This window comes from Methyloversatilis discipulorum (assembly GCF_000385375.1).
Taxonomy (GTDB): domain Bacteria; phylum Pseudomonadota; class Gammaproteobacteria; order Burkholderiales; family Rhodocyclaceae; genus Methyloversatilis; species Methyloversatilis discipulorum_A.
On sequence record NZ_ARVV01000001.1, the window covers coordinates 3881024 to 4106527 of the forward strand.

Annotated in this window: 210 protein-coding genes, 3 tRNA genes and 3 rRNA genes (2 of these 216 only partly in view); 111 read left to right on the forward strand and 105 right to left on the reverse strand. The window is 66.5% G+C overall.

What is annotated here, in order from left to right:
- From METRZ18153_RS0118000 to METRZ18153_RS0118010, 3 genes are all read left to right on the forward strand, one after another.
- A protein-coding gene (locus METRZ18153_RS0118000; protein ID WP_020166057.1) for a demethoxyubiquinone hydroxylase family protein crosses the window boundary here: on the forward strand, nt 1-11 show its 3' end. 922 nt of this gene lie to the left of the window's left edge; the window shows 11 of its 933 coding nt (coding positions 923-933); its start codon lies beyond the left edge, outside the window; the stop codon is at nt 9-11.
- A gap of 39 nt (nt 12-50) precedes the next feature.
- Nucleotides 51-443 carry a DUF4149 domain-containing protein gene (locus METRZ18153_RS0118005; RefSeq protein ID WP_020166058.1) on the forward strand — a complete coding sequence of 131 codons (393 nt, stop codon included), beginning with the start codon at nt 51-53 and terminating at the stop codon, nt 441-443.
- A gap of 126 nt (nt 444-569) precedes the next feature.
- Nucleotides 570-1310 carry an Hcp family type VI secretion system effector gene (locus tag METRZ18153_RS0118010; protein ID WP_232416086.1) on the forward strand — a complete coding sequence of 247 codons (741 nt, stop codon included), beginning with the start codon at nt 570-572 and terminating at the stop codon, nt 1308-1310.
- On the opposite strand, the gene METRZ18153_RS0118015 is transcribed toward METRZ18153_RS0118010, so the two are convergent.
- From METRZ18153_RS0118015 to METRZ18153_RS0118025, 3 genes are all read right to left on the reverse strand, one after another.
- A complete protein-coding gene (locus tag METRZ18153_RS0118015; RefSeq protein ID WP_198291222.1) occupies nt 1295-1630 on the reverse strand; it encodes an excalibur calcium-binding domain-containing protein in 336 nt (111 codons plus the stop codon). The genes METRZ18153_RS0118010 and METRZ18153_RS0118015 overlap by 16 nt on opposite strands.
- Nucleotides 1631-1852: 222 nt before the next feature.
- Complete coding sequence (locus tag METRZ18153_RS0118020; protein WP_020166061.1) at nt 1853-2062, reverse strand: hypothetical protein; 210 nt, start codon at nt 2060-2062, stop codon at nt 1853-1855.
- Nucleotides 2063-2275: 213 nt separating this feature from the next.
- Nucleotides 2276-3910: an ATP-binding cassette domain-containing protein gene (locus METRZ18153_RS0118025; protein ID WP_029143870.1), complete on the reverse strand. Its 1635-nt coding sequence runs from the start codon at nt 3908-3910 to the stop codon at nt 2276-2278.
- A gap of 331 nt (nt 3911-4241) precedes the next feature.
- Here METRZ18153_RS0118025 and METRZ18153_RS0118030 point away from each other — a divergent pair, with 331 nt between their 5' ends.
- The 3 genes from METRZ18153_RS0118030 to METRZ18153_RS0118040 all read left to right on the forward strand — a co-directional run bounded on the left by METRZ18153_RS0118030 (nt 4242) and on the right by METRZ18153_RS0118040 (nt 8391).
- Complete coding sequence (locus METRZ18153_RS0118030) at nt 4242-4556, forward strand: helix-turn-helix domain-containing protein (protein WP_020166063.1); 315 nt, start codon at nt 4242-4244, stop codon at nt 4554-4556.
- A 121-nt stretch (nt 4557-4677) separates the two neighbouring features.
- Entirely contained in the window at nt 4678-5688 is a 1011-nt protein-coding gene (locus METRZ18153_RS0118035) for an AAA family ATPase (protein ID WP_020166064.1), read from the forward strand.
- Between the two features lie 3 nt (nt 5689-5691).
- Nucleotides 5692-8391, forward strand: coding sequence for a S8 family peptidase (locus tag METRZ18153_RS0118040; RefSeq protein WP_198291223.1), 2700 nt, complete (start codon nt 5692-5694; stop codon nt 8389-8391).
- A gap of 262 nt (nt 8392-8653) precedes the next feature.
- Here the strand turns inward: METRZ18153_RS0118040 and glmS are convergent, their stop codons facing one another.
- Nucleotides 8654-10492 (reverse strand): glutamine--fructose-6-phosphate transaminase (isomerizing), encoded by a 1839-nt coding sequence (gene glmS / locus METRZ18153_RS0118045; protein ID WP_020166066.1) that lies wholly within the window; start codon nt 10490-10492, stop codon nt 8654-8656.
- 48 nt (nt 10493-10540) lie between these two features.
- Nucleotides 10541-11902 (reverse strand): bifunctional UDP-N-acetylglucosamine diphosphorylase/glucosamine-1-phosphate N-acetyltransferase GlmU, encoded by a 1362-nt coding sequence (gene glmU, locus METRZ18153_RS0118050; RefSeq protein ID WP_020166067.1) that lies wholly within the window; start codon nt 11900-11902, stop codon nt 10541-10543.
- A 147-nt stretch (nt 11903-12049) separates the two neighbouring features.
- Here glmU and METRZ18153_RS0118055 point away from each other — a divergent pair, with 147 nt between their 5' ends.
- Complete coding sequence (locus METRZ18153_RS0118055) at nt 12050-12559, forward strand: DUF4124 domain-containing protein (RefSeq protein WP_029143871.1); 510 nt, start codon at nt 12050-12052, stop codon at nt 12557-12559.
- Between the two features lie 535 nt (nt 12560-13094).
- On the opposite strand, the gene METRZ18153_RS0118060 is transcribed toward METRZ18153_RS0118055, so the two are convergent.
- The 10 genes from METRZ18153_RS0118060 to METRZ18153_RS0118105 form a co-directional block, all read right to left on the reverse strand.
- On the reverse strand, nt 13095-14561 hold the full coding sequence (locus METRZ18153_RS0118060; RefSeq protein ID WP_020166069.1) for a glutamate synthase subunit beta: 1467 nt from the start codon (nt 14559-14561) through the stop codon (nt 13095-13097).
- 17 nt (nt 14562-14578) lie between these two features.
- A complete protein-coding gene (locus METRZ18153_RS0118065) occupies nt 14579-19246 on the reverse strand; it encodes a glutamate synthase-related protein (protein WP_029143872.1) in 4668 nt (1555 codons plus the stop codon).
- Between the two features lie 272 nt (nt 19247-19518).
- Entirely contained in the window at nt 19519-20640 is a 1122-nt protein-coding gene (locus METRZ18153_RS0118070; protein WP_020166071.1) for a deoxyguanosinetriphosphate triphosphohydrolase, read from the reverse strand.
- Nucleotides 20633-21721, reverse strand: a complete 1089-nt coding sequence (gene aroB / locus METRZ18153_RS0118075; RefSeq protein WP_020166072.1) for a 3-dehydroquinate synthase — start codon at nt 21719-21721, stop codon at nt 20633-20635. Before aroB ends, METRZ18153_RS0118070 begins: the two co-directional genes overlap by 8 nt.
- Nucleotides 21709-22236 carry a shikimate kinase gene (locus METRZ18153_RS0118080; RefSeq protein ID WP_019916501.1) on the reverse strand — a complete coding sequence of 176 codons (528 nt, stop codon included), beginning with the start codon at nt 22234-22236 and terminating at the stop codon, nt 21709-21711. Before METRZ18153_RS0118080 ends, aroB begins: the two co-directional genes overlap by 13 nt.
- Before the next feature lie 75 nt (nt 22237-22311).
- Nucleotides 22312-24432, reverse strand: coding sequence for a type IV pilus secretin PilQ (locus METRZ18153_RS0118085; RefSeq protein WP_020166073.1), 2121 nt, complete (start codon nt 24430-24432; stop codon nt 22312-22314).
- On the reverse strand, nt 24429-24878 hold the full coding sequence (locus METRZ18153_RS20320) for a pilus assembly protein PilP (RefSeq protein WP_232416088.1): 450 nt from the start codon (nt 24876-24878) through the stop codon (nt 24429-24431). The genes METRZ18153_RS0118085 and METRZ18153_RS20320 overlap by 4 nt, the downstream gene beginning before the upstream one ends.
- 76 nt (nt 24879-24954) lie before the next feature.
- Nucleotides 24955-25620, reverse strand: a complete 666-nt coding sequence (locus METRZ18153_RS0118095) for a type IV pilus inner membrane component PilO (protein WP_020166076.1) — start codon at nt 25618-25620, stop codon at nt 24955-24957.
- Nucleotides 25617-26201, reverse strand: coding sequence for a PilN domain-containing protein (locus METRZ18153_RS0118100; protein ID WP_020166077.1), 585 nt, complete (start codon nt 26199-26201; stop codon nt 25617-25619). The genes METRZ18153_RS0118095 and METRZ18153_RS0118100 overlap by 4 nt, the downstream gene beginning before the upstream one ends.
- Complete coding sequence (locus METRZ18153_RS0118105; protein WP_024300771.1) at nt 26198-27277, reverse strand: pilus assembly protein PilM; 1080 nt, start codon at nt 27275-27277, stop codon at nt 26198-26200. Before METRZ18153_RS0118105 ends, METRZ18153_RS0118100 begins: the two co-directional genes overlap by 4 nt.
- 169 nt (nt 27278-27446) lie before the next feature.
- Here METRZ18153_RS0118105 and METRZ18153_RS0118110 point away from each other — a divergent pair, with 169 nt between their 5' ends.
- Entirely contained in the window at nt 27447-29900 is a 2454-nt protein-coding gene (locus METRZ18153_RS0118110) for a penicillin-binding protein 1A (RefSeq protein WP_020166078.1), read from the forward strand.
- Here the strand turns inward: METRZ18153_RS0118110 and cyaY are convergent.
- Complete coding sequence (gene cyaY / locus METRZ18153_RS0118115; protein WP_024300770.1) at nt 29860-30180, reverse strand: iron donor protein CyaY; 321 nt, start codon at nt 30178-30180, stop codon at nt 29860-29862. The genes METRZ18153_RS0118110 and cyaY overlap by 41 nt on opposite strands.
- Before the next feature lie 16 nt (nt 30181-30196).
- On the opposite strand from cyaY, the gene lptM reads away from it, so the two are divergent.
- From lptM to METRZ18153_RS0118140, 6 genes are all read left to right on the forward strand, one after another.
- Entirely contained in the window at nt 30197-30364 is a 168-nt protein-coding gene (lptM, locus tag METRZ18153_RS20710; RefSeq protein ID WP_081629111.1) for an LPS translocon maturation chaperone LptM, read from the forward strand.
- Nucleotides 30361-31602 (forward strand): diaminopimelate decarboxylase, encoded by a 1242-nt coding sequence (gene lysA / locus METRZ18153_RS0118120; RefSeq protein ID WP_020166080.1) that lies wholly within the window; start codon nt 30361-30363, stop codon nt 31600-31602. Before lptM ends, lysA begins: the two co-directional genes overlap by 4 nt.
- Nucleotides 31599-32012, forward strand: coding sequence for an RNA-binding S4 domain-containing protein (locus tag METRZ18153_RS0118125; protein WP_020166081.1), 414 nt, complete (start codon nt 31599-31601; stop codon nt 32010-32012). The genes lysA and METRZ18153_RS0118125 overlap by 4 nt, the downstream gene beginning before the upstream one ends.
- Before the next feature lie 47 nt (nt 32013-32059).
- On the forward strand, nt 32060-32596 hold the full coding sequence (gene fae / locus METRZ18153_RS0118130) for a formaldehyde-activating enzyme (RefSeq protein WP_020166082.1): 537 nt from the start codon (nt 32060-32062) through the stop codon (nt 32594-32596).
- 154 nt (nt 32597-32750) lie between these two features.
- Nucleotides 32751-33830, forward strand: coding sequence for a sensor histidine kinase (locus METRZ18153_RS0118135; protein ID WP_020166083.1), 1080 nt, complete (start codon nt 32751-32753; stop codon nt 33828-33830).
- Nucleotides 33827-36259: a two-component system response regulator gene (locus METRZ18153_RS0118140; RefSeq protein ID WP_020166084.1), complete on the forward strand. Its 2433-nt coding sequence runs from the start codon at nt 33827-33829 to the stop codon at nt 36257-36259. Before METRZ18153_RS0118135 ends, METRZ18153_RS0118140 begins: the two co-directional genes overlap by 4 nt.
- Here METRZ18153_RS0118140 and METRZ18153_RS0118145 read toward each other — a convergent pair.
- The 6 genes from METRZ18153_RS0118145 to METRZ18153_RS0118170 form a co-directional block, all read right to left on the reverse strand.
- Entirely contained in the window at nt 36256-37704 is a 1449-nt protein-coding gene (locus METRZ18153_RS0118145; RefSeq protein ID WP_020166085.1) for a 3'-5' exonuclease family protein, read from the reverse strand. The genes METRZ18153_RS0118140 and METRZ18153_RS0118145 overlap by 4 nt on opposite strands.
- Before the next feature lie 73 nt (nt 37705-37777).
- Entirely contained in the window at nt 37778-37984 is a 207-nt protein-coding gene (locus METRZ18153_RS0118150; RefSeq protein WP_020166086.1) for a DUF3460 family protein, read from the reverse strand.
- A gap of 22 nt (nt 37985-38006) precedes the next feature.
- Nucleotides 38007-40271, reverse strand: coding sequence for a RelA/SpoT family protein (locus METRZ18153_RS0118155; RefSeq protein ID WP_029143873.1), 2265 nt, complete (start codon nt 40269-40271; stop codon nt 38007-38009).
- A 55-nt stretch (nt 40272-40326) separates the two neighbouring features.
- Nucleotides 40327-40533 (reverse strand): DNA-directed RNA polymerase subunit omega, encoded by a 207-nt coding sequence (gene rpoZ / locus METRZ18153_RS0118160; protein ID WP_019916482.1) that lies wholly within the window; start codon nt 40531-40533, stop codon nt 40327-40329.
- 1 nt (nt 40534) lies between these two features.
- The gene (gmk, locus tag METRZ18153_RS0118165) at nt 40535-41155 is read right to left on the reverse strand and encodes a guanylate kinase (protein ID WP_020166088.1); all 621 of its coding nucleotides are present in this window, start codon (nt 41153-41155) and stop codon (nt 40535-40537) included.
- A gap of 88 nt (nt 41156-41243) precedes the next feature.
- Nucleotides 41244-42098: a YicC/YloC family endoribonuclease gene (locus METRZ18153_RS0118170; RefSeq protein ID WP_020166089.1), complete on the reverse strand. Its 855-nt coding sequence runs from the start codon at nt 42096-42098 to the stop codon at nt 41244-41246.
- Between the two features lie 153 nt (nt 42099-42251).
- On the opposite strand from METRZ18153_RS0118170, the gene METRZ18153_RS0118175 reads away from it, so the two are divergent.
- The 5 genes from METRZ18153_RS0118175 to hemW are packed head-to-tail and all read left to right on the forward strand — an operon-like array spanning nt 42252 to nt 46695.
- Entirely contained in the window at nt 42252-43244 is a 993-nt protein-coding gene (locus tag METRZ18153_RS0118175; RefSeq protein WP_020166090.1) for a serine/threonine protein kinase, read from the forward strand.
- Nucleotides 43241-44158: a PP2C family protein-serine/threonine phosphatase gene (locus tag METRZ18153_RS0118180; RefSeq protein ID WP_020166091.1), complete on the forward strand. Its 918-nt coding sequence runs from the start codon at nt 43241-43243 to the stop codon at nt 44156-44158. The genes METRZ18153_RS0118175 and METRZ18153_RS0118180 overlap by 4 nt, the downstream gene beginning before the upstream one ends.
- A 1-nt stretch (nt 44159) precedes the next feature.
- Nucleotides 44160-44879, forward strand: coding sequence for a ribonuclease PH (rph, locus tag METRZ18153_RS0118185; RefSeq protein WP_020166092.1), 720 nt, complete (start codon nt 44160-44162; stop codon nt 44877-44879).
- Between the two features lie 5 nt (nt 44880-44884).
- Nucleotides 44885-45481 (forward strand): RdgB/HAM1 family non-canonical purine NTP pyrophosphatase, encoded by a 597-nt coding sequence (rdgB, locus tag METRZ18153_RS0118190; protein WP_020166093.1) that lies wholly within the window; start codon nt 44885-44887, stop codon nt 45479-45481.
- Entirely contained in the window at nt 45478-46695 is a 1218-nt protein-coding gene (gene hemW, locus METRZ18153_RS0118195) for a radical SAM family heme chaperone HemW (RefSeq protein WP_020166094.1), read from the forward strand. The genes rdgB and hemW overlap by 4 nt, the downstream gene beginning before the upstream one ends.
- 45 nt (nt 46696-46740) lie before the next feature.
- Here the strand turns inward: hemW and trmB are convergent, their stop codons facing one another.
- From trmB to thiS, 3 genes are read right to left on the reverse strand one after another with little or no spacing between them, the layout of a single operon-like run.
- A complete protein-coding gene (gene trmB, locus METRZ18153_RS0118200) occupies nt 46741-47460 on the reverse strand; it encodes a tRNA (guanosine(46)-N7)-methyltransferase TrmB (protein WP_020166095.1) in 720 nt (239 codons plus the stop codon).
- Nucleotides 47461-47507: 47 nt separating this feature from the next.
- Nucleotides 47508-48296 carry a thiazole synthase gene (locus tag METRZ18153_RS0118205; protein ID WP_020166096.1) on the reverse strand — a complete coding sequence of 263 codons (789 nt, stop codon included), beginning with the start codon at nt 48294-48296 and terminating at the stop codon, nt 47508-47510.
- Between the two features lie 15 nt (nt 48297-48311).
- Entirely contained in the window at nt 48312-48527 is a 216-nt protein-coding gene (gene thiS / locus METRZ18153_RS0118210; RefSeq protein WP_020166097.1) for a sulfur carrier protein ThiS, read from the reverse strand.
- A gap of 240 nt (nt 48528-48767) precedes the next feature.
- Here thiS and METRZ18153_RS0118215 point away from each other — a divergent pair, with 240 nt between their 5' ends.
- The 5 genes from METRZ18153_RS0118215 (at nt 48768) to METRZ18153_RS0118235 (ending at nt 53811) form a co-directional block, all read left to right on the forward strand.
- Nucleotides 48768-51002: a TonB-dependent receptor family protein gene (locus METRZ18153_RS0118215; protein ID WP_020166098.1), complete on the forward strand. Its 2235-nt coding sequence runs from the start codon at nt 48768-48770 to the stop codon at nt 51000-51002.
- Nucleotides 51003-51102: 100 nt separating this feature from the next.
- Nucleotides 51103-51543 carry a cupredoxin domain-containing protein gene (locus tag METRZ18153_RS0118220; protein WP_020166099.1) on the forward strand — a complete coding sequence of 147 codons (441 nt, stop codon included), beginning with the start codon at nt 51103-51105 and terminating at the stop codon, nt 51541-51543.
- Nucleotides 51544-51596: 53 nt separating this feature from the next.
- Nucleotides 51597-51670 (forward strand) — tRNA-Gly (locus METRZ18153_RS0118225).
- Between the two features lie 115 nt (nt 51671-51785).
- Nucleotides 51786-52391 (forward strand): hypothetical protein, encoded by a 606-nt coding sequence (locus METRZ18153_RS20930; RefSeq protein ID WP_157257254.1) that lies wholly within the window; start codon nt 51786-51788, stop codon nt 52389-52391.
- Between the two features lie 391 nt (nt 52392-52782).
- Nucleotides 52783-53811 (forward strand): DUF481 domain-containing protein, encoded by a 1029-nt coding sequence (locus METRZ18153_RS0118235; RefSeq protein ID WP_020166101.1) that lies wholly within the window; start codon nt 52783-52785, stop codon nt 53809-53811.
- Here METRZ18153_RS0118235 and METRZ18153_RS0118240 read toward each other — a convergent pair whose 3' ends face one another.
- Nucleotides 53812-54300, reverse strand: coding sequence for a flavin reductase family protein (locus tag METRZ18153_RS0118240; protein ID WP_020166102.1), 489 nt, complete (start codon nt 54298-54300; stop codon nt 53812-53814).
- 139 nt (nt 54301-54439) lie between these two features.
- Here METRZ18153_RS0118240 and mutY point away from each other — a divergent pair, with 139 nt between their 5' ends.
- The 4 genes from mutY to METRZ18153_RS0118260 all read left to right on the forward strand — a co-directional run bounded on the left by mutY (nt 54440) and on the right by METRZ18153_RS0118260 (nt 57448).
- Nucleotides 54440-55516 carry an A/G-specific adenine glycosylase gene (gene mutY, locus METRZ18153_RS0118245; RefSeq protein WP_020166103.1) on the forward strand — a complete coding sequence of 359 codons (1077 nt, stop codon included), beginning with the start codon at nt 54440-54442 and terminating at the stop codon, nt 55514-55516.
- Nucleotides 55509-55775 carry a YkgJ family cysteine cluster protein gene (locus METRZ18153_RS0118250; RefSeq protein ID WP_020166104.1) on the forward strand — a complete coding sequence of 89 codons (267 nt, stop codon included), beginning with the start codon at nt 55509-55511 and terminating at the stop codon, nt 55773-55775. The genes mutY and METRZ18153_RS0118250 overlap by 8 nt, the downstream gene beginning before the upstream one ends.
- Before the next feature lie 105 nt (nt 55776-55880).
- Complete coding sequence (locus METRZ18153_RS0118255; RefSeq protein ID WP_020166105.1) at nt 55881-56705, forward strand: class I SAM-dependent methyltransferase; 825 nt, start codon at nt 55881-55883, stop codon at nt 56703-56705.
- Nucleotides 56706-56740: 35 nt separating this feature from the next.
- Nucleotides 56741-57448 carry a P-loop NTPase family protein gene (locus METRZ18153_RS0118260; RefSeq protein ID WP_019916462.1) on the forward strand — a complete coding sequence of 236 codons (708 nt, stop codon included), beginning with the start codon at nt 56741-56743 and terminating at the stop codon, nt 57446-57448.
- Nucleotides 57449-57487: 39 nt separating this feature from the next.
- Here METRZ18153_RS0118260 and METRZ18153_RS0118265 read toward each other — a convergent pair whose 3' ends face one another.
- A complete protein-coding gene (locus tag METRZ18153_RS0118265; protein ID WP_020166106.1) occupies nt 57488-58141 on the reverse strand; it encodes a response regulator in 654 nt (217 codons plus the stop codon).
- Between the two features lie 224 nt (nt 58142-58365).
- Here METRZ18153_RS0118265 and METRZ18153_RS0118270 point away from each other — a divergent pair, with 224 nt between their 5' ends.
- From METRZ18153_RS0118270 to METRZ18153_RS0118295, 6 genes are all read left to right on the forward strand, one after another.
- Nucleotides 58366-59040, forward strand: coding sequence for a response regulator (locus METRZ18153_RS0118270; RefSeq protein WP_020166107.1), 675 nt, complete (start codon nt 58366-58368; stop codon nt 59038-59040).
- On the forward strand, nt 59037-60905 hold the full coding sequence (locus METRZ18153_RS0118275; RefSeq protein ID WP_020166108.1) for an ATP-binding response regulator: 1869 nt from the start codon (nt 59037-59039) through the stop codon (nt 60903-60905). The genes METRZ18153_RS0118270 and METRZ18153_RS0118275 overlap by 4 nt, the downstream gene beginning before the upstream one ends.
- Before the next feature lie 165 nt (nt 60906-61070).
- Nucleotides 61071-61493, forward strand: a complete 423-nt coding sequence (locus tag METRZ18153_RS0118280; protein WP_029143874.1) for a PhaM family polyhydroxyalkanoate granule multifunctional regulatory protein — start codon at nt 61071-61073, stop codon at nt 61491-61493.
- Between the two features lie 10 nt (nt 61494-61503).
- Nucleotides 61504-62607 (forward strand): FIST signal transduction protein, encoded by a 1104-nt coding sequence (locus METRZ18153_RS0118285; RefSeq protein ID WP_020166110.1) that lies wholly within the window; start codon nt 61504-61506, stop codon nt 62605-62607.
- Nucleotides 62608-62614: 7 nt separating this feature from the next.
- Nucleotides 62615-63877, forward strand: coding sequence for a sulfite dehydrogenase (gene soxC, locus METRZ18153_RS0118290; protein WP_020166111.1), 1263 nt, complete (start codon nt 62615-62617; stop codon nt 63875-63877).
- Entirely contained in the window at nt 63852-64397 is a 546-nt protein-coding gene (locus METRZ18153_RS0118295; protein WP_051091687.1) for a c-type cytochrome, read from the forward strand. The genes soxC and METRZ18153_RS0118295 overlap by 26 nt, the downstream gene beginning before the upstream one ends.
- A 28-nt stretch (nt 64398-64425) precedes the next feature.
- Here METRZ18153_RS0118295 and METRZ18153_RS0118300 read toward each other — a convergent pair whose 3' ends face one another.
- The 10 genes from METRZ18153_RS0118300 to tyrS form a co-directional block, all read right to left on the reverse strand.
- Nucleotides 64426-64677, reverse strand: coding sequence for a hypothetical protein (locus METRZ18153_RS0118300; protein WP_020166113.1), 252 nt, complete (start codon nt 64675-64677; stop codon nt 64426-64428).
- A gap of 171 nt (nt 64678-64848) precedes the next feature.
- On the reverse strand, nt 64849-66657 hold the full coding sequence (recQ, locus tag METRZ18153_RS0118305) for a DNA helicase RecQ (RefSeq protein WP_020166114.1): 1809 nt from the start codon (nt 66655-66657) through the stop codon (nt 64849-64851).
- Nucleotides 66658-66694: 37 nt separating this feature from the next.
- A complete protein-coding gene (locus tag METRZ18153_RS0118310; RefSeq protein ID WP_020166115.1) occupies nt 66695-68260 on the reverse strand; it encodes a DEAD/DEAH box helicase in 1566 nt (521 codons plus the stop codon).
- 172 nt (nt 68261-68432) lie between these two features.
- On the reverse strand, nt 68433-69197 hold the full coding sequence (locus tag METRZ18153_RS0118315) for a tRNA threonylcarbamoyladenosine dehydratase (protein WP_020166116.1): 765 nt from the start codon (nt 69195-69197) through the stop codon (nt 68433-68435).
- A gap of 118 nt (nt 69198-69315) precedes the next feature.
- Nucleotides 69316-69429: ribosomal RNA gene (rrf, locus tag METRZ18153_RS0118320) — 5S ribosomal RNA — on the reverse strand.
- A 132-nt stretch (nt 69430-69561) separates the two neighbouring features.
- Nucleotides 69562-72449 (reverse strand): 23S ribosomal RNA (locus METRZ18153_RS0118325).
- A gap of 280 nt (nt 72450-72729) precedes the next feature.
- Nucleotides 72730-72805 (reverse strand) — tRNA-Ala (locus METRZ18153_RS0118330).
- Nucleotides 72806-72834: 29 nt separating this feature from the next.
- Nucleotides 72835-72911, reverse strand: a tRNA-Ile gene (locus METRZ18153_RS0118335).
- Nucleotides 72912-73031: 120 nt separating this feature from the next.
- Nucleotides 73032-74564: ribosomal RNA gene (locus tag METRZ18153_RS0118340) — 16S ribosomal RNA — on the reverse strand.
- The 16S, 23S and 5S rRNA genes sit together here with 2 tRNA genes alongside, the layout of an rRNA operon.
- A gap of 352 nt (nt 74565-74916) precedes the next feature.
- Complete coding sequence (tyrS, locus tag METRZ18153_RS0118345; protein ID WP_029143875.1) at nt 74917-76116, reverse strand: tyrosine--tRNA ligase; 1200 nt, start codon at nt 76114-76116, stop codon at nt 74917-74919.
- A 105-nt stretch (nt 76117-76221) separates the two neighbouring features.
- Here tyrS and METRZ18153_RS0118350 point away from each other — a divergent pair, with 105 nt between their 5' ends.
- Nucleotides 76222-77310: an anhydro-N-acetylmuramic acid kinase gene (locus METRZ18153_RS0118350; protein WP_020166118.1), complete on the forward strand. Its 1089-nt coding sequence runs from the start codon at nt 76222-76224 to the stop codon at nt 77308-77310.
- A gap of 12 nt (nt 77311-77322) precedes the next feature.
- On the opposite strand, the gene erpA is transcribed toward METRZ18153_RS0118350, so the two are convergent.
- From erpA to rplM, 6 genes are all read right to left on the reverse strand, one after another.
- Nucleotides 77323-77673: an iron-sulfur cluster insertion protein ErpA gene (gene erpA, locus METRZ18153_RS0118355; RefSeq protein ID WP_019916445.1), complete on the reverse strand. Its 351-nt coding sequence runs from the start codon at nt 77671-77673 to the stop codon at nt 77323-77325.
- Nucleotides 77674-77706: 33 nt separating this feature from the next.
- Nucleotides 77707-78108: a bactofilin family protein gene (locus METRZ18153_RS0118360; RefSeq protein WP_020166119.1), complete on the reverse strand. Its 402-nt coding sequence runs from the start codon at nt 78106-78108 to the stop codon at nt 77707-77709.
- A 23-nt stretch (nt 78109-78131) separates the two neighbouring features.
- Complete coding sequence (locus METRZ18153_RS0118365) at nt 78132-78821, reverse strand: DUF6776 family protein (protein WP_020166120.1); 690 nt, start codon at nt 78819-78821, stop codon at nt 78132-78134.
- Nucleotides 78822-78865: 44 nt separating this feature from the next.
- A complete protein-coding gene (gene argC / locus METRZ18153_RS0118370) occupies nt 78866-79897 on the reverse strand; it encodes an N-acetyl-gamma-glutamyl-phosphate reductase (protein WP_020166121.1) in 1032 nt (343 codons plus the stop codon).
- A gap of 124 nt (nt 79898-80021) precedes the next feature.
- The gene (gene rpsI / locus METRZ18153_RS0118375) at nt 80022-80420 is read right to left on the reverse strand and encodes a 30S ribosomal protein S9 (protein WP_019916439.1); all 399 of its coding nucleotides are present in this window, start codon (nt 80418-80420) and stop codon (nt 80022-80024) included.
- A gap of 13 nt (nt 80421-80433) precedes the next feature.
- Entirely contained in the window at nt 80434-80862 is a 429-nt protein-coding gene (rplM, locus tag METRZ18153_RS0118380; RefSeq protein WP_020166122.1) for a 50S ribosomal protein L13, read from the reverse strand.
- Between the two features lie 477 nt (nt 80863-81339).
- On the opposite strand from rplM, the gene METRZ18153_RS0118385 reads away from it, so the two are divergent.
- Nucleotides 81340-81762: an OsmC family protein gene (locus METRZ18153_RS0118385; protein ID WP_020166123.1), complete on the forward strand. Its 423-nt coding sequence runs from the start codon at nt 81340-81342 to the stop codon at nt 81760-81762.
- A 10-nt stretch (nt 81763-81772) separates the two neighbouring features.
- On the opposite strand, the gene coq7 is transcribed toward METRZ18153_RS0118385, so the two are convergent.
- The 6 genes from coq7 to METRZ18153_RS0118415 form a co-directional block, all read right to left on the reverse strand.
- Entirely contained in the window at nt 81773-82399 is a 627-nt protein-coding gene (gene coq7, locus METRZ18153_RS0118390) for a 2-polyprenyl-3-methyl-6-methoxy-1,4-benzoquinone monooxygenase (RefSeq protein ID WP_198291263.1), read from the reverse strand.
- Nucleotides 82400-82420: 21 nt separating this feature from the next.
- Entirely contained in the window at nt 82421-82993 is a 573-nt protein-coding gene (locus METRZ18153_RS0118395; RefSeq protein WP_043363952.1) for a CNP1-like family protein, read from the reverse strand.
- A 1-nt stretch (nt 82994) separates the two neighbouring features.
- The gene (locus METRZ18153_RS0118400) at nt 82995-83582 is read right to left on the reverse strand and encodes a DUF3501 family protein (protein WP_020166126.1); all 588 of its coding nucleotides are present in this window, start codon (nt 83580-83582) and stop codon (nt 82995-82997) included.
- Nucleotides 83583-83595: 13 nt separating this feature from the next.
- Nucleotides 83596-84939 (reverse strand): heterodisulfide reductase-related iron-sulfur binding cluster, encoded by a 1344-nt coding sequence (locus METRZ18153_RS0118405; RefSeq protein ID WP_020166127.1) that lies wholly within the window; start codon nt 84937-84939, stop codon nt 83596-83598.
- Nucleotides 84940-85032: 93 nt separating this feature from the next.
- Entirely contained in the window at nt 85033-85452 is a 420-nt protein-coding gene (locus METRZ18153_RS0118410) for a rubrerythrin family protein (protein ID WP_019916429.1), read from the reverse strand.
- Nucleotides 85453-85594: 142 nt separating this feature from the next.
- On the reverse strand, nt 85595-86173 hold the full coding sequence (locus tag METRZ18153_RS0118415; RefSeq protein WP_020166128.1) for an RNA pyrophosphohydrolase: 579 nt from the start codon (nt 86171-86173) through the stop codon (nt 85595-85597).
- Between the two features lie 146 nt (nt 86174-86319).
- Here METRZ18153_RS0118415 and METRZ18153_RS0118420 point away from each other — a divergent pair, with 146 nt between their 5' ends.
- A complete protein-coding gene (locus METRZ18153_RS0118420; RefSeq protein ID WP_020166129.1) occupies nt 86320-88041 on the forward strand; it encodes a proline--tRNA ligase in 1722 nt (573 codons plus the stop codon).
- A gap of 2 nt (nt 88042-88043) precedes the next feature.
- Entirely contained in the window at nt 88044-88655 is a 612-nt protein-coding gene (locus METRZ18153_RS0118425; protein WP_020166130.1) for a lytic transglycosylase domain-containing protein, read from the forward strand.
- Here the strand turns inward: METRZ18153_RS0118425 and METRZ18153_RS0118430 are convergent, their stop codons facing one another.
- Together METRZ18153_RS0118430 and ffh are read right to left on the reverse strand one after the other, a co-directional pair.
- Nucleotides 88656-89279 (reverse strand): response regulator transcription factor, encoded by a 624-nt coding sequence (locus METRZ18153_RS0118430; protein WP_020166131.1) that lies wholly within the window; start codon nt 89277-89279, stop codon nt 88656-88658.
- A gap of 15 nt (nt 89280-89294) precedes the next feature.
- On the reverse strand, nt 89295-90650 hold the full coding sequence (gene ffh, locus METRZ18153_RS0118435) for a signal recognition particle protein (RefSeq protein WP_020166132.1): 1356 nt from the start codon (nt 90648-90650) through the stop codon (nt 89295-89297).
- A gap of 37 nt (nt 90651-90687) precedes the next feature.
- Here ffh and METRZ18153_RS0118440 point away from each other — a divergent pair, with 37 nt between their 5' ends.
- From METRZ18153_RS0118440 to METRZ18153_RS0118505, 14 genes are all read left to right on the forward strand, one after another.
- The gene (locus METRZ18153_RS0118440) at nt 90688-91494 is read left to right on the forward strand and encodes a cytochrome C assembly family protein (RefSeq protein WP_020166133.1); all 807 of its coding nucleotides are present in this window, start codon (nt 90688-90690) and stop codon (nt 91492-91494) included.
- A gap of 3 nt (nt 91495-91497) precedes the next feature.
- A complete protein-coding gene (locus METRZ18153_RS0118445) occupies nt 91498-92772 on the forward strand; it encodes an HlyC/CorC family transporter (RefSeq protein ID WP_020166134.1) in 1275 nt (424 codons plus the stop codon).
- A 107-nt stretch (nt 92773-92879) separates the two neighbouring features.
- Nucleotides 92880-94595 carry a type IV-A pilus assembly ATPase PilB gene (gene pilB, locus METRZ18153_RS0118450; RefSeq protein ID WP_019916419.1) on the forward strand — a complete coding sequence of 572 codons (1716 nt, stop codon included), beginning with the start codon at nt 92880-92882 and terminating at the stop codon, nt 94593-94595.
- A 56-nt stretch (nt 94596-94651) separates the two neighbouring features.
- Nucleotides 94652-95884 (forward strand): type II secretion system F family protein, encoded by a 1233-nt coding sequence (locus METRZ18153_RS0118455; RefSeq protein ID WP_020166135.1) that lies wholly within the window; start codon nt 94652-94654, stop codon nt 95882-95884.
- A gap of 10 nt (nt 95885-95894) precedes the next feature.
- Nucleotides 95895-96752, forward strand: coding sequence for a prepilin peptidase (locus METRZ18153_RS0118460; RefSeq protein ID WP_020166136.1), 858 nt, complete (start codon nt 95895-95897; stop codon nt 96750-96752).
- 166 nt (nt 96753-96918) lie between these two features.
- Nucleotides 96919-97221 carry an FmdB family zinc ribbon protein gene (locus tag METRZ18153_RS0118465; protein WP_020166137.1) on the forward strand — a complete coding sequence of 101 codons (303 nt, stop codon included), beginning with the start codon at nt 96919-96921 and terminating at the stop codon, nt 97219-97221.
- Entirely contained in the window at nt 97221-97850 is a 630-nt protein-coding gene (locus tag METRZ18153_RS0118470; protein ID WP_020166138.1) for a DUF502 domain-containing protein, read from the forward strand. The genes METRZ18153_RS0118465 and METRZ18153_RS0118470 overlap by 1 nt, the downstream gene beginning before the upstream one ends.
- Before the next feature lie 39 nt (nt 97851-97889).
- On the forward strand, nt 97890-99683 hold the full coding sequence (gene aspS / locus METRZ18153_RS0118475; protein ID WP_020166139.1) for an aspartate--tRNA ligase: 1794 nt from the start codon (nt 97890-97892) through the stop codon (nt 99681-99683).
- Between the two features lie 7 nt (nt 99684-99690).
- The gene (locus tag METRZ18153_RS0118480) at nt 99691-100071 is read left to right on the forward strand and encodes a guanyl-specific ribonuclease (RefSeq protein ID WP_020166140.1); all 381 of its coding nucleotides are present in this window, start codon (nt 99691-99693) and stop codon (nt 100069-100071) included.
- 3 nt (nt 100072-100074) lie between these two features.
- On the forward strand, nt 100075-100530 hold the full coding sequence (locus tag METRZ18153_RS0118485) for a barstar family protein (protein ID WP_232416089.1): 456 nt from the start codon (nt 100075-100077) through the stop codon (nt 100528-100530).
- Nucleotides 100527-100976, forward strand: a complete 450-nt coding sequence (gene nudB, locus METRZ18153_RS0118490; RefSeq protein ID WP_020166142.1) for a dihydroneopterin triphosphate diphosphatase — start codon at nt 100527-100529, stop codon at nt 100974-100976. The genes METRZ18153_RS0118485 and nudB overlap by 4 nt, the downstream gene beginning before the upstream one ends.
- Nucleotides 100977-101045: 69 nt before the next feature.
- Complete coding sequence (locus tag METRZ18153_RS0118495) at nt 101046-101468, forward strand: Hsp20/alpha crystallin family protein (protein WP_020166143.1); 423 nt, start codon at nt 101046-101048, stop codon at nt 101466-101468.
- Between the two features lie 109 nt (nt 101469-101577).
- A complete protein-coding gene (argB, locus tag METRZ18153_RS0118500; RefSeq protein WP_019916408.1) occupies nt 101578-102480 on the forward strand; it encodes an acetylglutamate kinase in 903 nt (300 codons plus the stop codon).
- A gap of 131 nt (nt 102481-102611) precedes the next feature.
- Entirely contained in the window at nt 102612-103211 is a 600-nt protein-coding gene (locus tag METRZ18153_RS0118505; protein WP_232416119.1) for an HAD-IA family hydrolase, read from the forward strand.
- Here the strand turns inward: METRZ18153_RS0118505 and hemB are convergent.
- Together hemB and yihA are read right to left on the reverse strand one after the other, a co-directional pair.
- Nucleotides 103198-104205, reverse strand: a complete 1008-nt coding sequence (hemB, locus tag METRZ18153_RS0118510; RefSeq protein ID WP_232416090.1) for a porphobilinogen synthase — start codon at nt 104203-104205, stop codon at nt 103198-103200. The genes METRZ18153_RS0118505 and hemB overlap by 14 nt on opposite strands.
- 233 nt (nt 104206-104438) lie before the next feature.
- On the reverse strand, nt 104439-105065 hold the full coding sequence (gene yihA, locus METRZ18153_RS0118515) for a ribosome biogenesis GTP-binding protein YihA/YsxC (protein ID WP_020166146.1): 627 nt from the start codon (nt 105063-105065) through the stop codon (nt 104439-104441).
- A gap of 108 nt (nt 105066-105173) precedes the next feature.
- Between yihA and METRZ18153_RS0118520 the strand changes: the two genes are divergently transcribed.
- Nucleotides 105174-105824, forward strand: coding sequence for a c-type cytochrome (locus METRZ18153_RS0118520; protein WP_020166147.1), 651 nt, complete (start codon nt 105174-105176; stop codon nt 105822-105824).
- On the opposite strand, the gene METRZ18153_RS0118525 is transcribed toward METRZ18153_RS0118520, so the two are convergent.
- A complete protein-coding gene (locus METRZ18153_RS0118525) occupies nt 105803-106615 on the reverse strand; it encodes a ferritin-like domain-containing protein (protein ID WP_020166148.1) in 813 nt (270 codons plus the stop codon). The genes METRZ18153_RS0118520 and METRZ18153_RS0118525 overlap by 22 nt on opposite strands.
- A 67-nt stretch (nt 106616-106682) precedes the next feature.
- Here METRZ18153_RS0118525 and msrP point away from each other — a divergent pair, with 67 nt between their 5' ends.
- The 3 genes from msrP (at nt 106683) to METRZ18153_RS0118540 (ending at nt 108937) form a co-directional block, all read left to right on the forward strand.
- The gene (gene msrP / locus METRZ18153_RS0118530; protein WP_020166149.1) at nt 106683-107639 is read left to right on the forward strand and encodes a protein-methionine-sulfoxide reductase catalytic subunit MsrP; all 957 of its coding nucleotides are present in this window, start codon (nt 106683-106685) and stop codon (nt 107637-107639) included.
- A gap of 2 nt (nt 107640-107641) precedes the next feature.
- Nucleotides 107642-108277 (forward strand): protein-methionine-sulfoxide reductase heme-binding subunit MsrQ, encoded by a 636-nt coding sequence (locus METRZ18153_RS0118535; protein ID WP_020166150.1) that lies wholly within the window; start codon nt 107642-107644, stop codon nt 108275-108277.
- Nucleotides 108278-108346: 69 nt separating this feature from the next.
- Complete coding sequence (locus METRZ18153_RS0118540) at nt 108347-108937, forward strand: YqaA family protein (RefSeq protein WP_020166151.1); 591 nt, start codon at nt 108347-108349, stop codon at nt 108935-108937.
- Between the two features lie 4 nt (nt 108938-108941).
- Here the strand turns inward: METRZ18153_RS0118540 and METRZ18153_RS0118545 are convergent, their stop codons facing one another.
- The 6 genes from METRZ18153_RS0118545 to bioB all read right to left on the reverse strand — a co-directional run bounded on the left by METRZ18153_RS0118545 (nt 108942) and on the right by bioB (nt 116264).
- Nucleotides 108942-109661, reverse strand: a complete 720-nt coding sequence (locus METRZ18153_RS0118545) for a PEP-CTERM sorting domain-containing protein (protein ID WP_020166152.1) — start codon at nt 109659-109661, stop codon at nt 108942-108944.
- Between the two features lie 32 nt (nt 109662-109693).
- Nucleotides 109694-112789: an ExeM/NucH family extracellular endonuclease gene (locus METRZ18153_RS0118550; RefSeq protein ID WP_020166153.1), complete on the reverse strand. Its 3096-nt coding sequence runs from the start codon at nt 112787-112789 to the stop codon at nt 109694-109696.
- Between the two features lie 137 nt (nt 112790-112926).
- Nucleotides 112927-114126, reverse strand: coding sequence for an MFS transporter (locus METRZ18153_RS0118555; RefSeq protein WP_020166154.1), 1200 nt, complete (start codon nt 114124-114126; stop codon nt 112927-112929).
- A complete protein-coding gene (locus METRZ18153_RS20935) occupies nt 114123-114293 on the reverse strand; it encodes a hypothetical protein (protein WP_020166155.1) in 171 nt (56 codons plus the stop codon). The genes METRZ18153_RS0118555 and METRZ18153_RS20935 overlap by 4 nt, the downstream gene beginning before the upstream one ends.
- Nucleotides 114290-115192, reverse strand: a complete 903-nt coding sequence (locus METRZ18153_RS0118565; RefSeq protein WP_029143876.1) for a methyltransferase domain-containing protein — start codon at nt 115190-115192, stop codon at nt 114290-114292. Before METRZ18153_RS0118565 ends, METRZ18153_RS20935 begins: the two co-directional genes overlap by 4 nt.
- A 91-nt stretch (nt 115193-115283) precedes the next feature.
- Entirely contained in the window at nt 115284-116264 is a 981-nt protein-coding gene (gene bioB, locus METRZ18153_RS0118570; RefSeq protein ID WP_020166157.1) for a biotin synthase BioB, read from the reverse strand.
- Between the two features lie 71 nt (nt 116265-116335).
- On the opposite strand from bioB, the gene METRZ18153_RS0118575 reads away from it, so the two are divergent.
- Complete coding sequence (locus METRZ18153_RS0118575; protein WP_232416091.1) at nt 116336-117046, forward strand: ComF family protein; 711 nt, start codon at nt 116336-116338, stop codon at nt 117044-117046.
- Nucleotides 117047-117065: 19 nt separating this feature from the next.
- Here the strand turns inward: METRZ18153_RS0118575 and METRZ18153_RS0118580 are convergent, their stop codons facing one another.
- The gene (locus METRZ18153_RS0118580; protein WP_020166159.1) at nt 117066-117986 is read right to left on the reverse strand and encodes a LysR family transcriptional regulator; all 921 of its coding nucleotides are present in this window, start codon (nt 117984-117986) and stop codon (nt 117066-117068) included.
- A gap of 156 nt (nt 117987-118142) precedes the next feature.
- On the opposite strand from METRZ18153_RS0118580, the gene METRZ18153_RS0118585 reads away from it, so the two are divergent.
- From METRZ18153_RS0118585 to METRZ18153_RS0118615, 7 genes are all read left to right on the forward strand, one after another.
- On the forward strand, nt 118143-120305 hold the full coding sequence (locus METRZ18153_RS0118585) for a xanthine dehydrogenase family protein molybdopterin-binding subunit (RefSeq protein WP_020166160.1): 2163 nt from the start codon (nt 118143-118145) through the stop codon (nt 120303-120305).
- An 80-nt stretch (nt 120306-120385) separates the two neighbouring features.
- Nucleotides 120386-120844, forward strand: coding sequence for a (2Fe-2S)-binding protein (locus METRZ18153_RS0118590; protein WP_020166161.1), 459 nt, complete (start codon nt 120386-120388; stop codon nt 120842-120844).
- Between the two features lie 11 nt (nt 120845-120855).
- The gene (locus METRZ18153_RS0118595) at nt 120856-123066 is read left to right on the forward strand and encodes a xanthine dehydrogenase family protein molybdopterin-binding subunit (RefSeq protein ID WP_020166162.1); all 2211 of its coding nucleotides are present in this window, start codon (nt 120856-120858) and stop codon (nt 123064-123066) included.
- A 63-nt stretch (nt 123067-123129) separates the two neighbouring features.
- A complete protein-coding gene (locus METRZ18153_RS0118600) occupies nt 123130-124158 on the forward strand; it encodes an XdhC family protein (RefSeq protein WP_020166163.1) in 1029 nt (342 codons plus the stop codon).
- Nucleotides 124159-124281: 123 nt separating this feature from the next.
- Nucleotides 124282-124857 carry a nucleotidyltransferase family protein gene (locus METRZ18153_RS0118605; RefSeq protein ID WP_020166164.1) on the forward strand — a complete coding sequence of 192 codons (576 nt, stop codon included), beginning with the start codon at nt 124282-124284 and terminating at the stop codon, nt 124855-124857.
- Between the two features lie 145 nt (nt 124858-125002).
- Nucleotides 125003-126130 carry an HD domain-containing phosphohydrolase gene (locus METRZ18153_RS0118610; protein ID WP_020166165.1) on the forward strand — a complete coding sequence of 376 codons (1128 nt, stop codon included), beginning with the start codon at nt 125003-125005 and terminating at the stop codon, nt 126128-126130.
- A gap of 67 nt (nt 126131-126197) precedes the next feature.
- A complete protein-coding gene (locus METRZ18153_RS0118615; protein WP_020166166.1) occupies nt 126198-127610 on the forward strand; it encodes a hypothetical protein in 1413 nt (470 codons plus the stop codon).
- Here the strand turns inward: METRZ18153_RS0118615 and METRZ18153_RS0118620 are convergent, their stop codons facing one another.
- Nucleotides 127611-128465 (reverse strand): S1 family peptidase, encoded by an 855-nt coding sequence (locus tag METRZ18153_RS0118620; protein ID WP_020166167.1) that lies wholly within the window; start codon nt 128463-128465, stop codon nt 127611-127613.
- A gap of 114 nt (nt 128466-128579) precedes the next feature.
- Here METRZ18153_RS0118620 and METRZ18153_RS0118625 point away from each other — a divergent pair, with 114 nt between their 5' ends.
- The 19 genes from METRZ18153_RS0118625 to METRZ18153_RS0118715 all read left to right on the forward strand — a co-directional run bounded on the left by METRZ18153_RS0118625 (nt 128580) and on the right by METRZ18153_RS0118715 (nt 145348).
- The gene (locus METRZ18153_RS0118625; RefSeq protein WP_020166168.1) at nt 128580-129428 is read left to right on the forward strand and encodes an urease accessory protein UreD; all 849 of its coding nucleotides are present in this window, start codon (nt 128580-128582) and stop codon (nt 129426-129428) included.
- An 18-nt stretch (nt 129429-129446) separates the two neighbouring features.
- Nucleotides 129447-129749, forward strand: a complete 303-nt coding sequence (locus METRZ18153_RS0118630; RefSeq protein ID WP_020166169.1) for an urease subunit gamma — start codon at nt 129447-129449, stop codon at nt 129747-129749.
- A gap of 9 nt (nt 129750-129758) precedes the next feature.
- The gene (locus METRZ18153_RS0118635) at nt 129759-130037 is read left to right on the forward strand and encodes a hypothetical protein (protein WP_020166170.1); all 279 of its coding nucleotides are present in this window, start codon (nt 129759-129761) and stop codon (nt 130035-130037) included.
- A 20-nt stretch (nt 130038-130057) separates the two neighbouring features.
- A complete protein-coding gene (locus tag METRZ18153_RS0118640; protein ID WP_029143877.1) occupies nt 130058-130384 on the forward strand; it encodes an urease subunit beta in 327 nt (108 codons plus the stop codon).
- Nucleotides 130381-130596: a hypothetical protein gene (locus tag METRZ18153_RS0118645; RefSeq protein WP_019916375.1), complete on the forward strand. Its 216-nt coding sequence runs from the start codon at nt 130381-130383 to the stop codon at nt 130594-130596. The genes METRZ18153_RS0118640 and METRZ18153_RS0118645 overlap by 4 nt, the downstream gene beginning before the upstream one ends.
- Nucleotides 130597-130603: 7 nt before the next feature.
- Nucleotides 130604-132316 (forward strand): urease subunit alpha, encoded by a 1713-nt coding sequence (gene ureC, locus METRZ18153_RS0118650; RefSeq protein ID WP_020166172.1) that lies wholly within the window; start codon nt 130604-130606, stop codon nt 132314-132316.
- A gap of 26 nt (nt 132317-132342) precedes the next feature.
- Nucleotides 132343-132837, forward strand: a complete 495-nt coding sequence (ureE, locus tag METRZ18153_RS0118655; RefSeq protein WP_020166173.1) for an urease accessory protein UreE — start codon at nt 132343-132345, stop codon at nt 132835-132837.
- On the forward strand, nt 132834-133511 hold the full coding sequence (locus METRZ18153_RS0118660; RefSeq protein WP_020166174.1) for an urease accessory protein UreF: 678 nt from the start codon (nt 132834-132836) through the stop codon (nt 133509-133511). The genes ureE and METRZ18153_RS0118660 overlap by 4 nt, the downstream gene beginning before the upstream one ends.
- Before the next feature lie 190 nt (nt 133512-133701).
- Nucleotides 133702-134328, forward strand: a complete 627-nt coding sequence (ureG, locus tag METRZ18153_RS0118665) for an urease accessory protein UreG (protein ID WP_043363961.1) — start codon at nt 133702-133704, stop codon at nt 134326-134328.
- Between the two features lie 66 nt (nt 134329-134394).
- On the forward strand, nt 134395-135822 hold the full coding sequence (gene trkA / locus METRZ18153_RS0118670; protein WP_020166176.1) for a Trk system potassium transporter TrkA: 1428 nt from the start codon (nt 134395-134397) through the stop codon (nt 135820-135822).
- Nucleotides 135822-137270 (forward strand): TrkH family potassium uptake protein, encoded by a 1449-nt coding sequence (locus METRZ18153_RS0118675; protein WP_020166177.1) that lies wholly within the window; start codon nt 135822-135824, stop codon nt 137268-137270. The genes trkA and METRZ18153_RS0118675 overlap by 1 nt, the downstream gene beginning before the upstream one ends.
- 75 nt (nt 137271-137345) lie before the next feature.
- Complete coding sequence (hemE, locus tag METRZ18153_RS0118680) at nt 137346-138413, forward strand: uroporphyrinogen decarboxylase (protein WP_020166178.1); 1068 nt, start codon at nt 137346-137348, stop codon at nt 138411-138413.
- Between the two features lie 360 nt (nt 138414-138773).
- Entirely contained in the window at nt 138774-140957 is a 2184-nt protein-coding gene (locus METRZ18153_RS0118685) for a primosomal protein N' (protein ID WP_020166179.1), read from the forward strand.
- 402 nt (nt 140958-141359) lie between these two features.
- Nucleotides 141360-142136 (forward strand): TlyA family RNA methyltransferase, encoded by a 777-nt coding sequence (locus METRZ18153_RS0118690; protein ID WP_020166180.1) that lies wholly within the window; start codon nt 141360-141362, stop codon nt 142134-142136.
- Entirely contained in the window at nt 142129-142968 is an 840-nt protein-coding gene (gene metF, locus METRZ18153_RS0118695) for a methylenetetrahydrofolate reductase [NAD(P)H] (RefSeq protein ID WP_020166181.1), read from the forward strand. The genes METRZ18153_RS0118690 and metF overlap by 8 nt, the downstream gene beginning before the upstream one ends.
- 29 nt (nt 142969-142997) lie before the next feature.
- Nucleotides 142998-143429, forward strand: a complete 432-nt coding sequence (locus tag METRZ18153_RS0118700) for a hypothetical protein (RefSeq protein WP_019916362.1) — start codon at nt 142998-143000, stop codon at nt 143427-143429.
- On the forward strand, nt 143426-144607 hold the full coding sequence (locus tag METRZ18153_RS0118705; protein WP_020166182.1) for a multidrug effflux MFS transporter: 1182 nt from the start codon (nt 143426-143428) through the stop codon (nt 144605-144607). Before METRZ18153_RS0118700 ends, METRZ18153_RS0118705 begins: the two co-directional genes overlap by 4 nt.
- Complete coding sequence (locus METRZ18153_RS0118710) at nt 144604-144819, forward strand: hypothetical protein (RefSeq protein WP_020166183.1); 216 nt, start codon at nt 144604-144606, stop codon at nt 144817-144819. The genes METRZ18153_RS0118705 and METRZ18153_RS0118710 overlap by 4 nt, the downstream gene beginning before the upstream one ends.
- A gap of 124 nt (nt 144820-144943) precedes the next feature.
- The gene (locus METRZ18153_RS0118715) at nt 144944-145348 is read left to right on the forward strand and encodes a universal stress protein (RefSeq protein ID WP_019916359.1); all 405 of its coding nucleotides are present in this window, start codon (nt 144944-144946) and stop codon (nt 145346-145348) included.
- Between the two features lie 77 nt (nt 145349-145425).
- On the opposite strand, the gene METRZ18153_RS0118720 is transcribed toward METRZ18153_RS0118715, so the two are convergent.
- A complete protein-coding gene (locus tag METRZ18153_RS0118720) occupies nt 145426-146559 on the reverse strand; it encodes a PilT/PilU family type 4a pilus ATPase (RefSeq protein WP_020166184.1) in 1134 nt (377 codons plus the stop codon).
- Between the two features lie 51 nt (nt 146560-146610).
- Nucleotides 146611-147654 (reverse strand): type IV pilus twitching motility protein PilT, encoded by a 1044-nt coding sequence (locus tag METRZ18153_RS0118725; protein ID WP_019916355.1) that lies wholly within the window; start codon nt 147652-147654, stop codon nt 146611-146613.
- Nucleotides 147655-147717: 63 nt separating this feature from the next.
- On the opposite strand from METRZ18153_RS0118725, the gene METRZ18153_RS0118730 reads away from it, so the two are divergent.
- The 5 genes from METRZ18153_RS0118730 (at nt 147718) to METRZ18153_RS0118750 (ending at nt 151511) form a co-directional block, all read left to right on the forward strand.
- Nucleotides 147718-148407 (forward strand): YggS family pyridoxal phosphate-dependent enzyme, encoded by a 690-nt coding sequence (locus METRZ18153_RS0118730; RefSeq protein WP_020166185.1) that lies wholly within the window; start codon nt 147718-147720, stop codon nt 148405-148407.
- 84 nt (nt 148408-148491) lie between these two features.
- Nucleotides 148492-149187 carry a hypothetical protein gene (locus tag METRZ18153_RS0118735; RefSeq protein ID WP_029143878.1) on the forward strand — a complete coding sequence of 232 codons (696 nt, stop codon included), beginning with the start codon at nt 148492-148494 and terminating at the stop codon, nt 149185-149187.
- Nucleotides 149188-149211: 24 nt separating this feature from the next.
- On the forward strand, nt 149212-150177 hold the full coding sequence (corA, locus tag METRZ18153_RS0118740) for a magnesium/cobalt transporter CorA (RefSeq protein WP_020166186.1): 966 nt from the start codon (nt 149212-149214) through the stop codon (nt 150175-150177).
- A gap of 57 nt (nt 150178-150234) precedes the next feature.
- Nucleotides 150235-151053, forward strand: a complete 819-nt coding sequence (lgt, locus tag METRZ18153_RS0118745; RefSeq protein ID WP_020166187.1) for a prolipoprotein diacylglyceryl transferase — start codon at nt 150235-150237, stop codon at nt 151051-151053.
- Entirely contained in the window at nt 151050-151511 is a 462-nt protein-coding gene (locus tag METRZ18153_RS0118750; protein ID WP_020166188.1) for a VOC family protein, read from the forward strand. Before lgt ends, METRZ18153_RS0118750 begins: the two co-directional genes overlap by 4 nt.
- 120 nt (nt 151512-151631) lie before the next feature.
- Here the strand turns inward: METRZ18153_RS0118750 and METRZ18153_RS0118755 are convergent, their stop codons facing one another.
- From METRZ18153_RS0118755 to METRZ18153_RS0118780, 6 genes are read right to left on the reverse strand one after another with little or no spacing between them, the layout of a single operon-like run.
- The gene (locus tag METRZ18153_RS0118755; RefSeq protein ID WP_019916349.1) at nt 151632-152951 is read right to left on the reverse strand and encodes a TolC family outer membrane protein; all 1320 of its coding nucleotides are present in this window, start codon (nt 152949-152951) and stop codon (nt 151632-151634) included.
- 3 nt (nt 152952-152954) lie between these two features.
- The gene (locus METRZ18153_RS0118760; RefSeq protein WP_019916348.1) at nt 152955-153278 is read right to left on the reverse strand and encodes a rhodanese-like domain-containing protein; all 324 of its coding nucleotides are present in this window, start codon (nt 153276-153278) and stop codon (nt 152955-152957) included.
- A 10-nt stretch (nt 153279-153288) separates the two neighbouring features.
- Nucleotides 153289-153942, reverse strand: coding sequence for a protein-L-isoaspartate O-methyltransferase family protein (locus tag METRZ18153_RS0118765; RefSeq protein ID WP_019916347.1), 654 nt, complete (start codon nt 153940-153942; stop codon nt 153289-153291).
- A 47-nt stretch (nt 153943-153989) separates the two neighbouring features.
- Entirely contained in the window at nt 153990-157109 is a 3120-nt protein-coding gene (locus METRZ18153_RS0118770; RefSeq protein WP_020166189.1) for an efflux RND transporter permease subunit, read from the reverse strand.
- Entirely contained in the window at nt 157106-158104 is a 999-nt protein-coding gene (locus tag METRZ18153_RS0118775) for an efflux RND transporter periplasmic adaptor subunit (RefSeq protein WP_020166190.1), read from the reverse strand. Before METRZ18153_RS0118775 ends, METRZ18153_RS0118770 begins: the two co-directional genes overlap by 4 nt.
- Nucleotides 158101-158727 (reverse strand): TetR/AcrR family transcriptional regulator, encoded by a 627-nt coding sequence (locus METRZ18153_RS0118780; RefSeq protein WP_019916344.1) that lies wholly within the window; start codon nt 158725-158727, stop codon nt 158101-158103. The genes METRZ18153_RS0118775 and METRZ18153_RS0118780 overlap by 4 nt, the downstream gene beginning before the upstream one ends.
- A 238-nt stretch (nt 158728-158965) precedes the next feature.
- On the opposite strand from METRZ18153_RS0118780, the gene gcvT reads away from it, so the two are divergent.
- The 4 genes from gcvT to METRZ18153_RS0118800 all read left to right on the forward strand — a co-directional run bounded on the left by gcvT (nt 158966) and on the right by METRZ18153_RS0118800 (nt 166218).
- A complete protein-coding gene (gene gcvT, locus METRZ18153_RS0118785; protein WP_020166191.1) occupies nt 158966-160084 on the forward strand; it encodes a glycine cleavage system aminomethyltransferase GcvT in 1119 nt (372 codons plus the stop codon).
- A gap of 129 nt (nt 160085-160213) precedes the next feature.
- Nucleotides 160214-163114, forward strand: a complete 2901-nt coding sequence (gene gcvP, locus METRZ18153_RS0118790) for an aminomethyl-transferring glycine dehydrogenase (RefSeq protein ID WP_020166192.1) — start codon at nt 160214-160216, stop codon at nt 163112-163114.
- A gap of 172 nt (nt 163115-163286) precedes the next feature.
- A complete protein-coding gene (locus tag METRZ18153_RS0118795; protein WP_020166193.1) occupies nt 163287-164864 on the forward strand; it encodes a choice-of-anchor I family protein in 1578 nt (525 codons plus the stop codon).
- A gap of 133 nt (nt 164865-164997) precedes the next feature.
- On the forward strand, nt 164998-166218 hold the full coding sequence (locus METRZ18153_RS0118800; protein WP_020166194.1) for an NAD(P)H-dependent flavin oxidoreductase: 1221 nt from the start codon (nt 164998-165000) through the stop codon (nt 166216-166218).
- On the opposite strand, the gene METRZ18153_RS0118805 is transcribed toward METRZ18153_RS0118800, so the two are convergent.
- The 4 genes from METRZ18153_RS0118805 to METRZ18153_RS0118820 all read right to left on the reverse strand — a co-directional run bounded on the left by METRZ18153_RS0118805 (nt 166199) and on the right by METRZ18153_RS0118820 (nt 167874).
- A complete protein-coding gene (locus METRZ18153_RS0118805; RefSeq protein ID WP_020166195.1) occupies nt 166199-166615 on the reverse strand; it encodes a DUF6691 family protein in 417 nt (138 codons plus the stop codon). The two genes, METRZ18153_RS0118800 and METRZ18153_RS0118805, sit on opposite strands and share 20 nt — an antisense overlap.
- A gap of 2 nt (nt 166616-166617) precedes the next feature.
- A complete protein-coding gene (locus METRZ18153_RS0118810) occupies nt 166618-167052 on the reverse strand; it encodes a YeeE/YedE family protein (RefSeq protein WP_020166196.1) in 435 nt (144 codons plus the stop codon).
- Nucleotides 167049-167372 carry an ArsR/SmtB family transcription factor gene (locus tag METRZ18153_RS0118815; protein ID WP_020166197.1) on the reverse strand — a complete coding sequence of 108 codons (324 nt, stop codon included), beginning with the start codon at nt 167370-167372 and terminating at the stop codon, nt 167049-167051. Before METRZ18153_RS0118815 ends, METRZ18153_RS0118810 begins: the two co-directional genes overlap by 4 nt.
- A gap of 67 nt (nt 167373-167439) precedes the next feature.
- Nucleotides 167440-167874 (reverse strand): YciI family protein, encoded by a 435-nt coding sequence (locus METRZ18153_RS0118820; protein WP_020166198.1) that lies wholly within the window; start codon nt 167872-167874, stop codon nt 167440-167442.
- Between the two features lie 154 nt (nt 167875-168028).
- Here METRZ18153_RS0118820 and METRZ18153_RS0118825 point away from each other — a divergent pair, with 154 nt between their 5' ends.
- From METRZ18153_RS0118825 to METRZ18153_RS0118835, 3 genes are all read left to right on the forward strand, one after another.
- Entirely contained in the window at nt 168029-168802 is a 774-nt protein-coding gene (locus tag METRZ18153_RS0118825) for an MOSC domain-containing protein (RefSeq protein WP_029143880.1), read from the forward strand.
- Between the two features lie 289 nt (nt 168803-169091).
- Complete coding sequence (locus METRZ18153_RS0118830) at nt 169092-170075, forward strand: TerC family protein (RefSeq protein ID WP_020166200.1); 984 nt, start codon at nt 169092-169094, stop codon at nt 170073-170075.
- A 102-nt stretch (nt 170076-170177) separates the two neighbouring features.
- Nucleotides 170178-172010: a putative nucleotidyltransferase substrate binding domain-containing protein gene (locus tag METRZ18153_RS0118835; protein WP_020166201.1), complete on the forward strand. Its 1833-nt coding sequence runs from the start codon at nt 170178-170180 to the stop codon at nt 172008-172010.
- Here the strand turns inward: METRZ18153_RS0118835 and METRZ18153_RS20715 are convergent.
- The 8 genes from METRZ18153_RS20715 to METRZ18153_RS0118870 all read right to left on the reverse strand — a co-directional run bounded on the left by METRZ18153_RS20715 (nt 171992) and on the right by METRZ18153_RS0118870 (nt 180605).
- Entirely contained in the window at nt 171992-172465 is a 474-nt protein-coding gene (locus METRZ18153_RS20715) for a GNAT family N-acetyltransferase (RefSeq protein ID WP_081629114.1), read from the reverse strand. The genes METRZ18153_RS0118835 and METRZ18153_RS20715 overlap by 19 nt on opposite strands.
- A 27-nt stretch (nt 172466-172492) precedes the next feature.
- Nucleotides 172493-174670: a 3'-5' exonuclease gene (locus METRZ18153_RS0118840; RefSeq protein ID WP_020166202.1), complete on the reverse strand. Its 2178-nt coding sequence runs from the start codon at nt 174668-174670 to the stop codon at nt 172493-172495.
- Entirely contained in the window at nt 174667-175032 is a 366-nt protein-coding gene (locus METRZ18153_RS0118845; protein WP_020166203.1) for a response regulator transcription factor, read from the reverse strand. Before METRZ18153_RS0118845 ends, METRZ18153_RS0118840 begins: the two co-directional genes overlap by 4 nt.
- Nucleotides 175029-177827 carry a sensor histidine kinase gene (locus METRZ18153_RS0118850; RefSeq protein WP_020166204.1) on the reverse strand — a complete coding sequence of 933 codons (2799 nt, stop codon included), beginning with the start codon at nt 177825-177827 and terminating at the stop codon, nt 175029-175031. The genes METRZ18153_RS0118845 and METRZ18153_RS0118850 overlap by 4 nt, the downstream gene beginning before the upstream one ends.
- Nucleotides 177828-177829: 2 nt before the next feature.
- A complete protein-coding gene (locus tag METRZ18153_RS0118855; protein ID WP_019916326.1) occupies nt 177830-178027 on the reverse strand; it encodes a hypothetical protein in 198 nt (65 codons plus the stop codon).
- 11 nt (nt 178028-178038) lie between these two features.
- Nucleotides 178039-178392 (reverse strand): hypothetical protein, encoded by a 354-nt coding sequence (locus METRZ18153_RS0118860; protein WP_020166205.1) that lies wholly within the window; start codon nt 178390-178392, stop codon nt 178039-178041.
- 148 nt (nt 178393-178540) lie between these two features.
- Complete coding sequence (locus tag METRZ18153_RS0118865; protein WP_020166206.1) at nt 178541-180346, reverse strand: sodium:solute symporter family protein; 1806 nt, start codon at nt 180344-180346, stop codon at nt 178541-178543.
- A gap of 4 nt (nt 180347-180350) precedes the next feature.
- Nucleotides 180351-180605 (reverse strand): DUF4212 domain-containing protein, encoded by a 255-nt coding sequence (locus METRZ18153_RS0118870; protein ID WP_019916323.1) that lies wholly within the window; start codon nt 180603-180605, stop codon nt 180351-180353.
- 443 nt (nt 180606-181048) lie between these two features.
- Here METRZ18153_RS0118870 and fabI point away from each other — a divergent pair, with 443 nt between their 5' ends.
- The 3 genes from fabI to METRZ18153_RS0118885 are packed head-to-tail and all read left to right on the forward strand — an operon-like array spanning nt 181049 to nt 184489.
- A complete protein-coding gene (fabI, locus tag METRZ18153_RS0118875) occupies nt 181049-181822 on the forward strand; it encodes an enoyl-ACP reductase FabI (protein WP_020166207.1) in 774 nt (257 codons plus the stop codon).
- Nucleotides 181823-181846: 24 nt separating this feature from the next.
- Nucleotides 181847-183289, forward strand: a complete 1443-nt coding sequence (locus METRZ18153_RS0118880) for a bifunctional enoyl-CoA hydratase/phosphate acetyltransferase (protein WP_020166208.1) — start codon at nt 181847-181849, stop codon at nt 183287-183289.
- 15 nt (nt 183290-183304) lie between these two features.
- Complete coding sequence (locus tag METRZ18153_RS0118885; protein ID WP_020166209.1) at nt 183305-184489, forward strand: acetate/propionate family kinase; 1185 nt, start codon at nt 183305-183307, stop codon at nt 184487-184489.
- A gap of 80 nt (nt 184490-184569) precedes the next feature.
- Here METRZ18153_RS0118885 and METRZ18153_RS0118890 read toward each other — a convergent pair whose 3' ends face one another.
- Complete coding sequence (locus METRZ18153_RS0118890) at nt 184570-185391, reverse strand: formate/nitrite transporter family protein (protein WP_020166210.1); 822 nt, start codon at nt 185389-185391, stop codon at nt 184570-184572.
- 297 nt (nt 185392-185688) lie between these two features.
- On the opposite strand from METRZ18153_RS0118890, the gene METRZ18153_RS0118895 reads away from it, so the two are divergent.
- Nucleotides 185689-186108: a GlcG/HbpS family heme-binding protein gene (locus METRZ18153_RS0118895; RefSeq protein ID WP_020166211.1), complete on the forward strand. Its 420-nt coding sequence runs from the start codon at nt 185689-185691 to the stop codon at nt 186106-186108.
- A gap of 37 nt (nt 186109-186145) precedes the next feature.
- Here METRZ18153_RS0118895 and METRZ18153_RS0118900 read toward each other — a convergent pair whose 3' ends face one another.
- Nucleotides 186146-188374: an AsmA family protein gene (locus METRZ18153_RS0118900; protein ID WP_020166212.1), complete on the reverse strand. Its 2229-nt coding sequence runs from the start codon at nt 188372-188374 to the stop codon at nt 186146-186148.
- Nucleotides 188375-188669: 295 nt separating this feature from the next.
- Between METRZ18153_RS0118900 and mscL the strand changes: the two genes are divergently transcribed.
- Nucleotides 188670-189098: a large conductance mechanosensitive channel protein MscL gene (mscL, locus tag METRZ18153_RS0118905; RefSeq protein WP_020166213.1), complete on the forward strand. Its 429-nt coding sequence runs from the start codon at nt 188670-188672 to the stop codon at nt 189096-189098.
- Nucleotides 189099-189161: 63 nt separating this feature from the next.
- Here mscL and METRZ18153_RS0118910 read toward each other — a convergent pair whose 3' ends face one another.
- From METRZ18153_RS0118910 to dnaE, 3 genes are all read right to left on the reverse strand, one after another.
- Nucleotides 189162-189890, reverse strand: a complete 729-nt coding sequence (locus METRZ18153_RS0118910; RefSeq protein ID WP_232416092.1) for a response regulator transcription factor — start codon at nt 189888-189890, stop codon at nt 189162-189164.
- Between the two features lie 127 nt (nt 189891-190017).
- The gene (locus tag METRZ18153_RS0118915; protein WP_020166214.1) at nt 190018-190503 is read right to left on the reverse strand and encodes a WbuC family cupin fold metalloprotein; all 486 of its coding nucleotides are present in this window, start codon (nt 190501-190503) and stop codon (nt 190018-190020) included.
- Between the two features lie 494 nt (nt 190504-190997).
- Nucleotides 190998-194516: a DNA polymerase III subunit alpha gene (gene dnaE, locus METRZ18153_RS0118920; protein WP_020166215.1), complete on the reverse strand. Its 3519-nt coding sequence runs from the start codon at nt 194514-194516 to the stop codon at nt 190998-191000.
- Nucleotides 194517-194602: 86 nt separating this feature from the next.
- Here dnaE and METRZ18153_RS0118925 point away from each other — a divergent pair, with 86 nt between their 5' ends.
- Nucleotides 194603-196348 (forward strand): pyrroloquinoline quinone-dependent dehydrogenase, encoded by a 1746-nt coding sequence (locus METRZ18153_RS0118925; protein ID WP_020166216.1) that lies wholly within the window; start codon nt 194603-194605, stop codon nt 196346-196348.
- Here the strand turns inward: METRZ18153_RS0118925 and METRZ18153_RS0118930 are convergent.
- Nucleotides 196345-196884: a GNAT family N-acetyltransferase gene (locus METRZ18153_RS0118930; RefSeq protein ID WP_020166217.1), complete on the reverse strand. Its 540-nt coding sequence runs from the start codon at nt 196882-196884 to the stop codon at nt 196345-196347. The two genes, METRZ18153_RS0118925 and METRZ18153_RS0118930, sit on opposite strands and share 4 nt — an antisense overlap.
- Before the next feature lie 196 nt (nt 196885-197080).
- Here METRZ18153_RS0118930 and METRZ18153_RS0118935 point away from each other — a divergent pair, with 196 nt between their 5' ends.
- Nucleotides 197081-199084: a methyl-accepting chemotaxis protein gene (locus tag METRZ18153_RS0118935; RefSeq protein WP_020166218.1), complete on the forward strand. Its 2004-nt coding sequence runs from the start codon at nt 197081-197083 to the stop codon at nt 199082-199084.
- Between the two features lie 144 nt (nt 199085-199228).
- Nucleotides 199229-199681, forward strand: coding sequence for a PA2169 family four-helix-bundle protein (locus METRZ18153_RS0118940; protein WP_020166219.1), 453 nt, complete (start codon nt 199229-199231; stop codon nt 199679-199681).
- Between the two features lie 75 nt (nt 199682-199756).
- On the opposite strand, the gene METRZ18153_RS0118945 is transcribed toward METRZ18153_RS0118940, so the two are convergent.
- From METRZ18153_RS0118945 to METRZ18153_RS0118975, 7 genes are all read right to left on the reverse strand, one after another.
- Entirely contained in the window at nt 199757-200134 is a 378-nt protein-coding gene (locus tag METRZ18153_RS0118945) for a hypothetical protein (protein WP_020166220.1), read from the reverse strand.
- A gap of 39 nt (nt 200135-200173) precedes the next feature.
- Nucleotides 200174-200668 (reverse strand): hypothetical protein, encoded by a 495-nt coding sequence (locus METRZ18153_RS0118950; RefSeq protein WP_020166221.1) that lies wholly within the window; start codon nt 200666-200668, stop codon nt 200174-200176.
- Between the two features lie 88 nt (nt 200669-200756).
- Nucleotides 200757-201221: a DoxX family protein gene (locus METRZ18153_RS0118955; RefSeq protein WP_020166222.1), complete on the reverse strand. Its 465-nt coding sequence runs from the start codon at nt 201219-201221 to the stop codon at nt 200757-200759.
- Nucleotides 201218-202015 carry an HvfC/BufC N-terminal domain-containing protein gene (locus METRZ18153_RS0118960; protein WP_020166223.1) on the reverse strand — a complete coding sequence of 266 codons (798 nt, stop codon included), beginning with the start codon at nt 202013-202015 and terminating at the stop codon, nt 201218-201220. Before METRZ18153_RS0118960 ends, METRZ18153_RS0118955 begins: the two co-directional genes overlap by 4 nt.
- A complete protein-coding gene (gene bufB, locus METRZ18153_RS0118965) occupies nt 201999-202838 on the reverse strand; it encodes an MNIO family bufferin maturase (protein WP_020166224.1) in 840 nt (279 codons plus the stop codon). The genes METRZ18153_RS0118960 and bufB overlap by 17 nt, the downstream gene beginning before the upstream one ends.
- Before the next feature lie 41 nt (nt 202839-202879).
- Nucleotides 202880-203146 (reverse strand): BufA1 family periplasmic bufferin-type metallophore, encoded by a 267-nt coding sequence (locus METRZ18153_RS0118970; protein ID WP_019916302.1) that lies wholly within the window; start codon nt 203144-203146, stop codon nt 202880-202882.
- A gap of 115 nt (nt 203147-203261) precedes the next feature.
- A complete protein-coding gene (locus METRZ18153_RS0118975) occupies nt 203262-204152 on the reverse strand; it encodes an ROK family protein (protein WP_020166225.1) in 891 nt (296 codons plus the stop codon).
- Between the two features lie 60 nt (nt 204153-204212).
- Here METRZ18153_RS0118975 and METRZ18153_RS0118980 point away from each other — a divergent pair, with 60 nt between their 5' ends.
- The 3 genes from METRZ18153_RS0118980 (at nt 204213) to METRZ18153_RS0118990 (ending at nt 205174) form a co-directional block, all read left to right on the forward strand.
- Complete coding sequence (locus tag METRZ18153_RS0118980) at nt 204213-204539, forward strand: DUF1840 domain-containing protein (protein ID WP_020166226.1); 327 nt, start codon at nt 204213-204215, stop codon at nt 204537-204539.
- A 78-nt stretch (nt 204540-204617) separates the two neighbouring features.
- Complete coding sequence (locus METRZ18153_RS0118985; RefSeq protein WP_020166227.1) at nt 204618-204980, forward strand: Hpt domain-containing protein; 363 nt, start codon at nt 204618-204620, stop codon at nt 204978-204980.
- On the forward strand, nt 204977-205174 hold the full coding sequence (locus tag METRZ18153_RS0118990) for an oxidoreductase-like domain-containing protein (RefSeq protein ID WP_020166228.1): 198 nt from the start codon (nt 204977-204979) through the stop codon (nt 205172-205174). Before METRZ18153_RS0118985 ends, METRZ18153_RS0118990 begins: the two co-directional genes overlap by 4 nt.
- Nucleotides 205175-205195: 21 nt before the next feature.
- Here METRZ18153_RS0118990 and METRZ18153_RS0118995 read toward each other — a convergent pair whose 3' ends face one another.
- The 5 genes from METRZ18153_RS0118995 to METRZ18153_RS0119015 form a co-directional block, all read right to left on the reverse strand.
- A complete protein-coding gene (locus METRZ18153_RS0118995; RefSeq protein ID WP_020166229.1) occupies nt 205196-205534 on the reverse strand; it encodes a P-II family nitrogen regulator in 339 nt (112 codons plus the stop codon).
- A 26-nt stretch (nt 205535-205560) separates the two neighbouring features.
- A complete protein-coding gene (locus tag METRZ18153_RS0119000; protein WP_020166230.1) occupies nt 205561-208662 on the reverse strand; it encodes an efflux RND transporter permease subunit in 3102 nt (1033 codons plus the stop codon).
- 48 nt (nt 208663-208710) lie between these two features.
- Entirely contained in the window at nt 208711-209868 is a 1158-nt protein-coding gene (locus tag METRZ18153_RS0119005; protein ID WP_020166231.1) for an efflux RND transporter periplasmic adaptor subunit, read from the reverse strand.
- Between the two features lie 42 nt (nt 209869-209910).
- A complete protein-coding gene (locus tag METRZ18153_RS0119010) occupies nt 209911-211134 on the reverse strand; it encodes a TolC family protein (RefSeq protein ID WP_020166232.1) in 1224 nt (407 codons plus the stop codon).
- A 118-nt stretch (nt 211135-211252) separates the two neighbouring features.
- Nucleotides 211253-211576: a hypothetical protein gene (locus METRZ18153_RS0119015; RefSeq protein ID WP_029143882.1), complete on the reverse strand. Its 324-nt coding sequence runs from the start codon at nt 211574-211576 to the stop codon at nt 211253-211255.
- Between the two features lie 158 nt (nt 211577-211734).
- Between METRZ18153_RS0119015 and METRZ18153_RS0119020 the strand changes: the two genes are divergently transcribed.
- The 4 genes from METRZ18153_RS0119020 (at nt 211735) to lipA (ending at nt 214975) form a co-directional block, all read left to right on the forward strand.
- Nucleotides 211735-212871, forward strand: coding sequence for a D-alanyl-D-alanine carboxypeptidase family protein (locus tag METRZ18153_RS0119020; RefSeq protein WP_020166234.1), 1137 nt, complete (start codon nt 211735-211737; stop codon nt 212869-212871).
- Nucleotides 212872-213044: 173 nt separating this feature from the next.
- The gene (locus METRZ18153_RS0119025; protein ID WP_020166235.1) at nt 213045-213320 is read left to right on the forward strand and encodes a YbeD family protein; all 276 of its coding nucleotides are present in this window, start codon (nt 213045-213047) and stop codon (nt 213318-213320) included.
- Between the two features lie 67 nt (nt 213321-213387).
- Nucleotides 213388-214008, forward strand: coding sequence for a lipoyl(octanoyl) transferase LipB (gene lipB, locus METRZ18153_RS0119030; protein WP_020166236.1), 621 nt, complete (start codon nt 213388-213390; stop codon nt 214006-214008).
- 13 nt (nt 214009-214021) lie between these two features.
- Entirely contained in the window at nt 214022-214975 is a 954-nt protein-coding gene (lipA, locus tag METRZ18153_RS0119035; RefSeq protein WP_020166237.1) for a lipoyl synthase, read from the forward strand.
- A 51-nt stretch (nt 214976-215026) separates the two neighbouring features.
- On the opposite strand, the gene METRZ18153_RS0119040 is transcribed toward lipA, so the two are convergent.
- Together METRZ18153_RS0119040 and METRZ18153_RS0119045 are read right to left on the reverse strand one after the other, a co-directional pair.
- Nucleotides 215027-219430, reverse strand: coding sequence for a PAS domain S-box protein (locus METRZ18153_RS0119040; RefSeq protein ID WP_020166238.1), 4404 nt, complete (start codon nt 219428-219430; stop codon nt 215027-215029).
- A 9-nt stretch (nt 219431-219439) separates the two neighbouring features.
- The gene (locus METRZ18153_RS0119045) at nt 219440-220582 is read right to left on the reverse strand and encodes a response regulator (protein ID WP_020166239.1); all 1143 of its coding nucleotides are present in this window, start codon (nt 220580-220582) and stop codon (nt 219440-219442) included.
- Nucleotides 220583-220732: 150 nt separating this feature from the next.
- Between METRZ18153_RS0119045 and METRZ18153_RS0119050 the strand changes: the two genes are divergently transcribed.
- Entirely contained in the window at nt 220733-221458 is a 726-nt protein-coding gene (locus tag METRZ18153_RS0119050; protein WP_020166240.1) for an SDR family oxidoreductase, read from the forward strand.
- A 13-nt stretch (nt 221459-221471) separates the two neighbouring features.
- Here METRZ18153_RS0119050 and METRZ18153_RS0119055 read toward each other — a convergent pair whose 3' ends face one another.
- The 3 genes in view from METRZ18153_RS0119055 to METRZ18153_RS0119065 are tightly spaced (at most 30 nt apart) and all read right to left on the reverse strand, a layout consistent with a single transcriptional unit that may run on beyond the window.
- Nucleotides 221472-223940 (reverse strand): ABC transporter permease, encoded by a 2469-nt coding sequence (locus METRZ18153_RS0119055; RefSeq protein ID WP_020166241.1) that lies wholly within the window; start codon nt 223938-223940, stop codon nt 221472-221474.
- Nucleotides 223933-224601 carry an ABC transporter ATP-binding protein gene (locus METRZ18153_RS0119060; protein ID WP_020166242.1) on the reverse strand — a complete coding sequence of 223 codons (669 nt, stop codon included), beginning with the start codon at nt 224599-224601 and terminating at the stop codon, nt 223933-223935. Before METRZ18153_RS0119060 ends, METRZ18153_RS0119055 begins: the two co-directional genes overlap by 8 nt.
- Before the next feature lie 30 nt (nt 224602-224631).
- Nucleotides 224632-225504, reverse strand: the 3' portion of a protein-coding gene (locus METRZ18153_RS0119065; protein ID WP_020166243.1) for an EAL domain-containing protein. 660 nt of this gene lie beyond the right edge of the window; the window shows 873 of its 1533 coding nt (coding positions 661-1533); its start codon lies off the right edge, out of view; the stop codon is at nt 224632-224634.

Here is a 225504-nt window from a genome sequence, read left to right on the forward strand (position 1 = left end):
GCCGGCTCTGAGCGCAACGACAGCCTGACTTTCCGGACACAGGGACGCCCATGCTCGACATCGTCAGCCTCCTGCTGGTCGCGCTGCTGTTCGGCGGCATGCTGCTCTATTCCTTCGGTTTTGCGGCCGTGCTGTTCTCCACCCTGCCCGCCGCGATGGCCGGCGCCACGCTACGTCGCGCCTTCCCGCACTTCTACCTGTTCGTAATCGTCACCGCGGCGCTGGCGGCGCTGCTGCTGTGGCCGCAGGACCGCACGTCGGCGACGCTGCTCGGCCTGATCGCGCTGAGCACGCTGCCCACGCGGCAGCTGCTGATGCCGGCCATCAACGCCGCCACCGACGGCGGACGGAAAACCCGTTTCAAGTGGTTGCACGGCATTTCGGTGCTGGTGTCGCTGGCGCACATCGTCGTGTCGGGCGTGGTACTCGCGCGCTTCGTCTGAAATCGCACGGAGCGCTGTCCGCTGCGCATGCGGGCTGCTTTAATGGATGCACTTTGCGTGCTGCGCGAAGCGGGCCGTCCGGCGTCCGCCCCGATGGCCGTCACCCACTCGAAAAGGGAGATTTCCATGCGCGTTCCGACACCGTTCCGCCCCGTACTGATGGCCGCCTCCGTCGCGCTTGCGCTGTGCGCGGGTCAGGCGCAGGCGGGTTTCGACTACTTCCTGAAGCTGGACGACATCAAGGGCTCAAGCACCGACGAAAAGCACGAGAACTGGAACGAGATCGATACCTTCAACTGGGGCTTCGGCATCGAAACGGTCAGCGGCGGCCCTACCAGCGACATCACGATCCGTCGCCCGGTGTTCCGCGACTTCGAATGGACGCAGGGGCTCGACGCCAGTGTGGCCAAGCTGTTCGAACGGGCAAGCAATGGTGACGTGCTGGACACGGTGACGCTGCACGCGACGACGGACATCGAAGGCCGCCGCGCCACCTTCTTCGAGATGGTGTTCACCGACGCCTTCGTCACCACGTTCGACCTGACCGGCAGCAGCGGCAGCGCGCCGGCCCTGTCAGCTGCGCTCGAATACCGCACCGTCACGCTGAAGTACATCACGCTGAAATCGTCCGGCGCCGTCGGCGAAGAATTCGTCAGCAGCTATGACCTGTCGACGCGGACCGGCTCTGCCGACGCGCTGGCCGCGGTGTATGCGATGGGACTGTCCGGACCGACCGTGCTCATGGTGCCGGAGCCGGAAAGCTGGGCGCTGCTGCTCGCCGGCCTGGGGCTGACAGGTTTCGCGGCGCGGCGGCGCGCACGGCAACGTGCAGGCGGTGCGTCGCCGGCAGCTCAGCGTCCGCGGTAAGGCTCGCAGCCGATGCCGTCGCCGTCGCGGTCCAGGTGCGGGCCGTAGCCGGGCTCGCCCGCGCGGACCGGCGCAGCGCCCGCCGCCCGCGCCTCGGCGCAGTTGCGGAAGGCGCGTCCGGTCGGCACCGCGGCCGCCCCTTCCGTCGCTGACGATGAGGTGCGCGCCGGCGCGCCGCGGTGGCAGTGGTAGTCCCCGGTCCTGCGGTTGTTGTGGCAGCCCTCGGCGTTCAGGCCGCCCGGGTGGGCCGCCGCGCCGGCGCACGCCAGCAGCGTCAGCGCGCCGGGCAACATCCGCAGGGGGCAAGGACTGAAGCGCATCGCGACGGCGGGGGAAGGGATGGCCCGCAGTCTAACCGCGGCACAGGGCGAGGCGAATCGGCCGCGGATGAGGCGCCCGAGAGGCCACGCCATGACGCGCGCACCGGCAGCGCCCCGGACCCGGCAGCGCTGCCGGCCGCCTGCGTCACGACGGTCGAGGCATTCCTCTCCGACAGGACGCGCTCTTCGTCGCGGAGGCGCGCGACGGTCGCGCGCGTGCCATCAGGCCGCTTCCTTCACGCGCAGACCGGCGAGCACCTGTTCGGCCTGCACGGCGAGGCGCGAGCCGTCGATGGGCTTGCCGTAGAGCACGCCCCAGATGAGCGCGCTCAGGGTTTCTTCCAGCTTTGTGGCGTCGTCGGCGCTGACATAGTTGCCGGCGGGGGCGCCGCTCGCGGCGTCGGGGGTGATGCTGTAGGTGCGAAGCGTCATGGTGGGTCTCCTGTGGCGTTGGCGGCGCGGGCTGAGGGCGTGCGAAGAACAGGCGCGGGCGGCCGACGGGCCGCTCCGGCGCCTTGTCTTCATCGCAGGCGCGGCAAGCAAGCGCTCACCGGCTTGCGACAGTCACGACAAGGGCGACATGAATTCATGCCTTCGGCGCGATCAGAGCAAAATTTGATCCAGATCAAATCCGCGTGAGGCCACTCAGTGCGTCCGCCGCGCCAGCACCTCGTCGCGCGGGCCGGCATCGACCACGCGACCGGCCTCGACGACCACCACGGTGTCGAAGCGCGCGAGCAGACTGGGCCGGTGTACCGACGCGACGATGCAGGCCGACGGGAAGGCCGCCACCATGCGGTCGAACACCCGACCTTCGGCCTGCGGGTCGAGCGCGCTGGTCGGTTCGTCGAGCAGCAGCAGCGAACTGCCCTGCGCCGCCAGCGCACCGCGGGCCAGCGCCAGGCGCTGCCGCTGACCGCCGGAGAGGTTGCCGCCGCGTTCGCTCAGGCTGCTCTGCAGCCCGTCCGGCAGGCGCTCGAGCACCTCGTCGAACACGCCGGCGTGCATGGCCGACTGCAGCGCCGCCGCATCGGCCGGCTGGCCGAAGGTGAGGTTCTCTTCGACGCTGGCTTCGAACACCTCGGCTTCCTGCGGAATCAGCGTAGCGAGCGTGCGCAGTTCGGCCCACGGCACCGGCACGCCGTCGCGCAGCAGTTCGCCCTGCTGCGGCAGATAGAGGCCGGCCAGCGTGCGCAGCAGCGTGCTCTTGCCGCCGCCGCTCGGGCCGATCAGCGCGACGCGTGTGCCGCGTCGCAACTCCAGATCCACGCCGCGCAGACCGCCGCGCGCGTCGTCGCCGTAGCGCCAGGTGGCGCCGCGCAGTGCCAGCGTCTGCCACGACGCGTCCGCCTGCACCGCGGGCACCTCTGCATCCGGCTCACCGGGTGCGATCCAGATCGGCTCCGCGCTGCAGTAGTCGGTGTGCATGCGCGCGAAGCCCTGGAAGTTCGACGCCAGCGACGCCACCACGCCGGCCGCCTGCTGCGCGTACTGGTAGATCATGAACACCGTGCCCAGCGCCACCGCCTGCCCCGGCTCGCGCACCTGCATGACATACACCACCACCAGCACCCAGGTGAGCCCCATGCCGAGCAGATCCACGGCGAACCACTTGCCCTCGTTCACCATCACCGCGCGCCGCAGCGGCGCCATCACCGCCTCCATGCGCCGGCCCAGCAGCACACGCGACGCCGCCTGCAGCCGCAGCCCGATCACCGTGCCCGCGTTGCCGACGAAATCGAGCAGCGCCGCGGCATAGCGGCGGTCGGCATCGTTCTCGGCGCGCGCGAGCTGCATCAACGTGCGGTCGAAGCGCAGGATGATGAGCGCGATCACCACATAGCCGCTCACCGCGATCGCGCCGCTGGTGCGCGACAGCAGCGCCAGCGCGACCAGGGGACCGACGAAGTTGAACGCGCTCTGCAGATAGTCGAACTGGTTCTGCGCGAAGTCCGACAGCGCCCGGCTCGCCTGCATCACGCGGTGCTGCAGCTCACCCGAATGCCGCCCGTCCCGCCAGGCCAGCGGCGCCGCCGCGATGCGCGCATACAGCGTATCCGCCAGCCGCACGCGCACCCGCACGCCGACATTCCGCTCCAGCACCCGCCCCGGCCCATGCAGCAGCCAGGACAGCAGATAGATGCCGACCAGATAAAGAATCCACCGTCCCGCCGTCGCCATGTCGCCCTGCTGCAAGGCATTGATCGCCTGCGCGGCGAGCCACGGCATGGTGAGGCGCAGCAGCTGCGCGCCGGATAGCAGCGCCGCGGCCCCGAGCATCTGCGCACGGGCGCCGCGGGCGTGGAGCCAGAGGGCGCGGTAGAGGTCGCGGGCAGCGGTGGGGAGGGTTAGAACGTGGGACCGAGCGTTCATCTGGATGTCTAACACTTGCAGGAACTTGAGTATCGGGCGAAGTGTGATCGATTCGACCTTGAACTCCTCGGTGAAGCGTTGCTGCAACTTCTTCGTTTCCATCGACACCTCCATAACGCCTCATTCTGAGGAAGGTTGGCGTCTAGAAAGAATCACTGGGAACTCAGTTCGACCCTTATAGCACCTGGTGCTATAATTAATACTGATATTGACCGCATGTCGGCAGAGGATAATTGCGATGACTAAGACGAGGTTTCCCGCTGTTGAGGCCGTGAGCGACACAGTCAAAGGATTGCGCAGTGCCGGCGTGACGGATCAGGTCACACTGCGCGAATTCGACCCACACTGGCTGCCACCGGTCGAACCTTTGGAGCCCGCGGAAATAAAGCGCATCCGCGAAAGCACGCATGTCAGTCAAGCGGTTTTTGCGCGACTACTGAACACGAGTCTTTCGACCGTTCAGAAATGGGAGATCGGGCAGAAGAAGCCAGCGGGCACTGCGCTCAAGCTACTGCACCTCGTTAAGAAGCACGGTTTGGAGGTCGTCGCATGACTGCGCTGCTCCAGCAACATGCGATTCGGCCGCAGGTGTGCGGACTAGGCTTTGGCAGTGGAATCCAGTCAGTCGGCGCCCTATCACTCGTCCGATGGCTCGCAAATGAGGGTGACATCGTATGAACGCCGATATTCTGAAACGAGTAGTGCGAGCCATTGCCGATGGTTCGCAATCCGACTTGGATCGGCTCGCCGAAAAAATCGTCGAAACAGAGCGCAAGACAGGCCACGTCAGACTGGCTGAGCAGCTAGAGGCAATCCTCAAGCAGTCTAAGACAAAGCGTGCACCGCTACCCCCCGCTCCGTCAGCAAACATTGAGCGCACGCTCAAAGAACTGCCAATGAGCCGGCGCCACGGGGAGACGCTTGCCACGCTCATCCCGCACGACCAGTTGGAGCACCACATGGTGCTGCCCGATGCTGTCGAGCAACGTTTCTCTCGCATCGAAGCCGAGTACGCAGCGCGCGACCGGCTGCGTACCTTCGGACTTAAGCCCCGCAAAACCGTGCTGCTCTACGGCCCGCCAGGCTGCGGCAAATCGCTGGGCGCTAAGCGGCTGGCTTGGAATACTGGCTTGCCACTCATGAAGGTGCGCTTCGACGTGCTGATATCATCCTTTTTCGGCGAGTCAGCCCAGAACCTCCGATCCATCTTCAGCAGTGCCCGCGAAAAACCCTGCGTGCTGCTGCTTGACGAATGCGACTTCATTGCACGTTCGCGCACGGCCTCCAAGGACATTGGCGAGGTTTCGCGCATCGTTAATTCGCTGTTGCAGCTAATGGAAGAGTACGACGCCCCCGGCCTGCTTGTCGCGACGACGAACCTGGAGTCCGCGTTGGACCCGGCGCTGTTCAGACGCTTCGACGATGTGTTCGCCATCCCGCTGCCCGGGAAGGCCGAGATCGAAAAGTTGCTGAAGATGACGCTGTCTAGCGTACGAATGGACAGGCCCATCGCCTGGGAGCCTCTGATCGCCAAACTCGAAGGCTCATCGGCCGCGATGGTCGTGAAGGCCGCCCAGGACGCCGCCAAAGCTGCAGTGCTAGCCGGCCGCCCATCCCTGTCGCAAGACAAGCTACTCAGGGCCGTCGAGGAGTTGCAACGGCATGATGCGGCACAAAGGGCGTAAGCCATGCCGGGAACACACAACTTTGAACACTTGCCACTGCTTCTGCGCTACCAAGGCAAGGCACGCCTGCGCGGAGGCGGCGATCCGTCGCCACAAACTCTAGCCAACAAGGGAACGCAACGCCAAGCGCACAGCGTTGCCTTGGACACCGCGGCTCAGGCACTCATTACGAACTGGCACGCCCGCAAGGCGCAGCGCCAAGCGGCAGGCCCGGCGCTCCCGGACATTCCCGCAGGGATTCCCATCCTGCTGCAGATTGATACCGGCCTCGATCTCGACGCGCTGCGCGCCAAGTTCCAATTCGAGATCGTGGCCGAGCAGGAAGACGGCTATGTGATCGTGGCGTCAGAAGACATTCAGCTGACGGCGTTCCGCAACATGGCCCAAGGGTTTGCTGTCACCGTGCACGGCTCCGCGACCATCGCCGAGGTCCACACGCTATTCGACGATCCCGACCAGACGGACCGGCTGGGTCGCATCCTTTCCGACCAGTTGATGGCGTCGTGGGGCACCATCGACGAAGACCAGCTCTACATCGTTGACATCGGCATCGCCTGTGCAGGCACTCAGGAAATTCCGCCGCATCCGGTACGCGGCAAGCGCGCGACCGACGCACAGTGGGCGGCCAAAGAGTACGAGTGGTCGCAGTCGCGAGCCAGCGCCTACATCGAGTGGGACGACATCAAGATCGAACGCGAGACTTCCATCCAGAAGTTCACCGAGTTCTATCAAGCCGAAATCCTACATATGAAGGACAGCGCCGACTTCGACGCCGGCGTCCTGCCGGACAGTTTCACGGTGCGGCTGAAGATCTCGGGCAAGGGTCTGAAGGACTTCGTCCTCAACTATCCCTACATCTTCGAGGTCGTCGAACCGGAAGATATCGCGCTGCCCCAAAACCAGGGCCAGCAAGGCGCACAAGCGGCACTCGCAGTCGCGCCGGTCGCACCCGATGCCGACGCGCCCGCCGTCTGCATCATCGACAGTGGCATCCAAGAGGCGCACGTCCTGTTGCAGCCAAGCATCGACCAAGCCACGTCCCATTGCTTCCTGCCAGGTCAAGCCGCGACGGCCGTCGCTGATGAAGTGGCGCCCGGCGGCCACGGCACGCGCATCGCAGGCGCCGTGCTTTACGGCGAGGACGTGCCGGCCGCCGGCGCACCGCAACTACCTTTCTGGATTCAGAACGCCCGCGTGCTCGACGTCCAGAACGCGATGCCGGTCGAGTTGTTCCCGCCCGAAGCGCTGCGCATGGCAGTCGAACGCTTCAACGACGGCCCGCGCCAGACTCGCATCTTCAATCACTCGATCAACGCGCGCAGCTCCTGCCGCACGCGCTATATGTCATCCTGGGCGGCCGAGATCGACCAGTTATGCAACGAGCGGGATGTGCTCATCGTGCAAAGCGCCGGTAACCTGCCGCTGCAAGGCACTCCGCCATTCCTGGGCATCGCCGACCATCTGACCGCAGGCCGAGACTATCCAGCTTATCTCGCCGAAAACTCGGCGCGCATCGCCAACCCGGGCCAAAGCCTCCAGGCGCTGACCGTTGGCTCGATCGCCTATAACGCGGCCGAGCAAGGGGCATGGCGTACCTTCGCCAATAAGCCCGCGAGCCCCTCGGCATTCTCCCGGACAGGCCCCGGCATCTGGAACGTCATCAAGCCTGAAGTTGTGGAGTATGGCGGCGATGCCGCACGCACAAACAACGCACCGCCCGACCTGCAGGCGGGTGGCGTCATCCCTGCCGCATGCCCCCATCTTGTCCGCTCGACGCTGCATGGTCCCGGACCCGCAGCGGACCGCGACACTGCCGGCACCTCTTTTGCAGCCCCCAAGGTCGCGCGCATTGCAGCCCAAGTGCAGCGTGTCTTGCCCGCTGAGCCTGCACTCCTTTACCGCGCACTTGTCGTGCAATCGGCACAGTGGCCGGCGTGGGCTGAAGACCTGCTAACACGTTTGCGCAATCCGCCGCCCGGCATGACGCCTCTGGAAAAGCAGGCCCTATTCGCATCGGCGTCCAGTGCTTTCCGCAGCTTGGGTTTCGGAGTACCGGATGCTGCACGAGCAACCACCAACACCGACCATCGAACGACGCTCATCACGAGCGGAGAGACCGGAATACATGCCGGTGAGTGTCACATCTATCAAGTGCCCATCCCCGCCGAACTGCGTCAGCAGGCCGATGAATTCGATATCCGGATTGACGTGACCTTGTCGTACGTCGCCCAGCCGCGGCGCACGCGCCGCAACCTGCGCCGGTATCTCTCAACTTGGGTGGATTGGAAAGCCAGCAGGCTGGGGGAGGGGGTGCATGACTTTCGCGTGCGCGCTATGAAAGATGCGGCAAACGGCGAGGCGCCGCTGCCTGGCACCACGTTGCCTTGGGTGCTGCATGACAAGCCCCAGGACGGCCTGATCCGTGACTTCAAGCGCAACAGCGGAACAGTGCAGAAAGACTGGGCGGTCGTCCGCTCGAACAGCCTACCCGACCACTTCTGCATCGCCGTGGTGGGTCATCAGGGATGGAGCCGTGACCCCGACTCGACGGCGCGCTATGTACTCGCGGTAACCTTTGAAATCCTGGGCGGCGAAATCGCAATCTACGAACCGCTGCGCGTAGCGATTGCCGAGCTTCAGGCCCAGACCGAAGCCGACATCGAGGGCAACGAGGTCGAAGTGGAAGTCGAAGCTACTGAGTGACGCGCGGACACAGAACCAAAACGGGATTGATGCAGCTGCTGAGCGTGCAAGGCTAGGTTTGGCCTGCGATCTTTAGCGGGGCTACTACCTGCCCGTCGCTCTAGGCATGCAAAGCGCGGCCATGTGATGCGTGCTGACTCGCCAAGACGAGACTAGGCCGAATGAGGGATCGCCGGCTTTTTGCTGGTCTAGCATTCCCGACCAACTTTACTTTTCACCGGCCGACTTTATTTGTTCCAGTCTGCGCGCGCGCCGCCAGCTGTCACTCCACCGTCACGCTCTTCGCCAGATTCCGCGGCTTGTCCACATCGGTGCCCTTCACCAGCGCGGCGTGATACGCGAGCAACTGCAGCGGCACGACGTGCAGCACCGGTGACAGCAGGCCGTAGTTCTCCGGCATGTTCAGGATGTGCACGCCCTCGCCTTCGACCATTTCAGTGCCGGCGTCGGCGATGACGTAGAGCTCGCCGCCGCGGGCGCGGACTTCCTGGATGTTGCTCTTGAGCTTTTCGATCAGCGCGTCGTTCGGGGCGATGGCGATGACCGGCATGTCGCGGTCGACCAGCGCCAGCGGGCCGTGCTTCAGTTCGCCGGCCGGGTAGGCTTCGGCGTGGATGTAGGAAATTTCCTTGAGCTTGAGCGCGCCTTCGAGCGCGATCGGGTAGTGCTGGCCGCGGCCAAGGAAGAGGGCGTGGTGCTTCATCGCGAAGCGTTCGGCCCAGGCCTGGATCTGCGGCTCAAGCTCGAGCACGCGGGTGACCGCGCCCGGCAGGTGGCGCAGCGCGCCGAGGTATTTCTCTTCCTGCGCGACGCTGAGCGTGCCGCGGGTCTTGGCCATGGCCAGCGTGAGCAGCGCGAGCGCGGCGAGCTGGGTGGTGTAGGCCTTGGTCGAGGCAACGCCGATTTCCGGGCCGGCGCGGGTGATGAAACGCAGGCTGGATTCGCGCACGATGGCCGATTCCGGCACGTTGCAGATGGCCAGCGTGCGGGTCATGCCAAGCGACTTGGCGTACTTCAGCGCGGCCAGCGTGTCAGCGGTTTCGCCCGACTGCGAAATGGTGACGACCAGCGTGTCGGGGTCGGCCACCGGCTTGCGGTAGCGGTATTCGCTGGCGATTTCGACCGAGCATTCGATGCCGGCGATGTCTTCCAGCCAGTAGCGGGCGACCAGGCCGGCGTGGAAGCTGGTGCCGCAGGCGAGCACGAGCACGCGGCGCACCGAGCGGAACACGCTGTCGGCTTCGACGCCGAACAGGTTGGGCGTAATCGAGCGCGCCTGGGCCAGCATTTCGAGCGTGTTCGACAGCGCGGCCGGCTGCTCGAAAATCTCTTTCTGCATGTAGTGGCGATAGCTGCCCAGTTCGACCGCGTCGGCCGAAAGCTGGCTCACCTGCACCGGGCGTTCGACCGGCGTGCCGTCGAGACGCATGATGCGCATCGAGTTGCGGGTGAGTTCGGCCATGTCGCCGTCTTCGAGGTAGATCATGTTGCGCGTGACCTGCAGCAGCGCCGAGGTGTCGGAAGCGGCGTAGTTGCCGGAATCCGACTGGCCGAGCACCAGCGGCGAGCCGTGGCGGGCGACGACGATGCGCGAGTCTTCGCCTTCGGTGACGATGGCGATGGCGTAGGCGCCGATCAGTTCGCCACAGGTGGCGCGCACGGCGTCGAGCAGGTCGGGCGTGGTCTTCAGGTGGTGGCGCACCAGGTGGGCGATCACTTCGGTGTCGGTTTCCGACGTGAAGGTGTAGCCCAGGCCAGTGAGGCGGGCGCGCAGCGGCTCGAAGTTTTCGATGATGCCGTTGTGCACGACGGCCAGACCGTCGCTGATGTGCGGGTGCGCGTTGCGCTCCGACGGCACGCCGTGCGTGGCCCAGCGGGTGTGGGCGATGCCGATGGCGGCGTCGAGTTGCTGTTCGCTGGCCTGGGTGGCCAGTTCGGCCACGCGGCCGACCGAGCGCAGGCGGCGCAGTTCGGTGCCGTTGGCGCCATTCAGCACGGCGAGGCCGGCCGAGTCATAGCCCCGGTATTCGAGCTTGCGCAGCCCTTCGAGCAGGACGGGAACGATGTTCTGGCCGGCGATGGCCGCGACGATGCCACACATGGGAAATCCTTTGCCGTTGCGATGCGTTGTGTGTCGGTTACTGCCCGGTCATTTCTTTTTCTTCACCGGCCGGGTCCAGCCGGTGATGGTGGTCTGGCGCACGCGCGAGATGGTGAGCTCGCCCGGCGGTGCGTCCTGCGTCAGCGTGGTGCCGGCGCCGAGCGTGGCACCGCGGCCGACGGTGACCGGTGCGACCAGCTGGGTGTCGGAGCCGATGAACACGTCGTCTTCGATGATGGTGCGGAATTTGTTGGCGCCGTCGTAGTTGCAGCAGATGGTGCCGGCGCCGATGTTCACGCGACTGCCCACGGTGGCGTCGCCGACGTAGGCGAGGTGGTTGGCCTTGCTGTGGGCGGCGATATCGCTGTTCTTCACTTCGACGAAGTTGCCGATGTGCACGTCTTCCGCCAGGTTCGCGCCGGGGCGCAGACGCGCATAGGGGCCGAGCTGGCAGCCGGCGCCGACCACGGCGTCGTCGAAATGACAGAAGGGCGCGATGACGGTGCTGGCGGCGACGGTGACGTTGCGCAGCACCGAGTGCGCGCCCACCTTGACGCCGTCGCCCAATTCGACGCGGCCTTCGAAGATGCAGCCGATGTCGATCTCGACGTCGCGGCCGCAGACCAGCTCGCCGCGCACGTCGATGCGTGCCGGGTCGCGCAGCGTGACGCCCTCGGCCAGCAGACGCTCGGCGTTTTCGCGCTGATGGATGCGTTCGAGTTCGGCCAGTTGCGCCTTGTCGTTCACGCCCAGCGTTTCCGACACGCGCGCCGGCTGCGTGCTCACCACCGGAACGCCGTCGCGCACGGCGGCGGCGACCACGTCGGTCAGGTAGTACTCGCGCTGGGCGTTGTCGTTCGACAGCTGGTCGAGCCAGCCGGCGAGCTTGCCGCCGGGCACGACCATGATGCCGGTGTTTACTTCGCGGATCGCGCGCTCGGCCTCGGAGGCATCCTTCTGCTCGACGATGCGCACGATGCGGCCTTCGCCGTCGCGCACGATGCGGCCGTAGCCGGTCGGGTCGTCGAAGCTGACGGTAAGGATGGCGAGCTTGTCGTTGCCGGCCGCTTCGGCCAGCTTGACCAGCGTGTCGGCGCGCAGCAGCGGCACGTCGCCGTAAAGTATGAGTACCGGCTCGTCGCGCGACAGATGCGGCAGCGCCTGGCGGACCGCATGACCGGTGCCGAGCTGCTCGGCCTGCAGCGCCCAGTCGACCGCGAGATCGGGGAAGGCCGCGCGCACTGCGTCGCCACCGTGGCCGTACACCACGCAGGTGTGCGACGGGTTCAGGGACGCTGCGGTGCGCAGCACATGCCCGAGCAGCGGGCGGTCAGACAGGGGTTGCAGCACCTTGGGCAGGGCGGAGCGCATGCGCTTGCCTTGCCCGGCTGCCAGAATGACGATCTGCATCGGACACCATATGGCGGAAAACCGCGTGGATTCTAGCATTCGGGGTACGACGGCCTGCTGCGCAGCAGTTCTCGCCCACCGCGTGTTTGCAACCTGCCGACGTGCGCGTTGCCATAGATTTAACAATTCAACCGGGAGGTCTACGACATGAAAGCCGCCGCCCTTTACGCCGCCCTCTGCATGCTGCCCGTGACGCTGTTCGCGGGCGACACCGTGCACCGCTGGGTCGATGAACGCGGCGTCGTGAATTACGGCGACGCGCCGCCCGAGGGACGCAAATCGACACCGATCCGCACCGTCGATCCGCTCACCGTGACCGGCTCACCGCCCCCTGCCCGTGCTGCGACGCCGCCGAGCCCCGCCGGCGGCATGGCAGACCGCGACGCGGTACAGCGCGAGGTCGAATCGGCATTGCAGCGGGAACGTGCATCGGTCGCGCGAGAGAGCGCCGCGCGGCAGGAAGCTGCGATGGCGGAAGCGCGCCGTCGCTGCCTGGAACAGAGGCGAGTGGATTGCGACGATCCGGCGCTGATCGAGGAAACCCTGTACGGCGTACCGCCACGCATCATCCGTCGCCACCCTCCCCTCTACCCGCCGATAGCCCGTCCGCCCGCCCCGCCCCCTGAGCCGCCGGTGCTGATGCGAAAGTTGCCGTAGGTGGGCGCTTGAGCGGTCGCCGGCGAGTGGGCGGGGCTCTGTGGGAGGGGTCTTGACCCCGACAGCAGCCTGCGTCGAAGCCGGCGGACTGCAGCGGCCGCGTCGCGGCCAAGGCCGCTCCCACAGGGGAGGCGCCCGATCCGCAGCCGGAGCCCGGGCGGGGCTCTGTGGGAGGGGTCTTCTGACCCCGACGGGGCCTGTGATCAAGCACCGCTTCCTACTCAGGCGCCGCAGTCGCGGTCGGAAGACCGCTCCTACATGGGGGGCGCCTGACCCGAGACCCAACCCGAGCCAGGTCTTTGTGGGAGCGAGCTTGCTCGCGATTGCGACCCTCGCACCAACACCGGCCGGCCGATGTTCCCCACTCCCCGAAGGGCGTGAGCGAGGGCTGAGGGAGACTTAACGCGGCAGCGTGGTGCTGCCCATCAGGAACTGATCGACTTCGCGTGCGCACTGCCGGCCCCGCGCCAACGCCGGCCGGTCGGCCGGCGTTCCCCTCTCCCCGCCTGTGGGCGGTCAGAGAGGGGCGGAGAGATCAACGCGGCAGGGTGGTGGAACCCATGAGGAACTGATCGACTTCGCGGGCGCATTGGCGCCCTTCTCTGATCGCCCACACCACCAGCGATTGCCCGCGGCGCATGTCGCCGGCGGCGAATACCTTGGGCACGTTGGTGGCGTAGCAGCCTTCACCGTCGGTGGTGGCGCGGGCGTTGCCACGGCCATCCTTCTCGACGCCGAAGCTTTCGATGATGCTGCCGGCCGGGCTGACGAAGCCCATCGCGAGCAGCACGAGGTCGGCCTTCAGCAGTTGCTCCGTGCCGGCCACTTCCTGCATGCGACCGTCCTTCCACTCGACGCGCACGGTCTTGACCTGGGTGACCTTGCCGTTCTCGCCGATGAATTCCTTGGTTGCGATCGCCCAGTCACGCTCGCAGCCTTCTTCGTGGCTGGACGAGGTGCGTAGCTTGATCGGCCAGTAGGGCCATACCAGCGGCTTGTTCTCCGACTCCGGCGGCTGCGGCATCAGTTCGAACTGGATGACGCTGGCCGCGCCGTGACGGTTCGAGGTGCCGACGCAGTCGGAACCGGTGTCGCCGCCGCCGATCACGACCACGTGCTTGCCGGTGGCCATGATCTGGTCGGGCACGGTGTCGCCGGCAACGACGCGGTTCTGCAGCGGCAGGAAGTCCATCGCGAAATGCACGCCGGCCAGTTCGCGGCCCGGCACCGGCAGGTCGCGCGGCTGTTCAGCACCGCCGGCGAGGATGACGGCGTCGAACTCGGCCTTCAGCTGCTCCGGGCTGACCACGGTGGCGGCGTCGCTGTGCACCGGCGAACCTTCGGGCAGCGGGCCGACCTGCACACCGGTGCGGAAGGTCACGCCTTCGGCTTCCATCTGCGCGATGCGGCGGTCGATGTGCGACTTTTCCATCTTGAAGTCGGGGATGCCGTAGCGCAGCAGGCCGCCGACGCGGCTGTTCTTCTCGAACACGGTCACGTCGTGACCGGCGCGCGCCAGCTGCTGCGCAGCGGCCATGCCGGCCGGGCCCGAACCGACGACCGCGACCTTCTTGCCGGTCTTCGTCGCCGGCGGCTGCGGCACCACCCAGCCGTTCTCCCAGGCCTTGTCGATGATGGCGTGCTCGATCGACTTGATGCCCACTGCGTCGCTGTTGATGTTCAGCGTACAGGCGGCTTCGCACGGCGCCGGACAGATGCGGCCGGTGAATTCCGGGAAGTTGTTGGTCGAGTGCAGCACCTCGATCGCCTGCTTCCAGTCCTGGCGGTAAACCAGGTCGTTGAAGTCGGGGATGATGTTGTTGACCGGGCAGCCGCTGTTGCAGAACGGGATGCCGCAGTCCATGCAGCGCGCGCCCTGGATCTTCGCTTCCTCGTCGCTCAGGTGGAGCACGAACTCCTTGTAGTTGCGCACGCGCTCGGCGACCGGCAGCGATGCTTCGGACAGACGCTGGTACTCAAGAAAACCGGTGGACTTTCCCATGTTCGATTCTTTTCCTGTTACTTGGCCATCGCTGCAGCCGGCGCATCCGCCTTGGCAGCCATTTCACGCAGCGCGCGGCGGTACTCGACCGGCATCACCTTGACGAACTTGCCACGGGCGTTCGCCCAGTCGGCGAGGATGTCGGCGGCACGCTTCGAGCCCGAGAAGGCGGCGTGACGCGCGATCAGGCGACGCAGAATGGCTTCGTCGCTCATCGTCAGGTGGTTGATCGCCGCCTCGCCGATGATGTGGTCGTCGGCGTCATTGGCCAGATCGCCACTGATCGTGTCGAGTTCGACCATCGACATGTTGCAGCGCTTGGCGAAGCTGCCGTCCTCGTCATAGACGTAGGCGACGCCGCCCGACATGCCGGCTGCGAAGTTGCGACCGGTCTGGCCGAGCACGACCACGGTGCCGCCGGTCATGTATTCGCAGCCGTGGTCACCGGTGCCCTCGACCACCGCGATGGCGCCCGAGTTGCGCACGGCGAAACGCTCGCCGGCAACGCCGCGGAAGTAGCACTCGCCTTCAGTCGCACCGTAGAGCACGGTGTTGCCGACGATGATGTTCTTCTCGGATGCGCCGCGGAAAGCGTCCGACGGCTTGATCACGATGCGGCCACCCGACAGGCCCTTGGCGACGTAGTCGTTGCCCTGACCGGTCAGTTCCAGTGTGATGCCGCGCGCGATGAAGGCGCCGAAGCTCTGGCCGGCGGTGCCGCTGAGCTTCACCATGATGGTGTTGTCAGGCAGGCCCTTGTGACCATAGCGGCGCGCCACTTCGTGCGACAGCATGGTGCCGGCAGTGCGGTTCACATTGGTGATCGGCGATTCGACGACGACCGGTTTGCCGGTTTCGATGGCGTCCTTCGCCTTCGCGATCAGGCTGTGGTCGAGCGCGCGGTCGATGCCGTGGTCCTGCGTTTCGCTGTGCAGGCGGGACACTTCGGCCGGAACCGGCGGCATGTAGAAGATGCGCGAGAAGTCGAGGCCGCGCGCCTTCCAGTGTTCGATGCCGGCGCGGGTGTCGAGCAGGTCGGAGCGGCCGACCAGATCGTCGAACTTGCGCACGCCCATCGAGGCCATCAGTTCGCGCACTTCTTCGGCGACGAAGAAGAAGTAATTGACCACGTGTTCCGGCTGGCCGGTGAACTTTTTGCGCAGCACCGGATCCTGGGTGGCGACGCCGACCGGGCAGGTGTTCAGGTGGCACTTGCGCATCATGATGCAGCCCTCGACCACCAGCGGTGCGGTGGCGAAGCCGAATTCGTCGGCGCCGAGCAGCGCGCCGATCAGCACGTCGCGACCGGTCTTCATCTGTCCGTCGGCCTGCACGCGGATACGGCCGCGCAGGCGGTTCAGCACCAGGGTCTGCTGGGTTTCGGCCAGACCGAGTTCCCACGGCGTACCGCAGTGCTTGATCGACGAGATCGGGCTGGCACCGGTGCCGCCGTCATGGCCGGCGATCACCAGGTGGTCGGCCTTGGCCTTGGACACGCCGGCGGCCACGGTACCGACACCGATTTCCGACACCAGCTTGACCGAGATCGAAGCGGTCGGGTTCGAGTTCTTCAGGTCGTGGATGAGCTGGGCCAGATCCTCGATCGAGTAGATGTCGTGGTGCGGCGGCGGCGAAATCAGACCGACGCCCGGCACCGAGTGGCGCAGGAAGCCGATGTATTCCGACACCTTGTGGCCGGGCAGCTGACCGCCTTCGCCCGGCTTGGCGCCCTGGGCCATCTTGATCTGGATCTGGTCGGAGTTGGCCAGGTATTCGGCGGTGACGCCGAAACGGCCGGACGCAACCTGCTTGATCTTGGAGCGCAGCGAATCGCCCTTCTTCAGCGGCAGCGCGACTTCGACGCGCGACGAGCCGATCAGCTTGTCGAGCGTGGTGTCTTCGGTCACCGGGTTGAAGCGGATCGGATCTTCACCGCCCTCGCCGGTGTTCGACTTGCCGCCGATGCGGTTCATCGCGATGGCCAGCGTGGTGTGCGCTTCGGTCGAGATCGAGCCGAGCGACATCGCGCCGGTGGCGAAGCGCTTGACGATTTCGGTCGCCGGCTCGACTTCGGACAGCGGCACCGGTGCGCCCGCCGGCTTGATGTCGAACAGACCACGCAGCGTCATGTGACGCTTGGTCTGGTCGTTGATGATGCGGGCGTATTCCTTGTACGTGTCGTACTTGTTGGTACGCGTCGAGTGCTGCAGCTTGGCGATCGCGTCCGGCGTCCACATGTGCTCTTCGCCGCGGATGCGGAAGGCGTACTCGCCACCGGCATCGAGCGCATTGGCCAGCACCGGGTCGTTGCCGAAGGCCTGGGCGTGCGTGCGCAGCGCCTCTTCGGCCACTTCCTGCAGGCCGATGCCTTCGACCTGGGTGGCGGTGCCGGTGAAGTAGCGGGCAACGAAGGCCGAGTTGAGGCCGATCGCTTCGAAGATCTGCGCGCCGCTGTACGACTGGTAGGTCGAGATGCCCATCTTGGACATGACCTTGTTCAGGCCCTTGCCCACCGCCTTGATGAAGCGCTTCGACGCGTCCTTGGTCGACAGACCGGACGGCAGCTCGTTGGAAATTTCGGCGATCGTGTCGAAAGCCAGCCACGGACAGATCGCCTCTGCGCCGTAACCGGCGAGCAGCGCGAAATGGTGGGTTTCACGCGCCGAACCGGTGTCGATCACGAGGCCGGTCAGCGTGCGCAGGCCCTTGCGCACCAGGTGGTGGTGCACGGCCGACGTGGCCAGCAGCGCCGGAATGGCGACGCGCTCGCGCGAGGCGGCGCGGTCGGACAGGATGACGATGTTGAAACCATCGGCCACCGACTTCTCGGCCGCTTCCTGCAGGCGCTTGATCGCCCCTTCGCAGGCCGCGGCGCCGTCGGCCGCCGGGTAGGTGATGTCGAGTACCAGCGAACGGTACTTGCCGCCGGTCAGGCGCTCGATGTCGCGCAGGCGCAGCACGTCTTCGTTGGTGAGCACCGGCTGGGTGACTTCCAGGCGCGGCGTCAGGCCGTCCTCGTTGTCGGCCACACCCATCAGGTTGGGACGCGGGCCGATGAAGGAGGCGAGCGACATCACGATCTCTTCGCGGATCGGGTCGATCGGCGGGTTCGTGACCTGGGCGAACAGCTGCTTGAAGTAGGAATACAGCGGCTTGTTCTTGTCCGACAGCACCGGCAGCGCGGAGTCGTTACCCATCGAGCCGATGGCTTCTTCGCCGCCGGCCGCCATCGGCGCCAGGATGAACTTGATGTCTTCCTGCGTGTAGCCGAAGGCCTGCTGCGTATCGAGCAGGGTTTCGCTGCGCTCGGTGGCGTACTTGATCTCTTCCAGTTCGGTCAGGAAGAAACGCGAATCGGTGATCCACTTGTCGTACGGGTATTCAGTGGACAGCTCGTGCTTGAGCGCGGCGTCCTCGATGATCGCGCCCTTTTCGAGGTCGATCATGAACATCTTGCCCGGCTGCAGGCGCCACTTCTGCACGATGCGCTCGTCCGGAATCGGCAGCACGCCCATTTCGGAGGCCATCACGACCATGTCGTCGTCGGTGACCAGGAAGCGCGCCGGACGCAGGCCGTTGCGGTCCAGCGTGGCGCCGATCTGGCGGCCGTCGGTGAAGGCCACGGCGGCCGGGCCGTCCCACGGCTCCATGATGGCGGCGTGGAATTCGTAGAAGGCGCGACGCTCTTCGTCCATCAGCGGATTGCCTGCCCAGGCTTCGGGGATCAGCATCATCATGGCGTGGGCCAACGAGTAGCCCCCCATCACCAGCAGTTCGAGCGCGTTGTCGAACGAGGCCGAATCGGAGCCGCCTTCGACGATGAGCGGCCACAGCTTGTCGAGGTCGTCGCCGAGCGCGGCCGACTTCATCGACTTCTGACGCGCCTTCATCCAGTTGATGTTGCCGCGCACGGTGTTGATTTCACCGTTGTGGGCAATCATGCGGAAGGGGTGAGCCAGATCCCAGGTCGGGAAGGTGTTGGTCGAGAAGCGCTGGTGCACCAGTGCCAGCGCGGACTGCGTACGCGCGTCCTGCAGATCGGCGAAGTACTCGCCCACCTGGTGCGCCAGCAGCATGCCCTTATATACAAGGGTGCGCGAGGACAGCGACGGAATGTAAAACTGCTTCACGTCGGCCAGCTTCAGTGCACGCACAGCGTGTTCGACACGCTTGCGCACGACGAACAGCTTGCGTTCGAAGGCGGTCTGGTCGGCCACCGTATCGGGGCGGGCGATGAACACCTGGCGCATCTGCGGCTCGATGGCACGCGCCGCTTCGGCGAGTATGCTGCTGTCGCGCGGAACGTCGCGCCAGCCGAGGAAGGTGAGGCCTTCTTCGTGGATGATGCGCGCAACGACCGACTCACAGGCGGCACAGCCATTGGCCGATTGCGGCAGGAAAACGGTTCCACAGGCGTAGTCGCCGGCGGGCGGCAGCGTGATGCCGATCTTCGCGGCCTCGGCGCGCATCAGCGCGTCAGGCATCTGGATCAAAATGCCGGCGCCATCGCCGAGCAGCGGGTCGTAACCGGTTGCGCCACGGTGATCGAGGTTCTTCAGGATCAGCAGACCCTGTTCGATGATGTCGTGCGATTTGCGATTCTTGATGTTCGCAACGAAACCCACACCACATGCATCACGCTCGTTTTCGGGGTCGTACAGACCCTGAGTATGGGGAAGACCCATTGCTTTCGTCCTCGAAACTCGTTTGCCAACCGCGCGCGGCATCGCTCTGATCGCTCGCCACTGCGGGAATTCGCACCGCCGCATCCACGAAAAAGCCGGTTTCCGCGGTCATCCTCTAGAGGGGATTTGGCGGGCACCGGCTCGGGTGGCCTCGCCGACTCGTCGGTGAGACCGGCACAGGCACTTTGGGGGTGGACGACGGAGTATAAAACCTTGATCCGCTGCGTACAACACCCGTGCGGCAGCGCATCAAACAGCGCCGACCAACGGGGTCAGATCTCGCCGACCGCGAACAGGCGGCGGTGCTCGCGCATCGCGTAACGGTCGGTCATGCCGGCGATGTAGTCGGCGATGGCGCGCGGCTTGTCGTCGCGGGCCATGAGCTGGTACTGCGGCGGCAGCAGGCGCGGGTCGTCCATGAAGGCGCCGAACAGTTCGGCGATGATGCGGCGCGCCTTGGCCGTCATACGCAGCACCTGATAGTGACGGTACAGGTTGTCGCGCAGGAACTGCTTGAGCTTGAGCTGCTCGGCCCGCATCGTTTCGCTGTAGGCGACCAGCACCGGGGCAGCGCGCACGTCGTCGATGGAGCGTGGCGCCACAGCTTCGATGCGGCCCGTCGTTTCCCCCACCAGATCAATCACTTGCGCATTGATCATGCGGCGGATCGCCTCATGGATCAGACGCCGGCCGGCGATCTGCGGGTACAGATCGACCACTTCGCGGCGGAAGCGGGCGAAGATCGGAACCTCTTCCAGCTGTTCCAGCGTGATCAGGCCGGAACGCAGCCCGTCGTCGACGTCGTGGTTGTTGTAGGCGATTTCGTCGGCCAGATTGCAGATCTGCGCCTCGATGGTCGGCTGCGTGCGGTCGAGAAAGCGCTGGCCCAGTTCGCCCAGTTCGCGCGCGCGCGTCGGCGAACAGTGCTTGAGGATGCCCTCGCGCGTCTCGAAGGTGAGGTTCAGGCCATCGAAGGCGCCGTAGCGCTCCTCCAGCAGATCGACTGTGCGCAGGCTCTGCAGGTTGTGCTCGAAACCGCCGTAGTCGCGCATGCATTCGTTCAGCGCGTCCTGACCGGCGTGGCCGAAAGGCGTGTGGCCGAGATCGTGGGCAATCGACACCGCCTCGGCCAGATCCTCGTTCACTCGCAGTGCTCGCGCGATCGAGCGCGCGATCTGCGCGACCTCGATGCTGTGCGTGAGCCGGGTGCGGAAGAGGTCGCCTTCGTGATTGACGAACACCTGGGTCTTGTATTCGAGCCGGCGGAAAGCCGTGCTGTGCACGATGCGGTCGCGGTCGCGCTGGAACTGGCTGCGCCCGTGCGGCGAATCTTCCGGAAAGCGGCGTCCGCGCGAATTCTCGTCGCAGGCTGCGTAGGGCGCGAGTTCAGGCATTCGCGCAGCAGTGCTCGATGGAAGCGGCGATGTCGGCTGCCGGGGCATCGCCGTACACGACGGCTTCGCCGATGCGCTTGAGCAGCACCAGCCGCAACTTGCCGGCCTCGACCTTCTTGTCGTGCGACATCAGCTCGAGGTAGCGCTCTACGCCCAGCTTCGGTCCGCGCAGCGCCAGACCGGCGGATTCGTGGATGCGGTGGATGCGCGCGACGTCGTCGTCGGTCAGCCAGCCGAGCCGGCGCGACAGCTCGGCCGCCATCAACGTGCCGGCCGCAACAGCCTCGCCGTGCAGCCACTCGCCGTACCCAAGACCGGTTTCGATGGCGTGGCCGAAGGTGTGGCCAAGATTGAGGTGGGCGCGCACGCCGGCTTCGGTTTCGTCCTCGATGACGACTTCCGCCTTGTTGCGGCAGGAGCGCTCGATGGCGAAGGCCAGCGCTTCGGTGTCGCGCGCCAGCAGGCGCGGCATGTTGATTTCCAGCCAGTCGAAGAACTCGCGATCGCGGATCAGGCCGTACTTGATCACTTCGGCCAGACCGGCCTTCAGCTCGCGGTCGGGCAGCGTGTCCAGCGTATCGATGTCGGCCAGCACCAGTTTGGGCTGGTAGAAGGCGCCGATCATGTTCTTGCCGAGCGGATGGTTGATCGCGGTCTTGCCACCGACCGACGAATCGACCTGTGACAGCAGCGTGGTCGGCACCTGGATGAAGGGCACGCCGCGCTGGTAGGTCGCCGCGGCGAAGCCGACCATGTCACCGATGACGCCGCCGCCGAGCGCGATCAGCGTGGTCGAGCGCTCGACGCGGGCGCCGAGCAGCGCGTCGAAAATGAGGTTCAGCGTCGGCCAGTCCTTGTGTGCCTCGCCGTCAGGCAGCACGACCAGCTGGCGGGCAACGCCGACCGAGTCCAGCGCATCGAGCACGCGCGCGGCGTACAGCGGCGCGACGATTTCATTGCTGATGACCACGGCGCGCTTGCGCTTCAGTACCGACGCGAACAGGTCGCCGCGGTCTATCAGACCACGACCGATATGGATGTCGTAGGCGCGCTCGTCGAGCGCCACGTTCAGGCTGCGCATCGGTTCAGGTATTCCCGTTCAAGTTTCCGCACGATGGACAGCGGGCTGCCCTGGCCGCTTTCGGCGATGAAATCGGCGACCTCCCGGTACAGAGGGTCGCGCAGGCCGTGAAGTTCGCGCACGCGGGCGCGCGGATCGTCGACCTGCAGCAGCGGCCGGTTGCGGTCGCCGCGGGTGCGCGACCACAGTATGTCGGGCGGCACGTCGAGATAGACCACCCAGCCACCAGCCTTCAGGTTCTGCCGATTCATCGGGTCGAGCACCGCACCGCCGCCGGTGGCCAGCACCAGCCCGGTTTCGTGGGCCAGTGCTTCGATGGTCGCAGCCTCGCGCCTGCGAAAGCCGGCTTCGCCCTCGATTTCGAAGATGGTCGGAATGCTGACGCCGGTGCGCGCCTCGATCTCGTGATCGCAGTCGACGAAGCGCTTGCGCAGCCTGCGCGCGAGCTGGCGGCCGACGGTCGTTTTGCCGGCGCCCATCATGCCGACCAGAAAAATGTTGTCGCTATGTTCCACCGGCCGGATTCTAGCAGCGCAAAAAGAAAGCGGCCCCGTTGCCGGGGCCGCCCGATGCCACGTCGATGAGGTCGCTCAGCGCAGCGTCAGGTTGTCGCTGACGATGCGCGGCGTCACGAAGATGAGCAGTTCGGCGCGGTTGTCACGGGTTTCCGTATTGCGGAACAGAAAGCCGACGTAAGGCAGATCGCCGAGGAAAGGCACGCGCGTCTGGGTGCGGCGCTCGTCCTGCGTGTAGATACCGCCAATGACCACCGTACCGCCGTTCTCGACGAGCACATCGGTCTTGACGTGCTTGGTGTCGATGGCCACCCCCGAACCCGTCGAGAGCTGGGTGTTCGGCGTGTCCTTGTTGATGTCGAGCGCCATCTGCACACGACCGTCCGGCGTGATCTGCGGCTTCACCTGCAACTTGAGGTTGGCCTTGCGGAAGGACACGCTGGTCGCGCCAGAACTGGTTGCCTGCTGGTAGGGGATTTCGACGCCCTGCTCGATCAGTGCCTCGTTCTGATCCGAGGTCATGACACGCGGACTGGAAATCACCTTGCCCTTGCCGTCCTGTTCGAGCGCCGACAGTTCGAGGTTCAGGAAACGCGTCGCCGCCGAATTGAACAGCACGAAGGACAATTGGCCCGGCGTACGCGGCGTGATGTTGTTTGCACGCAGATTCGTACTCAACGAATCGGTCAGGAAGTTCGGCTGGGTCTGCACCTGGCCAGTCTGGAAACCGGTCGCCGCCGCGGAACCACCGATATTGAGACCCGCGCGACCCAGCTGCACCGAACCAGCGGCCGTCTGGTTGATACCGAGACGTGCGCCGAGGTTCTTCGCGAAGTCCTCGTTCGCTTCGACGATACGCGCCTCGATCAGGACCTGGCGGGTCGCCACGTCGAGCTCGATCAGGATGCGGCGGATGTCTTCGAGTCGCGACGGGATGTCGGTCACGATGAGCTTGTTGGTGCGCGTGTCCATCACGATCGACCCACGCTTGGACAGGAAGCGCTTGTCCTTGTCGTCGAGGATGGATTTGTACAGAACTTCCGCCTTGTGATAGTTCAGCTGGAAGGTTTCGGTACGCAGCGGCTCGAGCTCGCTCACCTGCTGCTGGCTTTCGAGCGCCAGCTTTTCCTTTGCCGTCAGCTCGTCGCGCGGCGCGATCCAGATGACGTTGCCAGTCTTGCGCTTGTCCAGCCCCTTGGCGTCGAGAATGATGTCGAGGGCCTGGTCCCAGGGGACGTCCTTCAGTCGCAGCGTCAGCGAACCACCGACGGTGTCGGACGTGATGATGTTGTTGTCGGTGAAGTCGGCGATCACCTGCAGCACCGAACGCACGTCGATATTCTGGAAATTCAGCGACAGCTTCTCGCCCTGGTAGCCCGGCTTGCTGCCCTGAACCAGCTTGTTCGGATCCTCGACCAGACGCTTCACCTCGAGGATGAACTGATTCTCGCTCTGGTAGGCGTTGTGCTCCCACAGACCGGTCGGAGTGACCGTGAGGCGGGTATTGGCACCCGAGCGCACGACTTCCATCTGCGTGATCGGCGTGCCGAAGTCGGTCACGTCATAGCGCTTCAGGAATTCCTCGGCCACCGAGGCGCGCAGGAATTCGACCACCAGCTTCGTACCCTGCTGGCGGATGTCGATACCGGTGTTCGGATCCGACAGTTCGACCACGACGCGACCTTCACCATCCTTGCCGCGGCGGAAGCCGACGTTGCGCAGGGTCTGCGTACCTTCGTTCGCAGCCGGCTCGGCGAATCGGGACGTTTTGTCGGACTGGGCGACAGCCTCTGCGTTGGTCGGCATCGCCAGGCTGATGTACAGGTCGCGCCCGGACAGCCGGGTATTGAAGGTGGACAGCTTGTTGAGGTTGAGCACCAGTCTCGTACGGTCACCGACCTCGACGATGTTGAAGCTGCGCAGGTGCGCTTCGTTCAAGTTCTGGGACGAGCGGCCGAGCGCGTTTCCGGTCGCCGGGAAATCGAAGGCGATGCGCGCGGGCGAGGCGACGCTGAAGTTGGCGGGCACCGTGGCCAGTTCGGACTTGGTCGTCACCTTGACCAGCACCTCCCCGCCCTGCTGCGACACCAGGATGGACTCGATGCTGTTCGGCTGTGCCTGTGCGACGGCAAGTGCCGGTATCGAAGCGACGGCGAGCGCGCACAGCAGGCCGGCGAGTTTGCGGACGAAATTCATTTTTTTGCCTCCTGCTCCTGCAACTGGAGCGTACTGGTACGTTCGACCCATTCGCCGTCCGCGTCCTGAACGATTTCCTTCAAGGTGATGCCATCGCCGGATATCGACGTGATGACACCGAAGTTCTGACCCATGTAATTGCCGCTGCGCACGCGATGCAAGGTCGTGTCCGCCTTGATCAGCGCATAGGTGACCCGCCCCTGCTCGAGCAGACCGACCATGGCCAGCGTGTCGAGCGGGTACTGCTCCAGCGGCTCCTTGCGCCGGTCGAGGTCGGGCGTGATGCCACCGCCACCGCCGCCGCCCTTCTTCCGCTCGGGCTCGATCTTCTGCACGCTGAACGGATCGAGCAGATTGCCCGCTTCGTAGGCAACGATGATCGAAGGCTTGATTTCGGGCAGCGGCTTCACCTGCCCCTTCAGGCCCTGGGTGTTTCTTCCATCCACGAGCGCAGGTCTTCATGGTCTTCGCTACCGCAGCCCGCCAGCGCCAGACTGGCCGCCAGCATCGTCAGGAGGCGCTTCATTTATTGGCCCCCTTGGCCTTGTCGGCCTTTGCCTTCTTGATTCGGGCAATCTCTTCGTCGTCGAGATAACGGTAGGTGGTCGCCACGGCATCCATCTTCAGGCCGTCCTTGCTTGAATCAATGACGATCGAACCCAGGGTCACGATGCGCGAGAGCTTGGCGACGTCACCGGCAAAGTTGCCGAGGTCGTGATAGCCGCCGGTGACGCGGATCGTGATCGGCATTTCGGCGTAGAAATCCTTGACCGCTTCGCCACCCGGCTTCCAGGTTTCGAACTGCAGGCCGCGGCTCAGACCGGCCTGACTGATGTCGACCAGCAGCGATTCCATCTCGGCCTTGTTCGGAAGCTGCTTGAGCAGCGCACCGAAGGACTTGTCGATGTCGGCCAGCTGTTGCTGGTACTGCTCGAGATTCACCGCCTGACGCTTCTTGTTGAGCCATTCGTCCTTCAGCGTCTGTTCCTCGAGTCGCTTCTGTTCGAGCTCGACGCGCAGCGGATCCCACAGGAACCACCAGCCTGCGGCCAGCGTTGCGACCAGCACACCCAGCAGGACCGCGGCCTTCGGCGCGGTGGCCCAGTTGCCGACGTCCTTCGGGTCGAGATTCTTGAAATCGTCCGCAATGCGCGTGAAATCGATCTGGGGCATCTGGATCTGCTTCATGTCTTGCGCCCCTTCGCCGTCTTGCTGTCGGCCTCGTCCACCGCGCGCGTGATGAACAGATCGAGGCTGAATTCGTTCATGCGGCGCTTGTCGACAGTGGCGCCCTTGATTTCGATGAGGGTCGGGCGCTCGAGCAGCGGCGACGACTCCAGATTCCGCATCAGGCTGGACACCCGCGCGTTCGATTGCGCATACCCGACCAGATTGATCTTGTTCGCCTGCTGCGAAACCTTCTTGATATAGACGCCTTCCGGCACGTTCTTCGCGAGTTCGTTGAACAGGCCGACCGCCTCCGACCGGTTGCCCTGCAGCGACTCGATCACCCGCTTGCGCTGCAGCAGCGCGTCGGTCTGCTCGCGCAACCGCTTGATCTCGTCGATCGACTTGTCGAGCGCAGCGATTTCGGTCTTCAGGAAGGCGTTCTTTTCGTCCTGGGCCGACACGTAACCGCTGATGATGCCGTTGCCGAGCGCCACGATGAGACCGCCGAGCACCAGCGTCAGGCCGGTCAGCGCATAGAACTGCTGGCGCCGAGCCTTGCGCTTCTCCTCGCGATGGGGAAGAAGGTTGATGCGTATCATGCGTCGAACCTCCTGAGCGCAAGGCCGCAGGCCACCAGCAGTGACGGCGCGTCCTGGCTGAGACGCTTGGCGGTGACCGTCTGCGACAGCTGCATGTCGACAAAGGGGTTCGCGATACGGGTTTCGACCTGGGTACGGTTGGCAACCACTTCGTCCAGACCGGGGATCACCGAGCACCCGCCGGCGAGCACGATGTGGTCGACGCTGTTGTACTGCGTCGAGGTGAAGAAGAACTGCAGCGCACGCGACACCTCGAGCGCGAGGTTGTCCATGAAGGGACGCAGCAGATCGTTCTCGTAATTCTCCGGCAGCGTGTTGGTGCGCTTGGCGGCTTCGGCCTCTTCCGGGCTCATGCCGTAGTTGCGCATGATGTCCTGCGTCAGCTGGTAGCCGCCGAACGCCTGCTCGCGCGAATAGACCGGCTGGTCGTTGCGCAGGATGATCACGTTCATCACGTTGGCGCCGACGTCGACCAGCACGATGTTGGTGTCCTTGCCGCCGTCCGGCAGCTGCTTCTCGACCAGTTCGAATGCGGCCTGTGCCGCGTAGGACTCGACATCAACCACGACTGCGCGCAGGCCGGCCGCTTCGGCCACCGCGACGCGGTCCTCGACCTTTTCCTTGCGCGAGGCGGCGATCAGCACCTCGACCTCGTCCGGGTTGCCGGGCGCCGGGCCGACCACCTGGAAATCGAGATTCACCTCGTCGAGCTGGAAGGGGATGTACTGATTGGCTTCCGACTCCACCAGCACTTCGAGCTCCTGCTCGCGCTGATTGGCCGGAACGATGATCTTTTTCGTGATGACGGCCGCCGCTGGCAGGGCCAGCGCGACATTGCGCGTCGACGTGCCCATGCGCTTCCACGCCCGACGCACGGCGTCGGCGACGTCTTCGAGCTTGGCGATGTTGCCATCCACCACCGAATCGCGCGGGAGGTTCTCGATGGCGTAGCGCTCGATGCGGTGCTCGCCCTTCGCTGTCCGGGACAGCTCGACCAGCTTGACCGCCGAGGACGACACGTCCAGCCCCATCAGGGGACGCGCTCCCGGGTTAAATACCGACAGGTCGAAAGCCAAGCTTTTTCCTTTTAAGACAGTGAATTAGGCCCAATACGCACAAATTACATTAAGATGCTAGCAGCAAGGTATCGACAAGTAAACAAATTTTGGGTAGGCGTAACGAGAAGCTTCACACGGTCGGCCGGCTATACTTTCGGCCTCAAACCCCCTCCGGAAACCCATCCTCTTGCTCTCCAAATTCCGCTGGCTGCTCTACCCGTTGACCGCCCTCACCGGCCTCGCACTGATAGGCGCGGCCCTCGCGCTGATCGTCGTACTGCTCGCCTACCCTCAGCTCCCGTCGCTGGACATCCTGACCGACTACCGGCCGAAGATCCCGCTTCGCGTCTACAACGCCGACGGGCAGCTGATCGGCGAATTCGGCGAAGAACGCCGCTCGGTCGTGCCGATCGAACAGGTGCCGGACGCGCTCAAGCACGCCATCATTGCCGCCGAGGACGAGCGCTTCTACCAGCACTCGGGCATCGACTACATCGGCATTGCCCGTGCCGCGCTGGCCAATCTGACCAGCGGCGGCCGCAGCCAGGGCGCCAGCACCATCACGATGCAGGTGGCGCGCAATTTCTTCCTGTCGAGCGAACGCACCCTGCGCCGGAAAGTCTATGAAGCACTGATGGCGTTCAAAATCGAGAACAGCCTGACAAAAGACCAGATACTCCAGCTCTATATCAACCAGATCTATCTCGGTCAGCGCGCCTACGGTTTTGCCGCCGCCTCCAGAGCCTATTTCGGCAAAAACCTGAAGGACATTAGCGTCGCCGAAGCAGCGATGCTCGCCGGTCTGCCGAAAGCGCCTTCCAAGTACAACCCGGTGGTGAACCCGAAGCGCGCCGCGCTGCGCCAGTCCTACGTGCTGCGGCGCATGCAGGAGCTGGGCTACATCGACGAAGCGACCCGCGCTCGCGCGGTCGAGGAAGAGCTGGTCCTGCGTCGCGACAGCAGCAGCACCGCCAGCGGGCCGAAGCCGGCGGATTTCGTCGCCGAGATGGCGCGCCAGATGGCGGTCGAGCGCTTCGGCGAGAACGCCTACTCGCTCGGCCTGCGTGTGGTGACGACGATACGGCGCGCCGACCAGGACGCCGCCATCGAGGCCGTCCGCAAAGGCGTGTTCGACTACGACCGCCGGCATGGCTATCGCGGCGCGGAGTCCTTCGTCGACATGAAGGACGTCGGCGCCGACGATGACGAACTGCTCGACGATCTGCTGCAGGACGTGCCGGACGCGGTCGGCCTGCACGCCGCCGTGGTGCTCGCCGCCAGTCCGACGGCGGTAAAGGTCTACAAGCGCGGCGGCGAAGTGCTCAACCTGGGCGCCGACGCGATCAAGTTCGCCAAGGCGATGCTGGACGACAAGGCGCCGCCGGCCCGCAAACTGCGTCGCGGCGCCGTCGTGCGCGTGATGCAGGACGCCAAGCTCGGCTGGACGCTGGCGCAGATGCCGGAAGTCGAGGCGGCCCTGCTCGCCATCGACAGCAGCGATGGCGCGGTCCGCGCGCTGGTCGGCGGTTTCGACTTCAATCGCAGCAAGTTCAACCACGTCACCCAGGGCTGGCGTCAGCCCGGTTCGGCGTTCAAGCCCTTCATCTACTCGGCGGCACTGGAGAAGGGCTACGGGCCGGCGACCGTCGAGGAGGACACGCCGCTGGTGGTGTCGGCCGGCGAAACCGGCAGCCAGAGCTGGCAGCCAAAGAACTACGACGGCAAGTACGACGGCCCGATCTCGCTGCGCACGGCGCTGGCGAAGTCGAAGAACATGGTGTCCATCCGCATGCTGCGCTCGATCGGCCCACGCTATGCGCAGGACTATGTTTCACGCTTCGGATTCGACGCCGCGCGCCACCCGCCCTACCTGACGATGGCGCTCGGTGCGGGTTCTGTCACCCCGTGGCAGATGGCGTCCGCCTACGCCGTGTTCGCCAACGGCGGCTACCGGGTCGAGCCCTATGTGGTGAGCGAGATCACCGACAGCGAGGGACGCGTGCTGGCGCGCTTCACGCCGCGCAAGGCCGGCGACGAAGGTTTGCGCGTCATCGACGCGCGCAACGCCTACCTGATGGACAGCATGATGCAGGACGTCGTGCGCCGCGGAACGGCCACCCGCGCGCTGGCCCTCAAGCGCGGCGACCTCGCCGGCAAGACCGGCACCACCAACGACTATCTCGACGCCTGGTTCTGCGGCTACCAGCCCTCGCGCGTAGCCGTTGCATGGATAGGCTTCGACAACCCGCGCACCCTGGGCCGTGGCGAGACCGGCGGTTCTGCAGCGCTGCCGATGTGGGTGGATTACATGCGCCACGCACTGAAGGACGTGCCCGAACAGCGGCTGCCGCTGCCCGACGGCCTGATCAGCATCGATGCCGGCGAGGACAGCAAGGGTAACCCGCGCAACGACCTGATGTACGAGGAACACCTGCCGCCGCCGCCCGAATCGCTACCGGAAGAGCCGGAAACGCCGGCTTCGGAAGGTGAGCTGCAGCCCGGCCCGCCGCCGCAGTCGCCGGCACCGATTCCGACGCCGCCACGCTCGCCGACCGGCCACATCGTACCGAGCGAATCGCGGCTGACGGTGCCGGAAACGCTCAGCCGCGCAGCTTCACCGGCTCGCCCGCCTGCTGGCTGAGCAGTTCTTCCAGTGCCTGCATCAGTTCCTTGCCGTCGCGCGTGCCTATCCAGCGGCCGCCGTCGGCACGGAAGTGGAAGCCGCCGGAGCGCGCCGCGACCCAGATTTCCTGAGCGACGCCGTGACGGTTGATCACCATTTTCGAACCGTCGTCGAACTCCAGTTCCAGCACGCCGCCGGCCTGCAGTTCGTAGTCGATTCCGGCGCCGCTGCGCTCGATGGCCTGCTCGATCGCAGCCAGCGTCGCATCGGCCAATTTGTTAAATTCACTCTCGTTCATATTCCGGCCATCCGACATGTTTTCCAGCCCGCTCGTGCGCATCGTCGCACTGACCCTGACGCTCGCCGCCTGCGGCACCAAGGGACCATTGACGCTGCCGCCCAAGCAGGGCGCCCAGCCTGCGGCCGCGAAGCCCGCGCCCGCACCTGCTCCGCAAGATACTAACAAGGCCGACAAGCAATGAAGCATTTCGAAACCCGCGACGGCGCGCTGTACGCCGAAGGCGTTGCGCTCGAGCGCATTGCCGCCGAGTACGGCACGCCCACCTTCGTATACAGCCGCGCGGCGCTGACCGAAGCGCACGCTGCCTACGCCGAGGCACTGTCCGGCCGTGACGCCATGCTGTGCTACGCGGTGAAGTCGAATTCCAACCTGGCGATCATGAATGTGTTCGCGCGGCTGGGCACCGGCTTCGACATCGTGTCCGGCGGCGAACTGGCTCGCGTGATCGCGGCGGGCGGCGATCCGGCCAAGGTGGTGTTCTCCGGTGTCGGCAAGACGCGCGACGAAATGCGCGCCGCGCTGACCCACGGCATCTACTGCTTCAACGTCGAGTCCGAAGCCGAACTGCACCGGCTGGCCGAGGTCGCCGGCAGCCTGGGCAAGCGTGCGCCGATCGCGCTGCGGGTGAATCCGGACGTCGACCCGAAAACCCATCCGTACATATCCACCGGCCTGAAGTGCAACAAGTTCGGCGTGCCGATCGCCGACGCACACCGCATCTATCTCGATGCGGCGAAACTGCCGCAGCTGGAGATCCGCGGCATCGCCTGCCACATCGGCTCGCAGCTGCTGGACCCGGCGCCGGTGGCCGAAGCGGCCGCCAAGGTAGTGGCGCTGGCCGAGGCACTGAACCGCGACGGCATCGAACTGCGCCACCTCGACCTCGGCGGCGGCCTCGGCATCCGCTACGACGACGAGGACGTGCCGGCGACGCGTGACTACCTGGCGCCGCTGCTGGCCGTGCTGGCCGGCCGCAAGGAGAGACTGCTGCTCGAACCCGGCCGCTCTCTGGTCGGCAACGCCGGCGTGCTGCTGTCGAAGATCGAGTACCTGAAGCGTGGCGAGGAGCGCAATTTCGCCATCATCGACGCGGCGATGAACGATCTTGCCCGGCCGGCGCTGTACGACGCCTACCACCGCATCGCCGAGGTACGCCCGCGCGGCGAGGCGGACACCTACGACGTGGTCGGCCCGGTCTGCGAAAGCGGCGACTTCCTCGGCCGCGCACGTGAACTGGTGGTCGAGCCGGAGGACCTGGTCGCCATCTTCTCCGCCGGCGCCTACGGCATGACCATGAGTTCGAACTACAACACGCGGCCGCGCGCCGCCGAAGTAATGGTCGATGGCGACAAGGTGCACCTGATCCGCGCGCGCGAACGCATCGCCGACCTCTATGCCGGCGAACGCCTGCTGCCGTGAGCCAGGACGAAGAGGCCGCGCGCGAACGGCTGCGGCTCGACAAGTGGCTGTGGGCGGCGCGCTTCTTCAAGACGCGCACGCTGGCCTCCGACGCCATCGACGCCGGCCGCATCCAGCTGAACGAGGCGCGCGCCAAGCCGTCGCGCGAAGTGCGCATCGGCGACCGGCTGGATATCCAGACCGGCGAAGTGCGCTACACGGTGATCGTGCAGGCGCTGTCCGGCAGACGCGGCCCGGCCGAAGAGGCGCGCAAGCTTTATGAAGAGACCGGCGACAGCCTCGCCCGGCGCGAAGCGGAACGCGAACGGCGCCGACTTGCTCCGGAACCGTCACACATGCTGCACGGACGGCCCACCAAGACCCAGCGGCGTGAAATCGACCGCATGCGCGCTAAACTTCGCGGCGGCTGAGCCTTGCGCGCCAACGAATTGAAAACACTGTCAAAAGGAATCGAACCATGTCCGAACGTATCGTGATGAAGGTCGGTGAAGCCACCGTCTTCGCCAAGGAAGGTCAATACACCGATGCCATGCCGGAAATCGTCATCGGCTCGATCGACGGCCCGGTCGGCCAGGCCTTCGCCCAGATGATGGGTCAGACCGCCGGTCACACCCGCATGCTCGCCGTGCGCGACTGCAACCAGATGGCCAAGCCGGCGACGATGATGGTGCCCAAGGTCACGATCAAGAACTCGCGCACCGTCGAACTGCTGGGTGGCGTGGTGCAGTCGGCCACCGCCGACGCGGTCGTCGACTGCGTGTCGGAAGGCATCATCCCGAAGGATCTGGTGGACGAGCTGGTCATCATCGACCTGGTGTGGCTGGACCCGAATGCGGTCAAGGATCCCAACCTCGACATGAAGGATCTGTACCGCACCAATTACGAAGCAACCAAGATCGCGATACAGCGTGCGATGACCGGCAAGCCGACGATCGACGAGCTGATCGCCAACCGCCACAAGATCAAGCACTGCATGTACGACCCGGAAGCCTGATCGCGGCGCAAAGCCACAGCCAAAGCCCCTGCCAGCCGCAGGGGCTTTTGTTTTTGTGCAATCGAAACGAAGGGCAACACGACCTTGTCTTGACGCACGCGGCCATCCAGAATGAATGAGCCCGAAATGAGCGCGGGCTCACGGAGGATGGCCGATGGATATCCGTACCGATGGCACACCGGCGCACGATGCCCCGCCGATGCCGCAGATGAACGACGACGCCTTCCGCCGCGTCGTCGAGTACGCGCCCAGCGCGATGGTTCTGGTCGATGGCCGCGGCATGATGGTGCTGGTCAACGAGCAGACCGAAAGACTGTTCGGTTACCCGCGTACCGAACTGATAGGCCGCTCGGTCGATATGCTGGTGCCGTCGGCCGCGCGAGCACACCACGCCGACTTCCGTCACAGCTTCCTGTCATCGCCCAGCCCACGTCCGATGGGCGGCGGCCGCGACCTGTTCGCCTGCCGTGCCGACGGCAGCGAGTTTCCGGTCGAGATCGGCCTGAACCCGATGGATACAGGCAGTGGGGTCATGGTGCTGGCATCCATCGTCGACATCACCGAACGGCGCCGCGCCCAGCAGGTGCTGGAACAGGCACTGCAGGAAAAGACGGTGCTGCTCAACGAAGTGCACCACCGGGTCAAGAACAATCTGCAGGTCATCACCAGCCTGCTCAACCTGCAGGCCAACAATGTCGATGACCCGCGCGTACGCGACATCCTGAACGAGAGCCAGAACCGCGTGCGAGCGATGGCGCTGACCCATCAGCTGCTGTATGAGCGCAAGGACTTCTCGCGCATGGACCTCGGCGACTACCTTGATCGTCTTGCGCAGTTGCTGCGCGGAGCCTACCGCAGCAGTGCGAGCGGCGTCGAACTGCGGCTCGAACGCCCGCCGCAGCCGGTCTATCTCGATCTGGAACGCGCGATCCCGTGCGGGCTGGTGGTGAACGAACTGGTCACCAATGCCTTCAAGCATGCCTTCCCGGCGCAGCGCGCCGGCACCATCACCGTTTCGCTGCACGGCAGCGACGATCGGCTGACGCTGGGCGTGCGCGACGACGGAGTCGGCCTGCCGGCCGGTTTTGACTTCGACACCGTTAAGTCGCTTGGCCTGCAGCTGGTGCCCCTGCTGATAGATCAGCTGCACGGCGAACTGCAGATGGCGCGCGACGGCGGCGCCTGCTATCTCATCACCTTTCCGGCATCACTCAACGTGCGAGGTACGACATGAACGCACCGCTCCCGATCAATCTGATGCTGGTCGAGGACGAACGCGTGATCGCTTTCGACCTGAAGAACCAGCTGCAGTCCTTCGGCTACAAGGTTGGCGCGGTGCTGGCCAGCGGCGAGCAGGCGGTGCGCAAGGTCGGCGAGGTGGCGCCCGACCTGGTGCTGATGGACATCCACCTCGAAGGTCCGATCGACGGCATAGACGCGGCACTGCAGATCCAGTCGCAGCACCGCGTACCGGTGGTCTTCCTGACCGCCTACGCCGAGGACGACACGCTGCGCCGCGCACTCGACTGCCGGCCCTTCGGCTATCTGGTCAAGCCGTGCGAAGCGCGCGAGCTGCACGCGACGATACAGATGGCGCTTGCGCGTCGCGAAGTCGAGGTGCTCGTGGAGCGCAGCGAACAGCTGTTCAAGCAGGCGCTGGATGCCGCCTCGCTCGGCGTGATCGAGTGGCAGGGCGATTCGATGCAGTTGCACGGCGACGGCCACTTGCGCAGCCTGTTCGGCGACCGCCCGGTCCCGCTGGATGAATCGTGGAATCTCTTTCTGTCGCGCGTCGATGCCGGCGACCGCGAGCGCGTGTCGGCGGCGCTGAACGCGGCGCTGCAGCGCGGCGATCCGGTGCGCATCGAATTCCGGACAGTGGGCAATGGCGGCCCACGCAGTCTGGAAGCGCACGCGCGCGCTTACGGCGACCCGGCGGGCGAGCAGCGCATCGTCGGCATCCTGCAGGACGTGACGCAACGCCGCCGCGACGAGGAGCGCCTGCGCCAGTCCAGCGTCGTATTCCACACCACGGCCGAAGCCATCGTGATCGCCGACGCCCGTCGGCGCATCGTCGCGGTCAATGCCGCCTATACACGCATCACCGGGCACGACGAGACCCAGGTACTCGGCCTCGACCCTGACGCGGTGCTCGGAACCGGCCACGGCGACGATTTCTACGCCGCGCTGGTCGCCCCCTCGAGCACCGGCTACTGGCAGGGCGAGGTGCTGTGCCAACGCGCGTCGGGCGAGAGCTTCCCGGCCTGGGAAAGCATCAGCGCGGTGCGCAACGACAACGGCACCGTCACCCATTTCGTCGCTGCCTTCTCCGATTTCAGCGCCATCCATCAGGCCGAGGAGAAACTGAATCATCTGGCGCATCACGACGCGCTGACCGGCCTGCCCAACCGCCTGCTGTTCGACGACCGCTTCGAGCGCGCCATCGAACAGGCACGTCGCGCGCAGCAGCGCTGCATCCTGCTCTTTCTCGACCTGGACAGCTTCAAGGGGGTGAACGACACACTGGGCCATGGCGTCGGCGACGAGCTGCTGCGCGCGGTGTCGGTGCGTCTGCGTGAGGCGCTGCGCCGCAGCGACACGCTGGCCCGCCTCGGCGGCGACGAATTCGTCGTGCTGACCGGCAGCGCACAGCCGGAAGACGCCTCGCATCTGGCGATGAAGCTGCTCGGTGCGCTGCGTGATCCGTTCGACCTCGGTGGCGAGCAAATACGCATCACCGGCAGCATAGGCATCGCCGTATTCCCCGACCACGGCACCGATCGCAACGTGCTGATGCGCGCAGCCGACATCGCGATGTACTCGGCCAAGTCGCAAGGACGCAACCGCTATCAGTTCTTCACTGCCGACATGTCGGAGCGCACACAGGAACGCATGCAGATGGAACAGGGCCTGCGTCGCGCCATCGATAACGACGCGCTGGAGGTGCACTACCAGCCCCAGCTCCGGCTGTCCGACGCGCACGTGATCGGCGTCGAGGCGCTGGTTCGCTGGCCGCATCCGGAACTGGGCATGATTTCGCCCGCGCGCTTCATTCCGGTCGCCGAAGAGAGCGGCATCATTGAAGCGCTGGGCATGTGGGTGCTGCGCCGCGCCTGCCATGACATCGTCGGCCTGCCGGACAACGATGGCCGGCAGATGCGCCTCGCCGTCAACGTGTCGGTCAGGCAGTTCATGCGCGAGGACTTCGTCGCCCATGTGCTGGAGGTGCTGACCGAAACCGGCTTCCCGGCCGAGTCGCTAGAGCTCGAGATCACCGAGTCCACGCTGCAGGTGATCGAGCAGAGCGCCGGCATACTCGATGCGCTGAAGCGGCTCGGCATCTCGATCAGCATCGACGATTTCGGCACCGGCTACTCATCGCTGAGCGTGCTGCGCGGCCTGCCGATAGACCGCATCAAGATAGACCGCTCCTTCATCATCGACCTGACCGAGAACGAGGACGCGCGCGCGATGATAGAAGCCATGCTGGCGCTGGGTCGCTCACTGCGCATGACCACCATCGCCGAGGGCATAGAGCTGTCCGAACAGGCCGAACTGCTGCTGCGGCTCGGTTGTTCGGAGGGCCAGGGTTATCTGTTTGCGCGCCCGATGTCGGCAGGCCAGCTGCGGCAGTCGCTGCGGCACCCGCCAGACGATATCTAGACGGTCTCGACCGCGTCGGCCGGCAGTCCGTCGAGGTGGCGGCGCAGGATGCGGTAGTGGTCATAGTCGAAGCGCGCGTCGCGCTGCAGCGGAACCGCGTCGTCGCTGTCCTCCGGCGCGCTGCCCAGATAGCACCAGTGCGCCAGCCAGTGCCGGTCGCCCCGCTCGGCGCCCGGACGGCGCTCGCGCACCGCCACGGCGTCCGGCCACGGCCAGTCGGGCATGCGCAGGCCGTCGAGTGCACTCATCAGCCGCATATCGTGCTGCCGCGGGTCTTCGCGACCGCAGCAGACACCGCGGCAGCGCTTGATCTGCACGTTGACGCAGGCGGCGGTGCGCCGCTCGTAGCCCTGCAGACCGATGCGCTTCGGACACAGCTGCCAGGCAGTCGCCAGTTCGCGCAGCGTGGTCAGACAGTCGCGGCGTGAGCGGAAAGGGCCATACAACCCCGCCAGCTGACGCGGCGTGACGCGGTCGAGATCGACCAGCGTCAGCGCCGCCTCGCCGGCCGCCACCTCGTTACCGGGGCCGCCGCGTAGCGCCAGCGCCACGGCGGGTCCGCCGGCCCGCAACTGCTTGTTGTACAGCGGCTGCAACTGCTTCACCAGCTTCGCTTCGAGCAGCAGCGCCCCCAGCTCTCCCGCCGTTTCGACCCAATCGATGCGCTTCGTTTCGCGCAGCATGCGCGCCGCCTGTCCACCCTTGTGCGAACCGGTGAAGTGCGCCAGCACGCGCGAACGCAGGTTACGGCTCTTGCCGATGTAAAGCGGCAGCTCTGCCGGCGCCGGCAGCAGGTCGGTCGACTCCGGCGCCGCACCGTAGAACAGATAGACGCCCGGCGCCTCCGGCACGTCGTCGAGCGCGCCCGGTGCCATCCCCGGCGGCGCTGCAGCGGTGCGCCCGGCCTTTTCCATTGCCGGACCGATCACCGCCGGCGGAAAGTCGCGCGCGACGATGTCGAGAAAATCGCGCACCAGTCTCGCGTCACCGATGGCGCGGTGGCGGGCGTCGCAGACCAGCCCGAAGCGCTCCATCAGCGCGTCCAGCCCGTGCTTCGGAAAGTGCGGATAGAGGGCGCGCGACAGCTTGACCGAGCACAGCACGCGCGGCGCGAAGTTCAGGCCGACGCGGGCGAACTCGTTGCGCAGGAAGCCGTGGTCGAAGCGCGCGTTGTGCGCGACGAACAGGCGGTCGTGCAGCAGCGCCGCCAGTTCTTCCGCGATATCGGCGAAGCGCGGCGCACCGGCGACCATGCCGTCGGTGATGCCAGTAAAACGCTGGATGGACAACGGAATCGACACGCCCGGATTGACCAGGCTGGACCACTCGCGCCGCTGCGGCCCGTCTATCAGCACGACGCCGACCTCGGTCACACGGTCGGCGCGCGGGTCGCCCCCTGTCGTTTCCAGGTCGACGATGGCCAGCGGCTGATCGAACACGCTCATGCGGTGGTCGCCGCCCTGCGCGCCAGCTCGGTGGCGCAGCGCACGGGGCAGCCGAAAGTGGGACGGTGCGGCTTCAGTGCGCGTCGGTGGGCGTCAGGTCGGTCTGGTAGGGATAGGGCTTCTGCGCGACGCGTGCTTCGTTGAAGCGGCGCTGCGCTTCGAAGTCCTGCGGCTTGTCCCACCACAGCGCGCGACCGCGACGCTGCTCTTCGATCTGTTCCGGGTGCTTTTCGAGGTACTCGCGCATGAAACGCGTGTGATCGGATTCGTAATCAGCCAATTGAAACTCCGTTGGAAACGACTCAATGTGTCTTGCCGCGCGTTTCGTCGGCCTTGTCGCAGGCCCGCACGCGGGCGATGCGCACGACCTCCGGCACGCGGCGCAGGCCCTTCATGATGCGCGCCAGATGGACGCGATCACTGACCTGCAGCGTGAAGTGGATCTGCGTGTAGAGGCTGCCGTCCTCTTCCATGCCGACATTCTGGATGTTGGCGCCGCATTCGGCGATCTCGAATGCGACCTTGGCCAGCACGCCCGGGCGGTTCGCCGCGATGACGCGGATGCCGACCTCGAACACGCGACTGCTGTCGCGTTCCCACTCGACGTCGACCCACTGGTCACCGTCCTTGCGGTTGCGGCGCAGCGTCGGGCAGTCATGCGCGTGAATCATCAGGCCGGAACCGACGCGCAGCTGACCGACGATGGGGTCGCCCGGTATCGGCTGGCAGCAGCGCGCGATCTGCACCGCCATGCCTTCCGAACCGCGGATCAGCAGCGCGCTCTCCGGCGCCGGCAGCGGCGTGCCCTGCTGCTCGCTGGCGGTCTGCAGCTTGAGCAGACTGCGCGCGACGAAGGTGGCCGAGCTCTTGCCCTGGCCGATGTCGGCCAGCGCCTCCTTGCGGCTCTTGACCTCGGCGGTCTCAAGCCACTGCGCCCACGAGGCATCGCCGATCTCGTCCGGCGTGACACCGAACTGGCGCAGCGCCTGGGTGAGCAGACGCTCGCCCAGCTGCGCCGATTCCTCGACCTGCATGGTCTTCAGGAAGTGGCGGATCTGCGCGCGCGCCTTGCCGGTCTTCACATAACCCAGCCAGGCCGGGTTCGGGTTCGGGTGCGAGGCGGTGATGATTTCGACCTGATCGCCGCTGCTGAGCTCGCTGCGCAGCGGCATCAGTTCCTGGTTGATGCGACAGGCCACACAGCAGTGGCCGACGTCGGTATGCACGGCGTAGGCGAAGTCGACCGCGGTGGCGCCGCGCGGCAGCGACATGATCTTGCCCTTGGGCGTAAACACGTACACCTCGCCCGGGAACAGATCGATCTTCACGTGTTCGAGGAATTCGGCAGAATCCGGCGCCGAACTCTGCAGTTCCAGCAGCGACTGCAGCCAGCGGTGGGTGTTGGCCTGCAGGTCGTCGAGCGACTGTTCGCTGTCCTTGTACAGCCAGTGCGAAGCCACGCCGTTCTGCGCGATCTGGTGCATTTCGGCGGTGCGGATCTGCACCTCGACCGGCGTGCCGAACGGACCGATCAGCGTGGTGTGCAGCGACTGGTAGCCATTGGCCTTCGGGATCGCGATGTAGTCCTTGAACTTGCCCGGCACCGGCTTGTACAGCGCATGCAGCGCGCCAAGGGCCAGATAGCAGGCCGCCACGTCCTTCACCACGACGCGGAAACCGTAGATGTCGAGCACCTGCGAGAAAGTCAGGTGCTTGTCGCGCATCTTGCGGAAGATCGAATACAGGCTCTTCTCGCGGCCGAACACGTCGGCTTCGATGCCGCGCTCCGGCAGGCGGGTGCGGATCGCTTCGGTGATCTTGCCCACAACCTCGCGCCGGTTGCCGCGCGCCGACTTCATCGCGCGCTCCAGCACGCGATAGCGCATCGGGTGCATCGCGTGGAAGGACATGTCCTGCAGCTCGCGGTACACCGCGTGCAGGCCGAGGCGGTTGGCGATCGGGGCGTGGATTTCCAGCGTTTCGCGGGCGATGCGGCGCTGCTTGTCTGGCCGCATCGAACCCAGCGTGCGCATGTTGTGCGTGCGGTCGGCCAGCTTGATCAGGATGACGCGCACGTCGCGCGCCATCGCCATCAGCATCTTGCGGAAGTTCTCGGCCTGCGCGTCTTCCTTCGACTGGAACTCGATCTTGTCGAGCTTGGACACGCCATCGACCAGTTCCGCCACCACCTTGCCGAAGCGCTCGGCAATCTCCGCCTTGGTGATGGCGGTGTCTTCCATCACGTCGTGCAGCAGCGCCGCGCACAGCGCCTGGGAGTCGAGCTGCCAGCCGGCAAGGATTTCGGCGACCGCCAGCGGATGCGACACGTAAGGCTCGCCGCTCATGCGGAACTGCCCGGCGTGCGCACTGGCCGACAGCGCGTACGCGTCGCGCACGCGCTGCACGTCTTCGTCGCGCAGATAGGTGGAAATGTCGGCGATCAGGCGTTCGAGATCGGCGACCGTGGAACAGGGGGGCGCCGGCGTACCGGCGTCGGGATCGTTGTCAGCCGGGCCGAGGCTGACGATGGGCGGTGCAGGCGTAACGTGGGCGACCGGGGTGGGCATGATGAGGTCGTCCACCGGTCGGTTCATTCAGTTCAGCGCTGACAGCCCGGCCTCATCAGGCCTGGCCTCGATTCAGGATTTCCAGACCGACCTTGCCGGCGGCGATTTCACGCAGCGCGACGACGGTGGGCTTGTCCTTGTCGCCATCGACCTGCGGCGTGCTGCCTGCGGACAGCTGGCGGGCACGGTAGGTAGCGACCAGCGTCAGCTGGAAACGATTCGGAATGCGCTTCAGACAATCTTCGACGGTAATGCGTGCCATATCAATTCACACCCAGGGATTGGAAGAACTCAGGATGTCGGGCCATCTGGCTCGATCGGAGCAGCCGCGCAGCGCGTGCGACGGTGACCATTTCGTCCAGCGCCTGACTCAGTATGTTATTGATTATAACGAAATCAAACTCGCGAAGATGACCGATCTCTTCGCGCGCCGCAGCCAGCCTTCGTTCTATCACCTCCGGCGCGTCCGATCCGCGACCGGTCAGCCGCTGCGCCAGCGCCTCGAATGACGGCGGCAGGATGAAGATGCTCACCGCCTCCGGAAACAGCGCACGCACCTGCTGCGCGCCCTGCCAGTCGATTTCCAGCAGCACGTCATGGCCGGCATTGAGCCGTTCTTCGAGCCAGCGACGCGAAGTGCCGTAGTAATTGCCATGCACGTGCGCCGACTCGATGAAGTCGCCCGCCGCGCGCATCGCGCTGAAAGCGTCGGTGCTGACGAAGTGATAGGCAACGCCATCCACCTCGCCCGGACGCGCCGCCCGCGTAGTGTGCGACACCGACAGTCCGATCTGCGGGTCACGTTCGAGCAGACCGCGCACCAGCGTGGTCTTGCCTGCACCGGACGGTGCGCTGACGATGAAAAGTACGCCGCGTTTAGCCATGTCTTGCGATGAAAAGGACGAAATCCGCCGGAACCGCGTCAACGGCAGGCCGGCGTGAATCTGGAGCCGCCAAGCGACTCCCTCGGGCTCACTCGATGTTCTGCACCTGCTCGCGCATCTGTTCGATCAGCAGCTTGAGCTCCATCGCGACGCCGCCCACGTCCTGCGCGACCGACTTGGACGCCAGCGTGTTCGCCTCGCGGTTCAGTTCCTGCATCAGGAAGTCGAGCCGTTTGCCGGCGCTGCCGCCCTTGGCGAGGATGCGCTCCACTTCGTCGAGATGCGCGGACAGCCGGTTCAGTTCCTCGGCAACGTCGATGCGCACCGCGAACAGACCGACTTCAGTGCGGATGCGCTCGTCGTCGGCGCTGCCTATGGCTTCCTGCAGCTTCTGCACGAGCTTGGCCTGGTACTCGCGCACCACCTCGGGCACACGCGGCGTGACCTGCGCGACCAGTTCGCGCATGCGGGTGACGCGCTCCATCAGCATGCCGGCCAGTCGTACGCCTTCGCGGCTGCGCGAGGCGGTGAGGTCGGCCAGCGCCTGCCGCACCGCCCGTGCCCCGGCTTCGGTCAGCGCCTCGGCCGGTATCGTGTCGTCGCCCAGCATGCCGGGCCAGCGCAGCACCTCGGCGACCGACAGCGAGGCGGCCTGTGGCAGTGCCGCGCGCACGCCGGCTTCGAGCGCCACCAGCTGGGCCAGCAGCTGCGGGTTCAGTGCCAACTCCCGGCTGGATTCGCCACTCGCCTGCAGACCGGCACGGCAATCGACCTTGCCGCGCGACAAGGCGCCGGTGATCTGCTCGCGCAGCAGGGGCTCGATCACACGCAGTTCGTCGGGCAGCCGGAAATGCAGGTCGAGGAAACGCGAATTAACGGTTCTGAGCTCAAGGTTCAGCGTCGCTGCGCCGACACTGACTGCAGCCGTCGCGAAACCCGTCATGCTGTGTATGCTGCCTGCCACGCGTTCTTCCCCTGTTGATCCATCGGTCATCAACGCGTGCAAACGCTGTCGACAGCAAGTGTCGGGCAGCTTTACAGCCTGTGGGCAAACGCCCAGAATCGCGCCGAAACAAGGATCATAGCGGCCCGCAGAATGCCCCCACAAGTCAATTGCGCCCTGCCGCCGGGCTTTGAACTGGACCAGTACCGCATCCACAGCCAATTGAGCCTGGGCGGGTTTTCCATCGTCTATCTGGCGCACGACCGGGACAACACGCCGGTCGCGATCAAGGAATATCTGCCGAACGCGCTGGCCCTGCGCGAGGAAGGCCATATCCAGCCGAAGATTCCCGAGGAATTCCTGCCGGCCTTCCGCTATGGCATGAAGTGCTTCTTCGAGGAAGGACGCACGCTGGCCGGGCTGAATCACCCGAACGTGGTGCGCGTGCTGAACTTCTTCCGCGCCAACGACACCGTATACATGGTGATGCGCTACGAGCGCGGCCGCACGCTGCAGGACTACATCACGCGTCGCCGCGGCGAAATCCGCGAAAGTTTCATCCGCTACGTGTTCACGCGCCTGCTCAACGGCCTGCGCGAAGTGCATTCGCACAAGCTGCTGCACCTGGACATCAAGCCGTCGAACATCTACCTGCGCAACAACGGTTCGCCGGTACTGATCGACTTCGGCGCCGCGCGCAACACGCTGATGGTCGATACGCCGATGCTGAAGCCGATGTACACGCCCGGCTTCGCCGCCCCCGAGCACTACCGCAACCGCGATCTGCTCGGTCCGTGGAGCGACATCTACAGCGTCGGCGCCAGCATGTACGCCTGCCTGTCGGGCGGACCACCGCAGGCGGCCGACCTGCGCATGGAGAACGATACGGTCATCCTCGCTTCCGAGCGCTGGATAGGCCAGTACTCGAAGCAGCTGCTCGAAACCATAGATCTGTGCATGCAGCTCAATCACCTGAAACGGCCGCAGAGCGTGTTCGCGCTGCAGAGATCGCTGGCCACCTGGGATCGCGAGAACGAGGAAGCCGAACTGACGGCGGCGGGCAGCGCCAGCACCAACGCTTCGGAACACTGGCTCGACCGCGTGCGCGCACAGTTCAGCCGCTTCAGTACCTGGATGAGCAAATGAGATTCACGATCTTTCAGGACAGTCGTGTCGGCAAGCGCAAGTCCAATCAGGACCGCATGGCCTACTCGTATTCGCGCGACGCACTGCTGCTGGTGGTGGCCGACGGCATGGGTGGTCACTTCCAGGGCGAGGTGGCGGCGCAGATCGCGGTGCAGTATCTGGTCGAATCCTTCCAGCGCGAAGCCAAGCCGCGGCTGAACGATCCCTTCCTGTTCCTGTCGCGCGGCCTGACCAACGCACATTGCGCCATCCTCGACTACGCCGACGAGCGCGACCTCGAGGACGGTCCGCGCACCACCTGTGTCGCCTGCGTGATTCAGGATTCGGTCGCCTACTGGGCGCACGCCGGCGATTCGCGGCTGTACGTGCTGCGCGCCGGCCACGTGATGACGCAGACGCGCGACCATTCGCGCGTGCAGCGCATGATCGACCGCGGCCTGCTGGACGAGGACGGTGCGATGACACACCCGCACCGCAACCGCATCTACAGCTGTCTCGGCGGCCCGATCGCGCCGCAGATCGAGTATTCGCGCAAGACGCCGCTGCTCGCCGGCGACACCGTACTGCTGTGCAGCGACGGTGTGTGGGGTCCGCTGGGTAACGACGTGCTGCTGAAGACCTTCGAGAACCCCGATGTGATGACCGCCGTGCCACGGCTGATGGATCAGGCGGAGGCAGCGGGCGGAGACACGGCCGACAACCTGACCACGGTGGCGATCAACTGGCACGACAACTACGCCGACGAGCCTCAGGGCTCGGTCACCACCCGCACGCTGCCGCTCGACCGTCACACCACGGTGATCGAAAGCTTCGGCGACCGCGCGTCGATGCGCGAAGAGTGGGACGAATCGGCAATCGAATCCGCCATCGCGGAAATCAATTCCGCGATCAACAAGTACTCGAAGGGACAATGACGTGACACGACCCAGCGGCCGCCGGCCCGACCAGGCGCGCGACCTGCGCATCACCCGCAACTTCACCTGCCACGCCGAAGGTTCGGTGCTGATCGAGGTCGGCAACACGCGCGTGCTGTGCACCGCCAGCGTCGAAGAGAGCGTGCCGCCCTTCCTGCGCGGCAAGGGCCAGGGCTGGGTGACCGCCGAGTACGGCATGCTGCCTCGCTCCACCCACACGCGCAGCGCGCGCGAGGCGGCCAAGGGCAAGCAGACCGGCCGCACCCAGGAAATCCAGCGCCTGATCGGCCGCAGCCTGCGTTCGGTCACCGACCTCGCCGCGCTCGGCGAACGCCAGATCACGCTGGACTGCGACGTGCTGCAGGCCGACGGCGGCACCCGCTGCGCCTCGATCACCGGCGCCTGCGTCGCGCTGCACGACGCGCTGACCGGTCTGGTGAAGAAGGGACTGCTGCCCGCCAACCCGCTGCGCGAACTGGTCGCCGCGGTGTCGGTCGGAATACACGAAGGCACGCCGGTGCTCGACCTCGACTACGACGAGGATTCGAACTGCGACACCGACATGAACGTCGTGATGACCGCATCCGGTGGCCTGTGCGAAGTGCAGGGCACGGCCGAAGGCGTACCCTTCACCCGCAACGAACTGAACGCGCTGATGGATCTGGCCGAGAACGGCATCAACGGCCTGATCGCCGCGCAGCGCCGCGCACTGGAGATCTGATCCCGATGACGATCGAACGCCTGGTCCTCGCAAGCAACAACGCCGGCAAACTGCGCGAGCTGTCGGCCATGCTGGCGCCACTGGGCATCGAGGTGGTCACGCAAGGCTCGCTTGGTGTCAGCGAGGCGGAAGAACCCCACCCCACTTTCGTCGAGAACGCGCTGGCCAAGGCACGCCACGCGGCGCGCGAAACCGGGCTGCCTGCGCTGGCCGACGACTCCGGCCTGTGCGTCAGCGCACTCGGCGGCAAGCCGGGCGTGCTGTCGGCGCGCTACGCCGGCGAACCGAAATCGGATCTCGCCAACAATGCCAAGCTGATCGCCGATCTGCACGGCGTCGACGACCGTCGCGCCCACTTCTATTCGGTCATCGTGCTGGTGCGCTCGGCCGACGACCCGCAGCCGCTGATCGCCGACGGCGAATGGCATGGCGAAATCGTCGCGCAGGCACGCGGTGACGGCGGCTTTGGCTACGACCCGCACTTCTTCGTGCCTTCGCTCGAACAGACCGCCGCCGAACTGGCGCCGGAACTGAAGAACACGCTGTCGCATCGCGCGGCGGCGATGCGACACCTGCTCGACCGGCTCAAGACACCGTCATGAGCCGCATCATCCCGCTGAAGCCGGCGCGCGCCGCGCAGCCGGTTGCGGCGGGCGCAGCAACATCTGCACCGGTCTTCACCGTTTCACCGCCGCTGTCGCTGTACATTCACTTCCCCTGGTGCGTGCGCAAGTGCCCGTACTGCGACTTCAACTCGCACACGGTGCGTGACGGCATTCCCGAAACCGCATACATCGACGCGCTGATCGCCGACCTGGAATCGTCGCTGCCCGACATCTGGGGCCGCCGGGTGCAAACCATTTTCTTCGGCGGCGGCACGCCCAGCCTGATGACGCCGGACGCGCTCGACCGCCTGCTCACCGCAGTGCGCGCACGCGTGAATCTGTCGCCGGAAGCGGAAATCACGCTGGAGGCGAATCCGGGCACGGTGGAAGCCGACCGTTTCAAGGGTTTCCGCGACGCCGGCGTGAACCGTCTGTCGATCGGCGTGCAGAGCTTCGACGACCGACAGCTCGCCGCGCTCGGCCGCATCCACGACACGCGCGAGGCGCGGCGCGCCATCGACCTCGCGCTGCGCACCTTCGAACGGGTGAACATCGACCTGATGTACGCGCTGCCGCAGCAGACGCTGACTGAGGCGCTCGCCGATCTCGACACCGCGATCGCCACCGGCGTGACCCACCTGTCCTGCTATCACCTGACGCTGGAACCGAATACGCCATTCGCGGCGCAGCCGCCCGACCTGCCGGACGACGACGTTTCGGCCGATATGCAGGAGGCGATAGAAGCGCAGCTGGCCGAAGCCGGTTTCATGCACTACGAAACCTCGGCCTTCGCCAGGCCGGGCCAGCAGTGCCTGCACAACCTGAATTACTGGCAGTTCGGCGACTACCTGGGCATCGGCGCCGGCGCCCACGGCAAGCTGAGCTTCCACGATCGCGTCCGGCGCGACATGCGGCACAAGCATCCGAACGCCTATCTGGAAGGCGCGGCGCGCGGCGATTTCGTGCAGGAGCCGCGCATGGTCGGCACAGATGAACTGCCCTTCGAATTCATGATGAATGCGGCGCGACTGAACGACGGCTTCCACGTCGACCTGTTCGCGCGTCACACCGGCCTTGCGCTGGAGCAGCTGATGCCACGACTGCTCGAAGCGCGCGAAGCCGGCCTGCTCGAACTGGACAGCGGTCGGGTGAAACCGACGCTGCGGGGACGCCGCTTCCTGAACGAGCTGCTGCAGCGATTTCTCGACTGAGGATGCCTGCGGGTCGTCGCAGTGCGAGGACCCGCAGCTGCGGCTTCAGCCCCTGCGCCGGAAGATCACGTCCCACACGCCGTGACCCAGCCTGAGGCCGCGCGCCTCGAACTTGGTCAATGGGCGGTAGTCCGGTCGCGGCGCGAAACCGTCGGCGGTGTTTTCGAGCAAGGGTTCGGCGGACAGCACGTCCAGCATCTGCTGGCCGTAATCCTCGATGTCGGTCGCGCAGTGCAGATAGCCGCCGGGCGCGAGCTTGGCGGCGAGCTGGGCGACCAGCGGTGCCTGGATCAGGCGGCGCTTCAGATGGCGCTTCTTCGGCCACGGGTCGGGAAAATACACGTGCACGCCGGCCAGCGAACCATCGGGAATCATGTCGCGCAGCACCTCGACCGCGTCATGCTGGATGACGCGGACATTGGCGAGCTGCTGTTCTGCGATCAGCTTGAACATGTTGCCGACACCCGGGCCATGCACCTCGATGCCGATGAAATCGGTATCCGGCCGCGCGGCCGCGATATCGGCGGTGGTGAAACCCATGCCGAAACCGATCTCCAGCACCACCGGCGCGGTACGCCCGAAAGTAGCGGCGTAGTCGATCGCCTGCGCCGCGTACGGAATGCCCCAGCGCGGCATGCCTTCTTCGATATTGCGGATCTGGGCGGGCGACATGCGGCCTTGGCGCAGCACGTAGCTGCGGATGTGGCGTTGCGGGCGCGCGTCGTCAGCGCCCTCCGAGGTGTCCGGCGTGTTGTCGTCGTTCATGCGAAAAATCCTGCAGCGCGACGCGTCAGGCGCCGCGCGAAGTGGGTTCAGCCGGTGATCAGGCCGCTGGTCGGCGAGCTGGGCGCGCCGCTGTAGAGCTTGCGCGGCATGCGGCCGGCGAGGAAGGCTTCGCGGCCGGCCTCGACGCCCTTCTTCATCGCGCTGGCCATCAGCACCGGGTTCTGCGCCTTGGCAATGGCGGTGTTCATCAGCACGCCGTCGCAGCCGAGCTCCATCGCGATGGCGGCGTCCGACGCCGTGCCCACGCCGGCATCTACGATGACCGGCACCCGCGCGTTGTCGATGATGAGGCGCAGGTTCCACGGATTCAGGATGCCCATGCCGGAGCCGATCAGGCTGGCCAGCGGCATCACCGCGACGCAGCCGATCTCTTCCAGCCGTTTGGCCATGATGGGGTCGTCCGAGCAGTAGACCATCACGTCGAAGCCGTCGCGCACCAGTGTTTCGGCCGCGGCCAGCGTCTGCGTCATGTCCGGGAACAGCGTGTCGGCGTCGCCCAGCACCTCCAGCTTGACCAGGTTGTGGCCATCGAGCAGTTCGCGCGCCAGCCGCAGCGTGCGCACCGCGTCGTCAGCGGTGTAGCAGCCGGCGGTGTTGGGCAGCAGCGTGTAGCGGTCGGGCGGCAGCACCTCCAGCAGGCTGGGTTGCCCCGGCTCCTGGCCGATATTGGTGCGGCGGATGGCGACGGTGATGATTTCGGCGCCGGAGGCCTCGACCGCTTCGCGGGTTTCGTCGAAGTCGCGGTACTTGCCGGTACCGACCAGCAGACGCGACGAGAACTCGCGCGTGCCGATCTTCAGGATGTCCTTGCTCATGCGAATGTTCCGGGTTCAGCCGCCGCCTACGGCAACGACGATTTCGAGGCGGTCGCCGGCGCTCAGCACGGTCTGCGCGTGCGACGCGCGCGGCACGATTTCTCCGTTGCGCTCTACCGCGATGCGCTTGCCGGTCAGCGCCAGTGCGGCGACCAGGTCGGCCACGGTCTGCCCGGGCGTGATCGGGTGCGACTGGCCGTTCAGATGGATGGATACGGTGGGTGCGCTCACCGCACAAGTGTACCGGTATTGCAGCGCAACGCACGCCGGGCCGGGCGGATGCGCCGGATCAGGTCGGGAGTTTGTCCCTTAACAATTAGTACGCTACTGATCATAGTCGCCCCGCGCCCGATGTCTGTCCATGCACCCGCGAGAAGGTGCGCCCGGGCGCGCAACACAAGCCACCCCGTGCCGTCCGGCTGCGCACTCGCATGTGCAGGCGTTCGCGCGCGACAACGGAGAATCAGAGACGTGAGAACCAGAAAAATCGCGAGGAGTCCCGCCCCCACCCTGATCGCGCTGGCGATCGGCTGCATCGGTGGCGTCGCCCACGCCCAGAGCAGCCCGACCGCGCTGCCCGCGATCACCGTGATCGAAGCCCTGCCGGACCGGCTCGAAGCCATTCCCGGCTCGGTCCATGCGATCGGTCCGGAACAGCTTGAAGCGCAGCGCCCGCTGTCGATCATGGAAGCGGTGCGTGAAGCGCCGGGCGTACATGTCGTCGGCGAGGACGCCTTCGGTCTGAACCTGAACATCGGCGTGCGCGGCCTCGACCCGCGCCGCAGCAGCCGCACGTTGCTGCTGGAAGATGGCGCCCCTATCCAGCTGGCACCGTACGCCGATCCGACCACGCACTACCACACGCCGCTCGAGCGCATCCGCCGCATCGAGGTGATCAAGGGCTCGGGCCAGATCGTGCACGGCCCGCAGACGGTGGGCGGCGTGATCAACTTCGTCACGCAGGACGTGCCTCGCAAGTTCGAGGGTTCGGTGCAGGCTTCGGCCGGCAGCCGCGACTTCTACGGCCTGTCGGCCAGCGTAGGCACCGGCGGCGACTGGGGTGGCGTGCTGCTCAGCGCCAGCCAGAAGGAAGGCGACGGCACCCGCCGCGGCAACGAGCACAAGATGACCGACGTGTCGATCAAGGCGCTGCTGAACCTGAATGCGCGCAACACGCTGATGCTGAAGTACGGCTACTTCGAGGAGGACTCGAAGTTCGGCGAAGCCGGCCTCGACCAGGCCCGCTACGAGCGCGACCCGTATGCCAACCCCTTCCGCGACGACCGCTTCGAACTGGAACGCAACGCCGCACAGGCGGTGCACACCTTCCAGATCAACGAAGAGGCGAAGCTGACCACCAATATGTATTACAGCAAGGTGGATCGCGCCTCCTACCGCCAGCTCGACGCCATCGCCGAGGAGGACGAACTGGAAACGCTGCGCGACGGCGACCCGGTGCCGCTGTCCGGCGCCTGCCCGGCGAACATCGACTACACGGTGCCGAACGGCTTCGAGGACTTCGCCCGTCTGTGCGGCAACAACATGCGTCCGCGCACCTATGAAACCTTCGGCATCGAGCCGCGGCTGGACCTGAAGCACAACACCTTCGGCATCCAGAACGAGCTGGTGATGGGCGTGCGCCTGCACTGGGAGGATGTCAGCCGCAAGCGCTATAACGGCGCCTTCTCGACCGCGCGCGAGAACTCGATCGGCACGTTGCTGCGCGACGACTTCCGCATCAAGACCGACGCGCTGTCCGGCTACGTGCAGAACACCTTCTACGTCGGTAACTGGTCGCTGACGCCGGGTGTGCGTTACGAACAGTACCGGCAGACCTTCAGCGCCTCGACCGAGGACTTCAACCCGGTCAATGCCCGCCTGTCCGACAAGAACGACAAGGTGCTGCCCGGTTTCGGCGTAACCTGGTTCGGCATGCCCGACACCACGGTGTTCGCCGGCGTGCACCGCGGCTTCGCGCCGCCGCGCCCGGACGCCACGCTGTCGCCGTTCGACGCCGACTACGTCGCGGTGAGCCCGGAACTGAGCACCAACTACGAGCTGGGCATGCGTTCGGCGCCGCTCAAGGGCGTGCAGCTCGAAGCCACGCTGTTCCGCATCGACTTCAAGAACCAGATCGTGCCCGGCCAGTCGCTCGGCCTCGGCCAGACCTTCGCCAACGGCGGCGAAACCCGCAAGGAAGGCCTGGAGCTGGGCGGCCGCATCGACTTCGGCCGCATGAACGGCAGTGCGCACAACGTCTACCTGAAAGGCTCGTACACGCATCTGTGGACGGCGCGCTTCGAGAACGACGTGCTGAACACCGTCTATGACGCTGCGCGCAACGAGATCGGCGAGGTCAACGTCAATGGCAACCGCACGCCGTACGCGCCGCGCCACCTGCTGGCCGCGGCGATCGGCTACGAGCACGCGTCGGGCTTCGACATGCGACTGGGTGTCGAGCACATCAGCGAGCAGTACACCGACGGCCTGAACTCGAAGACGCCGCTGCCGGACGGCCAATCGGGCGAGATCGATGCGCAGACCATATTCAACGCATCGGCCAACTACCGCCTGAAGCCGCAAGGCATGACGCTGTTCCTCAGTGCCGCCAACCTGACCGACCGCACCTATATCGTGAGCCGCGTGAACGGCATCCACGTGAACCGGCCGCGGCAGGTGATCGCTGGCGTGCGCTGGGACTTCTGATCCACGCCCTGCCTCTGCCCAGATTTCCCGTCCGCGCGAGCGGACGGGAACTGACGGCGCCGGCATGACTCTTTTCGACAGTCCCGCAACGGAGTGCCCGATGAACCGCTACTGCACCGCCACCGCACTTTTGCTGCTGTCGCCTGTCGCCTTCGCCGCCGGCGATCTGAGCAAGCAGGAGCCGACGACCGTCACCATCCAGATGGGCGCCGACAAGGGCCAGCACCGCTTCACCCCGGACGCGCTGACGCTCGAAACCGGCAGGCTTTACGCGCTGCGCATCGACAACACCGGCAGCGAACCCTATTACTTCGGCTCGAATGGCCTGGCCGATGCCGTCTACACGCGCAAGGTCGTCGCCAAGGACGCCGCCGGCAAGGTAGTCGCCGAGATCTACGGCCCGATCCGGCGCATCGAAGTGGCGCCCGGCCACAGCGTCGAGTGGTGGTTCCTGCCGATACGCACCGGCAAATTCGACGACGTGATGTCTAAGCGCTCGCAGGCCGAAGCCGGCATGCGCGCGACCATCGAGGTGAAGTAGACACGCATCCGGCGTACAATCCGCAGCGCCCCGGCACCTGCCGGGGCCGCGATGCGGGTGTAGCTCAATGGCAGAGCTGAAGCTTCCCAAGCTTAAGACGAGGGTTCGATTCCCTTCACCCGCTCCAAAACGCTATTTTCCATGCGGGTTTGGGGCATATCGCGTCATGTACCCGACAATCAAACACCTTCATAGCGCCAGCGCGGTGTCAAATTGGCAAACAGCCAGCGAGCGCTCCCTCGATGAAGTCAATTGACGAACTGGTTCCAGACGACAAAGATTACAGAGCCCTGATGCTTGCGCGCGCCTACGCGATCAATAGCTATGTCCGGGTGGAACATGATCTTGCGTCGCTGTATCAAGTGCTTGCTCTTGGGGACCTTGAGGCATCGCATTGGGCGTTCTTCAAGCTGTCCAGCCGACACCGTTTTGACGCGCTTAGGCTGCTTGGCGAAAAACGAGACCCTCAGGTGATGGAGCCATTTGGGCGATCACTCTTGGCTGCCGGTGAATCCCTTGTGGACAGTCGCAATTTCATCGTCCATTCGAGCCAGATCATTGGGGCTGAATCTTTAGACCTTGCCACCGGAAGACGGAAAAGGTTCGAAAACTTTTTGCATGCGCCAGGCTACTTAAACGATCTAGGCTCAGAACGAAAATTGTTCTTGCATGACGTTCTCGAATTCATCAGGCGAATAAATTACTACGACAGAGTCCTGAGGGTGCTGAGCATGCACTTTCACGGGCACACGCTCGATGAATGGGCTGGCATTCTGTCCACTAAATTTGTTTGGGTACCAGCAAAAGATCACCCGGCGCACCCGCTGTACCTACTGCGAGAAGAGTGACGGCGCTGGCATCTGTCATTTGCAATCGCGCACGGCGGGAAGGGGCTTAAGCGCCTTCATTCCAAAGAGGTTTCACCCACCACCGCAGGCCCCACCCGGCAGGCCACGCAGCGGCATCGGGGCGCTCACGCCGCATCGATAACCCAAATTAAATTAATAAATTAATCAAATTATTGAGATGACCTGAAACCGCCTGAGTTCGATTCCTTTTCCCTTCACCCGCTTCCCCTTCTCCTACAGCCACACGTCCGTTGCGCCGCTAGACTGGCGTTCCCGCTGAGCCGCACACCCTCGTTTCACCCCTGCTGCATCCGGATCGCCTGATCCATCCATCGCCGCCGGCCGACGCCGTTCGCCGGCACGCACGCCACACAATCCGGGAGAACCCGCCATGCGATTGCGACGCCTGCCGCACTGCCTTTCCATCCTCCTGCCGGCGCTGCTCGGCGCCACCGCTGCCAGCGCCGACGAGGTGCAACTCGCCAACGGCGACCGCCTGAGCGGACGCATCGTCAGCAAGGCCGGCAACGAACTGGTGATCGAAACCGCCTATGCCGGCACCGTGAAGATCCGCTGGGATCAGGTCACCGTACTGCGCACCCACGAACCGCTCACGGTGATGACGAGCGACGGTGACCTGACGCGCCAGGCGACGCTGCACAGCACGGACGCCGACCGGATCGCCGTATCCAAGGACGATGCCAGCCGCACCGTGAAGCAGCACGACATCGCCTTCATCAACCCGACGCCCGAACAGTCCGGTCACGGCGTCAGCTACAGCGGCCGCGCGAATGTGTCGGCTGCGCTGGTGCGGGGGAACTCGGAGAACGATCGCGTCTATGGCGACGCCGTGCTGAACGCCCGCGCCAAGGCCTACGCGTGGGAGTTGGGCCTCAAGGTGGACCGACGCAAGGACCGCGGCGTGCGTACCGCGCAGCAGTGGCTGCTGAATGGCAACTACGACCACTTCATCGACGACGACAACTTCATCTATTCGCGTCTGTCGCTGGAACAGGACAAGTTCAAGGACATCCGGCAGCGGAGCACGGTCGGTGCAGGTTACGGTTGGCAGCTCTACAACGACGAAACAACCCAGCTGTCGCTGCGTACCGGTCTGGACTACGTCAATCTGGACCGCATGGCCGGCGAGGACGAGGACTACCCAGCGCTCGGCTGGGGCGTGCGCGCCAAGCACTGGATACTCGACCGGCGTGCCGAACTGTTCCACGATCAGGACGGCTTCTGGAGTATTGCCGACCCCGACTTCCTGACCGTACGAACGAAGACCGGCGTCCGGCTGCCCATCGCCGGCGGCATCACGGCGTCTGCCCAGGTCAATGCGGACTGGGAGCGCACGCCGGCGCCCGGCCGCAAGGCGACCGACACCACGCTGCTGCTGGGCCTCGGCTACGCCTGGTGATCAGGGCTGGCGGATGCCGCGGTAGCCGCCGCCGAAGTACAGCAGCGGTTCGCCAGCGCTGCGCTCGAAACGTTCGACCCGGCCGACGAAGATGAGGTGATCGCCGCCCGCGTACTGGATGTCGTTGCGACACTCGAAGCGCGCCAGGCAGCCTTCGATCAGCGGCGCACCACCCAGGCCGTCCGTCGTCTGTACGCCGGCGAAGCGCTGTTCGCGGCTGCTGGCGAACTGGCGGGACAGTGCCTGCTGGCTCTCGCCCAGCACATGCACAGCGTAGTGCGAGCAGGCGCGGAACGCCGCCTCGCTCGGCGAACCGAGTGACAGGCTCCACAGCACCAGCGGCGGATCGAGCGACACCGAGTTGAAGGAATTGACGGTCAGGCCGACCGCTTCGCCGCCCGGTGCGCGCGTGGTGACCACCGTGATGCCGGTCGCGAACAGGCCCAGCGCATCGCGGAAGGCACGGCTGTCGTGCGCAGGATTGCTCATCGCGCCGCTCCGTGCGGACGAACGGAGACGGGCACCGGACGGCGCGGGACGGGGACGGCGGGAAGCTTCATCGGGCGGGCTGCATGCAAGTGAGCACGGATTATCGCCGCTTTTGCATCACGGCCTACAATCCGCGCCCATGAATACTCCCTCAGAGGTAGCCGTCAGCGACGATTTCGCGGCCACGCTGGTGCACTGGCAGCGCCTGCACGGCCGGCACGACCTGCCCTGGCAGACCGGCGACGCCTACGGCGTCTGGGTGTCGGAAATCATGCTGCAGCAGACACAGGTGCAGACGGTGATCGGCTACTACGGCCGCTTCATCGAGCGCTTCCCGACGCTGGCCGCACTGGCGGCCGCCGACGAGGCGACGGTGATGGAGAACTGGAGCGGCCTTGGCTACTACGCCCGCGCGCGCAACCTGCACCGCGCCGCACGCGAAGTGATGACGCGCTTCGGCGGCCGCTTTCCTAGCACGGTCGAAGACATCGAAAGTCTGCCGGGCATCGGCCGCTCGACCGCGTCGGCCATCGCCACCTTCTGCTTCGGCGCGCACGCACCGATACTCGACGGCAACGTGAAGCGGGTATTCGCCCGCGTTTTCGGCATCGACGGTTTTCCCGGCACGCGCGCAGTCGAGCAGCGCATGTGGGCACTGGCACACGCGCTGATGCCGACGCACGACGGTGCGGTCTATACGCAGGCGCTGATGGATCTGGGCGCCACCGTGTGCACGCGCAACCGGCCGCGCTGCGACGCCTGTCCGGTCGCGGCGCGCTGCGAAGCGCGCCTGCAGGGCCGGCAGCGCGAACTGCCGGCGCCGCGCCCGGCGAAGCTGCGTCCGCAGCGCCTGCGCCACGCGCTGCTGGTGACGACAGCCGACGCGGTGCTGCTCGAACGCCGACCCGGCCACGGCATCTGGGGCGGCCTGCTCAGTCTGCCCGAACTGGCGGCGCAGACCTTGCCTGAAGCGCTGAGCGAAGCGGCGCACTGGCTGGCGGCGCACGGCATCTCCGGCGGCGCGGTGCGGGTGATGGCGCCGGTGATCCACGGCTTCACCCACTTCGAACTGCATCTGGTGCCCCTGCGCATCGCGGTCGACGCGCGCAGCGCCTTCGCGGCGGAGTCGTCGCTGCACTGGCAGCCGCTCGCCGACGCCACCTCCGCAGCCTTGCCGGCACCGGTGCGCCGCCTGCTGGAAGCGCTCGATGACTGAAGTGCTGCAGTGCCGGGACGGCTGCGGCGCCTGCTGCATCGCGCCGTCGATCTCCAGCCCGATACCGGGCATGCCTGAGGGCAAGCCGGCGGGCGTGCGCTGCGTGCAGCTGACCGAAGACCTGCGCTGCGCCATCTTCGGTTCGCCCGAGCGCCCGGCCTGCTGCAGCGGTCTGCAGGCGTCGGTGGAGATGTGCGGCAACGACCGCGTCTACGCGCTGAACTGGCTGCAGAAGCTGGAAGAAGCCACCCGCAGCTGACGCCAAATCGCGGGAATGCGGGTCATTGCGCGCGCTAATCGGTGACTGCGCAGGCGCCGGCTGGGCTACTGTAAGGGCATCGACTTACCGCACGGCGGCCTCGCTATGCACCTGTTCCGCGCCCTCGCCATACAGCTCGTGTCCTGGATCGTTGCCGTGTTCGCGCTGCGCTACACGGTGACGCCGCCGGCCGGCATCGGTGCCATCGTCGTCATGCAGGCGGGCATCGCCGCCGCCTTCGCGCTGACCCTGAAGGCACCGCGCTGGTGGGTGGTGATCCACCTGCTGTTCTCGCCGCTGGTCGTCGGCGCCCGCATGCTGGACATCGCACCTGCCTGGTATCTGTTCGCCTTTCTGCTGCTGTCGGCGGTGTTCTGGTCCACCTTCCGCAGCCGCGTGCCACTGTTCCTGACCAACCAGGCGACAGCCCGAGCGCTGCTGCAGGCACTGCCGCAGGAACGCGCCATCCATCTGGTCGATCTCGGCTGCGGTACCGGCGAACTGCTGCGCCGGCTCGCCATGTCGCGCCCGGACTGCCGCTTCACCGGCATCGAGAACGCGCCGCTGCCCTGGCTGGTCGCCCGCTGGCGCAACCGCCACCTGCCCAATGTAACGATACGCCGTGACGACCTGTGGTCGGTACCGCTCGGCCAGTTCGACATCGTCTATGCCTTCCTGTCGCCGGTGCCTATGCCCAAGCTGGGTCGCAAGGCGGCACTGGAAATGAAGGCGGATGGGCAGCTGATTGCCAACAGCTTCGAAATTCCCGGCATGGCGGCGGACCGCGTCATCGACGGCGACCCGGCCGCGCGTGCGCTATATGTGTACACATTTGCCGGACGACGCGGCAAGAATGGCCGCCCGGTCGCGGAAATGGAACCGGTTTCGGCTGCAGTTCCCGCCGATGGCGCACGCCTGATCGCGGAATAATCCTTGCTCGAACCCCGGTAGGTGGAGAACACGAAATGGCTGAAATCATCTGCGTGATCGGCAACAAGGGCGGCACCGGCAAGACCACGCTTTCGCACATGCTGTGTCAGGGTCTGGGGCTGCTGAACCAGCGCTCGGTCTGCGTGCTGACCGACATCGGTCGCGAACCGCTGGACCCCGAAGGTCGCCGCTATCTCACCGCTGACGCGCGTTCGCGCGATGCGCTGGCCAAGGTGGTGGACAAGATACGCGGCCTGAACAAGTGGATAGGCGTGATCGACGGCGGCGCCAACCGCAGCGAAATGGACCGCCACCTGTACGGCCTCGCCCACCTGGTGCTGCTGCCCTTCCGCGATTCGCACGAAGACATCCGCACCGTGCAGCAGGATCTGGAAACCTTCCCGCGCGCACTGGCCATTCCGACCCAGTGGCCGACCAACCCGTGGGCGCGCGAAGCGGCCGACAAGCTGATCGAAAGCCAGCTCGGCCAGTACCGCACGCGCATCCTGGAACCGGTGTTCGCGATCTCGTCGTCGAAGCAGCTGCTGCAGAAACGCATCCCGGACAGCCTGCCGTCACCGCTGGCCAACGCCTGTCGCCGTGTCGCCGCACCGGTGCTGGACATCCTGCGCATCGACCACGAAGAGGTGGATATCGACGCCGAGGACGCGATGGAACACGCCCTGCCGGCCCAGTCACGGAGCAGCGTCGAAGCGACGATGGGCAGCACCACCACGCACTGAGCCGGGCGCTGCGGGACGCGCCTCGCGTGCGTCCCGCGCTCAGCCCTCGCGGCGCGTGCCGCGCTGTGCCAGTGCGATCAGCACCTGCGCACGCGAGGTCACCTTCATCGCCTTGAAGATGCGCGTCACGTGCACCTTGACCGTACCTTCGGCCAGGCCGAGCGACTCGGCGATCTCGCGATTGGAACGCCCCTCGGCCAGCAGGTGCAGCACCCGCGTCTGCGCCTGCGTCAGCCCGTAGTCGTCGGCCGGACTCGGGCGTATCGTCGCCGACGTGCGTCCGGCCCGTGCGTTGGGTGGGCGACGCTCGGGCGGGGTATAGAGGCCGCCGTCGAGCACCAGACGTACCGCCTGCACCAGCTGGTCGCCGGAATCGCCTTTCGATACGAAGCCCGAGGCGCCCTGGCGCATCGCGCGCGACACCGTCGCCTTGTCGCTCAGCGCGGACACCACCACCACCGGCAGCGACGGATCGCGTTCGCGCAGCGTGGCGAGCAGAGAAAAGCCGTTCATGCCGGGCAGCATCAGGTCGGTCAGCACCAGATCGACCTCGGCACCGCCGTCGATCACGGCCAGCGCCTGCGCCGCGTCGGACGCCTCGATCACGCACCACTCCGCACCCAGCCGCGCCAGCGTCTGGGCCATGCCTTCGCGCACCAGCGCATGATCTTCGACGATGAGCAGACAGCCCAAACAGAACCTCCCGATGACGTGTCGATGTGCTCCGCCTCGGCACGGTGTGAGCCGGAGGCGGGCCGCCTCAGTGTAATTGCGCACCCTCCCGGTGCAGTTCATCCAAGCGGCCTACGACTAAAGTAATAATACAGGTCCCGAGTTGCGCTACTTTCCGCCATCATTGACGTCTCCGATGCGCGAAGGACTTTCAGGCGCTGACGACGTGATGGCCCCGGACACCCATGAAGATACTGATCGTTGACGATCACCCGCTGATACGCGAAGCGCTGCGCCACGTGCTGCCGGGCCTTGCGGCCGACATCCGTCTGTACGACGCGCCCGATTGCGAAGGCGGTCTGCGGCTGGCCGACGAGCACCCCGATCTCGACCTCGCCCTGCTCGATCTGACGCTGCCGGGTTGTCGCGGCATGAGCGCGCTGCAGACCTTCCGCGGCGCACATCCGGCGCTGCCCATCGTCGTGCTGTCGGGTTTCGACGACTCGGACACCGTTCTGGCGGCGCTCGACGAGGGCGCGATGGGCTTCATTCCGAAATCGAGCACCAACGAAGTGCTGCTCGGCGCGCTGCGACTGGTGCTGTCGGGCGGCGTCTACGTGCCGCGGCAGGCCATCGTCGGCGAACTGGGCCTCGGCGCGCCGCGTCAGGAAGAGACACCGCGACGGCCGCAGACCGCGTCCGACATCGGCCTGACCGAGCGTCAGGCGGAAGTGCTGACGCTGATGGTGCAGGGCAAGCCGAACAAGGAAATCTGCCGCGAGCTGAATCTGGCCGAAGGCACGGTCAAGGTGCATATCACCGCCATCCTGAAGGCGCTCGGCGCCAGCAACCGCACGCAGGCGGTGCTGGCAGCCAGCCGCATCGGACTGAAGCTCGGAACACCGGGCTCGACGCCATGAGCCAGATGACGCCTCCGGTCGTGCTGTCCGAAGACACGACCATCGAGTCGCTGACGCGCGAGCGCGGCGACGCGGCGGCCCGGCTGGAGCCGGGCGAACAGGCCCAGCTCGACCGCCAGGTCGTGGCAACACAGATCCAGATGCTGTACGCGAACCTGGGCACTGCCTTCGGTGGTCAGATCCTCGGCACGCTGCTGGTCGCCTGGACGGTGTACGACACCTTCCCGCTATGGACGGTCGCACTGTGGTTCGTGCTGTCGATGGCCAACCAGGTGTCGCGTCTGGTGCTGCTGCGCCAGTACAGGCGTGCCGCACCCGACGCCGCCAGCGCGCCGCGCTGGGGCACTTACTGGCTGATCGGCGCCGCCATTTCCGGCGTGCTCTGGAGTTCGACGCTGTGGCTGTTCTTCAGCCCGGAAGCGCCGGAACAGCAGATCGTGCTGATGTCGCTGCTGGTGTCGGTGTGCGGCGTCGCGGCAGCCCTGACCTCGATGCACCTGCCGAGCTACTACACCTTCCTCGGTGCCACGCTGCTGCCGGTGATCGCACGCTACATCTGGGAGGGCAGCCGGCACGACCTGCTGGTGGCCTTCATCGTGTCGGTGCTGATGATCGCGCTGTGGCGGGTCGGCAAGAACTTCAACGCGCTGATCGAGCGCGCGTTGCGCAGCCGTTATGCCAACGAGGTGCTCAGCCGCCGGCTGGAATCGCAGAACATCGAACTGTCGGAAGCGCGTGACCGCGCCGACCAGGCCAGCCGCGCCAAGAGCCAGTTCTTCGCCGCCGCCAGCCACGACCTGCGCCAGCCGCTGCACGCGATGGGCCTGTTCGCCGCCGCGCTGTCGGCCAAGGCGCATGAGCCGGAGGTGGCGAATCTGGTCACCAGCATCAGCAGTTCGGTCGAGGCGCTGGAGGGCCTGTTCAACGAGCTGCTCGACATTTCGAAGATCGACGCCGGCAAGGTGAAGCCGGAAGTCACCGATGTGTCGGTCAGCGCCCTGTTCGACCGGCTGCGCATGGATTTCGAACCGGAAGCTTTCGATCGCGGACTCGCCTTCCGCATCCGCTCGCGTGCCGCATGGGTGCGCAGCGACCCGGTGCTGCTCGAACGCATCCTGCGCAACCTCATTTCGAACGCGATGCGCTACACGCCGGCGGGTGGCGTGCTGGTCAGCACGCGGGTACGTCGCAACGGGCTGCGTTTCGAGGTGTGGGACACCGGCATGGGCATCGCAGCGGACGACCAGAGTCGCATCTTCGAGGAGTTCGTGCAGCTGGCCAATGCCGAACGCGACCGGCGCAAGGGCCTGGGGCTCGGCCTGTCCATCGTGCAGAGGCTGTCGGCGCTGCTGTCGCACCCGGTCAGCCTGGCGTCGCGGCCGGGTCGAGGCACCGTGTTCCGCATCGACGTACCGATGGGTCGTGCGCCGGTGGTACGGGCCACCGCAGTGCGCACCGAACGCAGCCAGGCCGACCTCGGCGGCCGTTGCATCCTGGTCATCGACGACGAAGCGAGCATCGTCAATGGCATGGCCGCGCTGCTCGGCAGCTGGGGCGCGCAGACGCTGATCGCCAGCAAGCATGAGGAAGCGATGAACAGCGTGACCGAACGCGGCGCGCCGCCCGACCTCATCATCGCCGACTACCAGTTGCGCGACGGCGAAGTCGGGCCGGACGTGGTGGCGGCGGTGCGCCGGCACTTCGGCGTCGACATTCCGGCCATCCTGGTCACCGGCAGCGCCACGCCGGAGCGCCTGGAAGAGGCGAAGGACCTCGGCCACCACCTGCTGCTCAAGCCGGTCATGCCGGCCAAGCTGCGCACGCTGATCCAGTTCAAGCTGAAGGAGCAGGTCGCTTCGGCTTAAGCCGAACGGACGATTGCCGCTGCCGGCGCCACTGCACAAGAATGAAGGCGTTGTGCACGTTGTGTCTCCCTTCACGCGGCCCGCTGTGGCCGCGTTTTCTTTTGTGTCCCCCGGCGAGGCACGGCGCGCTATGCTTGGCGCACACAGATCGACACAGGTGATGCCATGGCCAGCGACTCCTCACAGTACGACCCGATGGAATTCCTGCGTTCCGTATGGGGGCAGATGCCCTTCCCGGTACCCGGTTTCGTCACGCCGACGCTTGACGTCGGCGAGCTGGACAAGCGCATTACCGACCTGAAGGCGGTCGAAGGCTGGCTGCGCATGAACCTGAGCATGCTGCAGACCAGCATCCAGGGTCTGGAGGTACAGCGCGCGACGCTGGCCACCATGCAGGCCATGGCGGCCAGCGCCACCGGCGCGGCAGCCACCGGCGCTGCGCACGCGCAGGACCCGGCACAGAACCCGATGCAGGCATTCGGCAATGCGGCCATGTGGCCGTGGACGCTGATGCAGAACGCGGGTGCCGCACATCCGTCGTCGACCGCACCGGGCGACGACACGTCGCCGCCCGCCGGCGGAGGCTGAGGTACTGCGGATGGCCCGATTCGCCGCCAGTTCGGCCTTCCACGAAGACTGGCCGGTCGCGATGGACCTGGCACTGTCGGCGCTCGACATGCCTGAGGACGCCAACCTCGGCTTCGTGTACTTCGCCGATCACTACGGCGGCGACCTGCAGGAAATGTTCGAGCGCCTGACCCGGCTCACCGGCATCGAGAACTGGGTCGGCACCAGTTCAGTCGGCGTGATCGGCCGCGCCATCGCGGCGCAGGACCAGCCCGGCCTGTCGCTGCTGGTGGGCAGTCTGCCGGAGGGCAGCTTCCGCGTGTTCTCAGGCCGCGAGCGCCTGCCCAACGCGCTTGGTACCGACGCCGCACCCGAGCAGCCCTACTTCGCAGTAGTGCACGCCGATCCGGCAACGCCGGACATGGCCGATCTGGTCGCCGACATGGCCACCAAGGTGTCGAGCGGCTTCGTTACCGGCGGACTCGCGCTGGCGCGCGGACAGGCACCGATGATCGCCAACGGCGCGCTGCGCGGCGGCATCAGCGGCGTCGCCTTCAACGAGCAGGTTTCCATCATGACGCGCCTGACGCAGGGCTGCTGCGCGGTGGGCGAAACCCATGTCGTCACGGCCTGCGACCAGAACGTCATCACCGAAATCAACGGCCGCCCGGCGCTGGACGCCTTCCTCGAAGCGGCCGGCACCTCACTCGGCCAGGACCTGCGGCGCGCGGCGCGCTACATCCTGCCGGGACTGGGCGTGACTGGGCGCGACGACGCCGAATTCCGCGTGCGCAACGTAATCGGCCTTGACCCCGGCAACGGCCTGATCGCCATCAACGACACGGTCGAGGTCGGACAACGGCTGCGCTTCTACCGGCGCGACGCCGACTGCGCCCGCGCCGACATGCAGCGCATGCTGAATGACCTGCGCGCGACGCTGGAGCAGCCGCCGCTCGCCGCGCTCTACATCTCCTGTGCGGCGCGCGGAGCGCACATGTTCGGCGACGACAACACCGAACCGGAAATGCTGGAGGAAGCCTTTCCCGGCCTGCCGGTGGCAGGCTTCTTCGCCGGCGGCGAAATTTCGCACGATCAGTTGTACGGCTATACCGGCGTGCTGACGCTCTTCCTCTAACCACCCCATGCCTCGCCCGCGGCCCGATCTCCTCTCCCTGCCGGAAGTCGCCGGCGGCGGTCTGCTCGATCGCCGTCTCTTCCTGCGTCGCGGGCTGGCGCTGGCAACGGCCGCGGCGGCTGTCGACACGCAGGCCGCTGACGAACTGCCGTGGTTGCACACCCCGGGCGCGCCTTTCACGCCCTACGGCCAACCATCGCCGCACGAGCGCCTGACGGCGCGACGCATCGGAGCCAATCGGGCGGTGGCCGGCAACGGCGTGTCCTTCACGCCACTGGAGGAACTCGAAGGCATCATCACGCCGAACGGACTGCATTTCGAGCGGCATCACAACGGTGTGCCGCAGATCGACCCGGCGCGCCACAAGCTTGTCGTGCACGGTCTCGTGCGCCAGCCGCTGAGCTTCGACGTGAAATCGCTGCTGCGCTACCCGATGCGTTCGCAGATGCTGTTCATCGAGTGCGGCGGCAACAGCAACGCCGGCTGGCATGGCGAACCGATACAGCGATCAGCCGGTTCAGTGCACGGGCTGCTGTCCTGCGCCGAATGGACCGGCGTGCCGCTGTCCATACTGCTCGACGAAGCGGGTGTGGACGTCGGCGCGTCGTGGGTGATCGCCGAAGGTGCCGACGCGGGAGCGATGAACATGAGCATCCCGCTGGCCAAGATGCGCGACGACTGCCTGATCGGGCTGTACCAGAACGGGGAACGGCTGCGCCCGGAGAACGGCTATCCGATGCGTCTCATCGTGCCCGGCTGGGAAGGCGTGCTGCATGTGAAGTGGCTGCAGCGGCTCGAAGTGACGGACCAGCCGGTGATGTCGCGCAACGAAACGTCGAAGTACACCGAGTTGCAGCCATCGGGCAAGGCCCGTCAGTTCACCTTCACGATGGACTGCAAGTCGCTGATCACGTCTCCGTCGCACGGCCAGACGCTGCGGCGCCCCGACGTCTATCAGCTGAGCGGTCTGGCGTGGAGCGGGCACGGACGCATCCGGCGGGTCGAGGTTTCAGCGGATGGCGGCAAGAGCTGGGCCGACGCCGCGCTCGAGTCGCCGACGCTGCCCCGCTGCCTGACCCGTTTCCGCATACCGTGGCGATGGGACGGCAAGCCCGCCGTGCTGAAGAGCCGAGCCACCGATGAGCGCGGCAATCTGCAGCCGGAACGCGCGGCATTGGTCGCCGAGCGTGGGCGCGCCGGCTACTTCCACTACAACGCAATCGTTGCCTGGGCAGTCGAGGACGATGGGCTGGTTACGCACACCTACTGAAGGCGTGGCAGCGCTGCTGTCGTCGCTGCTGCTCAGTGCCTGCGCGGCGGCGCCAAGTGCGGTTGAGGCACCACGACTCGGGCAGGCCGTCGATGAAGTCGCGCTCGCCCGGCAGCAACTGAACGTATTCCCGGACGGTCGCGGCCTCCCCCCCGGTCGCGGCACGGCAAGCGAGGGCGCCGCGCTGTTTGCCCGCCACTGCGCGGCCTGCCACGGCAAGGACGCCCGCGGCGGCAGCGCCGAGGAACTGGCGGGCGCGACGCGCCCGCTGAACACACCGGCGGCCGACAAGACGGTAGGCAGCTACTGGCCCTACGCGACGACACTGTTCGACTTCATCCGTCGCGCCAAACCGATGACCGCCCCCGGCACGCTGAACGCGGACGAGGTGTATGCGCTCAGCGCCTGGCTGCTGCACATCAACGGCGTGATCGCCGCTGACGCAGTCATGGACGCGCGCACTCTGCCAGCGGTGCGGATGCCGAACCGCGATGGCTTCATCCGCATCGAGGCGAACTGAAGTGCGCGCGGCGCCCTTGCCGCGCCGATCAGCGCACGCGGGCGCGCATGGCCATGCCGCCCAGCAGCAGTGCGGCCAGCGCCAGGCTGGTTCTTGATTCCGAGGGATTTTCGAACAGGTGCGCCAGCGGATAGGCGGAGCGCGCATTTTCCCGGCACGCCTCCGCAGCCAGCGGATCCTGGCTGCTTGCACGGCAATCGGGTGCTGCGGACCAGACGGTCAGCGGTTGTGTCAGCGCGCAGGCGACAATGAAAAGGAGTGGTCGAATGTTGCAACGCATGATGCCCTCCCTGCTTCAAAAACGAAGTCAGTGATGCACTATGCAATATCCAGACCAACAGAGAGTTGAATACAAGCCATTGTTTTTATTTAAATCTGACAGCCACCTCATCGTCAGCGCTGCGTCAGATCGGGGCACAAAGACGACAAGGCACTATTGCAGTGCAATATGTCATTGTTCGAAGCCCGAGATCAACTCGACCAGCGAATCGCCGTAGCGCTCGACCTTGCGTGCACCGAAGCCCGGTATGTCGGTCAGGTCATCGAGATCCGCCGGGCGCTTGCGTGCCAGTTCGATCAGCGTGCTGTCGTGCAGGATGACGTAGGCCGGAACTGACTGGGTTTTCGCTTCGTCCAGCCGCCAGGCTTTCAGCGCTGCCAGCAGATTGGCGTCAACCCCGTCCATCGACACCGGAGTGACGCTGCGCGTGCGCCGCGCCACCGATTCACGAGCCTTCTCGGCGATGCGGCGCATCATCACCGGCTGTTCGCCGCGCAGCACCGGACGGGCGGCCTCGGTCAGCACCAGTGCGCCATAGGATTCGTGATCGACGCGGGCCAGCCCGAGCGCGACCAGCTGGCGGAATACACCGCGCCACAGGTTGTCGTCCTCGGCTTTGCCGACGCCATGCACGCTCAACTTGTCATGCCCCCACTGGCGGATGCGCTCGGTGTCCTTGCCGCGCAGCACGTCGATCAGGTGGGTGACGCCGAAGCGATTGCCGGTGCGGTAGATCGCGGACAGCGCCTTCTGCGTGGCGACCGTCGCGTCCCAGGTTTCCGGCGGCGTAAGGCAGTTGTCGCAGTTGCCGCAGGGCTGCCCCTGTTCGCCGAAATAGGCGAGCAGATGAACGCGCCGGCACTGCGCCGTTTCGCACAGGCCGAGCAGCGCGTCGAGCTTGCTGCTGGAAATGCGACGGAAGGCTTCGCTGCCCTCTGACTGGTCGATGAAGCGGCGCTGCTGCACGACGTCGGCCAGACCGTAGGCCATCCACGCGTCGGCGGCACCGCCGTCGCGTCCGGCGCGCCCGGTCTCCTGGTAATAGCCCTCGATCGAACGCGGCAGATCGAGGTGGGCGACGAAGCGCACGTCCGGCTTGTCTATGCCCATGCCGAAGGCGATGGTGGCAACGACCACGATGCCCTCCTCACGCTGGAAGCGGGCCTGATGCGCAGCACGCATCGCCGCGTCCATGCCTGCATGATAGGGAAGTGCCTTGATGCCCTGCGCGAGCAACCATTCGGCTGTCTCGTCCACCTTCTTGCGCGACAGGCAATAGACGATGCCAGCTTCATCCGGATGCTCGTTCCGGATGAAGCGCAGCAACTGCTTGCGCGCGTCGTCCTTGTCCACGATGGTGTAGCGGATGTTAGGACGGTCGAAGCTGGACACGAACACCCGCGCGTCGTGCAGCGCCAGCCGGTCGATGATTTCGGTGCGCGTCGCCGGGTCGGCGGTGGCGGTGAGCGCAATGCGCGGCACGTCCGGGAAGCGCTCGTGCAGCACCGAAAGCTGCAGGTACTCCGGACGGAAGTCGTGGCCCCACTGCGCGACGCAGTGCGCCTCATCAATGGCAAACAACGCCGGCCGGATGTGACTCAGCAGATCGAGGCAGCGAGGGGTGTTGAGCCGCTCGGGGGCGACGTAGAGCAGATCGAGCGTGCCGTCGAGCAGGCTGCGCTCGACTTCACGCACCTGATCGAGATCCAGCGTGGAATTGAGGAAGGCTGCGCGCACGCCCAGCTGGGTCATCGCGGCGACCTGGTCCTGCATCAGCGCGATCAGTGGCGACACGACGACTGCCGTACCGGGGCGCAGCAGCGCCGGCACTTGGTAGCACAGCGACTTGCCACCACCTGTCGGCATCAGCACCAGGGCGTCGCCGCCGGCCGCGACGTGCTCGACGATTTCGCCCTGCGCACCGCGGAAACCGGGATGGCCGAAGACGTCCTTCAGCACTTTCAGTGCATCGTCACGCACGCGGTCGCCCCTGGCCCTTCATGCAAATGGCGTGATGTTATCGCTGTCCGCTGCGGTTGCGCGAGAACAGCGCCGGCTGTTGCGGACGTCGCGCTTCGTTGCCACGCGGCATCACGTTGCCATTGACCTCGCGCGGCGGCTTGGCCGCCGGCTGGATGCGATTGCCGCGATTGTCGTCGTCATCGTCGTGCGTGCGCACCGGGGTGCGGTTGCCGTTGGCGACGTTGCCATTGGCAGTGCCGCTCCTGCCTTGCGGGCGGGCAGGGTTGCTATTGCCGCGCGCGATGGGCTTGTTCTGCGGCGCACGCGCCGGCCGATCGCCAGCCGCCCGGGGCTGCTGGCCCTGGCGCGGCTGCTGCCCGTTACCGGACGCGGGTTTGCTGCGCGTTGCACCGTCCGACCGAGCTCCGCGACCTTGCGGACGCGGACCGCGATCCGGCTCCTCGCTGGCGCCGGCAACCGGCACGAAACCATCCGCCGTCACGCGCGGAATCGACTGCCGGGTCACCTTTTCGATGGCCGTCAGCAGCTTCACTTCCTCGCGATCAACCAGCGACACCGCAGCGCCGCTGGCGCCCGCCCGGCCCGTACGGCCGATGCGGTGCACGTAGTCCTCGGGCACGTTCGGCAGTTCGAAATTGACGACATGCGGAAGCTGGTCGATGTCCAGACCACGCGCCGCGATGTCGGTGGCGACCAGCACGCGCAGCGTATTCGCCTTGAAGTCGGCCAGCGCTTTGGTGCGTGCGTTCTGGCTCTTGTTGCCGTGGATGGCAGCGGCGGTGATGCCCTGCTTGTCGAGCTGTTCGGCCAGACGGTTGGCACCATGCTTGGTGCGCGTGAAGACCAGTACCTGCGACCACTCGCCCTTGTTGATCAGATGCGCCAGCAGATGACGCTTCTGCTTCTGCTCGACCATATAGACGCCCTGATCGACGCGCTCGGCGGTGGTGTTGCGTGCAGCAACCTCCACCTCGGCAGCGTCGTTCAGCATCCCGTGGGCCAGTTCGCGAATCTCCGGCGAAAAGGTCGCCGAGAACAGCAAGGTCTGGCGCGCCTTCGGCAGCGCCGCGATCACCTTGCGGATGTCACGGATGAAACCCATGTCCAGCATGCGGTCGGCTTCATCGAGCACGAAAATTTCGACGCCCGACAGATCCAGCGTCTTTTCGCCGAGGTGATCGAGCAGACGGCCGGGCGTCGCAACCAGAATGTCGACGCGCTGCTTCAGCGCCTGCAGCTGCGGGTTCATGCCCACGCCGCCGAACATGACCATGGAACGCAGCTTGGCGTGCGCGCCGTAGGTGCGGACCGATTCCTCGACCTGAGCTGCGAGTTCGCGCGTCGGTGTAAGGACCAGCACGCGTGGCCGTCCCGGCGGAATGCTGGCCGGGCGGTTGATCAAGGTGTGCAGAATGGGAAGGGTGAAACCGGCGGTCTTGCCGGTGCCGGTCTGTGCCGCGGCGAGCAGGTCGCGCCCGGCCATCACGAGCGGAATGGCTTTCTGCTGGATCGGTGTGGGCTGCGTATAGCCTTCTTCGGAAATGGCGCGCAGCAGGGGTTCGGCCAGGCCAAGCCCGGCGAAATCGACTTCAGTGTTCAAACAGTTCTCCAGCGACGGCCCGTCGCTCAAGCTGAGTGACACCAATACAGGCAGACAGGGTGTGGATTCCGGAAGGGAGGCTTATGCCTCCTCTTGTCAGGGAGACAAGGGAACGCGCCTATTGGCACGGCGCAGGCGCAGTGTAGCGGTGTTTGCGCTTGAAGTGTTGCGCTCACTGTTTCAGCAGATGTTCTATTGCACGTGCGGCCAGCGCGAAACCGAAGCCGGCCGTGACGCAGACACTGGAACCGTAACCTGCACAACTCAGCCCTTGTGGTGACGCGTTGGCGTCACATGCCTCGACCGGCGGCTTGCGCATCGGTTCGGCGGAATAGACGGCCTCGATGCCGAAACAGTCCTTGCGCGCGAAGGTCATGCGACCGTTCCTGCGGAGCAAGGCGCGCACGCGTGCGAGCAATGCGTCACCCTGACTCGCACCGAGATCGGCGTGACGGATGCGCGTCGGATCGGTACGCCCGCCCGCAGCGCCGGCCATGAACAGCGCGATGCCTTCTTGATGGCAATGCTCCGCCATCGCCACTTTCGCCGCGGTCTGGTCAGTGCAGTCGATCACCGCATCAGGTCGGGAGGACAGCAAATCGACTACGTTCTCCGGGGTGAGAAAGTCCTCGACGCAGCTCACCGTGGCGTCCGGATTGATCAATGCAATGCGCTGTGCGATGGCATCGACCTTGGCCATGCCGAGGGTGGTCTGGAGTGCCTGCAGCTGTCGGTTGATGTTCGACTCGGCGACGTTATCGAGGTCGATGATGTTGATATTTTGTATAGCGTGTCTGGAGATTGCTTCGGCGGCCCATGATCCGACGCCGCCGATGCCGACGATGGTGACGGATGCGTTGTGGAGTTTTGCGTAAGCGCCGTTGCCGTAGAGGCGGTCGATGCCGGAGAAGGCGCGTGGGGTGTTTTGATCGGCCATGGGACGGATTGTGGTCCGGTTTTGGTCGTTTGCGGGGTTGGTGAGCTGTGGTGGAGCGGGGTGTGGACGCACAAACGCCCGATCACTGGAGGGTGATCGGGCGTTGTGTTGTGGGGTAGCCTGGCGCTGACCTACTTTCGCGAGCGAGGTGCTCACTATCATTGGCGCGGCTGCGTTTCACGGTCCTGTTCGGGATGGGAAGGGGTGGTTCCACAGCGCTATGGGCACCAGGCTGAAGCTTTTCATGCAGGCGCGAGGTGCATCGGGCCTACATGTGGAAGAAGTAAAGGATTTGGGGTGATTGTGTGCGCGAGGCACTTGGGATCACCGGTGCGATATCAACGATTGTTGAGCACACGGTTATAGGGTCAAGCCGCACGGGCAATTAGTACTGGTTAGCTTAATGCATTACTGCACTTCCACACCCAGCCTATCAACGTGGTGGTCTTCCACGACCCTTCAGGGGGATCGAGTCCCCGGGAAGTCTCATCTTGAGGCGAGTTTCGCGCTTAGATGCTTTCAGCGCTTATCTCTTCCATACTTAGCTACCCGGCGATGCCACTGGCGTGACAACCGGTACACCAGAGGTATGTCCACTCCGGTCCTCTCGTACTAGGAGCAGGCCCCCTCAAACTTCCAGCGCCCACGGCAGATAGGGACCAAACTGTCTCACGACGTTTTAAACCCAGCTCACGTACCACTTTAAATGGCGAACAGCCATACCCTTGGGACCGGCTACAGCCCCAGGATGTGATGAGCCGACATCGAGGTGCCAAACTCCGCCGTCGATGTGAACTCTTGGGCGGAATCAGCCTGTTATCCCCAGAGTACCTTTTGTCCGTTGAGCGATGGCCCTTCCATACAGAACCACCGGATCACTATGTCCTGCTTTCGCACCTGCTCGACGTGTCAGTCTCGCAGTCAAGCTCGCTTTTGCCATTGCACTTTAGGTACGATGTCCGACCGTACCAAGCGAACCTTCGAACTCCTCCGTTACCTTTTAGGAGGAGACCGCCCCAGTCAAACTGCCTGCCATGCACGGTCCCCGACCCGGATTCACGGGCCTAGGTTAGAACCTCAACGACACCAGGGTGGTATTTCAAGGATGGCTCCTCGTGATCTGGCGACCACGTCTCACAGCCTCCCACCTATCCTACACAAGTCCCGTCAAAGTCCAATGCAAAGCTACAGTAAAGGTTCATGGGGTCTTTCCGTCTAGCCGCGGGGAGATTGCATCTTCACAAACATTTCAACTTCGCTGAGTCCCAGGAGGAGACAGTGTGGCCATCGTTACGCCATTCGTGCAGGTCGGAACTTACCCGACAAGGAATTTCGCTACCTTAGGACCGTTATAGTTACGGCCGCCGTTTACCGGGGCTTCGATCAAGAGCTTGCACCCCATCACTTAACCTTCCGGCACCGGGCAGGCGTCACACCCTATACGTCCACTTTCGTGTTTGCAGAGTGCTGTGTTTTTATTAAACAGTCGCAGCCACCGATTCTCTGCGACCCCGTTGGGCTCCGTCCGCGAGGGACTTCACCTACTAGGGGCATACCTTCTCCCGAAGTTACGGTATCAATTTGCCGAGTTCCTTCTCCTGGGTTCTCTCAAGCGCCTGAGAATTTTCATCCTGCCCACCTGTGTCGGTTTGCGGTACGGTCAATCCATGACTGAAGCTTAGAGGCTTTTCCTGGAAGCGTGGTATCTAGCACTTCAGAGCACGTGGCTCCTCGTCATCACATCTCGGCTAAGCCGCGCGGATTTGCCTACGCAGCACGCCTACCTGCTTAAACCGGGACGTCCAACACCCGGCTGCTATAACCTTCTCCGTCCCCCCATCGCATCATGGATTGGTACAGGAATATTGACCTGTTTCCCATCGACTACGCCTTTCGGCCTCGCCTTAGGAGCCGACTCACCCTACGCCGATGAACGTTGCGTAGGAAACCTTGGGCTTTCGGCGAGCGGGCCTTTCACCCGCTTTATCGCTACTCATGTCAGCATTCGCACTTCTGATATCTCCAGCATCCGTTACCAGACACCTTCGCAGACTTACAGAACGCTCCCCTACCATATGTCTTACGACATATCCGCAGCTTCGGCTCGTGGCTTGAGCCCCGTTACATCTTCCGCGCAGGACGACTCGACCAGTGAGCTATTACGCTTTCTTTAAAGGATGGCTGCTTCTAAGCCAACCTCCTGGCTGTCTATGCCTTCCCACCTCGTTTTCCACTTAGCCACGCATTGGGGGCCTTAGCTGGCGGTCTGGGTTGTTTCCCTCTTGACGATGGACGTTAGCACCCACCGTCTGTCTCCCATGCTCGCACTTCTCGGTATTCGGAGTTTGCTATGGCGGGGTAGATCGAAATGACCCCCCCAACCATTACAGTGCTCTACCCCCGAGAGTGATACATGAGGCACTACCTAAATAGTTTTCGGGGAGAACCAGCTATTTCCAGATTTGTTTAGCCTTTCACCCCTATCCACAGCTCATCCCCTAATTTTTCAACATTAGTGGGTTCGGACCTCCAGTACCTGTTACGGCACCTTCATCCTGGCCATGGATAGATCATCTGGTTTCGGGTCTACGCCCAGCAACTGAATCGCCCTATTCAGACTCGCTTTCGCTACGCCTCCCCTATTCGGTTAAGCTCGCTACTGAACGTAAGTCGCTGACCCATTATACAAAAGGTACGCAGTCACCCCTTTCGAGGCTCCCACTGTTTGTATGCATGCGGTTTCAGGATCTATTTCACTCCCCTCCCGGGGTTCTTTTCGCCTTTCCCTCACGGTACTGGTTCACTATCGGTCGATCACGAGTATTTAGCCTTGGAGGATGGTCCCCCCATCTTCAAACAGGATTTCACGTGTCCCGCCCTACTTGTCGCACGCTCAGACCCGCCATCTACTTTTCGCATACGGGACTATCACCCTGTATCGTCGGACTTTCCAGACCGTTTTGCTAAGTAAATGGTTTAGTCGTGCAGGCTACTCCCAGTTCGCTCGCCACTACTTTGGGAATCTCGGTTGATTTCTGTTCCTCGAGCTACTTAGATGTTTCAGTTCGCTCGGTTCGCTTCCTCTGGCCTATGTATTCAGCCAGGGATGACCCTTACGGGCCGGGTTTCCCCATTCGGACATCTGCGGATCAAAGCTTCATTGCCAGCTCCCCGCAGCTTTTCGCAGGCTTGCACGTCCTTCATCGCCTGTGATCGCCAAGGCATCCACCACATGCACTTATTCACTTGACCCTATAACGCTGTGCTCGACTTGCGTCTCACACCGCACTACAGGATAGTTCTCAAGCGCTCGCGCTATCTATCCCACCGCTGGTTCAAAGAGGTGGGACGATGCAATCACTACCCATGAGATGCCGACGCGGTTGAAACGCCGACATCCCTTTACTTCTTCCAAATTTTTAAAGATCAAACTTCGCACCCTTGCGGGTGAGGTCTGGGCAGCATTTCTGCACCCCACGCCTCACACTCAAAGCTACGGCAACAAGAACAACCGACGTCCCATCAAAGGAAGTGGTGGAGGATGACGGGATCGAACCGACGACCCCCTGCTTGCAAAGCAGGTGCTCTCCCAGCTGAGCTAATCCCCCAAAGACTGCACTTACTCATGCAGGCAATCTGGTGGGTCTGGTTGGGTTCGAACCAACGACCCCCGCCTTATCAAGACGGTGCTCTAACCAGCTGAGCTACAGACCCGGTCCTTCCAGGGTCGGGTGCTCAACGCGGGCTCGTCATCGCTGACTCGCCCGAGCTCCTTGCCCTTGTTGCTTCTTTAACAGCCGATAGGTTGTGGACACGACCTGATTGTGACTCTAGAAAGGAGGTGATCCAGCCGCACCTTCCGATACGGCTACCTTGTTACGACTTCACCCCAGTCATGAATCTCACCGTGGCGACCGCCCCCCTTACGGTTAGGCTAGCCTCTTCTGGTGAAACCCACTCCCATGGTGTGACGGGCGGTGTGTACAAGACCCGGGAACGTATTCACCGCGGCATGCTGATCCGCGATTACTAGCGATTCCGACTTCACGCAGTCGAGTTGCAGACTGCGATCCGGACTACGATCGGCTTTCTGGGATTGGCTCCACCTCGCGGCTTGGCAACCCTCTGTACCGACCATTGTATGACGTGTGAAGCCCTACCCATAAGGGCCATGAGGACTTGACGTCATCCCCACCTTCCTCCGGTTTGTCACCGGCAGTCTCATTAGAGTGCTCTTGCGTAGCAACTAATGACAAGGGTTGCGCTCGTTGCGGGACTTAACCCAACATCTCACGACACGAGCTGACGACAGCCATGCAGCACCTGTGTTACGGCTCTCTTTCGAGCACCCCCACCTCTCAGCAGGGTTCCGTACATGTCAAGGGTAGGTAAGGTTTTTCGCGTTGCATCGAATTAATCCACATCATCCACCGCTTGTGCGGGTCCCCGTCAATTCCTTTGAGTTTTAATCTTGCGACCGTACTCCCCAGGCGGTCGACTTCACGCGTTAGCTGCGGTACTCAATGAGTCTCCTCACCGAACACCTAGTCGACATCGTTTAGGGCGTGGACTACCAGGGTATCTAATCCTGTTTGCTCCCCACGCTTTCGTGCATGAGCGTCAGTATTGGCCCAGGGGGCTGCCTTCGCCATCGGTGTTCCTCCACATCTCTACGCATTTCACTGCTACACGTGGAATTCCACCCCCCTCTGCCATACTCTAGCCGTGCAGTCACAAGCGCAGTTCCCAGGTTAAGCCCGGGGATTTCACACCTGTCTTACACAACCGCCTGCGCACGCTTTACGCCCAGTAATTCCGATTAACGCTCGCACCCTACGTATTACCGCGGCTGCTGGCACGTAGTTAGCCGGTGCTTCTTCTTCAGGTACCGTCATTAGCGAGCTATGTTAGAGCTCGCCGTTTCGTTCCTGCCGAAAGAGCTTTACAACCCGAAGGCCTTCTTCACTCACGCGGAATGGCTGGATCAGGGTTGCCCCCATTGTCCAAAATTCCCCACTGCTGCCTCCCGTAGGAGTCTGGGCCGTGTCTCAGTCCCAGTGTGGCTGATCATCCTCTCAGACCAGCTACAGATCGTTGCCTTGGTAGGCCTTTACCCCACCAACTAGCTAATCTGACATCGGCCACTCCAATCGCGCGAGGTCTTGCGATCCCCCGCTTTCTCCCTCAGGACGTATGCGGTATTAGCACTTCTTTCGAAGTGTTATCCCCCACGACTGGGCATGTTCCGATGTATTACTCACCCGTTCGCCGCTCGCCGCCAGTCCGAAGACCGCGCTGCCGCTCGACTTGCATGTGTAAAGCATTCCGCCAGCGTTCAATCTGAGCCAGGATCAAACTCTTCAGTTTAATTCCCAAAACTCGTCAGAATTCACAGGTATAAGCTTTCGCTTAAAACCTTTGATTCGTATGAGCACTTCAATTTAGTTGTCATGCGATCAACCACCACCCCAGGAATCCCTGAAACGACAGCTACTCGCCGTTACAACCACGCCGTGCCCACACCTATCGGCTGTTTGTTTTGTTAAAGAACGTTCGCTGCTGAGCAACGAGAGGTGCGCATTCTACGGATAATTTCGAGGTGGTCAACACTTTCGCCAAAGATTTTTTAAGTTTTTTTGGCGCACCTCTTTCATGCGGCTACGGGAAAGTACGATTGAATAAAAACATCCCGAAAAATCAAGCCCGAGACGTGCGCGTCTCAGCGCACGACGAGGCGAGAAAATTTTCGCTTGCCCACCTGCGCCACGACCGTTGTGCCTGCCGCGAGCACGAGTCCGCGATCGGAAACCTTGTCGCCATCGAGCCGGACCCCGCCCTGATCGATCATGCGCAGGGCCTCGGAGGTGGTGGCGGTGAGTCCGGCCGCCTTCAACGCCTGTGCGATGCCTATACCTGCACCCGCACTTTCGAGCACCACCTCCTCGAGGTCCTCGGGGATGCCGCCCTGACGGAAACGCGATTCGAAGTCGACCAGCGCTGCCGCCGCTGCCGCCGCGCCATGAAAACGGCCGACGAGTTCCTGCGCCAGCATCACTTTCACGTCCCGCGGATTGCGCCCCGCGGAAACTTCAGCACGCAGGCCCGCGATCTCGTCGAGACCGCGGAAGGACAGCAGTTCGTAGTAACGCCACATCAGTTCGTCGGACACCGACATGACCTTGCCGAAGATTTCGTTCGGCGGCTCGGACACGCCAATGTAGTTGCCCAGTGACTTCGACATCTTGTTGACGCCATCCAGCCCCTCCAGCAGCGGCATCATCAGCACGACCTGTTGCGCCTGGCCGTACTGCTTCTGCAGTTCGCGCCCCATCAGCAGATTGAAGCGCTGATCCGTGCCGCCGAGCTCGACATCCGCCTTCAGCGCAACCGAGTCGTAGCCCTGACACAAGGGATAGAGGAATTCGTGGATGGCGATCGGTTGGTTGCCGGCGTAGCGCTTGGCGAAATCGTCGCGCTCGAGCATGCGGGCAACCGTGTGCCGCGACGCCAGCCGGATCATGCCGTCGGCGCCGAGCTGATTCATCCAGGTCGAGTTGAACACGACCTCCATGCGGGACGGGTCGAGGATCTTGCCCACCTGTTCGCGGTAGGTTTCCGCGTTCTGCAGCACCTGTTCCGGGGACAGCGGCGGGCGGGTCACGTTCTTGCCCGACGGATCGCCGATCGCGCCTGTAAAGTCGCCAATCAGGAACAGGATCTGGTGACCGAGGTCCTGGAAGTGCTTCAGCTTGTTCAGCAGCACGGTGTGACCGAGGTGCAGGTCCGGTGCGGTAGGATCGAACCCCGCCTTGATGCGAAGCGGTCGCCCCGACTTGAGTTTCTCGACCAGATCCGCTTCGGGGAGCAGTTCTTCGACCCCCCGCTTGATCAACGCCAACGCCTGTTCCACTTCAACCATGACCGAACCCCGAATACACGCGCCTCGCGCAGGCAGTTGCCACGCGACGACCGACAAAGCGCTCGATGTTAGCGCAAGCGGGTCGGCGGACAGAAGGATGAGCCGATGAGCTCGCTGTACATCGGGCTGATGTCGGGCACCAGTCTGGACGGGGTAGATGCGGTGCTTGCGGACCTGGCCTCCCCGCGCCCGCAGGTGGCGGGACATGCGCACCGGGCCTTTCCAACCGCCTTGCGGGAAGAACTGCAGACGCTCTGCTCAAGCGGCGACGACGAAATACACCGGTCGCAGATCGCGGCGATCGAATTGGCGCACGTCTATGCAGGGCTGGTCCGCACACTGCTGAACCAGACAGGCGCTGCGGCTGCTTCAATCAAGGCCATAGGCTGCCACGGACAGACCGTCCGCCACATGCCGGCTCACGGCTACACCGTTCAGCTGAACGCACCGGCCATCCTCGCCGAGGAGACGGGTATTTGCGTGGTGTCGGATTTCCGCGCGCGCGACCTGGCCGCCGGCGGACAGGGCGCGCCTCTCGTCCCTGCGTTCCACGCGAGCCTGTTCGGATCAACGGACCGGGCGCGCGCAGTACTGAACCTGGGCGGAATGGCTAACCTGACGCTACTGGAATCCGCCCGGCCCGTGCGCGGTTTCGACTGCGGCCCTGCGAATGTGCTGATGGATGCCTGGATCGCGCATCGTCGCGGCCTTGACTACGACAGGGACGGCGCCTGGGCGGCGAGCGGCCAGGTCGACGCGGCATCGCTTGGGAGACTGCTTGCGCACCCCTTCTTCGCCGCGCCGCCGCCGAAAAGTTGCGGGCGCGAGCAATTCAATCTTGAGTGGCTGCTCGGACTGCTGCCGGAGCACATCCGCGACGAGGACGTCCAGGCCACGCTGGCGGAACTGACCGCACAGTCGGTAGCCGACGCGCTGAACACCGCGGGTTTTCGCCCGGACGATGTCGCGGTGTGCGGCGGGGGCGCGTTCAATCGTCACCTGCTGCAGCGGCTCGCCGTACACGTCGGCTGCCCTGTGCGGAGCACGGCCGATGAAGGCGTACCACCCGAGCAGGTGGAGGCGCTGGCATTCGCGTGGCTGGCGCAGCGCACGCTGAACCGCGAGACGGGCAACCTGCCGGAGGTGACCGGCGCACGCGGCCAGCGCGTGCTCGGCGCGATCTGGCCCGCCTGAGGCAGCGGTCGATCAGACCGAGAAAGACGATCCGCAGCCGCAGGTCGAGGTCGCGTTCGGGTTCTTGATCACGAACTGCGCGCCCTCGAGACCTTCGCTGTAGTCGATCTCTGCGCCGACGAGATACTGGTAGCTCATCGGGTCGATCAGCAGCGTCACGCCATTCTTCTCGAGCGCGGTGTCGTCCTCGTTGGTCACTTCGTCAAAAGTGAAACCGTACTGGAAGCCGGAACAGCCACCACCGGACACGAAAACACGCAGCTTCAGATCCGGGTTGCCCTCTTCGAGGATCAGCTCCTTCACCTTGTTCGCTGCGCTTTCGGAAAAGACCAGCGGAAGGGGCATTTCAGTCACTGCATTCATAAGTATGTACTCCTGGTTGACGCTTCGCCGGCATCAGCTTCCGCTGGCCAGCTTCAATTCGACCGCGCGCGGCGCAGTCTCCTGATGTTCGAGTTGCCCCTTGACGATGGCGCCGAGGTGCACCTCCAGACGGTTGTAGACCACGTCACCGGAAATTCGTGCCTGCGGCTGCAGTTCCAGAAACTCGGTCGACACGATAGGACCTTGCACGGTCCCGTTGATCATCGCATGCGTGACAGTCACCGCACCTTCGATACGCGCATGCTCGCTCAGCACCAGCGTACTCGGCGCGTTGTCATCGGCACGTACGTTGCCGATCACCTCGCCATCGACGCGCAGGCCGCCGCGGAAATGGATGTCGCCATTCACACGCGTGCCTGCACCAATCAGGCTGTCGATGCGCTTGCTGGGTTTCTCAGGCTTCTTGCCGAACATGTCCCCTCCGATTCCGGCAACCGTCACAAGGATGCGGTCGCTCTTGCCCTGATCTGTCCATCCTGCAGGAAGCGAGCCTCGATGGAGAGCAACCTCGCCTCCTTCGGTACGGCGAGCACGCCATCGACACGCTGGAAATGCCGGAAAGTCAGCCGGCTGTTCTCGGCACCCGAATCCGGCGGGAAAGTGATGGTAGCACCCTGACCGGCACGGTCAATCGACGCCACGATCTGGTAAGTACCCTTAGTGTCGACGTCGACCTTCCCTCCCTGGCGGACGATGAGCATGCGATAGCGGTACCGCCCGGCCTCTCCGTCCGGCTCCAGCACCAGCCGGTTGATCTTGAAACCCTGCTCGATACCGCTGGAACCCGCCCCGGCCAGGCTTTCGAAAATCAGAGCGTCTTCCCGCAAGCGCGCATTCTCGCTCTCCAGCGAACGTATCCGGGCGGCCAGCTGTTCCTGTGCCGTGCGTTCGATCTGCAGGCTGCTGTGTGCCGAGTCTGCCTGCTGTCGCATGCTCGCAAGCTCGGCATCCATGACCGCCAGACGCTCACGCAATGAGACGACCTCGGCTTGCATGTCATCGACGTCCAGCCCGACCCAGCCTCGACCGGCGTCGTAGATTCCACGGGCAGCCGCCAGCGCCAGTGCCATGACGCCGGCCGCGACGAGAAGCTTGAGCCACCAGGGCGCGTGCGAACGGATCGCCACCTGCCGCGCGGCGATACCGTGGCGGAAGCGCCAGCGGCGCGCCCTCAGGGCAAGACCGGAACGAGTTCTAGCCCACACGACTCGTCGAACCCGAACATCAGATTCATGTTCTGCACCGCCTGTCCGGCAGCCCCCTTGACCAGGTTGTCGATCACCGACAAGACCACGACTGTGTCGCCGCCCTGCGGACGATGGACCGCGATCCGGCAGGTGTTCGACGCACGCACCGAACGTGTCTCAGGATGACTGCCGGCGGGCAGCACATCAACGAAGCGCTCGCCGCGATAGCGGTTCTCGAACAGGGCCTGCAAGTCGCAGTCCTTGGTCAGTCGAGCATAAAGCGTCGCATGGATGCCACGAATCAATGGTGTCAAATGAGGTACGAAAGTCAGGCCCACGTCGGCACCGGCCACGGCGGCCAGCCCCTGGCGTATCTCGGGTAGATGCCGGTGCCCACCGACACCGTAAGCCTTGAAGTTGTCCCCAGCCTCCGCGAACAAGGTGTGCACCTCGGCCTTGCGCCCCGCACCGGATACACCCGACTTCGCATCGGCGATCAGCGTAGCGCGGTCGATGACGCCCGCCTCGATCAGCGGAATGAATCCGAGTTGCACCGCCGTCGGATAGCAGCCAGGATTGGCCACCAGCCGCGCCGTGCGCACCTGCTCACGATTGACTTCCGGCAAGCCGTAGATCGCGGTCTTCAGTACGTCAGGGCACGCATGCGGCATGCCGTACCACTTTTCCCACGCCGCTTCGTCCTTCAACCGGAAATCCGCGGCCAGATCGACCACTTTCACCCCGGCTTCGAGCAGCGCAGGCACCTGCTGCATCGCGATGCCGTTCGGCGTCGCAAAGAAGACGACGTCGCAGTTCTCCAGCCCAGCCTGGGCCGGGTCCGAAAAAGCGAGATCGACATGACCGCGCAGGCTGGGAAACATGTCCGCTACCGGACGCCCCGCATCGCCGCGCGAAGTGATGGCCGACAGCTCGACCTCGGGGTGGCGCGCCAATAGGCGCAGCAATTCGACCCCGGTGTAGCCTGTTCCGCCAACGATGCCCGCCTTGATACCCACTTCGATCCCTCCTGCGCCGACCCGCGCCGATCCATCCGGATCGATCACGGAAAAAGCGGAATGATGCCAGAAATGAAAAAAGCCGCCCGAAGGCGGCTCTTTCCGTGCGCCGGAGCGCGGTGTATCAGCGCTTCGAGAACTGCTTGCGACGACGCGCCTTGTGGAAGCCGACCTTCTTACGCTCGACTTCACGGGCATCGCGGGTGACGAAACCAGCCTTGCTCAGCGCCGGCTTCAGCGTCGCGTCGTAATCGATCAGCGCGCGGGTGATGCCGTGACGCACTGCACCAGCCTGACCCGATTCGCCACCACCGGTGACATTCACGAGAATGTCGAAGGTGCTGACGTGTTCGGTCAGCTCGAGCGGCTGACGGACGACCATGCGGCCCGTTTCGCGCGAGAAGAACTCGTCCACCGGCTTGTCATTGACGACGAAAGCGCCCTTGCCCGGACGCAGGAACACGCGGGCAACCGCGGTCTTGCGACGGCCGGTGCCATAGTAATAATCAACTTTGAATGCCATGACCGTTCCGTCCTCAGATGTCCAGAGCCTTGGGCTGCTGCGCGGCGTGCGGATGCTCTGCGCCGGCGTAGCACTTCAGCTTCTTGATCATCGCGTAACCGAGCGGACCCTTGGGCAGCATGCCCTTGACGGCCTTCTCAAGCACGCGCGCCGGGAAGCGCTGCTGCAGCTTGGTGAAATTGGTTTCGTAGATACCGCCCGGGTAACCCGAATGGCGGTAGTACTTCTTGTCCTGCGCCTTGTCACCGGTCACACGCAGCTTCTCGACATTCACGACGACGATGTAGTCACCGGTGTCCACGTGCGGGGTGAAGACAGGCTTGTGCTTGCCGCGCAGACGGCGTGCGATCTCACTGGCGAGGCGCCCGAGTACCTTGTCAGAGGCATCGACAACGTACCAGTCGCGCACGACTTCATGCGGCTTGGCTGAAAAGGTTTTCATCTCGAACGTCCTGTGATTCTGGGCGAGATCGCCCAAAAGCCCGCGAATTTAACTCGCGAGTTCGAGCGTGTCAATCCCTGATAGACAACAAAAAAAGCGCGACTCCTGGGAGTCGCGCTGAATCCACACCAAAGGAGGAGGGTGGAGGAGACACCTGCGGCAGACATCGCATTGAACGACGCCCGCGAAACCTGTCCTGATTATTGATCACGCTCAACGCAAAGGCAAGAATTTTTTGCATCGCACAAAGACGGTGCGCCTGCCATTTCCGCACCACCCGCCAACGCCTGCCACACAAACAACCATTCAAATCATGTGGATAAAAGAGATACCTGCGGCCATCGATCAGAACCCAAGTCAGGAACACCGCTCACCACACCGTCGCCAGCAAACCGGCTACCGCAGCGCACCAATCCCCATGGGCCGCGCGCCGGCCGACACCTGATTACAATCGCGCATCACTGAAGGGAGTGCGTAATGGACTGTGTGGTGAAGTGGGTGGACAACATGAGCTTCCTGGCCGAGACCGGCTCGGGACACATGATCAATATGGATGGCGCACCCGAAGCAGGCGGCCGCAACCTGGCGGCGCGCCCGATGGAACTGCTGCTGGCGGGCACCGGCGGCTGCACTGCATTCGACGTCATGCTCATCCTGAAGAAGAGCCGCCAGCAGGTCACCGGTTGCGAAGTTGCTCTGAAGGCGGATCGCGCGAGCGAAGACCCCAAGGTATTCACCCGCATCGGCTTTCATTTCAAGATCAGTGGTCGCGGCCTGAAACCCGAGGTGGTCGAGCGCGCGATTCACCTCTCGGCCGAGAAGTACTGCTCCGCGTCCATCATGATCGGCAAGACCGCGAAGATGGAACACACGTGGGAGATCATCGAAACCGGCGCCTGACGCCCCTCGCTCAGACGTAATAGGCGACGCCGGTCATGACCCGGGAGGCGGCCCGCATCGCGAGTCGGACGGGCGCCGGGAGTTGCGCAGCGCCGAGCCGCTCGGCCGTGTGCGCATGTTCGCGCTCGTCCTGGCGCATCTGTTCCAGTATCCGCCAGGATTTCTGGTCGGCCGGCGGCAGGCGGTCAAGGTGCCCCTGCAGGTGTGCTTCGACCTGCTTCTCGGTTTCGGCAAGGAAGCCCAGATTCCACTTGTCGCCGACCAGCCCGGCCGCAACCCCCATCATCAGCGCGCCGCCGTACCACAGCGGGTTGAGCAGGCTGGGACGGCTGCCCAGTTCAGCCATGCGCGAAGCTGTCCAGCTCAGGTGCTCGGTTTCCTCGACAGCCGCACGGCGCAGGGCGTCGCGCACGGCGGGCTCACGGCAGGTCAGGGCCTGCCCCTGGTAGAGGGCCTGGGCGCAGATCTCACCGACGTGGTTGATGCGCATCAGCGCGCCGACCTGACTGCGCTGCGTCTCGTCGAGCTCGGCCTCAGGCAGCTCACCGCCGGGCAGCGGCCGTCCGGTGCGCGCAGGCGCGGCCAGTGTGCGCAGAGCGCGATCAAGTTCGGTAATCAGGCGGTCGAGCATGGAGATCGTCGATGAAAGTCGGAATGTTCAACGATAGCCGGTCAGCGGCGTACCGGTGCGTGCATTGAAACTGTTGGCCAGCATTTCGAGCACCTTCTTCGGCTGCAGTGCGAAGCCATCCGCGCACATGTAATCCGAATACAGCATGAAGGGGTAGGAATTCAGGCGGTTTCCGCCGCCGATCGGAAGCCAACGGCTGCCGCGCGTCGGCGCCCACTCACGGTTCGAACGCAGGTTTGCATACGTCCTGCGCTCACCTGTACCGCAGCGCAGCGCCTCAGCCGCGATGTTTTCGGTCCCGCTTGGCGCGACAACGCGGGATATGTAGCGGATGGCGCCGTCCTTGCCGACAGTCAGCGGCTCGCGCGCGATGTAGTAGCGGTTGCGCGTCGAGGCATTCAGATAGAACTCCTGCCACTCGACCTTCTCCGGCAGCGGAGGGACTTCGTAATCGTCCTCGGTCACCTTGGCCGCCGGATCGACGGTTTCGCCACGGAAGGGCTCAGGCTTCTGCCAGTCGGTGATCTGCGCATGGACCGCGGAAACACCTGCAAGAAAGATGAGGCCGGACAGCAACCGGCCAACGGGGAAAAACGGCATTTCAGTTCACCAGGTCAGCGCACAGCGATGTTCGCAGCGCCGCCGGCACAGGCGTAACGCCCGCACTGTAGTGCGGATGGTCGACGCCGACCGACAGGGCCGCGCCCTCGACGAGCGCGCGTTTCATTTCGGCAGTCAGTTCAAAGCGCAGAAAATGCACCGCCGAGGTCTTGACCGCGTTCTCGCGCTCAAGATCCTCGTCGGCGATCGCGGACACTGGAGGGAATCCATCGACCTGCATCCACACGGTGTCCTCGATGCCGATCAGTCGGGCGAGGTTCTGCGTTCGCTGCTGCTCGTCCGGATACTCGATCAACATCGTGGCCTTGAAGTTGCTGCCATCGGGGATGAGGGGATTGTAAGCGCCCAGTTCGTCGAGAATGCCCGCCTCCTCGAAAGTGCGTTCGATCCGCAGCATTTCCTGCACCTGATAGCGGACGGTCAGTTCGTCCTCGAACAGCAACGTCACGTGCTCGCCAAGATGCAGTGTGCGCTCACGCTTGTGCGCGATCACACGGGCCCGGAACTGCGGGCGCTCGCGCGCATACTGCTCGAGGCTCATCAGACTGTCGCGTGCGATTGCCGGCATCTATCACCCTCCCTCAGCCCAGTCCATAGGCAATGCACAACAAGGTCAGCGGATGCGCCTTCTGCGCGCGCGTGCCGCCCTGACTGTCGGCGATGCCCTGCATGATGTGGCGGCCGGCGATCGGGCAGTCCGAGCTGACGAAGTCAGGGTCGCTGCCCTGCATCTGCCGGAACACCGGCCTGCCGATCTTCATCGACTGATCGAAGAACTCCTCTTTCACGCCCCAGGTGCCGTCGTGACCCGCGCAGCGCTCGACCGTGCTGACCTGCGTACCGGGCACCAGTTGCAGCGCTTCGCGCGTTTTCTGGCCGACGTTCTGCACGCGCGAGTGGCAGGGGATGTGATAGGACACGCGACCGAGTTCGCGCCTGAAATCGCTCTTCAGCAACCCGTCTTTATGCCGCAGCACGAAGTACTCGAACGGATCGAACATCGCATCGGCCACCGCACGGACATCGGCGTCGTCGGGAAACATCAGCGGCAGTTCCTGCTTGAACATGAGCGTGCACGACGGCACCGGCGCCAGGATGGCCCACCCTTCACGCGCGAGGCGTGCGAGTGGCGGAATGTTGATCGCCTTCAGTGCCTCCACCTGCGCCAGATCGCCCAGTTCGAGCTTGGGCATGCCGCAGCAGGCTTCCTTCTCGACCAGAACGGAAGGGATTTCGTTGTGCGCCAGCAACTTGAGCAGATCGACGCCGATACCCGGTTCGTTGTAGTTGATGTAGCAAGTCGAGAACACCGCCACCTTTCCGGGCGTGCGCTGTCCGTCGCGCACGGCGAAACCGTCGGCCGGCTCGGCAATGCCGCGGAAGCGACGCGGCGCGTAAGGCGGCAGCTGGCGATCCTTGTGTACGCCGAGCACCCGCTGCATCAGCGAACGCGCAGCACCATTGCCGTTCACCGCATTGACGGTCTGCGCCACTACCGGAATGGCGGCGAGCTTGCCAATGGCATCGGTGCTGGTCAGCAGGCGGTCGCGGAAGCGCGTCTCGCCCTTCCTGAACTTGATCGCCTTGGCGCGCAACATGAGGTGCGGGAAGTCGAGATTCCACTGATGCGGCGGCACGTACGGACACTTGGTCATGAAGCACATGTCGCACAGATAGCACTGGTCCACCACCTCCCAGTACCGCTGCTTCGGAATCGCATCCACTTCACCGCTGTCGCCTTCGTCGATCAGGTCGAACAGCTTGGGGAAGGCGGTGCATAGATTCACGCACCGGCGGCAGCCGTGGCAGATGTCGTACGTGCGTTCGAGTTCCTGCATCAGCGCCGCCTCGTCGTAGTAGGCGGCACTCTTCCAGTCTATCGGGTGGCGCTTCGGTGGCTCCAGACTGCCTTCGCGAACGGTCATCGCACATTCTCCGGTCGACGCACGGGGTGGCGGACGCCGGCAACGCCCGCGTCCACCGTGGCGGAGCGCTGCCGGCCCGCGGCCGGCGTGAACTCAGTCGAGCAAGCCGTCGAGCGCCTTCTGGAAACGATTGGCGTGCGAGCGCTCGGCCTTGGCCAGCGTCTCGAACCAGTCGGCAATTTCCTCAAACCCCTCGTCGCGAGCGGTCTTGGCCATGCCCGGATACATATCGGTGTACTCGTGCGTCTCGCCGGCTATCGACGCCTTCAGGTTGTCACGCGTACCGCCGATCGGCAGACCGGTCGCGGGATCGCCACAGGCTTCGAGATATTCCAGGTGCCCGTGTGCGTGACCCGTTTCGCCCTCGGCCGTGGAACGAAAGACGGCGGCGACGTCGTTCTGTCCCTCGACATCGGCCTTGGCCGCAAAGTACAGATAGCGGCGATTCGCCTGCGACTCTCCGGCAAACGCGCACTTCAGATTGTCCTCGGTCTTCGAACCCTTGAGTTGCATGGACGCCTCCTTCAACAATGGGTGAGGGATGCCCCGGAGGGCAGGGCCGCGCCGGCAACAGGCGAAGAAACGGCGCGACTTAGACCCAGTATAAGCAGGCATTGCGCCGCTTCAAGGACGGCGGATCGACTGAGGGGTGAGGTCAGGAAGACGAGTGCAGCGGATCCTGCAGCGCACCAGGGCCCGGAAGCGCGTGTTCGCCGGCGTCGTCGCCGTCGGGCTGCCGCATCGCACCACGCGGACGCGGTGGACGAAAAGCCAGGCGCGCAAGTTCGGTGAGCGCCTGCTGGTAGACCTGGCGCTTGAACTCGATCACCGAGTCGAGCGGAATCCAGTAGTCGCTCCAGCGCCAGGCATCGAATTCCGGGTGGTCGGTGGCGCGCAGGCAGACATCGCAGTCGCGACCGACCATGCGCAGCAGATACCAGATCTGCTTCTGGCCGCGGTAGGCGCTGCGCCATTCGCGTCGCACCCAATTGCGCGGCACGTCGTAGCGCAGCCAGTCGCGCGTGCGACCGACGATGCGCACATGCTGCGGACGCAGCCCCAGCTCTTCCCAGAGCTCGCGATACATCGCCTGCTCCGGCGATTCGCCGTGGTTGATGCCCCCCTGAGGAAACTGCCAGGCGTGCTCGCCTATGCGCTTGCCCCAGAAGACCTCGTTGCGCCCGTTGATCAGAATGATGCCGACGTTCGGGCGGTACCCTTCCCGGTCGAGCATGGTTGAACCTGCTGTGTAAGATTTTCCGTGGATTCTTCCACATTTCGCCGCCGAATTGAAGCAAACGACCCGGCGCGGGCCGATCCGCGCGAAACGGCTAGAATCGGAGGTTTATTGCCTGATCCGCAGCGGATTCCACTCCCTCCATGTACGCCAGCAAATTCTTCATTTCCACGCTCAAGGAAGCCCCCTCGGACGCCGAGGTCGTGTCGCACAAGCTCATGACCCGCGCCGGCATGATCCGCAAGCTCGCCGGCGGCATTTACAACTACATGCCGATGGGGCTGCGGGTGATCCGCAAGATCGAGGGCATCATCCGCGACGAGATGAACAGCGCCGGCGCCATCGAACTGCTGATGCCGCTGATACAGCCGGCCGAGCTGTGGCAGGAAACCGGCCGCTGGGACAAGATGGGGCCGGAAATGCTGCGGGTGAAGGACAGGCACGACCGCGACTTCATCATCCAGCCGACGTCGGAAGAGGTGGTGACCGACATCGCTCGCGCCGAAATCCACAGCTGGCGCCAGTTGCCGAAGAATTTCTATCACATCCAGACCAAGTTCCGCGACGAACGCCGGCCGCGCTTCGGCGTGATGCGCGGCCGCGAATTCACGATGAAGGACGCCTACTCCTTCGACCGTGACGAAGAAGCCGCCGGCCGCAGCTACGACATCATGTTCGACGCCTACATGCGCATCTTCCGTCGCCTGGGCCTCGAATTCCGCGCCGTCGCCGCCGACACCGGCGCCATCGGCGGCTCGCGCAGTCACGAATTCCAGGTGATCGCCGACACCGGCGAGGACCTGATCGCCTGGTGCCCGGATTCCGACTACGCCGCCAACATCGAACTGGCGCAGGCAACCGCGCTGATCGCCGACCGCGCAGCGCCGATCCAGACGCTGGAAAAGGCCCCCACACCGGGCACCGTGCGCTGCGAGGACGTCGCCACACTGCTCGGCCTGCCGCTCGAACGCACGGTCAAGTCGATCGTGCTGGCGACCGATAAGGAAGGCAAGACCGAGCTGTGGCTGCTGATGCTGCGCGGCGATCACGAACTGAACGAGGTGAAGGCGTCGAAGCTGGCCGGCCTGAAGGACGGCTTCCGTTTCGCGACCGAAGCCGAGATCGTCGAGCATTTCGGCTGCAAGCCGGGCTATCTGGGTCCGGTCGGACTGAAGAAGCCGGTACACGTAATCGCCGACCTGACGGTGGCCAACATGAGCGATTTCGTCACCGGCGCGAACGAGGTGGACGCCCACCTGACCGGCGTGAACTGGGGACGCGACCTGCCGGAGCCCGAGGCCGTCGTCGATCTGCGCAACGTGGTCGAGGGCGACCCGTCGCCGGACGGCAAGGGCCGGCTGTCGATACAGCGCGGCATCGAGGTCGGTCACGTGTTCTTCCTCGGCACCAAATATTCGGAAGCGATGAACTGCACCTATCTCGACGAAACCGGCAAACCGCGCGTCATGGTCATGGGCTGTTACGGCATTGGCGTGACCCGTCTGGTCGGCGCCGCCATCGAGCAGAACCACGACGAGCGCGGCATCATCTGGCCGCAGTCCATCGCGCCCTTCGAAGTGGTCATCTGCCCGGTCGGCTGGAGCAAGTCGGAACAGGTGCGCGCGACCGCCACTCAGCTGTACGACGAACTGAGCGAAGCCGGCTTTGACGTCATCCTCGATGACCGCGACGAGCGTCCGGGTGTCATGTTCGCCGACTGGGAACTGATCGGCGTGCCGCACCGGATCACGGTCGGCGAGCGCGGCCTGAAGGAAGGCGTGATCGAGTACCAGAACCGGCGCGACGCGGCGGCGCAGAAGGTGGCGCCGGATGCCGTGCGCGCGCTGATCGGCGAGCCGGTCTGACCATGAAGCGGCTGGCTGCGACCTTCGTGCTGACGCTGGCCCTGACGGCCGGCGGCGCGCGCGCGTCGCAGCAGTACGAACCGCTGGCCGACAGCGTGCGCGCGGCGCTGCATCTGGCCATCAGCGACCGCGCGGCCCCCGACCTGCCGGCGTTCTCATCGCCACAGAAGCAGTTGTGGCTCGGCACGATGTCGGAGCGACTGGCCAAGCGCATGCCGGACGAGGCCGGGCGCATGGAATTCCTGAAGACGGTGCATTACGAAGCCACGCGCGCCGGCCTGGACCCGCAACTGGTGCTGGGCCTGATCCAGGTCGAGAGCGGTTTCCGCAAGTACGCGGTATCCAGCGCGGGAGCGCGCGGCTACATGCAGGTGATGCCGTTCTGGGTGAAGCTGATCGGCAGCGAAGAAAGCAATCTTTTCCATCTGCGCACCAATCTGCGCTTCGGCTGCACCATCCTCCGTCACTATCTCGACATCGAGAAGGGCAACCTCTTCCGCGCGCTCGGCCGCTACAACGGCAGCCTGGGCAAGGCGGAGTATCCGAACATGGTGCGCGGCGCCTGGGAACGCCACTGGTCGTGGCCAGCCATCACGTCGGCCAGTAATCCCTGATCAGACCGACTCGGACAGCACCCGCCATTCGGTCACGCGCGCGACCAGCTCGGCCAGCGACCCGGCGCGCATCTTGTCCATCACGCGGGCGCGGTGCTGCTCCACCGTCTTCGCACTGATGCCCAGTTCGGCGGCGATGCCTGTGTTCGGCAGCCCGCGCACGACGCGATCGAGCACCTCGCGCTCACGTGCGGTGAGGTTCGCCAGGGCGTCGGCGACCTGCTGCACGCGCTGACGCCGCGCGTCCGCCGAACTCGCGCGGACCAGCGCCTCGGTGACCCGCAAGCGCAGCACAGCCGCTTCGATCGGCATCAGCATGAAATCGAGTGCGCCGGCCCGCAAGGCACGTACCGCAACGGTCACGTCGCACGGGCCGGACACGAAGATCACCGGCGCCCGATTGCCGACCACGCGCAGGCTGGACTGCAGATCGAGTCCGCTGATGCCGCGCAGCGACGCGTTCAGCAGCACGCAGGCGGCGCGCCCCAGCGCCTCGCGGTCCTGCAGCAGCACGCCGGCGCCGGAAAACCCCTGCACGTCCGCATCGACCCCGGTCAGCGCCTGACACAGCGCCCGCCGCATCGCGGCGTCGTCGTCGACCACGCAGACCAGCGGACGCGCCATGGGATCGTCGGCGGCTCAGCGCATGCCGGGCAGCATGCCCTTCATTCCGCGCATCAGCTTCTGCATGCCGCCCTTGGAGAACTGCTTCATCATCTTCTGCGTCTGCTCGAACTGGTTCAGCAGGCGGTTTACCTCCTGCACCGAGGTACCCGAACCCGCCGCGATGCGACGCTTGCGGTTGGCCTTGATCAGTTCGGGCTTGGTGCGTTCGGCCGGCGTCATCGAGTTGATGATGCCTTCGATGCGACGGATCGCCTTCTCGTCCTGGCCGCCCTGCAGTTGCTGGGCGGCACCGGCGAACTGCGCCGGCAGCTTGTCCATCAGCGCCGACAGGCCGCCCATCTTGCGCATCTGCGCGATCTGCGCCTTGAAGTCGTTCAGGTCGAAGCCCTTGCCGCTCTTCAGCTTCTGCGCGAATTCCTTGGCCTGGTCCTCGTCGACCTGGCGACGCGCTTCCTCGACCAGGCCCATGATGTCGCCCATGCCGAGAATGCGCGACGCCATGCGCTGCGGATGGAATTCCTCGAGCCCGGTCAGCTTTTCGCCGACGCCGGCGAATTTCAGCGGCGCGCCGGTGACGTGGCGCACCGACAGCGCGGCGCCACCGCGTGCATCGCCGTCGAGCTTGGTCAGCACGACGCCGGTCAGCGGCAGCGCGTCCTTGAACGCCTTGGCGGTGTTGACCGCGTCCTGACCCAGCATCGCATCGACGACGAACAGCGTTTCGATCGGATTCAGCGCCTGATGCAGCGCGCGGATTTCATCCATCATCGCCTGGTCGATCGCCAGCCGGCCGGCGGTATCGACCAGCAGCACGTCGAAATAGCGCGTCTTTGCGAAGTCGACAGCGGCGCGGGCGATGTCGACCGGCTTCTGGTCCGGTGTCGACGGGAAGAACTCCGCTCCGGCCTGCCCGGTCACGGTACGCAGCTGTTCGATGGCCGCCGGACGATAGACGTCGCACGACACCGTCAGAACCTTCTTCTTCTGCGTTTCCTTCAACCACTTGGCCAGCTTGCCGACCGTGGTGGTCTTGCCGGCGCCCTGCAGGCCGGCCATCAGCACGATGGCCGGCGGCTGCGTCGCGAAATTGAGGCTGGCGGTGGCGCCGCCCATCAGCGCCGCCAGTTCGTCGTGCACCACGCCCACCAGCGCCTGGCCCGGCGTCAGGGAGCCGACGACTTCCTGGCCGACCGCCTTTTCACGGATGCGGGTGACCAGTTCCTTCACCACCGGCAGGGCGACGTCCGCCTCGAGCAGCGCCATGCGCACTTCGCGCAGCATGTCCGAAATGTTCTCGTCGGTCAGTCGCGCCTGTCCACGCAGCGTCTTGACGACCTTGGCGAGCCGTTGGGTGAGGTTATCCAGCATGAAAGAGCGGCGTGCGCCTTGGGTTAAACTGAAGCCAATGATTCTAATCGAACTGCTTCCTTCCGCCCTCTACGCTGCGCTCGCCTTCTGGTTCATGCGCCCGGCGCGAGCAGGCGCACACGCCGCGGCCGGCGGTGTGCGGCCGGCGGCACTGGCCGCGGCACTGCTGGTGCACGCCGCGGTGCTGTCGCTGCAGATCTTCCCTGAGGGCCGCATGCGCTTCGGTGCGGGAGACGCACTGGCGGTGATGACCTGGCTGGCGCTGGTGTTCTACTGGATCGAAAGCCTGTCATCGCGACTCGACGGTCTGCACATGCTGGCCCTCCCTGCCGCAGCGCTGTGCGCAGCGGTACCGGTGATCTGGCCCGGCCGGCACGACATCGGCAACGCCGACAATCTGCTTTTCCGCGCCCACTTCGTCATGGCGATGACCGCCTACAGCCTGTTCACGCTGGCGGCATTGCACGCAATGCTGATGTCTGCGGTCGAGCGCAACCTGCACCGCGGCCGGCTGATCCGTCTGCTGGAGAACATGCCGCCGCTGCTGGTGATGGAAGGCCTGCTGTTCCGCCTCATCACCATCGCCTTCGTGCTGCTGAGCGCCACGCTCATTACCGGCATTGCCTTCTCCGAACAGGTGTTCGGCAAACCGCTCGCCTTCAGCCACAAGACGGTGTTCGCCATCCTTGCATGGGTGGTTTTCGGCACGCTGCTGGCCGGCCGTCATTTCCGCGGCTGGCGCGGTCGGCTGGCGCTGCGGTGGACGCTCGGCGGCTTCTTCGTCCTGCTGCTCGCCTATATAGGTACGCAATTCGTGCTCGAGGTCGTGCTCGGCCGCGCCTGACCGATGGATTCGATCCCACTTTCCACCCAGCTGATCGTGCTGGGTGTGCTGCTCGTGCTGTCCGGCTTCTTCTCGATGGCCGAGACGGCGATGATGGCCTCCAACCGCTTCCGCCTGAAGGCGGCTGCCCAGAACGGCTCGCGCGGCGCGCAACGCGCCCTCGACCTGCTGGGGCAGACGGACAAGCTGCTCGGCGTCATCCTGCTGTTCAACAACCTGGTCAATGCCGCCGCGGCGACGCTGACTGGCGTCATCGCGATCGACCTGTTCGGCGAGGGCGAACTGGCGCTGGGGCTGGGCACGCTGCTGATCACCTTCATGATCCTGGTGTTCTCGGAAATTACGCCGAAAGTCGTGGGCGCGGGCTACGCGAACGCGATCGCGCCGGTGGTGGCCTTCGTGCTGACGCCGCTGCTCAAGGTGTTCTATCCGGTGGTATGGACGGTGAACCTGTTCGTGTCGGCGCTGCTGCGCATCACGCGGCTGCAGCCGGGCAACACGGACGAGGGGCAGACGCTGTCGGCCGAGGAATTGCGCGCGCTGATGACGGAATCGGGCCACTTCATCCCGGCCGCCCACCGGCGCATCCTGATCAATCTGTTCGAACTGGAGGACGTGACGGTCGAGGACGTGATGACGCCGCGCAACCAGATCGAGGCGATCGACCTCGAGCAGCCGCTCGAAGTGATCCAGCACCAGATCGCCACCAGCCATCACGGTCGGGTGCCGGTGTTCGAAGGCGACCTCGATCGGGTGCTCGGCGTGCTGCCGCAGCGGCGGGTGGTCAGCGCGCTGTCGGCCGGCGAACTGGATCAGGACGAAATCCGCGGACTGCTGACCCGGCCCTACTTCGTGCCGTCGGCGACACCGCTTTACAGCCAGCTGCAGTTCTTCCAGGAGAACAGGCAGCGTCTGGCGCTGGTGGTGAACGAATACGGCGAGGTCGAAGGGCTGGTCACGCTGGAAGACATCATCGAGGAAATCGTCGGCAAGTTCACCACCGGCGTACCGGGCAGCGGACAGTCGCTGAGCTGGAACGGCGACAACAGCGTCATCGTCGATGGCGGGCGCAGTCTGCGCGAGCTGAACGGCAAGCTCGGGCTGGCCCTGCCGCTGGACGGACCGAAGACCTTGAACGGCCTGCTGCTCGAACATCTGCAGGACATTCCGGAATCCGGTCTGTCGGTGCGGATCGGCACTGTCGCGATGGAAATCCTGCACACCGAGGACCGCATGGTGCGCAGTGTGCGTCTGTTCAAACCACAGGACGCAGCCTGAGCCGGCGCTCAAGATACGCCGGCCACAAACCGTTTACAGATCAAGCCTGAATCGTCATCATCGAAGACGAAACTTCAACACCGCTCGCTGATTCCCCCTAATGCGCCATGGCCGCCACCGCTAAGAATGCACTGTCGGGTCTTGCCCGCGCGCTGGCGCAGAGCGGGCGGCTGACCGAGACCGAAGCTGAGAGCCTGACACGCGAAGGCGCGCAATCCGGCCACGGTTTCATCGCGCAACTGGTCGCCAGCGGCAAGATGAGCGCACGCGACGCAGCCGCCTTCGCCTCGGAAACCTTCGGCTATCCGCTGCTGGACCTCGCGCAGTACGACCCGGACCAGTTCCCGGCGGACGCGATCGACAAGAAGCTGATGCGCACCCACCGCGTGCTGGCGCTGAAGAAGCGCGGCAACCGGCTGGCGGTGGCGATCGCCGACCCGTCGAATCTGCGCGCCATCGACGAAATTCGCTTCCAGACCGGCCTGGCCGTGGACCCGGTCGTCGTCGAAACCGACAAGCTCGCGACCCTTGTCGACAAGCTGTCGGAAACCGTCGAGAAGGCCCTGGAATCAATTGCTTCGGTCGACTTCGACTTCGACGGTGAGATGGCGCCGGAGGAAGATGCCGCCGCCAGCAACGACGCCCAGGTCGAAATCGACGATGCGCCGGTGGTGCGCTTCATCCAGAAGATACTTCTGGACGCAATCAACGAGGGCGCCTCCGACGTCCACTTCGAACCCTACGAGAAGTACTACCGCATCCGCTATCGCACGGACGGGGTGTTGCGCGAGATCACCCAGCCGCCGCTGGTGCTGCGCGAGAAGATCGCATCGCGCATCAAGGTCATTTCGCGGCTGGACATTTCGGAGAAGCGGGTGCCGCAGGACGGCCGGATGAAATTCGTGCTGTCCAAGACCAAGGCGATCGACTTCCGTGTCAGTACCCTGCCGACACTGCACGGCGAGAAGATCGTCATGCGTATCCTCGACCCGAGTTCGGCCATGCTGGGCATCGACGCGCTCGGTTACGAGCCCGAACAGCGCGCCTCGCTGATGCATGCGATCGAGCGCCCCTACGGCATGATTCTGGTGACCGGTCCCACCGGTTCCGGCAAGACGGTGTCGCTGTACACCTGTCTGAACATCCTGAACAAGCCGGGTGTGAACATCTCGACCGCCGAAGATCCGGCCGAAATCAACCTGCCGGGCATCAACCAGGTCAATGTCAATGACAAGGCCGGCCTCACCTTCGCCGCCGCATTGAAGTCCTTCCTGCGGCAGGATCCGGACGTGATCATGGTCGGCGAAATACGCGACCTCGAAACGGCCGAAATTTCGATCAAGGCGGCACAGACCGGTCACCTGGTGCTGTCGACGCTGCACACCAACGACGCACCGACCACGCTGGATCGCATGCGCAACATGGGCATCGCCGCCTTCAACATTGCGTCCAGTGTCATTTTGATCACTGCCCAGCGGCTGGCGCGCCGGCTATGCTCCTGCAAGCAGCCGATGGACATTCCGGTCGAAGCGCTGCTGGAAGCGGGATTCACCGAAGCGGACCTCGACGGCAGCTGGCAACCCTATGCACCGGTCGGCTGCGAGCGCTGCAAGGGCAGCGGCTACAAGGGTCGGGTCGGCATCTATCAGGTGATGCCGATCTCCGACGAGATTGCGCATATCATCATGACCAACGGCAATTCGATCGACATTGCCGCGCAGGCACGCCGCGAGGGCGTCAAGGACCTGCGCCAGTCCGGTCTGCTGAAGGTCAGGCAGGGCGTCACTTCGCTGGCCGAAGTGCTCGCCTGCACCAACGAATGAGCGACGCCGCGCGCGGCGTCGCCGCATGAGCGGACTTATCCCGCAAGGAGCTTGATTTGGCCACCGCAACCCGCCCCGTACGCAAGGACAGCGGTTCCAAGGAAACGGTCTTCAATTGGGAAGGCAAGGACAAGAGCGGCAAGCTGGTGCGCGGAGAGATGCGTGCCGGTGGCGAAGCCATGGTCCAGGCCACGCTGCGTCGCCAGGGCATCCTGGTCACCAAGGTCAAGAAACGCAGCTTCGGCCGCGGCGGCAAGGTGACCGAAAAGGACATCACGCTGTTCACGCGGCAACTGGCGACGATGATGAAGGCCGGTGTGCCGCTGCTGCAGGCCTTCGACATCGTCGGCAAGGGCGCCGGCAACCGGGCGGTATCGAAGCTGCTCGGCGACATCCGGCTCGAAGTCGAGTCCGGCTCGAGCCTGAACCAGGCTTTCCGCAAGTATCCGCAGCATTTCGACCAGCTGTTCTGCAACCTCGTTGCCGCAGGTGAGCAGGCCGGTATTCTCGACGGCCTGCTCGATCGCCTCGCCACGTATCGCGAGAAGATCCTGGCGATCAAGGGCAAGATCAAGTCGGCGATGTTCTACCCGATCGCGGTCATCGTGGTGGCCATCGTGATCACTGCGGTGATCATGATTTTCGTCATTCCGGAGTTCAAGAAGGTGTTCTCGAGCTTCGGCGCCGATCTGCCGGCGCCGACGCTGTTCGTCATCGCGATATCGGACGCCTTCGTCGAGTACTCGTGGCTCATCTTCGGCGGCGCTTTCGCGGCGATCAGCGCATTCTTCTACATGCTGAAGCGATCGGTACCGCTGCAGATCGCCGTGGACCGTCTGTCGCTCAAACTGCCGGTCCTTGGCGAAATCCTGCGCAAGGCAACCATTGCCCGTTGGGCACGCACCTTGTCGACGATGTTTGCGGCGGGCGTGCCGCTGGTCGAGGCGCTCGATTCGGTCGGCGGCGCGGCCGGCAACCACATCTACAAGATGGCCACGCGGCAGATCCAGAACGAGGTCAGCACCGGCACCAGCCTGACCGTCGCGATGCAGAACACCAATGTGTTCCCGGTCATGGTGATCCAGATGGCCTCCATCGGTGAAGAGTCCGGCCAGCTCGATTCGATGCTGTCCAAGGTTGCCGACTTCTTCGAACAGGAAGTCGATGACTCGGTCGATGCGTTGTCCAGCCTGCTCGAACCCATCATCATGGTGGTGCTCGGCACGCTGATCGGCGGTCTGGTGGTCGCCATGTACCTGCCGATCTTCAAGGTCGCCCAGTCGGTCTGAAATCCGAATCGTGAGCGGACTCGAATCGCTGGCCGAAAGCGGCCTGCTGCTGCCGCTGGTCGGCCTGCTCGGGCTGGCCGTCGGCAGCTTCCTGAACGTGGTGATTCACCGCCTGCCCATCATGATGGAGCGGGAGTGGGCGGCGCAGTGCGCCGACCTGCGCGGCGAACCGGCGCCGGAGTTCGACGCGCTGTCGCTGCTGGCGCCGCGTTCGCGCTGCCCCAAGTGCGGCCACGGCATCGGTGCGCTGGAGAACATTCCGGTGCTGTCATGGCTGATGCTGCGCGGCCGGTGCAGGGGCTGCGGCACCGGCATCGGCGTCCGCTATCCGCTGGTCGAACTGCTCACCGGGCTGCTGAGCCTGGCCTGTGCCTGGACATTCGGACCAACATTGCTGCTGATCGGCGCACTGGCCCTGGTGTGGGCGCTGATCGCACTCACCTTCATCGACCTCGATACCCAGTTGCTGCCGGACAGCATCACGCTGCCGCTGATCTGGGCCGGACTGCTGCTCAACCTGCTCGGCGGCTTCACCGATCTGCAGTCGGCGGTCGTCGGCGCCATCGCCGGCTATCTGGTGCTGTGGAGCGTCTACTGGGCGTTCAAGCTGGCCACCGGCAAGGAGGGCATGGGTTACGGCGACTTCAAGCTGCTGGCCGCGCTCGGTGCCTTTCTCGGCTGGCAGATGCTGCCCGTGATCATCCTGCTGTCGTCGCTGGTCGGCGCCGTGGTCGGCATCGCACTGATCGTGCTGCGCTCGCATGGCCGCGACGTACCGATTCCGTTCGGGCCCTATCTGGCCGCCGCCGGCGTGATCGCGCTGTTCTTCGGCACCACGATCAACCGCACCTATCTGGGGCTGATGTAGGCATCTGCCGGGGCTTGAATCCCCAGAACGGGCGCCCCATTTCTCCAGCGCAGCGTCCATTTCGCGCACCCGCTCCCGCCACGCGTGGGGCTGGCGATTTCCTGGCGCGAAATGTGCATGTGCAACAATGCCTTAGTCTATAATTTCGCGTTTTCTGGAGCTCGACATGCCGATCTACGGTTACCGCTGCTCGTCCTGCGGTTTTGAAAAGGACGTGATGCAGAAGATCAGCGCCGCACCGCTGACTGATTGCCCGTCCTGCGGCGCATCGACCTTCACCAAGCAACTGTCCGCAGCCGGCTTCCAGCTCAAGGGCAGCGGCTGGTACGCCACCGATTTCAAGGGCGGCGGCTCGGGCAGCACCACCACGCCGAAGGCGGACACGTCCGCATCGAGCGCGTCCTCGTCTTCAGGCGACAGTGCTGCCGCGCCCTCGACCCCCTGTGGCGGCTCCTGCGCCTGCCATTGATGAAGCGTTACTTCATCACCGGGCTGCTGATCTGGATTCCTCTGGCCATCACGATCTGGGTGCTGGCCTGGATACTGGGCACGCTGGACCAGACCATGCTGCTGGTGCCCTGGCAGTGGCGGCCGGCACAGCTGTTCGGCTTCGACGTGCCGGGCCTGGGCGTCATCCTGACCGTGCTCATCATCGTGGTCAGCGGCGTCATCGGCCACAACATCATCGGCCAGCGCCTGCTGCGTTACTGGGAAGGCCTGCTGTCGCGCATCCCGGTCGTGAAGTCGATCTACAACGGCGTCAAGCAGGTGTCGGATACGCTGTTCTCCAGCTCCGGCGAAGCTTTCCGCAAGGCGCTGCTGGTCCAGTACCCGCGCCAGGGGAGCTGGACCATTGCCTTCCTGACCGGCCAGCCGGGCGGAGACGTGGTCAATCACCTGCCCGACCACGTCAGCGTCTACGTGCCGACCACGCCCAATCCGACCTCGGGCTTCTTCCTGATGCTGCCGCGCAGCGAGGTGATCGAGCTCGACATGACGGTTGATGAAGCGCTCAAGTACATCGTGTCGATGGGCGTCGTCCCGCCGGCCAGAAAACCGAAACCGCATGCGGCCGCCGTGCCCGCACTCGACAACTGAACCGGGGTTTCCGACCCCGCACTTTCCCGGAATCACACCATGCGCACGCAATACTGCGGCCTGCTCGACGCGGGCTATCTCGACCAGACCGTAACGCTGTTCGGCTGGGCTCACCGTCGTCGCGACCACGGCGGCGTCATCTTCATCGACCTGCGCGACCGCGAAGGTCTGGTGCAGGTGGTGTGCGACCCGGACCGCGCGGAAACCTTTGCCGTGGCGGAGTCGGTGCGCAACGAGTTCTGCCTGAAGGTGACCGGCCGCGTGCGCCGTCGCCCGGAAGGCACGACCAACGCCAACCTGGTGTCCGGCGAGATCGAAGTGCTGGCCCATGAAGTCGAAGTACTGAACGCCTCGGTCACGCCGCCCTTCCCGCTGGACGACGACAACCTGTCGGAAACCGTGCGCCTGACCCACCGCGTGATCGATCTGCGTCGCCCGGCGATGCAGAAGAACATGATGCTGCGCTACAAGACGGCGATGGCCTTCCGCCGCTTCCTCGACGGCAAGGGCTTCATCGACATCGAAACGCCGATGCTGACCAAGAGCACGCCGGAAGGCGCGCGCGACTACCTGGTGCCCAGCCGTGTGCACGACGGCCAGTTCTTCGCGCTGCCGCAGTCGCCGCAGCTGTTCAAGCAGCTGCTGATGGTGGCCGGCTACGACCGTTACTACCAGATCACCAAGTGCTTCCGCGACGAGGATCTGCGCGCCGACCGCCAGCCGGAATTCACCCAGGTCGATATCGAAACCAGCTTCCTGACCGAGCACGAAATCACCGCGATGATGGAAGACATGATCCGCTATGTCTTCAAGGAAGCGCTGTCGGTCGACCTGCCCGCGCCCTTCCCGCGCATGACCTACGCCGAGGCGATGAGCCGCTTCGGTTCGGACAAGCCGGACCTGCGCGTGACGCTGGAACTGGTAGACGTCGCCGACGCGGTCAAGGATGTCGCGTTCAAGGTGTTCTCCGGTCCGGCCAACGACCCCGCCTGCCGCGTCACCGCGCTGCGCGTGCCCGGCGGTGCATCGCTGTCGCGTGGCGAGATCGACGGCTACACCGAGTTCGTCAAGATCTACGGCGCCAAGGGCCTGGCCTACATCAAGGTCAATGACGTGACCAAGCTGAACGAGGAAGGCCTGCAGTCGCCCATCGTCAAGAACCTGAGCCCGGAATCGCTGGCCGCGATCATGGCCCGTACCGGCGCGCAGAGCGGCGACGTGATCTTCTTTGGTTCGGACAAGGCCAAGGTGGTGTCGGACGCGCTCGGCGCGCTGCGCCTGAAGATCGGCCACGAGAAGGGTTATGTCACCGGAGACGCCTGGCGTCCGCTGTGGGTGGTCGACTTCCCGATGTTCGAGTACGACGAGGACGAGAAGCGCTGGAACGCCTGCCATCACCCCTTTACCAGCCCGAAGGACGAGCACATCGCGCTGCTGAAGACCGATCCGGGCAAGTGCCTGGCCAAGGCCTACGACCTGGCGCTGAACGGCTGGGAAATCGGCGGTGGCTCGGTGCGTATCCACCGTGCCGACGTGCAGGAAACCGTGTTCGAGGCGCTCAACATCGGTCCGGAAGAACAGCAGCTCAAGTTCGGCTTCCTGCTCGACGCGCTGAAGTACGGCGCGCCGCCGCATGGTGGCCTCGCTTTCGGTCTGGACCGCATCGTCACGATGATGACCGGCGCCGAGTCGATCCGTGACGTGATCGCCTTCCCCAAGACCCAGCGCGCCCAGTGTCTGCTGACCCAGGCGCCGAGCCCGGTGGACGAGCGCCAGCTGCGCGAGCTGCACATCAAGCTGCGCAACGCGCCGAAGGCCGACGCCGGCGCCTGAGCCCGTGATGACCCGCCTGACCCGCCGGCTCCCGGCGCCACTGCTGGCGCCGATTCTGGCCCTGTGGCTGTTGCTGACCGGTTTCGCCTCGCCCGAGGTGGAGCTGGCGCAACTGCCGCCTGAAGCGGCGCAGACGCTGGCGCTGATCCGTCAGGGCGGGCCCTTCCCGTACAACCGTGACGGCGTCGTGTTCCACAATCGCGAACGCCGTCTGCCAATGCAGAAGCGCGGCTATTACCGCGAATACACGGTGCCCACGCCCGGCCTGAACCACCGCGGCGCCCGTCGCATCGTCGCTGGCAGCGGCGCCGACGGCGACGTCCGCAGTTCGGGCGAATACTGGTACACGGCGGATCACTACCGCAGCTTCCGCCGCATCAAGGAATGAACGATGTCCGCATTGCCCCCTGATTCGATGCAGGCCCGACTGGGCGACGCCGCCCGCAGCGGCGTCTTTTCCGCGCAGCCGACCGCCGCCGCGCGCGCCGCGCGCTTTGCCGAACCGGCCGGCCTGCTGCTGATCGGCCTCGACCTGAAGGACAGCCGTGACCAGGCGTCGCTGCTGCAGCTGTTCGCAGAGACGATGGGCTTCCCCGACACTTTCGGCCACAACCTCGACGCACTCGGCGACTGCCTCGGCGATCTGTCGTGGTTGCCGGCCAGCGGTGGCTACCTGCTGCATCTGAGCAACTGCGCCAAGCCGGTCGAGCGCTGCAAGGACGATTTCGACGCGCTGGTCGCCGTGCTGAACGACGCCGCCGACGAGTGGCGCAGCCGCGGCACCCCGTTCTGGGTGCTGATCGACCAGCCGCACACGCGCGCCCGCCCATTCATGGCCAGCGCATGAAGCGGCCGCAGTCGGTCCTGGTGCTGATCCACAGCGACGGCGGCGACATCCTGCTGATCGAGCGGGCGAAGCACCCGGGCTACTGGCAGTCGGTCACAGGCAGCATCGAAGCCAGCGAAACGCCGGAACAGGCAGCACAGCGCGAAGTCGAGGAAGAGACCGGCATCGTCGCGCCGGCCGAGGCTTTCGACCGCTGGCACCACAGCAGCCGCTTCGAAATCTATCCAATCTGGCGCCATCGCTATCCGGCCGGTGTCACCCACAATACCGAGCACGCCTTCAGCCTCTGCGTCCCGCGCGACACGCCGATCCGGCTGGCGCCGGACGAGCACCGCGACTGGCGCTGGCTGCCCTGGCGCGAGGCACTCGACGCGGTGTTTTCGTGGACCAACCGCGATGCGATACGGATGTTGACCCAGCGCAAGCGCCTGAACAGGCGGCCTTGAAATCGGTTTTTTCCAACCCTAGTTTGGGTGTACGCGGATACCCGCACCCGACATGGAAAGGACGAAACGATGAATCAAGTGACCCGCTGGGATCCTTTTGAGAACCTGTTCAAGGACTTTCGCGGCCTCGTGCTGCAACCGGTCGACCTCGCCAACAACCCCGACGTGCCGGCGCTCAAGGTCGACGTGAAGGAAGACAAGGACGCCTACACCGTGCACGCCGACCTGCCGGGCGTGGCGAAGGACGACATCCACGTGAACATCGAAGGGTCGGTGGTGTCGATCAGCGCCGAAAAGAAGCGCACGGTGGAGAACAAGGAGGGCGAGCGTGTGCTGCGTTCCGAGCGCCACTACGGCAAGGTGTCGCGCAGCTTCCAGCTCGGCCAGGACATCGACGAAGCCAGGGCGCAGGCCCGTTTCGCCGACGGCGTGCTGGAACTGACACTGCCGAAGAAGGTTGTCGCCGCCTCGAAGAAGCTCACCATCCAGTAAGCCGTTCGCACTCCGGAAAAAGCGGACGCCCTGCCGGTGTCCGCTTTTTGTTTGTGCGGTGCAAGGCTAGAATCCGGCCTCATCCTCACACCTCGCCCGAGCCCGGAAAATGCCTCTGACCTCTGACCTCACCTCCGGTATCACGCCGCACGCCAAGGCCGCGGTGCTGTCCGAGGCGCTGCCCTATATCCGCCGCTTCCAGGACCGCACCATCGTCGTGAAATACGGCGGCAACGCGATGACCGACCCGGCGCTGAAACTGGGCTTCGCACGCGACGTGACGCTGCTCAAGCTGGTCGGCATGAACCCGGTGGTGGTGCATGGCGGCGGCCCGCAGATCGACGACCTGCTCAAGCGCGTCGGCAAGCAGGGCACCTTCATCCAGGGCATGCGCGTCACCGACGAAGAGACCATGGACATCGTCGAAATGGTGCTCGGCGGTCATGTGAACAAGGACATCGTGAACCTGATCAACCAGGCTGGCGGCAAGGCCGTGGGCCTGACCGGTCAGGACGGCTCCTTCATCCGCGCCACCAAGCTGATGATGCCGAACAAGGACAAGCCGGACGAAATGCTCGACATCGGCCTGGTCGGCGACATCGTGTCGATCGACCCGACCATCATCAACTTCCTCGACAGCGGCGACTTCATCCCGGTGATCGCGCCGATCGGCGTCGGCCCAGACGGCGAAAGCTATAACATCAACGCCGACGTGGTCGCCGGCAAGCTGGCGGAAATCCTGAAGGCGGAAAAGCTCGTGCTGCTCACCAATACGCCGGGCGTGCTCGACAAGGAAGGCAATCTGCTGACCGGCATCACGCCGCGCGACGTCGACGCCATGATCGCCGACGGCACGCTGTCCGGCGGCATGCTGCCGAAGATCGGCTCGGCGCTGGACGCTGCCCGCAGCGGCGTGAAGAGCGTGCACATCATCGACGGTCGCGTGCCGAACGCGCTGCTGCTCGAAGTGCTGACCGACGACGGCGTCGGCACGCTGATCAAGAGCAAGTGAACCCGCCCCCTGGGCCGGGCGACGCCCGGCCCGTCCCCCGGAAGGCGTAAGACATCAGCCCTGACCCGATTCACGCGCGACGCCTGGACGCCGGCAGGCAGCCGGTCTGGATCTTCGATCTGGACAACACGCTGCACGACGCCAATCCGCACGTCTTTCCGCACCTGAACCGGGCGATGACCGCCTGGCTGATGACGGAGCTGGGGCTGGAGCATGCCGAGGCAGACCGCCTGCGCGTGCACTACTGGCACCGCTACGGCGCCACGCTGCTCGGCCTGATGCGTCATCACGGCACCCGCCCCGCACACTTCCTGCACGGTACGCACGACGTCGAGGCGCTGCGGCCCGGCATCGTGTTCGATCGCGCGCTGCTGCACGTGCTGCGCCGCCTGCCCGGCCGCAAGATCGTGTTCACCAACGGTCCGCTGCACTACGCCGAGGCGGTGCTCGACGTGATGGGCATGAGCGCGCTGTTCGACGGCATCCACGCGATAGAGCACTCGCGCTACGCGCCCAAACCGCGCCTGGCCGGCTTCCTGCACCTGCTGCGCGACTACCGGCTCACCGCTTCACGCTGCATCATGGTCGAAGACACGGCGACCAATCTGCGCACCGCCAAGCAGCTGGGCATGCGCACGGTGTGGATCAGTCGCGATGCCGCCCATCACGGCTACGTCGATCTGCGGCTGAGTTCGGCGCTGCAGCTGCGACGCGCGCTCAGGCTTCTTTGAGCCAGCGCGCCGCGTCCAGCGCGTAATAGGTGAGGATGCCGTCGGCGCCGGCGCGCTTGAAGGCAAGCAAGGCCTCCATCGCGGTGGCGCGTTCGTCCAGCCAGCCGTTGGCGACCGCCGCCTTCAGCATCGCGTACTCGCCGCTGACCTGGTAGGCGTAGGTCGGCACCCCCAGTTCGGCCTTCACCCGACGCACGATGTCGAGATAGGGCATACCTGGCTTCACCATCACCATGTCGGCCCCCTCGGCGATGTCGAGCGTCACTTCGCGGATCGCCTCGTCGCTGTTCGCCGGGTCCATCTGGTAGGTGTACTTGTTGCCCTTGCCAAGGTTGCCAGCCGAACCGACGGCGTCGCGGAAGGGGCCGTAGAAGGCCGACGCGTACTTCGCCGAATAGGCGAGGATGCGGGTGTGAATCAACCGGTGCGCGTCCAGTTCGAAGCGGATGCGGCCGACCCGCCCGTCCATCATGTCGGACGGCGCCACCACGTCGGCGCCGGCCAGGGCGTGGCACAGCGCCTGTCTGGCCAGCGCCTCGAGCGTTTCGTCGTTCATGACATAGCCGGACGCGTCGATCAGGCCGTCCTGGCCATGTGAGGTGTAGGGGTCGAGCGCGACGTCGGTGATCACGCCCAGTTCGGGAAAGCGCTGCTTCAGCGCACGCACGGTGCGCGGCACCAGACCTTCCGGGTTCCACGCTTCGGCCGCATCGTCGGTCTTCAGACCGGCGTCGATGACCGGGAACAGCGCCAGCGCCGGCACGCCCAGCGCCACCGCCTGCTCGGCCACGCCGAGGAGCAGATCGATACTGACCCGGTTGACGCCCGGCATCGACGCCACCGCTTCGCTGCGGCTCGGGCCGTCGAGTACGAACACCGGATAGATGAGGTCGTCGGCGCTGAGGCGGTTCTCGCGCATCAGGCGGCGCGAAAAGTCGTCGCGGCGCATGCGGCGCATGCGGGTCGAGGGGAAGTGGCTGGCGGAAGAGGACATCGTCTGGACCTGCGAAAACGGAAGCCGCGATAATAGTACGCGGCACCCTCCCGCTCGATCCGCAGCCGACTCAATTAGCGCACGAAGCGAGCGGAACTTTGAAAAAGAGGCCCCGGTCAGAGCGTGCGACGGTGCGAGCCGTCACCCGCTTCACCTCCCTGAGCGGGTGCCTTGCGTGCGAGGCGTTTCGAGCCCACGGCTTCATCCCCTTTAGCCGTGGGCTTTTTCTTTTTTCAGGCGGCGGACGTGTCCGGCGGTGGCAGCGCCGCGCTCAGCCATGGCGCGACTGCTTTCTCGACCTCGTCGACGCCGGTCTTCTTCAGGCTGGAGAACAGTTGCACCGTTACCTGCTCACCCATGCCCGAAAGCTGGCGACGCACGTCGGCCAGCGTGGCCGCCTGTGCGCTGCGCGTGAGCTTGTCGGCCTTGGTCAGCAGCACGTGCATCGGCTTTCCGCTCTGCGAGAACCACTGGATCATGTTCCAGTCGAGTTCGGTCAGCGGGTGACGGGAATCCATGATGAGCACCAGCCCGACCAGGCTCTCGCGCTCCTTCAGGTAACGCTCGATCAGCCCCGCCCAGGCGCGGCGCACCTCGACCGGTACCTGGGCGAAGCCGTAGCCCGGCAGATCGACCAGGAAGCCGCCCTTGACCAGCTTGAAATAATTGATCAGCTGGGTGCGCCCCGGCGTCTTGCTGACGAAGGCCAGCCGCGTGTGACCGACCAGCGTGTTGATGGCGCTGGACTTGCCGGCGTTCGAACGCCCGGCGAAAGCGATCTCCGGGCCGATGGGCGCTGGCAGGCCCGAGGGCTTGGCAACGGAGATATGGAAGGAGGCGCCGCGGAAGAGAGAGGACAAATCAGAATCGCGCAATGCGCGCCCGGGAAAACACGGTAAAATGAGGAGTTTAGCGTATCACCGAAATTTTCCCGGACCTTTGCCCGGCATCACCGCTCAAGGAAAGTCATGCGCCACCTCAACGCTCTTGGTTTCGCCCTGTCCCTGACCCTCGTTTCGGCCAGCGCGCTGGCCTCCGAAGAAAAAGCAGCCCCGAAGGCCGACGCAGCCGCGGGCAAGACCATCGCCACCCAGGTGTGTGCGGCCTGTCATGGCGCCGATGGCAACAGTGCCATCCCGGCCAATCCTAAGCTCGCCGGCCAGCACCCGGAATACCTGTACAAGCAGCTGATGAACTTCAAGGCCAAGGACGGCAAGCCGGCCGAGCGCGTCAACGGCGTGATGGCTGGCATGGTGGCCGGTCTGTCCGAACAGGACATGCGCAACCTCGCTGCCTACTACGCCGGCCAGAAGCCGAGCGGTGGCGAAGCCAAGGGCTCGCGTGAAAGCATCGAACTGGGTCAGAAGCTGTGGCGCGGTGGCGACCAGAGCAAGGGTCTGCCCGCCTGTGCCGGCTGTCACGGCCCGGCCGGCGCCGGCCTGCCGGCTCAGTACCCGCGCATCGCCGGTCAGCACGCCGACTACACCGAAGCGCAGCTGAAGACCTTCCGCGTCGGCGAACGCGCCAACGACCCGGCCAAGATGATGCGCATGATCGCGGTGAAGATGACCGACGCCGAAATCAAGGCGGTGGCCGACTACGCAGCCGGCCTGCGCTGATTCGCCAGCGTTTCGATCTCGCTCTCCGAAAAGCCCGCCGCCAGGCGGGCTTTTTCGTTGACCGGCGGCTGCAGCCGCGGCGCATCGAACTCGTTGAACAAGCGCAGGAAGGTCGCCTCCGGCGCCAGTCCGCGCTGCGCGCACAGGTGACGGAACCAGCGGTCACCGACCGCCACGTGGGTGATTTCATCGCTCAGCACGATGTCCAGGATATCCAGCGCCGCCTGATCGCCGATCGCGCGCAGCTTGGCCATGATGGGCGGCGTGGCGTCCAGCCCGCGCGCTTCGAGCACGCGCGGCACCAGCGCCATGCGCACCAGCACATCGTGCGCGGTGCGGCGCGCCATGTCCCACAGACCGGCGTGCGCCGGAAAGTCGCCATAGTCGTAGCCCAGCGTGCGCAAGTGGGTACGCAGCAGACCGAAGTGGCGCGCCTCGTCGGCGGCGACACGCAGCCAGTCGCCCAGATAGTCGTCCGGCATTTCACGGAAGCGCCAGGCAGCGTCGAGCGCCAGATTGATGGCGGTGAATTCGATGTGGCAGATGGCATGGATCATCGCGCCGTGGCCTTCGCGACTGCCGATGCGGCGCGAACGCAGTGCCGACGGTTCGACCAGTTCGGGCCGGGTCGGCCGGCCAGCGTCGTCGACGGCGTGCGGCGGGGCTGCCGCCCGGTCGAACACGGCGCCGGCCTGCCAGTCGCGCCACAGGCTCGCCACCTGCGCACATTTGTCGTCGGGGTCGGCACACATCAGCGCATCGTGCAGTGCGTCGAAAATCTTTCTGCTCATTTGCGGTCTTCGGTAAGGTCTGGCGACCTGACACGGTCTGCACAGACATGAAGCCAGGAGTGTACCCATGCTGATCAAACGCCAGACGGACATCGTGCCGTCCGAAATCACCCCGCGTGCGCTGTTCGACAGCCGCCGCGACTTCATCCGCGCCGCCGGTCTCGGCGTCGGCGCCGCGCTGCTCGGTGCCGGCCTGTCGGGCGAGGCGCGCGCCGCCGGCTACGGCGGCCAGTCGCTGGGTCCGCTGCTGAAAAGCCCGCTGTCGACCGACGAGAAGCTGAACGACTACAAGGACATCACCAGCTACTGCAATTTCTACGAATTCGGCACCGACAAGAGCGACCCGTCGCGCAACGCGCACCGCATGTCGACCCGGCCGTGGACGGTGAGCATCGAAGGCATGGTGCAGAAGCCGAAGACGCTGGCGATCGAGGACGTGCTGAAGCTGGCGCCGCTGGAAGAGCGCATCTACCGGCTGCGCTGCGTCGAGGCGTGGTCCATGGTCGTGCCCTGGGTCGGCCTGCCGCTGTCGGCGCTGCTGAAGCAGGTCGAGCCGCTCGGTGGCGCGAAGTACGTCGAATTCACCACGCTGGCCGATCCGAAAACCATGCCCGGCGTGCGCAGCGCCGTGCTCGACTGGCCCTATGTCGAAGGGCTGCGCATCGACGAGGCCATGCACCCGCTGACGCTGCTGGCGGTCGGCCTGTACGGCGAAGTGCTGCCGAACCAGAACGGCGCACCGATGCGCCTTGTGGTGCCGTGGAAGTACGGCTTCAAGAGCGCGAAATCGATCGTGAAGATCCGCTTCACCGACAAGGAGCCGGTCAGTTCCTGGACCCGTGCCGCCGCCCGCGAATACGGCTTCTATTCGAACGTGAATCCGGAAGTCGATCACCCGCGCTGGAGCCAGGCACGCGAGCGGCGCATCGGCGAATTCACCAAGCGCAAGACGCTCATGTTCAACGGCTACGGCGAGCAGGTCGCGTCGCTGTACGCCGGCATGGATCTGAAGAAGCAGTTCTGACGATGCGCGAGCGCGCCTTCAGCCCCGACCGCGTGCAGTTTGCCTGGATCTGGCGCGCGGTCTGGGCGGCCTGCCTGCTGCCGCTGATGCTGCTGGTGGCGGGCGGTCTGCGTGATGCACTGGGCGCCAATCCTATCGAGCACATCACGCGCGCCACCGGCGACTGGACGCTGCGCCTGTTGCTGCTGACGCTGGCGGTGACGCCGCTGCGCCAGCTCACCGGCTGGCACTGGCTGGTGCGGCTGCGCCGCACACTGGGCCTGTACGCCTTCTTCTACGGCAGTCTGCACCTCGCCACCTATGTCTGGCTTGACCAGTTCTTCGACTGGCCAGGCATCGTCGCGGACATCGTCAAGCGCCCCTTCGTCACGCTCGGGTTCGCCGCCTTCGTGCTCATGCTGCCGCTGGCGATCACCTCGACCAACGGCATGATCCGTCGCCTCGGCGGCCGCAGCTGGCAGCGCCTGCACCGCGCCGTCTACGCGGTCGGCGTGCTCGGTGTCGCGCATTACTGGTGGCTGGTGAAGAAGGACCTGACCGAACCCATCACATACGCCTTCGTGCTGGCCACGCTGTTCGCGCTGCGCCTGTGGCACGGCCGCCGCATGCGGCGCACGCTCGAAGCGCAGGCCGCCTGAGGCGGATGCACACCGGTCGCCCGTCGGGCGCCGGTATCATGGCGCCCGATCCTTATACGGAATGTCCGGGTGAACATCTTCTCTCCGCTGTACACACGCGCCATGCAGTGGGCGCGCCACCATCGCGCACCCTGGTTTCTGGGTGCCATGAGCTTCGCCGAGTCGTCCTTCTTTCCGATCCCGCCCGACGTGATGCTGGCGCCGATGAGCATGGCCGCGCCGCGGCGCGCGATGTTCTACGCGCTGATCACCACGCTCACCTCGGTGGCCGGCGGCCTGTTCGGCTACCTGATCGGCGCCTTCGCCTTCGACCTTATCGAGCCCTGGCTGCGCGACAGCCGCTACTGGGTTAGCTACGAGACCGCGCAGCAGTGGTTCAGTGACTGGGGCTTCTGGGCCATTTTCGTCGCCGGCTTCTCGCCGATTCCGTACAAGGTATTCACCATCGCCGCCGGCGCCATCTCGATGGCGCTGCTGCCTTTCACGCTGGCCTCCATCATCGGCCGCGGCGCGCGCTTCTTCCTGGTTGCCGGGTTGATGGCGTGGGGTGGGGAAAAAATGGAGGCGACGCTGCACCGTTACATCGATCGCCTGGGCTGGGTCACCGTGCTGCTGGTGGTGATCGGTGCAGCGGCCTGGAAGATGACGCGCGGCGCCTGAGCGCTCAGACGCGACGGCGGGCGCTGGCGACGATGACGCCGAGGCCGCCGAGCAGCAGCGCCCAGCCCGACGGCTCGGGTACCGGCGTGACGCTCAGGTTGTCGATCGCCAACGCACTGGTCGCCGAGTAGTCGCCGACGTCGACGATGCCGAAACCGAGGCGGACCGCGCCGGACTGCGTGAACACGTATTCGAAGGTCGACCGATTGCTCTCGCGACGGAAGGGCGTAGTCGGCGGAAACGGCGCGTCCGACTCGTCGGCGATGCGGATGACCTGATCGCCGATCAGCAGGAAGGCGTAGTCCGGCAGCGGATCGACATAGTGCTCGGACGTGGCGAACAGCCAGTCGAAGCGCAGCGTATCGCCAGCGCTCACCGTCAGTTCGCGCCACATCGCCGAACCTTCGTAGGCGAAGCCGTCGGCCGTATCGAGCGCGCCGGGCGTCAGACCGATGCGGCTTTCCAGCCCGTCGGCAACGCCGACCTCGACCGCGGTGACGCCGGAGAAGTTGAACACGCCGGCGGGCAGCGGAGCATCGTCTACCTCGGTCAGCGAGGCGGTGGTCAGGGCGATGTAGCCCCCCGGGTTGGACACGTCACCAGCGGTGAACCAGCCGTTCAGGCCGCTTTCAAAATTGTCCGCGAAGGCGGCGGCGCTGGCGGCGCCGCTCGCCAGCACGAGGCCGGCCGTCATCAGGCAACGCACGAGGGCGTGGGTTTTCATGGTGTATCTCCTGCGAGTATTCGGGATAGGGCTCAGTAGGCGAAGTTCTGGCCGCTCAGCTGTCCGGGCTGCACACCGCTCAGCGTGACCAGCGTGCGCGGCACAGCGGCGCCGGCGAAGCCGTCGCTGTCGATCTGCACCAGCGTGCCGGCCGCGTTCGCAACGAGGCGCAGATGGCCGGACTGCTGCGGATCGCCGACGATGCCCAGACCGGCCAGCAGGGCGCGCAGGTCCAGCACGTCCTGCGCCGGCGCGAAGTCGGTGATGAGGTCGGCCGCGTCGCGCATCGACTGATAGACGAAGGTGTCTGCACCGGCACCACCGGTCAGCGTGTCCGCGCCGGCGCCACCGGTGATCACGTCGTCACCGGCGCTGCCGTTCAGGCGGTCACGACCGGCCGTGCCGGCAATCTTCTTCTGCAGCGACAAACCGATCACCACCGGGTCGTGATCCGACGACCGGTAGGCGTGCGGCGCGTACAGGTCCTGCGGCTTGAACTCGGTGTTGTAGTCGATGACGAAGGGCTCGTCGGTATTGATGTGCCAGTGCGCGATGCCGCTGGTCTTTGCCGCCAGCGCAGGCGTGGCCAGCGCGTGGTCGAGCGCACCGCTCTCGCCGTCGAAGGTGTAGCTGTAGGCCAGATCGATGCCGGCGGCCAGATTCACCATGCCGGCCGCGGTCAGCGCATTGACCGGGTCCTCCTTGGAGTAGGCGTTCAGATCGCCGATCACCAGCACGTCGGTGGCGCCGCTGCCCGTCGTCAGCTGCTGCACGAAGGCGTTCAGCGCGGCGGCCTGCTGCACGCGCAGCGGGTTCCAGCAGCCCTGGCCGTCGCCCTGGTCGGCCTCGACACCGGCCGCGTCGCCGCAGGACTTCGACTTGAAGTGATTGACGACGACGCTGAAGCGCTCGCCGTTGGTGGCTGCGAAGGTCTGTGCCAGCGGCGGACGGTTGTGGATGGGCGCGGTGTCGCTGAGCGCGCTTCCCACCGTCGATACACGCGCCGGCTTGTAGATCATCGCCTGGCGGATGGCATCGCCGCCGCTGCCGCCGACCGGCACGCCGACCGCGGCGTACACATTGGCGCCGTAGGCCGCGTTCAGCGCCGACACCAGATTGTTCACCGCGGTCTGACCGTTGTTCTCGATCTCGATCAGGCCCACCACGTCAGCATCGATGGCGCGCAGTGCGGCAACGATCTTGGCCTGCTGGCGCGAGAACTCGAGCGCGCTGTCGGCGCCACGGCAGTCGCTGCGCGTGCCCGACGGGAAGCACGACGCGCCGGCCTGATCGACCGTCGTGAAGTAGTTCAGCACGTTGAAGCTGGCCACCTTCACATTGCCGCCGACCGGTGCCGGCGCTGCGGTGCGCGGATGCGTGCGCTCGAACACTGGGGCGACGGTCGGGTGGATCTTGTAGTCGCGCTGGCCGTCGCTGGCGGCAGTGATCAGGCCGTGGTCGATCACGCCGGTCAGCGTCTGCACCGTATCGCCGGCGCGCAGCGTGTCGTCGGCACCGATGAAGGGGATGGGATTCGGATTCTGCGCAGTCGAACCGTCGTCGAGCACGATGCGGCGGCGCGCATTGTCGTCGCGCAGCGCGAGCGCTTCGGCAGTGCCCGCGGCATGGCGGTTGGTCGGGATTTCCAGACGCCCGTCGGCGGACAGCGTGACCTGGCCGTAGCGCCCCTGGAAGTAGTTCTGCGACACGGTGAGCGGCGACACGATGCGCACCAGCATGCCTTCGTAGCGCTCCAGCTCGCCTTCGAACGCCTCCGGCAGCACGACGTCGGTCGGCTGCACGCTCACGCCGCTGCCCAGCACCTGGACGGCGGTCGGCGACACCAGTTCGGTCACCGTATTGAACTCGGTCACGCCAGCACTCAGGCGCAGACGCTGACCGACCTGAGCGGTATTGCCCGGCGCGTAGACGAAGATGCCGTCCGAGGTGGCGACGTCGCCATCGCCCGCTTCGTCCTGCAGGTAGTAACCGGACAGTCCCGGGAACACCGCGGTGACGACGCCCTCCGTGGTGACCGACTGGCCGTTCAGCGGACTGGCGCTGCCGCTGCCCTGGATGGCCGGAATCGGCGTGATCGCCGCCGCCGTGGCGACGGTGATGTCGACCGTGCAGTCAGCGCTCTGCGCGTCGTCGTTGGCGAAGCGCAGGCCGACGGCATAGCTGCCGGCGGCGGTAGCTGCAGCGACGGTGACGCTGGCCGACGCGCTGGCGCCGTCGCCGGCCGCGGGCGTCAGCGCACCCAGCGTGACGCCGGCCGGCAGGCTGCCGGTCAGGCTCAGCGCATTGACCGTGCTGTCCGCGTCGCTGGCCGACACATTCACGCTGCCACCCTCGCCTGCCTGCAGGCTGAGCGCCGGGCAACTGGTGACGATGGGCTGATTCACGCCGCCGCCATTGCTGCCATCGACCACGATGTTGTCGATGCCCACCCATTCGTCGTTGCCGACGGCGTTCGTCGTGATGATGCGCAACTGCAGCAGCGGCTGGTTTTCCGCCGCCGCCGGCAGCGTTACCGACACCGGCGTCACCTTGCCGGCCAGCGACGGACCTTCGGTCGCATCGGCGACGAAGGCGGCCGGCACGTTGATGAAGTCGCCGCTGTTGCCGACGCGGTACTGCAGTGCCACCGGCTGGACCGCGTTGTCGGTCGAGCCATCGAGATCGCGCAGGTCGTAACGCACGACGATGCCGCTGCGGCCACGGGTATCCAGCGACAGCAGCAGGAAAGGCGCGTCGGCGGTGCCGGAACCGGTCAGCGCGACCACCGGATCGGCCAGATGGAATTCGGTCACACCGCCGGTGGTGAAGGTGTCCGGATTGGTCTGGTTGGCATTGACGTCCACCGGCGTGCCGTTGCCATCGGCGACGATGGTCTGCGGATCGGCAGCGGTGGCGCCGGTCAGGCTGTCACCGCGATAGCCGGTGATGCCCGGCACAGCGGACCAGTCGTCGTTGCCGACGATGAGGTCGATGTTCGACCAGTCCTGACCAAAGGGCAGCGTTTGCGGGGTGCTGTCGGCGAGTACCGGCTGACTGAGCAGACCGGCGGCGGCGAGCGCGAGAACGAGGGTGCGCGGCAGCACCGGGCGAACGATTTTCGATGACATGTGGAAGTCCGGTCGAGATGTCTAGCGTAGCCCATGGACCCGCGGCATGCGGGCCCTGGACGCCGAAAGACATCAGACTAGATCGCCAGCATGACCGTCGCGTGGCTGCATGAGCCCGCATCGATGGTCCGAAGGAACTATGCCGCCCGCCGCCCGAACATCGCCCACAGCAGGCAGCCGGCGCCCAGCGTGCCGAAGCCGAACATCCACGCCAGCGGGACGGTCGTGCCACCGGCGAGGTCGAGTGCAGCACCGAACACCAGCGGCGCGACGAAGCCGGCGCCGAAGCCGCCGAGCGAGTACAGCGCCATCGCCGCGCCGCGCTGCGCCACCGGCGCGGCGTGCACCAGGCCGGCGGTGAGAGAGGCCGAATCGGCCATCACGGTCACGTTGTACAGCGACAGCAGGATCAGCAGCAGCCACCACGGCCCGCCGGCCGCAGCCCCCGCCACCCAGCACATGAGGCCCGATGCGATCATCATCCAGACGATCCAGCGCTGGCGACCGACGCGGCTGGCAGCCTCGTTCCCCAGTATGCTGGCCGGCTGGCCCAGCAGCATAACCAGGGCGGCCGCTTCGGTCGGCGTGAGCCAGGGCGTGCTCGCCGACAGTGTCCAGCCGAAAGCGATGAAGGCGACCAGCCATGAACGCAGGCCGAACAGCTCCCAGCAGTGCACGGCGTAGCCGCTGACCAGGCTGCGCACGCGCGGATGCGCCAGCACCGGGCCGAAGCGCGGCAACCAGCGCGCTTCGTGCGCAGCCGGCGGCGCGACGTGGCCAACGCGCAGCCAGACCAGCGCGGCCGCCAGCAGCGGGCCGATGGCCATCAGCGCCACCGCGACATGCCAGTCGACGTGGCGACCGAGCGCGCCGGCCAGCAGCAGCGCGCCGCTGGTGCCGATGCCGAAGCTCGACGTGTAGAAGGCGATGTGACGGGTGCCGGCGTCATGCGGCACGCGGTCGGCCAGCACGCGCAGGCCGGGCATGTAGCAGCCGGCCAGCCCGGCGCCGCTGAGCGCCTGGAAGAAGGCGGCACTCCACAACCCGTGCGCGGCGAAGGCGAAACCGACCATGCCGAGCGCCATCAGCAGATTGGACAGCACGAACACGAGACGGGCATCGACGCGGTCGGTGGCGCCGGACAGGAAGGGCACGGCGACCATGTAGCCGAAGAAGAAGGCACCGCCGATGAAGCCCGCCTCGGCGCCGCTGAGCGACCACAGCGCCGACAGCTCGGTCAGGAAGGACGGGTAGGCGGCGAGGCTGGTCATGCCCAGCACCTCGGCCGCACACATCAGCAGCGTCAGGCGCGCGGTGCTGCCGTTGTGCACGCTCACTCGTCGCGCGACTTCAGCCAGGCCGCCTTCTGGCGGGCGCGGCCGGCCTTCTTGTCACTGCGCGCGTGCTCACCGCCCTTGCGCATCAGCGCCGCCGTGGCCAGCGGGTTGCGCGGCTTCAAGGTGCGCCGCTTGCTGCTCAGCCGGGCAGCCGACTTCTCGTTCATCGCCGGCCTCCACGCTCGAACTTGATGATGGCGCGACCGTCTTCGGTCTGCTTCGGCTCGCCGCGCCAGGCATGTCCGTAGATGATCTCCATCGTAGCCGGCAGACGGCCATCGTCGAGCCGGCGCAGCAACGCGTCGTCCAGCCGGCGCCGCGCGCGCGGCGTCAGCAAGCCGCGCGGCCGCGCCGCCAGCGCGCCGAAACTGCCGGTGTCGGCGAGGTCGCGATAGAAGTCGGCCGGCGACGCGAAGGTGAGCGTGATGTGCTCCATGTCCATCACCGGCTCAGCGAAGCCGGCTTCGACCAGCATGTCGCCCACGTCGTGCATGTCGATGAAGCGGTGCACGCGGCCGTGCAGGCCGGCTTCGACCAGCGCTGCGCGCAGTTCCTGCAGCGTGTCCGGACCCAGCATCGAAAACATGAACAGGCCGCCGACCCGCAGCGTGCGCTGCACCTCGCGCAGTGCGCCCGGCAGATCGGGCAGCCAGTGCAGCGCCATGTTGGACCACACCATGTCATGGCTGCGCGCAGCGATCGGCAGCCGCGCGATGTCGGCCTGCACGACCGCGGTCTGGCTGCCGCCCAGCACGCCGGGCAGCCAGCGGCGCCAGCGCGGCGTGCGCACGGCCGCCTGCGCCAGCATCGCCGCCGAGCGGTCGAGACCGGTCATCAGTGCATCGGGATAGCGCGCGCGCAGCGGCTGCAAGTCGGCGCCGCTGCCGCAGCCGAGATCGAGCAGGCGATGCGGCTTCAGCGTGACCAGGTCGAGCCGCTCAGCCATGCGGCGGGCGACTTCCCGGTGCAGCACCGCGGCGCTGTCGAAACGACCGGCGGCACGCTCGAAGCCGCGTGCGACTGCACGGGCGTCGAGCGCAAAATCTGGCGGGACTGAAGAGGTCATCGCCACCCCCTGCGGCATCAGACGACCCTCCTGTCGCTGCGCGACACCTCCCCGAGGGAGGGCTGAGCGACTTCGGGCGGCCGAGCGGCGCTCACGTCGAACGGATACCCAGCCGCTCGAACAGACGGCGATCGTTCTCGGCCTGCGGATTGCCGGTGGTGAGCAGCTTGTCGCCGTAGAAGATCGAATTGGCGCCGGCGAGGAAGCACATCGCCTGCATTTCGTCGCTCATCAGCTCGCGGCCGGCCGACAGGCGCACGTAGCTCTTCGGCATCGTGATGCGGGCAGCGGCAATCGTGCGCACGAACTCAAACGGATCGAGGTCCGGCGTATCGGCCAGCGGCGTGCCTTCGACCTTGACCAGATTGTTGATCGGCACCGATTCCGGCGGCGTGTCCATCGACGCCAGCGTGGCGATCAGGCCGGCGCGCGCGCGGCGCGATTCGCCCATGCCGACGATGCCGCCGCAGCACACATTCATGCCGGCCTCGCGCACCGCTTCCAGCGTGTCGAAGCGATCTTCCTGGGTGCGCGTGCCGATCACCTCGCCGTAGTAGTCGGGCGCGGTGTCGATATTGTGGTTGTAGTAGTCGAGGCCAGCCTGCTTCAGCTTTTCCGCCTGGCCCTCGCGCAGCAGGCCCAGCGTGGCGCAAGTCTGCAGGCCGAGGCCCTTCACCGCCGAAATCATTTCGGCCACCTTCTCGACGTCGCGGTCCTTCGGGCCGCGCCAGGCCGCGCCCATGCAGAAGCGGGTGGCGCCGGCGTCCTTGGCCGCGCGGGCCGCTTCGAGCACTTCGTCGATCGGCATCAGGTCCTGGCTGGTGACGCCGGTGTCGTAACGCACCGACTGCGGGCAATAGCCGCAGTCTTCCGGACAGCCGCCAGTCTTGATCGACAGCAGCGTCGACCGCTGGATGGCATTGGCATCGAAGTTCTCGCGATGTACCGTCTGGGCGCGGAACATCAGATCGGCAAACGGCAGTTCGTACAGCGCCTCGACCTGTTCGGTGGTCCAGCGCTGGGGCGCTTGCGAACGGGAGGACGGCGGCAGATGGATGACCTGGGTGTGCATGAGTACAAGACGGGCGCACGCGAATGCGCCGGAACGGCGAAGCCGCCATTTTCTTCGAAAACAGGCACTTCATGTTGCAGCGCGTGATCGACGGCACGGCACGCCGGATACTTGACCTGCTGCTGCCGCAGGACTGCCGGCGGTGCGGCCTGCCTGCGGGCCAGGCGCTGCTGTGTGCCGGCTGCCAAGACGATCTGCCCCGGCTGCCGGCTGCACACTGCCCGGTGTGCGCACTGCCGGTGCCGACCGCGCAGGTGTGCGGCCGCTGTCTGAAACACCCGCCGGCCTTCGACGCGACGCTGGCCGTATGGGCCTATGCCGAGCCGGCGGACGGGCTGATCCACGCGCTGAAGTTCCGCGCCCAGCTGCCGCTGGCCGGCTTGTTCGCCGATGCGCTGCTGGCGCTGGGCCTGCCGCCCGCCGACCTGCTGCTGGCAATGCCGCTGCATCCGCGGCGGCTGGCCGAGCGCGGCTTCAACCAGTCGGTCGAGATCGGCCGCCTGCTGGCCCGGAACGCAGGGCTGCGCTTCGACGCCTTTGGCCTGGAGCGTCTGCACGACACGCCGCCGCAGCGCGATCTCGCGTGGTCGCAGCGCCGGCGCAACGTGCGCGGCGCCTTCGCGTTGCGCGCCGAGGTCGCCGGGCTGCATGTCGCGGTGATCGACGACGTACTTACCACTGGCGCCAGCCTGCACGAGGTCGCCCGCGTGTTGAAAGCCGGCGGCGCACTGACGGTGACCAATCTGGTGCTGGCGCGCACGCCGAAGCTGCGCGGTCGCTAGTGCAGCGCTTGAGGCGGCCCTAGCGCGCCTCGTTCGCCTGCTGGAAATAGTCGATGAAGGCGCGCAGGCGTTCCGGCATCTGCGCCCGGCTCGGGAAATACAGGTGTATCGCCGACATCGGCATCGCGACCTCGCTCAGCACCGCGCACAGCGTGCCGCGCGCGAGATCGTCGGCCACCAGCGAATCCAGCGTCTGCACCATGCCCAGGCCGCGTCGCGCCAGATCGATTTCGGCGTCGGCGTCGTTGACGATGTAGCGGCCATCGACCTCGACCTCCAGCGGCCGGCCGTCGCGCTGGAAAATCCAGCGCATCGTGCGACCGCTCGACGCGTAACGGTAGCGCACGCATTCGTGGCGGCCGAGATCGTCCACCGACTGCGGCGGTGGCCGCTGCGCCAGATAGTCGGGCGCGGCGACGGTGATCATGCGGTTGGGCCCGCCGATGCGCACCGCCACCATGTCAGCCTCTATCGTGTCGGTCATGCGCATGCCGGCGTCGAAGCGCTCGGCAACGATGTCGGCCAGGCCGTCGTCCAGCGCCAGTTCCAGCTGCACGTCCGGATGACGCACCGCGAATCCAGCCAGATGCGGCGCGATCAGCACGCGGTAGGCCGGGCGCGGCATATTGATGCGCAGCGTGCCGGTGACCCGTCCCTGCGACTGGGCCAGGCTGTCCAGCGCCGCGCCCAGTTCGTCCAGCCCGACGCGCACGCCATCGTAGAAGCGCTCGCCTTCATCGGTCAGCGACACGCTGCGCGTCGTGCGGGTGAGCAGACGCACGCCCAGACGCTGTTCAAGCGTGCGCACGCTCTGCGACAGCGCAGACGCCGACACGCCCAGCTCGGCCGCCGCGCGGGTGAAGCTCGCATGTCGCGCGACGCACTCGAAAGCGCTCAGCGCCGGCAGCATGGCCGGCTCCAGTTTGAAGTTCTGCTTCATATGGCTTGAAAGATTACCCAGTCGATCTAAAAAAACAAAGCGACTATGTTTCGTATCGTGTCGTGCGCAAAGCAAGCGTACGCCCTGCCCCGGCGAACGAGCGCAACGATGCCTCGCCGCATTCGCCCACTGACTTCCGTTGCACGGAGGATCCCGATGAACATGACTGCCTTTGGCGCCGGCCTGAGCCGGCGCAGCTTCCTGAAGCTGGGCGCCGCCGTCGGTGGCGGCCTGCTGATCGAACTGAGCCTGCCGGGCGCACGCGCGCTGGCCGCTGACGGCGCGCGCTTCGAGCCCAATGCCTTCATCCGCATCGGTCGCGACGGCGTCGTCACGCTGGTGATGCACAAGGTCGAAATGGGCCAGGGCACCTACACCGCCATCCCGCAACTGATCGCCGAAGAGCTGGACGTGCCACTGGACGCGGTGAAGCTGGAACACGCGCCGCCGGACCCGAAGTACGCCGACCCCATCATCGGCGCTCAGGTCACCGGCGGCTCGACCTCGATACGCGGCGCCTGGAAACCGATGCGCGAAGCGGGCGCGACCGCACGCACGCTGCTGGTCCAGGCGGCGGCGAAGAAGTGGAATACCGACGCCGCCACGCTCACCACGCGTGACGGTGCGGTGATCGACGCCGTCGGCGGTCGCCGCGCGAGCTACGGCGAGCTGGTCGATATCGCCGCCACGCTGCCGGTACCGGCAGCGGTGGTGCTGAAGGATCCGAAGGACTTCCGTCTGGTCGGCAAGCCGGTGCGCCGCATCGACGCCGCCGGCAAGGTCAATGGCAGCGCGCACTTCGGCATCGACGTCGTACTGCCCGGCATGAAGGTGGCCACCGTCGCCGCATCGCCGGTGTTCGGCGGCACGCTGGCCGGCGTCGACGACGCGGCCGCGATGAAGGTGAAAGGCGTGCGCCAGGTGGTGAAACTGGACAACGCGGTGGCCGTCGTGGCCGACCACATGTGGGCCGCGAAACAGGGGCTGGCCGCCTGTACGCCGCGCTGGAACGACGGCGCGCACGCCAGGCTCGACACCGCGCAGATCTTCGCTCATCTCGAAAAGTCGTCCGAAGGTCCGGGCGCCGTCGCGCACAAGGTCGGCGACGCGGCCGCCGCGATGAAGAGCGGCGCCCGACGCATCGACGCCATCTATCGTCAGCCCATGCTGGCGCACGCGACGATGGAGCCGATCAACTGCACGGTGGACCTGAAGGCCGATGGTCTGGACGTCTGGGTCGGCACCCAGGTGCCGGGCATCGCGCAGGCGGTGGCCGCACAGACCGCCGGCCTGAAGCCGGAACAGGTACGCATCCACAACCATCTGCTGGGCGGCGGTTTCGGCCGCCGGCTCGAGGTCGATTTCATCGCCCAGGCGGTGGCCATAGGCAAGCAGGTGCGCGGACCGGTCAAGGTCGTCTGGACGCGCGAGGAAGACATCCAGCACGACATGTACCGCCCACCCTATCTCGATCGCATCAGCGCAGCGGTCGATGCGAAAGGCATGCCGGTGGCGTGGAGGCATCGCGTCGCCGGCTCGTCCATCATGGCCCGCTTCTTCCCGCCGGCCTTCAAGGACGGCATCGATCCGGACGCGGTCGACGGTGCGGTCGAACTGCCGTACGTCATTCCGGCGATGCAGGTCGAGTACCAGCGGGTCGAGCCGCCGGCAGTGCCGACCGCCTTCTGGCGCGGCGTCGGTCCGACCCGCAACGGTTTCGTGGTTGAAGGCTTCATCGACGAACTGGCCGCTGCCGCCGGACAGGACCCGGTGGCCTACCGCCGCGCACTGGTCAAGGACGCCCGCACGCGCGCCGTGCTCGATCTGGCGGCTGAGAAGTCCGGCTGGGGCACCCCGCTGAAGGCCACCGCCGGTACGCGCGCCGGCCGCGGCATCGCGCTGATGCACGTGTTCGGCAGCCGCGTCGCCCAGGTCGCCGAGGTCGAAGTGAATACGGACAACGAAGTGCGCGTGCGCCGCGTCACCTGCGTCATCGACTGCGGCTTCGCGGTCAATCCGCTCACCGTCGCGGCACAGATGGAGGGCGGCATCATGTTCGGCCTCACCGCCGCGCTGTGGAACGAGATCACGCTGGCCGACGGCCGTGTGCAGCAGAGCAATTTCCACGACGTGCGCATGATGCGGATGAACGAAGCGCCGCAGATCGACGTCCACATCGTGCCCAGCGCCGAAGCGCCTGGCGGCGTCGGCGAACCGGGCACGTCGGTGGCGATTCCGGCCGTGGTGAACGCGGTGTTCGCCGCCACCGGCCAGCGCGTGCGCACGCTGCCGATCGCCGGGCAACTGAAGACAGCCTGATTTTCCATTTGAACTGCGGGCGCCGCCCGCGCATTCCAACCACCACCGGCGGCCCGACCGCCATCGATGAGGGCTCAACCATGGCAACGATCAATCTGAATGGCCGCGACGTCGCGGTCGACCTGCCCGACGACACCCCGCTGCTGTGGGCGCTGCGCGACGGCCTGAACATGACCGGCACCAAGTTCGGCTGCGGCATCGCGATGTGCGGCGCCTGTACGGTGCATGTCGACGGCCAGGCCACGCGCTCCTGCGTAACACCGCTGTCGGCCGTCACAGGCAAGAAGATCACCACCATCGAATCGGTCGGCGAAGCCAAGGTCGGCGCCGCGGTGCAGGCCGCTTGGCAGAAGCTGGACGTCGTGCAGTGCGGCTACTGCCAGTCCGGCCAGATCATGTCGGCCACCGCGCTGCTCGCTTCGAATCCGAAGCCGACCGACGCCGACATCGACGCCGCGATGAGCGGCAACGTGTGCCGCTGCGCCACCTATGTCCGCATCCGCGCGGCCATCCACGAAGCCGCCAAGTCCCTGGCCTGAGGAGCGCACAGATGAATTTCCGCATCGAGAACGCATTCCAGACCACCCGCCGCGGCTTCCTCAAGGGCGGCGCCGGGCTGGCACTTGCCATCGTCGCGCCGACCGTCGCGCTGGCCGAGGTCGGTGGCCCCGGTCACGCCGGCAGCGCGATGGTGGACGGCGAGTTCTCGCCGAACGCCTTCCTGCGCATCGGCACCGACGGCACGGTCACCGTGGTGTCCAAGCACCTCGAAATGGGCCAGGGTGTGTATACCGGCCTGGCCACGCTGGTCGCCGAGGAGCTGGATGCCGACTGGTCGCGCGTGACGGTCGAGGGCGCACCGGCCGACGCCAAGCGTTACAGCAACCTGTTCTGGAAGGCGCAGGGCACCGGCGGCAGCACCGCCATCGCCAACTCCTACGAACAGATGCGCCGCGCCGGCGCCACCGCGCGCGCCATGCTGGTGGCCGCCGCAGCGAAGGAATGGAAAGTGCCGGCCTCGCAGATCACGGTGAAGAACGGCGTCGTGTCGCACGCCGCCAGCGGCCGCAAGGCCGGCTTCGGCGAACTGGCCGAGGCGGCGGCGCAACTGCCGGTGCCGGCCAACGTGAAGCTGAAGAATCCGAAGGACTTCACGCTGATCGGTCGCAGCGCACCGCGCGTGGACAGCGTCGCCAAGACCACCGGCCGCGCCACCTTCACCCAGGACGTGAAGCTGCCGGGCATGCTGGTCGCCGTGGTCGCCCACCCGCCGCGCTTCGGCGGCCGGGTGAAGTCGGTCGACGACAAGGCCGCGCGCGCGATCAAGGGCGTCAGCGACGTCGTCGTCATCCCGAACGGTGTCGCGGTGCTCGCCGCCGACTACTGGACCGCGAAGAAGGGCCGCGACGCGCTCAAGGTCGAATGGGACGATGCGCAGGCCTACCGCGGCAGCAGCGACGCCATCGTCGCCGACTACCGTGAGCGCGCGAAGGCGCCCGGGCTGAACGCACGCAACGACGGCAACGCCGAAGCCGCGCTGGCCAAGGCGGGCAAGGTGATCGAGGCGGAATACGTGTTCCCCTATCTGGCGCACGCGTCGATGGAACCGCTGAACTGCGTCATGAAACTGGAGAACGGCGAATGCGAGGTGTGGAACGGCGAACAGCTGCACACGGTCGATCAGTTCTCGCTCGCCAAGACGCTGGGCATCGAAGCCGACCGCGTGAAGCTGAACATGGTGTATGCCGGCGGCAGCTTCGGCCGACGCGCCAACCCGCAGTCGGACTACCTGCTCGAAACCGCGCAGATCGTGAAGGCGATCAACGGCCGCGCACCGGTCAAGCTGGTGTGGAGCCGCGAGGACGACATGCGCGGCGGCTTCTACCGCCCGATCTACCTGCACCGCGTGCGCGCCGCACTCGACGCCAAGGGCATGCCGGTCGCCTGGCAGCAGCGCATCGTCGGCCAGTCCATCATCGCCGGTTCGCCGTTCGAGCCGATGCTGGTCAAGGACGGCGTCGACATCACCTCGGTGGAGGGCGCCTCCACGCTGCCCTATGCCATTCCGAACCTGAACGTGGATCTGCACACCACCAACGCCGACGTGAAGGTGCCGGTGCAGTGGTGGCGTTCGGTCGGCTCGACCCATACCGCCTACGCGACCGAGCTGTTCATCGACGAACTGGCGCAGGCCGCCGGCAAGGACCCGGTCGCCTACCGGATGGCGCTGCTGAAGAAGCACCCGCGCCATGCCGGCGTGCTCAAGCTGGCGGCCGACAAGGCCGGCTGGAACAAGCCGCTGGCGCCGGCCGCCGATGGTGCTACGCGTGGCCGCGGCGTCGCGGTGCATGAGTCGTTCAACAGCTTCGTCGCCGAAGTGGTCGAGGTGACGGTGCAGAAGGACGGCAGCTTCAAGGTCGACCGCGTGGTCTGCGCCGTCGATTGCGGCGTCGTCGTGAATCCGGACGTGGTGCGCGCGCAGATGGAAGGCGGCATCGGCTACGCGCTGGCCGCCGCGCTGACCGGCTCGATCACGCTGAAGGACGGCGTGGTCGAACAGTCCAACTTCAACGACTACCCGGTGCTGCGCATCAACGAGATGCCCAGGGTCGAGGTGCATATCGTGAAGTCGGCCGCCGCGCCCACCGGCGTCGGCGAACCGGGCGTGCCGCCGCTGGCCCCGGCACTGGCGAGTGCGCTGCGGGCGGCCACCGGCAAGGTGATCCACACGCTGCCGATCGGCGAACAGCTGCAGGCCTGACCGGCGCATCGCCCCCGCGGGCGGCCGCTCACGTGTGCCGCCCGCGTCATTAAGGAATGGAATATGGACAGCCTTGATCTCGAAGTACTGACCCGCGCCCGCGACTGGTTGCGCGACGGCCACCGCGTCATGCTGGCGACCGTGGTGCGCACCTGGGGCTCGTCGCCGCGCCCGCCCGGCGCGCTGCTGGCGCTGCGCGACGACGGCCGCGCGGTCGGCTCGGTGTCCGGCGGCTGCATCGAGGACGATCTGATCTACCGGCTGCGCCGCGACGGCCTGCCGACCGAAGCGCACTCGGTCAGCTACGGCGTCACCGCCGACGAGGCACGGCGCTTCGGCCTGCCCTGCGGCGGCACGCTGCAACTGGTGCTGGAACCGCTGGCCGATGCCAGTGCGCTGGACGATCTGCTGGCGCGACTCGGTCGCGGCGAACTGCTCACCCGCCGCCTCGATCTGGCCAGCGGGCGCGCCACACTGCACGCCGGCCACGCCGACCAGGCGCTGCATTTCGACGGCCACACGCTGATCAGCGTGTTCGGCCCGCGCTACCGGCTGCTGCTGATCGGCGCCGGCCAGCTGTCGAGCAGCCTCGCGCGCATCGCCAGTTCGCTCGATTTCGCGGTCACCGTGTGCGACCCGCGCGAGGAATACAGCGAAGAATGGGCGGTGCCCGGCACCACGCTGACACGCGACATGCCGGACGACGTGGTGATCGCGATGCAACCGGACGCGCGCACCGCGGTGATCGCGCTGACGCACGACCCGAAGCTGGACGACCTGGCGCTGATGGAGGCGCTGAAGTCGCCCGCCTTCTACGTCGCCGCGCTCGGCTCGCGCCGCAACAACGACGTAAGGCGCGAACGGCTGAAGGAATTCGACCTCAGCGAGGCGCAGATCGACCGCCTGCGTGGCCCGGCCGGGCTGTACATCGGCAGCCGCACGCCAGCCGAGATCGCGGTGTCTATCGCCGCCGAACTGGTGGCGATGAAGAACGGCGCCGCCGCCGACAGCCTGCTGAACGTGCGCGACGCCAAGGCCGCGCTGGACATCGCGGCCGACACGCTGTCGTCGTGCACGCTCGGTCCGAACTGAATCTCGCGCCCGCCACGGCGGGCGCGACCACGAACGGCGTACGGCCGCCGGGCAGACGACACCCCCCTCCGTCGTCGGTCCGGCGCGCCGGCACGCCGTACCCTCCGATCGGCTGATCGGCACATGATCCAGGGCATCCTGCTCGCGGCCGGTTACGGCCGGCGCTTCGACCCCAGCGGCCGCAGCAGCAAGCTGCTGGCCGCCCTGCCCGACGGCCGCAGCGTCGCCTGGCATGCGGCGCGCGCGCTGTGCGCCGCGCTGCCGGACAGCCTGGCCGTGGTCCGGCCGGGGCAGGACGCATTGACCACCGCGCTGCGCGACGCCGGCTGCCGCATCCTCGAAAGCCGCGACGCTGAAGCCGGCATGGGCAGCGCGCTCGCCCACGCGGTGCGCGCCACCGCCGATGCCGACGGCTGGCTGGTCGCGCTGGCCGACATGCCCTGGCTGCCGGTCGACACCATCCGCGCGGTCGCTGCCGCCATCGACCGGCCGGAGCGCATTGCCGCCGCCGCCTTCTCCGGCCAACGCGGACACCCGGTCGGCTTCGGCGCCGCACACGGTCCGGCACTGGCTACACTGAGCGGCGACAGCGGTGCGCGCGAACTGCTGCGCGCTCATCCGGTACAGCTGGTCGAAGCCGGTGACGACGGCGTGCTGCGCGACATCGACCTGCCCGCGCAATTGCAGCGGCAACGCTGACACAATTGTTTCACCACTTCCCTGCATGACAGATGCACAGCGCACGGTGTAGGCTGCGCACGTCCACGCGCACACGACGCGCCGCGGACTCAGACGACGAACGAGAACGCGGCGCCACGGCCACCGCGCATTCCGGAGCATGGCCATGAACGACACGGTTTCATTTGAAACCCTAGACGACGACAGCGGTGGATCGCTGACCGCCCAGATGCAGTGGTTGCACGCACGCGTGCGTCAGCACCACCCGCAGGTACACCGCATCGCCATTACGCTGTACGACGCGCGCCACGACGTGCTGAAGACCTATATAAACAGCAGCGACGTGGCCGATCCGCTGTCGCTGTACGAGCGACCTCTGGCACAGGTGCCGTCGCTGCTCGAACTGGCCGGCAAGCGCGAATCGCGCGTCATCCACGATTTCACCCAGCTGCCGCTGCCGCACGGCGAACACACCGCCTGGCTGCTGGCGCACGGCTATCGCAGCAGCTACACGGTTCCGCTCTATCAGTCGGGCACGCTGCTCGGCTTCCTGTTCTTCGACTCGCGCAAGCCCGGCGCCTTCGACGGCCGGCTGCCGGACGAACTGCAGATCTACGTGCAGCTGTGCCGGCTGTCGGTGCTGAACGTGTTCAGCCTGTCGCACGCGGTCGAAGGCATGGTGAAGGTGGCGCGCGGGCTGGCACATCTGCGCGACATCGAAACCGGTCGCCATCTCGACCGCATGTCCAGCTACAGCCGGCTGATCGCGCAGCGCGTCGCCGCGCATTTCGGTGTCGGCGACGAATTCATCGAGCATGTGTACCTGTTTTCACCGCTGCACGACATCGGCAAGGTGGGCATTCCGGACAGCGTGCTGCTGAAACCCGGCCGCCTGACCCCGGACGAGCGGCTGACGATGCAGGGCCACGTCGAACTGGGCGTGCAGCTGATCGACGAGGTGATGCAGGAAGCCGGTCTGGCCGAAACGCCCTATCTGTCCATCCTGCGCAACATCGTCAGCCACCACCACGAGTGGCTGGATGGCAGCGGTTACCCGCGCGGCCTGCGCGGCGCGGAGATACCGCTCGAAGCGCGCATCGTCGCGGTTGCCGACATCCTCGACGCGCTGACCTCGGAACGCCCTTACAAGAAGCCGTGGAGCAACGAGGACGCGCTGGCCGAACTGCGCCGCATGGCCGACGACGGCAAACTCGATCCGGTCTGCGTCGATGCGCTGGCGCAGTCGACCGAGGAATTGCGTGCAATCCAGGCGCTGTTCGGGCTGGACGACTGACGGCAACGCGGCAGCAGCGTCACCGGGCCGGCATAGAATCCGGCCACACATTCAGGGACCTGACCGGATGAAGACCTCTACGCCGCATCGCCGCTCGGTCGCACAACGACTGTTGCGCGCTCTGGTCGCCGGCATCGTGGCAGCCATCACCCTGCTGGTGCTGCTGATCGCGATCGCCTGGCTGCTGCCGGACGCCACGCGCAGTGCGCCGGCACAGGCCCTGCTCGATGCGCCACCCGCCATCGACGAAACCGGCAACGGCGCGCTGCTGCTCGAAGGCCTGCGCGCGCCGGCCGGCAGCGACAGTGCGGCCTTCGGTCGTGCGCGGCTTGCGCACGCGCGCGAGCACTTCGCCCGCGCCGATGCCGGCCCGTATCAGCCGCCCGAACTGCCGGCCGACGCCTTGCCGCTGCCCGACACGCAGGCGCTGTGCGACCCGGCGCACGGCGCCTGCGTCGAGCGCTGGCTGGCGCAGGCAGCGCAGATCGTCGCGCTGTCCGACGCGCACCGCGCCGCACTCGACCGGCTCGACACCCTCATCGCGCAGCCGCGCTTCCAGGCGCAGATGCTGGCGCACCCGGACGCCCCGCTCACCGCCTACGGTCCGCTGGCCGGTCTGCTGCGCCTGCGACTGGCGGAAGCAACGGTGGCGATGGAGAACGACGACAGCGCACGCGCGCTCGACATCCTGGCCGCACAGACCGGCTTCCTGCGCCGCCTGCTGGCCGCCCCCGACGCGTCGCTGATCCAGAAGATGGTCGGCACCAGTCACCTGCGCGTGCATCTGACGGTGCTGGGCGAATGGCTGCATCGCTGGCCGGACGCGGTCAAGGACGCAGCACAGCTCACGCCGCTGCTGGCCGACGCCAGCGACGCCGAACTCGATCTGCGCGGTGCCATCCGGCAGGAAGCGAGCTGGATGGCCGCCACGATGAACGCCCTGCGCAGCGGCCAGGCGAACGCCGTGTTCGCCGACGGCAAATCGCCGTCGCTGCTCGAACAGCTGCTGCTGCCCGCCTTCTACAAGCGCGACGCGACACTCAACGATTGGGCGACGCACACGGCAGCGCTCGACGCTGCGCTGGCCGGTCCGCACGACGCACGACTGGCGGCGCTGCAGGCGCAGAACCGCGCCTTCCTGCAGGACGCGGCGGACTACGGCGACCTGTCGCGCGCGCTGTACAACCCGGCGGGCCGGCTGCTGCTGACGCTGGCCACCACGGACTACGGCGACTACCTGCTGCGCCTGTACGACACGCAGGCGGTCGGTCGCATGGTGGCGCTGCAGGCCGCGCTGATCCGTGACGGCGTAGGTGCCGACGATATCGCCGCCGGACGTCTCGTTGTCGGCACACCCGCTTCGCCGCAGCGCATCGGCTACGACGCGAAAGCGCACGCACTGACGTGGGCGCCGCTGGGCAGCCAGGGCATCGTGCAGAAGCTGGAGGGCGGCCTCTACGTGGCGCAGCTCCCGCGCTGATCAGCGCGGCACGCCACCCGCGCGCGCCAGCGCCTGTTCCAGCGTATCGCGCGCCTCCGGCGCGTCCGGCTCGCGCGCCAGCCACAGCTGCGCGTGCTGCGCCAGCGCGTCCCAGCGACCTTCGTGTTCGTACTGCACCGCCTGCAGGAAGGGCAGGCGCGCGTCGGTGGCGTCGGCCCAGAACGGACGCGCGTCCGCCGTCTTCGGCTGCACGCCGCGCGCCAGCACCTCCGGCACCCAGTCGGCCGGAATGGCAAAGAACATGCTCTTGTCGCTGCTCAGCTTGTAGAAGGTGAGGATGCCGACCAGCCGTCCTTCGGCGTCGAACAGGCCGCCGCCCGAGGCGCCGGCGGCGAAGGCCGCGCTGCCGCGCAGCACGCGGCTGCCGTCCATCGTGTACAGCTGGCGTACTTCGCCCAGGTCGTAGGCGAAGCGGCCGCCGGTGAAGCCGAGGCTGAACACGACGTCCTTCTTGCGCACCTGGCTGGCCGGAATCAGCGGCGCCGCGCGCGTGCTGATGATGTCCGACTTCAGGATGCACAGGTCGCGCCGCCAGTCGGCGGCGACCAGCGCAACCTGCAGCGCCTCGCCGGTCTGCACCACCACTGCGTGCGTGGCGTCGTTCAGCACGTGACAACTGGTGGCCAGCAGACCAGGGCCGACCATCACCGCCGAACCGCTGGCAGTGCCGCGCTCGCTCTTCGCGTACAGCTGGAACACGGTGCGCGCCGCCACCGGCACGCGGTCGAGCAGGCCGGGCGGTGCGTCATCGCTGGCCGCAACCGGCGTGGCACAGAGAAGCAGCAGCGCCAGCAACGGCGCGCACAGTCTGCAGACAGGGTTCGGGCGGGTCATCGAAGCTCCTTGCAATCGGCGTAGGCTTTGGCGTCGGCGTTCGGCACACGTCGTGCTTTGTGTCGGCAAAGCGGTGGCCGGTTCCGGCCGTGCCGCGATTTTTGACACGTCCTCATGCACACCCCGACACCAGACGCCGGCAGCGACGCCGGCTGGCAGGCCCGCATCGCGCTCGGCTACCGCGCACTCGACGGACGCACCGTGCTGGCGCGGCGCGAACACAGCGGCCCGCTGCGCGTGCAGAAGCCGCTCTACCCGGAAGGCGACGCGGTCTGCCACACGCTGCTGCTGCACCCGCCGGGCGGCATCGCCGGCGGCGACGCACTGCAGGTCGAGCTCGACGCCGGCCCCGGCGCACACGCGCTGATCACGACACCGGGCGCGACCAAGTGGTACCGCAGCGCCGGACCGCAGGCGCGCTCGGACCTGCATCTGCGCGTCGGCGCCGGCGCCGTCGTCGAATGGCTGCCGCAGGACGCCATCGTGTTCGACGGCGCGCGGGCGCAGGCGCGCAATCACATCGATCTGACGAGCGACGGCCGCTTCATCGGCATGGACCTGTGGTGTCTGGGCCGCACCGCCAGCGGCGAGCGCTTCGAACGCGGCGAACTGGCACTGGACACCCGCATCACCCGCGACGGCCGCACGCTGTGGCTGGAACAGGCGCGGCTGGCCGCCGGCGTGCCGCTGCTCGCGTCAGCGGCGGGACTGGCTGGCGCGCCGGTGTTCGGCACGCTGGTCGCCGCCGGCATCGACGCCGACGCCACACTGCTCGCCGCCTGTCGCGCGGTGCCGTCCCCGTCCGGACACTCCGGCGTCACCCGCCTGCCCGGTCTGCTGCTGGCCCGCTACCGCGGCGACTGCACGCAGGCGGCGCGGGCATGGTTCGTGCATCTGTGGGCGCTGATACGTCCGGCCATGACCGGGCGACCGGCGCAGACGCCGCGCATCTGGAACACCTGACGGGCACACAGAAGAAAAATGGAACTGACACCGCGCGAGAAGGACAAGCTGCTCATCTTCACCGCCGCCCTGCTGGCCGAGCGCCGCCGGGCGCGCGGGCTCAGGCTCAACTACCCGGAAGCGGTCGCCTACATCACCGCCGCCATCATGGAAGGCGCGCGCGACGGCCGCAGCGTGGCCGAACTGATGAGCTACGGCACGACGCTGCTCGGCCGTGACGACGTCATGGAAGGCGTGGCGGAAATGATTCCGGACATACAGGTGGAAGCCACTTTCCCGGATGGCACCAAGCTGGTCACCGTCCATCATCCGATACCGTGAGAGCCGCCCGTGAGTGACGACGACATGGAACTGGCACGCCGCCTCGCGCGCTTCAAGCTGGGCGTGCGGCGCAGCCTCGGCGAATCGGTGAACCTCGACGCGCTGCGCACCGATCTCGATTACCGCACGCGCACGCTGGCCGATATCGAGGAGCGGGCGGACGACGAGGACCTGCTGGTCAGCCTGCTGCTCGTGCGCGAAATGCTCGATCGCCGCAGCGACAGCGACGTGACCAGCGATGGCACCAAGCCCGGGCGCGATTACCGTTTTGGTGCGCGTTCGGGCTGACCGGCGCGAGAAGGAACACGATGATTCCAGGACAGATGCAGGTCGCCGATGGCGACATCGAACTGAATGCAGGGCGCGCCACGGTGACGCTGGACGTGCGCAACAGCGGCGACCGGCCGGTGCAGGTCGGTTCGCACTACCACTTCGCCGAAACGAATGACGCGCTGCTGTTCGACCGCGCCGCGGCGCGCGGCTTCCGTCTCGACATCGCGGCCGGCACCGCGGTGCGCTTCGAACCGGGCCAGATGCGCACAGTGACGCTGGTCGCGCTGGCCGGAGAACGCAGGGTTTTCGGATTCAAGGGACGGGTACAGGGCCCGCTCGACACACAGGGAGAACAGCAATGATGCAGGCACTGATGACTTTGGCACTGGCGTGGAGCAGCGTCGCGTGGGCCCACCCGGGCGAGCACCACGGCAACGTCGGCGACGCGCTGCTGCACCTGGTGAGCGAACCGGATCACGTGGCGCTGCTGATCGCGGCAGCCGTCATCGGCGGCCTCGGCGGGCTGATGATGCGCCGGCGCGCGAAGGCCGCGCGTCGCATGTTCAAGGACTGATCGACGCATGAGCACGCGCATCAGCCGGCAGGCCTATGCGGAAATGTTCGGCCCGACCACCGGCGACCGCGTGCGGCTGGCCGACACCGAACTGTGGATCGAGGTCGAGCGCGACTACACGGTCTACGGCGAGGAAGTGAAGTTCGGCGGCGGCAAGGTGATCCGCGACGGCATGGGCCAGAGCCAGCGCTGCGCAGCGGAGGTGATGGACACTGTCATCACCAATGCGCTCATCGTCGACCACTGGGGCATCGTCAAGGCCGACATCGGCCTGAAGAACGGCTTCATCGCCGGCATCGGCAAGGCCGGCAATCCGGACATCCAGCCGGCGGTCACGCTGGTCATCGGGCCGGGCACTGAAATCATCGCTGGCGAAGGCATGATCGTCACCGCCGGCGGCATCGACAGCCACATCCACTTCATCTGCCCGCAGCAGATCGAGGAGGCGCTGATGTCGGGCGTCACGACCATGCTGGGCGGCGGTACCGGACCGGCCACCGGCACCTATGCCACGACCTGCACGCCGGGACCGTGGCACATCCACTCGATGCTGGCCGCGGCCGACGCCTTTCCGATGAATCTCGGCTTCCTCGGCAAGGGCAACGCATCGCAGCCGGCACCGCTGCGCGAGCAGATTGAGGCCGGCGTGATCGGCCTGAAGCTGCACGAGGACTGGGGCACCACGCCGGCGGCCATCGACACCTGCCTGTCGGTGGCTGAAGAGATGGACATACAGGTCGCCATCCACACCGACACGCTGAACGAGTCAGGCTTCGTCGAAACGACGATGGACGCCTTCAAGGGCCGCACCATCCACACCTTCCACACCGAAGGTGCGGGCGGCGGCCATGCGCCGGACATCCTGCGCGCGGCCGGTCTGCCCAACGTGCTGCCGTCGTCGACCAATCCGACCATGCCGTACACGGTGAACACCATAGACGAGCACCTCGACATGCTCATGGTGTGCCACCACCTCGACGCCGCCATCGCCGAGGACGTGGCCTTCGCCGAAAGCCGCATCCGCCGCGAGACGATTGCGGCAGAGGACATCCTGCACGACCTCGGCGCCTTCTCGATGATGTCGTCCGACTCGCAGGCCATGGGCCGCGTCGGCGAAGTGATCATCCGCACCTGGCAGGCGGCGCACAAGATGAAGATCCAGCGCGGCGCGCTGAGCGATCCCGAAGGACGTTCGCCGGCGGCCGACAACTTCCGCGTGCGCCGCTACATCGCCAAGTACACGATCAACCCGGCGATCACGCACGGCATCGGCCACATCGTCGGCTCGGTCGAGCCAGGCAAGCTGGCCGATCTGGTGCTGTGGCGCCCGGCCTTCTTCGGCGTCAAGCCCAGCCTGATACTCAAGGGCGGCATGATCGCCGCCGCAGCAATGGGCGACCCCAACGCGTCGATCCCGACGCCGCAACCGGTGCACTACCGGCCGATGTTCGGCAGCTACGCCGGCGGCCTGAAGACCTCGCTCACCTTCGTGTCGCAGGCGGCGCTGAACAACCCCGCCGTGCGCGACCTGGGCCTCGCCAAACGGCTGGAACCGGTGCGCAACACGCGTGCCATCCGCAAGTCCGACATGGTGCTGAACGGCTGGCAGCCGCAGATCGACGTCGATCCGGAAACCTACGAAGTGCGCGCCGACGGTGAGCGGCTGGTGTGCGAACCGGCCGACGTGCTGCCGATGGCGCAGCGCTATTTCCTGTTCTGAACCCGCGGGCTCTGCCCGCATACGACATGCTGCTGATCGAAACCTTCGCGCCGGCCGACGCCGTGCCGGCCGAAACGCTGACGCTGAGCTTCGAACTGCGCGCCAAGTGCAGGCTGCGCACGCGCCTGGATTCGGGCGAGGAGGTCGGACTCTTCCTGCCGCGCGGCACGATACTGCGCGGCGGCGATCTGCTGGCCGGCAAGGACGGGCGCGTCGTTGCCGTGCGCTCGGCGCCGGAGCGGGTGATCGAGGCACGCAGCGCAGACGCGCTGCTGATCGCGCGCGCCGCCTACCACCTCGGCAACCGCCACGTCGCGGTCGAGGTGCAGCCCGGTCTGCTGCGGCTGGCGGCCGACCACGTGCTGGCGCAGATGCTGGTCGGCCTGGGCCTCGACGTGCGCGAGACGCAGGCGCCGTTCGAGCCCGAGGCCGGTGCCTACGGCGGTCACCCTGCCCACCACACGCACGCCCACGCCGAGGAGACCGGCGCCCGGCTGCACCTTTTCGCGGGCGGCGCATGAATCCGCTCGCGCTGGTCCGCCTGCTGCAGCTGGCCAGCCCGACGCTGCCGGTCGGCGCCTTCAGCTATTCGCAGGGGCTGGAATGGCAGGTCGATTGCGGCGCCATCCGGACCGAGGCGGACGCCGGCGACTGGATCGCCGCGGTGTTCGACGCCGGCATCGCCTCGTTCGAACTGCCCCTGCTGGCCGCGCAGATGCGCGCCTGGGCGGCCGACGACATCGCGGTGGTGCTCGACCTGAACGACGACTACCTGGCCAGCCGCGAAGCGGCCGAACTGCGGGCCGAGACGGTGCAGATGGGCTATTCCTGCATTCAGCTGCTGAAAGCGCTGCCCGAATGCAGCGAGGTCGCGGCACGACTCGTGGACAGCGGCGACGTCGCCTTCCCGACAGCCTGGTCGAGCGCCGCGGTGGCGCTCGGTGTGCCGATCGAGCCGGCGCTGACCGCCTGGGCCTGGGCCTGGGCCGAAAACCAGGTGATGGCAGCGATCAAGGCGGTGCCGCTGGGCCAGACCGCCGGCCAGCGCCTGCTGATGACGCTGGGCGCAGCCATCCCGTCGCGTGTGGCGGCCGCCCTCGACCTGCCGCGCATGGACTGGAGCAATTTCGCGCCCGGGCTGGCCATCGCCAGCTCCCGGCACGAAACGCAGTATTCGAGGCTGTTCAGATCATGACCACCGCCAGACCACACGCCAGGTGCCGCTGCAGATTCCCGTGGGAGCGGCGCCCCCGCCGCGATGCGGAGGTGGATCGAGCGCCGGCGCGTGACCGAGGCCGCATCGCGACGAGGCGTCGCTCCCACAATCCGGGCACGACCGCAGAGCCGGCGATCCTGATCCGCATTTTCGATGAAAGGCTGACAACATGACCCCACCCACTCCCCGCCCGCCGCTGCGCGTGGGCATCGGCGGCCCGGTCGGTTCGGGCAAGACGGCGCTGACGCTGGCGCTGTGCCGCGCGCTGCGCGACCGCTACAACATCGCCGCGGTCACCAACGACATCTATACCGAAGAGGACGCGCAGTTCCTGGTGCGCAACGAGGCGCTGCCGCCGGAGCGCATCATCGGCGTCGAGACCGGCGGCTGCCCGCACACCGCGATCCGCGAGGACGCGTCGATCAACCTGGAGGCGGTGGCGCGGTTGAGCGCACGCTTTTCCGGGCTGGAGGTGATCCTGATCGAATCCGGCGGCGACAACCTGGCCGCCACCTTCTCGCCCGAGCTGTCCGATCTCACGCTGTACGTGATCGACGTCGCCGCCGGCGACAAGATTCCGCGCAAAGGCGGCCCCGGCATCTGCAAGTCGGATCTGCTCATCATCAACAAAATCGACCTGGCACCGATGGTCGGCGCCTCGCTCGACGTCATGGAACGCGACGCGAAGAAGATGCGCGGCGAGCGGCCCTTCCTGTTCTCGAACATGAAGACTGGTCACAACCTCGACGCCATCATCGCCTTCATCGAGCGCGAAGGCATGCTGGGCGCTGGCTGACGCAGATCGTGTTGCGCCGCCGCACTTGACGCTACACTTCCGCGACTTTCCACAGCGGGCAGGCGCGTGAAGATCATCATTCTCGGGGCCGGACAGGTCGGTTCCTCGGTGGCGGAAAACCTGGTGTCGGAGGCCAACGACATCACCGTGGTCGATACCGACGTCCCGCGCCTGCAGGCGCTGCAGGACCGTCTCGACCTGCGCGTGGTGGCCGGCAACGGCGCCAGCCCCGCGGTGATGCGTCAGGCCGGCGCCGACGACGCCGATCTGCTGATCGCGGTCACGGCGTCCGACCAGACCAATCTGTGCGCCTGTCGCATCGCGCAGACGCTGTTCAACCTGCCGACCCGCATCGCCCGGCTGCGCTCGATCGATTACGCCGACTACCCGCAGCTGCTCGACGACAACAATTTCGCCGTCGACTTCTCGATCTGCCCGGAACAGGAGGTCACCGACTACCTGAAGCGGCTGATCGCCTTCCCGGAAGCGCTGCAGGTGATCGAGTTCGGCAAGGGCCGGGTGAGCATGGTGGCCGTGCGCGCGGTCGGCGGCGGGCCGCTGGTCGGCCGCCAGATCAAGGCGCTGCGCGAGCACCTGCCGGACATCGACGCCCGCATCGCCGCCATCTACCGGCGTGACACCGCCATCATCCCCGATGGCGACACGGTGATCGAGCCGGGCGACGAGGTGTTCTGCGTCGCGGCGACCGAGCACATCCGCGCCGTCACTGCCGAACTGCGCCGGCTGGACAAGCCGATGCGCCGCATCATGATCGCCGGCGGCGGCAACATCGGTTACCGCCTCGCCTCGTCGCTGGAGAACCGCTACGAGCTGAAGCTGATCGAGCACTCGCGCACACGCGCCGAATTCCTGTCCGGCAGCCTGCACAAGACCCTGGTACTGGCCGGCGACACGACGGACGAAATGCTGCTCGAGGCGGAGAACGTCGACGACATGGACCTCTACCTGGCGCTGACCAACGACGACGAGAACAACATCATGTCGTCGCTGATGGCCAAGCGCATGGGCGCGCGCCGCGTGGTGGCACTGATCAACCGCCGCGCCTACGTCGATCTGGTGCAGGCAGGCACGATAGACATCGCCATCTCGCCGGCACAGGTGTCGATCGGCTCGCTGCTGGCGCACGTGCGCCGCGGCGACGTGGTCGCTGTGCACAGCCTGCGCCGCGGTGCGGCCGAAGCACTCGAACTTGTGGTGCATGGCGACCGCAAGACCTCCAAGGTGGTCGGCCGGCGCGTCGACGAGATCAAGCTGCCCGAGGGCGCGATGATCGGCGCCATCGTGCGTCACTCGGAAAAGCCGATCAAGGTCGAGGTGACCGATCTGGCCGTGCGCGAGACACACGAACACGTGATCATGCCGCACCACGACACGGTGATCGAGCCGGAGGACCACGTGATCGTGTTCTGCTCGACCAAGCGTGTGGTGGCGCGGGTCGAGGGGCTGTTCCAGGTCGGATTCGGGTTTCTCTGATGCTGGCCGTACTGAATGTGCTGGGCCGCCTGCTGGCGGTGTTCAGCCTGACCTATCTGGCGCCGATCGTCTGTTCGCTGGTGTTCCACGACGGCATGCTGTGGCATTTCATCGACAGCATGGCGATCAGCGCTGCCGGCGGCGTACTGCTGTACATGGCGACGCGACGCCACTACCGCGAGCTGAAGCCGCGCGACGGCTTCCTGCTGGTCACGCTGTCGTGGGTGCTGATGTCGACCATCGCCGCGGTGCCGCTCATGCTGTCCTACGACACGATGAGCTTTACCGACGCGTTCTTCGAAACGATGTCGGGCCTGACCACGACCGGCGCCACGGTCATGACCGGGCTGGACCATGCGCCGCAGTCGATCAATCTGTGGCGCCACCTGCTGAACTGGATAGGCGGGATGGGCATCATCGTGTTCGCTGTCGCCATCCTGCCGCTGCTGGGCGTCGGCGGCATGCAGCTGTACAAGGCCGAAACGCCGGGACCGATGAAGGACAGCAAGCTCACCGCGCGCATCACCGATACCGCCAAGGCGCTCTATCTCGTCTATGTCGGCATGACCGCCGTGTGCCTGCTGTCGCTGCGTCTGGCTGGCATGGACTGGTTCGACGCCGTCTGCCATTCCTTCTCGGCGATGGGTCTGGGCGGCTTCTCGACGCGGGACGCCAGTGTCGGGGCCTTCGATTCGGTCCTGATCGAGCTCGTGCTGAGCTTCTTCATGCTGCTGGCCGGCATCAATTTCGCCACCCATTTTCTGGCCGTCAGGCGGCTGTCCATCGGTCCCTATGTGCGCGACGCCGAAGCGCGCGCCTACCTCACGATCATGCTGCTCGCCTTTGTCGGGCTCACGATCTTCCTGCTCGCCGAGGGCGTGTACGACGACGTGGGAACCTCGGCACGCATGGTCATGTTCAATCTGGTATCGCTGGGCACCGGCAGCGGCTATGCCAGCACCGATTTCGCGCAGTGGCCGATCTTCGCGCCGCTGCTCATGCTCTTTCTGGGCGGCCTCATCCCCTGTGCCGGCTCCACCGGTGGCGGCATCAAGATGGTGCGCACGCTGGTGCTGTTCGGTCAAAGCCAGCGCGAAATCCTGAAACTGATCCACCCGGCGGCGGTACGCCCGCTGATGATCGGTCGCACCGCCGTGTCCGAGCACGTCGCCCAGTCCGTGCTGGGATTCATCTTCCTGTACTTCATGAGCGCCGCGCTGATGGTTTTCGCGCTGCTGCTGACCGGTCTCGATTTCATCACGGCCTTCACCGCCGTGATCGCCTGCATCAACAACATCGGCCCTGGCCTTGGCGAGGTCGGACCGGCCGGCAATTACCAGGGACTGAGCGGCCTGCAGACCTGGATCTGCAGCTTCGCCATGCTGCTCGGCCGGCTGGAGGTGTTCGCCGTGCTGGTCATCTTCACCCCGGGTTTCTGGCGCAAATAGGCCCGATCGTCGCCTGCCCGGGCAGGCAGGCGAGCGCATCGGCTATCCTTGCGCCCTGCACTTCAAGGATTTCCCATGTCCGTACTCCGCAACGACACCTTCCTGCGCGCGCTGCTGCGCCAGCCCACCGACTACACGCCGATCTGGCTGATGCGCCAGGCCGGCCGCTACCTGCCGGAGTACTGCGCGACGCGCCGCCGCGCCGGCAGCTTCCTGCAGCTGTGCAAGTCGCCGGCCATGGCCTGCGAAGTGACGCTGCAACCGCTGGAGCGCTTCCCGCTCGACGCCGCCATCCTGTTTTCCGACATCCTGACGGTGCCTGACGCGATGGGCCTGGGCCTGTATTTCGCCGAAGGCGAGGGCCCGAAGTTCGAGCGCCCGCTGCGTTCGGAAGAGGCGATACGTGCCTTGGCCGCGCCCGACCCCACGACCGAGTTGGGCTATGTCATTGACGCGGTGAGTGAAATTCGCCGCGCGCTGGACGGTCGGGTGCCGCTGATCGGCTTCTCCGGCAGCCCGTGGACGCTGGCCTGCTACATGGTCGAAGGCGGCGCCTCGGACGACTACCGGCACCTGAAGACGCTGATGCTGGACCGCCCGGAACTGCTGCACCACATGCTGTCGGTGACCTCGAAAGCGGTGACCGACTACCTGAACGCACAGATCGAAGCCGGCGCGCAGGCGGTGATGATTTTCGATTCCTGGGGTGGCGCACTGTCGGCGCACGGCTACCGCGAGTTCTCACTGGCCTATATGCAGCGCATCATCGCCGGCCTGAAGCGGGAGAAGGACGGCCAGCGCGTGCCGGTCATCATGTTCACCAAGGGCGGCGGTCAGTGGCTGGAGGCGCAGGCCGAAGCCGGCGCCGACGCGCTCGGGCTGGACTGGACCACCGACATCGGACTGGCCCGCCAGCGGGTCGGCGACAAGGTGGCGCTGCAAGGCAACTTCGACCCGACCGCACTGTTCGCCCACCCGGAAGGCATCCGTCGCGAGGCACGTCGCATTCTCGACAGCTACGGCAATCACCCGGGCCACGTGTTCAACCTCGGCCACGGCATTTCGCAGCACACGCCGCCGGAGCACGTCGCCGCACTGGTGGAGGAAGTTCACAGCCACAGCCGTGCCCTGCGGGCAGGCTGAACCGGGCAGCCGGCACGTTCCGCCGGCTTTTTCCGCACAGTTCGGCCACTGCAAGGGGTTGACTTATGCACAGTCGGCCGCTCAGGCCGACTACAAGCCGAAGGGCTGGTCCACTACAAGAGCCCTCCGCGCAAGTCACTGATAAGCAAGGAAGTATTTTTTTCTTGACGCCTGGCGGAAAATTTGGTGGCCGTTGATGTCAGGTTCGTGACGGACGGACACGAAGTTTCCCACAAAGTTATCCACAGCTTTTGTGGCACTCAAAACCTTGCCGGATGAGTGCGTTGCGGACACAAGCACCCAGTCTTGTTGAACGACATGCCGCAAGTCACTGAATCCATTAAAAGCCCGCATCAGCGCTTGGAAAGCACCGCAGCAATTCTGCCGTCGCATCTGTTGCAGGTCGCGCTTTCGCGACCGATTCCCACGCTGTTCGACTATGACGCTTCGGCCTTCCCCGATGCCGAACCCGGACAGCGCGTGCGCGTGCCCTTCGGCCGCAGCGAGCTGTGGGGCATCGCCTGGAGCTGGCGCGAAGCGGGCGAGGTCGACGCCGCACGCATCAAGCCGCTGCTCGACATCGACCGTGCCAGCCCACCGCTGCCGGCCAGCTGGCGGGCGCTGGTCGAGTTCGTCGCCCATTATTACCAGCAGCCGATAGGCGAAGTCGCGGCGATGGCGGCGCCACCGGCCATCAGTGCCACCCGCGCCGAACGGGCCAACCGGCGCTTCCGCGCCACCCCGGCCGGCAGCGCCGCCCTCGATACGCTGCCGGCGCGCGACGTCCGGCGCAAGCTGATCACCGCGCTGATCGAGGCCGGTGACCTGAACGAGGCGGAACTGCGCGCGCTGTCATCGCGCGCCGCCGTCGCACTCGAACGCCTGCTGGCCGACGGGCTGATAGAGCCGGCCCTGCCGCAGGCGCCAGCCGAGGCCGCACATGTACTGAGCGCCGACCAGGCGGCGGCCCTGGCCGCACTGCAATCGACCGCGGGCTACGCTGCCAGCCTGCTGCACGGCGTGACCGGCAGCGGCAAGACCGAGGTCTATCTGCGACTGATCGAGGATCAGATCGCCGCCGGCCGGCAGTGCCTGCTGCTGGTGCCGGAAATCGCGCTGACACCGCAGTTGCAGGCGCGGGTGGCCGCCCGCTTCCCGCGCGCCTGCCTGCACGTGATGCACAGCGAAATGAGCGACGGCGCCCGCGCGATGGCTTGGGCGGCAGCGCAGTCCGGCGAGGCGGACATCCTGCTCGGCACCCGGCTGGCAGTGTTCGCGCCACTGCCGCGACTGGGCTGCATCGTGCTCGACGAGGAACACGACCCCTCCTTCCGCCAGACCGAGGGCGTGCGCTATTCGGCGCGCGATGTCGCCATCTGGCGCGCGCGCAACGAAGACGTACCCATCGTGCTGGGCAGCGCCACGCCGTCGCTGGAAACGCTGCGCCACGCAATCGACGGCCGCTACCGCTGGCTCAGGCTGACCACGCGCGCCGGCAGCGCCCGCCTGCCGGAGGTGCATCTGGTCGACACACGGGTTTTCCGCGCCACCGACGGCTTGAGCCAGCCCATGCTGCGCGCCATCGAAAGCCGGCTGGGGCGTGGCGAACAGACACTGCTGTTCATCAACCGCCGCGGCTACGCACCGGTGCTGAGCTGCCCGGCCTGCGGCTGGGCCGCCGGCTGCACCCAGTGCACCGCCAACCTGGTGCTGCACGCCGCCGACCGCCGGCTACGCTGCCACCACTGCGGCGCCGAAGGCCCGGTGCCGCACGCCTGCCCGAAATGCGGCAACCAGGACATCCAGGGCTATGGCCGCGGCACCCAGCGGCTGGAGGAAACGCTGGCCAGCCGCTTCCCGACCGCACGCCTGCTGCGCATAGACCGCGATAACGTACGCGGCCGCGAGCACTGGCAGGAACAGCTGGACCTGATCCGCCGCGGCGAGGTCGATCTGGTGGTCGGCACCCAGTTGCTGGCCAAGGGCCACGACTTTCCCGGCATCACGCTGGTCGGCGTGATCGGCGCCGACGCCTCGCTGCACGCCGCCGACTTCCGCGCGCAGGAGCGGCTGTTCGCCCAGCTGATGCAGGTCGGCGGCCGGGCCGGTCGGGCCGACACCGCCGGCGAGGTGCTTATCCAGACCGCGCAGCCCGAACACCCCTTGTTCGCCGCGCTGAAGGCCCACGATTTCGACGGCTTCGCGCGCAGCCAGCTGGCGGAACGCGCCGCGCTCGGCCTGCCGCCGCACGGCTTCCAGCTCATGCTGAGCGCCGACGCGCCGGAACTGCAGGCCGCACTCGACTTCCTCGAAGCGGCGCGCCGCGCCGCGCTGGCACTGGCTGTCGATGGCGTGCAGATCTACGACGTCGTACCGATGCGCATGGTGCGCCGCGCCAACCGCGAACGCGCCCAGCTGGTGGTCGAATCGCGCAGCCGTCCGGCTCTGCGTACGCTGCTGCTGCCCTGGGTCGCCAACCTCTACCGCCTGCGCGTCGCCCGCGGCCTGCGCTGGCACGTCGATGTGGATCCGGTCGAGGTGTGACCGGGCGGTGACGTGTGGGCCGCTGGCTTCGATCAAGGCCGCAATCGCGAGCAAGCTCGCTCCCACGGCGCCCCATCTGACGCCGCGCACAGCCCTCCGCTGCTGTCGGGGTCAGAAGACCCCTCCCACAAAATCCTGGCTCCGACCCCGGATCGGGTGCGGCCCCTGTGGGAGCGGCCTTGGCCGCGACGCAGCCGTCGTGGGCCGCTGGCTTCGATCGAGGTCCCAATCGCGAGCAAGCTCGCTCCCACAGTGCCCCATCGAGCGCCACGCGCCACTCTCCGCCGCTGTCGGGGTCAGAAGACCCCTCCCACAAAATCCCGCTCCGACAAAATGCCCCGCCGAGCTTGCAGCGCCCGCCGTTCTCGGTTCTCATCCGCGCTCCGCCCCTGCCGAACACCCATGAGAGCCGACCAGACACTCGTTGCCCGCAGCCTCGCCCGTTCCCGCACCGTCGCCCAGGCGCTGATCGCGGCGGGGCGGGTTCGCGTCGCCGTTGGCGCTGGCTGGACGGTGGTGACCAAGCCGGCCCAGGACATCCCGGACGGTGCCGAGCTGCAGGTCGAGGTGTCGGACGACGACCGCTATGTGTCGCGCGGCGGGCTGAAGCTGGCCGGGGCGCTCGACCGCGTCGGGCTGGACGTCGCCGGCCTGAGCTGCCTCGACGTCGGCCAGAGCACCGGCGGCTTCACCGACTGCCTGATCCAGCGTGGCGCCGCACGCGTGGTGGGCGTCGAGGTCGGCCACGGCCAGCTCGACCCGCGGCTGCGCGGCGACCCGCGCATCGTCTGCATCGAACACCTGAATGCGCGCACGCTGGACGCCGCCACGCTGGGTATACATATGGCGGCCGGCGGCTTCGACCTGCTGGTGTGCGACGCCAGCTTCATTTCGCTGACGCTGCTGCTGCCGCAGTGGCCGGCGCTGCTGGCCCCGGGCGGACGCGTGCTCACGCTGGTGAAGCCGCAGTTCGAACTGGGCCCGGATGCACTGGGGAAAGGCGGCATCGTGCGTGATGCGGCACAATACCCGGCCCTGGAGGTGCGCATGCGGACGTTTGCCGAAGCGAACGGTCTCAACGCACTGGATTACTTCGACAGCCCGATCAAGGGCGGCGACGGCAACCGCGAATTCTTCCTGTACGCGGCCCGGCGCGACGCGACCGACCACCATGACTGACAACCCCACGCGCATCTGCAGCGTCGAATTCTTCCCGCCGGCCACCGAAGAGGGGGCCGAAAAGCTGCGCGCCACCCGCCGTCAGCTGCGCCAGCTCAACCCGTCCTTCTTCTCGGTCACCTACGGCGCCGGCGGCACCACGCGTGATCGGACACTCGAAACCGTGCTCGAAATGAAGGCCGAAGGCCTGAACGCGGCACCGCACCTGTCCTGCATCGGTTCGACCCGCGACAACCTGCGGCAGACGCTGGAGCGCTACAAGGAGGAAGGCATCCACCACATGGTCGCGCTGCGCGGTGACCTGCCCTCGGGCGTGGTCGACCCGGGCGATTTCCGCTACGCCAACGAACTGGTGGAGTTTGTCCGACAGGAGACCGGCGACTGGTTCCACATCGAAGTGGCCGCCTACCCGGAAGTGCATCCGCAAGCGCGCAACGCCGCCAAGGACCTGCAGAACTTCGTGCGCAAGATGAAGGCGGGCGCCGACTCGGCCATCACCCAGTACTTTTACAACACCGACGCCTACTTCGCCTTCGTCGACGACGCGCGCGCGATGGGCGTCGAGGCGCCGATCTACCCGGGCATCATGCCGATCGCCAACTTCTCGAAGATCGCGCGCTTCTCGGAAGCCTGCGGCGCCGAAATCCCGCGCTGGATGCAGCGCAAGTTCGAAGGCTTCGGCGACGACGCCGCCTCGGTCAAGGCCTATGGCCTGGACGTCGTGACCACGTTGTGCGAGCGACTGCTGGCCGGTGGCGCCCCGGGCCTGCATTTCTACACGCTGAACCAGGCGGGGCTGACCTCGACCATCTGGCAGCGACTCGGTCTGTAATTTCACCCGCCCCTTTCCCGGAGAACGGCATGCGCATCTTTTCCGTCCTCGCCCTGCTGCTGGCGCTGTTCGGTGGCTACACCTGGCTGGTGCTGAACTGGAGCTATTCCACCGGCGAACGTGCCGGCTACGTGCAGAAGTTCAGCAACAAGGGCTGGTTCTGCAAGACCTGGGAAGGCGAACTGGCGATGGTGACCATGCCCGGCACGCTGACCGAGAAGTTCGAGTTTTCGGTGCGTGACGAGAAGGTGGCGCAGAAGCTGAACCAGAGCATGGGGCAGCGCGTGTCGCTGCACTACGCGCAGCACATCGGCGTGCCGACCTCCTGCTTCGGCGAGACGCAGTATTACGTCAGCGACGTGCGCGTGGTCGATGTGCCGGACGCCGAAAAGCGCGCCCTCGAAGCACTGCCGGCGGTACCGGCCGTCGCGCCGCCGCCCGCGGCCGCGCCCGCCCAGTGAGCCGCTCACCGCGCAGCCTGGCCTTCCTGCTGGCGGGCCTGTCGGCCATCGGTCCGTTCGCGATCGACACCTACCTGCCGGCTTTTCCGGCGATCGGCGCCGATCTGGGCGCGACAAAGCTGGAAGTTCAGCAATCGCTGACGATCTATCTCGGCTTCTTCGCGTTGATGACGCTGTGGCACGGCGCCGTCGCCGACGCGCTGGGCCGGCGGCGCGTCGTGCTGTGGTCGCTGGTCATGTTCTTCCTGACCTCGGTCGGCTGCGCGCTGGCCACGCAGATCGAGCACCTGTGGATCGCCCGTGCGCTGCAGGGCATGTGCGCCGGCGCCGGCATGGTGGTTGGCCGCGCCGTAGTGCGCGATCTGTTCGAAGGCGCCGAGGCGCAGCGCCTGATGAGCACGATACAGCTGCTGTTCGCGCTGGCGCCGGCCGCCGCCCCCATCATCGGCGGCTGGGTGTTCGGTCTGTTCGGCTGGCGCGCGGTGTTCTGGTTCCTCGCCGCCTATTCGGCGCTGATGTGGCTGCTCTGCCTGCTGCGCCTGCCGGAAACGCTGGACCCGGATCACCGGCGCAGCCTGCATCCGGTCAAGCTGGCGCGCGACTACGCCCACATGTTCGCCCGCCCGGCCCTGCTGGCGCTGGTGATCGCGGTATCGATGAATTTCGCCGGTTTCTTCCTTTACGTGATGTCGGCGCCGGTGTTCCTGATGGAGCACCTGGGCGTGTCACCGCAGGGTTTCGCCTGGCTGTTCGGCCCGACCGTGGCCGGCATGATGACCGGCTCCTGGCTGGGCCGCCGGCTGGCCGGCAAGATGGCGCCGCAGCTGCAGCTCAAGCTGGCCTACACCATCATGCTGACGGCCGCCTTCGGCAACGTGCTACTGAACGTGCTCACGCCGGCCAGCCTGCCCTGGGCGGTACTGCCGATCGCGCTGTACAACATCGGCCAGGCGCTGGCCATGCCGATACTGTCGCTGCTGGCGCTGGAGCTGTTCCCGCGGGCGCGCGGCATGGTGTCGTCCTGCCAGGGTTTCGCGCAGTCGCTGACCAATGCGATGGCCGCCGGCCTGGTGGTGCCGGTGCTGTGGGGCGAACCGCTCCATCTGGCCGCCGGCATGGCCACTTTCGTCTTCGTCGGCTGGCTCGCCTGGCTGCGCTACCGGAGCATGCACGCATGAGCGACAAGCGCTACCAGGTACGGAGCCGCAGCGAACACAACTTCTGGCAGCACGAGGTGTTCGACAGCACGACCGGCCTGGCCGTGCTGGAACCGAACACCGACCTGTCCTGGTGTTTCGACGGCGCCGCGCTGCTCGAATCCGGACTGAGCATCGACGAGACGCTGGAACTGCTGGCGGTGCGACCGGTGATCCGCCAGTGCGGCTGCTGAACCGCCGGCCCGCCACGCCTACCCATTAGGGATTACTCCCTCCTGAGAATTGCCGCTCGCCGTGGCCGCCCCGAATAATGCACAGCCCGGCGCACCGACGTGCGTCACCTATCGGGAGAGAACAATGAAAGTGGTGGTGGCCTACGACGGTTCGAAACACGCGCACAAGGCGATCGATCAGCTGCAGATCCTGAACGGTCCGCTCGATGCCGTCATCGTGTCGGTGGTACGCGGCCCCGCGCTGGGCATACGCGGCACCGCGGTGGAAGTGGACCAGGCCGAGATCGACCACGCGCGCGCGGCGCTCGACAAGGTGGCGGCCGAACTGGCGGCCCGCGGCGTGACCGCACGCACCCGGCTGGCGATGGGCGAACCGGCCGACGTCCTGGTCGATATCGCGGAAGAGGAGAACGCCGAACTGATCATCCTCGGTACGCGTGGCCTGAGTCTGGCCAAGCGCATCGTGATGGGATCGGTCAGCAGCAACGTGCTGCACCACGCACCGTGTGCGGTGCTGGTGGTGCGCTGAACCGGCAGGCGACTCGCGGTCGTGGTCGCGGTCTGCTGACCGCGACCACTTGAACCCGCCGCGGCGCCGACGCCCGCTCAGACCAGATCGAGTCCCGAGGTCACGTTCAGGTTGCGGTCCTGCGCTTCCTTGCTGTTCAGCTTGATCTGCAGGCGCAGATCGTTGACCGAATCGGCATTGCGCAGCGCGTCCTCGTAGTTGATGCGGCCGGCTTCGTAGAGGTCGAACAGCGCCTGGTCGAAGGTCTGCATGCCCAGCTCGCGCGAGCGCTTCATCACGTCCTTGATCTCGCCGACATTGCCCTTGAAGATGTGATCGGCAATCAGCGGCGAATTCAGCATCACCTCGATCGCCGCCGCCCGGCCCTTGCCTTCCTTCAGCGGCACCAGACGCTGGGAGATCATCGCCCGCAGATTTAGCGACAGGTCCATCAGCAGCTGTTCGCGCTTGTTTTCCGGGAAGAAGTTGATGATGCGGTCGATCGCCTGATTGGAGCTGTTGGCGTGCAGCGTAGCCAGGCACAGGTGGCCGGTCTCGGCGAACTGGATCGCGTGCTCCATCGTTTCGCGGTCGCGGATTTCGCCCATCAGGATGACGTCCGGCGCCTGCCGCAGCGTGTTCTTCAGCGCGATTTCCCAGTCAGCGGTATCGAGTCCGATCTCGCGCTGCGTCACCACGCAGTTCTTGTGGTCGTGCACGTACTCGATCGGGTCCTCGATCGTGATGATGTGACCGTAGCTGTTGGTATTGCGCCAGTCGACCAGCGCGGCCAGCGAAGTGGTCTTGCCGGTGCCGGTACCGCCGACGAAGATGACCAGACCGCGCTTGGTCATCGCCACGTCCTTCAGCACCGGCGGCAGGCCCAGTTCGTCCAGCGTCGGAATCTTGGCGTTGATGGTGCGCAGCACGCAGCCTATCTTGCCCTGCTGCACGAAGGCATTGACGCGGAAGCGGCCGATGCCGGCCGGCGAGATCGCGAAATTGCACTCCTTGGTCGCCTCGAATTCGGCCGCCTGCCGGTCGTTCATGATGGCGCGCGCCAGTTCAGCCGTGTGCTGCGGCGTCAGTGACTGGTTGGACTGCGGCACGATGCGGCCGTCCACCTTGATCGCCGGCGGAAAACCGGCGGTCACGAACAGGTCGGAACCGCGCTTGGTCACCATCAGGCGCAGCAGGTCGTACATGAATTTGAGGGCCTGATCTCTTTCCATCTGCGCTCTCCGCGGCGGTTGTCGTTGTCAGTGTAGCGGCAGGCGCGGCACTCAGCCGGCGAACATGTCCTTGTTTTGCGCACGGGTGCGCGCTTCGGCCGGCGAAATGACGTTGCGGCGCACCAGTTCCTGCAGGTTCTGGTCCAGCGTCTGCATGCCCATGCTCTGACCGGTCTGGATGGCCGAATACATCTGTGCGATCTTGTTCTCGCGGATCAGGTTGCGGATGGCCGGCGAGCCGACCATGATTTCGTGCGCGGCGACCCGCCCGGTGCCGTCCTTGGTCTTCAGCAGGGTCTGCGAAATGACCGCGCGCAGCGATTCGGAGAGCATGGCCCGCACCATTTCCTTTTCCTCGGCCGGGAACACGTCGACGATACGGTCGATGGTTTTCGCAGCGCTGGAGGTGTGCAGCGTGCCGAACACCAGGTGACCGGTTTCGGCCGCAGTCAGCGCCAGCCGTATCGTTTCGAGATCGCGCATTTCACCGACCAGGATCACGTCCGGATCTTCCCGCAGCGCCGAGCGCAGCGCATTCGAGAAGCTCAGCGTGTGCGGCCCCACTTCGCGCTGGTTGATCAGGCAGCGCTTCGATTCATGCACGAATTCGATCGGGTCCTCGACGGTCAGGATGTGGCCGTACTCGTTTTCGTTGATGTAATCGACCATGGCCGCCAGCGTGGTCGACTTGCCGGAGCCGGTCGGGCCGGTCACCAGCACGATGCCGCGCGGCGTGTTGGCGATGTCCTGGAAAATCTTCGGCGCCTTCAGGTCCTCCAGCGTCAGCACCTTGGACGGAATGGTCCGGAACACGGCGCCCGCACCACGGTTCTGCACGAAGGCATTGACCCGGAAACGCGCCAGATTGGGCACCGCGAACGAGAAGTCGGCTTCAAGGTGCTCTTCGTACACCTTGCGCTGGGTGTCGTTCATGATGTCGTAGATCATGCCGTGCACATCCTTGTGCTCCATCGGCGGCAGATTGATCCGGCGCACATCGCCATGCACGCGGATCATCGGCGGCAGACCGGCCGAGAGGTGCAGATCGGACGCCTTGTTCTTGACGGAAAACGCGAGCAGTTCGGTGATGTCCATGACGGGCCTCGGGCAATAAATGGGGTGTTGTGCCGAATATAATTCGAAGAAATTCAGGGCATTATGATGAGCATTTCAGACAACCTGCAAGCAATTCGCCACCGCATCGCCGACGCCGCCCGCGCCTGCGGCCGCGACCCCGCAGACATTCTTCTGCTGGCGGTGAGCAAGACCAAGCCGGATGCGGACATCATCGCCGCGCATGCCGCCGGTCAGACCGCCTTCGGCGAGAACTATGTGCAGGAAGGCTGCGACAAGGCGCAGCGCCTCGGTGAAGCCGGCATCACGCTCGACTGGCATTTCATCGGACCGCTGCAGAGCAACAAGACGCGCCAGGTCGCGACCTGGTTCGACTGGGTGCATTCGATCGACCGCGAGAAGATCGCCGCGCGACTGTCCGAACAGCGCGACCCGCATCGGCCGCCACTGAATGTGTGCCTGCAGGTCAACGTCAGCGGTGAAGCGTCGAAGAGCGGTGTCGCACCGGACCAGGTCGCGGCGCTGGCCGACGCCATCGCGGCGCTGCCGCGACTCGCACTGCGCGGCCTGATGGCCATTCCCGAACCGACCGATGATGTCGCCCTCCAGCGTCGCCGTTTCGCTCATTTACGGCAGTTGAAGGACGATCTGAACGCGCGCGGTCACCATCTCGACACGTTGTCGATGGGCATGTCACAGGATCTTGAAGCGGCGATCGCCGAAGGTGCCACCATCGTGCGTGTCGGCACGGCGCTGTTCGGGGCGCGGAACTGACATCGCATGCCCGGCACGTCACGTGACGTTCGTGGTGCCCTGGCAACATGTCGCCCGATCACTTCAGACCCTGCCTCTCTCGCCATGCTCCGAGCCACCCGAATCGCCGCACTGATCCTTCCCTCCGTCGTGCTGGCCCCGACGACGCACGCCGCTCGGCCGATGGTGACCGACGATGCGCGCATCGTTGATCCGCGCAGCTGCCAGCTGGAAACGTGGACCCAGCGGACTTCAAGCGCAGCGGAGTACTGGCTGCTGCCGTCGTGCGCCATCGGCAGCAATTTCGAGCTGATCCTGGGCGGCGCCCGCACCGGTGGTGACGGCGCAGCGCATGCGACCAGCGACCGCGTCGTGCAGGGCAAAACCCTGCTGCGCACGCTCGCCAACGATGGCTGGGGGCTGGGTCTGGTGGCGGGCGGCAATCTGCGCCCTACGGGCGGAGATGACGCCTTCGCCTATGTTCCCGCGACCTTTGCTTTCGCCGACGGCACGCGTCTGCTGCACCTGAATGCCGGCTGGCTGCACGACGGTACGAGCCGGCGCAGCCGTGCCACCTGGGGCATAGGCGGGGAAGTACAGGTCAGCGACCGCCTCTGGCTGATCGGCGAAAGTTACGGCGAAGGCAGCAACGACCGCTACTATCAACTCGGGCTGCGTCTGTGGCTGATACCGAATCGGGTACAACTGGATGCCACCCACGGCAATCGCTGGAACAATCCCGAGGGAGAGCGCTGGATATCGATCGGCCTGCGCCTGCTGTCGCCGGCCTTCCTGCCTTGAACCGCCGCGTCCGTACATCTGCCAATGATTCACGTCTACACGCTGCAGGACGGCCGACTGACCCGCACGGCCGAAGAACACCACGACACGGTGCCCGATCAGGACATCGCCTGGATCGACGCGCTCGATCTCGATGGCGACGAGAAGGCCTGGCTGCGCCAGCGCTTCCGCATCGACGTCGAAGCGCCCGATGACGATGCCGACATCGAGGCCAGCGCGCGGGTATTCGTCGATGCACAGGGCAATCTGAACCTGCGCGCCGATTTCCTGATCGGGCGCGGTCACGAGTACGTGACCGAGGCGCTGCGCTTCGTGATCGGCCCGCACATACTGATCAGCCTGCACGACGACGAACTGCCCATCATGCGCCTGCTGCGCATGCGCAACCGCGCTCAGCCCGGCAAGCTTGCGCAGCCGACCGACATCCTGATCGAACTGTTCGCGCTGGACGTCGAACAGTCCGCCGACGCGCTGGAACACATCTACACCGAACTGGAATCGGTCAGCGCCAGCGTGCTCGGCGAACAGCGCGGTTCGGACGACGCAGCGGCCGACAGCATCACCCGCATCGCCCGCAACGAGGACCTGAACGGCACCATCCGGCGCAATCTGATGGACACGCGTCGCGCGCTGTCCTGGCTGATGCGCGAGCACCGGCTGGGCAAGGCACAGACCGACAAGGTGAAGCAGATCCTGCGCGACATCGAATCGCTGGACGGCCATACCGCCTTCATTTTCGACAAGATCAACTTCCTGATGGACGCCATCATCGGCTTCATCAACCTGAACCAGAGCAAGGTGGTGAAGATCTTCTCGGTCGCATCGGTCGCCATGCTGCCGCCGACGCTGATCGCCAGCGTCTACGGCATGAACTTCGCCCACATGCCCGAACTGGGCTGGCGCTGGGGCTACCCGTTCTCGCTCGGTCTGATGGCGCTGAGCGTAGCGCTGCCGTTCTGGTACTTCCGGCGCAAGGGCTGGCTCAAGTAGTTCGCCGGCCGACGGCAAAGCTAAACTGTCGGACTGCGTACCCACCACTCCTCTCCCGTGCCCCTCCACGACTACCTGATCCACCCCACCATTTCCCCGATCGCCTTCGAGATCGGCCCGCTGGCCGTGCGCTGGTACGGGCTGATGTATCTGGTCGCCTTCGTCGCCTTCATGCTGCTCGGCCGCGTACATGCGAAGCGGCTGGCGGCCGCCGGTGCGCCATCGCTGGATGCGAAGCAGATCGACGACCTGCTGTTCTACGGCGTGCTGGGCGTGGTGCTGGGCGGGCGGCTGGGCTATGTGCTCTTCTACAAGCCGGCCTACTACCTCGAACACTGGACCGAAATCCCGGCCATCTGGTCGGGCGGCATGAGCTTTCACGGCGGCTTTCTCGGCGTGCTGGTGGCCGTCGCGCTGTTCGCGCGGCGCGCCGACTGGCGCTTCTTCCAGCTCACCGACTTCATCGCGCCGCTGGTGCCGCTGGGTCTGGCGGCCGGGCGCATCGGCAACTTCCTTAATGCCGAACTGGTGGGCCGCGTCACCGACGTGCCGTGGGCGATGATCTTCCCGACCGTGGACATGCTGCCGCGCCACCCGTCGCAGCTCTACCAGTTCGCCGGCGAGGGGCTGGGGCTGTTCGTGCTGCTGTGGTGGTTCTCGCGCCGGCCGCGCCCGATGGCGGCGGTCAGCGCGATGTTCCTGATCGGCTATGGCGGCTTCCGCTTCCTCGCCGAATTCGGCCGCGAGCCGGACGATTTCCTCGGCCTGCTGGCCGGCGGGCTGTCGATGGGCCAGTGGCTGAGCATGCCGATGATCCTCGCCGGTATCGCGATGATGATCTGGTCCTACCGACGCAACACAGGAGTGAACACATGAGCCGTCCCTTCCGCATCCTCGGCCTGCAGCAGATCGCCATCGGCGGCCCCGACCGCATGAAGCTGCGCCGCCTGTGGGTTGAGCTGTTCGGCCTCGGCCTCGAAGGCGACTTCACGTCGGAGCGCGAGAACGTGGTCGAGGACATCGCGGTGCTGGGCAGCGGCCCGCACCGGGTCGAGGTCGATCTGATGCAGCCGCTCGATCCCGCGAAGAAGCCGCGCGTCGACGAGCCGCCGCTGAACCACATCGGCCTGTGGGTGGACGACCTGCCGACTGCGGTCGAATGGCTCACCGCCCAGGGCATGCGCTTCACGCCGGGCGGCATCCGCCGCGGCGCGGCCGGGCACGACATCGTGTTCATCCACCCCAAGGGCAACGAGGATTTCCCGCTGTGCGGCGAAGGTGTGCTGATCGAGCTGGTACAGGCGCCGCCGGAGGTGATTGCGGCGCTGGGTTGATTCGGGGCCCGGGTACATCGACGAGTCGTCTGGAACGGGAGAGCGTCGCGGCGATGCACGGGCCGCATCGCGAGCAAGCTCGCTCCCACGGACGTCGCGGCGGCTCTGCAGCGCCGCCCCTTATTCCAGCAGCGCGTTGACCGCCTCGATTTCCGGCTCTGCCAGCTGGCCGGCCGCCGCCTTCAGGCGCAGCTGGGCGAGCAGCGTGTCATAGCGCGCCTTGGCGAGGTCACGGCGGGTGACGTAGAGCTGCTGCTGCGCGTTGAGCACGTCGATGTTGATGCGCACGCCGACCTCGTAGCCGAGCTTGTTGGCATCGAGCGAGGACTGTGACGACACCTGCGCGGCGCGCAGCGCAGCGGTCTGGGCGATGCCGTTGGCCACGCCCAGCCAGGCCTGCCGCGCTTGCTGCGCAGCGTTGCGGCGGGCGAAATCGACTTCGGCGCGGGCGCGGTCGAGCAGGTGGGCCGATTCGCGCACGCGCGATTCCTGCCCCAGGCCCTGGAACAGCGGTACCGACACCTGCACGCCGACGGTACCGGTCGTGCTCTCGTTGTTCAGCGGCGCACCGGCGAAAGTGATGACCGTCTTGTTCTGACCGTAGGTCGCGACCAGATCGACCGTCGGGTAGTGGCCAGCGCGCTGACGCTCGATTTCGCGGTTGGCGATTTCCTGGTTCGCCAGCTGCGCCAGCACCGTCAGGCTCTCGGTCTGCGCGCGATCGACCCACTCCTCCATGCGCGCCGGCTCCGGCAGCGTGAACGCGACTTCGCTGCGCAGACCGCGCAGCGCCTCGGGTGCGCGGCCGGTGATCACCGCCAGCGCGTGCCGCTTCACCTCGATGTCGCTGCGCGCGGCGATTTCCTGCGCAGTGGCCAGGTCGAAGCGCGACTGCGCCTCGTGCACGTCGGTGATGGTGACGGTGCCCACCTCGAAGCTCTTGCGCGCCAGTTCGAGCTGCTCGGAGGCGGCTGTCTTCTGCGCGACGATGGAGGTGAGCACGTCCTGCGCGTACAGCAGGTCGAAATAGGCCTGCGCCGCACGCAGCAGCGTGTCCTGCCGCGCCTGCGCGAGCTGCGCGTCGGCCGCGGCGACCTGCAGCTTGCCCTGTTCGAACTGCACCCAGTTGGCCCAGCGGAACAGCGGCTGGGTCAGCTGGAAGCCGAAGTTGTGCGAGTTGTACTGCGTGCTGCGATCAACCGGCTTGCTGATTTCGACGTCGTTCCACTGCGTCGTACCGTTCAGCGTCAGGCTGGGCAGCAGTCCGGCGCGCGCCTGCGGCAGCTTTTCCGAAGTCGCCTCGCGCTGCGCACGCGCCGACTGGAACTGGGCATCGTTGGCCAGCGCCGCTCGCGCAACGGCCAACAGGTCTTCAGCCGCCAGCGTGCCGGTCGATGCCAGCAGGCCGGCGATCAGTGCAGCCGTCCGCGAAAGGCGCATCGCTCAGTACCGTGCCATCGTGTTGTCGACCTGCAGCGCCCAGGCGTCCACGCCGCCGCTGAGGTTGAATACATTCGAGAAGCCATTGCGTTCGAGGAAGATGGCGACCTGCATCGAACGGCCGCCGTGGTGACAGACGCACACCAAAGGTCGCTCCGGATCGAGTTCCTGCAGCTGCGCCGGCACCGTGTTCATCGGCATCAGCTGGCTGCCCTCGATGCGGCAGATGGCCCACTCATGCTTCTCGCGCACGTCCAGCAGTTGCGGTTTCGGACGGCTTTCGTCGGCCAGCCAGGCGGCGAGGTCGGTCACGCTCAGTTGCTGCATCGCGCCCGCCTCAGAACACGAAACGCTGCGCGCCGCGCGCGTTGCGCAGCGTCGGCACCACCGTTTCGAACAGCACTTCCTGCGACTGCGTGCCGTCGGCGTTCAGCTTCACCAGCACGCAGTTCATCAGCGGTTCTTCGCCGATGAAGGCGATCAGGCGACCGCCCGGACGCAGCTGGGCGACCAGCTCCTGCGGCAGCACCGGCAGGCCGCCGGACACCACGATCACGTCGTAGGGCGCGTGCGTGGCCCAGCCCTGGGCGGCATCGCCGACTTCGACACGCACGTTCAGCGCGCCGGCAGCGACCAGATTCTGGCGAGCCATCTCGGCCAGCGCCGGTTCGATCTCGACCGTCGTCACCTGGCTGGCGCGGGCGCCCAGCAGGGCCGCCATGTAACCGGAGCCGGTACCGATTTCGAGCACGGTATCGGTGCTCTTCAGCTTCAGTTCCTGCAGCACGCGCGCCTCGATCTTCGGCTCCAGCATTGCGGCGCCGTGGCCGAGCGGGATCGCCGTGTCGGCGAAAGCGAGCTGGCGCAGCGGCGCCGGGACGAAGGTTTCGCGCTTGACGACAAACAGCAGGTCGAGGATGTCCTGGTCCAGCACGTCCCACGGCCGGATCTGCTGTTCCACCATATTGAAGCGCGCCTGTTCGATATCCATTTTTCGGTCCCCTGAAAGAAGCGGCGATTGTACCGTGATGCAGTGCGTCAGAAACTTGAGCGAAGTCGTGTGCGTGCAGTGCGCGGGCGCATGCAGGCGATGTAGAGGGCGGGCATCACGAACAGCGTGAGCACGGTGGCGACACCGAGCCCCCAGACGATGGCGCCGGCCACCGGCCCCCACAGCAGCGAATAGCCGCCGATGCCGGCGGCCAGCGAGAACAGTCCGCCGACGGTGGTGCTGGTGGTGATGATGATGGGCACGACGCGGCGGCGGGCGGCGTAGATCGCTGCGTGCAGCACGCTCATGCCGGCGGCCAGTCGCTCGTTGGCGGCGTCGATCAGCACGATGGCCGAATTGACGACGATGCCGGTCAGCGCGATTACGCCGTACAGCGTGTACAGCGACAGCGGCGAACCGCTGACCAGCAGGCCGAAGGCGACGCCGGTAAAGGCAAGCGGCACGGTGACCAGAATCATCAGCGGCTGCCAGTAGCTGCGGAACTGCGCCGCGAGAATCAGGTAGATCAGTCCGACGCCGAGCAGGAACAGCACCTTCATCGCCTGCAGGCTTTCCTCGACGTCTTCCAGTTCGCCGGAGAAGTCGAGGTCGGTGCGCGGGAAACGCGTGCGCGCCTCTTCCCACGCCGCCTTCAGCACGTCGGTCACCTGCAGCGCGTTCAGCTTGTCCTTGTCGAGGTCGGCCTCCACCGTGATCGTGCGGCGCAGGTTGTAGTGCTTGATCACGCCCGGCCCACGCGTGGTGTCGGCGGTGACCAGCGCGCGCAAGGTGGTGGCTGCACCGCCGGGCAGCGCGATCGGCGCGTCGAGCACACGCATCACGTCGTCATCCGGGTGACCGGCCGCGGCGACACGCACTTCGAGCTTGGCACCCTGATCGCGCGTGATGGCGACAATCTCGCCCTCCACCTGCAAGCGCACCGCGCGCGCCACCTGATCGGCGGTCAGACCGGCGTCGCGCAGCGCGTCGCGGTCGAGCTGCAGCGCCAGCTGCGGCCGGCCCGGAATATCGTCGTCGACGATGTCGCGCGTGCCGTCAATGGCGCCGAGGATGCGTTTGACCTCGGCGCTGGCAGCGCGCAGTTCGACCAGATCGTCGCCGCGCACCCGCACCTTGACCGGCTTCTGCACCGGCGGCCCGCCGGACAGCTGGGTGAAGCTGATCGTGCCGGCGCCGGGCAGCCCGACGACTGCTGCGCGCATGCCGTCGACGATGGCACCGACCTCGCGCCCCTCGTCCGCACGCGGCAGCAGCGCCACGACCACCTGGCCGTAGGCGTCGCCGAACAGCGCCTCGGCGTCGGTGAACTTGGCGCCGGCCAGCGCCGCCACGCGCCGCGCCTCGCCGTCCTGCAGATGGCGGCGTACCTCGCCCTCGATCTGCTGCACCCGCGCCAGCGTCGCCGACAGCGGACTGCCGGCCGGCATGTCGATGTTCACGTAGAAGATGCGCATCGGGTCGAAGGCGAAGAACTGCACGCGCACCAGACCGGTCGCCATCGCGCCGACCGCGCCGGCGACCAGCGACAGCACGATTACGCACAGCACGATCCAGTGGCGTACCGCGAACGCCAGCACCTTGGCGTAGCGATGGCGCAGCACGCGGGTGAAGCGGGTGCGCGTGGCCTGCAGCCGCGACGGCCGCTCGGCCTTACTGCCCATCGACAGCACGTGGGCGGGCAGCATCCAGTAAGCCTCGATCAGGCTGATCGCCAGCGCCAGCGTGACGACGAAGGGGATGACGAACATGAACTTGCCGACGATGCCTGGCAGCAGCATCAGCGGCAGGAAGGCGGCCATCGTCGTCGCCACCGAGGCCAGCACCGGTGCCCACACCTCCTGCACGCCGCCGACCACGGCATCGAGCGTGGCGGCGCCGCGCTGCAGCCGGTAGTAGATGGCCTCGACGATGACCACCGCATCGTCGACCAGCATGCCGAGCGCGATCACCACGCCCAGCAGTACCGATATGTTCAGCGTGAAGCCGGTCGCCTGCAGGATGGCGAAAGTGCCGGCCAGCGAGAACGGAATGCCGAGGCCGACCAGCAGTGCGATACGCGAGCCGAGGAAGACCCAGCACAGCAGGATGACCATGATCAGACCGACCAGCGCATTCGATTCCATGATGGCAATCGCCTCGCGCGTCGGCACCGTCTGGTCGTCCATCAGTTCGAGCTTGAGCCCCTGCGCCGCCAGCACCGCGTTCTTGCGCTCGACGTATTCATTGACGCGCTCGATCAGCGCCAGCGTGTTCACGCCCGGCTTCTTGGCCAGCGAGAACAGCACGCCGGGCTGGCCGTCGGATGACACCTGCTGCGTCGGCCGCGCGCGGGCGCGCACCACGGTCGCCACCTCGTCCAGCTTCACCATGCTGCCCGGGCGGGTCAGTGATGCGACGCCGACGTCGGCCAGCCAGCCGGGATCGGCGTCCTGGCCGACCACGCGCACCAGCCACTCCTGCTCGCCAGCGCGCTGCCGGCCGGCGAACACGTCGCGGAACCAGGCGCCGACGCCGTCGGCGATGTCGGTCGGAAGCAGACCGCGCGCCTGTGCCGCCTGCGCCGAGTATTCGACGCGCAGTTCGGGGTCGTGCAGGCCGAGCGAGAACACGCGATCGACGCCCTTCATGCGCTCGAGGTCGGTCTTCATTTCCCGTCCGAGCGCGCGCAGCACCTCGTCGTCGGCGCGGCCGGTGAGCAGGATCTGCGCGGTCGGAAAGCCGTTCGAACTGGTGATTTCGATGATCTGCGCTTCCTTCGCCTCGACCGGCAGCTCGGCCCGTGCCTTGTTCTGGATTTCGCGCCGCAGGTCGTTTACGCGCTTGTCGAAGGTGCTGACCGGCACTTCGTCGAAGCGCACCAGGATGCCGGCCAGACCGTCGCGTGCGGCCGACGAGATGAAACGGATGTCGGATACGTTCTGGATCGCGTCCTCGAGCGGCTGCAGCACCCGCTTCTCGACGTCCTCGGGCGAAGCACCGGGCAGCGCGACGGTGATCTGCACCCAGTTGAAGTTGATTTCCGGGTCCTGTTCGCGCGGCAGGCCGAGATAGGCCATCAGGCCGAGCAGCAACACCACAATGAAGGTGATGTTGGCCAGCGGATGATTGCTGATGAAGCGCGAATAGAACTGCATGCGGTGCTTCATTTCAGCGACTGTCCGTCGACCAGGCTGTTGCGGCCGTCGACCGCGATGCGCGTGTCGGCCGGCAGGTCGGTACGCGCCGGGCGGCCCTCCTGCGCGCCGTCCAGTGGCATGAAGCGGGCGCTGCCTTCGCGTACGACGAACACGCCGAGCGCAGGACCGCGGCGCACCAGCAGTTCGCCCGGCACGTGCGGCGCCGGGTCCTGCCACACCAGCCGCCCCTCGGCGCCCGAGGGCGCACGCTCTCCGGTGAACACGGCGCGCACCTCGTGCGTACGGGTGGCGTCGTCAATCGCCGGCGAGACGCGGGCGATGCGCAGCGGCTGGCGGCCGGCCGGCGACACGAAGGCGAGTTCGCGGGCGGCGCGCAGCGCGTCGAGATCGCGCGGCGCCACGCGCGCCGACACCTCCACCTTGCGTGCGTCGTCCAGCGTCATCAGCAGCGTACCGACGCCGGCCAGCGAGCCGGCCGAAGCCTCGCGCGTGCGCACCACTGCATCATAGGGTGCGCGCAGCACGCACTTGTCGACATTGCGCCGCGCCAGATCGACGGCGTTGGCGGCGACGGCGACATCGGCGCGGACCACCTCGACTTCGGTCTCGCGCTGCGTCAGCGCCTCCGGCGAAACGAAGTTCTGGTCACGCAGGGCACGCGTGCGACGCAGCTGCGCGTCGGCCTGCGCCAGCCGCGCCTGCGCCGCGGCGAGCTGCGCCTGCGCACGCTCCAGCGCGAGCTGATAGTCGCGCGCATCGAGGCGAACCAGCACCTGCCCCTTCTTCACGTGCTCGCCCGGTTCGGCGTGCGTGGACGCGACGCGCGCACTCAGTTCGGCGGCGAGCTGGGTGCGGTTGAGCGCCACCGCCTGCGCCGGTGCATCGCGCTGCGGATAGATGGCGATTTCGGACAGCGGCTTGAAGCCGACGGCGGGCGGCGTCTGCGCCGATGCCGGCAGGACCGGCAGCAGCGCGGCGAAGCAGAACGCGAACAGCTTGATCATGGGAGCAGGGCCTGAATGGAGAATTCGATGCGGAAACGGATGTCGTCGGCTTCGGAGCCGCCACGACAGGCGTCGGCAATCGAACCGAAGGAATGTTTCATCAGCACGTAAAGCAGCAGCGGCGCCATCACCGCATCGACGGTGCGCGCGTCGCCGGGCGAGCGGAATTCGCCGCGCGCGTGACCGTAGTCGATCGCCCGCGCGACCAGCGCGCAGCCGCGCTGCATCACTTCGCGGTGGTAGAGCTCGGCGATGTCGGGAAAATTGCGCGCCTCGGCGATCATCAGCTTGGGCAGGCCGCCGAGCGGCGTCTCGCCGATCAGCTGCCACCAGCCGGCCAGCAGCTGGCGCATCAGATCGGGACCGCTGCCAGTCCAGCCGGCCACCAGCGTCTCGCCTTCGGCCAGCGCCGGCACCAGACCTTCGCGCACGACGGCGGCAAACAGCGCCTGCTTGGAATCGAAATAGAGGTAGAGCGTGCCCTTGGACACGCCGGCCGCGTGCGCCACGTCCTCCAGCCGGGTGGCGGCGTAGCCGTGCTCGACGAAAAGATCGAGCGCGCAGCGGATCAGCGCGGCCGGATCGACCAGCGCGGGGCGCCCGCGGCGAACCGGAGCGTTCATCGTGCGGTCATCCTGTCAGGGGCGGAAAGGCTCACTGTCACGGCAGACAGGACATGCAGTTTTTAATGACCAGATGTTCAGTTAATAACTTTCCGTCGTCAAGGCGCAACATCGGTGTCGTCGACGCGTCGACCGCTGTTGTTGCATGGCATCATGCGCGCCCTTGCCCGCCCACCCGGCGGGCCGGACACGCGCCATGCGCCGGTCACCCTCCGACCGCATGGCAGGAAAGGATCCAATGATGGACACCCCGAACACCGCGGCCCTGCGCCGCACCCCGTTTCATCCGCTGCACCTGGCCGCGGGCGCGAAGATGGTCGCCTTCGCCGGCTGGGACATGCCCATCCAGTACGCCCCGGGCATCCTGCAGGAACACCTCCATACGCGCGCCCACGCAGGCCTGTTCGACGTGTCCCACATGGGGCAGATCGAAGTCAGCGGCCCCGGCGCCTGCGCCTGGCTGGAATCGCTCACCACCGCCGACCTGGTCGCGCTGCCGGACGGCCGTCAGACCTACTCGCTGCTGCCGAACACCGCCGGCGGGCTGATCGACGATCTGATGATCCAGCGCATGGGCGACACCTTCCACGTGGTCTGCAACGCCTCGCGCCTGGCCGACGTGCTCGCCCAGTTCGATGCCCACCCGCCGGGCAACGACTGCAGCTGGCGCCTGCGTGACGACCGTGTGCTGCTCGCGCTACAGGGCCCGGACGCCGAAGCGGTGCTGCAGCCCTACGGCGACCTGACCGGCATGCGCTTCCTCGACGTGCGCGAATTCAACGACGGCGCGCGGGTCAGCCGCAGCGGCTATACCGGCGAGGACGGTTTCGAGATTTCGCTGCCGGCCGAAACCGGTCCCGCCTTCGCCGAACGCCTGCTCGAACATCCGCACGTGCGCTGGATCGGTCTCGGCGCGCGCGACACGCTGCGGCTGGAAGCCGGCATGTGCCTGTACGGCAACGACATCGACGCGACGACGACGCCGGTGTCGGCGGCCATAGGCTGGGCGGTCGCGCCGGCGCGGCGGGCCGGTGGCGTACGCGCCGGCGGTTTCCCGGGGGCGGCGGTCATCCTCGGCGAATTCGCCGCGCCGCCGGCGCGGGTGCGCGTCGGCCTGCTGCCGGAAGGCCGCGCGCCGCAGCGCGCAGGCGCTGCGGTGGTCGATGCCGACGGCCGCCAGATCGGCGTCATCAGCAGCGGCAATCACAGCCCGACGCTGGGCCGGCCGATCGCGATGGCCTATATCGAGCGCGCCGCCAAGCTGGCTGGCACGCCGCTGTTCATCGAATCGCGCGGGCAGAAGGTGCCGGCCGCACCCGCCACCATGCCCTTCGTACCGAACCGCTACAGGCGCTGACGCCCGACCGCACACAGCGACGCTTCTTTTTTCTGCTGAACCTCGACTCCGGTCAGACGTCGACATGACGCGAGACCGGTACCTTCACCAAAGGACCGCCAGAAGCGGCCCGGAAAGGACTGTTGAACCATGGACAAGCGTCCCTCCCTCGAAGCGCTGGAAGACCGCGGCGACTTCATCCGCCGTCACATCGGCCCCGACGAACGCGACCTCGCCGTCATGCTGGCTGCGCTCGACGTCGCCAGCCTGGACGAACTGATCGCCCAGACCATACCCGCCGACATCCAGCTCGACGCGCCGCTGAACCTGCCGGCGCCGCGTTCGGAACGCGTGGTCGACGACGCGCTGCGCCGCATGTTCGCGCGCAACGAACTGCACACCAGCCTGATCGGCATGGGCTATTACGACACCATCACGCCCAATGTCATCAAGCGCAACGTGCTGGAAAACCCGGGCTGGTACACCGCCTACACGCCCTACCAGGCCGAGATTTCGCAGGGACGTCTCGAAGCGCTGCTGAATTTCCAGCAGATGGTGATCGACCTGACCGGCCTGCCGGTGGCCAACGCCTCGCTGCTCGACGAAGCCACCGCCGCCGCCGAGGCGATGACGATGGCGCACCGCATTTCGAAGGTGAAGACGCCGCGTTTCATCGTCGATGCCGACACCCATCCGCAGACGCTGGCGGTGGTGCGCACGCGCGCCGCGCCGCTGGGCATCGAGGTCGTCGAGTGCGATCCGTGGGCCGGCATCGACGGCGAGTATTTCGGCGTGCTGCTGAGCTATCCCGGCTCCAGCGGCCGGCTGCGCGACCCCTCGCCGGTGATCGCGGCGGCGCGCGCCGCTGGTGCGCTGTCGGCGGTGGCGGCCGACCCGCTGGCGCTGGTGCTGCTGAAGGAGCCCGGCGCCATGGGTGACGGCGGCGCCGACATCGTATTCGGCAGCGCTCAGCGCTTCGGTGTGCCGATGGGCTACGGCGGCCCGCACGCCGCCTTCTTCGCCTGCCGCGACGAGCACAAGCGGCAGATGCCGGGCCGCATCATCGGCGTATCGACCGACGCCAACGGCCGGCCGGCACTGCGCATGGCGCTGCAGACGCGCGAACAGCACATCCGCCGCGAAAAGGCGAACAGCAATATCTGCACGGCGCAGGTGCTGCTGGCGGTGATCGCGTCGTTCTACGCGGTCTATCACGGCCCGAACGGTCTGCGCACGATTGCCGAACGCACGCACCGGATGGCCGTGCTGTTCGCGCAGGGCCTGCGCGAACTGGGCTTCGACGTCGTGCATGAGCGCTTCTTCGACACCGTGCAGGTGCGCGTGCCGGGCATCGCCCGCCGCATCGCCGCCCGCGCGCGCGAAGCCGGTTTCAACCTGCACGTGATCGACGCCGACCACCTGTCGGCCGCCTTCGACGAAACCTCGCGCCGCAGCGAACTGAAGCGCCTGCTGGCCTGCTTCGCGACGCGCGCCGACAGCGTGCTCGACCTCGCCGAGATGGACGGCCGCGTCGCCGACTGCATCCCGGCGGAGCTGCGCCGCGAGTCGGCCATCCTGACGCACCCGGTTTTCCAGCGCTATCACTCGGAAACCGAAATGATGCGCTACATGCGCCGGCTGGCCACGCGCGACATCGCGCTCGACCGGGCGATGATTCCGCTCGGCTCGTGCACGATGAAGCTCAATTCGACCACCGAAATGACGCCGGTCACCTACCGGCTGTTCGCAGCGCTCCACCCCTTCGTGCCGCTGGAACAGGCACAGGGCTATCAGCAGCTGTTCGAGGAGCTGGAAGAGCGGCTGTGCGAAATCACCGGCTTCGCTGCGATGTCCTTCCAGCCGAACGCCGGCTCTCAGGGCGAGTACGCCGGTCTGCTGGTGATCCGCAAATACCACCAGACGCGTGGCGAAGGTCACCGCAACGTCTGCCTGATTCCGGCCTCCGCGCACGGCACCAATCCGGCGAGCGCGGTGCTGGCCGGCATGGAAGTGGTCGTCGTCGCCTGCGACGCGCTGGGCAATGTCGACTTCGCCGACCTGAAGGCCAAGGCGGAACAGCATGCCGACCGACTGGCCGCGCTGATGATGACCTACCCGTCCACGCACGGCGTGTTCGAGGAAGGCGTGCGCGACATCTGCGCACTGATCCACGCGCACGGCGGCCAGGTCTACATGGATGGCGCCAACATGAACGCGATGGTGGGCCTGGTGCGTCCGGGCGACATCGGCTTCGACGTATGCCACCTGAACCTGCACAAGACCTTCTGCATCCCGCACGGCGGCGGCGGTCCGGGCATGGGCCCGATCGGCGTGGCGCCTCACCTCGCCCCCTTCCTGCCGGACCATCCGGTGGTGCAGGGCGTGAATCCGGTGGCCGGACCGGCCGGCACCATCGGTGCCGTGTCCGCCGCGCCCTGGGGCTCGGCCAGCATCCTGCCCATCGTGTGGGCCTATATCGCGCTGATGGGCGCAGCCGGCCTGAAGCGCGCGACCCAGGTGGCGATACTGAATGCCAACTACATCGCGCAGAAGCTGGCGCCGCACTACCCGGTGCTCTATACCGGCAAGCACGGCCGCGTCGCGCACGAGTGCATCGTCGATCTGCGACCGCTGAAGGACGCGAGCGGCGTGACGGTCGAAGACGTGGCCAAGCGGCTGATGGATTACGGCTTCCACGCACCGACCGTGTCCTTCCCGGTGCCGGGCACGCTGATGATAGAACCGACCGAGAGCGAGAACCGCGCCGAGATCGATCGCTTCTGTGACGCGATGATTGCCATCCGCGCCGAGATCGCCGACATCGAGGCGGGCCGCGCCGACCGCGAGAACAATCTGCTGAAGCACGCGCCGCATACGCACGAACTGCTGATCGCCGACGAGTGGACGCGCCCCTACAGCCGGCGCGCCGCCTTCTTCCCGAGCGAATCGGTGGACCGCGACAAGTACTGGCCGCCGGTCGCGCGTGTCGATAACGTTGCCGGTGATCGCAATCTGGTGTGCACCTGCCCGCCGCTGTCGGAGTACCAGTAGGCGCAGGCTGCGTCCGCGACGGGGCAGTCGATCGGGTGCCACCCTGCCTGCAGGGCGGCGCCCGATTGCAAAACTGTGTCATGTCATCGCGGCGTAACCTTGTCGAAACATCCTGTTGCTGTGATTGCGCGTCCGCAAGACGCGTTTCGCCCAACAACAACAGGAGTTCGTCATGGTCAGAAAAATCACCGCCGCGGCCATCGCCGCGCTGTTCGTTCCGGTCGCCCAGGCAGCCGATGCCGTCAGCTGGGAAAAGCTGTGGACCTTCACCCACGGCGCCGCCACCAGCGTCGCCGGGCAGACCTCGGAAATCGTCGCCTTCGACAGCCTCAACAACGAACTGTGGGTGGCGGGCCTGAAGGGCATCGACATCCTGAGCGCAGCGACCGGCAGCTTCGTGCAGCACATCGACACCACCGCCTGGGGTGAGCTGAACAGCGTCGCCGTCCGTAACGGCGTGGCCGCCTTCGCCATCGCGGCACCGGTCAAGACCGCCGCCGGCACCGTGCTCACCTTCGACACGACCAGCCGCAGCATGCTCAACAGCTACTCGGTCGGCGCCCTGCCGGACATGGTCACCTTCACGCCCGACGGTCGCATCATGACCGCCAACGAAGGCGAACCGCTGGCGCTGACCGCCTCCACCACGCAGGAGGCACGCGGCTCGATCAGCATCATCGACACCACGCGCGATGCGGTCACCACGCTGGGCTTCAGCGCCTACGACGGCAGCAGCGGCATCGGCCGCATCGTCACGCCGGGCAGCAAGCCCTCGCTCGACTGGGAACCCGAGTACATCGCGGTGGCGAAGGACGGCAAGAGCGCCATGGTGACGCTGCAGGAAGCGAACGCGGTGGCGATGATCGATCTGACGACGAACTCGATCACCAGCGTGAAGTCGCTCGGCCTGAAGGACTTCAGCCTGCCGCAGAACGCGATCGACACCTCGGACCGCGACGGCCCGGGCAATACGGCGCTGACCGGCAATTACCGCACTGTGCCGGTCAAGGGCATGTACATGCCGGATGCCATCGCCGCCTACAGCAGCGGCGGCAAGACCTACTACGTCACCGCCAACGAAGGCGACTCGCGCAACCTCGACGACGCGATCCCCGGCGCCTTCAACGAGGAGATCCGCGTCGGCTCCGGCAGCTACGTGCTCGATCCGACCGTGTTCCCGAACGCGGCCGACCTGAAGAAGAATGCCAACCTGGGCCGCCTGACGGTGACGACCTCCGGCGGCGACCTCGACGGCGATGGCGACTACGACGAAATCCACACCTTCGGCGGCCGCTCCTTCTCCATCCTGGACGAGAACGGCAACATGGTGTTCGACAGCGGCAACCAGCTCGAAGCGCTGTTGCTGGCGCAGTTCCCGGGGCTGATCGACGACGGTCGCAGCGACAACAAGGGCGTCGAGCCGGAAGGCGTGACGCTGCTCGAAGTGGGCGACCGCACGCTGGCCTTCATCGGCTTCGAACGTTCGCTGCAGAGCGTGATCGCGATCTACGACGTGACCGATCCGACCGCCGCCACCTTCCTCGACTTCATCGTCGACGCCGACTCGCTGTCGCCGGAGGGCCTGAGCGCCTTCGAGTACGACGGCAAGCTCTTCCTCGCAGTGGCCAACGAAGTGTCCGGCACGACCTCGATGTTCTCGATCAGCGCCGTACCGGAACCGGAAACCTACGCCATGCTGCTGGCCGGCCTCGGCATGATCGGCCTGGCCGCGAAGCGTCGCATGCGCTGATCGCCCGGCGCCCCGTGTCGCAGCCTCGGCCGCGACGCGAGCGCCGTGATCGGGTGACCGGCTTGACCTTGCTCAAGCCGGCACCCGGTACGGCCAGCTATGGTGTCGCCCACACTCCGCCGGTCCGTACACCATGATGCTTTCCCCTTCCGAAGTTTCCGCCGTCACGTCGGCGGTCAGTCCGCATGCCGAGCAGTTCGCGCGCAGCGGCCTGCAGCCGCTGAAACTGGGCGGACGCACGCTGCTGCCCATCGTGCAGGGCGGCATGGGTGTCGGCGTGTCGGCACACCGGCTGGCCGGCACCGTGGCACAGCAGGGGGGTGTCGGCACCATTTCGTCGGTGGACCTGCGCCGTCATCACCCGGACCTGATGGAACGCACACGCGGCCTGCGCGGCGACGAGGCCAAACAGCAGATCAACGCCGCCAACGTCGAAGCCCTGCAACGTGAGATCGCGGCGGCGAAGGAAATTTCTGGCGGTCGCGGCATGCTGGCGGTGAATGTGATGCGTGCCGTCAGCGCCTACGCCGAACACGTGAAGACCGCGCTGCAGGCCGGCATTGACGCCATCGTCGTCGGCGCCGGTCTGCCGCTGGATCTGCCCGAGCTGGCGCGCGAACACCCGAAGGCGGCGCTCATCCCCATCCTGTCCGACGCGCGCGGCGTGCAGCTCATCGTGCGCAAGTGGGAACGCAAGCAACGCGCGCCTGACGCCGTGGTGCTCGAACATCCGGGCTGGGCGGCCGGCCACCTCGGCGCGGCCAAGGTCGAAGACACCAGCGACCCGCGCTTCGATTTCGAACGCGTGGTGCCGGAAACGCTGGAAGTGCTGCACAAGGCCGGCCTCGACGGGCAGGTGCCGGTCATCGTCGCAGGTGGCCTGCGCACGCACGAAGACATCCGCCGCATGCAGGCGCTCGGCGCCTCGGCGGTGCAGTTCGGCACTTCGTTCGCGGTGACCGAGGAATGTGACGCCGACGACGCCTTCAAGCACGTGCTGGCCGAGGCGCGCGACGAGGATCTGGTCGAATTCACCAGCGTGGCCGGTCTGCCGGCGCGCGCGGTCCGCACGCCCTGGCTGCAGAAATACCTGTCGCTGATCGACCGAACGCAGGCGGTGGCGCACGCCAAGTCGCGCTGCGCCAAGAGTTTCGACTGCCTCGCCCAGTGCGGGCTGCGCGACGGCCTGATCGGCTGGGGCCAGTTCTGCATCGATCACCAGCTGGCCGCCGCGCTGAAGGGTGACCTGAAGACCGGCCTCTTCTTCCGCGGCCGCGGCGCCCTGCCCTTCGGCAACCAGATCCGCAGCGTGCGCGCGTTGTTCGACTACCTGCTCACGCCCGTGGCCGCGTAAGCCAGGCGTGGATCGCCATGCCGGCGATCATTGCCAGCACGAACACCACGGCCGGCGCCGAACCCGTACCCAGCGACACCAGCGCCGGGCCCGGACAGTAGCCTGCAAGCCCCCAGCCGACACCGAAGGTCAGGCTGCCCAGCACCAGCGGCGCGTCGATCTGCGTGGCGCTGGGCAGCGCCAGCGCGCAACCCGCCCAGGCGGTGCTGCGCTTTCTGGCCATCGTGAAGGCGGGCAATGCGGCGCCGATGGCCCCGGCCATGACCAGCGCCAGCGACGGATCCCAGCTGCCGGCCAGATCCAGAAAGCCGATCACCTTGGTCGGGTTGGCCATGCCGGACAGCAGCAGGCCGATGCCGAACAACAGCCCGGCGACGAGTGCGATCAGCGCTTGCATGTTCAGGCTCCCAGCAGGTGACGGACGACGTAGACGGTGGCGAAACCGGCGCCCATGAAGGCCAGCGTGGCCACCAGCGAGCGCGGCGACAGGCGCGACAGGCCGCACACGCCGTGGCCGCTGGTGCAGCCCGAGCCGTAGCGCGTGCCGATGCCGACCAGCAGTCCGGCGACGACCAGCATGCCGCCGCCGGTCACCGGCTGCGCCTCTGGCAGCGCGGCAAACAGCCGCCACAGCAGGGGCGCGGACAGCAATCCGCCGAGGAAGGCCAGACGCCAGGTCGTGTCCAGGCCACCCGGCTTGAGCAGACCGCCGACGATGCCGCTGATGCCGGCCACCCGCCCGCTGCCCAGTATCAGCAATGCGGCCGACAGGCCGATCAGCACGCCGCCGGCCAGTGAACTCCACGGCGTGAAGGCGTCCCAGGCGATGTTCATCGTGTGTCTCCATCAGGGTGGGCGCAGAAGCGCGCGTGCAGCGTCTGCATGAGCGCCAGCGCGTCGTCGCTGGCGATGCGGTAGTGGATGTACTTGCCGTCGCGCCGCGTATCGACCAGACCTTCGCGCCGCAGCACACCGAGCTGCTGCGACAGCGTCGGCTGAACGATGCCCAGCGCCTGCTCCAGCTCGCCCACCGTGTGTTCGCGTTCGGCCAGCCGGCACAGCAGCACCAGCCGGTCTTCGTGCGCCAGCACGCGCAGCAGCGCGCAGGCGCGCGAAGCGGAGCTGCGCAGATCGTCGAGCGTTGGTGTATCCATGGCTAACAATATATCTGTTGATATATTGTTTTTCAATAGAGTGTCGGGCTCGGTCCTGCGTCGGTACTCAGCCGCCGGGCAGGTTGCGCTCGATCTGCTCGCGCAGCCGGTCCTCCTGCGCGCGCAGTTCGGGCGTCATCGCGTCGCCGAAGTCGTCGGCTTCGAAAATCTGCCGGATCTCGATTTCCGACTCGCCCGGCATCGGGTTGGGACAGCGCTTCACCCAGGCGATGGCCTCCTGCAGCGATGCGCACCGCCAGATCCAGAAGCCGGCGATCAGCTCCTTGGTCTCCGCGAAGGGGCCATCGATGACGGTTCTTGCCGCTCCCGAGAAGCGCACGCGCGCCCCGCGCGAACTCGGGTGCAGCCCTTCACCGCCCAGCATGACGCCGGCCTTTACCAGTTCCTCGTTGAAGCGCCCCATCTCGGTCAGCAGCGCCTCGTCCGGCATCACGCCCGCCTCGCTGTTCGCGTCGGCCTTGATCAGCACCATGAATCGCATGTCGGTCTCTCCTTCAAGTGAGTGAGGGGTGTGTGCGGACGACGAAGCAGACGCGCAGGAATCGACAACGCCGGTGCATCCGGTGAACGACTTATTGCCGGTGTCGGCCCGCGCGCCGAGCATCCGCTCATTCCTCACTTCCCCGGGCGCCACCATGATCACGCTCCGTCAGCTCTACCGTTACCCCGTAAAGGGCCTTTCCGCAGAACCGCTCGCCCGCGTCGAGCTGCGCGCTGGCGAAGGCATGCCGCTGGACCGCCTGTACGCACTCACCAACGGCAGCTGGGACTTCGATGCCGGCAGCTACCAGCCACGTCCGAAGACCGACTTCATCGCACTGATGGACCACCCGGCACTGGCCGCGCTGACCACCCATCTCGACGACGACGCGCGTCGCCTCACCGTGCGCACGCCGGACGGTCGCTCGCTGCAGGTCGACCTCGACGACAGCGCCGCCTGCGCCCGCTTTGCCGATTTCGTCGCCCGCCACCTCGGCGCCCGCTTCGAAGGCCCGCCCACACTCGTCGCCGGCGAGGGCTTCCGCTTCACCGACGTGAGCGTGCTGTCGCACGGCATGATGAATGCGGTGTCGCTGATCAACCTCGCCACGGTGCGCCGCATCGGCGAGGAATGGGGCGTGGACATCGACCCCATCCGCTTTCGCGCAAACCTCTACATCGACGGCGCGGAGCCGTGGGCCGAGGCCAGCTGGCTGGATCGCGAGCTGACCATCGGCAGCGTGCGCCTGAAGGCCGTCATGCGCACCCCGCGCTGCGCCGCCACCGGCGTGAATCCGCTCACCGCGGTGCGCGACATGACCATTCCGGCGACCATGATGGAGCGCTACGGACATCGCGACCTCGGCATCTATCTGGAGGTGCTGGCAGGCGGAACGATAGGTCCTGGCGCAGAGGTGGAGGTGCTCTAGCCGGTCCGGCGCGTAGGACTCTGCCGACAGCCGCCGGACCGTCCCGCCGCCTACCATCCACCCATCCCAAAGGGGAGTAGCTCCATCCGCCGTGTCGTCATTACGGTCCGCCCGACTGCGAGGCGGGCCCGGCACGCCGGGCGGACGTTCGCGCGATGCGATCGTCCGCGAGCAAGACCTTTGCCGCGATGGCAAAGGTCGTTCCGTTTCGCCGGACCGTCCGCGCCAGCGCGTGGATGGCGCGTCGCACCCGCGGCGCAGGGCGAAACGACACAGGAACTCCCTTTTCATGGAAACAATCGGCACCTGGTGGATGTGGGCGGGCTTTTTCGGCATCGTCCTGGTCATGCTGGCGATCGACCTCTTCGTGGTCGGCGGCGGCAAGCGGCATCGCGTGAGCGTGAAGGAAGCGGCCGTCTGGTCGGGCATCTGGGTCATCGTATCGATGACCTTCGCGGCCCTGCTGTGGGCCTACCTCACCGGCACCGCAGGACGCGAAGTAGCGGACGAGAAGGCGCTGGAGTACATCACCGGCTACCTGATCGAAAAATCCCTGGCCATCGACAACGTGTTCGTATGGCTGATGCTGTTCAGCTTCTTCCACATCCCGCTGGAGCTGCAGAAGCGCGTGCTGGTGTACGGTGTACTCGGCGCGATCGTCATGCGTACCGGCATGATCTTCGCCGGGGTGTGGCTGATCAACCAGTTCCACTGGCTGCTCTATGTGTTCGGTGCCTTCCTGCTGGTCACCGGCGTGAAGATGTGGTTCATGGCCGAACACTCGCCGGATCTGGAGCGGAATCCGGTGATCCGCTGGATACGCGGTCACATGAAGGTGACCGACCAGCTGCACGGCGAGCGCTTCTTCGTCATGAAGGAGGACGGCGGCCGCCTGGTGCGCTACGTCACGCCGCTGTTCCTCGTGCTGGTGCTGGTCGAGCTGACCGACCTCATCTTCGCGGTGGACTCGATTCCGGCGATATTCGCCATCACCACCGACCCTTTCATCGTGCTCACGTCCAATGTGTTCGCCATCCTCGGCCTGCGCTCGATGTACTTCCTGCTGGCCGACATGGCCGACCGGTTCTCGCTGCTGAAGTACGGCCTGGCGCTGGTGCTGGTGTTCGTCGGCACGAAGATGCTGCTGATCGACCTGGTGAAGATCCCGGTCCTGCTGTCGCTCGGCGTGGTGGCGGTCATCATCGGCGGCTCGGTGCTGCTGTCGCTGAAGCGCTCCGCGCGCGCACAGGATGCGCGGCCGGCGGGACGCTGACGGCGGGCCCCGGCATCCCCGGGGCTTGCGTGCGATCAATGCGGCGACGACGATTGCAGGCATGCTTGCGTTATCTGCCCTGCCTGCGGAGCTCCGAACGCGATGACCGATTCCCCTGACGCACGCCTGCGCAACGCGCTGTCGACGCAGCGCGCCCTTGCCTTGCTGGACGACAGCGCCCGCGACGCACTCGCCGCCAGCGCCCGCGTGATCGCGCTCGACGGCGACGCGGCGGTCGATGCCGACGCGCTCTACCTGCTGCTCGAAGGCCACATCGACCTGATCGACGCCGACCACGGCGGGCGCGTCGCGCTCGCGCCGGGCGAGCTGTTCGGTTACGGCACCGCCGCCCGCGTACCGGAGCCGTGGACGGCGCGCGCCGACCGCGGTGCCACGGTCGCCCGCTTTGCAGCCGCCGACATCGACGCCGCCTGCGCCGCCCACCCGGCGCTACGCGCCTTCATCTTGCCAGGCGGCGCCGCTGTGAATGCGCGCAGCACCGACCCGCACCTGAACCTGATGACGACGCCGGTACGGGCGCTGGTCAAGCGGGCACCGATCACGCTGGCGCCTGGCACCACCATACGCGCGGCGGCTCAGCTGATGCGCGAGCAGCGCGTGTCGTCGGTGCTCATCGTCGACGAAGCCGGCCATCTGTACGGCCTGGTGACCGACCGCGACCTGCGCAACCGCGCCGTCGCCCAGGGGCTGGACATCGAGCGGCCGGTGATCGACATCGCCACCGTCGCACCGATGACGATGGACGTGCGCAAGCCCGCCTTCGACGCGCTGCTGCTGATGGCTCGCCACAACATCCACCACGTGCCGGTGATGGACGGCGATCGCGTCGCCGGCATGATCACCGCCACCGACCTGACCGAACAGCACAGCACCTCGGCCGTCTATCTGGCCGGCGACATCTACAAGCAGACCACGGTCGAGGGCCTGGCCGCCGCCGCCTCACGCGTGCGCCAGCTGCAGCAGAACCTGGCCGCCGCCGGCGCCACCGCCTACAGCACCGGCCACATCATCACCGCGGTGACCGACGCCATCACCTGCCGGCTGGTGCAGCTGGCCGAAGCGAAGTTCGGTCCGGCGCCGGTGGACTACGTATGGGTGGCCGCCGGCTCGCAGGCACGCAGCGAACAGACGGCCAAGTCGGACCAGGACAACTGCCTGGTGATCGACGACAGCTACGACGCCGCCATGCACGGCGACTATTTCAAGGCCTTCGCCACCTGGGTGTGCGACGGCCTGGACGCCTGCGGCTACATCCACTGCCCCGGCGAAATGATGGCGATGACCGACCAGTGGCGGCAGCCCAAGGCGCGCTGGATGCAGTACTTCCGCAAATGGGTGGACCAGCCGGAGCCGAAGGCGCTCATGCTCACCTGTGTGTTCTTCGACCTGCGCGCCATCTACGGCAAGACCACGCTGCTCGACGAACTGCGCCGCGACGTGCTCGCACACACGCGCGACAACCGCATCTTCCTCGCGTACATGGTGGGCAATGCGCTGAGTCACACGCCGCCGCTGGGGCTGTTCCGCAGCCTGTCGACGATACGCAGCGGCGACAACAAGGGCACGCTGGACCTCAAGCACAACGGCATCGTGCCAGTGGTCGATCTGGCGCGCGTCTATGCGCTGGCCGGCGGCCACGACGCGGTCAACACGCACGATCGGCTGGCCGTCGCCGCCGCCAGCGGCGAAATCAGCGAACAGGCCGCGCGTGACCTGCGCGACGCGCTGGAATTCATCGCCACGCTGCGCATCCAGCATCAGGCCCGCCAACTCGCCGCCGGCCTGAACGCCGACAACTTCCTGCGCCCGGACGAACTGTCGAATTTCGAACGCAGCCAGCTCAAGGACGCCTTCAGCGTCGTGCAGTCGCTGCAGAACGTGCTGGGACAGCGCTATCAGGCGGGGCGATTTTGAGCGTTACACGAGGTTCGGTCCGCCGGGCGGCAAAGGATCAGCCGCGGCGCGTCCCACTGCGAACAACGTTCATTTGTGACCGGCGTAAAGCCGCGATTCCGCCAGAACCTCTCCGAACTACGTGGAGCGCACTGGACCTCGATGAACTCTGCGCCCATCGCAAACAACCGTTCGGTGACGTCGTCAGCTAGCAACTTGCCAAGCCCGCGTCCACGCAGCTCGGGCCTGACTTCGAGAAGATCGATTGCAGAGCCGATCGGTTTTCTATTGTGCACAACGAATCCGGCAATCTGGCCCTCACAGAACGCACAGTAAACTTCTCCAGCCTGAAATGACGAGACGATTACATCTCGATGACAGTAGAAGCCTTCGCCGCACTGCTCCTCTTCCGCCCTGAGCCAAGCGAACATTTCCGCAAGATGCTCTTCTCTGGCTTCAGCGATCTGAATGTTCACTGTCGAGGTCCTGCATCGCCTGAATGATCAGTACCTGATCCGCGCGTAATACGTTTCCTGCGCCGCTTCCATCGCCTGCCCCAGCGTGTGGATGCCCTTCTCGGCGAGCAGCGGTATCAGCTTCAGGAACACTTCGGCGGTGACGATGGCGTCGCCGAGCGCGGTGTGGCGGCCGATCACGGTGATGTTGAAACGTTCGGCAATGGCTTCCAGCCGATGCGACTCCTGGTTCGGGTGCACCAGCGCCGACAGCAGCAGCGTGTCGAGCACCGGCTGCTCGAAACGCACGCCGGTGCGGGCCTCCTTCAGTTGCAGGAAACGCATGTCGAAGGCGGCGTTGTGGGCGACCAGCACGGTGTCCTGGGCGAAGGTGTGGAAGGCGGGCAGCACGCGGTCTATCGTCGGCTGACCGGCCACCATGTCAGGCGTGATGCCGTGAATCGGGATCGATGCCGCCGGAATGCCGCGCTGCGGATCCACCAGCTGTTCGAAACTTTCCTGCCGCAGCAGCTTGCCGTTGACCACGCGGGCGGCGCCGATCTGGATGATTTCGTCGCCCTCGCCCGGGTTCAGGCCGGTGGTTTCGGTGTCGAACACGGTGTAGGCCAGTTCGGTCAGCGGCCGATCGGCCAGTTCGCGGCTCGACTCGGTGGCGCGGAACAGGTCGAAGTCGTAGTACTCGGGCCGGCTGCCCTGTGGAACGAAAGTGGCGACGTCAAGCTGTTCGCGCTCGCTGGCCAGCGGCAGCAGGAAGCGGAAGAAGGCACGATGGCGCACCCGCTCGCGCTCCAGCCAGAACTCTCCGCCATGCCGTTCGACCACGTCGCGCACTGACAGCGGCGAGCGCTCGCCGCCGGCCGTCATCGCGTCCATCTGCCAGCTCATGACGGTTTCGGTGCTCATGGTCTGGCCCTGCCAGATCAGGTCGAGGTGGGCGCGATTGTCTTGCGGTGCGGCGGCCAGCCTGAGCATGACGACGCGGATGTCGTACTCGTCGGCCAGCCGCTCGGCCAGGCAGGCCAGCGCCTGCAGCAGCGAAAAGCTGTCGACCTTGAGCCACAGCGTCGTGTCGATGTCGTCCAGCTGCACGCGCGGGCCCTTCAACGCCTCGATGCGGCGCATTGCCGCCGACAGCAGATCGGCGCCCAGCATGTCCTCCAGCGGCCAGCGCGCCTTCAGACCGCGCGTCGCCTCGTCGGCCAGATCGCGGATGCGCCGGCTCATCGCGCCGACCTCGTCGCGGATGACGCCGTGAAAGCGCTCGCGCATGGCCGGTTCGAGGTCGGGGTAGTCCAGCATGTCGATGGCTGCCTGCATATTGGCGAGCGAGGCGCGACTGCCTTCGGTCAGCCCGAGCAGCAGGCGGTCGCGCTCCGAATCCTCCTCGAAGTCACGCGTGATGTTGTCCAGCATCAGCACGAAACCGCTGATCGCACTGTCGCCGTCGTCGCCGCTGCGCACCGGCGTCATCTGCGCGCGCAGCAGCTGGCCGGCACGCGTGGTGGTGACGAACTGCGCCGACGGGCTGGCAACGCCGCGCTGCATGCGCTGGCCGATGTTCTCCAGCGCATGAGCGACCAGCTTGCGGTCGAACACGGTGTAGATCGAGCGGCCGAGGCCGATCAGTTCGGCGCCGTCGGCCAGACGCGGCGCGTCGGACAGCGCACGGAACTGCAGCCGCGCGCGATTGTTGTAGAGCAGGATGCGACCGTCGAGATTGCACACGACGACCGACTGCGTCAGTTCCGACATCAGCGCGGCGAGCCGGCTGCGTTCCTGTTCGACGTTACGGCTGGCGGCGCGCACCTGTTCGGCGATGTCGGCGCGCAGCCGCGCGCGCTGTTCGACAAAGCCGGCGATGACGTCGGCCAGCGCGCGGTTCTCGGCGTCGCCCTGCGGTGTCAGTGTGCGCTCGGCATCGGTGCCGAGCACGATGCGCGCCTCGTCCACCAGTCGCGCCGGCGCGACGATGTAGCGGCGGTACAGCTGGTTCAGCCCGGCCGCGGCCAGCATCAGCACGAACAGCAGCGTCATCAGCGCCAGCGGCATGCGCCCGCCGAGCAGCGACAGCACGGTGTCGCGTTCGGCAGCATCCAGCGTGGACAGCAACAGCAGACAGGTCACCACCGCCCACAGCAGCAGCAGGCCGGCCAGCGCCGCCAGCACCTGCCAGAAGCGGCGATCGGGACGGCGGTTTGGATTCATCCGAGCATCTCGCGCACCTTCTGCACCAGTTCCCGCGTGGAGAAGGGTTTGGTCATGTAGGCGTCGGCGCCGAGCGCGAGACCCTTGGCGACGTCGGTGTCGCGACCCTTAGCAGTGAGCATCAGGATGCGCACCGCGCGCAGCGCGTCGTCGGCACGCACTTCCTGGCACACCTCGAAGCCGGTCTTGCCCGGCATCATGACGTCGAGCAGAACCAGTTCGGGCTGCTGTTCGCGTATGGCGGCCAGCGCCTCGACGCCGTCGCGCGCCACGCTGACGTCGAAGCCTTCGCGCTTCATCAGGAATTCGAGCGAGACGAGGATATTCGGCTCGTCGTCGGCAATCAGTATCTTGCTGCTCACTGGGGAGCTCCTCCTTGCTGTCCGCCCTGCACGGGGTTTGCGGTCGGATTGGCGGGTGCCTTACGGCCCTCTTCTGTCTGCCACGGTAGATGGAAAGCGAAGCAGGCGCCTTGGCCTGCATCAGATTCCAGCCACATTCTGCCGCCGAAATGCTCGACGATCTGTCGGCTGATCGGCAGGCCGAGTCCGGTGCCTTGCGGCCGGTTCACACCGTCGCCGCCCTGGCGGAATTTCTCGAACACCAGCGCGTGCTCGGCCGCCGGCACACCGGGGCCGTTGTCGCGCACCTCGACCGTGATGCCGCTGTCGTCGCTGCGCATGCGCACGTGGATGCGACCGCTGCCACGCGGCACGAACTTGGCGGCATTGGACAGCAGGTTCAGCAGCACCTGGGTGAGCCGATCGGGGTCGGCGCGCAGCGTCGGGACGGCGGGCGGCGCATCCAGCGTCACTTCGGCTCCGCGCTCGCGGAACACTTCGTGCGTCGTTTCGATCGCCTTCACCACCAGCGCCCGCAAATCGACGTCGGCGGTGTGCCATTCGGCGTGACCGGATTCGATCTTGGCCATGTCCAGCACCTGATTGACCAGGCGGCTCAGGCGCTCGGTCTCGGCCACCACGATGCCAAGAAAGTGCTGGCGCTGCGCACTGTCCATCTGCGGGTCGTCCACCATCAGCTCGGACAGCGCGCGGATCGAGGTCAGCGGCGTGCGCAGTTCGTGCGTGACCGAGGACATGAAGTCGTCCTTCAACCTGTCCAGGCTTTTGAGCTGTTCGTTGGCCGCGCGCAGTTCAGCGGTGGCACGCTCCAGCGATTGCGACTTCTCCTCCAGCGCGTGCGAATAGGCGCGCAGCTGCGACGCCTCATCGAGGATGCGCATCACGTCGTCGAGGTCCAGCGCCTCCTCCTCCACCACCGACGCCACCATGACGCGTGCCGACGCGCTGCCGATGGCGCCGGCGAGCTGGGTTTCGACGAACTGCACCAGCCGCGCGTCCGGCTTGATCTGCGCTACACCGGCTACACCGCTGCCGGCGGCATAGTCCTCGAACAGCTTCTGCGCGCGCGCAGCGCCCAGAAAGCGCGCGACCAGCGGCAACAGGTCGGCAACCTGGGCGCGCCCGCGCCAGAACACCGGCCGGCTGCCTTCGGTCCGTTCGAACACGTCGACGAACAGCAGCGCTTGGCTGGTTTCCGCCGCCGACGGCGTGCGCCACAGCGACACACCGACGTAGGCGCCGATATTGGCGAGCAGGCTCCAGAACAGCGAATGCGTCAGGTTGTCGAGACCGGCCAGGCCGAACAGCTGTTCCGGCTTCAGCAACTCGATGCCCCACGGACCGTGCGCGATGAAGGCGGCATCCATCCAGCCGGACTTGGCGATGGACGGCAGCATCAGCGTCCATGCCCACAGCGCGAAGCCCGCGCTGAGCCCGGCGAGCGCACCACCGCGGGTGCCGCCCTTCCAGTACATGCCACCGAGCGCGGCCGGCGCGAACTGCGCCACCGCGGCGAAACTGATCAGGCCGATGCTGACCAGCGCGTAGGCCTCGCCGGCGACGTGGAAGTAGATGTAGCCGAGCAGCATGACGCCGACTATGGCCGCGCGCCGGATGCCGAGCAGGATGCCGGTGAGGTCGCCGGCGGCGCGGGCGCCGAAACGACGGGTGCGCAGCAGCAGCGGCATCACCAGGTCGTTGCACACCATGGTCGACACCGCGATCGTTTCGACGATGACCATGCCGGTCGCCGCCGACAGGCCGCCGATGAAGGCGAACAGCGCAAGCGCGTGCCAGCCGCGGTCGAGCGGCAGCGACAGCACGAAGCTTTCGGCATTCATGTTGCCGGCGCCGAAGTGCAGCAGGCCGCCGAGCGCGATCGGCAGCACGAACACATTGATCAGCAGCAGATAGAGCGGGAACACCCACACTGCGCGGCGCAGGTGGCGCTCGTTCACGTTCTCGACGACCATCACCTGGAACTGGCGCGGCAGGAACACGACCGACAGCATCGACAGCACGGTCAGCGCGAACCACTGTTCGTAGGCGAAGGGGCGGCCCTGCTGCTCCAGACCGAGCAGCGGCGCGAGGTCGGGGTTGTCGAGTGCGCGCCCGAACAGGTCGGCCGGGCCATCGAACAGCGACCAGCAGACGAAGCTGCCGACGGCGATGAAGGCGATCAGTTTGACCACCGATTCGAAGGCGATGGCCGCCACCATGCCTTCGTGACGTTCGGTGGTGTCGAGGTGGCGGGTGCCGAACACCATGGTGAAACCTGCCAGCGCGAGCGCGACGTAGAGCGTGCTGTCGCGCCACCAGTCGGACGGACTGCCAACCGCCTCGCCCGGCACCGTGGTCATCACCGCGTAGCCGCTGGCGATGGCCTTCAGCTGCAGCGCAATGTAGGGAACGATGCCGACCACGGTGATCAGCGTCACCAGTCCGGCCAGCGTCGGACTTTTACCGTAGCGGCTGGCGACGAAGTCGGCGATCGACGTGATGCGGTAGCTGCGCGCGATGCGGATCATCTTGCGCACCACCATCCAGGCCAGAATCATCGCCAGCGTCGGACCAAGATAGATGGGCAGGAACCACACGCCTGAGGTCGACGCGCGGCCGACGCTGCCGAAGTAGGTCCATGCGGTGCAATAGACCGCCATCGAGGCGGCATACACCCAGGCGTTGTCGATGACCGAGCGTCCCTGTTGCGCGCGGTGGTCGCCGTACCATGCGACCGCGAACAGCAGCAGCAGGTAGGTGAAGGAGGCACCGACCAGCAGCGGTGCGGACAGCACGGCTAGCGCTCCGTGCGCTCGATCACCAGTGCGAGCAGCGCGATCAGCGCGCCCCACACCAGGAACAGCGCGGTCGGGAACAGCGGCAGGCCGAACAGCAGCGCGTGCCTGTCCCACAGCGCCAGCAGCGGAAAATTGAACAGCAGCAGGGCCGCGGCGAACAGCCCGATCAGCCGCTGCGAGCGGATGGGCGTGTTCATCGCCGTGCGACTCAGGCGGCCTTCTTGGTCGCGTTCATGTGGGCGTGCCGGCCCAGCGCGAAGCTGGTGAAGAACTTGCACCAGATCGTCGTGCCGGCGATCGCGCTCCATTGGTCATAGCTCAGCGTGCCGGTGACCACGCCGCCGATCACGAACAGGATGACGATGCCGCCTATGCCATTGATCGTCAGCTCGTAGGGCGCCCAGCGGGCCGCGTCGGGCGGCGGTTCGCCGCGCTTGAGCGCGACCTCGGAAAAATCCCGCTTGACCAGGATGCGCCAGCAGCGGCGCAGCCAGAAGAAGGCGATCGGGAACAGCGCGAGAAAAAGTATCCACGTCATTGCGACGCCGATGTCGAACACCATGCTGTGTCTCCTCCCCCGCCTCTGCCGCGCGCAACGGCACGACGGGTGTATCAGTGAAAAGGCCCCGCCAGAACGGCTGGCAGGGCCTCTCATTAAACCACCGGCGCGGCAGGGCCGCGACGGTGTCCTGCTCGGCTTCGGCCGGAACTCAGTGAGCGCCGTCCACCACCTTCGAACCGCGCGGGATGCGCACGGATTCGACCATGTGCTGGATGTGCTCCGGCGGCTCCTTGGTCACCTTGTCGACCAGGAAGGCGACGATGAAGTTCACCAGCGCACCGACCGCACCGAAGGCTTCCGGCGTGATGCCGAAGAAGGAGTTCGCGCCACCGATCATGTCGACGAAGTCCGTGCCCTTGATGAAGAAGATGCCCTTGTGCGCGAACACGTAGAACAGCGTGACCGCGAGACCCGCCAGCATGCCGGCGATGGCGCCTTCCTTGTTCATCTTCTTCGAGAAGATGCCCATCATGATGGCCGGGAACAGCGACGACGCCGCGATACCGAAGGCCAGCGCCACGGTACCTGCCGCGAAGCCCGGCGGATTCAGGCCGAGATAGCCCGAAATCACGATGGCCACCGCCATGGCGATCTTGCCCGCCAGCAGCTCGCCCTTCTCGCTGATGTTCGGGTTGAACACGCCCTTGACCAGGTCATGCGACACGGCGGACGAGATCGCCATCAGCAGACCGGCAGCGGTCGACAGTGCGGCAGCCAGACCACCGGCAGCCACCAGCGCGATCACCCAGTTCGGCAGCAGCGCGATTTCCGGGTTGGCCAGCACGATGATGTCGGCGTTCACCGTCAGCTCGTTGCCCTTCCAGCCCGCGGCTTCGGCCTTGGCCTTCGCTTCGTCGCTCTTGGTCTTGTCGTCGTAGTACTGGATGCGGCCGTCGCCGTTCTTGTCTTCCCACTTCAGAAGACCGGTCTTTTCCCAGCGCTTCATCCAGTCCGGACGGTCTTCGTTCTTGATGCTGGACTCGACGGCGTACAGGTCGCCGTTGGTCTTCACCGCGGTGTTGACCGTGCCGTGCAGGTTCATCTTGGCCATCGCGGCCACGGCCGGAGCGGTCGTGTAGAGGATGGCGATGAACACCAGCGCCCAGCCAGCCGACGAACGTGCGTCCTTGACCGTCGGAACGGTGAAGAAGCGCATGATCACGTGCGGCAGACCGGCGGTACCGATCATCAGCGACAGCGTGTAGACGAACATGTTGAGCGTCGAGCCCGCCGTGGTCGTCGTGTACTTGCCGAAGCCCAGTTCGGTCACGACCTGGTCGAGCTTGGCCAGCAGCGACACGTCGGTGCCGCTCAGCGTGCTGCCCAGACCCAGTTGCGGGAGCGGGTTGCCGGTGAACTGCAGCGAAATGAAGATGGCCGGGATGGTGTAGGCCAGGATGAGCACGATGTACTGCGCCACCTGGGTGTAGGTGATGCCCTTCATGCCGCCGAACACCGCATACAGGAACACGATGGCCTGGCCAACGTAGATGCCGGTGTCGCTGGACACGTTCAGGAAGCGCGAGAACGCCACACCGACGCCGGTCATCTGACCGATGATGTAGGTGGTCGACGCGGTCAGCAGGCAGATCACCGCGACGGTCGACGCCGACTTCGAGTAGAAGCGGTCGCCGATGAACTGCGGCACGGTGAACTTGCCGAACTTGCGCAGGTACGGTGCCAGCAGCATGGCCAGCAGCACGTATCCGCCGGTCCAGCCCATCAGGAACAGGCCGCCGCCGTAACCCATGTTGGAAATCAGGCCGGCCATCGAGATGAAGGACGCAGCCGACATCCAGTCGGCGGCCGTTGCCATGCCGTTGGTGATCGGATGCACGCTGCCGCCGGCGGCGTAGAACTCGCTGGTCGAACCGGCACGCGCCCAGATGGCGATGCCGATGTAGAGCGCGAAGCTCAGACCGACAACGATGTAGATGGTTGTTTGAAGGTCCATGTGATCAATCCTCGTGAACGTCGAACTGGCGGTCGATGTCACCCATCTTTTTCGCGTAGTAGAAGATCAGCGCGATGAAGATGTAGATCGAACCCTGTTGGGCGAACCAGAAGCCGAGCGGGTAGCCGCCCAGGTGGATGCCGTTGAGTGCGTCAGCGAACAGGATGCCTGCGCCGAACGAGACTGCGAACCAGATGATCAGGATCCTGGTCAGCAGTCCCAGCGTGGCTTTCCAGTAGCCTTGGCTGTTACTGTCCATGGGTACTCCTCCTCCTGTGTTTATTAACAACCCGGTTTATCCAGCCTGCCGGAGGGTATCCGGCAGCCCCGCGCCCGGGCGCCTTGAGTGCAGCGTGGCGGATGCTAGGGAGCGAACCTTACGGCAAGCTTATAAACGCACCGCTCACCGCCGCTTATTTTTTGTGCACCGCAACCTGCGAGCCGCGTCGGCGCTGGGTTCCGCGCCACCGCTCGAATACGCCCCTGAATACGCACGTCATCAAGGCAGCCCTCTGCCCTTCAGGCAGGCCGCCGTTATCGATGTGGCGACGCGACGGCGACCGTGCAGCAGCGAAGATCTCCGGCGTACCGACGGAACGACCGCGCGCGCACTTGTCCGAAGTCATGTGCGGTGCAACAGGAACTCCGTAAGATTCGACGCGTAATGTTTCCCCGTCCATCCGAACCTTTTCCGGCAATCTCATGACCGCTTACACCCCTCCGCTGTCCGGCAAGAAAGGCCTCGTCGTTGGTCTTGCCAACGATCGCAGCATCGCCTGGGGCTGCGCGCAGGCGGCCCGTGCCCAGGGCGCCGATCTGGTGCTGTCCTGCCTCAACGACAAGGCGGCGCATTACGTTGCGCCGCTGGCCGATCAGCTCGCCTCGCCACTGTTCACCTGCGACGTCGAGAAGGACGGCGACCTGGAAACACTGGTCGCCGCCGCGATCGCCCATCTGGGCCGGCTCGATTTCGTCATCCACTCGATCGCCTGGGCGCCGCTGGAAGACCTGCACGGCCGCGTGATCGACAGTTCGAGCGCCGGATTCGCGCGCGCGATGGACATTTCCTGCCACAGCTTCGCCGCGCTGGCCCGCCTGTGTGCGCCGCACATGAGCGCCGGCGGCAGCCTGGTCACGATGTCCTATCTCGGCGCCGACGAGGCGGTGCCGAACTACGGCCTGATGGGGCCGGTCAAGGCCGCGCTGGAATCGATGGTGCGCTACATGGCGATGGAACTCGGCCCGGCCGGCATCCGCGTTCATGCCGTATCGCCCGGCCCTATCCTGACGCGCGCCGCCTCGGGCATCGCGTCCTTCGACGAACTGATGGACAGCGCCATCCGCAAGTCGCCGCTGGGGCGTCTGGTCACGCTGGAGGAAATTGCCGGACTGACCACCTTCCTGTGCTCGGACGCCGCCTCCGGCATGACCGGGCAGACCCTCTACGTCGATGCCGGCTATCACGCCGTCGACTGAACAGCCTTCCGACAGGGCCCACGCATGGACACCGCACAGCACGACACGACGACTCCCGAGTGGATCGAGAACATCACCTACGACGAACTGACGATAGGCCAGAGCGCCCGCCTGCTGCGCACGCTGACGCTGGCCGACATCCAGGCCTTCGCCGCGGTGTCCGGCGATACCAACCCGGCCCACATGAACCCGGCATATGCCGAGGAAACGCTGTTCCACGGCGTGATTGCGCATGGCATGTGGGGCGGCGCGCTGATCTCGGCGCTGCTGGGCACCCAGTTCCCGGGCCCCGGCACCATCTATCTCGAACAGGTGCTGCATTTCACCAAGCCGGTGCGCATCGGCGACACGCTGGCGGTGACCGCCACCGTCACCGGCAAGGACGACGCGAAGAAGCGGGTCGAACTGGATTGCCAGGTGGTGAACCAGAAAGGCGACCGTGTGCTGCACGGCACCGCGCGCGTGCTGGCGCCGACGCAGAAGGTACGGCTGGAGCACGTGCGCGCACCGCAGATCCGGCTGTTCGATCCGGAAGCGCGCTTCCGCGAACTGCTGGCTCTCGGTGACGGCATTCCGCCAGTGCGCTGCGGCGTGGTGCACCCGTGTGACGTCGAGTCGCTGAGCGGCGCGATGGACTCCGCCCGCCACGGCCTGATCATTCCGGTGCTGATCGGGCCGGAAGCGCGCATCCGCCACCTCGCCGCCGAAGCAGGGATCGACCTCAATGCCGCCGAGATCGTCGGCGTACCGCACAGCCACGCGGCAGCAGACAAGGCTGCCGACATGGCGGCCGCCGGCGAGGTCGACATCCTGATGAAGGGCAGCCTGCACACCGACGAGATGATTCACGCCGTGCTGTCCCGTCCGGCGCTGCGCACCGGCCGCCGCATGTCGCACGTGTTCCGCTTCGACGTGCCGCTGTACAGCAAGCCGCTGCTGATCACCGACGCCGCGCTGAACATCCGGCCGTCGCTGATAGAGAAGGTCGACATCGTGCAGAACGCGATCGACTTCGCGCGCATCCTCGGCGTGAAGCAGCCCAAGGTCGCCGTGCTGTCGGCGGTCGAAACGGTCAATCCGAACATCCCGTCGACGCTGGACGCGGCCGCGCTGTGCAAGATGGCCGATCGCGGACAGATCACCGGCGGCCTGCTCGACGGTCCGCTCGCTTTCGACAACGCCATCTCCGCGCGCGCGGCACAGGTGAAGCACATCCAGTCGCCGGTCGCCGGCGACGCCGACATCCTCGCGGTGCCGGATCTGGAAAGCGGCAACATGCTGGCCAAGCAGCTGGAATACCTCGGCGGCGCCAGCGGTTCGGGTCTGGTGCTCGGCGCCCGTGTGCCGATCGCGCTGACCAGCCGCGCCGACGGACCGATGACCCGCGTCGCCTCGGCGCTGCTGGCACTGCTCGCCGCCCACAACGCACGCCGCGACCACCCGCGCGAAGCGTGGTCTCAGCACTGAGCCGGACCCACACCGATGGCCATCCTGTCCGTCAACGCCGGCTCATCCACGCTGAAGTTCTCCATTCACCCGCTGCGCGACGGCGAGGTGCAGGCCAGTCTGCTGACCGGCAGCATCCAGGGTCTGGAGCCCGGCGGCACGCCGGACATGGGCTGGACACTGAACGGTCGCCGCGGCCGGCGTTCGCTTGAAGCCAGTGCCGCGCCCTTCGCCGCCGCACTGGAGGGGCTGCGCGAACTGCTGGACAGCGAAACCGGCATCCCGGCCATCGACGCGGTGTCGCACCGCGTCGTCCATGGCGGCCGCGACTTCCGCGACAGCATCATCGTCACCGACGACATCCTCGCGCGCCTGAGCCGGCTCGATTCACTGGCGCCGCTGCACCAGCCGCACAATGTCGCGGGCATCCGCGCCTTCCGCGAAGCCTTCCCGACGCTGCCGCAGATCGCCTGCTTCGACACCGCCTTCCACGCCGACCTGCCGGAGGTCGCGAGCCGCTTCGCGCTGCCGCGCGCGATGCACGACGATGGCGTGCGCCGCTACGGCTTTCACGGCCTGTCCTACCAGTACATCATGGGCACGCTGCAGCGGCACTCGCCGCGCGCGAGCGGCCGCGTACTGATGGCCCACCTCGGCAACGGCGCCAGCCTGTGCGCCGCCGTCGACGGCCGCAGCCAGGCCACCACCATGGGCTTCTCCGCGCTGGACGGCCTGATGATGGGCACACGCAGCGGCACGCTCGACGCCGGCGTACTGCTCTATCTGATGGAACAGGGCTGGGACCACGACCGGCTGCAGTCACTGCTGTACCGGCAGAGCGGGCTGCTCGGCGTATCCGGCATCTCGGCCGACATGCGACGGCTGCGCGCCGACGCCGGCGCAGCGGCGCGCGAGGCGGTCGAACTGTTCACCTACCGCATCGTGCGGGAGGCCGGCGCGATGGCCGCCTGCATCGGCGGCCTCGACCTGATCGCCTTCAGTGGCGGCATCGGCGAACACGACGCGACGCTGCGTGCCGACGTGTGCGCCGCGCTCGGCTGGATGGGCGTGCGCGTGGACGGTGCGCGCAACGCCGCCGCCACCGGCGACGCGGTACAGCGCATCGACAGCGACGGCAGCGGCATCGAGGTGTGGGTCGTGCCGACCGACGAAGGCCGCGTCGCCGCACAGGCGGCCGCCGCGCTGATCGCGGCGCGCTGACTCAAGAAAACGCTGGGCCGCTCCCGAGTTTTCTTGCCCCCCTCGGGGGGCCTGACGCGAAGCGGCAGGTCTGGGGGCGCTCAGCCGCGCTGGCGGAAGGTGACGTAGTAGACGCCGGCCACCAGGATGCTGCCGCCGACGATATTGCCCAGCGTCGCGGCCAGCAGGTTGGACAGCATGCCCGCCAGGTTCAGGCCCGACAGATCGACGCCCGCCGGCACAACGCCGCCGGCATGCAGCAGCATCCCCATCGGGATGAAATACATATTGGCGATGCAGTGCTCGAAACCGGCGGCGACGAAGGCCGACACCGGGAAGATGATGGCCAGCACCTTGTCGGTCACGCTGCGCCCGGCGGTGGCCAGCCATACGGCGAGGCAGACCAGCGCATTGCACAGGACGCCCTTCATGAACACGGTGGTGAAGGAACTGGCGGTCTTGCCGGCCGCCACCTTCACATAGGCTTCGGCCACCGCGCCACCATTCATGTCGGTATGGTGCGACAGCATCACCAGCGCCACCATGCCCAGCGCGCCGACCGCGTTCGTCACATAGACGATGGCCCAGTTGCGCGCGAGCAGGCTGAACGGAATGCGCCCCTCGGCCCAGGCCATGACCAGGAAGTTGTTGCCGGTGAACAGTTCGGCACCGGCCACCGCCACCAGTATCAGACCGAGCGAGAACGCCAGCCCGCCGAGCACCCGGGTCAGCGCGAAGCCGAGCGACGCATCGCTGGCGACCAGCGTGAAATAGAGCGCGCCGAAGCTGATGAAGGCGCCGGCCAGGATGCCCAGCATGGCCATCGTGCGCAGCGGCAGATTGGCCTTGACGACGCCGATGTTCTCGACCTTTTCCGCGATCTCCTTCGGCGAGTACAGATCGATACCCAGATTGCTGGCCATGCGGATGCTCCTCTCTGTTGTTCTCTGTGCGTTCTGACCCGTCTCCTGCGGGCAGCCGACAGTGTAGGATGTGGTCCTTGCTGCCGGTAGAGCCGGCAGTCGCGGACAGCCCGTCTGTACCGCGAGCGGAACACCCTCCAGCCGAATCAGCCTGACGCACAGTGCGCGCGAACAACCTTCCGCGCCTGCGCCCCGCCGGACCACCCGTCACGGCCAAGCGTCGCCGGGGAATCGCAGTACCGCGTGCGCACGCACCGGGATTCCTCGTCAGCCCAAGAACCTGACGGAGACAACCGAATGAAGAGCCGCCTCACCCTCACGCTCGACGACGCGAAGCAGATCGCTGCCGCCGCCGAGGCCGAAGCACTGAAACGCAACTGGCCGGTCACCATTGCCATCGTCGACGACGGCGGCAACCTGATGTGGCTGCAGCGCCTCGACGGCGCGCCGCCGATGAGCACCCAGATCGCCCCCGAGAAGGCCCGCACCTGCGCGCTGGCGCGCAAGCCGAGCAAGGCGATCGAGGACGTCGTGAACAGCGGCCGTCTGGCGGCGCTGCGCATGCCGGTACTGCCGCTGGAAGGCGGCGAAATGATCATCGTCAATGGCGAATGCGTCGGCGGCGTCGGCGTGTCCGGCGTCAAGTCGAGCGAGGACGCCATCGTCGCCCGAGCCGGCATCGCCGCCATCGGCGCCAGCTGGGAAATTCCGCTCTGAACGCCGCGCGCTGACCGGCTGGCCTCGCGGCCGGGGGTCAGCGCCCGAGCAGGCCCTTCAGCTTGTCGCCGACCTGCTGCTCGACCTTCTCCTTCGCCTTCTCCTGCAGCTTCTGCGTCTGTTCCTCGACCTTGGCGCGCGCAGCGTCCTTGACCAGGTCGCCGAACTCGATCTTGTAGTCCAGGCTGGCGAACGGTCCGTACAGGCGCACCGGCACGGTGACGCCCCTGAGCTCGGCCGCTGACTTGCCGTCCTGGCCCTTGCTGGTTGCGGCGAGCGTCACCTTCGCAAGGTAGTCGAGACTGGACTTCGGCAGGTCGATGGTGCCGGCACCGGCCAGACGCAGGAAGGGCGAGCTGGCCGTCAGGTCGTCGTTGCGTGCGATGCCGTCCTTGATGCGGAAGCTGGCGCTCATTTCCGAGAAATCGGTCTTTTCGGTCGCGTTCGCCTTCTGCGCCGCCGCGCCACCGCCCAGCGCCGCCTTCGCCTCGCGCAGGCTTTTCGCCAGATTGATGCCGCGGATCGCGCCGTCGCGCAGCTTCAGCGAGGCGCTGCCGTCGAGCGCCTTCTTCAGCGCACCGACCGTGCCACCGGCCGTCACCAGGTCTAGCGACACGTTGCCGCGACCTTCCAGCAGATCCTTGTCCGCCGCGTCCTTCAACAGCGGATGGATGTCGATATCGGCCAGGGTCTGCTTCAGTGCAATGCGATTGCCCTCCGCGTTCAGGCTCAGCGCACCGCTGGCCGTGCCGCGGTAGAGCGCCGCCGACAGCGGTGCGACATCGACCTTGCCATTGGCGGCCTTCACGGTCAGCCGCACATTCGTCATCCGCACGCCGGACACCTGCAGTTCGCCCACCTTGACGCTGCCGCTGGCGTTGAGGTCGCGCAGCGCCGACAGATCGACCGGCGTGTCGTCCGCATTGCCGGCCGGCTTTGCATCCGCCTTCGCTGGCGGCAGGTAGCGGTCGACATTGAGACGGTCGATGTCGACATCGAAATTCAGCGCCAGCGGGTCGAGCCGTGTGGCGCCAAGCTTCAGCTTGATCTGGCTGTCGTCGAGCCGGGTGGCGAGGTCGAGCGCCGCGGTCTGCTTGCCGACGTCGGCCTGCAGCGCACCCTTGACCGGCAGCTTCACGGTCTTCATCGGCAACGCCGGGTGAGCGACATCGACGGTGCCGTCCAGCGCCGGCAGATCGATGGCCGGGCCATCGATACGCACGTTCAGCGGCGTCTGCAGCGAGGCCTTGACGGTAGCGTCGTTCATCCGCGCATCAACATTCAGCACCAGACCGCTGGCCTTGACCTCCTCCGCGCTGCCCTCCAGCCCCTTGAACTGCAGCGCCAGATCCGCGGCGCGCGCCTTCGATTCGAGCCGCGCGCTGACGCTGACGTCGCCGCCGCGCAATGCGCCGTCCGCCAGCTGCACTGCCGGCGCCGACAGCTTGGCGCTCAGCGCCTCGCCATCGCGGGTCGCCACGGCATCGAGCTGCAGCTTCTGCAGCTCCAGCTGTCCTTCGCCCGCCAGCGCAATGCGGGACGCACCCAGCGTCGCCTTCAGCGCCTGCAGATCGAGCGCCTCGCCATCGACTCTCACGCTCAGATCGTCGAGCGCGTAACGCTGCGCCGGCAGATCGTAGTCGTAGGTGGCGGCCAGCACGATGCGGCTGTCGATGGCCGGCTGCGTGGACTTGAGGTGCGCCGCCAGATCGAGTTTGCCGCGCGCTGCATTGGCCAGCTTGCCGAGCGACAGTTCGATCTCTTCCAGCTGGTGCGCGGCGCCCGAGGCCTCGTCGCGGAAGGCCAGCGCCGAGCGCGACAGCTTCAGTCCGGCGACGTCGAACCTGACCGGCGAACTGTCGTCGCTGTCGTCGGACAGCAGGTCACTGAAGTTGAAACTGCCGTCCTTGTGCCGCGTGATCTGGATGTAGGCACCTTCGATGCGGATCTCGTCCACCACCAGTGAGCCCGACAGCAGCGGCATCACTGCGACCGACACGCGCGCCGCGTCGACCTGTGCGAAACGTTCGGCACTGCTGTGCTCGGACAGCGTGGTGCGCCCCAGACGGAGACCGAGATTGGGGTAGAAGGACAGATCGACGTCGCCTTCGATGTCCAGCGTGCGCTGCTTCTGCTCCTGCACGACACGCTTCAGTTCGTCCTTGAGCTTCGCCGCATCGAAGGTGATCGCGACGTAGAGCACGACGGCGGCCAGCAGCGCTGCAATACCGCCCAGCGCGAATGCTGCGTATTTCAGTACTTTCATGCCTTCTCCATGCGAAACAGGCGGACCGGGCTCGCCGACCTCCGGCACGTCGCGGCGCCCGCCGCCGGGCGGGCACTCGCAAGGACATGGCAGACGAATCAGGTAACGGCGAACCGCGGCCGCAGTGGCGACCGTTCAGGATGACAGCGCCCGACCGGACACTCGATGAGCACGATGGTCCGCGAGCGTAACAGAGAAGCCTGCGCGCCGGCCTGGGCGCAGCGCACACAGTCGCCTGTGCTATCTTCGCGCTGGCTGCATACGTCAGACATCCCCACCGAAAGAGGAGAACCGCATGAGCTTCATGTCCGAATTCAAAGCCTTCGCCATGAAGGGCAATGTGGTCGACCTGGCGGTCGGCGTCATCATCGGCGCAGCCTTCGGCAAGATCGTCGACTCCGTCGTCGGCGACCTGATCATGCCCATCGTCGGTGCGCTGTTCGGCGGCCTCGATTTCAGCCAGTTCTTCATCGTGCTGAAGGACATCCCGCCGGGCGTGCCGGAAACGCTGGCCGACCTGAAGAAGGCTGGCGTGCCGGTGTTCGCCTGGGGCAGCTTCCTCACCGTCGCGCTGAATTTCGTCATCCTTGCCTTCATCATCTTCATCATGGTGAAGCAGATCAACCGGCTGAAGCGCGAAGAGCCTGCCGCACCTGCGGCGCCGCCCGAGCCGCCGGAAGAGGTCGTGCTGCTGCGCCAGATCCGCGATTCGCTGCAGAAGTAAGCGGCGGCGGCGGAAAAGAAAAAAGGAGCCGTGAGGCTCCTTTTTCATTGGTGTGCCGACATCTCAGGCAGCCGGCTGTTCTTCCGCCCGCTTGCCGTCGTCGGCCACGCGTTCAAGCCGGTAACCATAGTTGTAGGTGGAGGCGAGGCGGTAGCCATTTTCCGGCCGCAGCGCGAGCTTGGAGCGCACGCGCGACATGTGGGTATCGACGGTGCGCGTCGGCACGTCGCCCTTGCGGCCCCACAGCGATTCGAGCAGATGACCGCGCGATACCAGGCGGCCGACGTTGCGGAACAGGAAGACGGCCAGTTCGAACTCGCGCTCGGTCAGATCTATCACCTCGCCGTTGAGGCGGGCGGTGTGCGAATTCATGTCGAACTGGTAGGGCGCGGCATCGATCACCGGCTGGTCGGCCGGCGGGCGGCTGCGCCGCAGCACGGCTTCGATCCGGGTGAGCAGTTCCATGCGTCGCGCCGGCTTGACGATGTAGTCGTCGGCGCCCGCTGCCAGCGCAGTCACGATGTCGTTCTCGTCCTGCCGGGCGGTGACGAAGATGACCGGGGTCGTCAGCCCGCGCTCGTTGCGCAGCCAGCGCAACACGTCGGCGCCCGGCAGATCGGGCAGTTCCCAGTCGATCAGCAGCAGGTCGTAACTTTCCCGCACGGCTTCGCGCATCAGGTCGCGCGAGCGCATGAAGGTGTGAATGTCATGGCCGGCGGCACGCAGCCAGCTGCCAAGGATTTCGACCTGTACCGGGTCGTCTTCGAGCAATGCTATTCGGGCGGTCTGCACGGCGATTCTGTATCCGTAGGAAATAACCGGTTCAGAAAGCGTTCACGGCACGCGCAACGCGGACTGAAGGGTGACTGTGTAATTTCGTGACCTCCGGCCTGTAAGGCAGTATGCCCCAGTGTGCGGGTCAGCGCATCCGTTCGCCATCGAACAGACCGAGCATCCAGTCCAGCCAGCGCCGCGCCGGCTCACCATCGGCCGGTGCCCAGGACGCGAATTCGGCCTCGGTCAGCGCGCGGTAGGGGCCGGCTTTCGCCTCGAACATGACAGAACCGGGTTCGAGTGCCACCAGACTGTGAAACTGACCGTGCGCGATATCGACGCCGAAGCGCTCGCCATCGGGCGCCAGCACGCAGGTTTCCTGCACCGCACCGCTGTCGTCGAAAAGGATGCAGCCCAATCGACCCTTCACGCAGAGGATGGTTTCATCCTTCAGCGGATCGAGATGTCGGTGGGGTCTGACATAGCTGTCGGGTTCGATGGCATTGAGCAGGCGGTGCGCCGGGTGATCGTCGTGTGGATGGAAGTTGCGGTTCATCCGCCGGCGCGGACTGCGCTGCGCCTCGGCAACCACGGTGTCGAGCAGTGCCCGGTCCAGCCAGCGCGCGCTCATGCCACGACCCTCCGGTCACTGCGTGACCACCTCCCCGAGGGAGGACGAGCGCCCTCTTCGGGCGGCCGGGCGAGGGCGCTCATGCCACGATCCTCCGGTCACTGCGCGACCACCTCCCCGAGGGAGGACGAGCGCCTTCTTCGGGCGGCCGGGCGAGGGCGCTCATGCCACGATCCTCCGGTCACTGCGTGACCACCTCCCCGAGGGAGGACGAGCGCCCTCTTCGGGCGGCCGGGCGAGGGCGCTCATGCCACGATCCTCCGGTCACTGCGCGACCACCTCCCCGAGGGAGGACGAGCGCCTTCTTCGGGCGGCCGGGCGAGGGCGCTCATGCCACGATCCTCCGGTCACTGCGCGACCACCTCCCCGAGGGAGGACGAGCGCCTTCTTCGGGCGGCCGGGCGAGGGCGCTCATGCCACGATCCTCCGGTCACTGCGCGACCACCTCCCCGAGGGAGGACGAGCGCCTTCTTCGGGCGGCCGGGCGAGGGCGCTCATGCGTACGCCACCGATACCGCGTCGGCCGGCAGCCAGTCGCGCAGACCGTCGAACAGCGCGTCGTCTAGCCTGACCCGCCACGGATCACCGAAATCGAGCGGCGCGACGGCGTCGTTGCTGCGGTAGTGCAGGCGGACCGCGCAACCGCTTTCGGTACGGAAGGGTTCGAGCAGGCTGCGCAGCCGGGCGCAGGCGGCGTGCGCGCCGAGCGTCGCCACTTCGCCGTTCAGCTTCAGTTCGAGCCGGCGCGCGAAGCGGGCCCGCGCCTCGCCGGCGCTGAGCAGGCTGTCGGCGACGACGCGCATCGAGTTCGAGTACTCGTCGAACTGCGCCCGGCCCTCGACCACCAGCACCTCGTCCTCGCGCAGCTTGTTGCGCGACGCTTCGTACAGCTCGTTGAATACCGACACCTCGATCTGCGCCGTACCGTCGTCGAGCGCGACGAAGGCCATCTTGCCGCGACGCGTCATCTGCACGCGCGAGCTGACGACCAGCCCCGCCACCACGGTCGGGTCACGCGAAGACTCAAGCTGCGCCAGCTTGCGCCGGGCGAAGCGCGAAAACTCCTGCGCGTAGCTGTTGTAGGGGTGGCCGGACAGGTAGAAGCCGAGCGCCTGCTTCTCGTTGGCCAGCTTTTCGCGCTCGCTCCACGGCTTGACCTGCACGTACTCCGGCGCGCGCGCGCCGGTGCCGCTCGGGGCGTCGTCGAACAGACCACCCTGATGCGCGTTGGCCGCCGCCTGTTCGGCCGCCTCCATCGCCAGCGCGACGCTGCTCATCAGCGTGTTGCGGTCGTGCGGCGTGCCGGCGATGGTCGCGTCGAAAGCACCGGCGCGGATCAGCGCCTCGATGGTGCGACGGTTCACCATGCGGCGGTCAACGCGCAGGCAGAAGTCGAAAATGTCCTTGAACGGCCCGCCCGACTTGCGGGCTTCGAGGATGCAGTTCACCGCCTGTTCGCCGGTGCCCTTGACCGCGCCCAAGCCGTAGCGGATTTCGCTGCGCGACACCGGCACGAAGCGGTATTCGGACTGGTTCACGTCCGGCGGCAGGATGGTGAGACGGTTCTTCTTCGCGTCCAGGTAGAAAATGTTCACCGTGTCGGTGTTGTCCATGTCGGACGACAGCGACGCGGCCATGAAGGCGGCGCAGTGGTGGGCCTTCAGCCAGGCGGTGTGGTAGGTGACGACGGCATAGGCGGCGGTGTGCGACTTGTTGAAGCCGTACTCCGCGAACTTGGTCATCAGGTCGAACAGCTGTTCGGCCAGTGCCGGGTCGTAGCCCTTCTCCTTCGCACCGGCGGCGATGGTCTCCCGGTGCTTGGCCATTTCCTCGGGCTTCTTCTTGCCCATGGCCCGGCGCAGCATGTCCGCACCACCGAGCGTATAGCCGCCGATGATCTGCGAAATCTGCATCACCTGTTCCTGGTACACGATGACGCCGTAGGTCGGCGACAGGCAGGCTTCCAGGTCCGGGTGGAAATAGTCGATCGCCTGCTGGCCCTTCTTGCGCAGGATGAAGTCATCCACCATGCCCGAGCCGAGCGGGCCCGGGCGGTACAGCGCCAGCACGGCGATGATGTCTTCGAAGCGGTCCGGCGCGAGCTTGCCGAGCAGCTTCTTCATGCCCTCGGATTCAAGCTGGAAGATGGCGGTGGTGTTCGCGTCCTTCAGGATCTGATAGGCGGCCGGGTCGGTGAAGGGCAGGCTCAGCAGGTCCGGCCTCTCGCCGGTCATGCGCTCGATGTAATCGACCGCCAGTTCGATAATCGTCAGGTTGCGCAGGCCGAGAAAGTCGAACTTCACCAGACCGATGGCTTCGACGTCGTCCTTGTCGAACTGGCTCACCGGCGAGGCGTCGTCGCCGTCCTGCTGGTAGAGCGGGCAGAAGTCGGTCAGCTTGCCCGGCGCGATCAGCACGCCGCCGGCGTGCATGCCGACGCCGCGGGTCAGGCCTTCCAGCGGTTCGGCCAGGCGCAGCAGTTCGCGCACCTCCTCTTCCGCCTGTTCGCGCTCGGCCAGCTGCGGCGCCTGTTCGCGCGCCTCGGCCAGCGACAGCGGCTTGTTCTGCACCACCGGAATCAGCTTCGACAGCTGGTCGCAGAAGTTGTAGCCCATGTCGAGCACGCGGCCGACGTCGCGGATGACCGCGCGCGACGCCATCGTGCCGTAGGTGGCGATCTGGCTCACCGCGTCTGCGCCATACTTCTGGCGCACGTACTCGATCACCTTCCAGCGGTTGTCCTGGCAGAAGTCCACGTCGAAGTCGGGCATAGACACCCGCTCCGGATTCAGGAAGCGCTCGAACAGCAGCGCGTAGGCAAGCGGATCGAGGTCGGTGATGCCGAGCGAGTATGCGACCAGCGAACCGGCGCCGGAGCCGCGGCCCGGACCGACCGGCACGCCGTTCTTCTTCGCCCAGTTGATGAAGTCGGCCACGATCAGGAAGTAGCCCGGGAAGCCCATCTGGATGATGGTGTCGCACTCGAACTTGAGCCGCGCCTCGTATTCCGGCCGCTTCTGTTCGCGCACCGTCTCGTCCGGATAGAGCTGGGCCAGACGCTTCTCCAGGCCTTCCTTTGCCTCGGCGATCATGAAGTCGTCGATGGTCATGCCGGGCGGCGTCGGGAACTGCGGCAGGTAGTTCTTGCCCAGCGTCAGCGTCAGGTTGCAGCGTCGCGCCAGCTCGACCGCGTTGTGCAGCGCCTCCGGAATGTCGGCGAACAGCTCGGCCATTTCGGCCGAGGTCTTGAAGTACTGCTGCTCGGTGAAATCACGCGGCCGGCGCTTGTCGCTCAGCACATAGCCCTGGGCGATGCAGACGCGCGCCTCGTGCGCCTTGAAGTCGTCCGGCGACATGAACTGCACCGGGTGCGTCGCCACCACCGGAATGTCCATTTCGGACGCCAGCGCGCAGGCGTCGGCGATATAGGTTTCGGTGTTCGGGTGGCCGGCGCGCTGCAGCTCGATATGGAAGTCGCCGTCGAACAGCCGCAGCCATTCGGCCGCCGCGCGGCGAGCCGAATCCATATTGCCGGCCAGCAGCGCCATGCCGACGTCGCCCAGCATGCCGCCCGACAGCGCGATCAGACCGGCCGTGCCTTCGCCGTCGCGCTCCAGCCACTCGCGGCGCAGTTCGGCGCGGCCGCGGTACTTGTTCTCCAGGTAGGCGCGGGTGAGCAGCCGGCACAGCGTGCCGTAGCCCTCGCGGTTGCGCGCCAGCAGCAGCAGGCGATGCGGCTTGTCGCGCTCGGCGTCGTTGCTGACATAGACATCGACCGCGCAGATCGGCTTCACGCCCTTGCCGCGCGCCGCCTTGTACAGCTTGACCAGGCCGAACACGTTGGCGAGATCGGAAATGGCGATGGCCGGCATGCCGTCCTTCGCGGCGGCCTTGACCGCAGCGTCAACGGTGACGATGCCGTCGACCACCGAGTACTCGCTGTGGATGCGCAGGTGGACGAAAGGTGGGGGGGCCTCGGCGGCCGGGGAGAGGGTGGTGCTGTCGGAGCTCATCCGGCGATTTTACTCGGCCACGCCGAACGTAACGACCGCGGGTGCGACTGCGCTAGCATCGTCGCTTTCCGTCACCGCCGGACACCATGCGCCGCCACCTCCTGCCCATCGCGCTGCTCGCGCTCGCCCTGCCCGCCGCCGCACAGAAGGACCGCGACTGGCCCACCTTCGGTCTGGACCACGCCAACACGCGGCTGGCCGACCTACCGGCGATCACGCCGAAGACGGTGATGAAGCTGGTGCCGAAGTGGATCTACCAGAGCGGTGTCGCGGCAACCTTCCAGGCGACGCCCATTGTCACCGGCGGCCACATGTACGTGTCGCTGCCCGGTTCGCACGTGGTGGCGCTGGATGCGCGCAGCGGCGCCGAGCTTTGGCGCTACACGCACCGGAAGCGCACCGACAAGCTGTGCTGCGGCCCAGCCAACCGCGGTGTCGCGGTGGATGACGGCCGCGTGTTCGTCGCCACCGTCGACGCCCGCCTGGTTGCGCTCGACGCCGCCACCGGCAAACCGGCCTGGGACATCGAACTGGCGCGGCCGGACAGCGCGCTGACCGAAAGCGGCGAAGGCATCAAGGGCGAGGTCGGCGGCGGCTCGGGGGTGGGCGCGGCCGCGGCGCCGCTGGTGGTGGACGGCAAGGTGATCGTTGGCATCAACGGCGTCGGCTACGGCCTGCACATCGACGCCCAGGGACGCGCCGGCCAGCTGGCCGCCGTCGTGGGCATCGCCGGCAAGTACGGCGGCATCGGCTTTCTCGCCGCCTTCGACGCGAAGACTGGCAAGCGCGTGTGGCAGTTCGACACCGTGCGCAAACCGCAGGACGGCGGCTGGGAAGGCGATTTCGTCGAGCGCACCGCCGACGGCCTGCCGCTGAACCGCGACATCGCCGCAGAGCGCGCCAATGCCGGCAAGTACGCCGACGCCTGGGAATACGGCGGCGGCTCGGTGTGGAACGCCCCGGCCTACGACGCGAAGAGCGGTCTGCTCTACTTCGGCACCGGCAACCCGAGCCCGCAGATCAATGACAGCACCCGCCCGGGCGACAACCTGTACACCGCCTCGCTGGTCGCCATCGACGCCCGCACTGGCCGCCACGCCTGGCACTTCCAGCAGATTCCGCACGACAAGTGGGGCTACGACGTCGCCAGCCCGCCGCTGCTGTTCGACCATCGCGAGCCGGACGGCCGGGTCGTTCCGGTGGTCGGCCAGGCGTCCAAGCTGGGCTGGTTCTACGTGCACGACCGCGCCACCGGCGCCCTGCTCTACAAGTCCGACGCCTTCGTGCCGCAGGACAATCTTTTCGCCGCCGCCAGCCGCGAAGGCACGCGCATCACGCCGGGCGTAGCCGGCGGCGTGAACTGGTCTCCGGCGGCCGTGGACACGCAACGAGGGCTGGCCTTCGTCGCCGCGATGCACATGCCCATGCGCTACTGGATCAAGGAAAGTGCGGCCACCGCCGACAAACCGGCGCAGCGCTACGACAGCATGGAACCGGCGGACGAGGCGCAATGGGGCGTGCTGGCGGCGATCGACCTGAAGCAGCGCGGCAGGCTGAAGTGGACGGTGAAGACCGATCAGCCGCTGATCGGCGGCGTGCTGGCACTGAAATCCGGCGTCGTGTTCACCGGCGAAGGCGACGGCCATCTGTCGGCCTTCGACAGCCTCTCGGGCAAGCGGCTGTGGCGCTTCCAGACCGGAGCCGGCGTCAATGCGCCGCCGATCGCCTATGTGCTCGACGGCAAGCCCTATGTCGCGGTGGCCGCCGGCGGCAGCGCGATCTGGGGCTACCGCCAGGGCGACGCGGTCGTCGTGTTCGGCCTGCCCGACTAAAGGTCGTCTACGGCCTTCAGCAGGCGGCGCAGCGCCGGCGGATCGAGCCGCATCACGTATTCCAGCCCATCGACCTCGTCGATGAAGGAGGCGATGCGGCGAAAGCCGGTACTGGCCAGAAGCGAGCACGAAGCGAGATTGTCCGGCCGCACCGACGCGATGAAGCGCGGTACGCCCTGATCGAGGTGCGCCCAACGCAGCAGCGCGATCAACGCTTCTCGCCCGAGGCCGCGGCGGCGGTGGGCCGGGTAGATGGTGTAGCCGGTCTCGACGCCGTCCGGCGCGTAGGGCAGCAGATATTCCGGTGCCGGCCGCGTGTGAAAGCCGGCGTGGCCGACCATTTCACCGCTGTCGCGCAGGGCGATGGCGCGCACCGACCACGGCGCATAGTCCGGGTCAGACCTCAGGTCGGCCAGGCGCAGTGCCGCCAGATCTGCTTCGGCGAGCCAGTCCTCGGCGACGGTCAGACCGATCAGCCCGGACAGATCCCGCACACCGCAACCCTCGGCCGACGCCTGCAGGAAGTCGGCGCTCATCGGTCGCAGCAACAGACGAGGGGTCAGGATATCCACGGTCGGGGCAGCATCGGACATTACGGGGCGAAGAAGATAGCCGGTCTGGCGCCGCCCTTCCAGCCCGGCAGGAAATGGTGCATTGCGTTCACAAATTTTTCCCCTAAAGAAACTTTCTTGATCGTCGTCAACCCCTTCTCACTCAAGAACGAGGTCGATCATGAATCTGCACGCCCTGAGTCTGCGCACCAAGCTGCTGGCATCCACAGTCATCACCGTCCTGCTCTGCTTCTCGGTCACGCTGGGGGTGCTCGCCTGGCGCAGCCATCAGGCGGTGCTGGAACAGGGTCTGGCACGGGCCGAGAGCGTGGCCGCCTCGGTCGCGCACGACGTCGGCGCCAACCTCGACGAAGCGATGGCCGTGTCGTCCACGCTGGCACTGTCGCTCGAAGGCCTGCACGCGAAGGGCTCGCCCGACCGCGACGCGGTCAGCCGCCTGCTGCGCCGTACGCTGGAAGGCCGCCCGGCACTGCTGGGCGTCTACACCGGCTGGGAAGCCAACGCCTTCGACGGTCGCGATGCCGACTTTGCCGGCAGCACCGGTCATGACGCCAGCGGCCGCTTCGTGCCCTACTGGAGCCGCAGCGGCGACAAGCTGTCGGTCGAAGCGCTGGTCGATTACGACAAGCCGGGCGCCGGTGACTATTACCAGCAGCCGAAGAAGACCGGCCGCGCCTATCTCGCCGAGCCTTATGAATACGTGGTCGGCGGCCGGAAGATGCTGATCACCTCGTTGGTCAAGCCGCTGGCCGTCAATGGCCGCTTTGCCGGCATCGCCGGCGTCGATATGGCGCTCGACCGGCTGGCCGACGACCTCGGCCGCATCAAGCCCTTCGACGTCGGCACCGTTGCGCTGTACGCGCCGTCCGGCCTCGTCGTCGCGCACACCGACGCCGCCCGCATCGGCAAGCCGGCCGCCGATCTGCCGGCCGACGCACTGGCCGCGCTGCGCGAAGGTCGCAGCCTGCAGTGGCGCGATGCCGCCGGCGTGCGCCACTTCCTGCAGCGCGTGTCGCTGAGCGACGGCGACGCCTGGTGGGGCAGCGTGGTGTCGGTGCCGGAAGACGTGATCACCGCGTCGGCCAACGCGCTGCGCAACACCGCCATCGTCATGGGCATCGTCAGCGTGCTGCTGACCGCCGGCGTGCTGTTCGCACTGCTCGGTGCGATGACCCGGCCGCTGGAAACCCTGGCCGACGCGATGCAGGCGCTGGCCAGCGGTGAAGGCGACCTGACGCGCCGCCTGCCGGAAACCCGCAGCAGGGACGAGCTGGGTCGTGTCGCCACCTCGGTGAACGCCTTCCTCGGCAGCCTGCAGCGCATGTTCATCGAAGTGCGCGATCAGAGCCACACGCTGGTCGGCGGCATCCGCGAAGTGTCGGACGCCACCAGCCACATCGCCGGCAGTTCGCGCTCGCTGGCCGGTACCACCGGTGACAACGCGGCGACCATCGAGGAAATCACCGTGTCGATCGGCCATATCGCCAGTCACGCCAACGACGCCAATGGCGTCATGCTGGACACGCACACCGCATCGCAGCGCAGTGGCGAGGCGGTGCGCGGCATGCAGACGCATATGCGCGACATCGCCGGCAGCATGGAAACGCTGGCCGGCTCGCTGACCGGCCTGGCCGAACGTTCGGTGCAGATCAACGGCATCGTGCAGGTGATCCGTGAAATCGCCGACCAGACCAATCTGCTCGCGCTCAATGCCGCGATCGAAGCCGCCCGCGCCGGCGAGCAGGGCCGCGGCTTCGCCGTCGTCGCCGACGAGGTGCGCAAGCTGGCCGAACGCACCAGCAATGCCACCACCGAAATCCGCGACATGATCGCCGCGATGCACAGCGAAACCGACCGCGCGGTGGAAAGCATGAACAGCACGCGCGAAGCGGTCGAGTCGGGTGTCGAACGCGCCGCCCGCGTGGCCGAGGAGATCGGCGGCATCGAAGCTGGCATGCAGCGCGCCGCCGAACGGGTACGCGAGATCGCCGAAGCGACACAGGAGCAGTCGGCCGCCACCACCGCGCTGGCACAGTCGGCGGAACAGGCGTCCGAAGTGGTGCAGAACACCGACGAAGCGATCCAGCGCACCTCGGCCACGCTGTCACAGATCGGTCGCGCCTCCGATCACCTGGGCGAACTGGTCGGACGCTTCAAGCTGTAAAAACGGTGCGGGCGGGAGAACATCCCGCCCGGGTCGGCGCAGGACTACGCTGTCCTACGCCGGACACCCACAGCCCTCATGGCAGCGCACACCTAGGATGAGGACTCGGCGGCAAGTCGCCGCACTCATTACCGAGGAGACGTCATGAGCAATCGCACTGTCATCGAAGTCCTGAATACCCTGATCGAGACCTGCAAGGACGGCGAGTACGGCTTCAACGAATGCGCCGAACACGCCCAGGCCGGACAGCTCAAGGCGCTGTTCAACAACCGCGCGCTGGAATGCCGCGCGGCCGCACTCGAACTTCAGCAGATCGTTGCCGCGTCCGGCGGCGAACCCGATACCAGCGGCACCGTGAGCGGCGCCCTGCACCGTGGCTGGGTGTCACTGCGCAGCGCACTGCCGGGTGACGACAACGTGGCCATGCTGAACGAGGCCGAACGCGGCGAGGACAAGGCGCTGCAGCGCTACCGCGAAGCGCTGTTCCAGCCGCTGCCGTCCGACGTGCGCATCGTGGTGCAGCGCCAGCTGGCCGGTGTGCAGCGCAACCATGACCAGATCCGCATGCTGCGCGATCAGTATCGCGCCGTGGCCTGACCGGCCTGGCACCCGCAACGGGGACCGCCTGCGGGCGGTCCCGCACGCTGCTTCTCCCGCTTCATCCTGAAGCGCTCAACGCGACAGCATGGTCGCCAGCGCGATGACGACGAACACCAGCAGCCCGGTTCCAGCGATGGTGATCACGCGGACGCGCAACCTGAGCGCCCCGATCTCTCCCACCAGCTGCGCGTTCTGTTCGGCCAGCGTGCGGATGAGCTGGGACGACGCGAGCGCCTCCTTCTGCAACTCAGTCACCGCCTGTTCCAGCGCAGCGATGCGCACGTCGTCGCTGGCGCCGGGCGGTGCGACCACCGACGGCTCCTCACCCTTCTTCCGCTTCTTCGCGACACGCTCCCACAGCGCGTTGGCGCCCTGCACGACAGACGGTGCGGCGGCGATGACGTCGCCCCAGGGGACTGCCTTGACGGCGCCGAGCAGACTGATGGACATGGATGGACCTCGACGGATAGCTGGAACGTCAGCCTACGTTCACCACTTCGCCAGATCAATGCCGAAGGTGAACATGACGCCGGCGGTGCCCAGCAGCGCCACCTGCGCGCTGTAGCGGTCCACCTGGTAGCCGAGCGCCGGAATGACGGCGAAGGCCACACCATTGTGGTTGAACGGAATCTTGTCCTCGTAGCGACCGGTATAGCCGAGCAGCGCACCGGCAGTCACCTTCACGTACAGATTGGAACTGATCGAGTCCAGATCCCAGCGCTTGCCGGCGTAGTAGTACTCGGTCGGCTGGTCGAAGGAGTTGCGCAGGAAGGATGCGCCGGCCAGCCATTGCGACGGCGCCATGTATTCGAGGCCGATCAGGCCGGGCGTGTTCTTGTGGTCCGGGTCGTGGTCCCAGTGGTGGACGTAGGGGCCCAGTTGCAGACTCAGCACATGGCTGCCCTCATTGGCGACAGCCGGTGCTGCGACGATGACACAGGCGCTGGCGAGCAGCGCATACAGGGTATTTTTGTTCGAATGCACGATGACTTGCCCTGGATGGAATATGAATGGGGCAGGCATGGTGCGGGTCATGTTCCCGCAAACGATGTCCGCAGTGTTGCCGGATGTTTCACCGCGTCGCGCGCCGGCGGACCAGCCAGTGATCGGCGGACAGCACGCCAGGCCCGAAGGTGAGCACAGCCAGCAGGCCGGCGCCCCACCACAGATGGGACTGCACGGCGGCCGGGCACTCGAAAGCCCACAGCGCAGGATACGCCAGCAGCGCCATCGCATTGACGACGGTCAGTCCGAGCGCGGCGAAGCGACCGGCCAGACCGATGGCGAGCAGCGGCGGCAGCAGCAGTTCGCCGGCAGTGCCAAGCAGCGCGGCCAGCGCCGGCGGCAGCAGCGGCACTGAGTATTCCTCGGTGAACAGGAAAAGCGTGGTGTCCCAGTCCTCGATCTTGGTCAGGCCGGCCTTGAAGAAGACCGACGCGATGAACAGGCGCAGCGCGAGCAGCAGCAGCGGGCGGCCGAGATCGGCCACACGGGCAAAGGGTGTGGCAAGGTCGTAAAGACGGAGGACTGCGTTCATGTCGGTTCTCCCAATGTTTCAGGCAGATGCAGCCAGCCGCCAGCGAGTGCCTGCGTGACGGCGGCTGCAAGATCGAAATGCGGGTCGGTCGCGCTGGCTGCAGCCCACGCTTCGCCCATCGGCGCGCCATCGACCAGCGCCCGCCAGAGGGCATGCGTTGCCGGTTGCAGCGCATCGACGCGCACCCGGTGGCCTTCGCGCCAGACGACGGCCTGTTGCGGCAGATCGAGGTCGATGGTGAGCTTGAGCTGATGCGAACCATCGGCCTCCGGCTGGTGTTGCAGCCAGATGTCGACCACCGGCCAGCGGCTGGCGTGCAGTGCGAAACCGGGCGTCATCTGCAGGCGCAAGTCCGCCAGCGCCTCGGGCGCCAGTCCGGCGAACAGCTCGCCGCCGGCCGGCTGCGCGTCGGCTGCCATCGTCGCCACATGCACCGACCATTCGAGACGGGCGACGTCCGGCAGATAGGGCAGCGCGCGCACCGGCTCGAAATCGTCGAGGAAGGCGGCGAAGCGCTCGCCGTAACGGTTCAGGTCGCCGTCGCTCGACGGACAGGCCGCGCGATAGCGGCGCGCCAGCGCATCGAAGTAGTCGTCGCCGGTGATCAGACGGCAGACCGGGTAGGCCAGCCGCAGCGCCGCCGTCGCGTTGGCGATCGAGGTGGCGCGGTAGATCGACAGCAGCGCGCGGTTGCGAACGTCGTCGCCCGCCAGCAGCGGCAGCGCGTCGTCCTCGCCGTCGGCTGACGACAGCGCGGCGCCGAAGCGGCGCTGGACTTCACGCAGCGCGTGCATGATCGAGTCTCCGATCAAGGCCGCCGACGCGGTCGGCCTGCGCCGCCTCTGCCAGCAGCAGGTCGAGATCGGGCAGGTCGGTGTCCCACTCGATCAGCGCCGGCGCGATAACGCCGCGCGCCCGCACGTCGCGCAGCAGCGCCCATACGTCGTCGCAGACGCGGCTGCCGTGGGTGTCGATCAGGCCGTATTCGGTCACCGCGTGACCGGCCAGGTGGATTTCGCCGACCGCGTGCATGGGCAGGCGGTCGAGCGCGTCCAGCGGGTCGCCGCCGAAGTTGCGCGCATTCACGTACAGATTGTTCAGATCGAGCAGCAGACCGCAGCCGGTCAGGCAGACCAGTTCGGCCAGGAAGTCGGCTTCGCTCATTTCGCTGTCGCGGAACTGCACGTAGGCCGACAGGTTTTCGAGCAGCACCGGCCGCTTCAGCCTGTCCTGCAGCGCGGACACCCGGCCGGCGACCAGCGCCAGCGCCTCACTGGTGTAGGGGAAGGGCAGCAGGTCGTTGTAATGACGATCGCCGATGCGACCCCAGCAAAGATGTTCCGACACCAGCGCCGGCTCGAAGCGATCGACCAGCGCGGCCAGCCGGTCGACGTGCGCGTCGCCGCCGCCGTCGGCCGATGCCAGTGCCAGACCGACGCCGTGCAGACTCAGCGGATAGCACTCGCGCGCACGCTGCAGCACCTGCAGCGCAGCGCCGCCGTCGTGGAAGAAATTCTCGCTGTGCACTTCGAGGAAGCCCAGCGGCGGGCGCTCTTCGAGCACACGTGCATAGTGGGGCTGGCGCAGGCCGATGCCGGTTGGAGATGCGGTTTTCATGTCGGGAAGCCGGCGCGACGAGCGCGCCGGCTGCGCTCCGATTACTTGCCCGGCGCCATCGTCTTGCCACCCATCTTCTCGCAGGTGCCGGCGGCGACGAACTTCCACTCGTTCGGGTCGTTGTCCATCTTGGCCTGACCGGCACAGCTGTGGCTGCCGTTGGCCGAAGCGCAGTCGTTGGCGCCCTTCTTGGCGACGCCGTAACACTTCTCCTTGCCCTTGTCATCGGCGGCGAAAGCGGGATTGGCGACCACGCCGAGCGCGAGGACGGAAGCGAGTGCGGCATGCAGTGCAACGGATTTGCTCATTGATGTACTCCTCTGAAGTGACAGGCTGTAAGCCGCCTGAATGGCTTTGCACGGCAGTAGACCCGCGGCCGGCGACAACCTTACCGCCACCGTCGTGAAATATTTCGCGGCGCGCTCACCACAGCCAGGCGGCACCGCGCACCCCGGACGAATCGCCGTGCAGCGGCGGACACAGCCGGGTGACGATACGGTCGGAGAACACATGGGGCGCCCACAGCTGCGGTACCCGCTGGTACAGCCGTCCGATCGAGGACAGACCGCCGCCGAGCACGATCACGTCCGGATCGAGCAGATTGATGACGCCGGCCAGCGCCCTCGCCAGCCGCGCCTCGTAGCGTCGCAGCGTCGCCTCGCAGGCGGCGTCGCCATCCGCGGCGCGGGCGACGATGCGCTCCGGCGCCGCCGTCTCGCCGCTCGTCCGCAGGTGGTCGGCGGCCAGCGCCGGGCCGGACAGCCAGGTTTCGACGCAGCCGTGGCGGCCGCAGTAGCAGGCCGGTGCATGGCCGCCGGTGTCGTCGCCCGGCGGCAGCGGGTTGTGCCCCCACTCGCCGGCAACGCCATTGGCGCCCTGCAGCACGCGACCGTGGACCACGACGCCGCCACCGACGCCGGTACCGAGGATGACGCCGAACACGACGTCGGCACCACGGCCGGCACCATCGACCGCCTCGGACAGCGCAAAGCAGTTGGCGTCGTTGGCCAGCCGCACGGTGCGACCGAGCGCCGCTTCGACGTCCTGCTTGAGCGGCTGGCCGTTGAGACAGGTCGAGTTGGCATTGCGCATGCGACCGTCGACCGGCGACTGCGAACCCGGTGTGCCAATGCCGACGCTGGCGCGCACGCCCAGTTCGCGCTCGGCCTGCGTCACCATGCCGGCGATCAGCGCCACCGTCGCCGCGTAGTCGCCGGCCGGTGTCGGCGCGCGTCGACGCAGGCGCACGGACCCGTCGTCGTCGATGGCGATCAGTTCGGTCTTGGTACCGCCCAGATCGACGCCTATGCGCATGGCGCCGCCACCGCTTTCCGCGCGACAATCGCTTTCGGTTTCAACAGGATTCCCGCTCTCATGATCATCACCTTCAAATCACGTGCAACCGCCGACACCATCATGTTCGGCGACAACGCCAGACAGCTGCTGTCGCTGATGGGCAAGCCCTTCGACACCAAGGGCATTATCACGCTGGAGCAGCTGCCGGCCGCCATCGATGCGCTGAAGCAGGCCGCCGCCGCGAGCCGGGACGCCGAGCGCGCCCAGCCACAGGACGACGACGGCGCCGAGGATAAGCCGCCGGCCATGCTGATGCCGGTGTCGCTGGCACAGCGCGCGGCACCGCTGATCGAGCAGCTCGAACGTGCGCTGAAGGCGAAACAGCCGGTGATCTGGGAAAGCTGAGGACGCTCAAGGCGCGGCGGCGCCGGTCGTTGATGTGTGCGACACCGACTGTTTACCCGACGACACCGTCCGCGCACCATGCCGACCACCACCGCACCTCCGATACTCGACGACGCACGACTGGCCGAATTGCAGGACATGCTCGGACCGGTCATCGATGAAGTGCTGCGTGCCTGGTTGCAGGACACGCCGCGCACGCTGCAGACCGTGTACCGCGCTCTTCACGACGGCGAGCTCGGCGCCGCCATCTGCGCGGCGCATGCGCTGAAGGGCAGTTGCAGCAATGTGGGTGCGGCCAGCCTGTCGGCGAGCGCTCAGGCGCTGGAATGCGCGCTGCGAGAAGGTGGCGCCGATTGCAGCGCAGCAACGATCGCACTGGCGCGGCTCGACGGCGAGTACGACAATGCGGCCCGTCTCATTACCGCCCGCTTCCGCCTATGACCGAAATGCTGTCGGCCGCATCGCTCGACGAGGATGTCGCCCCCGTTCCGCCCGCCATGCCGATGGACTCCGAGTGCTGCGAATCCGGTTGCGAGCGCTGCGTATGGACCGTCTATCAGGAAGAGAAGCTGGAGTACGAACGCCGCTACGCTGCCTGGCTGCAGCGGCATCCGGAAGAGCGCCCGCACCTGTAACCGGCGCGGGCGCACAGTGGATCAGCCCTGCGGCGACCCGATGGTGGTCTTGTTGATGAATACCGCCCGGTCGATCGGCACCACCCAGACCAGACCGTCGCCGGTCTGGCCGGTGCAGGCGACGCTGATGATGCGGCGCACGATGTCGTCGACCTTTTCGTCGGGCGCGACGATTTCGATGCGCACCTTGGCGGAGTAGTCCGTCAGCTCCTCCTTGATGTTGTGCGGCGTGTGCTCGCTCGGCGCACCGAAGCCCTCGACCTTGCTCACCGTCATGCCCGGGAAGCCCGGCATTTCACGCAATACGGTGCGCAGTTTCGGCAGCTTGTTCGGCCGGATGATGGCGCGAATTTCCTTCATGTCGTATCTCCGTCTTCGATGTTCGCTCAAGCTTCAAACGGCTTGTCGTCGAACCAGGTGTACAGCGCCGGTACCACCACCAGCGTGAGCAGCGTGCAGGTGATCAGACCGCCGATCACCACGATGGCCAGCGGACGCTGGACTTCGGAGCCGGGACCGGTGGCAAACAGGAAGGGCACCAGGCCGAGCAGCGCAACGGTGGCCGTCATCATGACCGGCCGGAAGCGCATCTTGGCGCCCTGCACCACCGCCTGCATCAGCTCCATGCCTTCGTTGCGCAGACCGCGGATGTAGGACACCAGCACCACACCGTTCAGCGTCGCAATGCCCCACAGCGCGATGAAGCCCACCGATGCCGGCACCGACAGGTATTCGCCACTGATGAACAGGCCGATCACGCCACCGATCGAGGCGAAAGGCAGCACGGTGATGATGAGGGTGGCGAAGCGCAGCGACCCGAACAGCAGGAAGAGCAGGAAGAAGATCGCCGCCACGGTGATCGGCACGATGACCGACAGGTGGCCGAGCGCGCGCTCCATGTTCTGGAACTGGCCGCCCCACTCGAAGTAGTAGGCCTCCGGCAACTGCACCTGGGCCTTCACCTTCTGCTGCAGTTCGGCGACGAAACCACCGAGGTCGCGGTTCGCCACGTTGATGCCGATGACGATGCGGCGCTTGCCGGTTTCGCGCGAAATCTGCGCCGGGCCGTCGCGCACGTCGATGGTGGCCAGGCTGGACAGCGGGATCTGCGCACCGTCAGGCGTCGGCACCAGCATGTTGCGGATCGCCTCGATGTTGTCGCGGAAGCGCTCCGGCAGACGCACCACCGCGGCAAATCGCCGCTCGCCCTCGAACACGTCGGTCACGTGACGGCCACCGATGGCCGCTTCGATCAGGTCGTTCACGTCGCCCACGTTGAGGCCGTAGCGGGCGATGGTCGGCCGGTCGATCTCGACCGTCAGGTACTGCTGACCGGTCACCCGTTCGATCTTGATCTCGCTCGCGCCCTGCACGCCGCGTGCAACGCGGGCGATCTCGTCGGCCTTGGATTTCAGCAGATCGAGGTCGTCGCCGAAGATCTTCACCGCCACGTCGGCACGCACACCGGTCACCATCTCGTCGACGCGGTCGGAAATCGGCTGCGCCATGATGATGTTCACGCCAGGCAGCGCCTTCAGCTTCTCGCGGATCTGCTCCTGGATGGTTTCCTGCGTCCAGCCTTCCGGCCACTCGTCACGCGGCTTCAGCGACACGATGGGCGTGGATTCGTTCTGCGACTGCGGATCGGCCGGCGACTCGCCGCGGCCGACGCCGGACACCGCCGACTTGACGCCCGGCACCTCCATCACCAGACGCATCGCCTCGCGCTCCATGCGCAGCGATTCCTGCAGCGAAATGTTGGGCACACGGTCCATCGCCGGCACCACCGACCCTTCCTTCATTTCCGGAATGAAGGCGGTGCCAAGGAAAGGCAGCAGCAGGATGGCGCCGATGAAGGCCGCCACCGCCAGCGATACCGTCTTCTTGCTGTTGGCGACCGCCCACTCGAGCATCGGCACATAAGGCTTCTTCATCGTGCGGATCAGCCAGGTGTCGTGCTCGGCACCACCCTTGAGCAGATAGCTCGACAGCACCGGCGTCAGCGTCAGCGACAGCACCAGCGACACGAACAGCGCGATGGCGATGGTGTAGGCCAGCGGCGCGAACATCTTGCCTTCCATGCCCTGCAGCGTCATCAGCGGCAGGAACACCAGAATGATGATGCCGATGCCGAAAATGACCGGTGTCGCCACCTCCATCACCGCGGAAAGAATGACGCGGATGCGGCTTTCGCCTTCCTCCTTCGCGTGACCGAGGCGTTCGAAGGCGTTCTCGACCACCACCACCGAGCCGTCCACCATCAGACCGATGGCGATGGCCAGACCGCCCAGCGACATCAGGTTGGCGGACAGGCCCAGCTGGTTCATCGCCATGAAGGTGACCAGCGGCGTCACCACCAGCGTGGCGATCACGATGACCGACGAACGCAGGTCGCCGAGGAAGAGGTAGAGCACGATGACGACGAAGATGACGCCTTCGATCAGCACCTTGATCACGGTGGCGAGCGCCGCATCGACCAGTTCCGAGCGGTCGTAGTAGGCCTCGATCTTCAGGCCGCCGGGCAGCATGTTGTTGTCGTTGATGTCGGCCACCTTCTTCTTGATGTCCGACACCACGGCCTTGGCGTTGCCGCCGGCCATCATCATGACGACGCCGCCGACCGCTTCGGTCGTGCCGTTCTTGACCACCGCACCGACGCGCACCGCGTGGCCGAAGGCGACCTCGGCCACGTCGCGGATATAGACCGGCGTGCCATCCACCTCCTTGACGACGATGAGGCGGATGTCGTCCAGGTCCTTCACCAGACCGACGCCGCGGATCAGGTACTGCTCCGCGTTCTGAGGCAGCACGCCGCCACCGGCATTGGCGTTGTTGCGCGCCAGCGCCTCGTACACGTCCTTGACCGTGATCTGGTAGTGGCGCAGGCGATCAGGATTCACCAGCACTTTGTACTGCTTCTGGTAGCCGCCCTGCGAGTTGATCTCTGCCACGCCACGCGTCGAGCGCAGCAGCGGGCGCACCACCCAGTCCTGGATGGTGCGGCGCTCGGTCAGTTCGGCCTGCGTCAGTTCGCGGTCGCCGTCGTCCGGGCGCACCAGCGTGTACTGATAGACCTCGCCCAGACCGGTGGACACCGGACCGAGCACCGGCACCACGCCGGCAGGCATGCGGTCACGCACTTCGAGCAGCCGTTCCATCACCAGCTGACGCGCGAAATAGACGTCGGTCTTGTCGGTGAACACCAGCGTGATCAGCGACAGGCCCGGCTTGTTCAGCGAGCGCATTTCGGTCAGGCCGGGCAGACCGGTCATGCCGATCTCGATCGGCACGGTGATGAAGCGCTCGACCTCCTCCGGCGAACGGCCGGTGGCGTCGGTGGCGATCTGCACCTGAACGTTGGTCACGTCGGGGAAGGCATCCACCGACAGCTTGCGCGCCGCGTCGAGGCCAAAGGCCAGCAGACACAGCGCGACGACGACGATGACGAGGCGCTGTTTGAGCGCCCCGCGCACGAGGGATTCAATCATGGCGTCTCCAGTTCATCCGTTCAGCGTTGGCGCGAAGTCGTGCGGTTCTCATTCGAGTTCCTTGCGCTTGCGCTCGTTGTTCAGATGAAAGGCGCCCTCGGTCACCACCTTCGTGCCTTCGGCCACGCCACCCAGCACCGGCCGCATGGTGCCGATGGCCGGGCCGAGCGCGACTTCGGTCAGCTTGAACTGCTGCGGACCGACCTCGACGAACAGGTAGTCCTTGTTGTTCTCGCGCACGATGGCGGTGTCAGGCACGACCAGACGCGCGGTCGGGCGCCCCTGGATCAGCACCGTCGCCAGCATCGCCGGCTTCAGCGAACGGTCGCTGTTGTCCAGCTCGCTGCGTACCATGATGGTCCGCGTCATCGGGTTGACGGTGTCGGCGATGAAGATGAGCTTGGCGGTCAGCTGCTGGCCGAGCGCCGGGATTTCGACCTGGATGGTCTGGCCCGGCTGCACCGCGGCGGCCTGCTGTTCCGGCACTTCCGCCTCGACCCAGACGCGCGACAGGTCGGCCACCGTGAACATGACCTCGCTCGGCTGCACCACCTGACCCTGGGCGACCAGGCGTTCGACCACGGTGCCGGCCATCGTCGCCACCACCGGCGACACCGAATTGATGGCCCCGGTCGACGTCAGCTTCTCCAGCGACTTCGACGACACGCCGAGCACGCGCAGCTGGTCGGCGGCGGCGCGCATTTCGGCACGCGAAATCGACAGTTCGCTCTCGCGGCGCTGCAGTTCGGCGCTGCCGATCACGTCGGCCGCGAACAGCTGCTGCGCGCGCTCGACATTGCGTTCGTTCAGCTGCGCCTGCGCACGCGCCTTCATGTAGGCAAGCTGGGCGGCGCCCAGCTCGGTGCTGTTGAGCACCGCCAGCGTGTCGCCCACCTTCACCTGCTGGCCCAGCATCGCGGTCAGTTCGGTCACGCGGCCGGTCACCGTGGCGCCGATGCGGGTCACCCGCTGTTCGTCGAAATCGACCTGGCCGGCCACGCGCAGCGTGTCCGACAGTTCCATACGGCTGACCGTGCCGAGCTTGATGATGTTGCCGAGGTTGTCACCGGCCTGGACCAGATTGGGGTCGACCGGCGCCGCAGCGGCCGTCGGTGCCGCGGTATCGGACTCTTCGGAGCAGGCACCGAGCAGAAGGGAGACGCCGAGCAGTCCGGCGCACAGCAGGGGGCGTTGGATAAGTTTCATAGCGGATCGGAATGTGGATGAATTCGTTGTGCGTGAGCCGGCTCAGCGCAGGGCGCCAAGGCGTTCGATTTCGGCGACGGCATTGATCAGTTCGTAGCGGGCGCTGATCAGCTCGTTGCGGACGGCGCGGAAGGTGCGCTGCGCATCCAGCACTTCGAGGATGCCGCGCTCGCCGAACTTGTACGCCGCCTCGGCCACCTTCAGAGCGGCTTCGGCCTGGCGCACGATGCCGCTCTCCAGTGCCGACACCTGGGTGCGCGACAGGTCGTACTGCCGGTAGGCGGCGTCGAGCTGCTGCTGCAGTTCGAACATGCGCCCTTCGAGCGCCATGCGATTGCGTTCGCCGATCGCGCTGGCCTGCGCGATCTGGCCCTGGCGACGGTCGAACAGCGGAATGCTGACGGCGACGCCGATGCGGTTGGCTTCGTACTCCGGGTCCTGGTCGCGGCCGAGCTTGAACGACAGTTCCGGCATGCGGCGCAGCTTTTCCAGTTCGATCTGTTCCTTCGCGCGCTCGATCTCGGCGCGCAGGCGGGCGATCTCCGGATTGCGCGTCAGCATGTCCTCGCGCAGCTTTTCCAGCGGCGGCAGCTCGACGTCGTTCACCAGATCGCCCTGCAGTTCGTAGTCGATCGGCAGCACGCCGCCGACCAGTCCGCGCAGTCGCGCCTTGGACTGCGCAATGCGCAGCTCGGCCGCGTCGGCGTTCTTCTGCGCGCTCAGCAGCTCGGTATCGGCGCGGATCAGTTCGTAGCGCGGTGCTTCCCCGGTATTGACCCGCACCTCGACACGGTTGCGGATGGCCTTGGCCAGTTCGAGGTCCTCGCGTGCGGCGCCCAGCTCGCGCTCATGGCGGATGACGGCGTAGAAGCTCTGCTTCAGGCGGGTCAGCAGATCCACCTCGTAAGCCTGGGCGCCGGACATGGCGGACGTGATGCCCGCTTCTGCCACGCGCAGACGGGCGTCGCGCTGCGACGGGTAGTCGAAGCGCTGCGACAGCGTGATCGAGCCGAGCGAACCCGGCGCCAGATTGGGACCACGCGAATTGCGGTCGCCGCCCATCACCTCGAGTTCCGGATTCGGATAGGCGCGGGCGGTCAAGGTGTCGGCGCGGCTGACATCGACGTCGGCGCGCGCGGCGCCGAGCGATGCGTTGGACTGCAGGGCCAGCGTCTGCAGCTGGCCCAGTGTGTAGCGCTCGGCGGCCCCTGCCGCGTGCGCACACAGGCCGAGGGCGGCCAGAAGGGCGATGGCTTTTGTTTTCATGAGTCTGATGCCCTGACGGGAACGATGAAACAGGCGAACACGCCTGCGCGCACAGCATGCCGCGCAGGTCGTGAAGAAACGGATATGGACGGCGCCCGCGATGGCGGGCAGCCGCGCGTCAGCCCAGCCTGGGCGGGCGCAATGGAACCCGGTCGGGCTCGGGGTCCTGCAGGACGAGGGCGGAGGCGATCTGTTCGGGACGTGCCTGGCTGCGCGCGCGCTGCGGCACTTCGGCGACGAAAGGGTCCGGCGGATCGCCGGCCAGATCGAGACGGTGCATCAGCGCACCGTAGACGTCGGTCGGTGTTGCGTCGGGAAATTCGAAGGACGCACAGCTCACGCACTGTTCCGGTGCATCGGCGAGCGCACGCTGCCCGGCCCACAGGGCAGACAGCGCAAACAGCAGTAAACCGATCAACAGGAAGGCTCTGGCGGAACTCATGAGGCGTTCGGACGCGCGGCACGGAATTTAAGTTCCCTTTCATGAAACCACTGTTTCAGCTCGCGGTGCAACACGAAACATCACGAAGCAGCTTCCATGCCGGTGGCCGGCCCTGCTTTGGTAGACTGCGCACGCTGTTCTGACCACCGGTAACTTTCATGCTCAAGCTGTTGCGCTGCACCGCGCTTCTCGTGTCCGCCGCACTTCCGTTCGCCGCTTCCGCCGACCTGATCCCGCCACCCCAGCCCGACGCCAAGGCCTGGCTGCTGATCGACCACGAATCCGGCGCCGTTCTGGCGCAGTCGCGCCCGGACGACAAGGTCGAACCGGCGTCGCTGACCAAGCTGATGACCGCCTACCTGACCTTCAAGTCGCTGAAGAACGGTCAGTTGAAGCCCAACCAGGCGGTGCCGGTCAGCGTCGCCGCGTGGAAGACCGGCGGCTCCAAGATGTTCATCGCGCCGGACAAGCCGGTCACCGTCGACGAACTGATCCGCGGCATGATCATCCAGTCCGGCAATGACGCCTGCGTTGCGCTCGCAGAAGCGATTGCCGGTTCGGAAGCCGCCTTCGCGCAGATGATGAATGCCGAGGCGAAGCGTCTGGGCATGTCGGGCACACAGTTCCGCAACTCGACCGGCCTGACCGAGGACGGTCATTACACGACGGCACGCGACCTGGCCATTCTGGCGCGCGCGCTGATCCACGATTTCCCCGAGTACTACCCGCTGTACTCGACGCTGGACTACACCTACAACGGTATCAAGCAGGGCAACCGCAATCGCCTGCTGACGATGGACCGCAGCGTGGACGGCATGAAGACCGGCCACACCGATGCAGCCGGCTGGTGCCTGGTGTCGTCGGCCAAGCGCGAAGACCGCCGCGTCGTGTCGGTGCTGCTCGGCGCGCCGAACGAGAAGGGCCGTATCGAATCGTCGGCCACGCTGTTGAACTACGGCTTCAACGCCTGGGAAAACGCACGCCTCGCGAGCGCCGAGGAAGTGCTGGCCACGCCTGCTGTCTACAAGGGCGCTGCCGCCAGCGTGCAGGTCGGTGCGGCCGACGACGCGGTCGTGACGGTACCGCGCGGTCAGGCCGGCAAAGTGACACGGGAGATCGTCATCACCACGCCGGTGATCGCGCCGATCGCCGTCGGCCAGCAGCTCGGTACGCTGAAGGTGGCGATCGACGGCAAGCCGGCCGGCGAGTATCCGCTGGTGGCCAAGGTGGCGATCGACGAAGGCGGCTTCTTCCGCCGCATCTGGGACACGATCCGGCTCTGGCTGGGTCTCTGAGGAAAAGGCCCCCACGGGGGCTGCGTCACCCACGGTCGGCTTTGCACAGCCGACCGGTTACGCGGGCAGCGAGCGATGCTCGCCGAAATCCCCGCTCCACCCCTTGGGGCGGCCCGGCGGGCGGCGCGTGCCGCACTTGAAAACTGAAATGATGTACGCCAAGGACGAATCGCATGGCCGACGATCCACGTAAGGACACCCTGCTCGAGTTTCCGTGCGACTTCCCGCTCAAGATCATGGGCGAGCGCCACGACGACTTCGCCCAGGTGGTGGTCGAGGTGGTGCTGCGCCACGCGCCCGACTTCGATCCGGCGACGCTGGGCATGCGCCCTTCGTCCGGTGGCCGCTACATCGGCCTGACCGCGACGATCCGGGCGACCTCGAAGGATCAGCTCGACGCGCTGTACAGCGAACTGAGCGGCCATCCGATGGTGAAAGTCGTCCTGTGAGCCCCTTCGTCCGGCCAGCCGGAGAAGAGGCTCACCGTCGGCCGTGCAGCGGCCGGAAGGACGGCCGGTGACCGCCCTCGTCCGCACACTCGGCCGGGCCGACTACACGCCGGTGTGGCAGGACATGCAGGCCTTCACCGCGGCGCGCGGTGCCGACACGCCGGACGAGTTCTGGCAGGTCGAGCACCCACCGGTATTCACGCTGGGCCTGGCCGGCAAGCGCGAACACCTGCTGCGCGACGTCGGCGTGCCGGTGGTCGACAGCGACCGCGGCGGCCAGGTGACCTATCACGGCCCCGGCCAAGTCGTCATCTACACGCTGATCGACCTCAAGCGCGCCGGCCTCGGCGTGCGCGAAGTGGTGAACCGCATCGAACAGGCGGTGATCGACCTGCTGGCGACGCACGGCGTCGGCGCGCAGCGACGCCCCGGCGCACCCGGCGTCTATGTCGGCGCGGGCGACGACGAAGCGAAGATTTCCGCACTGGGCCTGCGCATACGCAACGGCCGCACCTACCACGGCGTTTCGCTGAACGTGGACATGGACCTGACACCGTTTACCGCGATCAACCCCTGCGGTTACAGTGGGCTGCGCGTCACACAGACGCGCGATCTGGGCATCGCGCTCCCACCGGAGGCGATCTGCCTGCAACTGACCGGCGCTTTACAGCGCGCCCTCTATGAATAGGTAAACAGCAGCCATGAGCGACACCGCCTACGACCCGACCGAAAAACAGAAGGGTTCGCTGAAGACCGCCCGCATCCCGATCAAGGTGGTGCAGGCCGAAACCCTGCGCAAGCCGGACTGGATACGCGTGCGCGCCGCTCGCCACGACAGCCGCTTCGGCGAGATCAAGCAGATCCTGCGCGACAGCGGCCTGCACACGGTGTGCGAGGAGGCGAGCTGTCCGAACATCGGCGAGTGCTTCGGCGGCGGCACCGCCACCTTCATGATCATGGGCGACAAGTGCACCCGTCGCTGCCCCTTCTGCGACGTCGGCCACGGCCGGCCCGACCCGCTGGACGCCGGCGAGCCGGAAAAGCTGGCGAAAACCATCGCCGCGCTGAAGCTGAACTACGTGGTCATCACCAGCGTGGACCGCGACGACCTGCGCGACGGCGGCGCCCAGCACTTCGTCGACTGCATACGCGCGGTGCGCGAGCACTCGCCGCGCACGCAGATCGAGGTGCTGGTGCCGGATTTCCGCGGCCGCCTCGACATTGCGCTGTCGATACTCGACGCGGCGCCGCCGGACGTGATGAACCACAACCTGGAAACCGTGCCGCGGCTGTACAGGATGGCGCGCCCGGGTTCCGACTACGCGCATTCGCTCGACCTGCTGCGTCAGTTCCGCGCCCGCCACCCGGAGGTGCCGACCAAGAGCGGCCTGATGCTGGGGCTGGGCGAAACCGACGACGAAATCCTCGAAGTGATGCGCGACATGCGCGCGCACGACGTGCAGATGCTGACGCTGGGCCAGTACCTGCAACCTTCGGGCGGTCACCTGCCGGTGCTGCGCTACGTGCATCCGGACACCTTTGCGATGTTCGAACGCGAAGCGACGGCGATGGGCTTCAGCCACGCCGCCTGCGGCCCGCTGGTGCGCTCCAGCTACCACGCCGACCGCCAGGCGCACGCCGCCGGCGTCGCCTGACTTCCGCCCGGACCGCGTCGGCACGACCGTCGTTGCCGGCGCCGCTGCGCCTCAGTCGTCGCGCAGTTCCGGGTGGGCCGACACGAAGGCGCGCAGGATGGTCAGCGCCTCGGGAAACTCGAAGGCCTCGATCAGGCGGGTCAGCGGATGCACTGCCGCCTCGCCGAACTGCGCCACCAGCGCCGGCTTGAGTTCGCGCCAGATGGCGCCGGATTTCATGTCGTCGTGTTCGAGCAGCAGACAGAGCTGGCTGACCAGACTGCGCACGCGCGCGGTCGGCAGGCTGGCGGCATCCGCCTCGGCGCGCGGCAGGGCGCGGATCTCGTCGCACACAGCGCCTATCTGCACCGCGCAGGCCGCGATGTCGTCGGCGATGGTCTGCACCGCGGCGCCGGCATGCAGCGCCTGTTCGAGCGCGAGCGCACGGTCGCGCAATGCGTGCGCGCCGATGGTCGCCGCCACGCCCTTCAGCGTGTGCGCGACCCGTTCGGCGAGCAGTCTGTCGCCGTCCTTGATCGCCTGTCGCAGACGATCGACGTCGCCACTGTGGTTCGCCAGGAACATGTCCAGCACCTGGCGGTAGCCTGCGGCATCGCCACCGAGCGCGCGCACGCCGACCTCGCGATCGATGACGGCCGGCACCGTCGGCGTCAGCGGCGATGCGTCGGCATGTTCGCCCTCCGGAATCCACTGCGCCAGCGCGGCGAACATGCGCTCCGGATCGACCGGCTTGACCAGGTGACCGTTCATGCCGACCTCTTCGCAGCGGCGCCTGTCCTCCTCGAAGGCGTTGGCGGTCATCGCGAGGATGGGCAGCATGCGTCCGGCGTCGGTCGCGCGGATGCGGCGCGTCGCCTCGACGCCGTCCATCACCGGCATCTGCATGTCCATCAGCACGATGTCGTAATGCGAGCGGGCTACCTTGTCGACCGCCTCCGCGCCGTCGGCGGCGACATCGACCATCAGTCCGGCACCTTCGAGCAGTTCGCGCGCCACCTCCTGATTGATCGCATTGTCCTCGACCAGCAGCACGTGGGCGCCGACGCGCACGCGGCGCTGACGGGTGATCGAATCCGGCCGCAGCGCCGCGTCGCCGCGCTGCAGGCGCACGGTGAACCAGAAGGTGCTGCCTTCGCCCGGCACACTGCTCACGCCGACGTCGCCGCCCATCAGCCGTGCCAGGCGACGGCTGATCACCAGACCGAGTCCGGTGCCGCCGTACTTGCGCGTCGTCGCCGCCTCGGCCTGTTCGAAGGCCTCGAACAGCTGGGCCTGCTTCTGCGGCGCGATGCCGATGCCGGTGTCCTCGACCTCGAAACGCAGCATGACCGAGGTCGGCTGCTCGGCCAGCACCTGCACACGCAAGGTGATGCTGCCGCGCTCGGTGAACTTCACCGCATTGCTCAGGTAATTGATCAGTATCTGACCGACGCGCATCGGATCGCCGAGCAGCGACAGGCCGGTCAGCCGCGGATCGACTTCCTCCTTCAGCAGCAGCCGCCTGGAAGCGATGCGGTCCGCCATCATGCTGCGCACGCGGTCCAGCGTCGCCAGCACGCTGAACGGCACTTCCTCCAGTTGCAGGCGGTCGGCCTCGATCTTCGACAGGTCGAGCACGTCGTTGATGAGCCCGAGCAGGTGCTTGGCGGAAGCGGTGATCTTTTCCAGCTTGTCCAGCTGAGACGGCGCGCTCAGTTCGCGCCGCAGCAGGTGGGTGAAGCCGATGATGGCGTTCATCGGCGTGCGGATTTCGTGGCTCATGTTGGCGAGGAAGGTCGTCTTCGAGCGGCTCGCCGCCTCGGCGTCGATGCGGGCGCGTTCCAGTTCGGCGGTGCGGCTGCGCACCAGCTCCTCCAGATGGTGGCGGTGCGCATCGAGTTCGGCCTCGGCCGCCCGCTTGGCCGTGATGTCGCGGGTGATGCCCTGCAGGAAGGTGATCTGCCCGTGGGCGTCGGTGCGCAGCGTGGTCACCACCTCGGTCATCACGACACGCCCGTCGCGGCAGGGCTGCGCGATTTCCATCGTCTGCGTGCGCATCGATTCGTCGCCCGCCTTGAAAGCCGCCAGCCGCGCGGCGAAGGCCTCGCTGACGCGGCGGTAGCTGTCCGGCGTCATGGTGTCCTGCATGCTCTGTCCGAGCACCTCGTCGACCGTGTAGCCGCGCAGCCGCTCGATCGCCTGGCTGATGTAGACGAAGCGCTCGGCGCGCAGGTCGTACAGCCAGATCACGTCGCTCGAGTTCTCCGACAGCAGGCGGTGCCGCTCCTCGCTCTCGCGCAGACGCCGCTCCGCCTCGCGGCGGTCGGTCACGTCGCGCAGCACGACGTGCAGCAGCGCGCGCCCATCGTGCTCGATCGCGGTGGCCAGCACCTCGGTCGCCAGTGTTTCGCCGTCGGCGCGCTGCATCAGCCACTCGAACTGGTGCGATCCCCCTTCCCCCAGCCGACCCATGATCTGCTCGAAGGCCGGTGCCGAGGCGACACCATCCGCCTGCACCGCGGGCGCGACATCGACCGGCGAGCGCCCGATCAGCTGCGCAGCGTCCTGCATGCGCAGCAGATCGAGGGCGGCGCGATTGACGTCGATGAAGCGCCCGTCCTCCATCAGCGCCACCGCCTCGCGCGTGTCCTCGAACAGCTTGCGGAAACGCGCCTCGCTCTCGCGCAAACGCTCTTCCGACTGCCGGCGCTCGGTGATGTCGATGTGGGTGCCGCTGATCACCAGCGGGCGCCCGTCCGGCGTGCGCTGCGTCACCCGCCCGCGGTCGGCGATCCACACCCAGTGGCCGGCGCGATGGCGCATCCGGACGTCGCACTCGTAATAGTCGGTTTCGCCGGCCAGATGCCGTTCCAGTGCTTCGTTGGCCTGTCGCAGGTCGTCCGGATGGACGAAGCGCGCCCAGGTGTCTACGGTGAAGGGCTGCAGATCGGACAGCGCATAGCCGAACATGCCGGCCCAGCGCTCGTTGAACACCGCTTCGCCAGTCTGCAGATTCCATTCCCAGGTGCCGGCGTGGGTGCCGTCGATGATGTCCTGCAGCCGCTGCCGCTCGCGGTCGAGCTGGGCCGGCACCTTGGAGCGTTCGGTCACATCCCACCAGATGTCCGACACGTAGACCCGTCCCTGCACATTCACCGGCTGTACGCTGACCCGCACATCCGTAACCGAGCCGTCGCGGCGCCGGCGGCGCGTGTCGAACTGCGCCCCGCCGCGCGCAACCACGTCGCGCATCTTCGCGCGCACCGCATCGGGGTCAAGGTCGGCATTGATGTCGGCCAGCGTCAGCGCCGCGAACTCCTCCCGCGTATAGCCCAGGCCGTTGCATGCAGCGTCGTTGAACTCGACGAAGGCCAGCGTTTCGGCATCGATCAGCGTGATCGAATCGGAAGCCTGAGCGACGATGGCGCGGTAGATGTCCTCACGCTGCGCCGCGCGCGCTTCGTCCTCGCGCCGGGCGATGACGCTGGCGATGCGGTCGGCCAGCGCCTCCAGCAGCATGCGCTCTTCGAGCAGGAAGGGTCCCTCGTCACGCACCGGCATTTCGGTCCGGTAAGCGACGCATATCCGTCCGCGCACTTCGCCACGCAGCAGCAACCGCGCATGGATGGACTGCACCGCGCGATCGAAGCCGGACGTGGCGACCGTCTCACCGTCGAGCTCGATAGCGGCCTCCGCCTCGCCCACATGCATGAAGCCGCCAGGCAACAGACCCGCCACCTCGCGCAGCATGTCGGGCAGCGGCCGGCGCAGGTCCTCGGTGGCGCGGAACACCGCATAGAGGCATCGCTGTTCCTTCACCCGCTCGGCCAGCGCCTGCTCGATCTCGCGCATCGAGGTGACCTCGCGCGCCAGGCCGAGCACGCCGACCAGCTGCCCGGCGCTGTCGGTGACCGCCGTCTTCGTGGTCTGGTAGAGGCCCTGCTGACCACCGACGCGGAAGGTAAGCCATTCCTCGTTGATCAGCGGCCGCCCCGCATCGATCGCCGCACGGTCGTGCGCGCGGAAGAAGTCGGCCAGTTCGCGCTCGACGAAGTCGTAATCGGTGTGTCCGATCAGCTGCGCTTCGGGCACGCCGAGCAGCTGCTCGAAACGCGGATTGCAGAAGCGAAAGGTGCCGTCGGCATCCTTCAGCCACACCGGATCGGGAATCGCGTTCAGCAGCATGCGCAGACGGCTGCGCTCCTGCTCCAGTTCCACCGCGTGGCGATCGGCCAGTTCGCGCGCGCGACGCAGGCGTCGGTCGTGCCGCCGCTGCGCCAGCAGCAGCGCGCACACCAGCGCCAGACTGATGCCGAGTACCGGCAGCAGCACGCGGTGATCGCGCCACAGTTCGTGCAACGTATCGACGGACACCTGCTGCGCCAGCGCCGGCGCGGCGAAAAAGCACAGACAGAGGGCGGCGGCGGCCGACCGCATCAGGCGAGCGGCGGCAAGGCTCGATATGGACTTCATCATCGGCGCGACTCAGGCGGTTGCGTTCAGGGTCTGCTCGGCCAGGTCGGCGTAGCGCGCGGAAATGGCTGCGAACTCGTCGAGATGTGCAAGGTAGGCGTCGACGACGTCCGGATCGAAATGCTGGCCACGCCCCTCGGTGATGATGGCGGTCGCCCGATCGAGCGGAAAGGCCGGCTTGTAGGCGCGCTTGCTGATCAGCGCGTCGAACACGTCGGCCAGCGCCATCAGGCGCGCCGGCAGCGGAATGGCCTCGCCGGCCAGCCCTTCCGGGTAGCCGCTGCCGTCCCACTTCTCGTGGTGGTAATGCGCGATGTCCATCGCGATGTAGAGGAAATCCAGCGCCTCGCGCTCCTCCTGGTCGCAGATGGCGCGCCAGATTGCGTCCGATCCCTGACGGGCGTGGGTCTTCATGATTTCCCACTCGTCGGGCGTGTGCTTGCCCGGCTTGTGCAGGATGTGATCGGGAATCGCCACCTTGCCGATGTCGTGCAGCGGCGCCGCCTTCGTATAGGTTTCGACCAGCGCCGGCGTCAGTTCGCCGGCGTAGCGCGGCGTCGTCGCCAGCGCCCGGGCCAGCACATTCACATAGGCCTGGGTGCGCAGGATGTGATTGCCGGTCTCGTCGTCGCGCGCCTCGGCGATGCTGGCGAGCGCGCGCATGCTCACGTCCTGTACCACCTGGTTCTGCCGCATGCGGCGGGCGATCTCGGCTTCCAGCCAGGCGTTCTGGTCGCGCATGCGATCGCGCGCCTCTTTCAGTTCGAGTTGCCCGCGCACGCGTGCCAGCACGATGGCCGGGCGCACCGGCTTGGTGATGTAGTCGACCGCGCCGAGTTCGAGGCCGTGCGCCTCGTCCTCGGTGCTGTCGAGCGCAGTGACGAAAATGACCGGCAGTTCGCGCGTGCGCGGATCTGCGCGCAGACGGCTGATCACCTCGTAGCCGTCCATCTCCGGCATCATCACGTCGAGCAGCACCAGATCCGGCCACGGATCGGTGGTCGCGGCGGCCAGCGCACGCGCGCCTGAACTGGCGACACGGACGCGGTAGTGAGGCATCAGGATTTCGCCGAGCACGGTCAGATTTTCCGGCGTGTCATCGACCAGAAGCAGGGTCTTCTGCGGGGTGGTCGCCGCGCCCTGGTGTGGGTTCACTGGGTGTCTCCCGTGTTGTGTCCGGGGCGCAGGCACCGGTCGGACGCCCGCGCCAGTTCTGTCGATGATCTTACTCCGCCCCTATGCGGCCGACAGCAAAACAGTGTGCCGACGCGGCTTTGCGGCGCATGAGACGACGAGGGAAAGACGATGAAGGCAGTACTGACCGGCCACACGCACGGACTGGGCGAGGCGCTTGCCGCCACGCTGCGCGCACGCGGCATTCCGGTGCTCGGGCTCGCACGCGGCCGGTCGCCGCAGCCCGACGACGACGGCTTCACTCAGGTCGCGCTCGACCTCGCCGACGCGGCGGTGCTGGCGCGCTGGCTGGCGGGCGACGCGCTGTCACGCTTCGTTGCCGCTGCCGACCGCGTGCTGCTGATCAACAACGCCGGCACGCTGGGCCCGGTGGCGCCTGCGGGGCGCCAAGGCGCGACGGCCATCGCGCAGGCGGTGGCACTCAATGTCGCCGCCCCGCTGGCGCTGACCGATGCACTGGTCGCCACCGCTGCGCACGCGAGCGAACGGCGCATCGTGCACATTTCGAGTGGCGCCGCGCACACGCCCTACGCCGGCTGGTCCATCTACTGCGCCACCAAGGCCGCGCTCGACCAGCACGCCCGCGCCGCGGCGCTCGACGCCCCGGCCGGCACGCGCATCGTCAGCCTGGCGCCGGGCGTCATCGACACTGCGATGCAGGCGCAGATCCGCGCTACCCCTTTGGCGGATTTCCCGAACCGCGCCCGCTTCGAAGCATTGCAGCGCGACGGCGCACTGCTGTCGCCGGCCGACTGTGCGCGCCGCCTGGTCGACTACCTGCTGTCCGAGCGCTTCGGCGCCGAGCCGGTGGCCGATCTGCGCACCGCTCTGCCTTGATCGCGCGTCGCCATCACCCGTCCATGCGCACCGCGCGCACGGCGTCGATGGCGAGCGCACGGCGGGCACCGATCAGCGCGGCAACGGTGGCCGCCGCCAGCATGGCCAGCACGATGCCGGCGAGCAGACCCCAGGGCACCACCCAGTCCATGCTCCAGTGGAAGGACTGCCGGTTCACCACTTCGATCAGCAGCGCACTCATCGCGAAGCCGGCAAGCAGACCGAGCAGCAGGCCGGGCACGGTCGACAGCACGCCTTCGGCGGCAAGCTGCGCGGCGATCTGCCGGCGCGTGAAGCCAACGTGGCGCAGCAGGCCGAATTCGCGCACGCGCGCCGCGGCCGACGCGGCGAAGGCGGCGGCGATGCCGGCCAGACCGATCAGCGCCGAAGCCGCCTCCAGCGCGTAGGTGGCGGCGAAGGTGCGGTCGAACACGCCGAGCGACAGCCGGCGGATGTCCTCGCTCGACGTCAGCTCCAGCGCGTCACCGGCGCCAGTGGCCTCGCGCAGTGCCGCGGCGACCGCCGTCGGGTCGGCGCCGTCGGCCAGCCAGAGGCCGAAGTCGTCGGCCAGCCGGTCGCCGGTCAGCGCGCGGTAGCGTTCGAGGTCGATCACCAGCGCGCCGTGCTGGCGTGCGTAGTCGCGCCACAGACCGGCCACCTGCACGCGCAGCGCGCGCCCGGCCAGCGGCAGTTCGACCTCGCTGCCGGCACGCCAGCCGTACAGATCGGCCATCGCCTCCGACGCCCACACGCGCGGCAGGGCGCCCGGTGGTGCCATCGATCCGACGCGCGGCAGCACCCGTCCGGCGTCGTCCGGCAGCGCCCGCGCAATCAGCGCCACCGGCGGCAGGTCGGCGCGCAGCAGCAGCGACTGGTGACGCAGCACGTCGACGCGGGCGACGCCGGGCACCGCTGCCAGCCGGCGCTCGACCTCGTCCGGCCACGGCCGGTCGCGGTCACCACGGATATACAGCTCGGCCGGCAGCACGTCGCCCAGCCAGCGATCGACCGACGCGCGGAAGGACGACACCATGACCGCCATCGCGACGATGAGCGCACTGGCCGCCAGCACACCGGCCGCGCTGCGCGACGCGAAACCCGGTTCGGCGCGCAGCCGCGCCGTGGCCAGCGTCAGCGGCAGGCTGGCGTCGTCGGGCAGCGTCCGCGCCAGCGCCGCCGCGAGCGGTGGCACCGCCAGCACCGCGCTCGCCAGCACGCAGCCGATTGCCAGATAGCCGCCCAGAGGCAGCCCGCCGATCGCCGGCTGTACCGTGGCGACGGCACCGAGCCCGAGCAGCGCCAGCAGGCCGACCGCCCGGCGACGATTACCCAGCAGGCGTAACGGCGGCGTGAATACCCCGCCGCGCAGTGCCTGCGCCGGCGTGATGGCCAGTGCATCGCGCGCCGGCCAGGCGGCGCCGGCCGCTGCCGACGCCACGCCGAGCAGACCGAAGCCGATGCTGGCCGACACATCGAAGCCAAGTTGCGGCGCGGCGCCCGCAATCAGGCCGGCGCCCAGGTCGCTGCCGATCAGGTGCAGCGCCAGCGCCGCCAGCGCGTGACCCAGCGCGATGCCGATGGCGGCACCGGCGGCGCCAAGCAGCGCGCCCTCGCCGACCAGCAGTCGCATCAGCTGAGCACGCGTCAGTCCGGCCGCGCGCAGGAAGGCGATTTCCGCCACGCGGCGGGCAATCGCCGCCGCCTGCGTCGCCGCCACCAGAAAGCTGCCGACCGCCAGCGCGATCAGCGCCAGCAGGCCGAGATTGACGCGATAGGCGCGCGACAGCCGGTCGGCGCGCTCCAGCGCCTGCGCCGGCGTCTGCAGCGTCACGTCGGCCGGCAGTGCAGCGGCGATGCGCGCGAGCGCATCGGCGCGCACCGCGCCCGCGTGCAGGCGCAGCGCGATGCGGTGGATGCGGCCGGCGCTGCCCAGCCGCCACTGCGCGTCACCGATGTCGGTCACCGCCAGCACCGCGCCCTCGCCGGCCGCCGGCAACCAGCCGGCGACGCGGAAGGCGTGACCGCGCAGCGTCAGCGTGTCGTCCGGCTGCAGGCCGAGTGCACGACCGGCCGCATGACTCAGGTAGAGCGTGCCCGGCTGCATCAGGCGGCCGATGCCGTCGGCTGGCGGCAGCAATGTCGGCTGTACGGCGGCGGCGCGGAAGGCGTCGATGCCGATCACGCGCAGCTTCAGCGTGCGGCCGGCGCGCTCAACTTCGATCTCGCGCTCGACCAGCGGGCTGGCCGCCGCCACGTCGGGCAGCGCGGCGAGCCGCGGGTAGAGCATTTCGTCCATGCCACGCGGCGCCACCGCCTCGACATCGGCGCTGCCGGACACGCTGCGCAGGCCGGATTCGAATTCGTCGAGCGCCGCCCGGTGGATGGCCGACACGGCGACGCCGAGCGCCACGCCGAGTGCGATGGCGAGCAGCGCCAGCGTGCTCGCGCCGCGCCGGGCCGAGCGCCACAGCAGCTCAAGCATCGTGCAGGCGGCCGTCGCGCGCCAGCCGCAGCACGCGGTCGGCGCTGGCCGCCATCGCGGTCGAATGCGTCACCAGCAGGCCGCAGGCCTTGCTCGACTTCACCGCGTCGCGCAACAGCACGGCGATACGCTCGGCGTTGTCGGCGTCCAGGTTGCCGGTCGGTTCGTCGGCCAGCAGCAGGCGCGGGCGATGCACCAGCGCGCGGGCGATGGCCACCCGCTGCAGCTCGCCGCCGGACAGCCGGGTCGGGCTGTCGCCAGCGCGCTCGCCCAGACCGACCGCAGCGAGCTGGGCGCGGGCGCGGGCCGCCCGTTCGTGCGCTGGCACGCCGGCCAGCGCCAGCGGCAGCGCGACGTTGTCGGCCAGGCTGAGCCAGGGCAGCACGTGGAAGGACTGGAACACGAAACCGACCTCGACCCGCCGCCACAGCGTGGCCGCGTCGTCGTCGAGCGCAGACACCGCGTGCGCGCCGAAATGGACGCTGCCAGCGTCTGGCCGGTCGAGGCCGGCGACCAGATTGAGCAGCGTCGACTTGCCGGCGCCCGATTCGCCGATCACCGCGACGTATTCGCCCGGCGCGACACTCAGGTCGACGGCGTCGAGCAGCAGGCGCGGCGGCGCACCCGGCAGGGTCTTGCGAAGTGAATGAAGGGTGAGCACGGCCGATGGACTGCGCGGCGCGCGCCGGGTTCAGCCGCGCGTGGCGAGGAAGTGGCGGAACTCGCTGGCGTCCATCGGCCGCGCATACAGATAGCCCTGCGCGATCTCGACGCCCTGCTCGCGCAGATAGTCCGCCTGCTGCTCGGTCTCGACGCCCTCGGCCACCATGTGCAGACCCCGCGTGCGGGCGATCTCGGCAATGTGCGGCACCAGCGGCGCGTGCGGCGTTTCGGCGCCTATGGTGCCGACGAAGGCGCGGTCTATCTTCAGCGCGTCGACCGGCAGGTCGTGCAGATAGGACAGGCTGGAGTAGCCGGTGCCGAAGTCGTCCAGCAGCACCTTGTGGCCGGCTTCGCGCAGCCGCGCCAGCACTTCGCCGGCCGAACCGGCCTGGATCAGGTTGCGCTCGGTCAGTTCGAGTTCGATCTGGCTGCGGCGGATACCGTTGCCGTCCAGCGCGTCGGCCAGCAGTTCGGTCAGGTCGCCGCGCTCGAGGTCGTGCGACGCGAGGTTCAGCGACACCGTCAGCTCCGGCCGGCGCTGCAGCAGATCGCCGATCTCGGATATCGCGGTGCGCAGCACGCGGGCGGTGATCTCGTGCTCGAAACCCGAATGCTCGGCCAGGTGAACCAGGTCGTCGGTGCTCATGACCGGCTCGTTCTGGTCGGGCCAGCGCACCAGCAGTTCGGCGCCGACACAGCGGCCATCCGACAGGCGGATCTGCGGATGGTAGGCCACGCGCAGCTCGCCGCGGCGTATCGCCGACAGCAGTGCGGTGGCCGGCGAGAAGTACTGGCGCGCGAAGCGGCGCACCGCCCACATCAGCATCGTGCTCACCAGCACGCCGAGCAGCGTCATCATGACCAGCGGCTCGGTCCATGCGGCCATCAGCTGGGCGCGCGA

What these genes read in the sequence shown, in the direction of transcription:
- METRZ18153_RS0118970 (WP_019916302.1), bottom strand. Translation starts at nt 203,146, where the DNA reads ATGAGCAAATCCGTTGCACTGCATGCCGCACTCGCTTCCGTCCTCGCG.
- METRZ18153_RS0118980 (WP_020166226.1), top strand. Translation starts at nt 204,213, where the DNA reads ATGATCATCACCTTCAAATCACGTGCAACCGCCGACACCATCATGTTC.
- METRZ18153_RS0118545 (WP_020166152.1), bottom strand. Translation starts at nt 109,661, where the DNA reads ATGAAAACCCACGCCCTCGTGCGTTGCCTGATGACGGCCGGCCTCGTG.
- gmk (WP_020166088.1), bottom strand. Translation starts at nt 41,155, where the DNA reads ATGGCTAAACGCGGCGTACTTTTCATCGTCAGCGCACCGTCCGGTGCA.
- METRZ18153_RS0118710 (WP_020166183.1), top strand. Translation starts at nt 144,604, where the DNA reads ATGAGCGACAAGCGCTACCAGGTACGGAGCCGCAGCGAACACAACTTC.
- METRZ18153_RS0118880 (WP_020166208.1), top strand. Translation starts at nt 181,847, where the DNA reads ATGGACACCGCACAGCACGACACGACGACTCCCGAGTGGATCGAGAAC.
- METRZ18153_RS0118820 (WP_020166198.1), bottom strand. Translation starts at nt 167,874, where the DNA reads ATGCGATTCATGGTGCTGATCAAGGCCGACGCGAACAGCGAGGCGGGC.
- METRZ18153_RS0118035 (WP_020166064.1), top strand. Translation starts at nt 4,678, where the DNA reads ATGAACGCCGATATTCTGAAACGAGTAGTGCGAGCCATTGCCGATGGT.
- aroB (WP_020166072.1), bottom strand. Translation starts at nt 21,721, where the DNA reads ATGCGCAGCCTGAACGTGGCGCTCGACGAGCGCGCCTACGACATCCAT.
- METRZ18153_RS0118420 (WP_020166129.1), top strand. Translation starts at nt 86,320, where the DNA reads ATGTACGCCAGCAAATTCTTCATTTCCACGCTCAAGGAAGCCCCCTCG.
- METRZ18153_RS0118625 (WP_020166168.1), top strand. Translation starts at nt 128,580, where the DNA reads ATGCACACCCCGACACCAGACGCCGGCAGCGACGCCGGCTGGCAGGCC.
- METRZ18153_RS0118065 (WP_029143872.1), bottom strand. Translation starts at nt 19,246, where the DNA reads ATGGGTCTTCCCCATACTCAGGGTCTGTACGACCCCGAAAACGAGCGT.
- lysA (WP_020166080.1), top strand. Translation starts at nt 30,361, where the DNA reads ATGAAGCATTTCGAAACCCGCGACGGCGCGCTGTACGCCGAAGGCGTT.
- METRZ18153_RS0118100 (WP_020166077.1), bottom strand. Translation starts at nt 26,201, where the DNA reads ATGATACGCATCAACCTTCTTCCCCATCGCGAGGAGAAGCGCAAGGCT.
- METRZ18153_RS0118485 (WP_232416089.1), top strand. Translation starts at nt 100,075, where the DNA reads ATGTCCGCATTGCCCCCTGATTCGATGCAGGCCCGACTGGGCGACGCC.
- METRZ18153_RS0118360 (WP_020166119.1), bottom strand. Translation starts at nt 78,108, where the DNA reads ATGTTCGGCAAGAAGCCTGAGAAACCCAGCAAGCGCATCGACAGCCTG.
- METRZ18153_RS0118775 (WP_020166190.1), bottom strand. Translation starts at nt 158,104, where the DNA reads ATGATCAAGCTGTTCGCGTTCTGCTTCGCCGCGCTGCTGCCGGTCCTG.
- METRZ18153_RS0118975 (WP_020166225.1), bottom strand. Translation starts at nt 204,152, where the DNA reads ATGCGCATAGGCGTCGATCTGGGCGGTACCAAGACCGAACTGATCGCC.
- hemB (WP_232416090.1), bottom strand. Translation starts at nt 104,205, where the DNA reads ATGTCCTCTTCCGCCAGCCACTTCCCCTCGACCCGCATGCGCCGCATG.
- METRZ18153_RS0118070 (WP_020166071.1), bottom strand. Translation starts at nt 20,640, where the DNA reads ATGCCTGAACTCGCGCCCTACGCAGCCTGCGACGAGAATTCGCGCGGA.
- pilB (WP_019916419.1), top strand. Translation starts at nt 92,880, where the DNA reads ATGGCCGCCACCGCTAAGAATGCACTGTCGGGTCTTGCCCGCGCGCTG.
- rpsI (WP_019916439.1), bottom strand. Translation starts at nt 80,420, where the DNA reads ATGGCATTCAAAGTTGATTATTACTATGGCACCGGCCGTCGCAAGACC.
- METRZ18153_RS0119020 (WP_020166234.1), top strand. Translation starts at nt 211,735, where the DNA reads ATGCTCAAGCTGTTGCGCTGCACCGCGCTTCTCGTGTCCGCCGCACTT.
- METRZ18153_RS0118060 (WP_020166069.1), bottom strand. Translation starts at nt 14,561, where the DNA reads ATGGGAAAGTCCACCGGTTTTCTTGAGTACCAGCGTCTGTCCGAAGCA.
- METRZ18153_RS0118030 (WP_020166063.1), top strand. Translation starts at nt 4,242, where the DNA reads ATGACTAAGACGAGGTTTCCCGCTGTTGAGGCCGTGAGCGACACAGTC.
- METRZ18153_RS0119050 (WP_020166240.1), top strand. Translation starts at nt 220,733, where the DNA reads ATGAAGGCAGTACTGACCGGCCACACGCACGGACTGGGCGAGGCGCTT.
- METRZ18153_RS0118170 (WP_020166089.1), bottom strand. Translation starts at nt 42,098, where the DNA reads ATGACGGGTTTCGCGACGGCTGCAGTCAGTGTCGGCGCAGCGACGCTG.
- METRZ18153_RS0118590 (WP_020166161.1), top strand. Translation starts at nt 120,386, where the DNA reads ATGGCAACGATCAATCTGAATGGCCGCGACGTCGCGGTCGACCTGCCC.
- METRZ18153_RS0118135 (WP_020166083.1), top strand. Translation starts at nt 32,751, where the DNA reads ATGGATATCCGTACCGATGGCACACCGGCGCACGATGCCCCGCCGATG.
- METRZ18153_RS0118410 (WP_019916429.1), bottom strand. Translation starts at nt 85,452, where the DNA reads ATGCAACTCAAGGGTTCGAAGACCGAGGACAATCTGAAGTGCGCGTTT.
- METRZ18153_RS0119010 (WP_020166232.1), bottom strand. Translation starts at nt 211,134, where the DNA reads ATGAAAACAAAAGCCATCGCCCTTCTGGCCGCCCTCGGCCTGTGTGCG.
- METRZ18153_RS0118205 (WP_020166096.1), bottom strand. Translation starts at nt 48,296, where the DNA reads ATGAGCAAGGACATCCTGAAGATCGGCACGCGCGAGTTCTCGTCGCGT.
- soxC (WP_020166111.1), top strand. Translation starts at nt 62,615, where the DNA reads ATGCCTCGCCCGCGGCCCGATCTCCTCTCCCTGCCGGAAGTCGCCGGC.
- METRZ18153_RS0118260 (WP_019916462.1), top strand. Translation starts at nt 56,741, where the DNA reads ATGGCTGAAATCATCTGCGTGATCGGCAACAAGGGCGGCACCGGCAAG.
- METRZ18153_RS0118040 (WP_198291223.1), top strand. Translation starts at nt 5,692, where the DNA reads ATGCCGGGAACACACAACTTTGAACACTTGCCACTGCTTCTGCGCTAC.
- METRZ18153_RS0118465 (WP_020166137.1), top strand. Translation starts at nt 96,919, where the DNA reads ATGCCGATCTACGGTTACCGCTGCTCGTCCTGCGGTTTTGAAAAGGAC.
- METRZ18153_RS0118720 (WP_020166184.1), bottom strand. Translation starts at nt 146,559, where the DNA reads ATGGAAAGAGATCAGGCCCTCAAATTCATGTACGACCTGCTGCGCCTG.
- METRZ18153_RS0118840 (WP_020166202.1), bottom strand. Translation starts at nt 174,670, where the DNA reads ATGAATCCAAACCGCCGTCCCGATCGCCGCTTCTGGCAGGTGCTGGCG.
- erpA (WP_019916445.1), bottom strand. Translation starts at nt 77,673, where the DNA reads ATGAATGCAGTGACTGAAATGCCCCTTCCGCTGGTCTTTTCCGAAAGC.
- METRZ18153_RS0118565 (WP_029143876.1), bottom strand. Translation starts at nt 115,192, where the DNA reads ATGACCTCTTCAGTCCCGCCAGATTTTGCGCTCGACGCCCGTGCAGTC.
- METRZ18153_RS0118800 (WP_020166194.1), top strand. Translation starts at nt 164,998, where the DNA reads ATGATGCTTTCCCCTTCCGAAGTTTCCGCCGTCACGTCGGCGGTCAGT.
- fae (WP_020166082.1), top strand. Translation starts at nt 32,060, where the DNA reads ATGTCCGAACGTATCGTGATGAAGGTCGGTGAAGCCACCGTCTTCGCC.
- METRZ18153_RS0118855 (WP_019916326.1), bottom strand. Translation starts at nt 178,027, where the DNA reads ATGAACACGCCCATCCGCTCGCAGCGGCTGATCGGGCTGTTCGCCGCG.
- METRZ18153_RS0118915 (WP_020166214.1), bottom strand. Translation starts at nt 190,503, where the DNA reads ATGAGCGCGCGCTGGCTGGACCGGGCACTGCTCGACACCGTGGTTGCC.
- METRZ18153_RS0118645 (WP_019916375.1), top strand. Translation starts at nt 130,381, where the DNA reads ATGATGCAGGCACTGATGACTTTGGCACTGGCGTGGAGCAGCGTCGCG.
- cyaY (WP_024300770.1), bottom strand. Translation starts at nt 30,180, where the DNA reads ATGAACGAGAGTGAATTTAACAAATTGGCCGATGCGACGCTGGCTGCG.
- METRZ18153_RS0118145 (WP_020166085.1), bottom strand. Translation starts at nt 37,704, where the DNA reads ATGAGCGTGTTCGATCAGCCGCTGGCCATCGTCGACCTGGAAACGACA.
- METRZ18153_RS0118300 (WP_020166113.1), bottom strand. Translation starts at nt 64,677, where the DNA reads ATGCGTTGCAACATTCGACCACTCCTTTTCATTGTCGCCTGCGCGCTG.
- METRZ18153_RS0118865 (WP_020166206.1), bottom strand. Translation starts at nt 180,346, where the DNA reads ATGGACCTTCAAACAACCATCTACATCGTTGTCGGTCTGAGCTTCGCG.
- METRZ18153_RS0118095 (WP_020166076.1), bottom strand. Translation starts at nt 25,620, where the DNA reads ATGAAGCAGATCCAGATGCCCCAGATCGATTTCACGCGCATTGCGGAC.
- METRZ18153_RS0118945 (WP_020166220.1), bottom strand. Translation starts at nt 200,134, where the DNA reads ATGTCCATCAGTCTGCTCGGCGCCGTCAAGGCAGTCCCCTGGGGCGAC.
- METRZ18153_RS0118735 (WP_029143878.1), top strand. Translation starts at nt 148,492, where the DNA reads ATGCTCCGAGCCACCCGAATCGCCGCACTGATCCTTCCCTCCGTCGTG.
- bioB (WP_020166157.1), bottom strand. Translation starts at nt 116,264, where the DNA reads ATGCACACCCAGGTCATCCATCTGCCGCCGTCCTCCCGTTCGCAAGCG.
- METRZ18153_RS0118725 (WP_019916355.1), bottom strand. Translation starts at nt 147,654, where the DNA reads ATGGACATCACCGAACTGCTCGCGTTTTCCGTCAAGAACAAGGCGTCC.
- METRZ18153_RS0118055 (WP_029143871.1), top strand. Translation starts at nt 12,050, where the DNA reads ATGAAAGCCGCCGCCCTTTACGCCGCCCTCTGCATGCTGCCCGTGACG.
- METRZ18153_RS0118890 (WP_020166210.1), bottom strand. Translation starts at nt 185,391, where the DNA reads ATGGCCAGCAATCTGGGTATCGATCTGTACTCGCCGAAGGAGATCGCG.
- METRZ18153_RS0118480 (WP_020166140.1), top strand. Translation starts at nt 99,691, where the DNA reads ATGACCCGCCTGACCCGCCGGCTCCCGGCGCCACTGCTGGCGCCGATT.
- METRZ18153_RS0118280 (WP_029143874.1), top strand. Translation starts at nt 61,071, where the DNA reads ATGGCCAGCGACTCCTCACAGTACGACCCGATGGAATTCCTGCGTTCC.
- METRZ18153_RS0118425 (WP_020166130.1), top strand. Translation starts at nt 88,044, where the DNA reads ATGAAGCGGCTGGCTGCGACCTTCGTGCTGACGCTGGCCCTGACGGCC.
- METRZ18153_RS0118255 (WP_020166105.1), top strand. Translation starts at nt 55,881, where the DNA reads ATGCACCTGTTCCGCGCCCTCGCCATACAGCTCGTGTCCTGGATCGTT.
- METRZ18153_RS0118415 (WP_020166128.1), bottom strand. Translation starts at nt 86,173, where the DNA reads ATGCTCGACCGGGAAGGGTACCGCCCGAACGTCGGCATCATTCTGATC.
- METRZ18153_RS0118750 (WP_020166188.1), top strand. Translation starts at nt 151,050, where the DNA reads ATGAGCCGTCCCTTCCGCATCCTCGGCCTGCAGCAGATCGCCATCGGC.
- METRZ18153_RS0118430 (WP_020166131.1), bottom strand. Translation starts at nt 89,279, where the DNA reads ATGGCGCGTCCGCTGGTCTGCGTGGTCGACGACGACGCCGCGATGCGG.
- METRZ18153_RS0118440 (WP_020166133.1), top strand. Translation starts at nt 90,688, where the DNA reads ATGATTCTAATCGAACTGCTTCCTTCCGCCCTCTACGCTGCGCTCGCC.
- METRZ18153_RS0118155 (WP_029143873.1), bottom strand. Translation starts at nt 40,271, where the DNA reads ATGCCCACCCCGGTCGCCCACGTTACGCCTGCACCGCCCATCGTCAGC.
- gcvP (WP_020166192.1), top strand. Translation starts at nt 160,214, where the DNA reads ATGGACAAGCGTCCCTCCCTCGAAGCGCTGGAAGACCGCGGCGACTTC.
- METRZ18153_RS0118795 (WP_020166193.1), top strand. Translation starts at nt 163,287, where the DNA reads ATGGTCAGAAAAATCACCGCCGCGGCCATCGCCGCGCTGTTCGTTCCG.
- METRZ18153_RS0118860 (WP_020166205.1), bottom strand. Translation starts at nt 178,392, where the DNA reads ATGGTGTTCGACATCGGCGTCGCAATGACGTGGATACTTTTTCTCGCG.
- METRZ18153_RS0118770 (WP_020166189.1), bottom strand. Translation starts at nt 157,109, where the DNA reads ATGAAGCACCGCATGCAGTTCTATTCGCGCTTCATCAGCAATCATCCG.
- corA (WP_020166186.1), top strand. Translation starts at nt 149,212, where the DNA reads ATGATTCACGTCTACACGCTGCAGGACGGCCGACTGACCCGCACGGCC.
- METRZ18153_RS0118220 (WP_020166099.1), top strand. Translation starts at nt 51,103, where the DNA reads ATGAACCGCTACTGCACCGCCACCGCACTTTTGCTGCTGTCGCCTGTC.
- METRZ18153_RS0118015 (WP_198291222.1), bottom strand. Translation starts at nt 1,630, where the DNA reads ATGCGCTTCAGTCCTTGCCCCCTGCGGATGTTGCCCGGCGCGCTGACG.
- METRZ18153_RS0118385 (WP_020166123.1), top strand. Translation starts at nt 81,340, where the DNA reads ATGGACTGTGTGGTGAAGTGGGTGGACAACATGAGCTTCCTGGCCGAG.
- METRZ18153_RS0118180 (WP_020166091.1), top strand. Translation starts at nt 43,241, where the DNA reads ATGAGATTCACGATCTTTCAGGACAGTCGTGTCGGCAAGCGCAAGTCC.
- METRZ18153_RS0118825 (WP_029143880.1), top strand. Translation starts at nt 168,029, where the DNA reads ATGATCACGCTCCGTCAGCTCTACCGTTACCCCGTAAAGGGCCTTTCC.
- METRZ18153_RS0118700 (WP_019916362.1), top strand. Translation starts at nt 142,998, where the DNA reads ATGCGCATCTTTTCCGTCCTCGCCCTGCTGCTGGCGCTGTTCGGTGGC.
- METRZ18153_RS0118580 (WP_020166159.1), bottom strand. Translation starts at nt 117,986, where the DNA reads ATGAAGCAGAACTTCAAACTGGAGCCGGCCATGCTGCCGGCGCTGAGC.
- METRZ18153_RS0118235 (WP_020166101.1), top strand. Translation starts at nt 52,783, where the DNA reads ATGCGATTGCGACGCCTGCCGCACTGCCTTTCCATCCTCCTGCCGGCG.
- METRZ18153_RS0118585 (WP_020166160.1), top strand. Translation starts at nt 118,143, where the DNA reads ATGAACATGACTGCCTTTGGCGCCGGCCTGAGCCGGCGCAGCTTCCTG.
- METRZ18153_RS0118990 (WP_020166228.1), top strand. Translation starts at nt 204,977, where the DNA reads ATGACCGAAATGCTGTCGGCCGCATCGCTCGACGAGGATGTCGCCCCC.
- METRZ18153_RS0118615 (WP_020166166.1), top strand. Translation starts at nt 126,198, where the DNA reads ATGAAGACCTCTACGCCGCATCGCCGCTCGGTCGCACAACGACTGTTG.
- METRZ18153_RS0118400 (WP_020166126.1), bottom strand. Translation starts at nt 83,582, where the DNA reads ATGCCGGCAATCGCACGCGACAGTCTGATGAGCCTCGAGCAGTATGCG.
- METRZ18153_RS0118835 (WP_020166201.1), top strand. Translation starts at nt 170,178, where the DNA reads ATGACCGATTCCCCTGACGCACGCCTGCGCAACGCGCTGTCGACGCAG.
- hemE (WP_020166178.1), top strand. Translation starts at nt 137,346, where the DNA reads ATGTCCGTACTCCGCAACGACACCTTCCTGCGCGCGCTGCTGCGCCAG.
- METRZ18153_RS0118550 (WP_020166153.1), bottom strand. Translation starts at nt 112,789, where the DNA reads ATGTCATCGAAAATCGTTCGCCCGGTGCTGCCGCGCACCCTCGTTCTC.
- METRZ18153_RS0118445 (WP_020166134.1), top strand. Translation starts at nt 91,498, where the DNA reads ATGGATTCGATCCCACTTTCCACCCAGCTGATCGTGCTGGGTGTGCTG.
- METRZ18153_RS0118760 (WP_019916348.1), bottom strand. Translation starts at nt 153,278, where the DNA reads ATGCAGCAACTGAGCGTGACCGACCTCGCCGCCTGGCTGGCCGACGAA.
- METRZ18153_RS0118025 (WP_029143870.1), bottom strand. Translation starts at nt 3,910, where the DNA reads ATGCTCGGGGCCGCGGCGCTGCTATCCGGCGCGCAGCTGCTGCGCCTC.
- rpoZ (WP_019916482.1), bottom strand. Translation starts at nt 40,533, where the DNA reads ATGGCACGCATTACCGTCGAAGATTGTCTGAAGCGCATTCCGAATCGT.
- METRZ18153_RS0118495 (WP_020166143.1), top strand. Translation starts at nt 101,046, where the DNA reads ATGAATCAAGTGACCCGCTGGGATCCTTTTGAGAACCTGTTCAAGGAC.
- tyrS (WP_029143875.1), bottom strand. Translation starts at nt 76,116, where the DNA reads ATGGTTGAAGTGGAACAGGCGTTGGCGTTGATCAAGCGGGGGGTCGAA.
- METRZ18153_RS0118935 (WP_020166218.1), top strand. Translation starts at nt 197,081, where the DNA reads ATGAATCTGCACGCCCTGAGTCTGCGCACCAAGCTGCTGGCATCCACA.
- ureC (WP_020166172.1), top strand. Translation starts at nt 130,604, where the DNA reads ATGAGCACGCGCATCAGCCGGCAGGCCTATGCGGAAATGTTCGGCCCG.
- METRZ18153_RS0118755 (WP_019916349.1), bottom strand. Translation starts at nt 152,951, where the DNA reads ATGCGCCTTTCGCGGACGGCTGCACTGATCGCCGGCCTGCTGGCATCG.
- METRZ18153_RS0118140 (WP_020166084.1), top strand. Translation starts at nt 33,827, where the DNA reads ATGAACGCACCGCTCCCGATCAATCTGATGCTGGTCGAGGACGAACGC.
- METRZ18153_RS0118275 (WP_020166108.1), top strand. Translation starts at nt 59,037, where the DNA reads ATGAGCCAGATGACGCCTCCGGTCGTGCTGTCCGAAGACACGACCATC.
- trmB (WP_020166095.1), bottom strand. Translation starts at nt 47,460, where the DNA reads ATGAACGACGACAACACGCCGGACACCTCGGAGGGCGCTGACGACGCG.
- METRZ18153_RS0118895 (WP_020166211.1), top strand. Translation starts at nt 185,689, where the DNA reads ATGAAGAGCCGCCTCACCCTCACGCTCGACGACGCGAAGCAGATCGCT.
- gcvT (WP_020166191.1), top strand. Translation starts at nt 158,966, where the DNA reads ATGATGGACACCCCGAACACCGCGGCCCTGCGCCGCACCCCGTTTCAT.
- METRZ18153_RS0118575 (WP_232416091.1), top strand. Translation starts at nt 116,336, where the DNA reads ATGTTGCAGCGCGTGATCGACGGCACGGCACGCCGGATACTTGACCTG.
- METRZ18153_RS0118995 (WP_020166229.1), bottom strand. Translation starts at nt 205,534, where the DNA reads ATGAAGGAAATTCGCGCCATCATCCGGCCGAACAAGCTGCCGAAACTG.
- METRZ18153_RS0118600 (WP_020166163.1), top strand. Translation starts at nt 123,130, where the DNA reads ATGGACAGCCTTGATCTCGAAGTACTGACCCGCGCCCGCGACTGGTTG.
- METRZ18153_RS0118960 (WP_020166223.1), bottom strand. Translation starts at nt 202,015, where the DNA reads ATGCACGCGCTGCGTGAAGTCCAGCGCCGCTTCGGCGCCGCGCTGTCG.
- METRZ18153_RS0118730 (WP_020166185.1), top strand. Translation starts at nt 147,718, where the DNA reads ATGATGAGCATTTCAGACAACCTGCAAGCAATTCGCCACCGCATCGCC.
- rplM (WP_020166122.1), bottom strand. Translation starts at nt 80,862, where the DNA reads ATGAAAACCTTTTCAGCCAAGCCGCATGAAGTCGTGCGCGACTGGTAC.
- METRZ18153_RS0118675 (WP_020166177.1), top strand. Translation starts at nt 135,822, where the DNA reads ATGCTGGCCGTACTGAATGTGCTGGGCCGCCTGCTGGCGGTGTTCAGC.
- METRZ18153_RS0118605 (WP_020166164.1), top strand. Translation starts at nt 124,282, where the DNA reads ATGATCCAGGGCATCCTGCTCGCGGCCGGTTACGGCCGGCGCTTCGAC.
- METRZ18153_RS0118805 (WP_020166195.1), bottom strand. Translation starts at nt 166,615, where the DNA reads ATGCAAGCGCTGATCGCACTCGTCGCCGGGCTGTTGTTCGGCATCGGC.
- METRZ18153_RS0118250 (WP_020166104.1), top strand. Translation starts at nt 55,509, where the DNA reads ATGACTGAAGTGCTGCAGTGCCGGGACGGCTGCGGCGCCTGCTGCATC.
- METRZ18153_RS0118715 (WP_019916359.1), top strand. Translation starts at nt 144,944, where the DNA reads ATGAAAGTGGTGGTGGCCTACGACGGTTCGAAACACGCGCACAAGGCG.
- msrP (WP_020166149.1), top strand. Translation starts at nt 106,683, where the DNA reads ATGCTGATCAAACGCCAGACGGACATCGTGCCGTCCGAAATCACCCCG.
- METRZ18153_RS0118005 (WP_020166058.1), top strand. Translation starts at nt 51, where the DNA reads ATGCTCGACATCGTCAGCCTCCTGCTGGTCGCGCTGCTGTTCGGCGGC.
- aspS (WP_020166139.1), top strand. Translation starts at nt 97,890, where the DNA reads ATGCGCACGCAATACTGCGGCCTGCTCGACGCGGGCTATCTCGACCAG.
- METRZ18153_RS0118830 (WP_020166200.1), top strand. Translation starts at nt 169,092, where the DNA reads ATGGAAACAATCGGCACCTGGTGGATGTGGGCGGGCTTTTTCGGCATC.
- METRZ18153_RS0118010 (WP_232416086.1), top strand. Translation starts at nt 570, where the DNA reads ATGCGCGTTCCGACACCGTTCCGCCCCGTACTGATGGCCGCCTCCGTC.
- METRZ18153_RS0118870 (WP_019916323.1), bottom strand. Translation starts at nt 180,605, where the DNA reads ATGGACAGTAACAGCCAAGGCTACTGGAAAGCCACGCTGGGACTGCTG.
- METRZ18153_RS0119025 (WP_020166235.1), top strand. Translation starts at nt 213,045, where the DNA reads ATGGCCGACGATCCACGTAAGGACACCCTGCTCGAGTTTCCGTGCGAC.
- METRZ18153_RS0118985 (WP_020166227.1), top strand. Translation starts at nt 204,618, where the DNA reads ATGCCGACCACCACCGCACCTCCGATACTCGACGACGCACGACTGGCC.
- metF (WP_020166181.1), top strand. Translation starts at nt 142,129, where the DNA reads ATGACTGACAACCCCACGCGCATCTGCAGCGTCGAATTCTTCCCGCCG.
- METRZ18153_RS0118810 (WP_020166196.1), bottom strand. Translation starts at nt 167,052, where the DNA reads ATGAACATCGCCTGGGACGCCTTCACGCCGTGGAGTTCACTGGCCGGC.
- fabI (WP_020166207.1), top strand. Translation starts at nt 181,049, where the DNA reads ATGACCGCTTACACCCCTCCGCTGTCCGGCAAGAAAGGCCTCGTCGTT.
- METRZ18153_RS0118620 (WP_020166167.1), bottom strand. Translation starts at nt 128,465, where the DNA reads ATGACCCGCCCGAACCCTGTCTGCAGACTGTGCGCGCCGTTGCTGGCG.
- METRZ18153_RS0118640 (WP_029143877.1), top strand. Translation starts at nt 130,058, where the DNA reads ATGATTCCAGGACAGATGCAGGTCGCCGATGGCGACATCGAACTGAAT.
- METRZ18153_RS0118815 (WP_020166197.1), bottom strand. Translation starts at nt 167,372, where the DNA reads ATGGATACACCAACGCTCGACGATCTGCGCAGCTCCGCTTCGCGCGCC.
- METRZ18153_RS0118765 (WP_019916347.1), bottom strand. Translation starts at nt 153,942, where the DNA reads ATGGATATCGAACAGGCGCGCTTCAATATGGTGGAACAGCAGATCCGG.
- rdgB (WP_020166093.1), top strand. Translation starts at nt 44,885, where the DNA reads ATGACGATCGAACGCCTGGTCCTCGCAAGCAACAACGCCGGCAAACTG.
- glmS (WP_020166066.1), bottom strand. Translation starts at nt 10,492, where the DNA reads ATGTGTGGCATCGTCGCGGCCATCGCCGGCCAGAACATCGTTCCCGTC.
- METRZ18153_RS0119055 (WP_020166241.1), bottom strand. Translation starts at nt 223,940, where the DNA reads ATGCTTGAGCTGCTGTGGCGCTCGGCCCGGCGCGGCGCGAGCACGCTG.
- METRZ18153_RS0118885 (WP_020166209.1), top strand. Translation starts at nt 183,305, where the DNA reads ATGGCCATCCTGTCCGTCAACGCCGGCTCATCCACGCTGAAGTTCTCC.
- bufB (WP_020166224.1), bottom strand. Translation starts at nt 202,838, where the DNA reads ATGAAAACCGCATCTCCAACCGGCATCGGCCTGCGCCAGCCCCACTAT.
- METRZ18153_RS20930 (WP_157257254.1), top strand. Translation starts at nt 51,786, where the DNA reads ATGAAGTCAATTGACGAACTGGTTCCAGACGACAAAGATTACAGAGCC.
- METRZ18153_RS20935 (WP_020166155.1), bottom strand. Translation starts at nt 114,293, where the DNA reads ATGAACGAGAAGTCGGCTGCCCGGCTGAGCAGCAAGCGGCGCACCTTG.
- ffh (WP_020166132.1), bottom strand. Translation starts at nt 90,650, where the DNA reads ATGCTGGATAACCTCACCCAACGGCTCGCCAAGGTCGTCAAGACGCTG.
- ureG (WP_043363961.1), top strand. Translation starts at nt 133,702, where the DNA reads ATGACCCCACCCACTCCCCGCCCGCCGCTGCGCGTGGGCATCGGCGGC.
- METRZ18153_RS0118900 (WP_020166212.1), bottom strand. Translation starts at nt 188,374, where the DNA reads ATGAAAGTACTGAAATACGCAGCATTCGCGCTGGGCGGTATTGCAGCG.
- argB (WP_019916408.1), top strand. Translation starts at nt 101,578, where the DNA reads ATGCCTCTGACCTCTGACCTCACCTCCGGTATCACGCCGCACGCCAAG.
- METRZ18153_RS0118350 (WP_020166118.1), top strand. Translation starts at nt 76,222, where the DNA reads ATGAGCTCGCTGTACATCGGGCTGATGTCGGGCACCAGTCTGGACGGG.
- METRZ18153_RS0118405 (WP_020166127.1), bottom strand. Translation starts at nt 84,939, where the DNA reads ATGACCGTTCGCGAAGGCAGTCTGGAGCCACCGAAGCGCCACCCGATA.
- METRZ18153_RS0118295 (WP_051091687.1), top strand. Translation starts at nt 63,852, where the DNA reads ATGGGCTGGTTACGCACACCTACTGAAGGCGTGGCAGCGCTGCTGTCG.
- METRZ18153_RS0118595 (WP_020166162.1), top strand. Translation starts at nt 120,856, where the DNA reads ATGAATTTCCGCATCGAGAACGCATTCCAGACCACCCGCCGCGGCTTC.
- nudB (WP_020166142.1), top strand. Translation starts at nt 100,527, where the DNA reads ATGAAGCGGCCGCAGTCGGTCCTGGTGCTGATCCACAGCGACGGCGGC.
- METRZ18153_RS0118780 (WP_019916344.1), bottom strand. Translation starts at nt 158,727, where the DNA reads ATGAACGCTCCGGTTCGCCGCGGGCGCCCCGCGCTGGTCGATCCGGCC.
- METRZ18153_RS0119040 (WP_020166238.1), bottom strand. Translation starts at nt 219,430, where the DNA reads ATGATGAAGTCCATATCGAGCCTTGCCGCCGCTCGCCTGATGCGGTCG.
- METRZ18153_RS0119005 (WP_020166231.1), bottom strand. Translation starts at nt 209,868, where the DNA reads ATGAAACTTATCCAACGCCCCCTGCTGTGCGCCGGACTGCTCGGCGTC.
- METRZ18153_RS0118285 (WP_020166110.1), top strand. Translation starts at nt 61,504, where the DNA reads ATGGCCCGATTCGCCGCCAGTTCGGCCTTCCACGAAGACTGGCCGGTC.
- hemW (WP_020166094.1), top strand. Translation starts at nt 45,478, where the DNA reads ATGAGCCGCATCATCCCGCTGAAGCCGGCGCGCGCCGCGCAGCCGGTT.
- METRZ18153_RS0118520 (WP_020166147.1), top strand. Translation starts at nt 105,174, where the DNA reads ATGCGCCACCTCAACGCTCTTGGTTTCGCCCTGTCCCTGACCCTCGTT.
- METRZ18153_RS0118630 (WP_020166169.1), top strand. Translation starts at nt 129,447, where the DNA reads ATGGAACTGACACCGCGCGAGAAGGACAAGCTGCTCATCTTCACCGCC.
- mutY (WP_020166103.1), top strand. Translation starts at nt 54,440, where the DNA reads ATGAATACTCCCTCAGAGGTAGCCGTCAGCGACGATTTCGCGGCCACG.
- METRZ18153_RS0118175 (WP_020166090.1), top strand. Translation starts at nt 42,252, where the DNA reads ATGCCCCCACAAGTCAATTGCGCCCTGCCGCCGGGCTTTGAACTGGAC.
- mscL (WP_020166213.1), top strand. Translation starts at nt 188,670, where the DNA reads ATGAGCTTCATGTCCGAATTCAAAGCCTTCGCCATGAAGGGCAATGTG.
- METRZ18153_RS0118955 (WP_020166222.1), bottom strand. Translation starts at nt 201,221, where the DNA reads ATGAACGCAGTCCTCCGTCTTTACGACCTTGCCACACCCTTTGCCCGT.
- METRZ18153_RS0118660 (WP_020166174.1), top strand. Translation starts at nt 132,834, where the DNA reads ATGAATCCGCTCGCGCTGGTCCGCCTGCTGCAGCTGGCCAGCCCGACG.
- METRZ18153_RS0118940 (WP_020166219.1), top strand. Translation starts at nt 199,229, where the DNA reads ATGAGCAATCGCACTGTCATCGAAGTCCTGAATACCCTGATCGAGACC.
- METRZ18153_RS0118270 (WP_020166107.1), top strand. Translation starts at nt 58,366, where the DNA reads ATGAAGATACTGATCGTTGACGATCACCCGCTGATACGCGAAGCGCTG.
- METRZ18153_RS0119000 (WP_020166230.1), bottom strand. Translation starts at nt 208,662, where the DNA reads ATGATTGAATCCCTCGTGCGCGGGGCGCTCAAACAGCGCCTCGTCATC.
- METRZ18153_RS0118395 (WP_043363952.1), bottom strand. Translation starts at nt 82,993, where the DNA reads ATGCCGTTTTTCCCCGTTGGCCGGTTGCTGTCCGGCCTCATCTTTCTT.
- lipA (WP_020166237.1), top strand. Translation starts at nt 214,022, where the DNA reads ATGAGCGACACCGCCTACGACCCGACCGAAAAACAGAAGGGTTCGCTG.
- METRZ18153_RS0118535 (WP_020166150.1), top strand. Translation starts at nt 107,642, where the DNA reads ATGCGCGAGCGCGCCTTCAGCCCCGACCGCGTGCAGTTTGCCTGGATC.
- ureE (WP_020166173.1), top strand. Translation starts at nt 132,343, where the DNA reads ATGCTGCTGATCGAAACCTTCGCGCCGGCCGACGCCGTGCCGGCCGAA.
- METRZ18153_RS0118470 (WP_020166138.1), top strand. Translation starts at nt 97,221, where the DNA reads ATGAAGCGTTACTTCATCACCGGGCTGCTGATCTGGATTCCTCTGGCC.
- METRZ18153_RS0118925 (WP_020166216.1), top strand. Translation starts at nt 194,603, where the DNA reads ATGCGCCGCCACCTCCTGCCCATCGCGCTGCTCGCGCTCGCCCTGCCC.
- METRZ18153_RS0118690 (WP_020166180.1), top strand. Translation starts at nt 141,360, where the DNA reads ATGAGAGCCGACCAGACACTCGTTGCCCGCAGCCTCGCCCGTTCCCGC.
- METRZ18153_RS0118240 (WP_020166102.1), bottom strand. Translation starts at nt 54,300, where the DNA reads ATGAGCAATCCTGCGCACGACAGCCGTGCCTTCCGCGATGCGCTGGGC.
- glmU (WP_020166067.1), bottom strand. Translation starts at nt 11,902, where the DNA reads ATGCAGATCGTCATTCTGGCAGCCGGGCAAGGCAAGCGCATGCGCTCC.
- METRZ18153_RS0118930 (WP_020166217.1), bottom strand. Translation starts at nt 196,884, where the DNA reads ATGAGCGCCGACTTCCTGCAGGCGTCGGCCGAGGGTTGCGGTGTGCGG.
- METRZ18153_RS0118085 (WP_020166073.1), bottom strand. Translation starts at nt 24,432, where the DNA reads ATGAATTTCGTCCGCAAACTCGCCGGCCTGCTGTGCGCGCTCGCCGTC.
- METRZ18153_RS0118315 (WP_020166116.1), bottom strand. Translation starts at nt 69,197, where the DNA reads ATGGCCGATCAAAACACCCCACGCGCCTTCTCCGGCATCGACCGCCTC.
- dnaE (WP_020166215.1), bottom strand. Translation starts at nt 194,516, where the DNA reads ATGAGCTCCGACAGCACCACCCTCTCCCCGGCCGCCGAGGCCCCCCCA.
- METRZ18153_RS0118610 (WP_020166165.1), top strand. Translation starts at nt 125,003, where the DNA reads ATGAACGACACGGTTTCATTTGAAACCCTAGACGACGACAGCGGTGGA.
- METRZ18153_RS0118525 (WP_020166148.1), bottom strand. Translation starts at nt 106,615, where the DNA reads ATGAGCAGAAAGATTTTCGACGCACTGCACGATGCGCTGATGTGTGCC.
- lptM (WP_081629111.1), top strand. Translation starts at nt 30,197, where the DNA reads ATGTTTTCCAGCCCGCTCGTGCGCATCGTCGCACTGACCCTGACGCTC.
- METRZ18153_RS0119015 (WP_029143882.1), bottom strand. Translation starts at nt 211,576, where the DNA reads ATGAGTTCCGCCAGAGCCTTCCTGTTGATCGGTTTACTGCTGTTTGCG.
- METRZ18153_RS0118020 (WP_020166061.1), bottom strand. Translation starts at nt 2,062, where the DNA reads ATGACGCTTCGCACCTACAGCATCACCCCCGACGCCGCGAGCGGCGCC.